Source organism: Pantoea sp. R13S299 (genome assembly GCF_048515925.1).
GTDB lineage: Bacteria > Pseudomonadota > Gammaproteobacteria > Enterobacterales > Enterobacteriaceae > Pantoea.
This window is the reverse complement of record NZ_JBLYEF010000002.1, coordinates 1-230,686: the sequence shown is the minus strand read 5'-3', so window position 1 is coordinate 230,686 and position 230,686 is coordinate 1. Positions and strand designations below refer to the sequence as shown.

Here is a 230,686-nt window from a genome sequence, read left to right as displayed (position 1 = left end):
CGTCCTGCGCCGCCAGTTTACGGTAGCGCGCCAGCGTCAGTTCGGCGCTGTTCAGCAGCGCCTGGTTTTCGCTGAGTTCGCCCTGATACTGATTCAGCGTCGCCTGATAGCTGCGCGGATCGATCTGCGCCAGCAGCTGCCCGGCGCTGACCTTCTGCCCTTCGGTAAAGAAAACCTGCTCAAGCTGGCCGTCAACGCGGCTGGTCACCGTCACGCTGGCGTTGGGGATCACCGTGCCGAGCGCATTGAGCCATACCGGCACATCCGCCGTGCTGGCAACCCCGCTGTGAACCAGCGTCGCCCCGCCGCCCATCATGCCATGCGCGCCATGCCTGCCCGGCGGCATCCCCTCGCCCGGCGCATGACCCGCCGTCAGCAGACGCCAGACAACGCCAGCGACAATCGCAACTACCAGCAACAGGAGCAGCCATTTAAGCCCAAAGGAACGACCGGGGCGAGAAAGGTGAGTCATCGTCAAACTCTTCAGATAAGCAGAAAAGGAAATCCCGGAACGAGCGGAATGCGGCAGTGAGAACCTGTAGCGACGAGCAAAAAAACGCCAGGCTTCACAACGGCCATTATCGGTGAAAGGCGACACGCCTTTCTATTGGCAAACTGTCAGGGTTTCGTTAAGAACGATGATGATTTAACGGCGGTTGATACAGCGGGAAAGGCGGGGCTGGCGAGCAGGCAAAAAAAACCCACGCATCTGCGTGGGTTGGTGTAATAACAGGGATCTCACTGCCGAAGCGGTGTTGTTTTCACACCCATCAATACCTCTGGGACTGCTATCCTCGCACTGATTAACTGCGCGGAGACAGCGGGAAAACGCAACCGAATTCGGGGAAGTGCAACGAGGTGTGAATATCCTTCACGCCTCGCTTACACTCTGATTTTTCTAAGATTTATCCGAAGGATTGGCCGGTGGCTTAGTGTAGATGGCGTCCGGCGCAATATTCATGTGTTTGAGAACCGGTCCCATGATATTGCCGAACACCGGTGCGGCGACCGAGCCACCGAAGTGATCGCCTGCCGTCGGATGGTTGATCATCACCACCAGCGCCACTTCAGGATGACTGGCGGGCGCGAGTCCGGCGGTGTAGTTGACGTAGCCGCCATCATACTTGCCGCTGGTGCCCATTTTTTCCGCTGTACCGGTTTTGGTTGCCAGACGATAGCCCGGCACCGCGGCTTTCAGGCCGGTTCCGCCTGGCAGGACATCACTCTCCAGCATATGCACCACCTCTTTCACCGTTTCCGGGTTGGCGACCTGCCGTCCCATTACCGGTGGCGTGACGCGGGTGATCGACAGCGGACGGTAAACGCCATAAGAACCGAGCGTGGCGTATTCACGGGCAATCTGCAGCGGCGTAACGCGCAGGCCATAGCCAAAGGAGAAGGTGGCCCGCTCAATGTCGGCCCAGCGGGTGCGATGTAGCGGGAAGTAGCCAACGCTTTCGCCGGTCAGCCCTAATCCGGTGGGTTTGCCCAGACCGAACGCCTGATAGGTGTTCACCAGCGCTTCGGCAGGCATCGCCAGCGCAAGGTGTGACACGCCGATGTCGCTCGATTTTTGCAGAATGCCGGTCATGGTCAGGCGCGGCCAGTGGCCGACGTCGCGGATCAGGTGGCCGTTAACGCTATAAGGCGTGGTATCGATCACCGAGTCCGGGCGCACCAGATGACGCTCCAGCGCTTCCATGACGACCAACGGCTTCACGGTCGATCCCGGCTCGTAGCTGTCGTTGATGGCCGAGTTACGCATCTGCGCCGGGGTAGCCCCTTCATAGTTGTTAGGGTTGAACGACGGATAGGAAGCCATCGCCAGAATCTCGCCGGTGTCGATTTTCACCAGCACGGCGGCACCTGAGTCCGCCTTGTTGATTAGTACGCCGTCGCGCAGTTTGCTGTAGAGCGTGTACTGATCATATTTGTCGATGCTGAGCTGTACCGTTGGCGGCTGAGTCGGCGGCTGATAGTTGATCATCGCGATGATGTTGCCCGCCGCATCCTGACGATAGACCTCTTTGCCCGGCTCGCCCTGCAGGACCTTATCAAAGCCTTTCTCCAGCCCGTTCAGCCCGACGTTATCCGCCCCGACGATACCGATGAGCGGCGCAGAGGCTTCACTCATCGGATAGAAACGGCTGTCGTCATAGACTTCACTGATGCCCTTCAGCTTCAGCTCTTTAATATCTTTGGCGATGCCCAGTTCGACTTTACGTCCCAGATAGAGGAAGCGACGTTTCGGGTTGGCGGTGATCTGCGCCGCCAGCTCTTCGGGACGGGTGTTCAGCGCCGCCGCAAGATAGGCCCATTTGGCACTGGTAAAATCGGGGTTGCTCTCGAGCACGCGCTGCGGATCCGCAATCACGTCGCGCGATGGCACGCTGAGCGCCAGGGCTTCGCCGTTGCGATCCAGCAGGGTGCCGCGGCTGGTCGGCAGTGTGACAGTACGCAGCGATCGCTGATCCGCTTCGTGCTCCAGCATCGGCTGATTCAGGAACTGCAGGTCCGCGACGCGCGCCAGCAGCACCACCAGACAGGTTGTGACACCCAGGCAGATCAGTCGAAAACGAAAAGGGTTGAACGGCGCTTTTATCTGGTCTTTTCCCAGTAGTTTTTTAATCCGGGGCATGGCATTCCGCTGCGCAAAATAAAGAGAAAGGGGCTGGTGCCAGCAGTTATAAAGAAAGCGCTGGCTGTATAACAGGAAAACTGTGTATCAGTTCGTTATCGGCGGCAGATTGCGGGCAAAAAAAACCTGCGCATCTGCGCAGGTTGGTGTAATCAAGAAAATCTATTGATGTTCACCCATCAATACCTCTGGGACCCTGAATGTAGCAAAGGGGATTGATCGGCTGCTATCTCTCAAACGCAACAGTTACCCGCAAAATGTAACCAGCCATGAGATCCTTACGCTATTGTGCAATCCTGATGTTTTTTGATTTCCACCAGGCAACTCATGGCGTTTGGCCCCTGCGTCAGCGACGACGTGCCGATGTCGAGCGTCAGTACGTTGGGGTTACCCGCACGGTCGTGCGGCTGCCACGCCTTGCCGAAACCGGGATCAAACCAGGCCCCGGTGGAGATAATCACTACGCCCTGCGTCACGCCCTCGGTGATGCGCACGCCCGCCAGCATTACGCCGCGTGCGTTGCTCACCTCTATCTCATCGCCCTCCACCAGCCCGCGCGCAGCCGCATCCTGCGGATGCATGTAGAGCGTTTCGTGTCCGGCGGTTTTATTGCCCTGCACCGTTTCGGTGGCATCCAGCTGGCTGTGTAACCGGTCGGAAGGCTGAATCGAGATCATGTGCAGCGGATAGTCGCGGCTGACCGGCGAGCCGAGCCACTCCTGCGGTTCACGCCACTCCGGATGACCGGCGAAATCGTCAAGCTGGTAGTCTGCAATGGTCTGGCTGAAAAGCTCAATTTTGCCGCTGGCAGTTTTAATTGGATTCGCCTGCGGATCGGCGCGGAACGCCTCCATAAACTGATACGGCTTGCCGCCTTCCGGGATTTCCACAAAGCCGCGCTGCCAGAATTCCTCAAACTCGGGGAAATCGATGCCTTTGCGCTGATGCGCGGTCGCACACTGCTGATAAAGATGCGCGATCCACTGCATCTCGTTGCGCCCTTCAGTGAAGGTGTCGCGATAGCCCAGGCGCTCCGCCAGGTCAGCAAAAATATCGAAGTCGTTGCGCGCCTGATGCTGCGGCTTAATCGCCTGATGCATCGCCAGCACAAAGCGGTCACGTGAGGAGCCGCCGATGTCGTTGCGCTCCAGCGTGGTGGTCGCGGGCAGCACGATGTCGGCCATCTGCGCAGCGGGCGTCCAGACGATATCCTGCACCACCACCGTATCGGGCCGCTGCCAGCCCTCTACCAGCCGGTTCAGCTGCTGGTGATGGTGGAACGGATTGCCGCCCGCCCAGTGCACCATGTGAATGTCGGGATAGTGCAGCGTTTCGCCCTGGAAGCGATATGGCTGGCCGGGATTAAGCAGCATGTCGCTGATGCGCGCCACCGGAATCGAAAGACCGGACGGATTCGGGCCGGTGCTCATCATCGGGGCCGGACCTTCCTGCCGTGGATTGCCGACGCTGTTCATCGAACCGTGACCAAAGGAGAATCCCGCACCCGGCAGGCCCGGCTGGCCGAGCATCGACGACAGCGCAATCATCATCCAGTAAGGCTGTTCGCCGCGATGGGCGCGCTGAACGGAATAAGAGCAGGTGATAAAGCTGCGCTTGCCGGTCAACTGCTGCGCCAGCTGCACAATACGGTCAGCCGGAATGCCGGTAATACGGCTGGCCCAGCCAGCGGTTTTCGCAACGCCGTCGGTTTCGCCCAGCAGATAGGCACGCAGCTGCGGCCAGCCGGTGCAGTGGCTGGCGAGAAACGCGTCGTCAACCGCACCGCGCTGGGTGATCTCATGACCCAGCGCCAGCATCAGCGCCACGTCGGTATTGGGGCGAATCGGGATCCACTCGGCGTTAACAAACTCCGGGCAGTCATCGCGCATCGGGCTGATGTTGATGACCGGCGTGCCTGTGGCCGCCAGCTGCATCAGCGCCGGTTTCAGGCTGTGCTGCCCTGCACCACCGGAGGCAACCTGGGCGTTTTTCAGCGCCAGCCCACCAAAGGCGACAAATATTTCGGCATGTTCCACCACCTGCGGCCATTCGGTGACGCGTCCGGTCAGCGGCATATAGGTGCCAATCACATAGGGCAGGAAGAACTGCGCGGCGCCCCAGCTGTAGTTACCCTGCTGATCGACGCCACCGCCGCCCTGAAAGTAGAAGCGACGAACCAGAGTGCGGGCGTGGTTGACGCGACCGGCCGATGACCAGCCGTAGGAGCCGTTGAAAATGCCCGACGCGCCATAGCGCTCGCGAACGCGGCGATTCTCTTCCGCCACCAGGTCCAGCGCGGTTTCCCAGTCGACGGCGACAAAATCTTCCCGGCCACGCAGCGTGCGGTCGCTCTTCTCACGTGACTTCAGCCACGAGCGGCGCACCATCGGCTGGCGAATGCGTTTGTCGGAATAGACCAGCTCGGGAATGGTGTGGATCATCGGTGACGGATCGGCATCGGCGAAGAAAGGTTCGCAGCCAATCAGGCGATCGTTTTCAGTGACGGCGGTAAAGGCGCCCCAGTGAGCCAGATGCGGCACTTTGGTTTTCATCGTTGTTTTTCACGGTAGCCAGGTGGGAGATTGAGCATAGCATGGGGCGACGGCTGAGCAGAAGATGTGCCTGCGGGTCCGGTTTTGCCCCTTTTTGCGACGACGCTGGCATTCTGTCGGGTTGATGTGTCCGCCCTTTTCCGTAACACTGATGCGATGTGTAAACGTTTTCCCCAAAGCAGGTCAACGCATGGCTACCATAAAGGATGTTGCGCGACTGGCGGGCGTTTCTGTCGCCACAGTCTCACGTGTAATCAATAATTCTCCCAAGGCCAGCGACAGCTCCCGACAGGCCGTAGGCCAGGCGATGGAGCAGCTTCAGTATCACCCGAATGCCAACGCACGCGCGCTGGCGCAGCAATCAACCGAAACGCTCGGCCTGATTGTCGGTGACGTCTCCGATCCCTTTTTCGGCGCGATGGTGAAAGCCGTGGATGAAGTGGCTGGCGACACCGGTAACTTTTTGCTGATTGGTAACGGTTACCATAATGAGCAAAAAGAGCGGCAGGCGATTGAACAGCTGATGCGACATCGCTGCGCGGCGCTGGTGGTTCACGCCAAGAAAATTCCCGACGCCGAACTGGAAGTGCTGATGAAGCAGGTGCCCGGGATGGTGTTGCTGAACCGGCTGATCAAAGGCTTTGAAAAGCGCTGTATTGCGCTCGACGATCGCTACGGCGCCTGGCTGGCGACCCGTCATCTGATCCAGCTCGGCCACCAGAATATCGCCTTTATCTGCTCGACCCACACGATCTCCGATGCCGAAGATCGTCTGCAGGGTTACTACGATGCGCTGAAAGAACACGGCCTGCCGTGCAGCGATCGACTGGTCACCTGGGGCGAACCGGATGAAGTCGGCGGTGAGCAGGCAATGACGGAACTGCTGGGGCGCGGCAAGAATTTCACCGCCGTCGCCTGCTACAACGACTCCATGGCGGCAGGCGCGCTGGCGGTGCTGAGCGATAACGGCGTTCGCGTGCCGGAAGAGATGTCGCTGATCGGCTTCGATGATGTGCTGGTGTCGCGCTATGTGCGACCGCGCCTCACCACCGTCCGCTATCCGATTGTCACCATGGCGCAGCAGGCGGCCCAGCTGGCACTGGCGCTGGCTAACGATCTGCCGCTGCCAGAAGTGACCCACATGTTCAGCCCGACGCTGGTGCGCCGCCATTCGGTCAGCGGCCCGGCCTGACGCAACGGTGGCCGGTTCAGCCGGCCACCGCGGTTACTGAAAGGCGTGCAGTAGCGTCTCCAGCGGCCTGACCAGCGCTATCACCGTTTCATCCTGCACCTCTGCGGCGGCATCCAGTGTCGCATGCATCTCCGCCACTTCACTGGCACCAAACGCCTGATTACGCACGTAAGCATTCACCAGCGCGAGGCCCATGGCGCTCAGCACCTCAATCTGCTGCACGCTGTGTGCCAGCGGCTTTAGCGTCGCGCTGTCGTTAATGAGCGGCAGCACTGTAATGGTGTTGGCCTGCCAGCGCTGCAGCGGCGCGCGAACCGCTGCGGCGGCAGCCGGATTATTACGATTGGCGATTAATACCGCGACCTGCTGCTCCAGCTGACGCACCGCCTCACTCTCTGCGGGCAGCACATCGGCCAGCCGGTTTAACGGCTCCTGGTAATTGTAATGCCCGGCCTGAAACTTCAGATGCTGGCGCGTGTAATACTGCGCCGGTTCCAGCACCTCGGCCAGCACCTGAAGGGGGGCGATATCGTGTCCGCCGGCCAGCCGTATCATCTGCTGCTCCGTCTGAGCATGTTGCAGCGTTCCCACGGACACGGTACTCCAGCGATCCATCGCCGCCAGCCGCGAATACATCGAATCAATGTTGGTGACATTTTCTGCCGACCATAACCGCTCGGCCACCACAAAGGCGCGCGGCCACAATTTAGTATCAATGATCTGGCTGTTGATGTTTTCCGCCCACAGCGCCGCCTCACCACCCAGCAAATTTTGCTGTACCTGTTCTGGCGTGGGGAGCGCGGGTGCGATGCCCGCTGGCGGCTGCATCAGACGCTGCCCGCTGGCGGGATAACGCACGTTGCCCACCCGCACATAGCCTTTGAGAGACGACTGCTGCAGCGTGAACACCGGCTGGAACGGCCCCATCCAGCTATCCACGCTGAACTGCACCTGCTGCGTCGAAAGCCAGTTGATGTCGCTGACCATCCGCCGGGCTTTGCCGTCGAAGTCGATAAAACCGCGCCAGCCCGGCTCGCCCTGAATCAGCGTAAAGCTGCCCTTCACCGGTCTGCCTTTCAGCCGCGGCATTGTGAATGACCAGCTCTGCGCCTGATCGCCGGGCCGCAGACGATCCAGGCCGTTAAGCCCGCGCGGTGTGACCTCGTTGCGGTAGTGATAGCTGGCAGGCTGGGGCTGATCGAGGTAGAAACCGGTGGAGAGGATGCCGCGGTAGTTCTCTTTTGCCAGCGCACTCAGCGCATCCTGACCCTGCCACGACTGGATCAGAATGCTGCGCGGCAGATCGGGATGAGCGATCTCATCCCAGCCCACCATCTGACGCTGATGGGCTTCGAGGATCTTCTCCACCCGCTGATTGAAGTACGCCTGCAGCGCATGCACATCTTTCAGATCGTGCTCGCGCATAAACTGCTGAATCGCAGGTGAGTTGTTCCACTGTGTCGGATCGACCTCATCGCCGCCGATGTGGAGCCAGGGATCGGGGAAGATCGCCGCCATCTCCCCCACCAGCGTATCGATCACCTGATAAACCTGTTCGTTGCTGGGATCGAGCAGCGGTTTAAAGACGCCCCAGCCGCGCTCCATCTGATAGGGACCTGCTGCGCTAATCAGTTCCGGCATCGCCACCGCCAGCGCGGAAGCATGACCCGGCATATCCAGCTCGGGCACCACCCGCACCCCGCGATCGGTGGCATATTTCACGATCTCCCGCATCTGCTGCTGGCTGTAGTAGTTGCCATCGCTGGCTTTCTGCTGCAACTGGGGATAGTGGCTGGAGGCGAAGCGCCAGCCCTGATCGTCGGTGAGATGCCAGTGAAAGACGTTCATTCGTGCGGCGGCGATGCCGTCGATCTGGCGTTTAAGGGTTTCCACCGGCATGAAGTGGCGTGCCGTGTCGATCAGCACACCGCGCCACGGAAATCGCGGATGATCGTGGATGGTGACGTAAGGGATCGTCGTGCCCTGTGCGCCGTTCTGGATCAGCTGCAGCAGCGTTTCCATGCCGCGCATCGCGCCAAAACGGCTGGGTGCGGTTAACAGCACGCCATTGCCATCGACCTGCAACTGATAGCGCTCATCGCTATCGGGCAGCGGCAGCGGATCCACCGCCTTCGCAATCACGATGCGGATAGTCGGTGCAGCCACCTGCTGGGTTGCGGGCAGCAGCGGCCAGCCGGTCTGGTTGCTGATGCGCTCCAGCCAGCGTGCTTCGGCACCCGCCAGATGGTCACCTGAAATTTGCAGCGTCAGCTGCGGCGTCAGGGTGAGCGCGCCGACACTGACAGGCTGCTCCACCTGTTGCGGCCAGGGCATCAGCGGTAACGGGCTGGCCTGGGCGAGCGGGAATAGGGCCGAAAGCAGGAGCAGAGAACGGGGTAACCACATTGGCGGGCATCCTTGTAACGTCAACGTTTAACAGGGCAGAACTTTGATTAAAGTTGCTGCACACCGATCCGCCAGTAAATCCCGCCGGAAACCTGAACCCGAACCCGATTTTTTACATCAGTAGGAATTTTCTGCCGGGTTGAGGCTTCCTTGCTTCAGGTCAAATCAGAGCGTAATAATTCGCAGCAATCACTACATGTAGGGAATAGAATCCTTCCGACCCCTATATGTAGTTCATGGAGAGAGAAATGGCGACGGTGGTAATCAAGCGTGATGGATGCCGGACAGGCTTTGATGCGCAGCGTATCGGGCAGGCTGTAGCAGCAGCGGCACGGGCAGCAGAGGTCGACGATGCGGCCTGGTGCGCGCAGGTCGCTGAGCGCGTTGCCTTGCAACTGGCCGAGCGTCCGGAGGTGGATATCCGTGAGATTCAGTGTGCGGTAGAAGAGACGCTGATGGCGGGTCCCTATCCACAGCTGGCCCGCGCCTATATTGAATACCGCCACGATCGCGATGTCGCCCGCGATCGTCAGAGCCAGTTACATCACGCCATTCGCGGTCTGGTCGATCAGACCAACGCGGCGCTGCTGAATGAGAATGCCAACAAAGACAGTAAAGTGATCCCGACGCAGCGCGACCTGCTGGCCGGGATCGTGGCGAAGCACTACGCACAGCAGCAGATCCTGCCGCGCGATGTGGTGCTGGCGCACGAGCGCGGCGAGATCCACTATCACGATCTCGACTACTCCCCTTTCTTCCCGATGTTCAACTGCATGCTGATCGATCTCAAAGGCATGCTGACCAACGGCTTCAAAATGGGCAATGCTGAGATCGAGCCGCCTAAATCGATCGCCACCGCCACCGCGGTGACGGCGCAGATCATCGCTCAGGTCGCCAGCCACATTTATGGCGGCACCACCATTAACCGCATTGATGAAGTGCTGGCCCCGTTTGTTGAGCAGAGCTATACCCGGCATCTGGCGATCGCTGAGCAGTGGCAGATCCCGCAGGCAGAGCAGTATGCGCGCCAGCGGACGGAGAAAGAGTGCTACGACGCGTTTCAGTCGCTGGAGTATGAGGTGAACACTCTGCACACCGCTAACGGCCAGACGCCGTTTGTCACCTTTGGTTTCGGACTGGGGACAGACTGGGCGGCGCGGCTGATTCAGCAGTCGATTCTGCGCAACCGGCTGGCGGGGCTGGGGAAAAATCGCAAAACAGCGGTGTTTCCAAAACTGGTGTTCAGCATTCGTGAGGGCGTTAACCGCCGGGCGGGCGACATTAACTACGACATCAAGCAACTGGCGCTGGAGTGTGCCAGCAAACGGATGTATCCCGACATCCTCAACTACGATCAGGTGGTAAAAGTCACCGGTTCATTTAAAACGCCGATGGGCTGCCGCAGCTTCCTGGGCGTTTATGAAGAAAACGGCGAGCAGATTCATGAGGGCCGCAACAATATCGGCGTGATCAGCCTGAACCTGCCGCGCATCGCGCTGGAAGCGGGTGGCGATGAAGCACGCTTCTGGACGCTGCTCGATGCGCGCCTGCTGCTGGCTAAGCGGGCGCTGATGACGCGGGTCGCGCGGCTGGAGAAGACCAAAGCACGCGTCGCGCCCATCCTCTATATGGAAGGTGCCTGTGGCGTCCGCCTGAATGCGGATGATGAAGTCGGTCCAATTTTCCGTAATGGCCGCGCATCGCTGTCGCTGGGCTATATCGGCCTGCATGAAACCCTGAATGCGCTTAGCGGCGGTCATCAGCATCCTTACGATGACGCGGCACTGCGCGCCAAAGGCGTAGAGATTATCGCCTACCTGCGCGATGCCACCGAACGCTGGAAAGAGGAAACAAGCTACGGCTTCAGCCTTTACAGCACGCCGAGCGAGAATCTGTGCGACCGCTTCTGCCGTCTTGATGCGGCGCAGTTTGGTCTGGTGCCGGGCGTCACTGACAAGGGTTATTACACCAACAGCTTCCATCTCGACGTGGAGAAGAAGGTGAATCCCTACGACAAAATCGACTTTGAAGCGCCCTATCCGCCGCTGGCGAATGGCGGATTCATCTGTTATGGCGAATACCCTAATGTGCAGCACAATCTCAAAGCGCTGGAAGATGTCTGGGACTACAGCTACGACCGCGTGCCCTATTACGGCACCAATACGCCGATTGATGAGTGCTATGAGTGCGGCTTCAACGGTGAGTTCACCTGTACCAGCCGGGGCTTCACCTGCCCGAACTGTGGCAATCACGATCCGGCGCGCGTCTCTGTCACCCGACGGGTCTGTGGCTATCTGGGCAGCCCGGATGCGCGGCCTTTTAACGCCGGTAAGCAGCAGGAAGTGCAGCGTCGGGTGAAACATCTGGCAGAAGGTCCGCTGGGATGATGCATATCCATCGCTACTATGATGTGGATATCGTTAATGGTCCCGGCACCCGCTGCACGCTGTTTGTCGCCGGTTGCGAACATCAGTGTCGCGGCTGTTATAACCAGAGCACCTGGCGGCTCGACTCCGGCGTACCCTTTACGCTTGAGATGGAGGAGCAGCTGCTGGCAGATTTGCAGGATACGCGCATTCCGCGCCAGGGATTGTCGCTGAGCGGTGGCGATCCGCTGCACCCGCATAACGTGCCGCACATCCGCCGTCTGGTGAAACGGGTGCGGCAGGCGTGTCCCGATAAAGATATCTGGCTGTGGACCGGTTACCGGATGCAGGAGCTGAATGCGGCGCAGCGCGCGGTGCTGATCTATCTCGACGTACTGATCGATGGTCGCTTTGTCGAAGAGGAGAAGGATGCCACGCTGCAATGGCGCGGCAGCCGTAATCAGATTATCTGGCAGTTACGCTGAGTGACGCGGGATGTCGCCCGACTCAATGATATTGACGCTTTCACCTCCCGGAGTAAAAGCCTGCTCATGCAGGCAGCGTGCCACGTCGCGCGCATGCACCGCCCGCCAGTTGCCCGGCAGCAGCGAGAACAGTGGTCCCGCCAGGCTTTCACCACCGCGCTTCTGCGCACGATCGCCCAGCAGCAGTGAGGGCCGCACCAGCGTCAGGCGCGGCCAGCCCTGATGGCGCAGCGCATTCTCCATCTCGCCTTTGACGCGATTGTACAAAAACGGTGAGTGGCGATTAGCGCCGTGTGCGCTGACCACCAGCATCTGCTTCGCCCCCAGACGTAATCCGCATAATCCGCTGTCCACCACCAGGGTGTAATCGACGTGGATGAAAGCCTGTTTGCTGCCCGCCTGCTTACGCGTGGTGCCGAGGCAGCAGAACACCGTATCCAGCGAACTTTCCAGCGGCCCCAGCACATCCGTGAGATCGGCTTCTACCGGATTCACCACCTTGTGCATCACAGGCAGTGGCCGGCGGGTGGGTGCGATAATTTCATCGACGCGCTCATCCTCAATCAGTAAGCGCAGCAGATGCGACCCGACTAAGCCGGTGGCACCGGTCAGTAATACGCGATTCATCTCAGATTCGTCCTTATTTCACTGCTTATAGCTTAAAAGATAGCTGATCTTAGCGGGCTGGCTTGCGTTCTCACTCTCAGCGACCAGGCTTACAGCGTTATCCGGATAGCGCGTCTCGCGCTCCACTCGTTTTAAGGAGGAAAAAAAATGAGCAAGAAAGTTGCGGTTTTGATTACCGATGAATTTGAAGACTCAGAATTTACCTCACCTGCGGAAGTTTACAAACGCGCTGGTTTTGAGGTGGTTACCATCGAAAAACAGGCCGGTAATGTCGTTAAAGGCAAGAAAGGCGAAGCGGAAGTGACCATCGATCGCAGCATTGATGATGTCAGCCCGGCGGAATTTGACGCCCTGCTGCTGCCAGGCGGTCATTCACCTGACTCACTGCGCGGCGACGATCGTTTCGTAGCCTTTACCAAAGAGTTTGTCGCCAGCGGCAAACCGATCTTTGCCATCTGCCACGGGCCACAGCTTCTGATTAGCGCGAATGGTGTGCGCGGTCGCAAGATGACCACCGTGAAGGCCGTTGCCATTGACCTGATCAATGCCGGTGCTGACTTCCATGATAAGGAAGTAGTGGTAGACGGCGATAAGCTGGTGACCAGCCGCACCCCGGCCGATTTACCGGCCTTTAATCGTGAATCCCTGCGGATCCTCGAAGCGCTGTAAACCCGCTGCGCCCTTTTCAGCTGAAAGGGGCGCTTTTATTCCTCCCGCAGCCAGCCAATTTTCCTGCCAAACCCCAGCGCATTATCCGTCATCTTCACCTCATCCAGCACAATCTCCCACAGCGGTGCCGACACTTTGCGTGAGACCGGAAAACGTTTCTGGTAAGCGGCTCTGGCAATCTGTTCTGTGGCCTCCTCCAGCCTTTTGATCCGGCCACGATACTGCACGCCTTTAATCAGCAGTACGCTTCTGGGCTGGCCATTAACGGTGCCCGCAATTTGCGGATTCTGTACCATTAATTCGCCGTGGCGAGTATCAGGTTCGGTCATGATCCAGAAGACCATACGCGTCTCATCAAAGACGTAGTAGCAGTTAGCGCACCACAGTTGATCGTCGGCGGTACAGCAGAGTGAAAGCACATGCTGCTTTCTGAGGTAGCGAACCAGATGGGCGTGATCGGACAAGATAAACTCCTGGCGGTGCACCAGGGCGTGAAGCGCGCTACACTGCCCGGCACCTTTTTTTGGGAAATGATTGCGATGAGTCAGCAGTGGCAACTCTACATCGTCCGGACGGCGAAAGGGAGCCTGTACACCGGCATCACCACCGATGTGGAGCGTCGGGTCGCTCAACACCAGAGCGGACGCGGTGCCCGCGCGCTGCGCGGCAAAGGTCCGCTGGATCTGGTGTTTCACTGTGAAGCGGGCGATCGCGCCAGCGCCTCCAGACTGGAGTATCAGGTTAAGCAACTGACCCGCCAGCAGAAGTTATTGCTGGTGGCGGGTCAGCCGATCAGTCTGGAGAGCTGGCTGGGTATTACGGCTGGCGATTAAAGGGTTCAGCGAAGTCGATCTGCCCTTCCACGCCTTCATAGGCGTTATCCGCCAGACGGTAAACCTGGAACGTTGCCTCTGTTCCCGGCCAGCGGCTGCGCAGGCCGTAGCGTGCCGCCGGTTCAAAACCAAAACGGCTGAACAGCGCCGGATCGCCCAGCACCACGACCGCGCTGTAGCCAAATTCATTGAGCGTATCCAGCCCCTCATAAATCAGCTTGCTGGCCAGACCCTGACCGCGCAGCGTCTCATCGACGGCCAATGGTGCCAGCGCCACCCAGCCGCGATCTTCACCCTGAACGCTGACCGGACTGAATGCGGCATAACCCAGCACCTGTCCTTCCTCATCCGTGGCGACCACGCCTAACGTCAGCAGGCCATCTTCACGCAGCGCCTGAGTCAGTTCCGCCTCGGCGGATGTTCTGAAGCAGCGTCTGAGCAGTGCGTCGATGCCCGCAGCATCTACACCAATTTCGCTACGGATCAACATGCAGCACCCGCGCGTGCCTGTGTGGCTTTCGCGTCCTGTTTCATGCCGGCGTCGACAAATGCCGCCATCTGTTCAATTGCCGTGCGTAACGCGGTGGGCATAGCCTCGGGTTCAATAGCATCCATTACGTTCTTCACCTCAAGTCCCAGTTCTGTGTCACCTTCAATCACCAGACGGCGTTGAAAGAACAGCATGTCGGGATCTGCTTTACGTGCTGCCACCAGCAACAGATCATTGGCATTGCCCCGAAACCAGACATCCGCTTCGGGCTGTTGCAATACCGCCAGTCGGCCGTCCTGCAGCGTGGTGATCCATTGCAGATTGAGATCGGCAATCTCGATACCCAGCAGGCGACCGTCCAGAAAGTCTAACTCACCTTCAGCCAAAGCATGGCGAAATTGCCAGTTTAAGAGTTGTTGCAGAAGCAACTTTTTGACCGGGAATGGGGTAAGCGCTGCGGGTAACCCTAAGATTTTTGGACCGTTTTTCACACAATGGGCATGTATCCGCTCTAACACTTTCATCACTCCCTTCAGAAAATTTTACGTATATTGCCATATCCTTTTCGGCGCGCCTCCTCTGAGATCAATAAAAACCGCTGCTGTTAAGGGAAAAAAAGCGCCGCCAGGGCAGATGAACTGGAATTTCTCTGCCCCAAATCAACATGCTCGCCGGACCAGATGCCTAGACTCGACGCCCATCGCATGTTGAGAGGAACACCTATGGAACTGCTCTGCCCGGCAGGAAATTTACCCGCAGTGCGCACCGCCGTAGAGAATGGCGCGGATGCGGTCTATGTGGGGCTGAAAGATGACACCAATGCCCGTCACTTTGCCGGCCTGAACTTCACCGATAAAAAGCTGGCTGAAGCGGCGCGCTATCTGCATCAGCATCGCCGCAAACTGCATGTGGCGATCAACACGTTTGCCCATCCGGATGGCATGGGACGCTGGCAGCGTGCGATTGATGTGGCGGCACAAAACGGCGCCGACGCACTGATCCTGGCCGACATCGCCACGCTGGAGTATGCCGCGAAGCACTATCCACAGGTTGAGCGTCATCTCTCTGTCCAGGCCTCGGCGACTAATCTGGAGGCGATTCGCTTTTACCATCGCCACTTCAATCTGCAGCGCGTCGTGCTGCCGCGCGTGCTGTCGATTCATCAGGTTAAACAGCTGGCGCGCAGCACACCGGTGCCGCTGGAGGTATTCGCCTTTGGCAGTCTGTGCATTATGGCAGAAGGCCGCTGTTACCTCTCTTCCTGGCTGACCGGCGAATCACCTAACAGCGCGGGCGCCTGCTCCCCGGCAAAATTTGTACGCTGGCAGCAGACGCCGCAGGGCATGGAGTCGCGTCTTAATGAAGTGCTGATTGATCGCTACGCGCCCGATGAAAGCGCAGGTTACCCGACGCTATGCAAAGGACGGTATGAGGTTAACGATCAGCGTTATCACGTGCTGGAAGAACCCACCAGCCTCAACACTCTGGAACTGCTGCCGGAGCTGCTGCGGGCAGGCATCGCCTCAGTGAAAATCGAAGGCCGCCAGCGCAGTCCCGCCTATGTCGCTGATGTGGCGCGCGTCTGGCGTCAGGCGATCGATCGCTGCAAAGCGCAGCCGGAACAGTTTGAAGTCGCGCCGCAGTGGATGCAGACGCTGGGCGATCTCTCCGAAGGCACGCAAACCACGCTGGGTGCTTATCACCGTGAATGGCAATAAGGAGTCATGATGCAATATGCCCTTGGGCCGGTGCTCTGGTACTGGCCGACCGAGACGCTGGAAGATTTCTACCAGCAGGCCGCCCGCAGTAGCGCAGATATTATCTATCTGGGTGAAGCGGTGTGCAGTAAACGCCGCGCCACGCCCTATGCGCGCTGGATGGATCTGGCCCGTGAAGTCGCGGCCAGCGGCAAACAGGTGGTGCTGAGTACGCTGGCGCTGCTGCAGTCACCCTCTGAGCTGAAAGAGCTGCAGCGTTACGTTGAGAACGGCGAGTTTCTGATTGAAGCCAATGATATCGGTACGGTCAACATGGCCGCTGAACGCCATCTGCCTTTTGTCGCCGGTCCGACACTGAATGTTTATAACGCCGACACGCTGCAGCTGCTGGTCAGAGAGGGCATGACGCGCTGGTGTATGCCGGTAGAGATGTCCCGTGACTGGCTGCTACAGCTGCTGGATCAGTGCGAGACGCGGGGCATCCGCCAGCAGTTTGAGGTGGAGGTGCTGGGCTACGGTCATCTGCCGCTGGCGCTCTCGGCGCGCTGCTTCACCGCCCGCTCGGAAAACCGCGCGAAAGATGAGTGCGAAACCTGCTGCATCAGCTATCCGACAGGCCGTCGCGTTAATTCCCAGGAAGGACAGCAGGTGTTCGTCCTCAATGGCATTCAGACCATGAGCGGCTACTGTTATAACCTGGGTAACGATCTGGCGGGCATGCGCGATCAGGTCGATTGCGTCCGGCTCTCGCCGCAGGATGTGACAACGCTGGCAGAGATCGACCGTTTCCGGGCTAATGAAAACGGTCAGGCACCGTTAATGGTCGCGAAAGGCAGCGATTGTAACGGTTACTGGCGCAAACTGGCGGGTATGACGCTGGTCTCCTGAGTAAAAGCACATACCGGCTATATTCCTGCACAGGTTAGCAGTTTTAATAGAAGGAATGATGCGTAATACTTAATGGCGCAGGCTTTCACTTAATGCCTGCGCCATTCAACGGGAGTAGTCATGTCTGAGAAAAAACCTCTTCGCCTGTCCGTACTGGATCTTGCGCCGATTCCACAGGGCGCGACCGCACGGGATGCGTTCCACAATTCACTGGCGCTGGCGCGTCAGGCTGAAAAACTGGGCTTCGAACGCTACTGGCTGGCTGAACATCACAACATGACAGGGATTGCCAGTGCTGCGACGTCGGTGCTGATTGGCTATCTGGCGGCGAATACCGAGACCCTCAAGCTGGGCTCCGGCGGCATTATGCTGCCTAACCATGCGCCGCTGGTGATCGGTGAGCAGTTTGGCACGCTGGCCTCTCTCTATCCCGGCCGTATCGACCTCGGCTTAGGCCGTGCGCCAGGTTCGGACCAGCGCACCATGATGGCGCTGCGCCGTCATCAGGCCAACATGCACATCGACACGTTCCCTGAGGATGTGGCTGAACTGATTCACTGGTTCGACGCGGACGCGGATGCGCAGCTGCCTGTGCAACCGGTGCCCGGTCTGGGCCTGAAGATCCCGGTTTGGCTGCTCGGCTCCAGTCTTTACAGCGCTCAGCTGTCAGCAAAAATGGGCCTGCCGTTTGCGTTTGCCTCCCATTTTGCGCCTGACCAGCTGTTCCAGGCGCTTCACGTCTACCGCGAGAACTTCCAGCCATCGGCGCGTCTCGACAAGCCTTATGCCATGGTCTGTATTAACGTGGTCGCCGCCGACAATGAGCGTGATGCGCGCTTCCTGTTTACCTCGCAGCAGCAGCAGTTTATTAACCTGCGCCGTGGCAAACCGGGTCCGTTACCGGCACCGGTTGAAAACATGGATAACCTCTGGTCGCCGTCAGAGCAATATGGCGTTCAGCAGGCGCTCAGCATGTCGCTGGTCGGCGATACCGACAAGGTGCGTCATGGCCTGGCCTCACTGATGCGTGAAACCCAGGCGGATGAAATTATGGTCAATGGCCAGATTTTTGACCGCGAAGCGCGCCTGCGCTCGTTTGCTATTGCGATGGAAGCCGCAAATAGCCTGTAATCAGTTTTGCGGTGGGCGGATACTATCCGGGCTCACCGCCAGCTGACGACTATCCCTGGCCGGAAATTGCCCATACAGGCGGCGATACTCGCGGCTGAACTGTGATGCGCTCTGATATCCCACCCGATAGCCTGCCGTTCCCGCATCCAGCTTTTCCACCATCATCAGCCGTCGCGCCTCATTCAGTCGCAGTTGTTTCTGGTATTGCATCGGCGTCATGGCCGTGACGGCTTTGAAGTGATGATGCAGCGAAGAGATACTCATGCCGACACTGCTGGCGAGCTGATCGATCTTCAGCGGCTGATGAAAATTCTCCCGCAGCCAGCGGGCAGCCTGCGCCACCCGGTTGCCCGGCCGCTCAGACAGTGCCATGTTCAGGATGCGTGAGCCTTCCGGCCCGGTCAGCAGCCGGTAGAAAATCTCCTGCTCGATGAGTGGAGCCAGAGCCTCAATATCTTCCGGATGGTCAAGCAGGCGCACCAGCCGAACGACCGCATCCATCAACAAAGGTGAGACCTTATGCACGGTGACACCACGTTCATCAGGGGCTATCCCCAGCGGCAGCGCCGGAGGAAACTGTTCAAGGTAGCGTCGCAGCCGGGATTCATTGATGGCAATACCCACGCCAAGATTCGGCTTTTCCGGCGTGGCGGCGGTAACACAGGCGCGCACCGGCATATCCAGCGTTACCAGCAGCAGGTCACCCGGCCCATAGTGCAGCACCTCATCACCGATATGCAGTGCCTTACCGCCCTGCGCCACCAGCGCAAAACTGGCCCATTGAGCAAAGTGCATCGGCTCAGTCGGGGCTGAAACCCGGCCAAAAAACAGGCAATCTATGGCACTGGCATGCCGGCCATCCTCCGGAGCATGACGGGCAATTAACTCTGCCAGCGCCTGCCACTTGTCATTCTCTGCCACTCTGCTCTCCCCCTGCCGCTCTCTGTGCTGATATTACCTGACGTCAGACGGAATGCCTGTCCCGTTACGGCACTTTTGCAGGATTGTGCAAAAAGCTTGCAGGATTGCGCTACCCGTTTTTCGGTGCCAGCGCGCATAGTCTTTCGACGCAATCATTACGGCGGAGAATGACATAATGAAAGCACTGCAGAATAAAATCGCACTGGTGACCGGCGCGTCCAAAGGCATTGGCGCGGCGATTGCCATCGCGTTTGCCGCAGCGGGCGCGCGCGTTGTGGTCAATTATCGTCAGGATGAAGTCGGGGCCGCTGACGTAGTCAGCGATATCGTCACCCTGGGCAGTGAAGCCGTGGCAGTACAGGCAGATATCTCTCGCCTGCGGGATGTGGAACGGCTCTTTGCCACCACCGCAGAGTGTTTCGGGGCACCGGACATTGTGGTGAACAATGCGGGCAGCTTTCATCACGGCGAGTTTGAGGCGCTAACGCAGGAGGAGATGCAGCAGCAGATTAACGTTAACCTGCTCGGCACGCTGATGGTCTGCCAGCAGGCGATTCGTCACTTCCCCGCGCATGGCGGCAGCATTATTAACCTTAGTGCCCTGAACAGTAAAAACAGCACACCGGGTTCCGTACTCTGGGCAGCCACCAAAGGTGCGGTGGATACCCTGACTCAGGGACTGGCGCGCGAACTGGGCGCCAGGAATATCCGGGTTAATGCCTTAGCGCCTGGAATGATCCTGACCGAGGGATTGCTGGCTGCGAAGAGGATGAGTCCGCAGCTCAAAGCGCAGCTGCTGGCGGCTACACCGCTGGGGCGTTTTGGTCTGCCGGAGGATGTGGCACAGGTGGCGCTGTTTCTGGCCTCTGAGGAGTCCGCTTATGTCAGCGGCGAGCGCGTTATGATCAGCGGCGGTGCCTGACCGGCATAAAAAAAGGGAAGCCAGCGGCTTCCCTTTTCGTTACGACGTTAAGTCGTTATGCATCACGACGACGTGGAGCGGCGGTAGCGCCCTCTTCACGACGTGGACCACGGCTACCTTCACGGTTGAAAGTACGTCCACCGCCTTCACGACCACCTTCACGGCGTTCAGAAGAGAAGCGACGACCACCTTCACGGTTGGCTGCACCTGGACCGCCAGCACCTGGACCACTGCGACGCTCACCGCCAGCACCAGCCGGACGACGATCACCACGGCCTTCGTTTGGCTGTGCATCACCCAGCAGCTGCATATTCATCGGTTTGTTCAGAATACGCGTACGGGTGAAGTGCTGCAGGATATCACCTGGCATGCCTTTCGGCAGCTCGATGGTTGAGTGCGTACCGAACAGCTTGATGTTACCGATGTAACGGCTGCTGATGTCGCCTTCATTAGCGATAGCGCCAACGATATGACGAACTTCAACACCATCATCGCGGCCTACTTCGATGCGATACAGCTGCATTTCGCCAACGTCACGACGTTCGCGACGTGGACGATCGCCATCACGACTTTCGCTTTTTTCGCGGTTTTCACGCGGAGCACGAGAATCGCTACGCGCTTCACGGCTGTCACGACGGCCATCACGCTCGTCACGATCACGGTATTCGCGACGTGCCGGACGCGGTGCTTCTGGTGGCAGAATCAGAGGACGTTCGCCCTGTGCCATCTTCAGCAGCGCGGCTGCCAGTGATTCCAGATCCATCTCATCTACAGGCTGCATTTTAGCCAGCAGAGCACGGTACTGGTCCAGATCGCTGCTTTCCAGCTGCTGCTGAACTTTCGCAGCAAACTTGGCCAGACGACGCTCACCCAGCAGTTCTGCATTAGGCAGCTCTACTTCAGGAATGGTCAGCTTCATCGTACGTTCGATGTTGCGCAGCAGACGACGCTCGCGGTTCTCAACGAACAGCAGCGCACGGCCAGCACGACCAGCACGACCGGTACGGCCGATACGGTGAACGTATGATTCTGCATCCATCGGGATGTCGTAGTTCACAACCAGGCTGATACGCTCAACGTCCAGGCCACGGGCCGCAACGTCGGTTGCAATCAGGATGTCGAGACGACCATCTTTCAGGCGCTCCAGCGTCTGCTCACGCAGTGCCTGGTTCATGTCACCGTTCAGCGCGGCACTGTTGTAGCCACTACGCTCCAGCGCTTCTGCCACTTCCAGGGTTGCACTTTTAGTACGCACGAAGATGATGGCAGCATCAAAGTCTTCAGATTCCAGGAAGCGAACCAGTGCGTCTGTTTTACGACCGTAAGCGGTCCAGTAGCTCTGGCTGATGTCAGGACGCGTAGTCATGCTTGACTGGATACGCACTTCCTGTGGATCTTTCATAAAGCGTTTGGTGATACGACGAATCGCTTCCGGCATGGTTGCAGAGAACAGCGCAGTCTGATGACCGGCTGGAATCTGTGCCATGATGGTTTCAACGTCTTCGATGAAGCCCATACGCAGCATTTCATCAGCTTCATCCAGCACCAGGCCGCGCAGGTTAGACAGTTCTAACGTGCCGCGTTTCAGGTGGTCAAGCAGACGACCAGGGGTACCGACAACAACCTGTGGTCCCTGACGCAGTGCACGCAGCTGCACGTCATAACGCTGGCCGCCGTAAAGGGCAACCACGTTCAGGCCGCGCATATGCTTAGCGAATTCGGTAATAGCTTCAGCAACCTGTACCGCCAGTTCGCGGGTTGGTGCCAGCACCAGGATCTGTGGTGCTTTAACAGTTGGGTCAATGTTGTTTAACAGCGGCAGAGAGAAAGCCGCAGTTTTACCACTCCCGGTCTGCGCCATGCCTAACACGTCACGGCCCGCCAGCAGGTGAGGAATACACTCAGCCTGGATTGGGGATGGCTTTACGTAGCCCATGCCATTCAGTGATTCAAGGATGTCGGCGTTCAGGCCAAGGTCAGCAAAAGTGGTTTGGATATCAGTCATGTAGTACACGTGCCTCTTAGATTGCGGCGGCCAGTCTACATAACTCGTCGTGAAAACTTTCAGTCATTTTCATCAAAAAGTGTGAACCGGCTCAAATTAGAAGTTTTGACGAACAGAAAAGCCTTCATCCTTTAAGATGATGACTTAACAGGTTTTACAGGCAAATTAAGTTCGTCAGCTATTGCTGGTCAGATTCTGATAAATCGTCTTGTGCCTGGCCGAGTTGCGCCAGTTCCAACAATGCGTATCGGTGTTCAACAAAGTTATTGACGTTGTTGGCCACCGCCAGTTTGAACAACGCTTTCGCGTCGTCCTTCTCCCCCAGACTTAGGTAGTACTTACCTAAATAGAAGTTGGTTTCACTGAGATGTTCAGCGAGCGAGGTGTTATCCGTTGCGTCCGCCTTGAGACTTTCCATCAACGTTTTCTCGTTGATATCTCCAAGGTAGAACTCGACAATATTCCATCCCCATTGGTCTCTGACCGCTTTGTCGTGACGCTGTTGAAGCGCGACTTTTGCCTTGTCGACATCCATCTCACGTTCAACGAGATAGAGCCACAGACTGCGGAAAGGATCGTTAGGATCGTCTTGATAAAACGCCAGCAGATCATCTTGCGCTAACTTGTATCGACCGCCGTAATAGAGGGCGATACCACGGTTTAAATGCGCATAGTTGTAAGTTGGATCAAGCTCAAGTACAGAATCAAACGCTTCATAGGCGGCATCAAAGTTGCCCGCCTGCGTTAAATATATGCCTAAGTAGTTAAACACTTCGGGCATATCTGGTCTTATAGACAGCGCTTGCGAAAAATCGTTCCGCGCTAATGCCCGCAGACCTAAACTATCATACAACACTCCGCGCTCATATAACAGCTGTGCGCGTTCATCATCGGTGAGAGCGCGACTGGCAAGAATTTGTTCCATGCGCGCCAGTATCACTTCCTGCTGCAGTGTGGGCTGTAAAGGCACTGCAAGAACTTCGTTCTTACGCCAATTGGAGTTGCTGCATCCTGCCAGCGTCAAAGCTGTCGCAACAAAACACCAGCGCAGAAAAGGCTTCATTTCCCACTCCCGAATACAAACATTGGGATAACCATCCTGTCATCCGCCTGCTGTGCACAAGGATTCCCGCCCTCGCGATGATACAAACGCCCCTCTCTGCCAGGCAAAGAGGGGCAAATCAGCAACGTCTTACTCAGCTTCAGGCGTAATCACCGCGGCAGCGTCTTCAGTCTGCGGCTTAGATTCTGTCGCTTCTTTGATGCTCAGACGTACGCGGCCCTGACGATCAACTTCCATCACCTTAACCGGCACTTCCTGACCCATCTGCAGATAGTCGGTCACTTTCTCAACGCGCTTATCAGCGATTTGTGAAATGTGAACCAGACCTTCTTTACCACCGCCGATAGCGACGAAGGCACCGAAGTCAACGATACGGGTCACTTTACCACTGTAAACGCGGCCCACTTCGATCTCTGCGGTAATCTCTTCGATACGACGAATCGCTTCTTTCGCTTTCAGACCATCGGTCGCTGCGATTTTCACGGTGCCGTCATCTTCGATTTCAATCGTTGTGCCGGTCTCTTCGGTCAGTGCACGAATCACTGAGCCGCCTTTACCGATCACATCTTTGATCTTGTCAGAGCTGATTTTGATGGTGTAGATGCGTGGAGCGAACTCAGAAATCTCGGTACGCGGGGTGCTGATAGCCTGTTCCATGACGCCCAGAATGTGCAGACGCGCACCCCTGGCCTGGTTCAGTGCTTCCTGCATGATCTCACGCGTGATGCCTTCGATTTTGATGTCCATCTGCAGCGCGGTGATACCTTCACGGCTACCGGCTACTTTGAAGTCCATGTCGCCCAGGTGATCTTCATCGCCCAGGATGTCAGACAGAACAACAAACTTCTCATCTTCTTTGACCAGGCCCATCGCGATACCGGCAACGGCAGCTTTGATTGGCACACCGGCATCCATCAGCGCCAGTGAGGCACCACAGACAGAGGCCATTGAAGAAGAGCCATTAGATTCGGTGATTTCAGAGACAACACGAATGGTGTAAGGGAAATCTTCCGCTTTTGGCATTACCGCTAACACGCCGCGCTTCGCCAGACGACCGTGACCAATCTCACGACGCTTCGGCGAACCGACCATGCCGGTTTCGCCGACAGAGTATGGAGGGAAGTTGTAATGGAACAGGAAGCTGTCGGTACGTTCGCCCATCAGCTCATCCAGGTTCTGCGCATCGCGGGTGGTACCCAGCGTTGCCGTAACCAGTGCCTGCGTCTCACCACGGGTGAACAGTGATGAACCATGGGTACGTGGCAATACGCCAGTACGCACGTCCAGACCGCGGATCATATCTTTTTCACGACCATCGATACGTGGCTCGCCATTCAGGATACGGGTACGAACGACGGTTTTTTCAAGGCTATGCACGATATCGCCGATTTCTGAACCATCCAGCGTTTCATCTTCAGCCAGCAGCGCAGCAATGGTTTCGTCTTTGATGACGCCAACCTGGGTGTAACGCTCCTGCTTGTCAGTGATGCGGTACGCATCGCTGATGCGCGCTTCTGCAAGGGCAGCAACACGTGAAATCAATGCAGTATTGGCGGCTTCTGGCTGCCAGTCCCAGCGTGGTTTGCCAGCTTCAGCAACCAGGGCGTTGATATTTTCGATAACGATCTGCTGCTGGTCGTGACCAAAGACCACGGCGCCCAGCATCTGCTCTTCTGACAGGATCTCAGCTTCAGATTCAACCATCAGAACGGCATTCTGCGTACCGGCAACAACCAGATCCAGACGAGATTGTTTCAGCTCATCGGCGGTTGGGTTCAGAACGTATTGATCGTTGATGTAACCTACGCGTGCAGAGCCAATCGGGCCATTGAACGGCAGACCAGAAAGTGCCAGCGCAGCAGAGGCACCAATCATGGCAACGATATCAGGGTGAACCTGTGGGTTTACAGACACCACGGTTGCAATAACCTGAACTTCGTTAACAAAACCTTCCGGGAACAGCGGACGAATCGGGCGGTCAATCAGACGCGAAATCAGGGTTTCGCCTTCGCTTGGACGGCCTTCACGACGGAAGAAGCTGCCTGGGATACGACCAGCAGCGTAAGTACGCTCCTGATAGTTCACGGTCAGTGGGAAGAAATCCTGACCTGGTTTAGATTTTTTCTGACCTACAACAGTGACGAACACTGCAGTATCGTCCATGCTCACCATCACAGCGGCTGTCGCCTGGCGAGCCATCATGCCGGTTTCCAGCGTGACGGTATGTTGACCATATTGGAATTTGCGTACGATCGGATTCAGCAAAATCAAAGTCCTTAACTTCGGGGCATGGCTATCTGTAGCCCGCCATTGATTACCAATCTTCAGCTGCATCCTCGCGACTAATGACAACCCTCGACCGCCCCTGCGGTAAAGCCTCTCATTAGCCGCGCGAAATTCTGCAAACTAAAGATCACACTAAGCAACAATACATCAGTTTGGACCGGATTGCTGCCGATTGCTCCAAAAAAGGGGCCATAAAGGCCCCCTCTTCACGAAACTCGCACAAATCTGATCGTAAGCTGCACACAGTGCAAAAGCTCGCATAATGCCCCGACGATCAGATTCTTCAGACTTAGCGACGCAGACCGAGACTTTCGATCAGGCTGCTGTAGCGTGCAACGTCTTTACGCTTCAGGTAGTCCAGCAGCTTACGACGCTGAGATACCATACGCAGCAGACCGCGGCGGCTGTGGTGGTCTTTTTTGTGCTCAGAGAAGTGACCCTGCAGATGGGTAATCTGCGCGGTCAACAGGGCAACCTGAACTTCAGTTGAACCGCTGTCGTTAGCACCACGGCCATATTTAGCAACGATCTCTGCTTTAGCTTCTACGCTTAGAGACATAATAAACTCCAGTAATAAATGAATGTATGGGTGCCGATCTCTAATTCAGCATCCCGCTTTAAAGCCGCGCTATTCTACTCTGCGCCCGATAGCAACGCAAATGCCCCATCAGCGAAAAGTGAACGTCTGGCTTAATCCTGATACTCAACCACTAAACGACGTGGCGCAAGACGGCCATCATCAGCGATTTCTGCCATACCGATAAACTTACGCGCTTCGCCTTCCGATACCCGGACCAATCCCTGCGCAGGCGCATTGCTGGCCTGCACTGGCTGACCCTGGCGGAAAAAATCTGCCACGACAGTCGGGATATTCACTTCCGGGAAATCAGAGGCGGGGCTGTCCATCGGCAACAACAGCGGATCGAGCTGTGTTTCCAGTGGAATACCGGCTTCCGTCGCTTGCGTCAGCAGGGCGTTGAGCTGTTCCAGCGTCACCATCCTTTCATACGGATAACGGGCAACCTGCACGCGACGCAGCATGATCACATGCGCTCCGCATCCCAGCTTTTCACCCAGATCATCGATGATGGTGCGGATATAGGTACCTTTGGAGCAGTGAATTTCCAGCTCCAGCTCATTATCCTGCCAGCGAATAAACTGCAGTTCATAGACAGTGATAGGGCGTGGTTCACGCTCAATCACAATGCCCTGACGCGCATATTCATACAGCGGACGACCCTGATGCTTCAGCGCCGAAAACATCGATGGCACCTGCAGCGTTTCGCCGCGGAAGCTTTCGAGGGCGCTGTCCAGATCGGCCTGACTGAAGTTGACCGGACGCGTCTGCACGATGTTGCCATCGGCGTCTGACGTGTCCGTACGCTCACCCAGTCGGGCAATTACGCGGTAGCGCTTATCGGAATCCAGCAGATATTGCGAAAACTTGGTCGCTTCACCCAGGCAGATCGGCAGCATGCCGGTCGCCAGAGGATCAAGCGCGCCGGTGTGTCCTGCGCGATTGGCGTTAAAGATACGCTTCACTTTCTGCAGGACATCATTCGACGAGACGCCTTGTGGCTTATCCAGCAACAACACGCCATGGACGTCGCGACCGCGACGACGCGGACGACTCATTACGCCTCCTCGTCATCGCCAGTGGCATCCGGGCCACGGCGCTCAGCATCGTTCTTCACGACGCTGGTGACGAGATTGGACATACGCATCCCTTCCACTAATGAGTTGTCGTAGAAGAAAGTCAGCTCAGGCACGATGCGCAGACGCATCGCTTTGCCCAGCAGAATGCGGATATAACCTGACGCTTCTTTCAGCGCTTTCAGGCCATGTTTAATCGCTTCTTCATCTTTGTCGTTAAGGAACGTGACGAACACTTTTGCGTAGGCGAGATCGCGTGACACTTCAACGCCGGATACGGTGACCATCATGCCAAGACGTGGATCTTTGATCTCACGCTGCAGGATCATCGCAATCTCTTTTTGCAGCTCTTGTGAAACGCGCTGCGGGCGACCAAATTCTTTCGCCATCATTATTTCTCCCAAATAATTCGGGAGGCCAGAGGCCTCCCAAATTGCAACACATCAGCAGTCTATTACTCGATGGTGCGTTTAATTTCGATGATTTCAAACACTTCGATCATATCGCCAACGCGAACGTCGTTGTAGTTCTTCACGCCGATACCGCACTCCATGCCGTTACGCACTTCGTTGACGTCATCTTTAAAGCGACGCAGAGATTCCAGCTCGCCTTCGTAAATCACCACGTTATCACGCAGGACACGGATTGGATTGTGACGTTTGATGTTACCTTCCGTCACCATACAACCGGCAATCGCGCCAAACTTCGGTGATTTGAACACGTCGCGCACTGCAGCCAGACCAATGATCTGCTGTTTGTACTCTGGTGCCAGCATGCCGCTCATCGCCGCTTTAACTTCGTCAATCAGGTTATAGATGACTGAGTAGTAGCGCAGATCCAGGCTTTCTGAGTCAATGACGCGACGCGCAGAGGCATCGGCACGGACGTTAAAGCCAATCAGGATGGCGTTCGAGGCAGCGGCCAGCGTTGCGTCGGTTTCGGTAATCCCGCCCACACCTGAACCGACAATCTTCACCTTCACTTCGTCGGTGGAGAGTTTCAGCAGGGAGTCAGCAATGGCTTCCACAGAACCCTGAACGTCAGCTTTCATCACGATGTTCAATTCGGACACTTCGCCTTCGGTCATGTTAGCAAACATGTTCTCGAGCTTAGATTTCTGCTGGCGAGCCAGTTTAACTTCGCGGAATTTGCCCTGACGATAGAGCGCAACTTCACGTGCTTTCTTCTCGTCACGTACCACGGTCGCTTCATCACCCGCAGCCGGCACGCCGGACAGGCCCAGTATCTCAACCGGGATAGACGGACCCGCTTCCATGACTTCGCGACCCAGTTCGTCACGCATTGCACGAACACGGCCATATTCGAAACCACAAAGAACGATGTCGCCTTTGTTCAGTGTACCTTCACGTACCAGCACGGTTGCAACCGGACCACGACCTTTGTCGAGGAACGATTCGATAACCACGCCGCTCGCCATACCTTCACGGATAGCAGTCAGTTCCAGTACTTCCGCCTGCAGCAGGATAGCGTTTAACAGGTCATCAATGCCGGTACCCGCTTTCGCAGAGACATTCACGAACATGTTTTCGCCGCCCCACTCTTCCGGAATGATTCCGTACTGAGTCAGTTCGTTTTTAACACGATCCGGATCCGCTTCTGGCTTATCGCACTTGTTCACTGCAACCACAACCGGCACTTTAGCGGCTTTGGCGTGCTGAATAGCTTCGACGGTCTGTGGCATCACGCCATCGTCCGCTGCGACAACCAGGATAACGATGTCGGTCGCCTGCGCACCACGTGCACGCATCGCGGTAAACGCGGCGTGGCCCGGGGTATCCAGGAAGGTGACCATACCAGTGTCGGTTTCGACGTGGTAAGCACCGATGTGCTGGGTAATGCCGCCCGCTTCGCCAGAGGCGATTTTGGTGGAACGGATATAGTCCAGCAGAGACGTTTTACCGTGGTCGACGTGACCCATGATGGTGACAACCGGAGCACGAGACTCCTGAGCCGCATCGGTATCACGATCGTCCATTACCGCTTCTTCCAGCTCGTTCTCACGACGCAGGGTCACTTTGTGGCCCATCTCTTCGGCAACAAGCTGTGCAGTTTCCTGATCGATGACCTGGTTGATAGTCGCCATGGCGCCCATCTTCATCATCGCTTTGATGACCAGAGAACCTTTCACCGCCATTTTGTTAGCCAGTTCGGCTACGGTGATGGTTTCGCCAATCACAACATCGCGGTTAACGGCCTGCGCTGGCTTGTTGAAGCCCTGCTGCAGTGCGCTAGGTTTGCGATGCTTACCGCCTTTACCGCCACGAACCTGCGCACGCGCTTCTTCACGGTCAGTTTTGGCTTCAGAATGTTTGTTGCCTTTTTTCGCCGGACGCGCAGCTTTAGCAGTAGTACGCGCACGCGCACGACCTGCTTCAACCTGACGGTCGTTTTCGTCTTCTGCCTGACGGGCATGGGTCGAAGTGGTGACGTGATAGTCGCCTTTATCCTCTTCTTCCGGTTTTTCCCATTCCGCTGATTTCTCTTCAGCCAGACGGCGGGCTTCTTCGGCTACGAGGCGGGCAGCCTCTTCGAGCTTACGGCGGGCTTCTTCTTCAGCTTTACGCTTCAGTTCGGCAGCTTCAGCTTCGCGACGGGCTTTGTCTGATTGCGCAGCCCTGGTCACTTCGTCGGTAGGTTGATTTGTCACTTTGTCATTTTCCGCTGCTGCACGTTTGGCCTTGTCAGCGGCTTCGCGCCTGGCTTTGTCTTCGGCTTCACGTTGCGCTTTCTGTTCAGCTTCGCGACGGGCTTTTTCTTCAGCCTCGCGTTGCGCCTGCTCTTCCGCTTCACGCTGCGCCTGGGCTTCTGCTTCTGCCTGAGCTTGCTCAGACTCTGCATCACCTTTCACATAGGTACGCTTTTTGCGGACTTCAATTTGCACCGACTTACTTTTACCCCCGGTGCCTGGAATATTCAAGGTGCTGCGTGTTTTACGCTGCAGCGTCAGCTTAGCTGAACCGACCTGACCGTGTTCACGGTTCAAATGAGATAGTAAGGTTTCTTTCTCTTGCTGGGTCACCGCGTCATTTTCAGACTTAGGGATCCCCGCATCAGCAAATTGCTGTACCAGGCGATCGACCGGAGTCTGAATTTCTGCGGCCAGCGATTTTACGGTTACATCTGTCATGCTGTTCCTTCCTGTTATTACGCGTCATCGCCGAACCAGCAGATATTACGTGCGGCCATAATCAGCGCGCCGGCCTGTTCATCAGACATGCCTTCAATATCCGTCAGATCGTCAACACCTTGCTCAGCGAGATCTTCCAGCGTGCAAACGCCTTTCGACGCCAGGCGGAACGCCAGCGCACGATCGAGGCCTTCAAGATTCAGAAGATCCTCAGCGGGCTCCTGATTTCCAAGACTCTCTTCTTTCGCCAGTGCCAGGGTGGTTAACGCATTTTTTGCTCGTTCACGCAGGGCTTCAATGGTCTCTTCGTCGAGACCGTCGACTTCCAGCAGCTCGTTGATTGGCACGTATGCCAGCTCTTCCAGCGAGGAGAAGCCCTCTTCCACCAGTACGGTGGCGAACTCTTCGTCGATGTCGAGATGTTTAGTGAACATATCGATCGCTGCATGGGCTTCAGCCTGATGCTTAGCCTGCAGATCATCGACGGTCATCACGTTCAGCTCCCAGCCACTCAGCTGCGAAGCGAGACGCACGTTTTGGCCGTTACGGCCGATCGCCTGAGCCAGATTGCCAGCTTCTACGGCGATATCCATGGTGTGATTATCTTCATCAACCACAATCGACGCCACATCGGCCGGAGCCATGGCGTTAATAACAAACTGCGCCGGGTTATCGTCCCACAGCACGATATCAATACGCTCGCCGCCCAGTTCACTGGAAACTGCCTGAACACGCGCGCCACGCATGCCCACACAGGCACCGACGGGATCGATACGTTTGTCGTTGGTTTTGACTGCAATTTTAGCGCGCGAACCCGGATCACGGGCAGCGGCTTTAATTTCAATCAGTTCTTCGCCAATTTCTGGCACCTCAATGCGGAACAGTTCAATCAGCATTTCCGGTTTGGAACGCGTCACGAACAGCTGCGCGCCACGCGCTTCCGGACGTACAGAGTAGAGTACGCCACGAATACGGTCGCCTGGACGGAAGTTTTCACGCGGCAGCATATCTTCGCGCATGATGACCGCTTCGGCGTTGCTGCCTAAGTCGAGGGAAATATTGTCGCGGTTAACTTTCTTCACCACGCCAGTAATAATTTCGCCTTCATGCTGACGGAACTGATCAACCACCATCGCGCGCTCAGCTTCGCGCACTTTTTGCACGATAACCTGCTTAGCGGTCTGGGTGGTGATACGGTCAAAAGTGACCGATTCAATCTGATCTTCGACATACTCGCCCAGATTGAATGCTTCATCTTCGAAGCGGGCCGCATCCAGCGTGATCTCGCGCGTCGGCTGTGTCACCACATCTACGATTTCCCAGCGGCGGAAAGTATCGAAATCGCCACTACGGCGATCAATGCTGACGCGTACCTCGATTTCCTGCTCGTACTTTTTCTTGGTCGCAGTCGCCAGCGCGCTCTCCAGCGCTTCGAAGATTTTCTCACGCGGCAGGGCTTTTTCGTTAGAAACGGCTTCTACAACAGCTAAGATCTCTTTGTTCATCCTGGTTAGCCTCAATCCGGACTTTTAAAAGTGGGGGACCAGGTTCGCTTTCTGAATATTACTCAGCGCGAACACTTCATCGCTACCCTCAACGTGCACCGTGATCATCTCGCCATCAACTGACTTGATGGTTCCCTGCCATTTACGGCGGTTCTGAACGGCCATACGCAACACCAGACTCACTTCTTCACCCATGAAACGGGTGTAGTGTTCTGCGGTGAACAGAGGACGATCGAGTCCCGGTGAAGAGACTTCAAGGTTGTAAGGTACCGTAATAGGATCTTCTACATCCATTACCGCACTTACCTGGTGGCTGACATCGGCGCAATCATCGACATTGATGCCATCTTCACTATCAATATAGATGCGCAGGATAGATGTGCGACTACGAACGAATTCGATTCCAACCAGTTCGTAACCCAGCGCTTCTACGGGAGCCGATACCAACTCTGTCAATTTTTGCTCTAATGTGGACAAGCCCACCCCCAAGACATAAAAAAAGGGCCTATAGCCCAGTATTACGATTCGCTAATAACAAAAAACCCCGAATATTCGGGGCTTTTAGTCACTGGACCCGGTATGCCGCAATGCGGCCCGGACTCCATCCAAAGAATTTTCTTTCAAAAAATAGCCGTGAATGCGTCCGTCGATGCATACAGTATATTTGAAAAAGAACTCAAAGGGAAAATTGGTTGCGGGGGCCGGATTTGAACCGACGACCTTCGGGTTATGAGCCCGACGAGCTACCAGGCTGCTCCACCCCGCGTCCGAAAACGTGGCGAATAATACGCCAGACCTGCATAAAATGCAAGTGATACTGCTATTTGGTACCGAGGACGGGACTTGAACCCGTAAGCCCAATCGGGCACTACCACCTCAAGGTAGCGTGTCTACCAATTCCACCACCACGGCACTGCACTGACCACAACGATTCGTTGTGCTGACGACTTTACTTAGGAATATCGCTGCCCGGAGTTACCGGTTGAGCTGGCTTTTCAGTCTGTTGAGAAGACTGCGCCGGCGCAGAAAGATTTTCCCACTCGCTTCCTTTCGAAGCTTTATTGCTGTTCAGATTACCGAGAACCAGGCTGATGATGAAGAACAGTGCCGCTAAGATGCCAGTCGTACGTGTCAGGAAGTTACCTGAACCCGAAGAACCAAACACCGTACCGGATGCGCCTGCACCGAATGAGGCTCCCATATCAGCGCCTTTGCCTTGCTGCAGCATGATCAGACCCACAAGGGCGATAGCTACAATAAGGAAAACAACTAAAAGAGCTTCGTACATATTCAACCTGTTCCTTGCACGATAATCGTACAGTTAAAGCTTCAACCAGTATTGATGGGGAGTCTCGTCATCACCCATCAGAAGCGGGTGTGAATACTAACCAAAGGCGCATATATCTGCAAGTGCAATTTTTACCAGCCAGACTGATTGCAGAAAAAAGCGCCATCCCGGTGATTTTACAGGCAGTTCTGCATCCTGAGAACCGCCTGTTATAAGTTTAAACGGCCTTGACCTGATCGGCGATTCGATTCGCCAGTTCCTTTACCTGCGCCTCATTTTCGCCTTCCACCATCACGCGAATGAGTGGCTCGGTGCCCGACTTACGGAGCAGAACGCGTCCGCGACCCGCCAGGGCTTTTTCCACGTCGGCGGTGACGGTTTTTACTGCGTCGCTTTGCAGTGGATCATGCTCACCCGCGAAGCGTACGTTGACCAGAACCTGAGGCAGCATTTTCATGCCGCTGCAGAGATCATGCAGGCTCATGTGATTGCGCACCATTGCAGTGAGTACTTGCAAACTTGCAACGATACCGTCACCAGTAGTGGTTTTATCCAGCAGGATCACATGACCAGAGTTCTCGGCACCGAGACGCCAGCCCTTCTCCTGCATCTTTTCCAGCACATAGCGGTCACCCACTTTGGCACGGGTAAACGGAATACCAAGCTGTTTCAGGGCTAATTCCAGTCCCATATTACTCATCAGCGTACCCACTACGCCGCCGCGAAGCTGTCCCTGACGCAGGGCTTCACGCGCAATGATGTAGAGGATCTGGTCGCCATCAACTTTGTCACCCAGATGGTCAATCATCATGATGCGGTCGCCGTCGCCGTCGTAGGCCAGACCAATATCGGCCTTCTCCGCGAGCACACGCTGCTGCAGCAGTTTGAGATCGGTGGCACCGCACTCTTTGTTAATGTTCATTCCGTCTGGCTGGACACCAATAGCAATAACGGTAGCACCCAGTTCACGCAGAACATTCGGCGCAATGTGATAGGTAGCGCCGTTAGCGCAGTCGACCACAATTTTCAGGCCATTAAGATTCAGTTCGCTGGGGAAGGTCCCTTTGCAAAACTCAATGTAACGCCCTGCAGCATCGACGATGCGGCTGGCACGGCCTAACTGCGCGGACTCAACGCAGGTAATCGGTTTTTCCATCTCCAGCTCAATCGCTTCTTCGACATCATCAGGCAGCTTGGTGCCCTCGGAAGAGAAGAATTTAATTCCGTTATCGTCAAACGGATTGTGCGATGCGGAAATCACAATGCCCGCCTCTGCGCGGAAGGTACGGGTCAGATAGGCGATGGCGGGCGTCGGCATCGGGCCGGTAAACGCTGCTGTCAGGCCCGCCGCAGCGAGGCCTGCTTCCAGTGCGGACTCCAGCATATAGCCAGAGATACGCGTATCTTTACCGATGATAATCTTCTTTGAACCGTGGCGCGCCAGCACTTTACCTGCAGCCCAGCCCAGCTTCAGGACGAAATCGGGGGTGATAGGTGTTTCACCGACTTTGCCGCGAATGCCATCTGTACCGAAATATTTACGATTACTCATGTTTATCCTTTTGCTCTTCGGGTCGCTTCGACCACGCGCATCGCTTCGGCCGTCTCTTTAACGTCATGCGCGCGAATAATTTGCGCGCCCTGCATGGCAGCAATCACCGCGCAGCTCAGGCTGCCGGTTAAACGCTGTGACGGGCCGACATTTAGCAGCTGGCCAATCATCGATTTACGCGACATCCCTACCAACAACGGCAGACCGAAGTGATGAAAATCGCCCAGATGAGCCAGCAGTTCATAATTGTGGTTGAGATTTTTACCGAAACCGAAGCCCGGGTCGAGTATCAGCCGCTCTTTTTTAATTCCCGCCGCTTCACAACGCGCAATCTGTTGAGCGAAGTAAGTGTCCACTTCGCTTAAGATGTTTTCGTATACCGGTGCCTGCTGCATGGTGCGCGGTTCGCCCTGCATATGCATTAAACAGACGGGAAGTCCGGTCGCGGCGGCAGCTTCCAGTGCGCCCGGTTCAGACAGGGAGCGCACGTCATTAATGATGTGAGCACCCACTCGCGCCGCTTCGCGGATGACTTCGGCTTTAGAGGTATCCACGGAAATCCAGACTTCGAAACGCTGGGCGATGGCATCGATCACCGGAATGACCCGCTCCAGCTCCTCCTCCACACTCACTTCATCCGCGCAAGGACGGGTTGATTCGCCGCCCACATCGATGATAGTTGCGCCTGCGTTGACCATCTCATTGGTATGCGTCAGCGCATCGACCAGCGCGTTATGCTTACCACCATCTGAAAAAGAGTCCGGCGTGACATTCAGTATGCCCATCACATGGGGAAAAGATAAATCGAGATGGGAATCACGGGCGAACAACTTCATGTTCATGGCGGAAACTCCTTACTGATCAATATCTGGATGTAAAAAACCCCGGACCAGCCGGGGTTTTGTCTGACGATGTTAAGTCTTATTTGTTGTACTGCTCTGACATGGTATTGCCTGGGTTCGGCGTACGCGGTTCATCAACCGGACGTGGCGCCTTTGGCGTACCGTTGCTGTCTGAGTTGCTGCCTGGATCTTCCCAGCCGGCTGGCGGACGCACTTCGCGGCGTGCCATCAGGTCGTCGATCTGCGGTGCATCAATGGTTTCATACTTCATCAGCGCGTCTTTCATCGCATGAAGGATGTCCATGTTCTCACCCAGAATGCGACGTGCACGCTGGTAGTTGCTGTCGATCAGGTGCTTAACTTCCTGGTCGATGATGCGGGCAGTTTCATCGGACATATGTTTCGCTTTCGCGACAGAACGTCCGAGGAACACTTCACCCTCTTCTTCTGCATACAGCAATGGACCCAGTTTTTCAGAGAAGCCCCACTGCGTCACCATGTTACGAGCCAGATTGGTCGCGACTTTAATGTCGTTAGACGCACCGGTAGAAACACGTTCCACACCGTAGATGATCTCTTCTGCCAGACGACCGCCGTAAAGCGTTGAGATCTGGCTTTCCAGTTTCTGACGGCTGGCGCTGATCGCGTCGCCTTCAGGCAGGAAGAAGGTTACACCCAGCGCACGGCCGCGCGGGATAATCGTCACTTTATGAACCGGGTCATGCTCTGGCACCAGGCGGCCAATAATGGCGTGGCCCGCTTCATGGTAGGCAGTTGACTCTTTCTGCGATTCCGTCATCACCATGGAGCGACGTTCCGCACCCATCATGATTTTGTCTTTCGCTTTCTCGAACTCAACCATCGACACCACACGCTTGTTCGAACGGGCGGCGAACAGCGCGGCTTCGTTCACAAGGTTGGCCAGATCGGCACCGGAGAAGCCTGGGGTACCACGTGCAATGATCGCTGCATCAATATCAGTAGCCAGTGGCACACGACGCATATGTACTTTCAGGATCTGCTCACGACCGCGTACATCTGGCAGGCCTACAACAACCTGACGGTCAAAGCGGCCTGGACGCAGCAGCGCAGGGTCCAGTACGTCAGGACGGTTAGTTGCGGCGATAACGATAATACCTTCGTTACCTTCGAAACCATCCATCTCAACCAGCATCTGGTTCAGCGTCTGCTCACGTTCATCATGACCACCGCCTAAACCGGCGCCACGCTGACGACCGACGGCATCAATCTCATCGATGAAGATGATGCACGGTGCCGCTTTCTTGGCCTGTTCGAACATGTCACGCACACGGGATGCACCGACACCAACAAACATTTCCACGAAGTCAGAACCGGAGATGGTAAAGAAAGGCACCTTCGCTTCACCGGCAATCGCTTTAGCCAGCAGGGTTTTACCGGTACCCGGTGGCCCCACCATCAGAACGCCTTTTGGAATTTTACCGCCCAGCTTCTGGAAACGGCTCGGCTCACGCAGATATTCCACCAGCTCAGCCACTTCATCTTTCGCTTCGTCACAACCGGCTACATCGGCGAAAGTGGTTTTAATCTGGTCTTCCGTCAACATGCGGGCTTTGCTTTTGCCGAAGGACATCGCGCCCTTACCGCCGCCGCCCTGCATCTGACGCATAAAGAAGATCCACACACCGATCAGCAGCAGCATCGGGAACCACGAAATGAAGATTGAAGCCAGCAGGCTTGGTTCTTCCGGCGGTTCGCCAACCACTTTGACGTTTTTGGTCAAGAGGTTATCGAGCAACTTAGGATCATTGACAGGAATGTAGGTGGTATATTTATTGCTGTCTTTTTTGACAACGTTAATTTCACGCCCGTTAATACGTGCCTCGCGGACCTGATCCTGGTTCACTTCCGACAGGAAGGTTGAATAATCAACCCGACGGCCATTCGACTCGCTGGGCCCAAAGCTCTGGAATACTGACATCAGCACGACCGCGATGACTAACCAGAGAATCAGGTTTTTCGCCATGTCACTCAAGGGATTAACCTCATATTACATCGGTGTTAACAGATAGCGTAGGGTACTATAGTTCCTGCATACATGGAATCGCAGCAAAGCTGCGGACTTCTCCAGCAATTTGGTTATAGTTTGAGCCCAGTCGCCACAATGTACACTTCACGTGAACGAGAACGTGAAGCATCCGGCTTACGAATTTTTACTTTCGTAAACAGGGAGCGAATTTCCCGCAGGTATTCATCGAAGCCATCTCCCTGAAACACTTTCACTACAAAACTACCGCCGGGTGCCAGGATATCCCGACACATCTCCAGCGCCAGCTCCACTAAATACATCGACCGGGGAATATCTACGGCAGGTGTACCACTCATATTCGGCGCCATATCGGACATGACAACCTGAACTTTCTGATCGCCAACGCGCTCTAGCAGCGCATTGACCACCGATTCTTCACGAAAATCGCCCTGAAGGAAATCGACACCGACTATCGGATCCATTGGCAGGATATCACAGGCAATGACGCGCCCTTTGTTCCCGATTTGCTGTACCACATATTGCGACCAGCCACCGGGTGCAGCACCCAGATCTACCACGGTCATACCGGGTTTGAACAGCTTGTCACCCTGTTGTATTTCATCAAGTTTAAACCAGGCGCGCGAGCGCAACCCTTTTTTATGCGCCTGGAGCACATATTTATCGCTAAAGTGTTCCTGAAGCCAGCGGCCGGAGCTGGCTGAACGCTTTTTACCCGTCATATTATTTCCAACTAAATCGTCATCGTAGCGATAAACCTGCACGCAATGGGTTGCGTCGATTTGGTGATATACCCGAGATGGCGGTAGAATGAACCGTTTTCAATCCCTGAGTAAGTAAAAAACTACGATGAATCTAAGTACCAAACAAAAACAGCACCTCAAGGGCCTCGCCCATCCACTCAAGCCAGTGGTTATGCTAGGTGGCAACGGCCTGACTGAAGGCGTGCTGGCCGAAATCGAGCAGGCTCTGGCGCATCACGAACTGATCAAGGTCAAAATCGCCTCGGAAGATCGTGAAACGAAACAGCTGATCGTTGAGGCTATCGTGCGTGAGACCGGTGCCAGCAACGTACAGGTGATCGGCAAAACGCTGGTGCTGTATCGCCCCTCTAAAGAGAGCAAAATTTCTCTGCCACGTTAAGTGGGCAAAGAAAGTGACATGCTCTTACCTCAGATAAAAGGCCGCGATGCGGCCTTTTTCTTTTCTTTACATTGTGCTTTAACGCTTTTTCCGGCGTAGCACCATCTTAAAGGTATTCGACCTTCAGGATCTCATACTCAACGTCGCCGCCGGGGGTTTTCACGATAGCCACATCATCGGCTTCTTTACCCACCAGGCCACGCGCCATTGGCGAATTGACCGAAATCAGATTTTGCTTAAAGTCCGCTTCGTCATCGCCCACGATGCGATACGTTGATTCTTCGTCGGTCTCGACATTCAGCACGGTCACCGTTGCGCCGAAAATTACGCGGCCGGTTTTAGGCATCTGGGTGACGTCGATCACCTGCGCATTGGAGAGTTTGGCTTCAATCTCCTGAATACGGCCTTCACAAAAACCCTGCTCTTCACGTGCAGCGTGATATTCCGCGTTCTCTTTTAAATCGCCGTGTTCGCGTGCGTCAGCGATAGAGGCGATAATGCGCGGGCGCTTCACGGTTTTCAGCTCGTTCAGCTCTTCGCGCAATCTTTCAGCGCCTCTTAACGTCATCGGAATCTGATTCATTTAAGCTCCTCGCCATCTTTCCTGTTAACGATGTCATCCTGACTGGTGACTGCAGAAAAAAGCGTTCTGCGGCGCATTAGCCCGTTTTGCAAATAAAAGAATCCTGACCCGGAAATGCTTCCAGACCAGAAAAGAGTTTTGCAATTTGATACGTATTTTACCCCAGAGTTCACTGCGGGTCATCGTTTACTTTGCACCGTCCGGCAACGTAGTATTGACGCCCTCACCTGCCAGTTACCGCGAGATTATGCGATTTTCACGACTTGTTACCGGATTAAGCTGCGCATTTATGCTGCAGGCACACGCAGCGCCAGTTGATGAATACATGCAGTACCTGCCAGACGGTGCCAATCTGGCGCTAATGGTGCAGAAAGTGGGTGCATCAACACCGATTATTGATTACCACGGAAAACAGATGGCCCTGCCCGCCAGTACCATGAAAGTGGTGACGGCGCTGGCGGCATTACTGGAACTGGGTGGCGACTTCCGTTTTCAGACTACTTTTGAGACTCGCGGCGCCATTATCGATGGCACCCTGAACGGCGATTTAGTCGCACGTTTCGGCGGTGATCCGACCTTAACGCGTCAGGATCTGCGCAACATGGTCGCGGCGATTAAGAAGCAGGGCATTAACCATATTAAAGGCAATCTGGTTATCGATACCTCCGTGTTTGCCAGTCATGACATGGCGCCGGGCTGGCCGTGGAACGATATGACCCAGTGCTTCAGCGCCCCGCCGGGTGCGGCGATTGTTGATAAAAACTGCTTCTCGGTGTCGCTCTACAGCGCTAATACGCCGGGTGAAAATGCCTTTGTGCGCATCGCCTCCTATTATCCGGCGCATATGTACAGCCAGGTCCGCACCATCGGCCGCAATAGCGGCGAAGGGCAATATTGTGAACTGGATGTGGTGCCGGGCGAGCTGAACCGCTACACGCTGACAGGCTGTATGCGCCAGCGTGCTGAACCGCTGCCACTGGCCTTTGCGGTACAGGATGGCGCGGCCTGGGCAGGCGAGATCCTCAAGGCCGAATTACGGTCGTCAGAGATTGATTACAGCGGGCATCTGGTGCGTCAGACGCAGGTCACGGAGCCAGGCACTGTACTGGCATCGACCCAGTCCGCGCCGCTGCATACGCTGCTGCATACCATGCTGAAGAAGTCAGACAACATGATTGCCGACACGGTGTTCCGCACCATTGGTCATCACTACTTCAACGTGCCGGGTACCTTCCGTGCCGGGCAGGATGCAGTTCGTCGTATCCTGAAAGCGAAAGCCAATGTCGACATGGGCAATAGCATTCAGGTCGATGGTTCCGGCCTGTCGCGCCATGACCTGATTTCACCGCAGACCATGATGCAGGTGTTGCAGTTCATTGCGAAGAATGACAACACGCTGGATTATATTTCGATGCTGCCGCTTGCTGGCTATGATGGCACGCTGCAATATCGCGGCGGTCTGCATGAAGCAGGGCTGGATGGCAAAGTCTCGGCGAAAACCGGCTCACTGCAGGGCGTCTATAACCTGGCGGGCTTTATCACCACCTCAAGTGGCGCGCGGGTGGCGTTCGTTCAGTTCCTTTCCGGTTATGCGGTGCCGCCGGAAGATCAACGTACCCGTCGTATTCCCCTGGTGCGTTTCGAGAGCCGACTCTACCGCGATATCAATCAGAACAACTGATTATGCAGTAATAAAAAACGCAGCAGGCGACCAACCTGCTGCGTTTTTTTATGGCTGAACACATCAGAAGCGGATATGAGTGTCGCGTTGAATAGCAGGCTCCAGAAAGAACAATGCCCCCTTTCATTCCTGAAAGGGGGCATCCTATATCATGCTGTAGCAGACGCGCGGTTAACGCTGATAGATGATTTCAACGCCTTCGTCGTCTTCATCATCCCAGTCGTCATCCCACTCTTCATCTTCCACTTCAACCGTGTTTTCAATGGTTTCTTTGTGGTAATCGTCCCACATGAACTCCACTTTCTCCGGCTGTTTCTCTTCAAGCTCGGCTTCTTTCGGGTTGGCGTTGATGAAACTCATCACGTCCCAGCAGAGTTCGTTGACACCAGTACGGCTTGCGGCAGAAATCAGATAATACTTATCTTCCCAGCCCAGTGCTTCAGCAACCGCTTTGGCACGTGACTGCGCTTCTTCTTCACTGATCAGATCAATTTTGTTGAAGACCAGCCAGCGTGGCTTGTTAAACAGCTTCTCGCTGTACTTTTCGAGCTCGCCGAGAATGATCCGGGCATTTTCAACCGGATCGCTTTCATCAATCGGATCGATGTCGATCAGATGCAGTAATACGCGGCAGCGCTCAAGGTGCTTCAGGAAGCGAATGCCAAGACCTGCGCCATCTGCTGCGCCTTCAATCAGGCCAGGGATATCGGCTACGACAAAGCTCTGCTCGCTGTCCATACGGACTACGCCCAGGCTTGGCACCAGCGTGGTAAACGGATAGTCTGCCACTTTTGGTTTAGCGGCCGACACGGCACGGATAAAGGTCGATTTACCGGCATTCGGTAAACCCAGCATCCCGACGTCTGCCAGTAACATCAGCTCCAGCTGCAGATCGCGCTTTTCACCTGGGGTACCCATGGTTTTCTGGCGTGGACTGCGGTTCACTGACGATTTGAAACGGGTGTTGCCCAGGCCATGCCAGCCGCCTTTGCCGACCATCAGCTTCTGGCCGTGACGCGTCATGTCGCCCAAAGTTTCGCCGGTACCCTGATCGATAACCCGCGTGCCGACCGGCACTTTAACTTCGATATCTTTACCGCGTTTACCGGTACAGTCGCGGCTCTGGCCGTTCTGTCCACGCTCGGCACGGAAAGATTTTTCGAAACGATAATCGATAAGGGTATTGAGGTTTTCATCAGCGATTAAATAAACGTCACCGCCATCACCGCCATCACCCCCATCAGGGCCGCCTCTCGGGATATATTTTTCGCGGCGGAAGCTTACGCAACCATTACCGCCATCACCGGCGACGACCAGGATTGTCGCTTCATCTACAAACTTCATTTTCTATCTCCGTCACACAATCGCCTGCAGCACTCTGCAGACGGGTCCGCCAGGGTCTTCTGCGCTGACCAGCGGCGGATAAATCAGGATTGGCTTTCGCCAGTGCGTACATAAAGTGTACAGCAAACTTTTGTGATGCGTCGCTTTTACGGCAACAGACCGCAGAATGTAAAAAGCCCCGCAGGAGCTGCGGGGCCTTCAATTCGTGCGTTCAGACGTTAAACGTCTGCGTCACGACAACCTTACTCAGCAACGATGCTGATGTATTTACGGTTGTTCGGACCTTTAACTTCGAACTGTACTTTACCGTCTGCGGTAGCAAACAGGGTGTGGTCACGACCACAACCTACATTGGTACCGGCGTGGAATTTGGTGCCACGCTGACGAACGATGATGCTACCTGCCAGAACAGATTCGCCACCGAAACGTTTTACACCCAGACGTTTTGCATTGGAGTCACGACCATTTCGAGTCGAACCACCAGCCTTTTTATGTGCCATTTGTCAGATCTCCTCTTACGCCGTGATACCAGTGATTTTCACATCAGTGAACCACTGGCGATGGCCTGCTTGCTTACGGTAGTGCTTACGACGACGAAACTTAACAATCTTAATTTTCTCGCCACGACCGTGAGCAACAACTTCTGCCTTGATCATTCCGCCTGAAACCAGTGGCGCGCCGATTTTCACGTCTTCGCCATTAGCAATCATCAGAACCTGGTCAAACTCAATCGTTTCACCGGTTGCGATGTCCAGCTTTTCCAGGCGAACGGTCTGACCTTCGCTTACTCGGTGTTGTTTACCACCACTTTGGAAAACCGCGTACATATAAAACTCCGCTTCTGCGCTTGCCTTTTAGTTCATCAGGCGGCGCGCTAAATATTCACAATAGGGCGCGAATTCTACGCAAAACTCCAGAAGAAGACAAGAGCACTTTGCACACTCTTGCAGAAAAAAAACACAGGCTGAATGCAACCGTTTCTCAGGCCCAAAATTCAAGTACAATCAGTAACAGATTACCTGAACGCTGGCTGGGTAAACCACTTACCATGGCAGAGATAACGAGTCATAGCTGAAAAGACGAATGAACTTAGAACAGATTAATGAATTAACCGCACAGGATATGGCTGCCGTTAACCAGACCATCCTCGACCAGCTGAATTCAGATGTCTCGCTCATCAACCAGTTGGGCTACTACATCATCAGTGGTGGGGGCAAGCGTATCCGTCCCATGATTGCCGTGCTATCTGCACGAGCCATGGGCTACAAGGGCGACCTGCACGTGACCAATGCGGCGCTGATCGAATTTATCCACACCGCCACGCTGCTGCATGACGATGTCGTGGATGAATCCGATATGCGTCGTGGCAAAGCGACCGCGAACGCGGCGTTTGGCAATGCGGCAAGCGTGCTCGTCGGTGATTTTATTTACACCCGCGCCTTCCAGATGATGACCAGCATGGGTTCGCTGCGTATCCTGGCGCTGATGTCAGAAGCGGTAAACGTAATTGCTGAGGGCGAAGTCCTGCAGTTGATGAACGTTAACGATCCCGACATCACCGAAGAGAGCTATATGCGCGTGATTTACAGTAAGACTGCGCGCCTGTTTGAAGCGGCCTCGCAGGCCTCTGCGATTCTGGCTGAAGCCACTCCAGAAGAGGAAAAGGCGCTGCAGGATTATGGGCGCTATCTGGGTACGGCTTTCCAGTTAATTGACGATTTACTGGATTACAGTGCTGACGGCGAGACGCTGGGTAAAAATACCGGCGATGACCTGAGTGAAGGCAAACCGACGCTGCCACTGCTGCATGCGATGCAGCACGGCTCGCCTGAGCAGGCGAAGATGATCCGTGAAGCCATTGAGCAGGGAAATGGCCGCCATCTGCTGGAACCAGTGCTGGAAGCGATGAATCAGTGTGGTTCGCTGGAATGGACGCGCAACCGCGCCGAACAGGAAGCGGATAAAGCGATTGAAGCCCTGCAAATTCTGCCTGAATCACCGTGGCGCAGCGCCCTGGAGTCACTGGCGCACATGTCTGTTCAGCGCGATTTCTAATCCTATACGGAGCCTGCCAGGCTCCGTTTTTACATCCCCGCTCTCACTTCTCTTTACTCCCTCTTAGCTGTTGCATTCCTTTTACGTGCCATCACGCAGACCAGACGCTGGATCCAAATATAACTGGAAATTAATGGAATCTATTTGCTATAAAAGACTTGTTCTTTCCAGATAACAGTAAAGAGGAAAGCCAACATCCCGCAGGACGACGCAATGACAAGGAAAAGGAGAACTGGTTATGGAAAAAAGGATGGAAGACTGGCATCCGGCTGACATTATCGCTGCGCTACATAAGCGTGGTATGACTCTGGCAGCGCTGTCACGCGCAGCAGGTCTGAGTTCATCAACGCTGGCTAATGCGCTGACACGTCCCTGGCCAAAAGGCGAATGGCTGATCGCCGACGCAATCAAGATTCACCCGAGTGAAATCTGGCCCAGCCGCTATTACGATCCCGATACCCACTGCCTGCTGGATCGCAAAAAACGTATCCGGACGCCTGCGGATCACTCTGGCCGCGCCTGAGATCCCAGCCGATCTTCAGGCGAAAAAAAACCAGCCCCAAAAGGGGCTGGCTCTTTCAGCGTATCAGCGGGATTACTCTTCGCTAACGCGCTCGATGTTCGCGCCCATCGCTTTCAGTTTATCTTCGATGTGCTCATAGCCACGATCGATATGATAAATGCGATCAACGAACGTCGTTCCTTCCGCGATACAACCCGCCAGAACCAGACTGGCCGAAGCACGCAGATCAGTCGCCATCACCTGCGCGCCTGACAGGGTTTCAACTCCATGACAGATCGCGGTGTTGCTCTCGATCTCAGCATGTCCGCCCATACGAATCAGTTCCGGGATATGCATGAAACGGTTTTCGAAAATGGTTTCAGTAATCAGGCCCGTGCCTTCTGCGACCATGTTTAACAGGGTGAACTGCGCCTGCATATCGGTCGGGAAACCCGGATGCGGTGCGGTGCGCACGTTGACCGCTTTTGGTCGCTTGCCGTGCATATCCAGACTGATCCAGTCTTCACCGGTTTCGATGTCGGCACCCGCATCACGCAGCTTAGCCAGCACAGCGTCCAGCGTATCAGGCTGGGTTTTGTGACACATCACTTTGCCGCCTGAAATCGCAGCCGCTACCAGGAAAGTACCGGTTTCGATGCGATCTGGCAGGACGCGGTAAACACCGCCACCCAGACGCTCTACGCCTTCGATGGTGATTTTATCGCTGCCTGCGCCACTGATTTTGGCACCCAGGGTATTCAGGAAGTTGGCGGTATCGACAATTTCCGGCTCACGGGCCGCATTCTCAATCACGGTCGTACCGGTCGCCAGGGTCGCAGCACTCATGATGGTGACAGTTGCACCGACGCTGATTTTGTCCATGACGATCAGCGCGCCTTTAAGGCGACCATTGACTGACGCCTTAACGTAGCCCTCTTCCAGTTTGATCTCGGCACCCATCTGTTCCAGACCCGTGATGTGCAGGTCAACCGGACGCGCGCCGATAGCGCAGCCGCCAGGCAGGGAAACCTGACCCTGACCAAAACGAGCCACCAGCGGGCCCAGCGCCCAGATCGAGGCACGCATGGTTTTGACCAGATCGTAAGGGGCACAAAATACATCTACCGCGCTGGCATCGACATGCACAGAACCGTTGCGTTCCACCTTCGCACCCAGCTGAGTAAGCAGCTTCATGGTGGTATCAATGTCGCGCAGCTTTGGCACATTCTGGATCTCTACCGGCTCTTCGGCCAGCAGGGCAGCAAACAGAATAGGAAGTGCGGCGTTCTTCGCCCCGGAAATGGTTACTTCACCACTTAAACGGGTGGGGCCTTGCACACGAAATTTTTCCATTAACACGGCTCTCAATTAACTCGCTAAAAATTGGACTCGCCCACGGCGAGTTCACCACGCTGGGGATCAGAAACCGTTGAGTTTACGGTCACGCGCCCATTCAGCGGGAGTGTAGGTTTTGATAGAGACAGCATGCATGCGGTTATCCGCGATGAATTCCATCAGCGGCGCGTACACAGCCTGCTGCTTTTTGACGCGGCTCAGTTCGCCAAACAGTTCGCCTACGGCGATCACCTGAAAATGGCTGCCATCATTGCTCATCACATGAACTTCGTCTAAAGGCAATGCGGCCATCAGCACGGCCTGAATTTCACTGTTTTCCATTGGGCTTAACTTCACTTAATAATAATAAGGCTGACATAGTAGAGGAAAGCGGCTGACTCTTAAATACGCAAAAGCCCCTGTCGAAAACAGGGGCTTAGCATAACAACCGGAAATCAGGCGCTTTTATCCGCAGAAACAATAATCTGTTGCAGATTGTAAAGCGTAATCAGCGAGTGCAGTTTGTCGCTGATGCCCGTAAAGCGTGGCGTGATACCCTGCGCCCGTGCGATTTCCCGCAGGTGCACCAGCAGGGCGAGACCGGAAGAGTCAACACGCTCTAGCGCTGCGACGTCGATGGTATCGACATCTTTAATCAGCGTCTCGCGTTGCTGCCACAGGCTCATCAACGTGTCGCGATCCAGTTCGCCTTTCAGTAACAGCGTGCTGGCTTCCCGCTCCCAGCGTAACGATTCGTGCATTATTGTTGTTTATCCAGCGTGATCGGCTGTGCCGCAGAAGACTTCAGTTGTGCCGTCAGACCATCAATACCTTTGGTACGTAACAGATCGCTCCACTCATTTTGTTTAGTGGTGATCATGCTGACGCCTTCGGCGATCATGTCATAAGCCTGCCAGTTACCGGTCTGGCTGTTTTTACGCCACTGGAAGTCGAGACGAACCGGTGGACGGCCATTTGGATCGATAATTGAGACACGAATGGCGACAATCTGGGCATCGCCCAACGGCTGCTCAGGCTGAATCTGGTAGCTCTGGCTGTTATAGAGTGCCAATGCCTGACCATAAGCCTGCGCCAGGTAGTCACCAAAGGCGCTGAAGTAGGCTTCGCGCTGTGCAGGTGTTGAATCACGATAGTAGCGGCCCAGCACTAACGCGCCGGCATATTTGATCTGCACATAAGGCAGCAGCTCCTGACGCACAATTTCACGCAGGTAGTTCGGATCCTGTTTGATTTTTGGCTGCTCATTTTTCAGACGGGTGAACGTCTTATTTGCTGCTTCGTTCATGAGCTTGTAAGGATTGCTCTGATCGGCTGCGGTCGCCGTCAGCGGTACTGCAACCACCAGCATGGCAATCATCAGTAAACGTTTAAACATATTATACCCTCTTCTTTAAGGTTGAGCCGGTGCCGCAGGCGCAGCACTGTCGCCTTCCTGCGCATCCTTGTTGTCACTTTTTTGTTTGTTATCGCCGCTCTTATAAAGGAACTGGCCGATTAGATCTTCAAGCACCATGGCTGACTTCGTGTCACGCAGCGTATCGCCATCTTTCAGCATCGCCGAACCGAGTTCAGGATCGTCAAAGCCTAAGTTCAGCGCCAGGAACTGCTCACCCAGCAGACCCTGGGTCCGGACAGCCAGCGAGCTGGTGTCTGAGATTTTATTCGCATACTGATCGCTGATCTCCATGGTGACACGCGGCAGCAACGTTTTCGGCTCAAGCGCAATTTCTGTTACCCGGCCAATCACCACACCGCCGATTTTGACCGGCGAACTGGCTTTCAGGCCGCCGATATTGTCAAAGGTAGCGTAGAGTTTCCACGTCGGCTCTGTGCCCATCGACTTTAAATCGGCGACGCGCAGACAGAGAAACAATGCGGCGATCAACGCCATAATCATAAAAATGCCAACCCAGATTTCGCTTTTTTTGCTTTGCATTGCATCAATTCCCAAACATCAGTGCTGTCAGCACAAAATCCAACCCGAGCACCGCCAGTGAAGCATGTACTACGGTACGCGTTGTCGCGCGACTGATCCCTTCAGAAGTGGGAATCGCGTCATAGCCATTAAAGAGGGCAATCCAGGTGACCGTCACCGCAAATACGGCGCTTTTGATGATGCAGTTAACGACGTCGGTCCGGAAATCGACCGCGTTCTGCATGGCTGACCAGAAGAAGCCGGGATCGATTCCCTTCCAGCTCACGCCAACCAGTGCACCGCCAGCGATACCGACCGCGGTGAAGATCATTGTCAGTAGCGGCATGCTGATAAAACCGGCCCAGAAGCGCGGCGAAACGACGCGGCGCAACGGATCCACCGCCATCATCTCCATACTGGAGAGCTGTTCAGTAGCTTTCATCAGCCCGATTTCAGCCGTCAGTGCCGATCCTGCCCGTCCGGCAAACAGCAGCGCGGTGACAACCGGCCCCAGTTCACGCAGCAACGACAGCGCCACCAGCATACCCAGACTGGTTTCGGCACCATAGGTGTTCAGCACCAGGTAGCCCTGCAGTCCGAGTACCATGCCGATAAACAGACCTGAAACCACAATAATCAGTAACGACAATACGCCAACACTATAGAGCTGTTTGATCAGTAGCGGCGAGTGTCTGCGGAACGCGGGTTTTCCCACCAGCGCGTGAAACAGCATTAATCCTGCGCGTCCAAAACTGGCGCACGTTTCAATTCCCTGACGACCGAATGACGCCAGCGCCTTCAAGACCATCTGATTAGTTACTCCCTGAGCCGGTTAAATCAGCGAGATAGTCGCCGGCAGGAAAACGGAATGGAACCGGACCATCCGCATGGCCATCGATAAACTGGCGCACGCGTGGGTCATTATTCTCTCGCAGTTCAGGCGTGGTGCCGTGTGCGATAATTTTTTGTCCGGCCACGATATAGGCATAGTCCGCGATACTCAGTACTTCCGGTACATCGTGCGAGACCACAATACAGGTCAGGCCCAGAGCATGATTAAGTTCGTCGATCAATTTTACCAGCACGCCCATGGTAATGGGATCCTGTCCGACAAAGGGTTCGTCAAACATGATCAGCTCCGGCTCAAGCGCAATCGCGCGCGCCAGGGCTACACGGCGTGCCATACCGCCTGACAGCTCAGCCGGTTTCAGCTGAGCCGCGCCGCGCAGGCCCACCGCTTCCAGCTTCATTAATACGGTGCTGTGCAGAATCGGGGCGGGCAGACGAGTGTGTTCGCGCAGCGGCCAGGCGACATTTTCATAGACCGTTAAGTCAGTAAACAGGGCGCCAGACTGGAACAGCATGCTCATTTTCTTGCGCGCTTCGTACAATTTAGCGCGAGACAATGACGGAATGTTTTCGCCACGGAAAAAAATTTCACCGCTGGTTGGCTGAAGTTGCCCCCCAATCAAGCGTAGCAGAGTGGTTTTTCCTATCCCCGACGGTCCCATTATCGCCGTTACTTTGCCTTTCGGCACGGTCAGCGAAATGTCGTCGAAGATGGTGCGATCTCCGCGCGAAAAACTCACGCCACGAACCTCAACCAGATTCGTATGCTGCTGGATCATTATTACCTCTTGTAAGGATCGGGCGTAAACATGGGGTACGATGGTAGCCTGTTCGGTCCTGATTCACGATAGCTTTACAGAAACTTACCGCTAAGATTTGGCGAAAATGGTCATTAAATTTACTTTTGCCGTTCAGGCGGTCAAAATCAGCGCCTGTCTCGCCAAACAGAACCTTAAACCGGTCGGAAATGGCATTGCCGGCCTGGGTTTTTATGCAAGGATTTTTCATGTTCGTAGCTTCTGCACTGCTGATTATCGGTTTGCTTTTACTGGCATATGGTGCCGATCGTCTGGTGTTTAGCGCCTCTATATTGTGCCGATCGTTTGGCATCCCGCCACTGATTATTGGCATGACCGTTGTCAGCATCGGCACCTCACTGCCAGAGATGATCCTCTCATTTTCTGCGGCGCAGCATGGCCAGATGGATCTTGCTGTTGGCACCGCGCTCGGCTCGAATATTACCAACATATTATTGATCCTGGGCGCCGCTGCACTCATGCACCCGCTGAGCGTCCATTCTAATCTGATACGCCGTGAACTGCCGTTGATGTTGCTGGTTACCCTGCTCAGCGGAGTCATGCTGTTTGACAATCAGCTTAGTCGACTGGATGGAATTGGCCTGATCGCCATTGCCGCTATTTATCTGATGGTGGTGATTCGCATTGCGCGTAAGGCCGAACAGGACAATAACGATACACTGACCCGCGAGCAGCTGGCTGAGTTGCCTCGTGAAGAGAGCGGAAATACGGTGGCTTTTCTCTGGCTGGCCGTCGCGCTGATTATCCTGCCGATGTCGACCCGGATGGTGATCGACAATGCCACCGCCTTTGCCGACTACTTTGGCGTCAGCGAACTGGTGATGGGCCTGACGCTGATCGCCGTGGGCACCAGCCTGCCTGAACTGGCAACGGTCATTGCGGGCGCGCTGAAAGGTGAAGACGATATCGCGATCGGTAATCTGATCGGCGCCAACATTTATAATATTGCCATTGTGCTGGGCCTGCCGGCGCTGATTCACCCCGGCAGCGTCGACTATCACGCTTTCGCCCGCGATTACTGGGTGATGCTGGGTGTCAGTGTACTGTTTGCTCTGCTCTGCCTGCTGCGTCGCCGACGCGTTGGCCGCACGGCAGGCTTATTTTTACTCTGTGGTTTCTTCGTCTGGGTGACGCTGCTGTGGATGCAGCCGGCATTCATGGACGGCTAACAAGGACAGACTCACTATGTCATATCAGCAACCAACAGCATTTAATTTCCAGCAGGCGGGAAAAACCGTCCTGCGCATCGAGCGTGAAGGACTGGAACAGCTCGATCAATATATCAACGAGGATTTCGCCCGCGCCTGCGCCCTGATCTACGCCTGCCAGGGGAAAGTGGTGGTGATGGGCATGGGCAAGTCTGGTCATATCGGCAAAAAAATGGCGGCGACCTTTGCCAGTACCGGCACACCGGCCTTTTTTGTGCATCCGGCTGAAGCCAGCCACGGCGATCTGGGCATGGTAAGCAAAAATGATGTGGTCATCGCTATCTCCAACAGCGGCGAGTCGAACGAAATCCTCGCGCTGATTCCGGTATTGAAACGTCAGCATATTGCGCTGATCTGCATGACAGGACGACCTGACAGTGCGATGGCCCGGGTTGCCGATGTCCATCTGTGTGTCCATGTTCCGCAGGAAGCCTGCCCGTTGGGTCTGGCTCCGACCACCAGCACTACGGCCACGCTGGTGATGGGTGATGCACTGGCGGTTTCGCTGCTGGAAGCGCGCGGATTCACAGCGGAAGACTTTGCCCTCTCCCACCCAGGCGGTGCGCTGGGCCGTAAACTGCTGCTGCATGTGGCTGATATCATGCACAGCGGCGATGAGCTGCCGCACGTCACGCGTGATGCCTCACTGCGCGATGCGTTGCTGGAAATTACCCGCAAAAATCTGGGACTGACGGTCATCGTCGACGGTCTGATGAAAATTGAAGGTATCTTTACGGATGGTGACCTGCGCCGCATCTTTGATATGGGCATCGATTTCCAGCGCGCTACCATTGGAGAAGTGATGACGCCAGGTGGCATTCGCGTCCGGCCAAATATGCTGGCGGTTGAAGCCCTGAACCTGATGCAGACTAAAAACATTACCTCGATTCTGGTGGCCGATGACGACCGTCTGCTCGGTGTGGTACATATGCATGACATGCTGCGCGCTGGCGTAGTCTGAACAGGAAGAGAAAATGCAACAGGCAACTCCCCCGATTGAAACCTGCTATGGCCCGGTCACTGCTGACGTTATGGCGCGCGCCAGCAAGATTCGTCTGCTGATCTGCGACGTCGATGGCGTGATGTCCGACGGGGTGATCTACATGGGGAATAATGGCGAAGAGCTGAAGGCATTCAACGTGCGGGACGGTTACGGCGTGCGCTGTTTGCTGACCTCCGATGTGGAAGTGGCTATTATTACCGGCCGCAATGCCCGCCTGATGGAAGATCGCTGCAAAACGCTCGGCATCCGTCATCTTTATCAGGGACAATCCGATAAGCTTTTGGCCTATCGTGAACTTCTGGATAAACTGTCTCTTTCCGGCGAACAGGTCGCCTATATCGGTGACGACCTGATCGACTGGCCGGTTATGGCGAAAGTGGGATTAAGTGTGGCGGTGGCGGATGCACATCCTATCCTGCTGCCACGCGCGCATTATGTTACGCGGATCGCCGGTGGACGCGGTGCGGTTCGCGAAGTATGTGACCTGATCTTAATGGCGCAGAACAAATTTGAGGATGCCAAAGGGCAATCAGTATGAGTAAAAGCAGGCGTTGGATAACGCTGATTCTGACCTTGATTGCACTGGTTTTGATCGGCTGGAATCTTACTAACCAGGATGACGATGGCACCCCAGTCGATACGGGCAGTCAGTCGCCGACCTATACCAGTGCGGATTCACACACTGTGGTTTACAACCCGCAGGGCGCGCTGTCATATAAACTGGTCTCTGACAAAGTGACTTATTTCTCGGATGAGGAGCTGAGCTGGTTCGAAAATCCGGTGATGACCACTTATGATGAGAACAAAATTCCTACCTGGACGCTACGTGCAGATAAAGCAAAGCTCACCAAAGATCGTATGCTTTATCTGTATGGCCATGTTGAGCTGAATACGCTGACGCAGGATTCTCAGCTTGAGCGTATTAAAACGGATAACGCGCAGATCAATCTTGTCACTCAGGACGTTACTTCTGATGACCAGGTGACATTGTATGGCCGCAGTTTTAACTCCATCGGCATGAAAATGCGCGGCAATTTACGGACAAAAAACGCCGAGTTAATCGAGAAGGTCAAAACCTCATATGAAATTCAAAATGAACAAAAATAGCCTGAAGCTTTTACTGGCCAGCATGTTGCTGGCAACCAGCGTTCCGGCGCTTGCCCTGACCGGTGACTCGGATAAGCCCGTCAATATTGACTCGCAGAATCAGGCGCTGGATTTGCAGGGCAATGTCGCGACCTTTACCGGCAATGTCATCGTGACGCAGGGTTCAATCAAAATCACGGCGGATAAAGTCGTGGTGACCCGTCCTGGCGGCGACAGCAAGAAAACCATCGTTGATGCCTACGGTAACCCCGCTACTTTCTATCAGATGCAGGACAGCGGCAAACCGGTTCAGGGCCATGCCTCAAAACTGCACTACGAACTGGCTAACGATTTCGTTGAACTGACTGGCAATGCTTTCATTGAGCAGCAGGACAGCAACATCAAAGGCGATCGTATTACCTACCTGGTAAAAGAGCAGAAAATGCAGGCTTACAGCCAGGGCCAGAACAAGCGCGTCACCACCGTCCTGGTGCCGTCGCAACTTCAGGATAAAGGTACGTCCAACACCGGAAAGAAGAGTAACTGATAGCTATGGCCACATTAATCGCAGAAAACCTGGCGAAGGCATATAAAGGCCGTCGCGTGGTAGAAGATGTCAGTCTGCAGGTAAAGTCCGGCGAGATTGTCGGCCTGCTGGGTCCGAACGGTGCCGGTAAGACCACCACCTTTTACATGGTGGTGGGCATTGTCCCGCGTGACGCTGGCCGCATTGTTATTGATGATGAAGATATCAGTATCCTGCCACTGCATGCACGTGCGCGTCGTGGCATCGGCTATCTGCCGCAGGAGGCGTCGATTTTCCGTCGCCTCAGCGTCTACGATAACCTGATGGCGGTACTGCAGATTCGTGATGATCTGACCGAAGAGCAACGCCAGGATCGCGCCCGTGAACTGATGGAAGAATTCCACATCGAGCACCTGCGCGACAGCATGGGTCAGGCACTTTCAGGTGGTGAGCGACGTCGTGTTGAGATCGCGCGCGCGCTGGCCGCTAATCCTAAATTCATCCTGCTGGATGAGCCTTTTGCCGGTGTTGACCCGATCTCCGTTATCGACATCAAGAAAATCATTGAGCATCTGCGTGACAGCGGCCTCGGCGTGCTGATCACCGACCATAACGTACGTGAAACGTTAGCGGTCTGTGAGCGGGCTTATATCGTCAGCCAGGGACGCCTGATTGCGCATGGCACACCCAATGAAATTCTTGCGGATGAGCAGGTTAAGCGGGTTTATTTGGGTGAAGAGTTCAGACTCTGATAAGGTGTCGTTAATACCGATGTTTACCTGGGAACTACCATCCTGTCTATGAAGCAAGGTTTACAACTCAGGTTCAGCCAACAGCTGGCAATGACTCCACAATTGCAGCAGGCGATTCGTCTGCTGCAACTCTCTACGCTTGAACTCCAGCAGGAGTTACAGCTTGCACTCGAAAGCAATCCGCTGCTTGAGCAGACTGATCTGCATGAAGAGATCGACTCCCGGGAATCGTCGGAGTCTGAGGCGCTGGATACACGGGAAGCGCTTGAGCAGAAAGAGATGCCCGATGAACTGCCGCTGGATGCCACCTGGGATGAGATCTACACCGCGGGCACGCCTTCCGGCACTGGCACCGATTATCAGGATGATGAGTTACCGGTTTATCAGGGCGAAACCACACAGTCACTTCAGGACTATCTGATGTGGCAGGTCGGACTGACGCCTTTCAGTGACACCGATCGCGCTATTGCCACTTCTATCGTCGATGCTATCGATGACACCGGATATCTCACCGTTTCGCTTGAGGAGATCCTCGACAGTATCGGCAACGATGAGCTTGAAGCGGATGAAGTTGAAGCGGTGCTGAAACGCATCCAGCGCTTTGATCCTATTGGTGTTGGCGCGCGCGATCTGCGTGACTGTCTGCTGGTTCAGCTGTCGCAATATGCGCCTGAAACGCCGATGCTGGCAGAAGCACGCCTGATCGTCAGCGAACATCTCGACCTGCTGGCCAATCACGATTTCCGTAGCCTGATGCGGGTGACGCGCCTCAAAGAAGAGGTGCTGAAAGAGGCGATGCTGCTGATTCAGTCCCTGGACCCGCGTCCGGGTCAGTCGATCAACACCAGCGAGCCGGAGTATGTCATTCCCGATGTGCTGGTGCGTAAAGTCGGCAGCCGCTGGACGGTTGAACTCAATGCCGACAGCGTGCCGCGCCTCAAGATTAATCAGCACTATGCGGCAATGGGCGGCGCGACGCGCAACGACAGCGACAGCCAGTTCATTCGCAGCAACCTTCAGGAAGCCCGCTGGCTGATTAAGAGTCTGGAAAGCCGCAATGATACGCTGCTGAAAGTGACGCGCTGCATTGTTGAGCAGCAGCAGGCGTTTTTCGAGCAGGGTGAAGAATTTATGCGTCCGATGGTGCTGGCGGATATTGCCCAGGCCGTTGAGATGCACGAGTCGACAATTTCCCGTGTGACCACGCAGAAATATCTGCACAGCCCGCGTGGCATTTTTGAACTGAAGTACTTTTTCTCCAGTCACGTCAATACTGAAGGGGGCGGCGAAGCCTCCTCGACAGCGATTCGTGCCCTGGTGAAGAAATTAATTTCGGCGGAAAATCCAGCCAAACCCTTGAGCGACAGTAAACTGACCTCCATGTTATCTGATCAGGGGATTATGGTGGCACGGCGTACCGTCGCCAAATATCGTGAGTCTTTATCCATCCCGCCATCGAACCAGCGTAAACAACTGGTTTGAAAGAAATGAGAAGGAAGACCTATGCAGCTGAACCTGACCGGGCAACACGTTGAAATCACTGCGCCTCTGCGTGAATTCGTTAACGGTAAATTTGCCAAACTGGAACACTATTTTGAACATATCAATCAGGTCTATATTGTCCTGAAGGTTGAGAAAGTCACTCAGGTGGCGGACGCAACCCTACACGTGAATGGTGGCGAGCTGCACGCCACATCCGAAGCGGAAGATATGTATGCGGCAATTGATGGGTTGATCGACAAGCTCGCCCGTCAGCTGACCAAACACAAAGATAAACTGAAAAAACACTAACCTTCACGCTAGCGACGCGCGCCTCGCGCGCAGAGCCGACAGGATGGGGCGGATAATCCGCCCCGTTTTGTCATCTGAGCAAGCGCCGTTTGTCTCAGGCGTTAAGACGCGCTGGCGGTGAATGGCCTGGTGAACACGCAAGTGAAACGATAATGAACAACGATCTCACACTGGAATTGAGCACAGTGCTTTCGCCAGACTGCACCCGCAGCGGCGTACACTGCCAGAGCAAAAAACGTGCGCTGGAAATCATCAGCGAACTGGCCGCTAAGCAGCTCAACCTGCCGCACCAGACGCTTTTCGAAGCGATCCTGACCCGAGAACGCATGGGCAGTACCGGTATTGGTAACGGGATAGCCATTCCTCACGGCAAGCTGGAAGAGGATACGCTGCGCGCGGTTGGGGTGTTTATCAGCCTCGAACAGCCGATTGCGTTTGATGCCGTCGACAACCAGCCAGTCGATCTGTTGTTTGCTTTACTGGTCCCGGCTGACCAGTGCAAAACACACCTGCACACCCTGTCACTGGTGGCGAAGCGTCTGGCAGATAAAACGGTCTGCCGTCGTCTGCGAGCTGCGCAGAGTGATGAAGAGCTCTACGCCATTATTACGGAAGTCCAGACAGAGCAGTAACGCGTCTTTACCGGCCGGGAGCCGGTTTTAAAACGGGAGAGAAGGTCATGGTGCTGATGATCGTTAGCGGTCGTTCAGGCTCGGGGAAGTCAGTGGCACTCCGTGCACTGGAAGATATGGGGTTCTACTGCGTTGATAACCTGCCGGTCGTGCTACTGCCTGAGTTAGCTAACTCACTGGCTGAGCGCAATATTTCGGCAGCGGTCAGTATCGACGTGCGTAACATGCCTGAATCCCCGGAAATTTTTGAAACCGCACTGAATAATCTGCCTGACACATTTTCACCTCAGCTGCTGTTCCTTGATGCCGATCGCAACACCCTGATTCGTCGCTACAGCGATACGCGCCGTTTGCATCCCCTCTCCAGCAAAAACCTGTCGCTGGAGAGCGCCATCGATGAAGAGAGCGATCTGCTGGAGCCGCTGCGCTCGCGTGCCGATCTGATTATCGATACCTCAGAGATGTCGGTGCATGAACTGGCAGAGATGCTGCGTACCCGCCTGCTCGGCAAGCGTGAACGCGAGCTGACCATGGTGTTTGAATCCTTTGGCTTCAAACATGGCATCCCGATCGACGCTGATTATGTGTTTGACGTGCGCTTTCTGCCCAACCCCCACTGGGATCCGAAACTGCGCCCGATGACCGGCCTCGATCGTCCGGTGGCGGCCTTCCTTGATCGTCACACTGAAGTGCATAACTTTATCTACCAGACGCGCAGCTACCTTGAACTCTGGCTGCCGATGCTGGAAACCAATAACCGTAGCTATCTTACCGTGGCGATTGGCTGCACCGGTGGCAAACACCGTTCAGTCTATATCGCAGAACAGCTGGCGGATTACTTCCGTTCGCGCGGTAAGAATGTTCAGTCACGCCATCGCACGCTGGAAAAGCGCAAATCATGACCGTCCGACAAACTGTAGAAATCAAAAATAAGCTGGGCATGCACGCTCGTCCGGCAATGAAGTTATTTGAGCTGGTGCAGAGCTTTGATGCCGAAGTGTTGCTGCGTAATGAAGCGGGCACGGAAGCCGAAGCCAGCAGCGTGATTGCGCTGCTGATGCTCGACTCGGCTAAAGGCGGGCATATTGAGATTGAAGCCAGCGGCCCGGAGGAAGTTCCGGCGCTGGCTGCGGTCATTGAGCTTTTTGAAGCGGGCTTCGATGAAGATTAAGGCTTAATCGAGCTTATTACGCTGCAGGAAGCCCTCGCCGCCCAACTGGCGCATCTGACGCAGTATCCACTGCTGCCGCTCTCTGACATAACCGGAGGGCGCAGCAGCACGATAACGAATTGGATTAGGCAGAACTGCCGCCAGCAAAGCGGCGTCGGCTGCGGTCAGCCGGCTGGCTGGCTTGTGGAAGTAGCGCTGCGAAGCTGCCTCAACGCCAAAGATGCCCGGCCCGAACTCTGCAATATTGAGATAGACGGTCAGAATGCGCCGCTTTGTCCAGACTGTCTCAATCCCTACCGTCAGACCCGCCTCCAGACCTTTGCGGACCCAGCTGCGACCATCCCAGAGAAACAGATTCTTCGCCGTCTGCTGTGACAGCGTGGACGCCCCGCGCATCCGGTTGTCGCTCTTATCCAGTACGGACTCAATCGCCGCGACATCAAAGCCCCAGTGAGTGGGAAACTTTTGATCTTCTGAGGCGATAACCGCCAGTCCCATCCAGGGCGAAATCTCGTCATGGCCAACCCAGTCTGAATGGGCGACATAACTAAAATCACCGCGTAACCAGGCACCGATCTGTCGTTCAGCCATCACCGCCGAGAACGGCACCGGTAAGAATGAAAAAAGCAAAATTCCCGCCAGCCATACTCCCAGCCATACCAACAGCACGCGAACAACAATACGTCTGATACGCTGTCCGACGCTTCCTTTATGCTTGTTCATGCAATCTTCCCATACTTGTTTCAGACGTTAATCAATCACTCATGTAATCAGTGCCATTAAAGCACTCTTTTTACGATTATCGCTGAAAACGAGGCGGTAGTTTCCAGACTTTATTCAATCATTTTGCATCAAAATGCTGCAACAGTTCGAAATAGTTCAAGGACTTCCGAAAAAAAGGAATCGGTTCCATTGATTGACCCTGCTTAGCACCTTTCCAGATAAACAGTTAATAATGAGTAATAAGCACCTGGATAAATCATTCAATATACTTAACTGTTATTTTTTTCTTAATCCAGTGCTGTCCAAAGCTTAATCAGAATTATCGTTATAACGTATAATTAAACAGCGCTTAACGGACTGACTTGTGGCTGTTATGGCACTGTTTCCTTCCAGCAGTAACTCTCATGTCAGGAAGAGAAAAGGACAAACTTTTAGATTCTTTTTTATCATTCCAAATCGTTTTGGATAATTCGTATCATTTCAGGCTGCGCGCTTGCAATATCAGCGTTTTAGCCGCCCTGAAGAGGCAAATGTTAACGCTGGCTCACTTTACTGCTACCCGGCCACCGCTTCGCTGCACAGCAGCCTTAAAACTACACGAAAAGAGGCAAAACTGATTAAAATAACAGCAACGCAGCACAGAAATTGATTCCTTACTTGACTGTGTTGCCAAATTAATGTTTTCTGTATTTAAACGCTGCTCAATATCACAAATTTTAATGAATCTTGTCGCATGAGAAGATGAATTTGCTAAGGTGATGACAGTGTTAACCAATACCCTGCGGCTGCATCAATTATTCATATCATAGCGGCCGCAATGATTTCCCTGGTGTTGGCGCAGTATTCGCGCACCCCGGCCTCGGCTGGGGTCATTTTTTTCTGGAATATCACTTTTCCTGCTCTGACACCCAATCGCGTAATACCTGCACATCGTGCCGCCACTCATGCTTCAGCTCATCAATCCATTCAACGACATTGTCCCACCATGCCGGCAACTCCGGACTCTGAATCTGTTTCGCCAGCAACTGCAAACGCTGCAGCCCGACCGAACCCGCCGCCCCTTTGATTTTGTGCCCCTCTTCGGCAATGCCTTTCTGATCGCGCGCCATCAGATTTGACTCCAGTACCGCAAGATAGTCCGGCATCATCTTTTCAAACATCGTCAGGCTTTGGGTAATCAGGCCTGGGCCAACCAACTCGATATACTGTTCCAGCATGGCGACATCCAGCAGCATCCGGGTTTTGTCATCGCTGACATCAGCAGTCTCCTCTTCAGGTTCTGCCTGATAATCCCAGTACTTTTTAATCATTGCGGTCAGGGCCGGCACCGCCAGCGGTTTGCTCAGGACGTCATCCATTCCCGCATCGAAATACTCTTTTTTGTCTTTGAGGACATTTGCAGTAAGCGCAACCAGCGGTGGCAGATGCGTTCCCTGATATTGCTGGCGAATCGCCCGTGAGACATCCAGGCCGGTCATATCGGGCAGCTGGATATCCAGCAGCACCAGATCAAACTCCAGCGGGTCAAACATCGCCAGCGCCTCACTGCCGGTCATGGCGACCTCGACGCTGCAACCCAGCTTCTCAAGTACCGAGCGCGCCACAATCACGTTGAGCTCAATATCTTCCACCAGCAGCACGTGCAGCGCAGGCAGTGGCAGGCTGTCGTCCACGCCTTCGTCTTCCACCTCTTCAGCAATGCGCGGCGCTTTAATCTCTACGGTAAAGCATGAACCCTGTCCTGGTGCGCTGTGAACGCGAATATCGCCGCCCATCGCCTGCGCCAGACGGCGTGATACCGCCAGCCCGATGCCGGTTCCGGTTGCCGGTTTACCGCCATGCTGGTCTTTGACCTGATAGTACATCGCAAAAATCTTGTCCTGCTCGTCCTGGCGGATCCCCATGCCAGAATCCTGCACCTCAAAGCGCAGCGTCTCATCCTGCTCATACGTCACACGCACCACGATTTCGCCCTGCTGGGTGAACTTCACGGCGTTACCAATCAGGTTCCACAGAATCTGGCGCAGACGCGTCCCGTCAGTGGAAATCATATGCGGCAGCGGCAGTTGCGGCGCGAGCACAAACTTCAGCCCTTTTGGCTGGGCCAGCAGGCCGGAAAGATTTTCTAAGTCGGCGAGGAAGCCGGTAAAGTCGAGCGGCTGATTGTCCAGCTGCACTTTACGGCGTTCGATTTTATCCACCTCGATCACATCATTGAAGATGTTGCCCAGCGTGATGGCCGAGACGTGGATGGTTTTCAGGTACTTCAGCTGTTCCTGATTAAGGTCGGTGTCCAGCAGAATGCGGCTCAGGCCGACAATGCCATTAAGCGGCGTACGAAGCTCGTGGCTGATCGTAGAGATAAAGGTGGTCTTCTCCCGGCTGGCGTTCTCTAACGCGTCCTGATAGCGCTTACGCTCCGTTATATCGCGGCCAAAGCCCATCAGCCCGCTGCGCTTACCAACACGGTCGTAATAAGGCACTTTACGGATTTCGAAACAGGCTTTGCGCCCGTCGGGGTATTGCAGCCACTGTTCATAGGTCAGGGAGACGTTGTGGCGGAACACCTTCTCGTCCGTTTCCAGCACCTTGGTCGCCGCTTCATCATCATAGATATCGCGTGGCGTCAGGCCAATCAGCTGCTTTTCGCTTTTGCCGGTCAGCAGTTCCATCGCGCGGTTACAGCCAGAGAACTGTTTATCGATGTTGCGATAGAAAACCAGGTCAGGCGAAGCATCCAGGAATGAGCGCAGGAAGGAGGATTGCTGCTCCAGTTCGATCTGTGCCTGCTCACGACGGGTCACCTCTTCACGCAGCTTATCCATCACCTGTTCGCGTGCCAGCTCCGCCTTTTTACGATCGCTGATCTCCTGATTCAGCTGCGTAATGGTCTCTTTCATCTGCTGATTGAGTTCCAGATCGCGGGTACGCATCTCTTCCAGCTTATCCACCAGCCTTGCCAGCCGTTGCCGGGATTCCTCCAGCTGATCGACCACTACCGACAGGAAATAGACGGCCCAGGGCGTAATCAGCAGCCCGAAGAAGACCGAACGCACCACGTCAATGCTCTCGACATGGCCCCGCAGTACCATCGTGACCGCCATCTGGACAATCATCGCCAGCACGACCAGCGCAGACGCCAGCAGCAGCGAGAACCTCACCAGCCCAAGCTTGACCATTAAATCAACGTAGTACTGCGCCAACAGACGAATTTGTTTCATAACAACTCCCTGGAAGAGAAACAGCCTCATAATAGCGCAGTTACCCTGCTGACGTCGCAGCACGTCGCAGAGAGATGCGGGATAAAATGCCCTTTTATGGTGCATCTGCAGAGCCGATCGGCGACGTTAAGGACAAAGCGGTTAAAACCCTTGACTGACTGTGCCAAATGAATAATCTGTAAGGCCGCCAGTGAATCACCGATTTCTCTGTACGGCCTTTTTTCAATATCCTGGCAACGTCCTGTTGCACAGGCACATCCTTTTATATGCATACCCATTCATCTTTAATGATGTTTTAAGCACGCGCATGCTGATTAATTTTTCTTATAACCAACCGCTGTTTCATTCAAATAGCCGGACATAAGAAAAACAGATACATGCTATGCATCAACGGTGCTGAACAGCATTTAATGCTGTCTAACACCCCGTCACCAGCATGGTGCAGAGATCTGACGCCTGCACTACAGTGAGTCAGTTCACATTTATCGGCCAATCGCCGGGCACCAGAGTGATACATTTTAAACCATAAAATTCTTTTAATTCATGTATTTAAGCAGATAAAACAGCTAATTACTCCGTCTGACCACCCTATTTGACCTGATTACGCTTTCCCGATAAGTTGGAAATCCGCTGAAAGCTTTCCAGACGGGCCATTGTCTCGGCATATCTATGCAACAAGAAGACTCCCGCGTGGTTTAAGTCATCTCCTTTAAGAGACCGGAAATCAGAGAGCAGCTCAATTAAGGACGTTTTACCGATGTCTGGAGAGAAATGCTCAGGGCTATGACGCGCGCTCGACAGAGCATGGCGATGAAAATGATAGCGCCCCAGTGCGCCCAGACCCTGAATCAGTGCAGGTAATGTCAAAGCAGTTTAAGGAGACCCTCAATGTCCACTAAAAAACCTCAATCCTATGGCTTGTATGATCCGACAGCAGGCAGTGACAGCTGTGGTGTAGGTTTCATTACGCGTAAGGACGGCGAGCAGACCCACGAGATTCTGCAGATGGCGCATAGCGCCCTGTGCACGGTGCCTCACCGCGGCGGTATGTCAGCGGAAGGCGTCGGTGATGGCGCGGGGGTCAACGTTGATCTGTCGCTGCACTTCTTCCGCAAAATTACCGGCCAGCCGCTGGAAGCGGGCCGCTTCGGCGTCGGCAACTTCTTTGTGCCGAAAGATGCTGAGCTGCGCGCGAATGCCGAACGTCTGGTCGATGAGGCACTCAGCAGCTTTGGCCTGCCGGTGATCATGAAACGTGACATGCCGCTCGATAGCAGTGTGACGCGCCCGGCAGCGGTGCAGTTCCAGTTACCGATTCTGCAGTGGATTTTCACTGCGCCACAGGACGTGGTCGATCAGAACGACTTCGAACAACGCATCTACCGCGCCCTGTTAACCATTGAAGCTCTTGCCTTCACTGAAAGCGAATTTGGTGGTCTCTATCCGCTGTCGCTATCGTCGCGCACGCAGGTGTTTAAGGCCCGTCTGAACTCCAATGAAGTGATTCCTTACTTCAAAGATCTGACCGATCCCGATCATCAGGTTCGCGGGCTGTTCTTCCATACCCGCTTCTCCACCAACACCGATCCGCATACCACCATGGCGCAGCCGTTCCGCCTGATGGCGCATAACGGTGAGCTAAATACGGACCGTAAAAACCGCATCGCCGAGTCCGCGCTGGCGCTGGCTCGTGGTAAGAAAATCGTGCGGCCGAAAGGCCAGTCCGACAGCTCACGTCTGGATCAGAGCATCCACAGCCGTCTGATGGAAGATAACCTCGACCTGATCACCGCCGTCGTCTCAATGATGCCGCCAGCATGGGAAAACGACAGTTCACTGCCAGCAGAAGTGCGCGACATGCTGGAGTATTTCTCTCTGTATGAAGAGAAGAACGACGGCCCGGCGGCATTAATCTTCGGCAACGGCGAAGTGATTGGTGCCCGCCTTGACCGCCTTGGCCTGCGTCCACTGCGTTCAGTCGAAACGGCTGAGTATATTGGTGCGATGTCGGAAGCCGGCCAGATCGCCTTCCCGCCTGAAAGCGTGTTACGTCGTGGCCGTATCGAAGCGGGCGGCATGCTCTATTTCGATCATCGTGAGAAACGCAGCTACACCACGCTGCAGGCGCTGGAGAAACTGGCTGCAGAGAAAGATTATTCTGCGCTGCTGCGTGAAGCCCGCGTCGGCCTCGACGATCTGCCTGAGATCCCGGCAGAACAGCAGGGTTCACCGCTGCGTTATCGCGGCGATCTGAAAACCTATCAGCGCTTTGTTGCCTACTACTACAACCAGGAAAGCTTCAAGTTCATGATGGACCCGATGCTGAACACCGGCGCAGAGAAGATCTCCGCGATGGGTTACGGCAACGCCATCAACGGCTTATCCGACCATGAAGGCGGCATGGCGCACTATTTCTCTCAGCGCTTTGCTCAGGTGACCAACCCGCCGCTGGACTCTATCCGCGAAGTGGATGGCATGACGCTGCGTGTCGCGCTGGGCGCAAAACCCCATCTGGGCCGCAGCAAAGGCCGTCAGATTGTGGTGCCGACACCGATCCTCAGCCATCTTGATATGCTGCGTTTGCGCGAGCAGACCATCGCCCCTTATGCGCGCTTTGAGATGCTCTATGAGCCGGTGATCGGCAAAGATTTGCTGAGCACCACTGCGAATGCAAAGGCGCTGGAAAAAGCGATTGATGACCTGGCGCAACAGGTAGTGGATTTTGCCCGTGCACAGGGCGGCATCGCCGTGCTTACCGATCGCCATATCTCTTCTAAGCACGCTGCGATCCCGATGCTGCTGGTGGTTTCTGCCATCAACCAGCGCCTGATACAGGAAGGCCTGCGTCTGGATGTGTCTCTGGTGGTAGAAAGCGGCCAGAGCATCTCCTCGCACCACATTGCCGCCACGCTCGGCTTCGGTGCTTCCGCTATCTATCCACTGGGCGTACAGATGCGCGCAGAGGAGAAATTTGGCGAAGGTGAAGAAGGTAACAAAGCCTTTAAGCGCTATGCCAAAGCGGCTGAAAAAGCGCTGATGAAAACGATGGGCAAAGTGGGCCTCTGTACCGTTGAGAGCTACAGCAGCGGCGAATTCTTCGAGCCGAACTTCCTTAACACCGATGATCCGGTGCTGAAAAAGTATTTCCCGAATATCAGAACGCCGGTTGGCGGTGCAGGTTTCGCAGCGATTGCGCAGATGGCCGTTGACTGGCACCAGAGCGCACTGAAAATTCAGGGCGAGTCTGAAGTGCCCTTACTGGGCCTGTTTAAAGAGCGTGCAGAAGGCGCGGGTCACTCCTACGGCACCATTGCTGTGCGTACCTTCATCGACATGACCGAAGAGCCGATTCGTTTTGCCGACAAGGCGCGCGAAGAGGACAACTTTATCCGCCTGATGACGCTGGCAAAACTGGATAACGCGTTTGGCATCAAGCCAGAGACGTTTAAAGACAGCAGCTTCGAGCGCATCCCGGATGATGTGATCAACAATTTTGCGATTACGGCCGACTACCGTCAGTTCTCAAGCCTGATGTATGAAGAGCGTAAACGTCGTCCGGCGGCCCTGCGCGATATCCTGACCTTCCCGGCTGACCTGACCCACATCGACAGCGAAGCAGAGTTTCGTCGCAAACTGGGACGCTACTCGCTTACCAACAACGGCTTTGCTATTCGCGGCATGGAGTGTGAAGCGGTGGATGGCAGCCTGAATCACTTTATGCTGCGTCTGACCGATGCGATTGAAGGTCTGAAACCAGAGAGCGAGCGCCTGCAGAACCTTTCCCGCGCCCTGAAATTCCGCTTCGGCGACGATATCGAGAGCAGCGAAGTAGTCACCGGCGGTCTTAAAGTAACGGCATACGGTAAAGCGGCAGATTATCTGTCACGTATTTTCACTACCCTGCCCTCACTGCCGCTGAGTGAAGTGCAGCCAGCCTGTGAAATTACCCGTACTTTTGCCTCCGGGGCAATGAGCCACGGCGCGCTGGTCGCGCCGGCTCATGAAGCGGTCGCACACGGTACTAACATGGTCGGCGGCATGAGTAACTGTGGTGAAGGTGGCGAGCATTACTCCCGTCACGGCACCATCCGAGCCTCCCGTATCAAACAGCTGGCTTCGGGCCGTTTCGGCGTCTGGGCTGCCTATCTGGCAGACCCGATGCTGGAAGAGCTGGAGATCAAAATTGGTCAGGGTGCGAAACCTGGCGAAGGCGGTCAGTTACCGGCAGCCAAAGTTACCGTTGAGATTGCTGCGGCCCGTGGCGGTACGCCTGGCGTTGAGCTGGTCTCTCCACCGCCGCATCACGATACCTACTCCATCGAAGATCTGGCGCAGCTGATTCACGACTGTAAAGCCGCGCGGGTTCGCGTCATTGTCAAACTGGTCTCGTCAGAAGGGATCGGCACCATCGCAGTTGGCGTGGCTAAAGCCGGTGCAGACGTGATTAACGTGGCGGGTAACACCGGCGGGACAGGCGCGGCGTCTGTCACCAGCCTGAAATATACCGGACGCGTGGCAGAAATCGGCATCGCTGAAGTCCACCAGGCACTGTGCGCCAATGGCCTGCGCGAGAAAGTACTGCTGCGCTGCTCTGGCGCACAGCAAACCGGCAGCGATGTGGTGAAATCTGCCCTGCTGGGCGGCGACAGTTTCGAGTTCGGCACCACCGCGCTGATGATGCTGAAATGCGTGATGGCGAAGAACTGTAACGTAAAGTGCCCGGCTGGCTTAACCACTAACGCCGAAGCCTTTGATGGCGACCCGCGTCAGCTGGCGCAGTATTTCCTCAACGTGGCGCATGAAGTGCGTGAGATTCTGGCACGTATGGGCCTGCGTTCCCTGCGTGAGGCACGCGGTCGCTCTGACCTGCTGCACCTGATGGATCATCCGCTGGAAGTGGGCAAACTCGACTTACGCGCCATGCTCACGGTGGTGCCTGAGCTGAAAATCGACAAGCCGGTTTATCTGGAAAAAGATTTTGAGCTGGACGATGGCTGGATTGAGCAACTGAAGCTGTCGCTGGTGGAGCAGGGAAATCCTGATGTCGCTCTGGGCAACAGCATCGTCCTGAACAACCGCAATAAAAGCGTCGGCGGCCAGCTGGCAATCGATATTGAGCGCATGCTAAACCATGAGCTGAGCCAGGAGCAGTTGAAGGCAATGCCTGCCGTCATGACCGACGATCGCGGCCGTAGTTATCTGGCCCCTGAGAGTGTAAAAATTTCCACCACCGGCTCTGCAGGTCAGTCGTTTGGCGCATTCTGCAACGATGGCATGCAGCTGACCCATTACGGCACCTGTAACGACGGTGTCGGCAAAGGACAGTGTGGCGGCGAACTGATTGTGATGTCGCCTGGCGGCGGCGCGCAGGATGCCGATGGCAATGTGCTGATTGGTAACTTTGCGCTGTTCGGCGCAACCGGCGGACGTCTGTTCGTACAGGGTCAGGCCGGTGACCGTTTCGCGGTGCGTAACTCAGGCGCAACGGCTGTAGTCGAAGGCGTCGGTGACTTCTGCTGCGAATATATGACTAACGGCGCCATCCTTAACCTGGGCACCTTTGGTAAAGGATTTGGCAACGGCATGAGCGGCGGCTTTGCCTACCAGTACGACCCGTATGGATCGCTGGCCAGCCACGCTGCCGGTGATTCGGTGCGGTTCGGCTCGATTGCCGATCAGGATGAGATGGCGCAGGTGCATAAGCAGGCCGTACTGACCATGCTTAACTGGCATCTGGAAGCAACCAAATCGCCACGTGCCGCCTGGCTGCTGGAAAACTGGGAAACAGAGTGTCACCACTTTGTTTACGTGATGCCGCGTTCACTGCTGCTGTATCAGGATGGCGGCGAGATTCTGAAAGCCAAGAGCCGCAAAGATCTGCTCGAAGAGCTGTCAACGGCGCTGGCAGGACATCAGGTTGCCAAGTTTAAAGCTGCGTGGCGTCAGGGTAAAACCATCGCCAACGGTGCCGTCCCGGCCTATGGCGCGACCGATACGCAGGAGATGTTTGTCCTGCTGAACAACTACACCGTGCTGAGCTTTGCCCAGCAACTGGCACTGGCTAAATTGCCGAAAGGCACGCCGGTTGAAGATGCGGCGGTAGAAAAAGCGGTGCGTAATCTGCTGATGACTGAAGACTTTTCGCTGGTCAGCAAGCTGCAACGTCATTCCCGTTCGGCCATCGAGAGTTACAGCGATGACGAACTGGCGAGTCTGATTGGCACTAAACGCATGTCAGATTACAAAGCGGCGCTGACGCAACGTAACATCCGCTCCATGGACAGCCTGGCGACTTACGGCTGGATCATGTATCAGGATGCCTGTAACCGGGAAGTGCTGGGCCACCTGCCTGACTTTGAAGAGCTGTTTGCACGTGCGGCATTGCCGGAAATCGCCGCTGCGGTGGGTAAACTCTCCTGACAGTGATACTGATCAGGCTGAACTGAATATTATTAATTGATCATTGCCCGGATTAATCGTTGTACCGGACAGAAGCTGAACCGCTCTCCCCTGCTGCTGAACCTGCGGCGCGGGAAAGCGGAACGGCTTTCAGACAGGACAACGCCACTGATATCGGGCGAGAACGGGATTGAGTAAAAGTACCCATGAAAATTCCTTATATTCCAGAAGATGCACCTTTTAATGGCGATCAGAAGTACTGGCTGGCTGGCTTTCTCGCGGGGCTTCACTCCCGTTTGCTGGTATTAGAAGACAAACAGCAACCTGCCGCAGGGGCGGGCGCAGCCGCGACCACGCAACTGCATATTCTTTACGGCTCACAGACCGGCAATGCCGAAGCACTGGCGCAGACCGCAGCGAAATCTGCGCGCGCCAAAGGGCTGGTGCCCGTGGTTCAGGCGCTGGGCGATGTCGATCTCGACGTGTTTGCCACCATGCGCCATGTGCTGATCGTCACCTCGACTTATGGCGAAGGTGAAATGCCGGACAACGCACAGCTGTTCTGGGATGCGATCTCTGCCAGTACCGCACCGCGTCTGGAGCAGATGCATTTCGCCGTGCTGGCGATTGGCGATACCGGCTACGATGGCTTCTGTCAGGCGGGCAAGTTCATTGATATGCGCCTTGAGCAGTTGGGTGCGAAACGCGTGGTTGATCGTATCGATTGTGATATCGACTACGAAGAACCTTCCAGCGAGTGGCTGAACAGCTCAATGCCACAGTTTGCGGCCAGCGCAGGCAGCAGCGGCACCGTGCTGGAGAGCGCGCCTGAAGCGCCAGTCATTCCGGGCAGCAACAAATCGAATCCGTATGCTGCCGCGCTGATTACCAACAAGCGTTTGTCAGGTGAGCAGTCAGCCAAAGATATTCGTCATTTCGAATTCGACCTGTCGGACAGCGGCCTGAAATATGAAGCGGGCGATGCGCTGGGCGTGATTCCTGTCAATGAGCCGTCACTGGTCAGCCTGCTGCTGACTCAGCTTAATGCTGATTACCAGACGCCGGTGCCTGGCTTTGACCGCAGCCTCGGCGACCTGCTGACCTATCAGTTTGAGATCTCAGAGCCGTCACGCAAGTTGATCGAGTGGGTCGGACAGAACACCACCAACCAGGAACTGCGTCATGTCTTACAGCATGATGATAAAGATGCGCTGGGCGTGTGGCTGTGGGGCAAAGATACCCTCGACCTGCTGCAGCTTGAGCTGACACGCACGCTGGCGGTACCTGAGTTTGTTGCCCTGCTGCGTCCGCTGCAGCATCGTGCCTACTCAATTTCATCCAGCTCTAAGGCTCACCCTAACCAGGTGCATCTGACCGTTGCCTCGGTGCGTTATCACAGTGGTGGCCGTAATCGCGGTGGCGTCTGCTCGACCTATCTGGCCGAGCGTGTGCGTCGTGGCGAGAAGCCCGCCATCTTTATCTCACCCAATAAATCGTTCCGCGTGCCTGCCAATAACAGCGCGCCGCTGATCATGGTGGGACCGGGTACCGGTATCGCCCCATTCCGCGCCTTCCTGCAGGAGCGCCAGGCAACCGGCGCACAGGGCAAAAACTGGCTGTTCTTCGGCGATCAGCATCAGGAGCATGACTTTATCTATCAGGATGAATTAGTTGCCTGGCGGGATAACGGCTTGCTGACGCGTCTGGATCTGGCGTTCTCACGCGATCAGGAGAAGAAGATCTACGTGCAGAGCCGGATGCTGGAACAGGGCGCAGAGCTCTATGCCTGGCTGCAGGAAGGGGCTTACTTCTACGTCTGTGGCGATGCATCGCGTATGGCGAAGGATGTGGATAATGCGCTGTATGAAGTCGTTCGCCAGTTTGGTGGTCTCTCTACCGAGCGCGCTGCGGACTACGTCGATCAGCTGAAGAAAGAGAAACGCTACCTGCGCGACGTCTACTAATCGCGAAGGCCTGCTGTAAAAAATCCGGTTTGCGCAGGCAGCCGGATTTTTTTATGGGTGGCAGGCAAAAAAATACCCGTCACATGGACGGGTATTCACATTCACTGCTATTTCACTACGCGCAGTGAAGGTCTTCCACCACGTGGCGGTGGATCGTCATCAGGCGGCGTCTCGTCATCGCTGGCGTCATCAGGACGATCACCATCAATCACAGACATCATGGTCTCTTCCTGACCCTCTGACGCTTCCTGCATACCCAGTTCGTAAGCAGGTTCCGGTTCAAACATCGTCCCGGCACCGTTTTCACGCGCATAGATTGCCAGAATCGCCGCCATCGGCACGTTAACCTGGCGAGGAACGCCACCAAAGCGGGCGTTGAACGACACCTGATCATTGGCCAGATCGAGGTTACCGACAGCGCGTGGCGCAATGTTCAGGACAATCTGACCATCACGCGCATACTCCAGCGGCACCTGCACACCTGGCAGATTAATATCGACCACCAGATGCGGCGTCAGCTGATTGTCGAGCAACCAGTCATAGAATGCGCGCAGCAGATAGGGACGACGTGCAGTAAGTTGCGACATTTCCATACGTTAAGCCCGGGCTTGCAGGCGCATTTCACGTTCAGCTTCAGTTAATGAAGCGAGGAAAGAGTCACGCTCAAATACGCGGTTCATATAGCCTTTCAGCTCTTTTGAACCTGAGCCGATCAAATCGATGCCCATTGACGGCAGACGCCATAACAGCGGAGCCAGGTAGCAATCGACCAGACTGAACTCTTCGCTCATGAAGTAAGGCGTACGACCAAACAGTGGGGCGATAGCCAGCAGCTCTTCACGCAGTTGCTTGCGTGCCGCTTCGGCTTCCTGACCCGTGCTGTTCTCAACTTTCCGCATCAGGCTGTACCAGTCCTGCTCGATGCGATGCATCATCAGGCGGCTATCACCACGGGCAACCGGATAAACCGGCATCAGTGGCGGATGCGGGAAGCGCTCATCTAAATATTCCATGATGATGCGTGATTCATACAGCGTCAGCTCACGATCTACCAGCGTCGGTACCGTGCGATACGGATTGAGGTCAATCAGATCCTGCGGCAGGTTATCCATTTCGACCTGCTCGATCTCTACGCTGACACCCTTCTCCGCCAGGACAATACGTACCTGATGGCTGAAAATGTCAGTAGGACCAGAAAACAGCGTCATTACCGAACGTTTGTTGGCAGCGACAGCCATGAAAACCTCCAAGTTTGTTCACAAAAAGATACTGCGAATAGCCAACCACACGGCGATTCACCAGCTAATCGAACTCGCACGCAACCTGGTTAGCCGCGTCACAGATACTGACGCCCCGACAGTGGGGAGGCGCATAACGCACCGGCCTGCGGGCGCAAAGTGACACAGAGTTTACCAGATTTTAGGCTGCTTGTGGGCGTGGAATGAATCTTTGCAGGTAAATTGAGCGCGACGTTACGGTTTTCGCGGGGAGTCGAGGGGAAAGCAGAAAATAAAAAACCCGCCGAAGCGGGTTTTTTGAGCCAATTGTCGCAGCCGGAGCTGCAAACAATTAACGCTTGGAGAACTGAGGACGACGACGTGCTTTACGCAGGCCGACTTTCTTACGTTCAACCTGACGCGCATCACGAGTAACGAAGCCTGCTTTACGCAGTTCGCCACGCAGTGATTCGTCGTATTCCATCAGAGCGCGGGTGATACCGTGACGGATCGCACCAGCCTGACCAGAAATACCGCCACCAGAAACAGTGACGTAGAGATCGAATTTACCAACCATATCCAGCAGCTCAAGCGGCTGACGAACTACCATGCGGGCAGTTTCGCGACCGAAATACTGTTCCAGAGAACGTTGGTTAATAACGATATTACCGCTACCCGGCTTCATGAATACGCGAGCGGTAGAGCTTTTGCGGCGACCAGTGCCGTAGTTTTGAGTTTCAGCCATTGCCTTTAATCCCGATTAAATGTCAAGAACTTGCGGTTGCTGTGCCGCATGGGTGTGCTCGTTGCCTGCGTAAACTTTCAGTTTACGATACATAGCACGACCCAGCGGGCCCTTCGGCAGCATGCCTTTAACCGCGATCTCAATCACACGCTCAGGACGGCGAGCAATCATCTCTTCAAAGGTCGCCTGTTTGATACCACCGATGTGACCAGTGTGATGATAGTAGATCTTGTCAGTACGCTTGTTGCCAGTTACAGCAACTTTTTCAGCGTTCAGAACGATGATGTAATCACCTGTATCAACGTGCGGAGTGTATTCCGCTTTATGCTTACCACGCAGACGGCGCGCCAGTTCAGTCGCCAGGCGACCCAAAGTTTTGCCCGTTGCGTCAACTACAAACCAGTCACGTTGGACGGTTTCTGGTTTAGCTGTAAAAGTTTTCATCGAAAAGCTTACCCAAATTAAGTTACACGTTGGTGAAATCCCAAACGCTTAAGTAAACGAATGAGGCTCACACGACCATTTTGACCAGCAAGCCACCCCTTCGGATAGAGTTACTGGAACACAGAGGATTTGGGAAAAAAATCCTTTGCTGTAACGTGGGGTCGCAAGATTATAGAGAAGTCGGTTACAAAAATCGAACCCTATTTCGGTATTTATCCTGTTTATTCTCACGGCAGGTGCGGTAAGCGCAGATACTCTTCGCTCTGCATCTCCTGAAGTCGGGATAAACAGCGCTGGTACTCGAACTTCAGCCGCGTGCCCTGATAAATCTCGGTCAGTGACGTCTCCGCCGCAACCACCAGCTTCACATGACGTTCATAGAACTCATCGACCAGAGCCAGGAAACGGCGCGCCTGATCTTCGGTTTTGTAGATCATCACCGGCACGTCATACAGCAGCACGCTGTGAAAACGGCGCGACAGCGCTATGTAGTCATGCTGGCTACGCCCCTCTCCACACAGCGTCTTAAAATTAATCGCCAGCACGCCTTCACTGACGCCCAGCGTCGGCATCTGGCGGTGATTAATCTCCAGTACCGGCGCCTCTTCCGGCTGGCTGCCCGACAGCGCTTTAAACATCCGCGTCATTTCAGCGTGCGTTTCCGGGTTCAGCGGATAGTTCCACAAGTGTGCGGAGGTCAGCGTGCGTAACCGGTAGTCGATACCGGCATCTACGTTCATCACATCACAGTGGCGCTTTATCTGCTCAATCGCAGGCAGGAAACGCGCACGCTGCAGACCGTTACGATAGAGGTCATCAGGCGGAATGTTCGAGGTGGCCACCAGCGCGATGCCACGTTCAAACAGCGCTTCCATCAGCGTACCGAGCAGCATCGCATCGGTGATATCGGAGACAAAAAACTCATCAAAACAGAGGATGTCAGTTTCGGCTTTGAATTTGTCCGCGATAATCAGCAACGGATCGCTGTGGCCCTGAAGCTGCGTCAGCTCTTCGTGCACCCGCAGCATGAAGCGGTGGAAGTGCAGACGCAGTTTGCGATCGCCAGGAATAGACTGAAAAAAGAGATCCATAACCCATGTCTTGCCGCGCCCTACACCGCCCCACATATAAAGTCCACGTACCGGTTGTGGCGTCTCATTTTTCTCTTTACCGATCAATTTTGACAGGCGACCCAGCAGGCCGGATGTGGCAGGCGCGGCAGATTGTTGCCGGGCAACCAGCGCCTGCTGCAGCGCGTCTAAACGGGTAATTGCTTCACGTTGTACGTCATCGGGCCTGAATTCGCCCTGCGACAGCGCCTGCTCATAGCGTGCAAGCGGAGTTGAGGTTTGCATTGTTATTTCAAAGTCCCTGAATGGTGTCTGATTCATACCACGGTTGCTGAAAAAAAGGCCGTTCTACACTAAGCCATGCTGCTCCGGAGTTCCACATCCATAAGATTAACGGGTATAGTGATTGTTATCGATATGGTGCAACGCCCTACGGAACAATGGAAATAACACGGGAGTCATTATGACCTGGGAATACGGGCTAATTGGTTTAGTGGTAGGTATTATTGTCGGCGCAGTAGCCATGCGTTTTGGCAACAAAAAGCTGCGTGAGCAGCGCAGCATGCAGTACGAACTGGAAAAATCGAAAGCGGAGCTGGCTGATTATCGCGAAGAGCTGACCAACCACTTCGCGCAGAGCGCGGAGCTGCTGGACAACATGGCGCGTGATTATCGTCAGCTCTATCAGCATATGGCAAAAGGCTCCAATGACCTGCTGCCCAATCTGCCTGGACAGAAAAATCCGTTTGCCTATCAGCTGACTGAAGCTGAAGCGGACAACGATCAGGTCCCGGTGCAGATGCCGCGCGACTACTCTGAAGGCGCATCTGGTTTACTGCGTGGCGAGCGCCCTGCCCGCGACTAATCTTTTTGGGGCGCAGCCTGTCTGCGCCCACTGAATTTGCGAACCCTGACCGCAAAGGACTGTCACACTTATTAATTCCTCCCACCTTTTGCAGCGAGAGCGTTGTAGCAATGAAAAAACAAGCACGCCTGTTTAGCGCATTAGCCCTGAGTATTGGGATGAGTCTTGCCGCCGCGCCAGACGCGATGGCAACGCTGCCAGCACAAATTGCGGGCCAGCCGCTGCCGAGTCTGGCACCGATGCTGGAGAAAGTGTTGCCCGCCGTGGTCAGTGTTCACGTTGAAGGCACCGATTCTGGTGCGCAGGCTCAGGATATCCCTGAACCACTGAAACGCTTTTTCGGCCAGATGCCTGGTGGAAATACGCAGCCCCAGCCGTTTGAAGGCTTAGGTTCTGGCGTCATCATTGATGCCGCCAAAGGCTACGTGCTGACCAACAACCACGTGGTTAACGGTGCGGATAAGATCAACGTACAGCTTGGCGACGGCAGCGAATATGAAGCCAAACTGATCGGCCATGATGAGCAGACCGATATCGCGCTGATTCAGATTCAGGGCGCAAAAAACCTCACGCAGGTGAAAGTCGCAGATTCTGATCAGCTGAAAGTGGGTGATTTCGCGGTGGCGATCGGTAACCCGTTTGGCCTGGGACAGACCGCCACCTCCGGGATTATCTCTGCGCTGGGTCGCAGCGGCCTGAACCTGGAAGGGCTGGAAAACTTTATTCAGACTGATGCTGCCATTAACCGCGGCAACTCAGGCGGTGCGCTGGTCAACCTGAACGGCGAGCTGATCGGTATTAACACCGCCATTCTCGCCTCCAGCGGCGGTAACATCGGCATCGGCTTTGCTATCCCAAGTGATATGGCGATGAACCTCGCGCAGCAGCTGATCAAATATGGTGAAGTGAAGCGCGGTCAGCTCGGCATTAAAGGCACTGAAATGACGGCCGATATGGCTAAAGCGTTCAATGTCGATGCGCAGCGTGGCGCCTTTGTTTCTGAAGTCTTACCGCAGTCTGCCGCGCAGAAAGCGGGCGTGAAGTCAGGCGATATCATTACATCGATCAACGATAAGCCGATTACCAGTTTCGCTGAGCTACGCGTAAAAGTGGGCACCACACCGCCAGGCGAGCAGGTTAAGCTCGGCCTTCTGCGCGAAGGTAAGCCATTGACGGTTACCGTTACGCTGGAGCAGAGTTCGCAGACCACCGCCAGCGCACAGCTGATGTCACCTGCACTTCAGGGCGCAACGCTGAGTGATGGACAGACGAAGACCGGTGATAAAGGCGTGAAGGTCGATACCATCGAAAAAGGCACTCCGGCTGAACAGGTTGGTCTGCAGAAAGATGATGTGATTATCGGCGTTAACCGCAGCCGGGTTCAGAACATTGCTGAACTGCGTAAAATTCTGGAAGGGAAACCGCCGGTACTGGCACTGAATGTGGTGCGCGGCGATGAAACTATCTATCTGTTGTTGAGATAAACCTCGCATTCCGGCGGACACAAGCACGTGTGTGTCCGCCGCTCTCATGCTATTCTCCCCTGCGATCTCCCCTGGCGTGATTTAACACCATGTTTCTTAAACTTTTGCGTGCCGTGGTGCTGGGCCTGATTGTGGCGGGTATTTTGCTCGCAGCACTGCCTGCACTGCGTATGGGCAGCGACGCCCTCTATAACCACGAAAGTATTACCGACGAAACGCCCTTTAGCTTTAATCAAGGGGTGCGACGCGCTGTGCCTGCCGTTGTGAACGTTTACAACCGTAGCGCCCACGGCAACAACAATCGTGGCATCACGACCCTGGGTTCCGGGGTGATCATGAATGTAAAAGGCTACATCCTTACCAATAAGCATGTGATCAACAATGCCGACCAGATTATCGTGGCGCTGCAGGATGGCCGCTTCTTTGAAGCGACGCTGGTCGGTTCCGATGGCATGACCGATCTGGCGGTTCTCAAGATTACGGCCTCCGGCCTGCCCGTTATCCCGATTAATCCAGACCGCCAGCCGCATATCGGTGATGTGGTGATGGCGATCGGCAACCCCTATAACCTCGGTCAGACGGTGACGCAGGGCATTATCAGCGCCACGGGCCGCGTAGGTCTGAGTTCGTCAGGCCGACAGAACTTCCTGCAGACCGATGCCTCAATCAACCAGGGTAACTCCGGCGGTGCGCTGATTAACTCGCTCGGCGAGCTGATGGGCATTAACACTCTGACGTTTGATAAGAGCAATGATGGTGAAACCCCGGAAGGGATTGGTTTCGCCATTCCAACCGTCTTAGCCTCGAAAATCATGGATAAGCTGATTCGTGATGGTCGGGTGATCCGCGGCTATATCGGCATTACCGGGCGTGAGTTACCGCCACTGCACGGACAGGGCAGCAGCCTGGATCGGGTTCAGGGCATTATTGTCAGCGTGGTCACGCCAGACGGGCCAGCGGATAAAGCCGGGATTCAGGCCAATGATGTGCTGCTCAGCGTTAACGGCAAGCCGGCAATTTCCGCGCAGGAGACGATGGATCAGGTGGCAGAAATTCGCCCGGGTTCAGTGATTGATGTGCAGGTACTGCGAAACGATCAGAAGCTGACGCTACCGGTGACCATTCAGGAATTCCCGGACAACAGTAACTAGCTAAAACCCGAGCCAGGTCAGGGATGGCCCGGCTGATCGCAAAGAAGGCCGCCATCCATGGCGGTCGGCCTCGCCATCCTGGCTCGGATGCTTTGCTCTTCATCCGGGCCAACCCTTCCCCACTATTCCGTCATCGTTTGTGAATAACGGATTAGCAACGATCCACCGGAAACGCGATCACTTCACTCAATGACTCCGCTTTCAACGCCAGCATGATCAGACGATCAATACCCAACGCGACACCGGAACAGGCTGGCATACCATGCGCCAGCGCATCCAGCAGATAAGTATCAATGGGATGCACAGGCAGGCCGCGTGCCGCACGGCGACGGTTATCCTGCTCAAAGCGCTGACGCTGCTCGCGGCTGTCGGTCAGTTCACGGAAACCGTTCGCCAGCTCAATGCCCTTGTAATAGACCTCGAAGCGTTCAGCCACACGGTGATCTTCCGTACTGATCTCCGCCAGTGCCGCCTGGCTGGCCGGGAAATGATAAACGAAGCAGGGTTTATCCTGACCAATCTTCGGTTCCACGCCCAGCATAAACAGCAGCATCAGCAGGGTATCGCGATCCTCTTCTGCACGCGCCAGCTCGCCTTCACCCAACTTCTCAGCCGCTTCACGCAGCTGCGCTTTATCTGCTGACAACGGATCCAGCTCCAGATGGCGGATAAAGGCCTGCTGATAAGAGAGCGACTCTGCGCTGTCACACTCCAGCACCTGCTGCATCAGATCGTCGACTTCGTTCATCAGACGGTACATGTCGTAATGCGGCCGGTACCACTCCAGCATGGTAAATTCCGGGTTGTGGTGACGTCCCGCCTCTTCATTGCGGAAGCTGCGCGCCATCTGATAGATCGGACCACTGCCCGCCGCCAGCAGGCGTTTCATGTGATATTCCGGGCTGGTCATCAGCCAGAGATCGCGCCCCTGCGCAGCGCCAGGGCCGACAAAACGCGTCTGGAAAGGCACCAGATGGATATCGGTAATGGTGGCCTGGCTCATCGCCGGCGTATCCACTTCCAGCACGCCGCGATCGGCAAAGAAACGACGCACTTCTGCTAAAATAGCGGCGCGTTTTAACAAATTGGCGATGGATGCGCTTGGTTGCCAGCTTGCCGTTTCGCTCATGGTGATGACTCCTGATACAAATTAGGGGGGGAAGTCTACCTGCAATGCCTGCGGCAAACAATCTCGTGCCCGTGCTGCCAAAAACAGCGTTTCGGCTTCTATACTTAAGCGGTTAAATCACAAAGGAATCCCACTATGTCTCCATGGAAAACAGTTGTTGCCAGCCTGAGTGCTTTTCTCTCAGTTGCCTGTAGCACCACGCCGCCAAAGAACGTCACGGTCATTGATAACTTTGACAGTCAGCGCTATCTCGGTCAGTGGTATGAGATTGCCCGCCTTAACCACCCTTTTGAGCGCGGTCTTGAACAGGTGACGGCAAACTATAGTCCGCGTGAAGATGGCGGCCTGAAAGTGATCAATCGTGGCTATAACGTCAAAAAGCAGCGCTGGCAGGAGAGCGTCGGTAAAGCCTACTTCACTGGTGAACCCCAGCGAGCTTCTCTGAAAGTCTCTTTCTTTGGCCCCTTCTACGGCGGCTACAACGTTATCGCCCTGGACCCCGACTATCGCTATGCGATGGTGTGCGGCCCGAATCGCCACTATCTCTGGATACTGTCACGGACACCTCAGCTGGAGCCAGGCGTAAAAGAGAAACTGGTTGAGCAGGCGCGTCGGGATGGTTTCCCGGTTGAAGAATTAATCTGGGTAAAACAGAAATAGTGCAGAAAATGACAAGCCGGTACGAAAAGCCTTTCGTACCGGTTGGAATCACAGGTTACTTCGTGCTGTTCTGAATCGCCTGGCCACCCGCTTCGACATCTTCGCCTACGCCACGCGTGGTATTACACGCCGTCAGCAGAGAAGAGAGCACCAGTACAGAGAAGATTGCGGCAATACTTTTCTTTAACATAACAATGTCCTTTTTGATGGATGTAAAGTACAGCGCTTTAAGCATAGCCGGATTTCAGGCAGTTGCTGCTGGCGGGACTCTAAAAAGGACAATCAGTTACGGTCATTTTGCCGCACGCGAAATGGCACCACCTAAGTGAGAGACATCTTCGCCAAAACCGTGGAATGTGTTGCAGGCGCTTAGCGCAGAAGAGACCAGCAACGCGAACGCGATTAATTTTGCCAGTTTGATCATTTTTTTCTCTCAGACAAGAAAAAGGCGCACCAGAAGATGCGCCTGCGAATCTTATTTCACGCGTGACACGTATTCGCCAGAGCGGGTGTCAACTTTGACCACTTCGCCCTCTTGCACGAACAATGGCACTTTCACTACGGCGCCGGTAGACAGCTTGGCTGGCTTGCCGCCAGTACCCGCCGTATCACCTTTCAGGCCTGGATCGGTTTCGATAACTTCAGCTTCGATAAAGTTCGGCGGCTGAACGGCGATTGGACGACCGTTCCACAGCGTAACGATACATTCAGCGTTATCCTGCAGCCATTTTGCTGCATCGCTTACCGTCTTCTCTTCAACCTGGAACTGCTCAAAGCTTTCCGGGTGCATGAAGTGGTAGAACTCGCCGTCGTTGTACAGGTAGTTCAGGTTGGTATCTACAACGTCTGCGCCTTCGGCGGAGTCGGTAGATTTAAAAGTTTTCTCAACGCGAGAACCCGTCAGCAGGCGACGCATTTTAACGCGTGCGAATGCCTGACCTTTACCCGGTTTAACGAACTCACTGGATTCGATGGCATACGGCTCGCCTTCGAACATGATTTTAAGACCGGGACGGAAATCGTTGCTAGAATAAGTCGCCATGAAGGCCCTCTACGAAAATTGACACTGGTACTAAGCCAAAAAAATGGCACACATTGTAACCCTAAAAACACCTTCCAGAGAAGATTGGTTGCAGCAACTTGCGGATGTTGTCACCGAACCTGATGAATTACTGCGGATTTTAGCCCTTGATCAGCACACCGAGCTGGCTGAAGGTGCGGATGCGCGGCGTCTTTTCGCCTTACGTGTACCGCATGCGTTCATCCGCCGGATGAAAAAAGGCGATGCGCACGACCCGCTGCTGCTTCAGGTACTGACCCGCCGCCAGGAATTCACTGATGCGCCAGGTTATAGCACCGATCCGCTCGATGAACAAAGCAACGTTGTACCTGGATTGCTGCATAAATACCGAAACCGGGCTTTATTGTTGGTAAAAGGCGGCTGCGCCGTCAACTGTCGCTACTGCTTCCGCCGTCATTTCCCCTATCAGGATAATCCCGGCAACAAGCGTAGCTGGCAGGCTGCACTGGACTATATCGCCGATCATCCCGAGCTGGATGAGATCATTTTCTCCGGCGGTGACCCGCTTATGGCGAAAGATCATGAGCTCGCCTGGCTTATCGCCGCGCTGGAACAGATCCCCCATCTGAAACGTCTGCGCATCCACAGCCGCTTACCGGTGGTGATACCGGCGCGCATTACCGAGCAGCTCTGTCAGATGTTAAGCGAGACGCGTCTGCAGGTGGTGATGGTGACGCACATCAACCATGCGCAGGAGATTGATGATGAGCTGCGTGAGGCGATGAGTAGCCTGAAGCGTGCTGGAGTGACCCTGCTGAATCAGAGCGTGCTATTGCGTGGCGTCAACGATAATGCGCAGACGCTAGCCACCCTGAGCAATGCACTATTTGATGCCGGCATCCTGCCCTACTATCTGCACGTGCTGGATAAGGTACAGGGTGCGGCGCATTTCTTTGTGTCAGATGACGAGGCCCGCCAGCTGGTGCGTGCACTTCTGTCACAGGTCTCCGGCTATCTGGTGCCAAAGCTGGCGCGTGAAATTGGCGGAGAGCCAAGTAAAACACCGTTAGATTTACAGTTACGTCAGGAATAAAAACGGCCAGCAAAAGGCTGGCCGGTTCAATATGGCAGACTGCCTGACTCACATTATGGGCACTTGTAGACCTGGCCGGTCATTTTGCTGTCGAGTGGCGCAAACGCGGACAACAGGTTCTGCGTCGGACTGGTTGCTCCATAAATCACGTTACCGCCCATCTCCGCTGCGCGATTGCGCAGGTCGTTAGCTGCGCCACGCAGTGCGCTGGTTTCGCCGCCTGCACCGCTCAGCCAGTTGCTCTGTGAGCCGGTAATATTGCCCAGAAGCTGACAGGTATTGCCAGGCTGCTGATCGGTAAACGTCACGCGCTGTCCTGCTGAAGAGAGTTGCGTAGAGCTGCTGCAGCCCGCCAGCAATAACGCGCCAGCCGTCAGTCCGAGCAAGAGGTTAATCCGCATTGTAATCCCCATTTATTATCATCAGAGTCGGGTGGCAGCGTAGCAGAAAAAGGATTTTTCTTTCTGCACATTCATTGCCCTTATCCCGTTATATCGTCTCAATATTTCACGCCGCTTGCAGGCTGGCAAGCGTGCCGATGCTGGTGAATAAAATGAAGCCAGTCGATCAGTCGGCGCAGCCGCAGACAGCGTGACATATCAAGAGGAAAGACGAACGATTGCGCCTTACTTATACTATTTTCCCACCCAAAAGAAAAACCCCCGACCGTTTCCGATCGGGGGTGATGTCAGAGCGTGATGCCCTTAACCGGTGTAGCCATTACGTCGTGCATTTTCGATGCAATCGGCTTTGTTAACGTAGCCCTGACTGGCGGCGCCGGTAATATTGCCGTTGGGCGCCGTTCTTCTCCAGCGCCACTTGTGTGCCTCGTCCTTATAAAATTCCCATTTATCGTGCATTTTTATTTTCCTTAATCTGCTGTTTATCCCTTTCAGAGCGCGCTATTTCGCGCCGGGATCCACGTTAGAGCATCCCGCCCTGACTAAACCATGATGCAGAACATAAAAAAAGTTAATGGGTTTTTCCTGCTGCTGCCAGCATTCAGACGCTGAAAAAGAAAAACCCCCGACCGTTTCCGATCGGGGGTTCTTTGATGACTTAAGCAGTCAACGGCAATTACATCATGCCGCCCATACCGCCCATGCCACCCATACCGCCAGCGCCGCCGCCTAAATCAGGTGCGTCGCCTTTTGGCAGGTCAGTGACCATACATTCGGTTGTGATCATCAGACCCGCAACAGAGGCCGCGTACTGCAGAGCAGAACGGGTCACTTTGGTTGGGTCCAGGATACCGAAGTCGATCATGTTGCCGTACTCTTCAGTCTGCGCGTTGTAACCGTAGTTACCGTCGCCCGCTTTCACGTTGTTAGCGACAACAGATGGCTCTTCACCGGCGTTAGAAACGATCTGACGCAGTGGAGATTCCATCGCGCGCAGCGCAACTTTGATACCGACGTTCTGATCTTCGTTCTGACCACGCAGATCAACCAGCTGTGCTGCAACGCGAACCAGCGCCACACCACCACCAGCAACCACGCCTTCTTCTACAGCAGCACGGGTTGCGTGCAGCGCATCTTCAACGCGGGCTTTCTTCTCTTTCATTTCAACTTCAGTTGCTGCGCCGACTTTCAGAACGGCTACGCCGCCTGCCAGTTTCGCTACGCGCTCCTGCAGTTTTTCTTTGTCGTAGTCAGACGTTGCTTCTTCGATCTGCTGACGAATCTGGGTTACACGGCCCTGGATTGTCGCTTCTTCACCTACACCATCGATGATGGTGGTGGTGTCTTTGTTGATCACAACGCGTTTCGCCTGGCCCAGATCTTCCAGAGCCGCTTTTTCCAGTTCCATACCGATCTCTTCAGAGATCACGGTACCACCGGTCAGGATAGCGATATCCTGCAGCATAGCTTTACGACGGTCGCCGAAGCCTGGCGCTTTAACCGCAGCCACTTTCACGATGCCGCGCATGGTGTTAACCACCAGCGTTGCCAGCGCTTCGCCTTCAACATCTTCCGCGATGATCAGCAGTGGTTTGCCTGCTTTCGCAACGGCTTCCAGTACTGGCAGCATTTCGCGGATGTTAGAAATTTTCTTGTCAGCCAGCAGGATGAACGGAGATTCCAGTTCAATCGCGCCAGTTTCTGGCTTGTTAATGAAGTAAGGAGAAAGGTAGCCGCGATCAAACTGCATACCTTCAACCACATCCAGCTCGTCCTGCAGGCCGGTGCCTTCTTCAACGGTGATCACGCCTTCTTTACCCACTTTCTCCATCGCCTGAGCAATCAGCTGGCCCACGGTTTCATCGGAGTTAGCAGAGATAGTACCAACCTGCGCAATCGCTTTAGAGTCTGAGCAAGGCACAGACAGCGCTTTCAGTTTCTCAACCGCAGCGATAACGGCCTGGTCGATACCGCGCTTCAGGTCCATCGGGTTCATACCCGCTGCGACCGCTTTCAGGCCTTCGGTGATGATAGACTGTGCCAGAACGGTTGCAGTGGTGGTACCGTCGCCCGCAGCGTCGTTCGCTTTAGAGGCCACTTCTTTCACCATCTGCGCGCCCATGTTCTCGAACTTGTCTTCCAGTTCGATTTCACGTGCCACAGAAACACCATCTTTAGTGATGGTCGGTGCACCAAAAGATTTATCCAGAACCACGTTACGGCCTTTCGGGCCCAGGGTAACTTTTACTGCATCTGCCAGTACGTTCACGCCACGCAACATTTTTACGCGTGCGTCATTACCGAATTTTACGTCTTTAGCTGCCATCTTTAAATATCCCTTAAATTCGTTTCGTTCAGTGAATTACGCGTAAAAATTACGCTTCAACAACGGCCAGAATGTCGCTCTCAGAGATGATAAGCACCTCTTCGTTGTCGATTTTCTCGGTTTTAGCGCCGTAACCTTCACTGAAGATCACGACGTCGCCAACCTTCACGTCCAGCGGCTTAACATCACCACTCTCAAGGATGCGGCCATTGCCGACAGCCAGGACTTCACCACGGGTGGATTTACCGGCTGCAGAACCGGTCAGCACGATGCCGCCAGCTGATTTAGCTTCAACTTCTTTACGCTTGACGATGACGCGATCGTGCAATGGACGAATTTTCATTTGATAGCTCTCCTTTGAGAAGTCCAATCATTCAGTTTTGGGGTTGATCACCGGTCTGCATGGCTTCCGGCCTCGTGACCAGAGAGATAGGGCCGCCACCACCCACTTTCAAGGGGGCGGACAACAAATTTTTTACCCTGATGTGATAACTGGTGGCTTTTTAAACAGATGATGAGACAAATAAAAAACGCAACCCGGAGGTTGCGCTTTCAGAGGCGATAAGTGCGGTTAACGATCCTTGTGATCGTCATGGTTCTCGAGGCGATCGGTGTTTTTACGCTCGAACTCGCCATCCATGGTGTAGCCGCTGTCCGGCCCCGCTCCTGGCCCGCGCCAGACACGCAGATGGGGCATCAGCTTCAGCGTCAGATGCTTCTGCACCGGAGGCAACAGCAGCAACAGGCCCAGCAGATCAGTGAAGAAGCCTGGCAACAGCAGCAGGAAGCCCGCAATGATCAGCGATACGCTTTTGATCATCTCATTGGCCGGGCTTTCGTTACGCGCCAGCTTCTCCTGCATCAGCATAAAATTCTTCATGCCCTGATTTTTGACCAGCGACACCCCGATGCACGAGGTGAAGACCACCAGCAGCATAGTAAGCAGCACGCCCATGACATGTGCCACCTGAATGAAGAGTGAAATCTCGATCCAGGCCAGAACAAAAAAGACTAATAACGGTATCCAGCGCACCGTACTCTCCTGTAAGTAGGGGCTGAACGGCAGCGTGCCGCTCAGCAGAAAGCGTTCATCCTGAGGATGATAAGAAAAGAGATGGGCACCCGCGCCGCCATTTTCAACCGATCGTGTCAAATTTATCCTGCGGGGTTAATTTTGTAACCAACTTCACATATCGTTAACCAGACTGCAGCATTAAGTGATCTGCATGCGTGCTTTTCTTATGCATCAGAATATGATCGCACACGCCCATTTGAAGACGGATAATATGTCGGCACGGGTACACCACGACAAAATAAACACATCCTTTGTGATGGTTAGCGGCAACAACAAGAAGGTTATCATGGCGAACAACATTCGTATCGAAGAAGACCTGTTAGGTATGCGCGAAGTTCCGGCGGATGCCTATTATGGCGTTCATACTCTGCGTGCGATTGAGAATTTTTATATCAGCAACAGCAAAATCAGCGACATACCTGAATTTGTACGCGGTATGGTGATGGTAAAAAAAGCGGCGGCGATGGCCAACAAAGAGCTGCAGACCATCCCGCGCAACATTGCCGATACCATCATTAAGGCCTGCGACGAAGTGCTGAACAACGGTCGCTGTATGGACCAGTTCCCTGTGGATGTCTATCAGGGCGGGGCCGGGACCTCGGTCAACATGAACACCAATGAGGTACTGGCGAACATCGGCCTTGAGCTGATGGGCCACCAGAAAGGGGAATATCAGTACCTCAACCCCAACGATCATGTGAATAAGTGCCAGTCCACCAACGACGCTTACCCGACCGGCTTCCGCATTGCGGTTTACAGTTCGCTGCTGAAACTGCTTGATGGTATCAGCCAGCTGGCCGAAGGCTTCCAGCACAAAGCCGATGAATTCCAGACCATCCTGAAAATGGGCCGCACCCAGTTGCAGGATGCCGTGCCAATGACCCTCGGTCAGGAGTTTCACGCCTTCAGCGTGCTGCTGAACGAAGAGACCAAAAGCATTCTGCGCACTGCTGAACTGCTGCTGGAAGTGAACCTGGGTGCGACCGCCATCGGCACCCGCCTCAATACGCCGGAAGGCTATCAGCATCTGGCGGTACAACGCCTGGCGGAAGTCAGCAACCTTCCCGTGGTACCGGCGGAAGACCTGATTGAAGCGACCTCTGACTGCGGGGCTTATGTGATGGTCCATTCATCACTGAAACGTCTGGCGGTGAAACTCTCTAAAATCTGTAACGACCTGCGCCTGCTCTCCTCCGGACCACGCTCCGGCCTGAATGAAATCAACCTGCCAGAGCTGCAGGCGGGTTCCTCTATCATGCCGGCCAAGGTCAACCCGGTCGTGCCGGAAGTCGTCAACCAGGTCTGCTTCAAAGTGATCGGTAACGACATCACCGTCACAATGGCCTCTGAAGCGGGTCAGTTGCAGCTCAACGTGATGGAGCCGGTGATTGGCCAGGCGCTGTTTGAATCAATCAGCATCCTGACTAACGCCTGCTACAACCTGCTGGAGAAGTGCGTCAACGGCATTACCGCCAACCGCGCGGTGTGCGAAGCCTACGTCTTCAATTCGATTGGTATCGTGACGTACCTCAACCCGTACATCGGCCACCACAATGGCGATATCGTTGGCAAAATCTGTGCGGAAACCGGTAAAAGCGTGCGAGAGGTGGTGCTGGAGCGCGGACTGCTGACGGAAAGTGAGCTGGACGATATCTTCTCGGTGCAGAACCTGATGTACCCGGTTTATAAAGCCAAACGTTATACCGATGAAAACGAACAGTAAGGCTTAACCGACACTGGTTAACCAAAGGCACACCGCGATCAACACGGTGTGCCTTTTTTTTTGTTAAACAGCACACCCAGGTTTTACCGGTTTAATTTTCAGGAGTGATTCATGTTTGTGGTTGAGCTGCTTATCGTCTTGATGGCGATCTGGTTGGGCGCCCGTCTTGGCGGCATTGGTATCGGGTTCGCCGGCGGAATGGGCGTGCTGGTCCTGACGCTGGGATTTGGCATGGCGCCTGGCACTATCCCGTTTGATGTGATTGAAATCATCATGGCGGTGATCGCCGCAATCGCCGCCATGCAGGTGGCGGGCGGCATGGATTATCTGGTGAGTCTGGCGGAACGTCTGCTGCGCCGTCATCCGCGCCATGTCACGCTGCTGGCCCCGCTGGTCACTTACCTGATGACGCTGCTGGCCGGTACCGGACACACCGCCTTCTCAACACTACCGGTGATTGCGGAAGTGGCGAAGGAGCAAGGCGTCCGCCCTTCCCGGCCGCTGTCGATTGCGGTGGTGGCTTCTCAGATCGCGATTACCGCTTCACCGATTTCAGCGGCGGTGGTCTTCTTCGCCACCCTGCTTGAACCGCGCGGCGTCAGCTATATCACGCTGCTGGCGATTGCTATTCCTTCAACCATGGTGGGTCTCTTCCTGGCAGCACTGGTGACCAACTTCCTGGGCAAAGAGCTTAAGGATGATGAGGTCTATCAGGCTCGCCTTGCCAAAGGCGAAGTGACGCTGCGCGGCGCCAGCGTCTTCCAGGCAAAACCGGGCGCGAAAAAGTCTGTACTGCTGTTTCTGATCGGTATTGTTGCGGTGGTGCTCTATGCCACCGCGACCAGCGCCAGCGTCGGGCTGATCGCCAATCCGCCGCTGCCACGCAATGAAGCGATTGTGGTGTTTATGCTGACCATCGCCACGCTGATCAGCCTGACCTGCAAACTCGACACCAGCGAAATCCTCAGCGCCAGTACTTTTAAATCCGGCATGAGCGCCTGTATCTGCGTGATGGGCGTCGCCTGGCTGGGCGATACCTTTGTGAAAGCGCATCTGACGGATATTCAGATGCTGGCAGGTGATGCACTGAAAACCTATCCGTGGATGCTGGCGCTGGTGCTGTTCTTCGCCTCAATGTTGCTCTATTCGCAGGCTGCTACCACCAAGGCACTGATGCCCGCCGCGCTGCTGCTGGGCGTCACCCCGCTCACAGCCATCGCTTCCTTCGCGGCAGTTTCGGCGCTGTTTGTGCTGCCGACCTACCCGACCCTGCTGGCCGCCGTTGAGATGGATGACACCGGCTCAACCCGTATTGGCAAGTTTGTCTTTAACCACGCCTTTATTATTCCCGGGGTGATCGCCATTGCGCTGTCGGTGCTCTCTGGCTTCGTGTTTGGCGGATTGCTGTTGTAGCACCGTCATCGTGTTACTGATGGAGCGTGCTATCATCGGCGCTCTTTAAAACAGGAGTTACAGGATGAATGCGGTCGTTATCCTCTGCACTGCGCCCGATCAGGCCACGGCGGAGCACCTTGCTGGCTTAGCGCTGCAAGCCCGGCTGGCGGCCTGCGTGACAATGCTGCCGGGCGCCACCTCCTGGTATCTCTGGCAGGGCAAAATGGAGCAGAACAGCGAAGTCCAGATGCTGCTGAAATGCGACAGCGATCATCAGCAGGCGCTGTGTGATCTGCTCAAAGAAGCACACCCTTACGACGTACCCGAACTGCTGGCGCTGCCGGTTCAATATGGAGACAGTGAATACTTGTCATGGCTGCACGCATCTCTCGCTTAATTACGCTCCTGCTGACGCTGTTTATCTGCCTGCAGGCGCACGCATCACTCTTTTCAAACCCGGCGACCAGCCGCTTTGTGCCGGTCGATCAGGCGTTTACGTTTGACTTCGACCAGCAGGGCGCGCAGCTCAACCTGCACTGGAAAGTGAAATCGGGTTACTACCTCTATCGCCAGCAGATCCGCATCACGCCGCAGAACGCGACCATCGCGCCGCTGACGTTGCCCGCCGGTCAGCCGCATGAAGATGAATTCTTTGGCAAAAGTGAGATCTATCCGCAGGACCTGACGCTGCCGGTGACGCTGCAACAGGCAGGCCCTGATGCCACGCTCAGCGTGACTTATCAGGGCTGTGCCGCCGCAGGATTCTGTTATCCGCCGGAGACACGCAGCGTACCGGTGAGTGCGGTAGCAGCCAGCAGCGCGCCAGCGCCGGTCAGTGCTCAGCCTGCGCCCGCCAGCCCATTGCCCTTTTCCCCGCTCTGGGCACTGCTGATCGGCATCGGCGTGGCCTTTACACCCTGTGTGCTGCCGATGTATCCGCTGATCTCCGGCATTATCCTGGGCGGTAATCGCCACTATTCGCTGGGCCGACTGTTTGCGCTGGCGATGGTCTATGTTCAGGGGATGGCGCTGACTTACACGCTATTAGGGATGGTGGTCGCAGCAGCGGGATTACGCTTCCAGGCCGCGTTGCAGCACCCCTACGTGCTGTTCACGCTCTCCCTGCTGTTTATCGTGCTGGCCCTGTCGATGTTCGGCCTGTTTACGCTGCAACTGCCCTCCAGCCTGCAAACCCGCCTGACCCTGTGGAGCAATCGCCAGCAGGGCGGATCGCTGCCCGGCGTCTTCCTGATGGGCGCGCTGGCAGGATTGATCTGCTCGCCCTGCACCACGGCCCCGCTCAGCGCCATTTTGCTCTACATCGCGCAGAGCGGAAATCTGTGGGCCGGTGCCGGGACGCTGTGGCTTTATGCGGTCGGGATGGGCTTACCGCTGATCGCCGTGACCCTGTTTGGTAACCGGCTGCTGCCGAAAAGCGGCCCGTGGATGCAAACCGTTAAAGAGGGCTTCGGCTTTGTCATTCTTGCGCTGCCGGTCTTCCTGCTGGAGCGGGTGCTGGGCGAAGCTTGGGGATTGCGACTCTGGAGCCTGCTCAGCGTGGCGTTCTTCGGCTGGGCGTTCAGCATCAGCCTGCGCGCCAGCAGCGGTAAGTGGCGCGTGGTGCAGATTCTCATGCTCGCCGCTGCGCTGATTAGCGCGCGTCCGTTGCAGGACTGGGCCTTTGGCGGCCCGGCCGAACAGCATGCGGTGGCCCCGCTGCCGTTCCAGAGCCTCCAGACGCCGCAACAACTCGATAGTGCGCTGCAGCAGGCTCGCGGCCGCATCACCATGGTCGATCTTTATGCTGACTGGTGCGTCGCCTGCAAAGAGTTTGAAAAATATACCTTTAGTGATAGCTCCGTGCGCGATAGCCTGAGCAAGGTACAGCTGCTACAGGCTAACGTCACCGCTAACAGCGCCAGCGACAACGCGCTGTTGCAGCATCTTCAGGTGCTGGGCTTACCGACGATTTTGTTCTTTGATGCGCAGGGCCGTGAAATCCCTGGTTCGCGCATCACCGGTTTTCTCAATGCCGCCGACTTCCGGGCGCATTTGCAGAAACTTACCCCGTAAACAACACTGGAGTCAGGTCATTGCCCGGTGAATGACCGGGCCTGCATACCAGAGGAGAGTCACTTGCAGCGTGAACAGATACTCGAGCATGCATTAAATGTGCTTGAACAGAACGGCCTCGCCGCCACCCTCTCATTGGAGACCCTGGCGGGTTCCGACTTAAGTCAGGAGCAGCTTAAGCTGTTCTGGCCCGACCGTGACGCCCTGCTCTACGATGCGCTGCGCTATCACGGGCAGCAGATTGAAACCTGGCGACGCCAGATCCTGCTGGATGAGTCGCTGTCGCCGGATCAGAAGCTGATGGCACGCTACGAAGTCCTGAGTGAGCAGGTCAGCAAAGGACGCTTTCCGGGCTGCCTGTTTATCGCCGCCTGCAGCTTCTACCCGCAGCCCGATCAGCCCATCCATCAACTGGCAGAGCAGCAGAAAAGCGGCTCATGGCAGTTCACCCATGACATTCTGGTGGAGCAGGGGCTGGATAACCCCAGCATGGTGACCGATCAGATGGAGCTGATCCTTGAAGGCTGCCTGAGCAGGCTGCTGGTGAAGCGCAATGTGCAGGATGTCGCCACCGCCCAGCGCCTGGCGGAGGATGTCTATAGCATTGCGCTGTGCCGCAAAAATGGCGCGCTGGCCTGAGGTTTTACCCGCTTTGACTGAAATTCAGGCAATCAGTCACGTTTCCAGGGGTTTTTTAGTGAAAGCCGTTGACGACCCGCGGCCTTTACGGTTTAATGCGCCCCGTTGCCCGAATAGCTCAGTCGGTAGAGCAGGGGATTGAAAATCCCCGTGTCCCTGGTTCGATTCCGGGTTCGGGCACCATATTTAAAGAACCCGCCTCTGGCGGGTTTTTGCTTTTGTGGAGCGAACCCGTTATCGAAGGTTCGATACACTCGCCACATCCTGTGGCTCACCCTCCGGGTCGCGCGAAACCGCGCGATGCAAAAATGCTCCCGGCATTTTTGTCCGGGTTCGGGCACCATATTTAAAGAACCCGCCTCTGGCGGGTTTTTGCTTTTGTGGAGCGAACCCGTTATCGAAGGAATGAACGAACCTCCGCTGAGGTCTGTTTTTTTGCGTCATGTTTATGTCACCTCAACCCTTTCTCACGCCCTCTTCCGTACAGGTACGCCATTCCACCGTTGTCCGACAGACCTGCATGTCAGGCATGACAGCGACAACCTCTGAACTGCCCCTCTATTATTTCCCTCTGTTCGCTTCTATGAACTTATCAGCGCTGTCAGCGGCCATCTCTGCCTGGATCCGGCGATCACGCTATCTGTCATAAACAGTGAGCCTGCTGATTACTCTTTGTCCGGGCTAGCCCCATTTTATTCGATAGTCCGGAATGGTTTTTTTAAAATCATTACAAACGATCTTTTCTGATCTTTATCAAGGCATACTCTGTGGACAGGAGAGATAACTTACCTCTCTTTCATTGCGATAAATGCACACATAAAATACTTCTCAAATGAGAATGAAATTATCTCCAACCCTGATAAATATTATTGCATTTATAACTCTCACTATTTTTTATTAAAAAATAAATAACTCATTAACATGAGCGCCCAATATACAACACTTATTCCTCAATACTCAGGCCGCATAATAAAAAATAACAGGCTCTTTTTTCTTAAATAAATTACAATGCCCCCATCTTATTATTAAGAGGAGGGCAACACCCCGCATACAGCACAACACCATAAAAAATAATAAAGAAAAAAATAAATTATATATAAAACATCAACTCCGATACTTTCGTAAATTTACAATAAAACTATTTTTTATATTTATTGTCAGTCGTCATTTACAAAACACAACAAAGCAAACTCAATAATAAAGGTGATCACATGAAATTGGAATTTAATAAAAAAACCCTTCTGGTATTCGGTGTTTCAGCGCTGTTCCCGGTGGGCGCAGCTATGGCAGCAACAACCAGCGGTGGTTCTGTCAATTTTAACGGAAGCGTTGTGACATCAGCCTGTGCCATCAGTGCCAACAGCGCAAACATTGATGTTGATATGGGTGAAGTGCGTACGGCTACGCTGGCCACTGCAGGCAGTGAAGCAAGCGTGGCTAAAACGTTTTCTATCGCCCTTGAGGATTGCGCAATTGCTGATATCTCAAAATCTACAGATGAGAATCCTATTGCGGCCACCACTGTTGCAGTGACCTTCTCAGGTACGCCAGACAGCAATGATGCTAACAGCCTGGCAGCAGGTGTAAACGGCGGCGCAGCATCAGCGCAGAATGTGGCCATTCGTCTTTATGACGAGCAGGGCAACGTCGTAAAACTGGGCGAAGCGGCTACAGCAACCCCACTGCGTAAAGGCGCTAACACACTGAACTTTAGCGCTAAATATTATTCACCAACCGGTGGCGCGACTGCGGGCGATGCCAGTGCCGTTGCCACTTACACCGTAACCTACTCGTAATCATCATGCCCGGTTTAACGACCGGGCATGAATAGACGTTCAGGAGAAAAATAATGCGTTCTTTAAGCTGGGTTTGTCTGGCTGCCACATTGTTTTCATCGGCGGTACACGCTGGTGGAGTGGGGTTAGGGGCGACACGTATGGTCTACTCCGCTGATGCAAAACAATCAACATTGCAGGTCAGAAATACGCACGCACAGGCCTCGTTTTTAATTCAATCCTGGATGGAAACTGCCAGCGGGGAGCGCACGCAGGATTTCGTTATTACGCCGCCGCTTTATGTTTTAAAACCAGCAACCGAAAGCGTGGTAAAGATTATCTTTAATGGTCGTTCTCTGCCGCAGGATCGTGAATCCCTGTACTGGATAACGGTTAAGGCTATTCCTCAGCAAACAAAAAATAGTGCAGGTAACTCTCTGCAGTTCGCCTCTGCGAATCGTATTAAGGTATTTTACCGTCCCGCTTCACTTCCGGGTAATGCTAACGAAGCATGGAAAAAAATTACCGGTGAATACAGCGCGGGCAAAGTTGTGCTGCGCAACCCAACGCCCTGGTTCATTACCACGATCAATCTCAACGTTGATGGTAAGGCGGTTAAGCCTGTGATGTTGCCACCTGAATCAAGTACCACGCTGGAGGAGAAATTCAGCCGGGCTACATCGCTGACTTTTCAGACCATCAATGACTACGGTGCATGGACACCTGTAACCCGCGTCCCGTTGAACCGTAAATAAACTCATTGAGGAATGCTCGCGTGAAAATGAAAATCGTTTGTGCGGTGGTGGCTTTCCATGCCATGCGGTATACCGCAGCCGCGGAGAGCGATTTACACTTTAACCCCGCCTTCCTTAATGGCGAGAGCGCGTCAGTGGCTGATTTATCCTGGGTGAATACAGGTAGTGCCTTACCGCCAGGCGAATATAATATCAACGTCTATATCAACAAGAATTATGCCTTCACGGGCAACGTCATCTTTGCGGTGGATAAATCCAGCGGGCAGGAGGTCACTGCAGCCTGTCTCACAGCCAGTCAGCTGGATGCGCTCGGCGTCGACATGTCACAGGCAGAGGGTGTCAGCCTGCCGCTGGCAAAACAGTGCTATTTCCTCAACACGCTGTTTCCCGGCAGCAGCGCGGACTATGAACCGCAAACCCTTACGCTCAACATCACTGTATCGCAGAGCAGGATGCGCAATCTGCCACGCGGCTACGTCAGTCCGGAAAACTGGGAACATGGCATCCATGCCGGGTGGCTGAACTATGTCATTAACGGCTCAAATAACACCTATAAAGGGGATACCAAAACTCGCGATCAGCAGCTGTTTGCCAGCCTGAACAGCGGCATAAATATTGGCGCATGGCGGCTGCGCGACTATACCACCTGGACCAAAGACACGAATGAGCTGAACCATGTACAGACCTGGCTGCAGCGCGATGTTCCGGCGCTGGGCGCACAGCTTTATGCCGGAGAAACTTACACCTCATCTCAGGTGTTTGACTCCGTCGGTGTCCGCGGGCTGGCGCTTAAAACGGATGAAAACATGCTGCCTGCAAGCCTGAGTGGTTACGCGCCCGAAGTTCGGGGGATTGCGCGCAGCAATGCTATCGTCACCGTACGACAGAACGGCAATGTTATTTATCAAACCAGCGTATCGCCCGGGCCATTTGTGCTCAGCGATCTCTATCCCACCTCTTCGGGTGGGGATCTCTCTGTCACTATCAGGGAGAGCGATGGCTACGAAACTCAGTTCAATGTGCCTTTCGCCAGCGTGCCTAATCTGGTCCGCAGCGGCCAGGTTAAATATGCCCTCAGTGCGGGAAAATTCCAGCCGGTCAATAATCAGGATGCGCCGACGTTTGCCCAGGGTGAACTCTTTTATGGCTGGCGCTATGGACTGACCTTTTATGGTGGCGCTCAGCTTTCCGAGCGTTATCGCGGGGTTGCAGCGGGCATTGGTCAGAACCTGGGCCGCCTGGGTGCCTATTCGCTGGATGTTACCCATGCCCGGAGCCAGCTTGCAGATGATAAGCGCTATACGGGCGACTCCGTACGCCTGCGCTACAGCAAACTGCTCAACGATATCGGGACACGCGTAAATTTCTATTCGCTGCGTTACTCCACACAAGGGTTCTATAACCTCAGCGATACGGCTTATAAAAGAATGAGCGGTGGCAGACCAGAACAGGTCGTGGAAGCGGACGGCACTGTCACCACCCGCTATGAAAATCTCTACGACCTTCGGATGTCACGCAAGGCCAGAAACCAGCTACAGCTCTCGCAGCCGATGGACGAATATGGCTCTCTGTCGCTCTCCTGGGATCAGCAAACCTACTGGCATACGTCGAAAACGACACAGGGGATTCAGTTTGCATGGAATACGACATTCCGATCTGCCTCGCTGGGCGTGAGCTTCCAGCGCAGCACCAGTCTGTATGATGACAGTAAAGATAACATTCTGGCCTTGTCGCTCTCGATACCCTTTGGCAATGCTAAGAATTCGACACGCGCACGTTTTTCCACCACTCAGGGGAAATCAGCAGGAACAACCTACAGCGGTGGCGTCAGTGGTTATGTGCCTGGAAAAGATGAACTTTATTACAGCGTAAATCAGCGCTACAACGCACAGAAACAGTATGGCGGCGATGCTGCACTGCAATATAAAGACCATCGGGGCCAGTACAACCTGGGTTACAGCTACGGGCGTGATGCCCGGAATCTCAGCTATGGCATCAGCGGTGGTGCCGTTTTACACGAAGATGGTTTGACGCTGAGCCAGCCGCTGGGCAATACCAATATTCTGATCAAAGCACCCGGAGCCAGCGAGGTTGCGGTTCTTAATCACCGCAGTATTAAAACCGACAGCCGGGGTTATGCCGTCATCCCCTACGCCACGCCCTACCGCGTTAATCGGGTCGGCCTCGACGCCACGACCGCAGGCAGTGATGTGGAACTCGATAATGCCATCATCAGTAAAACACCAACCGACGGCGCACTGGTGCGAGCCACTATCACCACGCAACAGGGTGCAAAAGCGATGTTTGTCTTACGCCAGAACGGCAAGGAATTGCCTTTTGGTACCGTCGTCGCGTTAGCAGACAGCGAGGTCAGCAGCATTGTGGGTGATGGTGGCAGCATCTATTTATCGGGTCTGCCGTTGAAAGGTACGCTTAACGCAGTCTGGGGCAAAGATAATACGGCCCGTTGTTCTGTTCGCTATCAGCTCAATAAGCAGGATTTTAACGCCCGCACGGGCCTCTATTCTCTGGAGGGAGCATGTCAGTAACAACCCGCCTGGTATGCATCGTACTTCTGTTCGCCTGCACGTGGCCGGTGCGGGGTTACGATGTGCTGGTTTCGGTAACGGGTAATTTGATTGCCAACACCTGCGTCGTTGCTGCCGACTCACTGGAGAAAAATGTCCCGCTTGGCGATATCGGTACCAGACAATTAAGTAAAGCGGGCGCGGTAAGCAATATTAAAACTCCCTTCACGCTCACGCTGGAAGCGTGCGGCCCCACCTTTTCAGGCGTGAAGATCCGCTTTAGCGGCACGCCGGATGATATCGATCCGCGACTAATCAAAGTGGCAGAGGGCGGAGCGACAGGCGTGGCGGTGCAAATCCTCGACAAAGATGGCGCGCTTGTCCCACTCGATACCCAGACGACCGCCTATGGTGTGGAGGGGAATGACAGCGTGCAGATGAATTTTTATGCCCGATTAATCGCCACAACTGCCGAGGTTAATGCTGGCAACGTTTCAGCCATCGCCACCTGGACTACGGAGTATCAATGATGCGTATTTTACTACTGCTTGCCTGCTTTCTTACCTCTGCCAGTGTTCTGGCTCTGGACTGGAAATCAGACATCACGCTATCTCCTCAGCCAATGGAATATTCCGGGCCGGCAGACTCTGTTACGCCAGGTGAAATCATTGGTTCAACCTGGAGCGCGACAGCCGATGTAAAGGAAGTGTTCTGGTGCGGACTGGTATGGACCTGCTCAAAGGGCACGCTTGAGCCCTCCCCATCGGCCATATCCAGCGGCATGACGGTCACCGTTGATGGCGTGAACTACACAATTTTTGAAAGCGGCATACCCGGCGTGGGCTACATTATTGGTCTCAAAGATTTTAACGGATCGGAATATACCCCGTTGCAAACGGGCATCACGCAGAGCTACCCGGCCCCCGGTACATCAGGCTTTGCCCAAAACCTGGGCTGGTCAGCAAAAGTGACCTTTATTAAAACGGGAACGGCGTTGAAATCGGGTCTGTATACAACGCCCACTATCCAGGCTGCCATTCTGACGGCCTACAATAATGAAACCAAAACAGCGCAGGTCATTATCAACCCCACCACCATCACGGTGGCCGCCAGCGGCTGTACGGTCAACACCAAAAGTGCGAACGTCGATCTGGGCACGCTGGATATCCGCACACTTTCAACCGTGGGTAGCACCTCACCTTCGGGGACGTTCAACGTCACGCTCACCTGTGATCAAAACATCGCGGTGAATGCGGTCATGACCGACCAGACGAACCCTGCTAACAGTTCATCGGTTGTGACACTGACCGGCGACTCTACCGCTTCAGGCGTGGGCGTACAGTTCTTCTACAACGGTATCGGTCCTCTGAGTCTGGGACCGGATAGTACCGCTGATGGCACGCTCAACCAGTTCTTTATCCAGACAACCTCATCGGCTAAACAGGTATTATCCCTGCCCTTCCAGGCGCAATATATCCGTACAGGCGATCTGGTACCCGGAAAGGCTAACGCACTGGCGAGTATTACCTTTTCCTATCAGTAACCGATCCGCCTGCTGAGCAGGCTGACCGGACAGGGCTGGCTCTCCTGACCCGAGCCAGCCGGTTTAAGCCCCGGCCACAGAAAATCGCATTTCACAAATCCCCCGATCCCGCTCAGGACGCCGTTCAGCACGCCACCCACACCGCCCCGGCATCCGCTGATTTCACGCACTGCGCTACCCAGCGCACGCCCATTAATCCGGCATGCACATCGGGATACCAGAAATCCTGCAGGAAGGGGGTGTCGCGGCGATCGGTGGCATCCATCGCCAGCGCGAAGCGGCGATAGAGATTCGACCAGGCTTCAAATAACCCTTCGGTGTGGCCTCCGCCGATGCGGTCCTCTTCCAGTGCGCGCGGACTGAGATAGCCCATACCGCGCTCCAGAATACGCACCGGCTCGCCCTGCACTTCGTATCGCAGCTGGTTGGGCTGCTCATCCCACCACTCCAGACTGGCTTTGGATCCGACTACCCGGATCTTCTGCCCGTGCATCGATCCTGCATTCACCGCCGACGCCCAGAGCGTGCCGACTGCGCCGTTGTCATACTCCATCATCACGAAGGCGTTATCCTCCAGCGGCGCACGGGAAGCGACAAAGCTCTGTCGCGAACAGAGCAGGCGCTTCACTTTTAACTGCGGCAGTATCGTTTCGGCGATAAACAGCGGATGCGTCGCCAGGTCGCCTAACACGTAGCTCGGCCCGACAAAGCGCGGATCCACCCGCCAGCGGGTGCTTTCACTCTGTAACTCCACCGCCTCATTATGGAAGCCGTGGGCAAACTGCATGTTCACGATGCGTATCTCACCCAGTGCTCCTTCAGCAATCATCTCTCTGGCCTGATGAACCAGCTGATGCCCGGCATAGCCGTAAGTGACGCCAACAATCTTCTGCTTCTCCCGGCTCAGCTGCTCCAGCTCATCGGCTTCTTCGACCGTAAAACAGAGCGGCTTCTCACACACCACATGCAGCCCGGCATTCAACGCCGCGCGGCAAATGGCGAAATGCGTGTTGTTAGGCGTGGCGATCGACACTGCTTCAATGCCATCTTCTCGCGCCGCTTCCCCGGCGAACAGGCTGGCATAATCGGGGTAACAGCGTTCAGGTGCCACACCCAGCGCCTGTCCAAACTCCCGCCCGCGCGCCGCATCAATATCAAACGCGCCCGCCAGCAGCGTAAAGTTGCCGTCACGCTGTGCCGCCGAGCGATGGATATACCCAATCTGGCTGGTGCCGCCGCCGCCGATCATGCCCCAGCGCAGTGAGCGATTAGCCGCTTTTTTACCGTTAATCATGCTGTTGTCCTCAGAATCCTGTTGATCGGAGATAGTCCAGGCTGGCTTTTACATCCCGCAGACTGGTGTCGGCATGGCGCGGATCACGCTCCTGTTCGATGGTGATCCAGCCCTGATAATGGCGTTCAGTCAGCAGCGTGCGCACCGCCGGATAGTCGATTGCGCCCTGCCCCAGCGGACACATCACGCCCTGCGCGCAGGCAGTGAAAAAGTCGAGTCCGCGAGAGAGTGCGTCGCGCCAGATCGGCTGGTTAACGTCTTTGAAATGGAGGTAATCGATGCGCGACCAGTACTGTTCCAGCGACGCGACCGGATCCATGCCGGCGTAATAGAGATGGCCGGTATCCAGGCATAAACCGGCAACTTCATGCGGAATGTCAGAGACCAGCTGCGCCAGCTCATCGGCAAACTCAATGCACCCGCCCGCATGCGGATGGATTACCGGCCGCACGCCATACTCCTGCCACGCAATCTCACTCAGAAGGGTGATGTGCTGCATCATGCGCTGCCAGTCGTCAGCGGAAAGCCGTGGTGCTTTTTCTGACTGCCCGGCATATTTCGCCCGCTCCGGATTGCCGAAGTCGATGATCACCAGATAAGGCGCGCTGGCTCCGGGCGTTCTGGTGGCGGTCGGCACACTGGCCAGCGTGCGACACAGGTTGTGGGTTAGCGTCACCAGCGTTGGGAAATGCGCCTCACTGACTAAATCATCAAAAATCGTCCCCGCCACCAGCGAAAGCTGATGGGCATTAAGCTCCCGTGTCAGTTCATCGACATCCACTGGCAGATAGCCCCAGGGGCCGAGCTCGATGCTGGGATAGCCAGCCTGGGCGGCCTCGCTCAGGACTTTGTGAAACGGCGGCAGCCAGGGATTAGCGGGATCATCCACGCCCCAGCTACAGGGCGCATTAGCAATATGAAAGGTCATGATATCTGCCTGTGCAGTGAGAACTGCTGGCAGTATCAAATAAAAATTTCATCTCAGGCAACAATGAAAGTTTCATTTTTTGATAGAGATCGCGTTTAAAAATGGCCATTAATGATAGGTTCTTATCAAATAAACGCTAACCTGTTATTTTTACAGGTTTTCACGCGTCACGATTTCAAAGGGTACCGTCACCTGGGCAAAATGGTCGCGCTGCTCTGTTCGGCTGTTGAGACAGGCAGTGATGACCGCCTCAGCCATAGCATCAAGTCGATGGCGCAGCATCAGCGTGATGGTGCCGTCAATCAGCGCCAGATCATCACCCGGGAGCGGACCGTGGCACAGCAGATCGATCTCCCTGCGTCCACTCTCGCGCAGCGCCTGTATTACGCCTTCTATGCCGCCGCAGGGCGCATATATCATCACCAGATCATCATGCGCTTCCAGCAGTTGCCGGGTCGCCTGATAGCCCCCTTCACCCGACTCATAAGTCTTTAACGGTTCCAGTACCCGCTGGCTGATGCCCGACTCGCGCAGGTAGGAGCGGAAACTGATTTCGCTGCTCTCCTGGCAGGTAAAGCGGTGGTCGCCCAGCAGCACTCCGACACATCCCGGCTCACGCAACAGGTGCTGTGCCATCCAGGCCGCAGTGCGCCCCGCTTTCTGATTATCAATGCCGATAAACCCCGCATGCTCACAGGGCGAGAAATCGGAGAACAGCGCGTAGACCCGCACGCCCAGTCGTGACACATCCTGAATCGCATGTCGGATCAGCGGGTGATCCAGCGCCACCAGCGCAATCACATCGCTGCGCTGAGCCAGCTGACGCAGCGAGTGCGCCACCGCCTCAACTTCATGAATGTCATGCCAGCAGAATTCCGGTTCGCTGCCTTCTGGCTGCTGCGCTTTAAGCTGCTGTTTCAGCGCCTCGCCCAGTTGCTGATAAAACGAATAGCGGGCAGGCAGCAGGATAAAGCTCACGCGAAGTGTTGCCGCAGCGAGATTTGGGGCGGCCTGGCTGTGTGCCTGGGTCAGGCGATAACCCAGCTCGCGAGCTGCCGCCAGCACCTTCTGCTCGGTCACACTGCGAACCGGTGCACGGCGGTTCAGCACCCGGTCCACCGTCGCCACACCCACGCCCGCCGCCTGCGCAATGGCGGTCATCGTCACTTTTGACATCATCCTTCTCCCTGTTCTCTGTCGCGTTAGCTAACGGCTACGCCTTTGTGTTCTGTTGTTTCTGATATCAGCACTCTATCGCTTCAGGACCCTTTCCTCTCATTTATTTGATAGAAAATCAGCGCTAATCTTGATCACCCTCGCAAAATGAAACATTCATTTCTTTCCGCATTCTCTTTAAAACGTCCATTTGCTAAAACGGTTAAAAATCCCTCACCGATCGGGTTGATGGGATCACATCATTAAAAGGTTAGAGCGGCGACGGCGGGCTTTCTATAGTGGAGTCCTGAGCAGCAATTGCCTGCACGTACAACACGTACAAAAGGAAAAGATATGTTCCCTTCAACGCTTCCGGCGCCACGCATAACCGATGCCAGCCAGGTTCCGCGACTGCGCTGGGGCATTATCGGGCCGGGCTGGATCGCCGACCATTTTGCCCATGCGCTGCGCCAGCACACACGGCAGCAGATTACTGCGGTAGCCGCTCGTGACCCGGCAAAAGCGCAGGCCTTTGCTGACAAATGGTCAATCAGCTATGCCACAGGCAGTCTCGATGAGTTGCTGGCGCGGGATGACGTTGATGCGGTCTATATCGCCACGCCCCATAACCACCATTTTCCCGATGGGCTACGGGCGATTGCCGCCGGAAAGCATTTGCTGATTGAAAAGCCGCTGGCGCTGAATGCGCAGCAGGCGACAAAGCTTAAACAGGCCGCTGCTGCCGCGAACCTGCTCTGTATGGAGGCGATGTGGTGCAACTTTGCGCCGAAGTATGACGTCATCCGTCAGCTTCTGGCGGATGGTGTACTCGGTGACGTCCACACCCTGATTGCCGATCACGGTGAGTTTTTCACCCCGGATCATCGCATCTTTAATGCCGATCTGGCGGGCGGTCCGATGCTCGACCTCGGCAGTTATCTGGTGGCGCTGAGTGTGTTTGTTGGCGGCGGTGCGCCTGACACGATCGTCGCCCGTGGTCAGCCCGTACCGGATGGCCGCGTTAACGGTCAGACATCGATGCTGTTTACCCATCAGCACGGCATGCAGTCAGTACTGAATACCACCCTGTTCAGCAACACACCGGGCGGCGCAGTGATCGCCGGTCGCGCCGCCACCCTGGAGCTGGCGGGTCAGTTCTATGCGCCCGGTGACTTCACGCTGACCTCAAGTGACCGGCGTCACCGCCTGCAATGGCAGGAACCCACTAACCGCTATGAGCAGCTCTGTCATGAGATTAACCACTTCGCCTGGTGTATCGGCCAGAGTCTGATCGATTCGCCTGTCCATTCACTTGACCAGGCGATTATCACCCTGGCCGCGATGGACAACGTCAGGCAGCAGACTGGCGTGACCTTCAATGAAGAACAGCAACCTTAATGTGCCCGGAGCAGAAAGATGAAAATCGCTTTTGATGTGGATGTGATTAAAGACTTAGGCATCACCCGTATGGTTCATCAGGTGGCCGACTGGGGATACAAATATATCGAACAGTCGCCGCATCCGCAGATCAACCCGTTTTATAAACATCCTAAAGCCAGCCGTGAAATCATCACCGAATACAAGAACGCGTTAAGCGCTACCGGGCTGGAGATCTCCTCGTTTATCGTGGTTTATCGCTGGTCCGGCCCGGATGAGCTGCGCCGTCAGGCGGCAGTGAAGAACTGGAAGCGGATGATTGAGATTGCGGTTGAGATGGGTGTGCAGGTGATTAACACCGAACTTTCCGGCACACCTAACGAACCGGAAATCTGTGAAGAAATGTTCTATCGCTCGATGGAAGAACTGCTGCCGATCATCGAACGGGAAGGCATCCGCGTCGAAATCCAGGCGCATCCGTGGGATTTCTGCGAAGAGAACAACGAAACCGTGGATATCGTGAAGTCGTTCCGTAGCGATAACGTGAAGTATATCTACAGCGCGCCTCATACCTTCTTCTATGACAAAGGCAAAGGCGATGTGAAGCCGATGCTGGAGTATGCCGGTGACGATCTGTCACACATGCTGATCGCTGATACCATGAACCATACAAAGCACTGCCGCTATATCGTTAACCCGCCAGGCGTCGATGCCACCATTCACCAGCATGTCGGTGTGGGCGAAGGCGAAGTGGACTTCGACACCCTGTTCAAAACGCTGCGCGACACCGGTTTTGCTACCCGCACCCATAAAGTCGGTGGTGATCCGATTATCGCTGCGTCCCTGTTTGGCTATCCGGAAAAAATGAAGGTTCAGGCGATTGAAACCCGCGAGCTGATTGAGCGCGAACTGCTGTAAACCTGCCTGCCGTGCAGTCATTGCTGACTGCACGGTCATCTCTGCTCAGGACAACGAACACCCCGCCTGACACACTTTTATTCACTTTTCTCCGACACCGCTGCCCGCCTGACTTCGACCCGTTTTAGCACGCCCCTGCGCAGCCAGCAGAGTTAAACCGCCTTCGCAGCACCTGCTACACTCCAGACCAATACCACACCATAAGGCGAACTTTCATTATGTCGGAAAATGCATATCAGCCCGCAAAAGTCTGGACCTGGGACCCTGAAGCCAAAGGTAACGGCGCTAAAACTAATCGTCCGTTCGCTGGTCCCACCCATGAAAAAGCGTTGCCGGTCGGCAAACACCCTTTACAGCTCTATTCACTCGGCACGCCTAACGGCCAGAAAGTCACCATCCTGCTGGAAGAGCTGCTGGCGCTGAACGTCAACGATGCGGAATATGATGCCTGGCTGATCCGTATCGGCGAAGGCGATCAGTTCTCCAGCGGTTTTGTCGATGTGAACCCGAACTCGAAAATTCCGGCCCTGAGCGACCACTCAGCAACGCCACCGATTCGGGTATTTGAATCGGGCAACATCCTGCTCTATCTGGCAGAAAAATATGGCTACTTCCTGCCGAAAGATATCGCTGGCCGCACTGAAACACTGAACTGGCTGTTCTGGCTGCAGGGCTCTGCGCCTTACCTCGGCGGCGGTTTCGGTCATTTCTATCACTACGCGCCAGAAAAAATTGAGTACGCCATTAACCGCTTCACGCTGGAAGCGAAGCGTCAGTTCGACGTGCTGGATCGTCGTCTGGCCGATAACCGCTATCTGGCCGGCGATGACTACACCATCGCTGACATCGCCACCTGGCCGTGGTACGGCAACATGGTGCTGAATGACCAGTATGGCGGTGCCGAATTCCTGGATGTGCAGTCCTATAAAAATGTGGTGCGCTGGGCGAAAGAGATCGCACAGCGTCCTGCCGTTATTCGTGGCCGCAAGGTCAACCGTGTCATGGGCGACCCGGCCGATCAGCTGCATGAGCGTCATGATGCTGCTGACTTCGATACCGAAACCCAGGATAAAAAAGCTTAAGGAGAGACCTGTGAGTGCATACGTTGTATTTATTCGTGATAACACCCTGAACCAGGACGAAATGGCGATCTACGCCGAGAAAGCGGGCCAGGCGCGCGGCGATCATCAGATCAATCCTCTCGCCTTTTATGGCGAACTGGAAACGCTGGAAGGTCAGGAAGCAGAAGGTGTGGTGATTCTGGAGTTCGCGAGCCGCGAAGCCGCACACGCCTGGTATGACAGCCCGGAATATCAGGCTGCCAAAGCGCACCGTCTGAAAGGCGCGAACTATCGCGCGGTGCTGGTAGAGGGCGTGGCTAAGTAAGCATTCAAAGGCGGCAGCGATGCCGCCTTTTTTTATTGCAGCGTGATACGCGCTACACCATCCAGAAGCTGATGGCTGTGGTCGTCACTGAAGCCCTGCTTCAGCGTAACGTACAGTGTCTGCCCGTCCGGCGCGACCAGCAGGCTCTCTGGATGCCCCTCAAACGACCAGCTGTTTTTCACTTCATACGTTGTGCCATCCAGCTGCAGCACCTTCTTCGACTCGCGCTGGCTGATATAAATCTCATTGCGCTTGCCGTTAAACTTAATTCCCATCGAATCAGCAGGATCCAGACGCTGAATCACCTTGCCGCTGCGCTCATCAAACACCAAAGTGTTTTTCGTTTTTGCGTTATCCGTAACAAACAGGCGGCCCGTCGCCGGATCTTCCGCCATGTTCAGGAACTGAGCGTCCTGCCCGTCACCTGCCGTCAGGCGCTGCTCGATTTTGTGGTTGCGCGGATTAATCACCAGGATTTCACCGCTGCCGTTCGCGGCATAAATCCGGTCGCTGACCGGCGAGAAGATAATGCCTGTCACCCCCTTCCCGGCATTTTTAATCCGGGCTTTCAGCGTCATGGTTTTCGCATCAACCACCCAGATCATACCCGGTTCGCCCGCGCCGCCGACATAGAGCAGCCCGTCATGCAGAAAGATCTCACGCGTGCCCACCGGCAAGCCGCTCTCGTTTTTATCGTCGAACATCAGGCGCTTCAGCACCTTGCCGTTATCCGGATCGATCTTCGAGATGCCGCCATCCTGCGAATTGGTGGTGTAAAGCGCGCTGCCGTCCGGATCGCTGACCAGACCGACGTTTTTCAGGTCGAAATGCCCCGCCCCGGTGCTCTGCAGCGTGGTGCCATCAAGACGGTAGATCATCCCGCCGCTGATATCCTTACCCTCCGGCGCACTGGCAACATAGAGCGCGTTTCTGGCGGGCAGATACGCCATCTCAAACAACCCTTCACCCAGCTCGCGCTGAATCAGGTTATCCGGGCTGGAGGGCTGCATCACCATCGGCGCACTGCCATCCACTTTTGTGGCAGGTGTCTGGCACGCCGTCAGGCTGAAGGTGGTGACCATCGCCAGTGCAAGTGCCGCTTTACGCGGGCGAAACAACGCTTTCATACTTAACTCCCCTATCGACCTGCTCTCCCGGCTGGCCGCAACGCAAAGGGCAGGCAGGGAAGAAAATGAATGAGAATCATACGCATCAGAAAAATGGCTGTAAACGCAGCGGCACGCCGAAGCCACCGAATCAGCTTAATGCGGTATGTTAATTGTCCACAGGCGCATTCTCACGCCCGCCATACATTTTAAAAGCATGATTAATCAACCGATTGCAGGTTACTCTGCAGAAACGCCACAAACGCGGTAATGCGCGCCGGAAGCTGGCGCTGCGCCTGCCAGACTGCAAAGATATCGCCATCGGGGGCCTGCCAGTCGGGGAGCACCGGCAGCAGTTCGCCTGTCGCCAGGCTGTGCTGCGCGTCCCACCACGAACGCAGCAGAATGCCATGCCCATCCATTGCCAGCCGCATCGCCACTTCGCCATCGTTGGTGATCAGGCTGCCGCGCACTTTCTGGCTGATGCTCTGTTCGCCGCTGGTCAGCCGCCACAGCGTAAAATCGCTGTCGTGCTGACGCAGTAAAATGCAGTTGTGCTGCGCCAGATCGCGCACCGTAGCGGGCAGACCGTGACGGGCAGCATAGGCGGGTGAGCAGCAGAGAATACGTGGGTTGGTACGCAGTTTGCGCGCCACCAGTCGCGAGTCGGGCGGTTCGCCAACGCGGATATCAATATCCATGTGTGCATCAAGAAAATTAAGCGGCTGGCTGCTGAGCTGCAGCGAGAGCGAGAGTTCCGGATGCAGCGCGGCAAAGGCCGAAACACAGGGCGCGATATGGCGACGGCCAAAACCAAATGAGGCGTTGATGTTCAGCGTGCCGCGCAGCTGAGCCGTTTCACCGCTGACCGCCTCTTCCAGCGCCGTCAGCTGATCCAGCAATGGACGCGCGCCCGCCAGATAACGGCGGCCTTCCGGCGTCAGCTCCAGCCGTCGCGTGGTGCGGCGCAGCAGTTGCACGCCAAGACGCTGCTCCAGCAGGCTCAGACGTTTGCTAACCGCCGCCAGCGACAGTCCCAGTTCGCGCGCCGCCGCAGTCAGACTATCCAGCGCGGCCAGGCGAACAAAGAACGCTAAGTCATCGGTGGAAGTGCGGGATTCTCTACTTTGATTCAACAATGGATTGCCTTTCAGGCTCATTATTTCCCCGGAATCGACAGTTATACTGCGTACACAATTCGAACATCAACCGGAAAGGTGCCCTGTGACTGACAAAATCCATCGTATTGCCGTGATCCCTGGCGACGGCATCGGTAAAGAAGTGATGCCGGAAGGCGTCCGTGTGATGAATGCAGCCGCAGAGAAATTTAACATCCCGCTGCGCTGGGAGTGGTTCGATTACGCCAGCGCCGACTACTGGCAGCAGCATGGCAAGATGTTGCCTGATGACTGGTTCCCGCAGCTGAAAGCCTTTGATGCGATCTACTTTGGTGCGGTCGGCTGGCCCGATGTGGTGCCCGACCACGTTTCGCTGTGGGGCTCGTTGCTGCAGTTCCGCCGGGAGTTCGATCAATACGTCAATCTGCGCCCGGTGCGGCTGATGCCTGGCGTCAAAGCGCCGCTGGCGAACCGTCAGCCCGGCGATATCGACTTCTATGTGGTGCGCGAAAACACCGAGGGTGAATACTCCAGCGTCGGCGGCACCATGTTCCCTGGCACCGACCGTGAAGTAGTGATTCAGGAGACGGTGATGACACGCACCGGCGTCGATCGCATCCTGAAGTTTGCTTATCAGCTGGCGCAGAGCCGGCCGAAGAAACACCTGACCTCCGCCACCAAATCCAATGGCATCGCTATCACCATGCCTTACTGGGACAGCCGCGTCGAAGCGATGTCCGGCCAGTTCCCGGAGGTTCGCGTCGATAAGTATCATATCGATATTCTCACCGCCAACTTCGTGCTGCACCCGGACTGGTTTGATGTGGTGGTCGCCAGCAACCTGTTTGGCGATATTCTTTCCGATCTCGGCCCGGCCTGTACCGGCACCATCGGCATTGCGCCTTCCGCCAATATCAATCCGGAAGGTCTTTTCCCCAGCCTGTTTGAGCCGGTTCACGGTTCTGCACCGGATATCGCGGGCAAAGGCGTCGCCAACCCTATCGGACAGATCTGGTGCGGGGCGATGATGCTGGAGCACCTCGGTTACAAAGCGGCGGGTGATGCGGTGTTAGAGGCGATTGAACGCACGCTGGCGGCGGGACAGCACCTGACGCGCGATCTCGGCGGCAGCGCCAGCACCGAACAGCTCGGTGCGGCCATCGCCGCCGCACTGTAAATCAATCCGGCAACTGCACCACGCACTCCGGGTGCCAGCCTGGCGGTAACGGCTCCGGCCTGTTGATGACCAGGCTGTGCAGTTGCAGGTTCTCTACCCCGCGCGCAAACAGTCCTGGCAGCCCGCCGGGATAGCGCTCTACGCCAAAGGCTTCGCCGGTTTTTGGGTCAAGTTTGTAGGCGTTATCCAGCCCCATGCCGGTCGGGGAATCCGGGTTACAGGGTGGCCGGACGTCGTAGTGTCCCTGTGCAACCTGCGACACGGTCTGCCGCATCTGAAGCTGGCTGATGACCACATCGCGTATCCAGCCCTGTTCTGCCGCATGCAGGTTAATCGCCCCTTCCGCCACGCCCGTCATGTTGCTGAACTGCACCTGCTCTACGATGCCAGGCGTGATGGCGGGATCGCGGCGGCGCACCGAAATATGCAGCGGATCGGCTTTGCCCCAGTGACAGGGCGGCGCGTGGTGACAGGCAAAGGTCAGGTTACTGAACAGCAGGCGTCGCATCGCGCCGCCGTCACGCGACAGAATGCCAATACCCCGGTTGGAATCAAAAATGGTGCAGCCGGTTACCGTCACATCTTCCACATCATCCCAGGTTTCAGTGCCGATTTTAAAGGCGCAGCTGTAGCTGCGCAGCAGACAGTTGGTGATCATAATCTGCCGCGCCGGTCGCCGCAGCGCAGCCGGTTTGTGAGTGGTTTTAATGCAGATAGCGTCATCGGCGGCGCTGAGGTAGCTGTTGCTGACAAACACCGCTTCGCAGCCGTCGATATCCAGCGCATCGGTATTCGGCATAGTCATAGCGTTGTCGATGGCGAGATGGTCGATATGCACATGGCGACAGCTCACCAGATGCACCGTCCACATCGGCGCCTGCACGATGGTAAAGGCGGTCAGCGTCACCTGCTCGCAATCTTCAAACACAATAATGCGCGGCCGGTCAGGGCGCGGCAGGCGATAACCTTGCTCATCGCGCTCAGCGGCAAACCAGGCTTCACCCTCGCCATCAATACGGCCGGTGCCGCTGATAGTGATATTGCGCTGGCCCAGCGCATAGAGCAGCACATTGTGAGACTTCTCAGCACAGCTGAGTGCCTGCACCGCCTGGTAGTCCGCCAGCCGCGAACTGGCGATTAGCACTGCACCTGCTTCAAGGTGCAGTTCAAAATCAGAGGGCAGATTCAGGCAGCCGCTGCGATAACGCCCGGCAGGCAGCGTCAGACGACCCCCTCCTGCCGCCGCAATCTGATCCATGGCGCGTTGCAGTACGGCCGTGTCCGGGGTTTCGCCATCGGCGACAGGGTGAAAATCAGCAAGGGAAAGGTGCATCATGCGTCTCCCGCAGGATTGAGGAGGAGGAATTGCAGCACGACACGGCGCGGGAAACCTTTGTCTGGTCGCCAGTACGCCGTTTCGTGCGGGATATCACAAATTACTTCACGGCCCCTTCGGTGACGCCGCTGATAAACTTGCGCTGGAAAATCAGGAACACCACGATCAGCGGCATAATCACAATCATCGCGCCTGCCATCAGCACCGGAATGTCGATGGTGTTTTTGTTCTGGAAAAACATCATGCCAATCGGCAGCGTGCGCAGCTCATCCTTGTTGACCAGAATCAGCGGGATCAGGAACTCGTTCCAGGTCCAGATAAACAGCAGCAGCCCCAGCGTCGACAGCGTCGGCCAGATAGCCGGCACCAGAATGCCCCACAGAATTTTGACCCGCGACGCCCCATCCATCACCGCTGCTTCTACCAGCTCTTTCGGCACCTGCTGAAACGCGCTGGCGATCATCAGCGTGGTAAAGGGCAGCGACAGGGCGATTTGCGGCAGGATCAGCGCCAGGTAAGTGTTGGTCAGCCCCATCCAGCGTAACTCGTGATAGAGCGGAATGATAAAGGCTTCACTCGGCAGCACCATCCCCAGCGCCAGCATCGCCCCGATGACTTTCTTACCGGGGATCTTCAGCCAGGCGAAACCGAATCCGGCCAGAATGCCGAGCAGCACGCTGAACAGCACCACCGGAATCACCACCAGCACTGAGTTGAGAAAGTAGACGTTGAAGTGTCCCTGCTGCCAGGCGGTCACGTAGTTTTTGAAATTCAGCGAGGCGGGCAGCGTGAAGATGCCCTGAAACAGCTCCATCTGAGTTTTAAACGAGGTCATCAGCGCCATCAGAAATGGCAGAATCGTCATCAGCGCCACGATCCAGATCAGCGCGCGTGAAATCACCGGCGTGCTTCGCATCAGTAACGCTCCTTTAAGGCCAGATGGATCAGGTAGTTAATCCCTAAAACAATGATCATGCTGAACACCGCGACCGACGAAGCGTAGCCAAAGTAGTGCAGGTCAAAGCCCTGCTTATACATAAAGATATTGGTGACCATGGTCGACGTGCCCGGCCCGCCCTGCGTCATCACATAGACCAGGTCGAAGGCTTTCAGGCTGGCGATCACCGTCAGCAGCAGGGCAATCCGCAGCTCGGGCCGCAGGCCAGGCAGCGTGATGCGCATAAACTTCTGGCGACGCGATGAGCCATCCAGATCGGCGGCTTCCAGCAATGAAGGATCCATGCGCTGCAGGCCCGCCATAAACAGCACCAGACAGAAGCCGAAGAAGTACCAGGTGGCGACCAGACCGACAGCGGGCAGCGCCCAGGTGAAATCACCCAGCCAGGAGAGCGCCAGCTGGGGCAAGCCGATCGCGCGTAATATCTGATCGATGGGGCCAAACGCCGGGTTATAGAGCCAGCGCCACACCACGCCCAGCACCGCCATTGGCATGATGTAGGGCAGGAAGAAAAGAATGCGCAGTACACTGCGTTCGTTGTTGTTGCGCGTGTCATACAGAAAGCTGCAGAGCAGCAGGCCGACGCCAATCGGCAACAGGGTATAGAACAACATCAGGATGGCGTTATTGCCCAGCGCAATCCAGAACACCGGATCGCTGAACATCCGCATATAGTTGCTGATGCCACTAAACACCGGCAGCGAGGTGCCGTCCCATTCGGTAAAACTGATGCCCAGCGAGGCCAGCAGCGGGAACAGCAGAAACACCGCATAGACCAGCACCGCAGGCAGAACATAGAGAAAATTACGCCAGCTGCTTAAATTCAACATAACCCTACTCGTGGTTCAGAACGATGCTCAGGCCCGGCTGTTCGCCGGGCCTCCGGCTTAATGCTTCAGGGTTTTCAGGTAACGCTGATAGTTGTTATCAAAATTCACCACCATCTGATCGGGGGTCTGACGCCCCGCCAGCAGCAGCTGGACGTTCTGATTCAGTTCGGCATTCATTGTCGGTGTCGCCCAGTCCACGTAGTGACCTAAACCGTCATAGTCATTGAGCGTCAGCCAGACCTGATACGCTTCCGCCAGCAGCGGATTGTCCGCTGGCATTTTGGCCGCCTTGTTGGTGCTGGCCGGCAGGAAGCCCACTTTCAGCCAGCGGTTCGCCATGGCATCAGAGACCATATAGTTGATGAACTTCGCCGCGCCCTCCTGCTGATCTTTACCTTTCGCAGTGCTGGTAACCGAGAACGCCAGATCGGTTCCGCCCACCATCAGCGGCTGCTTCACACCATCACCGGCAGGCATCGCAGCGAAGTGAATATCTTTGTTGTCTTTAAACTGGCCGAGATACCAGGTGCCGCTGACGAGGAACGCGGCCTGGCCGTTCTGGAACAGTGTCGCCGCATCGTCGTGACCAATGCCCTGGAAGCCAGGGAAGAAGTACCCTTTGTCTGTCCAGCTCTTCATCATGGTGGCGGCGTTGACCAGCTTGCTGTCTTTGAAGGTGCCGCCCACATCGTAAATCAGATTATCCAGCGTCTTGCGGTCGTGGCTCTCAATCTGCGCCTGCCACAGGGTGCTGAGCAGCTGCTGGCCCATATTGCCATCCAGCAGGCCGAGCATCATCGGCGCAGTGCCCTGCTGTTTCAGCTTCGCCATCGCACTCTCCAGCTCGGCCAGGGTTTTCGGCACCGCAATGCCCGCTTTATCCAGCACCGCTTTGTTGTAATAAAGCCCGACCATCTCACCCAGGCTGGCGACGCCGTAGAGCTTGCCACTGCCAAACTCGCCGCTGTCTGACCAGCGGTTACGTTTCAGAATCGAATCCGGGAAGCGGGTCGTCCAGCCATAGCTGGCGGCATAACTGTCGAGCGGCAGCAGCAGCTTATCTTTGACCAGCGAGCCCATATCGCCGCCGCCCTGGTTGACCTGCGCGATCTGCGGGCCATCACCGGCGGTCAGTGCCAGCTTCAGCGGAATACGGGTATCTTCAAAGGAGTGAACCGAGCGGTTAATCACGATGCCGGGATTCTGCTGTGAGAACTCTTTAATCCCTTCATCCACCGCAGCAGTCTGCTCCGGGTAGTTGTAGATATCCCACTCATTCAGAGTGACGGCGGCGTGGGCGGCATGAGAGACGCTGCCCGCCAGCAGGCCCGCGGCCAGCAGCCGACCCACATTGCGAATTCGGAACGAACGAACGGAGGAAACAGACATTATGCTCACCTTCTTCAGACCAGGGTCGGCATCCTTTCATCTCACCGCCTGACATCCTGCAGGCTGCAGCCGCACACAATCGCACTCACTCATACTTACTTTAATAGAAAAATAAAGTCAAACAGCCTGCAGTGGGAATTGCAACGCTGTGAGCACGCGCAAATAAACAACGATATGACGCGAAATTCAGCACACCACACTGGCTTTTACGCCATTAACCGTGGCGGCGCGTCGCCAGCCGCTTTTTCTTCAGCAAGAGATACCAGCCTGATAATCGCAAAATAACATCCTGATAAAACATATGAAAATCCTATCACGCTCACACTTTTCTCTTTTGAGCGGTCGTGAATCTGCCGCCAGCCGCCCTGTTCCGGGCGTGTTGGCGATCACAGTTGTGCATCCCGATGCCGGTAAACGTTGCCGAACCGCCTGCGTTAGTGCGATAAGGTAATTATTCTATCTTGAAAACTAAGTCCACTTTCATTAACGTAACTTTCACCTGCGGATCTGTTCAATCACTGACCGGTTCCCTCACTCACGAGAACTCACCATGGCGAATCAAGGTGTCATTCGTCCGGCCACGCCGGCGGACTATCCGGCGCTCTACCGCATCTGCCTGGAAACAGCCGATGCGGGCGGCGATGCCCGCGCGCTCTACTCAGATCCTGACTATCCCGGCCAGCGTTTTGCCGTGCCCTATGCGCGCTTCGCGCCTGACTTTGCTTTTGTGCTGGAGCGGGACGGTGAGGTGCAGGGTTATGTGGTTGCAACGCCCGATACCCGCGCGTTTGAAGCACAGCTTCAGGCCGAATGGTGGCCTCAGCTGCAGGAGAAGTATCGCGATCGCAGCGCCAGCGCCCCACTCGATAGCAAAGTGCTCGACGCAATACGACATCCCGATCAGGCGGCTGAGACTCTGGTGACGCAGTGGCCCGCTCACCTGCACATCAACCTGCTGCCGGCGGCACAGAAAGGCGGCTGGGGTCGCCGGATGATTGAGCATGAACTGGCGGCGCTGCGGGCGGCGGGCGTCAGCGGTGTTCATCTTGGCGTGAGCCTGCAGAACGAGCAGGTCTGTGCCTTCTATGCGCGCATGGGGTTTACCCCAATCGTGCGCAGCAATGCCATCTACATGGGCCAGTTACTCTGAGTGAGGTAGCCGATGACCAGCCTGCGCTTGCAGAATGTGAAGAAGTCGTATGAACACGTTAATGTCATTCATGGCATCGATCTGACCATCAACAGCGGCGAATTTGTGGTGTTTGTCGGGCCATCCGGCTGCGGTAAATCGACGCTGCTGCGGATGATCGCCGGGCTGGAGGAGATCAGCAGCGGGCAGTTGCTGATTGAGGAGCAGGACATGACGCAGCAGCCCGCCACCGAGCGCGGCATTGCTATGGTGTTTCAGTCTTATGCGCTCTACCCCAACATGACGGTGCGCGGTAACCTGGCCTATCCGCTGGAGGTGATGAAAAAGTCCAAAGCGGAGATCAACGAGGCGATTGCCCAGACGGCCGCCCGCCTGCATCTCACCGAACTGCTCGATCGCCTGCCGCGTGCGCTCTCTGGCGGACAGCGGCAGCGCGTGGCGATTGGCCGGGCGATTATCCGTCATCCGCGTATCTTCCTGTTCGATGAGCCGCTCTCTAACCTCGATGCCGAGCTGCGTCTGCAGATGCGGATTGAGATTGCCCGGCTGCACGCCTCGCTCGGCAACACCATGATCTATGTCACCCACGATCAGCTGGAGGCGATGACCCTGGCTGACCGCATTGTGGTGCTGCGTCAGGGCCGCATTGAGCAGGTCGGCGCACCGCTGACGCTCTACCACGACCCGGATAACCTGTTTGTCGCCGGTTTTATCGGCTCACCAAAAATGAACTTCCTGCGGGCGGAGATCAGCGCCATCGGCGAGGGTGAAGTGCAACTGCGGGTGCCGGAACTGAAGATTGAGGGTCTGGTACTGAAAATCGCCGCCGACTGCCGCGAGGGGCAAACCGTGACGCTGGGCATTCGTCCTGAGCATTTCCAGCCTGCCGCGCAGACGCCGGACGCACAGCGCTTTCACGGCGAGCTGGCTTATGGCGAGATGCTGGGCCACACCAACTATCTCTATCTGGATATCGGACGTGAACAGATGCTGGTCGTGGAAGAGCGCGAGGCGACTACGCGCGATCTGGGCACGCAGGTTGAACTGGGCTTTTCTGCCGCGCACTGCCTGCTGTTTGATGAGCAGGGAATGCGCCTGCGCTAAGGGAAATGGAGAAACAAAAACGGGCGCCGCGGCGCCCATTTTTATTCGAGGGTTAACTCAGGTGACCGGCTCTTCATCGGCCTGCGCCGCCAGCAGATCAAGCAGCCGGTTGACGGCAAAACCCGCCGCGCCCAGCGCCCACATCCGGTTCGACTCCGTCAGGAACTGCAGTGGCGTCATGTGTGGCGTCAGTTTAAGCCGGTAGGCCTGGAAGCTCTGGGTGATGTGATCGAGCAAAATGCGTGACGCCATGTGCGGCTCCATCGCCAGATAAACCACATCCGGATCGTAGGCCACCGACAGGTTCGCCAGCGAAATTCCCAGCTCGCGCCCGGCTTCCTGCAGCACCGCCAGCACCTCGGGTGTTGGCCGCTGATCCAGCGCCTGCAACGTGAGGCCTTCTACCGGTTCCTGCTCAGCCAGCCGCTGCAGAATCGCGCGCGATGAGGCGACATCCTCCAGCAGACGCAGCGAGCCATCGCCCACCAGCCCGTTGCCGATCTCGCCCGCCTTGCCGTGACGACCACGATAGAGCTGACGATTCAGGATGATGCCCGCGCCGATCCCTTTGCCGTAGGTGGCGATCACCGCCGACTGGGCGTTGCCGAGCTGACCAAACACCAGCGCCGCCATTGCCATGGCATTGGCGTCATTCTCGATAAACACCGGCAGCGAGAAACGCTCTTCCAGCAGACGCGCAATCGGGACGTTATCCCAGTCGAGCACTTTGGAGCGGATGCAGTAGCCATTTTCGGCATCGACCAGACCCGACAGCGCCAGGCCAATCGCACCGACCCGCTTCTCCTCTACGCCGCGCAGGAACTTCGCCAGCGCATCGCCCAGCTGGCGCGGTGTCAGCGTGCCTTTCGGCATCTGCTGTTCGCCCAGCAGGTTGCCGCTGAGATCGGTCATGACGATCAGGTTACGTTCTGCATTGAGCTGAATGCCAATCACGCTGGCGCGATCGGGATTGAGGCCCAGCAGAGTTTTTGGCCGCCCCATCGACACGCGACGCAGCCCCAGCTCCTGCACAATCTCCTGCGCCAGCAGGCGGTTAGTAGCCTGAGACACGGTCGACATGCTCAGTCCGCTGCGGACTTTCAGGTCTGACTGGCTGATCGGCGCATTTTCAACAATCAACCGCAGAATGCGCGCGGTTACGTTGGGAGCGGTCATAAGTTCCTCGGGTTATCTGGCGGAAGAGGCTTAGCCAGCTTCAGATCGGTAATCGGACTGGCGTCAGCTGCTGCGCCAGTGTCAGCGCCCCGCTCAGGGCATCGCCCTGCGGCGTCACCAGCCGGGCCTGAATATCGTCGTCCAGCCAGCGTCGAATCGGCGTAGCCAGGCCACCCATCAGCGCTACCCGTCCGCTGCTCAGCGCAATCAGACGGCGCACCATCAGGCCGATATCGGCGGCGGTCTGATGCAGCAGATCCTGTGCGTGACGGTCGCCCGCGTCGGCGGCCGCAAAAATCTGTGGCACCACGCGCGCCCAGTCGGCTGGCGTCGCGGAGCGCGTCCAGAGCAGCATGGTTTCCGGGCTGTCACCGAACGACGTCATCAGCTGCCGGGTAAAGGCACTGGGCGGGATAATCGCTTCATGGGCCAGCAGCGCCAGACGCAGCGCACGACGGCCCAGCTCTGCGCCCGATCCCTGGTCAGACAGAGCAAAGCCCCAGCCGCCAAGCAGTGTAAAGCGTTCACCATCCCAGGCGGCGCCCTGACTGCCGGTGCCGATGATAAAGACGGCACCGTGTGCGCCACCGTGTGCGCCCGCGCAGGCGATCTCCACATCGCTGACCACCTGTAACGCCGCGCAGGCGGGCTGCCAGCTGGCGAGCCGCGCCTGCACCGAGGCGACATTGGCACCCGCTAATCCGGCCACCAGCGCGGTCTGCGCCAGCGACTCCGGCGCTAATCCCGCCAGTGATAATACCCGGTCAATCAGCTGCCCGACGCAGGTCAGCGCCGCGTCATAGTCTGACCAGACGTTGGCAGGCCCGCCGGTGGCTTCCGCCAGCACGCGACCCTGCAGATCGGTTAACCGCGCGCGACACTGTGTACCGCCGCCATCAATGCCAAGGAGATAGTGTGGTTGCACGCGCTTCCTTCCCGATTTTGGGTTATAGCCATAATGAGCGAACGATAGGATAAAAAAACTTAAATCGCAATAACAAATAAATATGGCAAAAAATTATCGTCACTTTTTGCTTAATTTACAGAGTAATAACAGAAAACCTCCCCGCAAAACGCGCAGCGCGTTATTGACATTACTTTTTCTGTCGTAATAAGTTGGTGGTCAGATTATCAACAGGCGCGCCCGATCACAGGCGGGCTATGCATCATCCGATTTCAGGAGCAGGGGTTTAACATGAAAGTAGGCATTATCGGTCTCGGCTTTCGTCTGTCCCACGTGATCAAAGAGTTCAGCAAAGCCGACGACGCCTTCTCGGTAGTGGGTTATTACGATCCGGCCCCCGCCGGACTGCCTAATCTGCACAGCTTTGGTATCGCGCCCGGCCAGGCCTTTGCGTCCATCGACGCGCTGCTGGAACACGGCGGAATGGATGTCGTGCTGGTTGGCTCACCCAACTTCCTGCATCTGGAGCATGTGGGTCAGGCGCTGGCGGCGGGTTACACGGTCTTTACCGAAAAGCCGGTGGTGATCAATGAAGAGCAGACCATGGAGATGGCGAAGCTGGTGCGTCAGTATGGCGAGGCACGCATTCTGGTCGGCCTGGTGCTACGCTATTCGCCGCTCTATCACGATCTGCTGGCGGCACGCGATGCCGGTCAGCTGGGTGAGATCACCTCGATTGAGGCGACAGAGCATATCAAGCCGTACCACGGCGCCTTCTTCCAGCGCGATTGGCGACGTCTGGAGAAGTATGCCGGTCCTTACATTCTGGAAAAGTGCTGCCACGACATCGATCTCTATCAGGGTCTGTTACAGCAGCGCCCGATCCGCGTCGCCAGCTTTGGTGGCCGGAAATCCTTTACCCCCGCGCATGCGCCGCAGGGAGCGATCACCGCTGAGTCAGCGCTCTATCATGAGAAGCCCAGCGGCTGGTCGAGCACCGATGCCGTCTTCGACAGCGATGCCGATATCGTCGACTACCAGACGGCCCTGATTGAGTATGAAGGTGGCGCGACGCTCGCCTTCCACGCCAACCTGAACGTGCCGGATGAGTTCCGCCGCTTCTGTGTCATGGGCACCGACGGCATGGCAGAAGGTGACTTCGTCCGAAACTACTTCCGCGTACACAACGCGCGCAGCGGTGAGAAAGAGGTCGACACCGCCTACAGCGGCAATGCGTATGATGGCCACTACGGCGCAGATGCGCTGATGGCAGAGGAGATCGTTAAACATATTAAACAGGGAACACCGCTGAAAGTTTCAGTCGTGGACGCGCTGGAAGCGGGCCTCACCGCCATAAAAATCGATGAGGCGCGCAAAACCCGCAGCGTAGTGGACATGCGTGAAAGCTGGCTAACATTTGACGCCAACCTGGGAAAGACCGGGGCCTGATGGTCCCAGCCTGCGGGTCAGACTCCCCCTTTGACTCCGGGTTTTGAATGGCAGTATGACTGGTAACTTCCTGTACTGGCCTTCGGGCCAGTTACATTATTGATGTTGAGCTGGCCCGGGAAATCAACGCCAGCGCCAACTCAACAGCATCCCCCCAACCCACTTCCTCGAAGTAGGTTTTGTGTACAGTCCACGCAGGTCATTAAGCCAGTACTGATTCTTTCCAGGCTTTTCTTAAATTTACCACGCATTCAAACAGACCCTGAGCATCTAAGTCATCATCGTCAATCAGGTCAGGATCTGAGCAATAAGAATCTACAGCTGAAAATACTGAGTCAAAATAACGTTGTGTATCTTTGTTTTGTTTATCCGTTGTGTCTGTGTCTCTGTGTTCACGCCATGCGTTTGAGAATTTTTCCTCAAACTCTGGCGCAGGCATAGTTCCTGAAACAAACGATTCGATTAGCGCCAGCACATCTGATTCGCTTTGATTAGTAGACATTACCTTCACCTTTCAGATCGGAAATTTGAGTTTCGGATAACTTCCATCCAGAGATGAAATTACCATCTGGTTTAGTCATGACATCAATTTTAGTTTCAGAATTGTAGTAGTGATTAACATCCTGATTCCATCGGTATTTACCGGTGATTTTTTGAGTCAGCGAATCGTCTATATGCGCTTTGAGTGCCTGTTCATAGAGCTTCAACCCTTCGGCATTTGGATTGCCCGATATGTTGAAATCTACAGCATGCTTGAATTTTTTCTGTAGCTGTCTGGTATCAAAATTAACCAATTCTGATGGAGGTGAGGTAGATACTTTTGACAATGCAGACAGCTTTTCAGGTTCGTTTAAAGTTCCCAGCTTACCCATTCCAAAAACTGCCGCTACAGACGCGCCGGCAATGATCAGGCCTTTGTTATCCATGACCTGCGCGTAACCAGCTGGCGCATCACCGCCGAGTTGTTTGGCCGTTTTACTGAACCCCTCGGGATTACCGTTATAGATTCCTCCTGCGGCCAGCAGCCGACCGGCAGCTTTGCTATTGATGGTTCTTCCAGCCTGAGCGTGCTGCACTGGCACCGTTGGGCGAACGTAATGTAACGGGCGTTTCAGTTGACGGGATACAATGTGACTGAGCCTGGAGCTAAGGAAAAGAGGCAGGTCACTGCGAAATTCGCCGGATGTCGTCAGCATGCCAAAGCTGGCATAGCCGGTCATGTTTTCTCTCAGCAGAACGAGCTTACCGGATTTGATGTCTTGCAGCGTGTCACGGTATGACATCCAGGGACTCTGCCAGTGAAACTGATGATACCGGCGTACATACAGACTGTACCCCTGTGGCAAATTCCACTCCTGGATGATGCGGTTTGGTAGCGCTGTATATGCGATGTCACGAGCAGCCGTGTCCGGATGGATAATATGAGGAATATCATCGAGGTAGATGTCGTCCAATGACTTTACTTTGCAACTATTAAGCATGCTGTCCCTTTTGTGTTGCCGTTGTGTGGCTACTTATTGCCCATTCCAGATATCAGGCAAGGAACTCTCATGACCGGTGATAGTGACATCATAAAGCGTGGAACGAGCGACCATCATCTGGCCGTTATTTGCTCCCTGAGCCTGCACCGTCTTCCACCACCGCACAAATTCCTGCTATCAAATCAAACCCAACCCACTCCTAAACCGGATCCACCTCATTCTCCAGCTTCTGACGTCGCCGCAGATGCGGAAACAACTTCATCCACAACGCCACCACCACCAGCGTACCGATCCCGCCAATCGCCGCCGCCGGTGCGGCACCGACCCAGGCCGCCAGCATCCCCGACTCAAACTCGCCCAGCTGATTCGATGTATTAATAAAAATCGCGTTAACCGCATTCACACGCCCGCGCATGGTATCCGGCGTATCCAGCTGCACCAGCGCACCCCGAATCACCATACTCACCATATCAAAACCCCCCAGCGCGCAGAGAGCAATCAGCGACAGCCAGAGCTGCGTAGAAAGTGCGAACACCAGCGTGGCAATGCCAAATCCCGCGACTGAGCCAAACATAATCATCCCGACATGCTTTTCCAGCTTATGACGGCTCAGCCAGATGCCCACCAGCAAGGCACCCACCGACGGCGCGCCGCGCAACATCCCCAATCCCCACGGCCCGGTATGCAGAATATCTTTGGCAAAAATCGGCAGCAGCGCCGTCGCGCCGCCCAGCAACACCGCAAACAGATCGAGCGAAATCACCCCAAGCACATCTTTGCGCTCACGGATAAAGTGAATCCCGGCAAACAGATTCTTCATATTCATCGGCAGTCGGGTCTGCACCGGGCGTTCATAACGCAGCAGACTCACCAGCGTCAGCGAAATCAGATAAAACAACCCGGAAACGCCATACACCACATGCGGTCCGGCAACGTAAAGTAAACCGCCCATCGTCGGCCCGACAATGACGGCCGCCTGACCGCCCACCGAGTTCATCGCCATGGCGCGCGCCAGAATTGATGGCGGCACCAGCGACGGCAGCATCGAGGACATCGCGGGCCACTCCAGCGCCTTCGCCACCGCAATCATAAACACCAGCCCCCATAACGCCGTCTTATCGGCGGTATAAAATAAGGTAAGCACTACTAATGCCACGAGTGCGGCAAATTCCACCAACTGACCCAACAACACGATGCGCCGCCGGTCATATTGATCCGCCAGATGACCGGCGGGTAACGCCAGCAACACCGACGGCAGAAACTGCATCAGGCCAATCATCCCTAACGCCATTGCGCTGTTGGTCAGCGCATAGATTTGCCAGCTGATCGCCACCGAGAACATCTGAAAACCAAACGATGAACAGGTACGTGCCAGCCAGAAGGCGACAAATTTCCGATGTCGCCACAGCGACTCTTCCGCCGCGGATGCCATAAATCCCATGTCTTATCCCAAATCAGGTGAGGAAACCCGCGTCGTTGCGCGGTGTTATTGGTGTGGTGTTTGACGACTCAGGGTTAACAGACTGCACGAGACCGGGAGGCCAGTGGCTCCTGGCCCTGCCTCCCTGCGCCCCGATCCGGAAAAGCCTTGTCAGACCCCTCCTGATTATTACCAGCCTACTGGTCCCTGACATTGAATATATTCCAGCACATCATCAGACGCCAAAGGAATTATCATCTCTTTGTTACCGGGTTTATTTACTTTCTCAGGCAACAAAAGGATGATTTAGATTAAGCATGTGATCTATATTTATTCACGCGTTTAAAAAAATGCGACTTTTTATATGCTTAATTATCAACGAATCCTTTTTATTGCATTTCATAGAGATAATGAAAAACAGTTTATATAACCCCTATGTTACTGAACCTATCCATCACGTTAAGCGTAATGTCACTGGCATTTGCTATAGCGTGCCTTATCTTCAGCAAAACCAGGACAGCGGCAATATACTTAATACAAACAACATTATTTCATTACACAATCAAATTGCTACTGAAGCAGCATTAATGATTGTTCCGGTTGAAGATATTCGATTACGGGGAATGATCGCGATTCCTGATGCCTATAAGCATTTACAGAATGAACGAATCCGGATTGGAATTAATTATTCAAGTTTAGCCGCGCACAGTGCGTCACTGCTTGAATTAACAAAGAAATTTAGTTTCTGGCTTTATGATTTTGCGCCGCCAGGTGCGGACTGGCGACTGCTGGAATCCTTTCCTTTTTCCGGGATAGTTTTAACCGAATCGTTCTTTAATGATAATTATGAAAAATTTACCTTTCCCTTTTTTATGGCGACATTTCGTGAAAAAGGCGCAGAGGTCATCGTGCGAAGTCATACGCCGCCTTTAACCGCTGAGCAGTTTGCTGAGATAAATATCAGCGGCTGGCAACAGCAACGCTCGGACGGCGATCTTATTAGCTGCTGATTCACAAATCCTGCCTTCCGGCGTTAAGGGCACACGGCGGTGCGCTTAACGTCCTTTAATCCCCCATAAAATGTCGTATTACTATCGTTGTTAAGCGGTTTAAGCCAAAAAAATCAAACCTCGATCTGATTTTGCTATAACATTTAACACAAAGGGATCGTCTGTCTTAACGGAAGAGATATTGAAGAACACCCTAATCATTTGTACTTGATAACTGGAAACAGCCTATCTGGTTGTTTTCGTGTGTTTTATGGCAACGAAACGAGGTCGATATTATGGGGAAAAACTCCTCATCTTTTGGCGTAATTCGTTTCCTGACAGTGCTGTTCGCAGTGCTGACGGGCGCGTTTATGCTCATTGGCGGTGGCTGGTTAGCCGCCATTGGTGGTTCCTGGTATTACGTTTTTGGCGGTGTGGTTATGCTTATCACCGCTTATCTGCTTTCCCGTCGTAAAAGCACCGCGCTGGTTCTCTATGCGCTGCTGCTGATCGGCACCCTGATCTGGGGTGTGTGGGAAGTGGGTACAGACTTCTGGGCCCTGGCACCGCGCACCGATGTGCTGGTGATCTTTGGTGTCTGGCTGATCCTGCCGTTTGTTTATCGCAGCTTTAACGCGGGCAGCAAAGCCGCGCTGGGTACGATGGCTGTGGCGCTGATTGCCAGTGCCATCGTACTGACCTATGCGGTATTCAACGATCCGCAGGTCATCAACGGCTCTGTACCAGAAACCGCGGACAACGCCCCGCAGGCTGCACCGCTGAGCAACATCCCGGATGCTGACTGGCCCGCTTATGCGCGCGATCAGCAGGGAACCCGTTTCTCGCCGCTGAAGCAGATTAACCATCAGAACGTGAAAGAGTTGCAGGTTGCCTGGCAGTTCCAGACTGGCGACATGAAAACCCCTAACGATCCGGGCGAAATCACTGACGAAGTCACTCCGATTAAAATCCGTGACACGCTTTACCTCTGTTCGCCACACCAGATCCTGTTTGCTCTGGATGCGGCCACCGGTAAGCAGAAGTGGAAATTTGATCCAGGCATGAAGGTGAATCCAACCTTCCAGCACGTGACCTGTCGCGGTGTTTCTTACCACGAAGTGCCGGCAGCAGCCGATGCAGCGAACACTCAGCCTGCTGCTCTCTGCTCACGTCGTATCTATCTGCCTGTCAACGATGGTCGTCTGTTTGCGCTGGATGCAGAGACCGGCGAACGTTGCCCGACATTTGGCGTCAACGGCGAGCTGGATCTGCAACACAAACAGCCTGTCACGACCGCAGGTATGTATGAGCCGACCTCTCCACCAATCATTACCAACACCACCATCGTCATGGCCGGTGCGGTAACCGATAACTTCTCAACCCGCGAGCCGTCAGGCGTTATTCGTGGCTTTGATGTGAATACCGGCAAACTGCTGTGGGTGTTTGATCCAGGCGCGAAAGACCCGAATGCCATTCCGGCTGATGAACACACCTTTACCATGAACTCACCGAATTCATGGGCACCGGCAGTCTACGATCCGAAACTGGATACCGTTTACCTGCCAATGGGCGTGACCACACCGGATATCTGGGGCGGTAACCGCACTCCAGAGCAGGAACGTTATGCGAGCAGCGTGCTGGCCCTAAACGCCACCACCGGTAAGCTGGTCTGGTCTTATCAGACTGTGCATCACGACCTGTGGGATATGGATCTGCCGTCTCAGCCGACCCTGGCTGACATCACCGATAAAGATGGCAACACCGTACCGGTGGTTTACGCGCCAGCGAAAACCGGCAACATCTTTGTCCTGGATCGCCGTACCGGCAAGCCCGTGGTCCCTGCGCCAGAAACACCAGTGCCACAGGGTGCCGCTAAAGGCGACCACGTTGCCGCCACTCAGCCCTACTCTGAGCTGACCTTCCGTCCAAAACAGAACCTGACGGACAAGGACATGTGGGGCGCGACGATGTTCGACCAGCTGGTGTGCCGCGTGATCTTCAAGCGCCTGCGCTATGAAGGTCCGTTCACCCCGCCATCTGAGCAGGGTACGCTGGTGTTCCCGGGTAACCTCGGTATGTTCGAATGGGGCGGCATTGCAGTCGATCCACATCGTCAGATCGCGATTGCTAACCCAATGGCGCTGCCGTTTGTCTCTAAGCTGGTTCCGCGTGGCCCAGGCAACCCGATTGAGCCGCCGAAAGGCGCTGAGGGTGGCTCAGGTACGGAAACCGGTATTCAGCCACAGTATGGCGTGCCGTATGGCGTCGAGCTGAATCCGTTCCTGTCACCGTTTGGTCTGCCATGTAAACAGCCTGCCTGGGGTTATATCTCCGCGGTGGATCTGAAGACCAACGACGTAGTCTGGAAACAGCGTATCGGTACCGTTCGCGATAGCGCACCGGTTCCGCTGCCGTTCAAAATGGGTATGCCGATGCTGGGTGGTCCTATTACCACCGCTGGTAAGGTGTTCTTCATTGGTGCGACCGCAGATAACTACCTGCGTGCTTTCAGCACCGATACCGGCGAGCTGTTATGGCAGGCACGTCTGCCAGCAGGCGGCCAGGCGACGCCGATGACCTATGAAGTAGATGGCAAGCAGTACGTTGTCATCGCGGCAGGTGGTCACGGCTCGTTTGGTACTAAGCTGGGCGATTATGTGATTGCCTACGCGCTGCCAGACCAGAAGTAATTCACGCAGCTGTGAATAAACTAAGGCGGACTTCGGTCCGCCTTTTTTGATTGCGTTATTTACGCATCCCGCGCCAGTTCAGCCAGGCGCAAAACAGCATCACCCCGCAGGTTGCCAGAAAGACCGGTCGCATCCCGAACGCCCCGCCCACCAGCCCACCGAACAGCGGGCCGCTGACCTGGCCGATATATTGCGCCGACGTCGAATACCCCAGCATCCGCCCGACCTGTGAACCCGGCACGTTATGACGAATGATCGCCGTAATGCACGGCATCAATCCGCCCAGCGCCATTCCCATCAGAAAACGCAGCAGCACCAGTTGCCAGGCCGCCGTGATAAACGCCTGCGGAATCAGCAACAGTCCGCTGACCACTAATCCGCCCGTCAGCACTCGCCAGTGCCCCACCCGATCGGCCAGACGACCCAGTCGTGGTGCCGCCAGCACGGTCCCCAACGCCGCAGCGGACATCACCAGCCCCGCCACCATAGTGATCTGATGATTACCCTGCACAAACTCGCCCACGTAGAGCGTGATAATCGGCTCAATCGACATGCTGGCGAAGATCAGTAACATGCCGGAGAGCCACATCAGCCGCACCAGGTTGTGATTAACCGGCTCGTCTGCCGACTGCGCTTGCTGGCTGGCGCGCGACGTCGCGGTAGCGCGCGGCTGCTCTTTGAGTAAAAAGGTGGTGGCGAGGAAGGCGACAAATATCACCGCGCCGGTCAGCCAGAAAGTCTGACGAATACCGATCAGCGGCGGTAATACTCCCCCCAGCAGCGGCCCGACCACGTTGCCCGCCATAATGCCGGATGACAGGATGCCCAGCGCCCAGCCGGTCTGCGCTTTTGGCGTTTGTGCCGCCACCAGAATGGTCGATCCCGACGCGTATCCCCCCAGCAGTCCCGCCAGCAGGCGCAGCGCCACCAGCTGCCACGGCGCGGTCGCCATGCCGATCAGCGACATCGCAATCGCCATCCCGAGACTGGCCCGGATCAGCATCAGCTTACGGCCATAGCGATCGGCCAGCCTGCCCCACAACGGCGCAGTCAGCGCGGCGCTGAAAAAGGTCGCGCCATAGGCCAGGCCGGACCAGCGGGCGATGGCGGCAGGTTGCTCTACGCCGAGTTGCTGAACATAGAGCGGCAGAAACGGCAGCAGCAGCGTCATCGCCACAATAGTGGTAAAAGAGCCGACGACGCAGACCGCTAAGTTACGTCGCCAGTGCTGAAACTCTGCCGTTTCGGTTGACTGTTGCATGGTGGTATCCATTGAATGATCAGGGATACAGGCTAACCGGAGTCGCAGAGTAACAACAGTCGTGGCGGAATAGTTACTCTGTGGCGCTGATTGTTGCCAGCAGGCAACAATCAGCCCGGATTCAGTGCCGCCACCAGGGCATCACACAGCAGCGTCACCGGCGAGGCCGGTTCAGGGGTGTCGTGCAGCAGCAGATAGCTTTGCAGTCGATCCATCTGCCACTCCGGCAGCAGTTGCTGAATGTCGCCACGCGCCATCGCCTCCTGCGCCATGTAGGAGGGCAGATAAGCGATGCCACTACCCGCCAGTGCCGCATTGAGCAGCGCCATGCTGTTATTGGCGCGGAAGCGACTGCGTACATCCAGTGCCAGCCGCTGTTTATCACGGCGGAACGGCAGCGCGGCGGTGTGCGCCGGACCGTGAAACATCAGCAGGTCGTGGCGCGGCAGCATCTCAGGATGTGTGATGGCGGGTCGCTGCGCCAGATAAGCGGGCGCGGCATAGAGTCCCCACTCGATATCGCTCAGCACCCGGAAATTGCCCTGCTGCGGCGAGCGGGATCGGATCACAATCGCCAGATCGACCTGATCGTCCAGCCGATCGTGATTGCGATCGGTCAGATCGAGATCGACGTTGATATGAAGATGGCGATGCAGAAAACGATTCAGAACAGGAACCACGCACTGGCAGCCGAACGTGACGGGCGCCTGCAGCCGGATTTGGCCGGTGGGCTGCTGATGCAGCTGCTGCACAAACGCCTCGGCACGCTGCACTTCAGCCAGCATCCGCACACAGTAGGGATAGTATGCCTGGCCCTGCCCGGTCAGCGCCAGCCGCCGGGTGGTGCGCTGCAGCAGCCGGATGCCGAGACGCAACTCCAGACGGGCAATCTCCCGGCTGACATGGGATTTAGACCAGCCAAGTACACGTGCCGCCTCACTGAAACTCTGTAATTCCACAACCCGTGCAAATACCAGCATGGCGGTTAAATTCGCGCCGTTTTCCATGTTTCCCGACTCCGACAGTAAAGGGATGCTGGCAACAAACTAACACGGTCGGGCAAAGCGACGATGGCTGGCGGGCAAAAAAAGCAAGGCGGGATGCAGGATGAGAGCGCGGGCCGACCTTCCCGTCTGCGTGCTATGATGGGAAGGTCTTATCAGGCATCAGCTGGCCATCGCCAGAGGGAACAGCAGCCGATCCGGCTCGACGCGACGCTGACGGCGCAACTGACCCGGCGTCACCATAAAGTAGTTTTTAAAGGTGCGGGTATAGGCCTGCTGGGTATCAAAGCCGTAGTTCATCGCCACCTGCAGTATCGCTTCGTTGCTGCTCAGCAACGTGAGCGCAGACTCGGTTAAGCGACGCTGACGGATATATTCTGCCAGTGAAAAGCCGGTGTGCTGGCGGAACAGGCGTTGCAGATGCCAGCGCGAATAGCCCGAGCGGCGCGCCACCTCATCCAGATGCAGATCGTGTCCTAAGTTGTTCTCAATCCAGTCCAGCAAACTCCGAATAAACTCGCGCTGATTCATGGTTCCTCCTGTTCATGCTGATGTGCAGTGGAGCCACTCTACCCGCTAAAATTTATCCCTTAATTAGCAGAAAATTAGCGCAGAATTAGCAAGGGCTGAAATGGGAGCGGAAAGGCGCGGCCTGCAGGGCTTTGGGGGATTCTGTAGTGAGATTGCTGTTGAAAAAAAGAGGTGAGATGTTTAAAAAACTTAGTCAGCCGGGATCATTTTTATGCGGATCATGTGCGTGATTGGTGAGTCTTACCTGACTTCAACAATTCTGAGGTACCGCTGATATTCCTGAGTCAGGTAATCCACTTTTCGGGATAACTCTTCCTGATAAAATTCGGGTGGCACCTGGTGGTCTGGATCCTGTTCCAGCTCAGCGACCAGTTGTTCAACAATACGGAATAAGGGGATCCTGTGTTCTGCCTGAAAACGTCTGAATGACCTATCCCAGATAAACGAAATAAAATAATCAACGTAACGCCTTCCCTGCCGGAAAGGTAATGTCTGTAACTTCTCAAGTAAAAAGTTAAAAGCTGGCAGAGCCAGTACCCGAATTCGCTCAGCTTCCGTCAGCCTGTCCTTGCCCATAGGCACAGTGGCGTTCGACAGACGGGAGCGGATACAGGCAACAGGATTCAGAACCCGCACGAATTCATGACTCATGGCTGCGCCATGCCGATCAGGCATAACCAGAAAGGGTTCTGTATTAAGTGCGAGTTTATCACCGACAAAATCCCCAACTTCAAAGCCTGTGGGGCGATCGATAATATCGACAATATTTGCCTCATTAAGCGGCTCATTGAGGAACTGACCCTGCGCATCTTCCTTGACCCTGCCCGTATCTTTATCAATAAGACTGAGCACCGCAATCGAGGGCGGATTAAAAATTTCCTGAACCTGAGCTGACACGTTAAAAATTTTTGCTATGACATCAACGCCTTCTTTTCGCGTGACATAGTCGACATCAATTGAGGTAATGGAGGTTATGTCAGGTTGATCAGGATAAAAATGCAGATAAGTCAGATACCAGTACATGACAGCCTGACCACCAACAGTGATAACCGGGGATGGCAGTTGTACGGCGTTATCGATCAGATAACGATTGAGTTTGAGGATTTGTTCTTCTGGAGGAATAGCGTGCGATGTCATAAAAAAAGCCCACCTGGATGATGAGCTTATTTTATCACTTAGCCGATTTCAGCAGGGCATGACGTCAGAAAAATGCGAGGCTGCGTCCATCTTTTGCAGGCACAATATCGTCAGGACGTTTTTCAAGAACGCGTCCCGGAGCCTGGCCCTTTCGGACGGCTTCAACACGCTCCTGATACTCGCGCTGGTGTCTGATTTTTGCTTCCTGGGCTGACATACTTTTCACCGCTGAAATGTCTCGCATGAATCTATTGTTCAAATATACGTCACCCCATTTACGCTTGCAATCACTGGTATCCCGGTGGGTATGGAGAGGGACTCTAAGCCACCGGTGACGGTAGTCCGCCAAAATAATTCGTACTGTGGTAAGGCGGCAAATGCGCGAATCCCCAGAGAGCTGACATCAGTCAGTGACTGGGGTGAGCAAAAGCAGCCAACGCCGCCACAGTGCGAAGTATGAAGGCGGATAATTCTGGCCTAACAATTGGTGAGTAAACTCTCTCTTATCTTTATGAAGGAGATCAGCCATGCGCGTGTTACTGGTTGAAGATGATGAAATGATCGGCGCGAACCTGCAGCAGGCACTGGAGGGTGCGGGCTGGTCGGTGGACTGGGTGCGCGATGGCGTTTATGCCCAGAATGCCTGGAGCGAAGGCGGCTATAGCTGTGTGCTGCTCGATCTCGGCTTACCGCGCGATGATGGCCTGCAGGTGCTGCGCCGGGCGCGCGGGCGGGGCGATGCCACGCCGGTACTGATTCTGACCGCACGCGACACGGTGGCGCAGCGTATACAGGGACTCGATAGCGGCGCGGACGACTACCTGCTTAAACCGTTCGATCTACAGGAAGTGATGGCCCGGATGCGCGCCATTACCCGACGCAGCCACGGCGCGGCAGACTCCGTGCTGGGCAACGGCGATGTCCAGCTGGATATGATGACCCGCGAAGTGCTCTACAAAGGCCAGCGCGAGCAGCTTACGGCGCGTGAATATGCCCTGCTCTACGCCCTGCTGGAGCGGCCAGGCGCCATTCTGTCGCGCGAGCAGCTGGAAAACCGCATCTATGGCTGGGGTGATGAAGTCAGCAGCAATGCGGTGGATGTGCTGATCCACGGGATGCGTCGCAAGCTGGATAACGACGTGATCCGCAACGTGCGCGGGCTGGGCTGGCGAGTACCGGCAATATGAAACCTTTCCGCTTTATGCGCTCACTGCGCAACAAATTACTCTCTACGCTGCTGCTTATTCACCTGCTGATGATCGGTGGCGTCACCTGGTATTTCTTCAGCTGCTACGGCGATATGGTCGGCACCATGAAGGACGATCAGCTCGCAAAAATCGCTGACGCCTGGTCCACCAATAAACAGATGCCCGCCCTGATGCCGATGCTTATTGCGCCGGACAAGGCGAAGAGCGCTTTTGTGGTTCAGCTATGGGACGATCAGGGCCAGTTACGGGCAAGCTCATGGCCGGAGTTACAGGCGCCGCTGCAAAACCAGCGCGGCTATCGTGATGTGCATATCGGTCAGTGCGACGACTGTGAGTGGCGCATTTACACCCGGCCTGGCATGCCTGGCAGCGAGATCAAAACCATTCAGGTCATGCACAACCTCAGCTACATGAAGGCCTCGATGGTCAAGCGGGCGCTGTCGGCGATCATTCCGATGATCCTGATGATGCCGCTGTCGCTGCTGGTGATCTGGCTGGTGGTGCGCAAGATCACCCGGGATCTGCAGGTCGCTTCGCGTCAGATTGCAGCGCAGGAGACCCATCATCCGCACAATGTCTCACCGGAAGGTTTGCCGGATGAGATCCTGCCGCTGGTAGCCGCCTACAACTCGCTGCTGAGTAAACTGCGTGAGGCCTGGTCGTCGCAGCGTCAGTTCCTGGAAGATGCCGCGCATGAGCTGCGCACGCCGGTAACGGCGGTGACGTTGCAGCTGGAAAACCTGCGTCAGCATATCCAGCCAGGCGAAGCGAGCCGGCAGTTCAGCCAGCTGGAGGCGGGCGTTACGCGCACCCGTCATCTGGTGACGCAGTTACTCAATGTCTCGCGTCAGGATGATCAGAGCGTGGTGTCCAGCGTTGAGCATATTGAACTGGAAGAACTGTTGAAAGAGAGCATTGAGCAGTTGATGGTCGTGGCGGATAAACGCGGCATCGATATCGGTTTTAACGGCTCCACGCAGTACCGTCTGCAGGCCAGCCGCTCCGAGCTTCGCAGCCTGTTCGACAATCTGATCGGTAACGCTATGTTGCACACGCCGGAAGGCAGCCTGGTCGATGTGCTGCTGCACCGGGTTGCGGGCAAAACGGTGGTCGATATTGTCGATAACGGACCGGGCATGCCGGAATCCTTTATCGAGCGTGCGTTTGATCGCTTTACCCGTTCGCCTGACGTCAAAGCACAGGGCAGCGGACTGGGATTATCGATTGTGCGTAACGTCGCACAGAAACATCAGATTCACGTCGCCCTTTCCAATTGCCTGACGCCACAGGGTGCAATTTGTGGTTTGCAGGTTCGCGTCACCCTTCCCTGATCCCGCCTGTTTGATCACGAACCAGACAACGTAAACGGTTGCCTGGTTCCGTTCGATCCACGTCGTTATTGTGAAGCTCGTCACATTTTAGCTGAATTGTAATGCAACACTTTTTGACAAACGTGAGCAAAATCTATTTTCTATCGATCTGTTACAGGCACGCTACGCGGGCTGAAGAACTGGCTGTTATTTGCTGTGAAACCCTCATTCCCATCAAGGGACCGATTTCTCTCTGACTGCGTCTGCTGTGCGGCGGTCAAAAGCATGTGGCTGATAATAATGAAATATAAAACGTTGATAGCAGGTGCCGTGCTGGCATGTTCATTGAGTGGTGCTGCGCAGGCCGCTGAAAGCGATCCGCAGTATGTCTCAGACTGGTGGCATCAGAGCGTGAACGTGGTAGGCAGCTACCACACACGTTTCGGACCTCAGTTTAACAACGACGTTTATCTGGAATATGAAGCGTTTGCGAAGAAAGACTGGTTCGATTTCTACGGCTATCTCGACGTGCCTAACTTCTTCGGCGTGGGCAACAGCAATGCTAACGGCGTGTTCGACCACGGTTCACCGATGTTTATGGAGATTGAGCCGCGCTTCTCTATCGACAAACTGACCGGCACCAGCCTGGCCTTTGGTCCGTTCAAAGAGTGGTATTTCGCTAACAACTACATCTACGATATGGGCCGCAACAGCGATAACCGCCAGAACACCTGGTATATGGGTCTGGGCACCGATATCGATACGCACAGCGATGTCGGCCTGTCGCTGAACGTCTATGCTAAATATCAGTGGGAAAACTACGGCGCGGCGAACGAAAACAGCTGGGATGGCTATCGCTTCAAGATAAAATATTTCGTGCCAATCACCACGCTGTGGGGCGGTAACCTGGGCTATGTGGGCTTCACCAACTTCGACTGGGGTTCTGACCTTAACGAGAAAGGCGGTTCATCACGCACCAGCAACTCCATCGCCTCCAGCCACATTCTGTCACTGGGTTACGATCACTGGCACTTCTCTGCGGTCGCACGTTATTTCCACAACGGCGGACAATGGGCGGATGGTCAGGAGCTGAACTTCGGCAAAGGGCCGTTTGAAGTGAAATCGACTGGCTGGGGTTACTACCTGGTGGCGGGTTATAACTTCTGATAATTGCGGGCGGCTGTAATAACCGCCCGTTTAGCAGGAAAGCTAGCTCAGGACATCATGCACCAGGGCCAGTTGTTCAGATGCAGGTTTATCAGATAAGCGCTGCATCTGCCCCGCTTTTAGTTCTGCGGCTTCTCAACGTTGATGCGCCACGGAATGCCGAACTTATCAATGAACATCGCGAAACCGTTCGACCAGAACGTCTCCTGCCACTCCGTCGTTACCTTGCCGCCTGCCGACAATTTCTCAAACCAGGCTTTGCCCTTTTCGACATCATTGGTGGACAGGCTGACCGCATAACCGGCATGTTCAGACGCTGGCGGCTTCTCAGTATTGCCGTCGCTCAGCATCAGCTCACCGTCACCGATACGCAGTTGTGCATGCATAATCTTTTCTGGCGGCTGCGGTGCGGCAGACTCATCGCCGACCTGCTCGCCCTGATCCGGCATATCACCGAATTTCATTTTAGAGAGCAGTTCTCCCCCGGTCGCCTGCAGGTAAAAGTCGATAGCCTCTTCGCAACGGCCATAGAGAAACAGATAAGGACTGACTTGCATCGTAACCTCTATTTGTCGGGTGGATTTATTACAGTACCTTAAGAGTGTAGACGATCGACTTTACTTGCTGATTTCACTGGCAATAACGACGAAAGAGTTGCGCCATATAACTGCTCATCGGGGTCAGCGTGGAGTCTTTGCGCTGAATCAGATAGAAGATGGCTTTTGGCAGGGGGTCATCGAGCGTCAGCGCCACCAGCGATCGGCCCAGAATCGGATCATCAATCACGTCGACCGACAAAATGCTGATGAAATCGCTTTGCGCCACCAGGCTGGTGCAGGCCATAAAGGTTTCACAGGTCACCACGATTTTGGGTGCCATGCCGCGCTCGCCAAACAGATCGTGAAGCAGGCGGTAGTAACTGCCTTTCGGGGTTGGCATCGTCCAGTCCGCCTGCTGTAACTCCGCAAGAGAACGCGCTTTTTCCAGCGGATGGCCTTTGCGCACCACCACTTTGTACTCGCGCTCCATTACCCTTTCATACATCAGCTCCTGATCGAGATGGCTCTGATCGTAGGTATTGATAGTGAAATCGAGCGCGCCCTGACGCAGTTCATGCACCATCGATACCAGCTGACCTTCGACGATACGCACTTTAACCAGCGGGTATTCGCGATGAAACTGGTTTATCACCTGCGGCATGATGGTGCGCGCCACGCTGCCACCCACGCCGATGTTTACCTGACCGCCACCCAGTCCCAGCCGCTGCTGGATATCCTCTTCAGCGACCCGTAGCTCTGCCAGCACCAGGCAGGCATGACGAAAAAAGTTATCACCGATATCGGTCAGTACCACGCCCTGCTGACGGCGGATAAACAGCTTGGCCCCCAGTTCGCGCTCCAGTTCCTGAATCGCTTTGGTTAACGCCGGTTGCGACAGCCCGGAAAGACGACTTGCCGCCCGGATACTGCCCTGTCGCGCCACGTCGACGAAGGCGCGCAGCTGATGAAGTTTGAGATTGGCAGACATAGTTTTGCGATAACCGTTGTTTATCAGTCACAAGATATTCGCATCTTATGCCGCCTGACACCATTGTGTAGATTCGACGCAGTGCATAAAAAATCAACAACGAGGAGAGAGCCGATGAAACCCCTTTCAGACCACGTCAGCGCCCTGCTGCCACAGCTGCAGCAGTGGCGTCGCGACATCCATCACTACGCCGAATCGGGCTGGCTGGAGTTCCGCACCGCGACGTTAGTCGCAGAAGAACTGCATAAGCTCGGTTATCAACTGAAGCTGGGGCGTGAGGTGATCGATGCCGAGGCACGGATGGGTTTACCCGACGAAGCCGTACTGAAGCAGCAGGAGGCACGTGCGTTGCAACAGGGCGCGCTGCCGCAGTGGATCAGCCACTTCTCCGGTGGCTTCTGCGGCATCGTGGCGACGCTTGAGACCGGTCGTCCCGGCCCGGTGATGGGCTTCCGCGTCGATATGGATGCACTGGATCTCAACGAAAGCCAGGCCGACGATCACCTGCCGCAGCGCGAAGGGTTTGCCTCCTGCAACGCCGGCATGATGCACGCCTGCGGGCATGACGGCCACACCACCATTGGTCTGGGCCTCGCCTCCGTGCTGATGGCGATGAAAGAGCAGCTCAGCGGCACGATTAAACTGATCTTCCAGCCCGCCGAAGAGGGTGTGCGAGGAGCCAGAGCGATGGTCGCGGCGGGCGTGGTCGATGACGTTGAGCGCTTCACCGCCATTCATATCGGCACCGGCGTGCCGGCAGGCGAAGTGGTCTGCGGCAGCGACAGCTTCCTCGCCACCACCAAGCTGGATGTCCACTTTACCGGCGTCGGTGCCCATGCGGGCGGTCGTCCTGAAGAGGGTCGCAATGCCCTGCTGGCCGCCGCACAGGCGACGCTGGCGCTGCATGGCTTAACCCAGCACAGCGGCGGCGTGGCGCGGGTTAACGTTGGCGTCCTGCAGGCCGGAACCGGCCGCAACGTGGTGGCCGACTGCGCCCTGCTGAAAGTCGAAACCCGTGGCGTGACCAATCAGGTTAACGACGATATTTATCAGCAGGCGCTGCGGGTGATTGCCGGTGCAGCAGCAATGTATGGCGTTGAACAGAAAGTTTCGCTGATGGGTGCTGCGCGCAGCTGTACCCCGACGCAGCCGTGGGTCGACTTCATCCACCAGCAGGCGGACGCACTCGGCATATTCGACTCGGTGGTCGATCGTAAAGCGCAGGCGGCAGGTTCGGAAGATGCGACCTACATGATGGAGCGGGTAAAACAGCGCGGCGGTGAGGCCTCTTACGTCATTTTCGGCTGTGAGCTGGCGGCGGGTCACCACAATGCGAAATTCGACTTTGACGAACGTGTAATGCCGGACGCCATCACGCTGCTGGCAACCCTGGCGCTGAACCAGGCGCAGTTTGGGGGATCACGATGATGGAAGCGTTTATCGCCGATTATATCGATCGCCATCAGCTCCGCTTCAGTACGCTCAGCGACGCCATCTGGGACACGCCGGAAACCCGCTTCGCCGAAACCCGTTCATCTGCTTTGCTGGCCGATGCGCTGGAAAGAGAAGGATTTACAGTGGAGCGCGGCGTGGGTGGCATCGACACGGCCTTTATCGCCAGCATGGGCAGCGGTAAGCCGGTGATTGCCATCCTGGGTGAGTTTGATGCGCTGGCCGGTCTTAGCCAGCAGTCGGGCTGCGCCCGGCCACAACCGCTGGAGGCTAACGGCAACGGACATGGCTGCGGCCACAACCTGCTCGGTACAGCGGGTGTTGCCGCCGCCTGCGCCGTAAAAGCCTGGATGGAACAGCATCACACGGGCGGTACGGTTCGCTTTTACGGCTGCCCCGGCGAAGAAGGCGGATCGGGCAAAACCTTTATGGTGCGCGAAGGGCTGTTTGACGACGTTGACGCCGCCGTGACCTGGCATCCGGAAGGTTTCAGCGGCATGTTTAATCTGCGTACCCTTGCCAATATTCAGGCGGCCTTCAGCTTCAAAGGCATTGCCGCTCACGCCGCCAACTCACCCCATCTGGGCCGCAGCGCGCTGGATGCCGTCACGCTGATGAATACCGGCGCCAACTTCCTGCGCGAGCATATCGTGCAGGAGGCGCGTCTGCATTACGCCATCACCAACAGCGGCGGCGTCTCACCGAATGTGGTGCAGGCCGATGCGGAGGTGCTCTACCTGATCCGCGCCCCGGAGCTGCCGCAGGCGCAGGCAATTTACGAACGGGTGATCAATATCGCCAGGGGCGCAGCGCTGATGACCGACACCACGCTGACCGTGCGTTTTGACAAAGCCTGCTCAGATTATGTGCCGAATCGCGCGCTGGAAGCCGTCATGGAGCGCTATTTGCATCAGTTTGGTTTGCCTGACTACAGCGACGAAGAGCGCGCGTTTGCGGCTGAACTGCGTGCCACCCTGACCGATGACGATCTGCGCAATGCCCGGCTCAATGCCGCCCGCACCGGTGGCGAAGCCGGATATGCCTGGGCTGAACAGCTGGGCGATAGGCTGTTTATGGATGAGGTCGCGCCCTATGCGGTCACGCGTGAGCTGCTGTATGGCTCTACCGATGTCGGCGATGTCAGCTGGGTGACGCCGACCGCACAGTGTTTTGCACCCTGCTTTACCTTCGGCACGCCGCTGCACACCTGGCAACTGGTGGCGCAGGGCCGCACCAGTATCGGGCATAAAGGGATGTTTCTGGCGGGCAAAGTGATGGCGGCCACGGTGTTAACGCTGTTAACGGATCCGCAGGCGCTGGCTGGCTGCCGGGCCGAGTTCGAACGGGTACGCGCCGCGCAGCCTTATATCTGCCCGATCCCGGCGGGGATCACACCAACAAAACTGGCCGACTGAGCCAACGGCCGTGTCTCTGACGCGGACCACTATAAAAAATATTGCAAACACTTCCCTGATTCAGCGGAGCCGACTCTGAACTCACCGCCTGTCGTACATCACGACCAGCGTCAGACAAGGCCTCTGCCGATAAAGGGAACACAAGACGAGAATCAATACCATGGAAGCAACATCCGAGAACCGCAGCCCCGGCCGGCTCTTCAGCTGGATCGAGCGCGTGGGCAATAAAGTGCCCAACCCGTTTTTACTGTTTGTCTATCTGATCGTGGTGCTGATGGTGGCGACCGCCATTATCAGCGCACTGGACCTGGCGGTGAAGAACCCCAGCAACGGCGAAATCGTGCGGGTGAACAACCTGCTGAGCGTCGCTGGTATTCAATGGATCCTGCCCAATATCATTAAGAACTTCAGCAGCTTTACCCCGCTGGGATCGATTCTGGCGCTGGTGATTGGTGCCGGACTGGCAGAAAAGGTCGGCCTGTTACAGTCGCTGATGGTGAAGATGGCATCGCGCGTCAGCCGTCGTTACGCCAGCTATATGGTGCTGTTTATCGCCTTCTTCAGCCACATCTCCTCGGATGCCGCGCTGGTAGTAATGCCGCCGCTGGGCGCGCTGATCTTCCTGGCGGTAGGGCGTCACCCGGTCGCAGGCCTGCTGGCCGCCATTGCCGGTGTGGCCTCTGGCTTTACCGCCAACCTGCTGATTGTCACCACCGATGTGCTGCTCTCGGGGATCAGCACTGAAGCGGCGAAAGCGGTCAGCGATACGGTGCATGTCAGCGTCATCGACAACTGGTTCTTTATGGCCACCTCGGTGATTGTGCTGACGATTGTGGGCGCGCTGCTGACTGATAAATTTGTCGAGCCGCGCCTGCCGCAGTGGCAGGGCAACGGTGAGAAGCTGGCGGCACTGACGCCGCTGGAGAACCGCGGTCTGCGAGCTGGCGGGATCGCCGCGCTGCTGTTTATCGCCGTGATGGCGCTGCTGGTGGTGCCGGAACATGCGCCGCTGCGCAATCCCGCCACCGGCGCCATTATTCCCTCGCCTTTTATTCAGGGCATCGTGCCGATCATCATTCTGTTCTTCTTTGTGGTCGCCATTGCTTACGGCGTGGTTACCCGACAGATCCGCCGCCCGGATGACATCCCGCAGCTGCTGGTCGATCCGATGAAGGGCATGGCGGGCTTTATCGTGATGGTGTTTCCGCTGTCGCAGTTCGTGGCGTTCTTTAACTGGAGCAACATGGGCAAATTCATGGCGATCGGGCTGACCGACGTGCTGGAAAGCGCAGGCGTCAGCGGCGCACCCGCGTTTCTCGGATTGATGTTCCTGTCGGCGTTTCTCTGCATGTTTATCGCCAGCGGCTCAGCGATCTGGTCGATTCTGGCTCCGGTCTTCGTGCCGATGTTTATGCTGCTCGGCTTCCATCCCGCCTTTGCCCAGATGATTTTCCGCATCGCCGACTCCGCTGTGCTGCCACTGGCACCGATGTCGCCGTTCCTGCCGCTGTTCCTGGCCTTTTTGCAGCGTTACCAGAAGGATGCGCAGCTCGGCACCTATTACGTGCTGATCTTCCCCTATCCGCTGGTGTTCTTTATCAGCTGGATAGCGCTGCTGATGGTGTGGTATCTGCTGGGCCTGCCAATCGGGCCTGGCGTCTGGCCGAAACTGCCGTAATGCAGAGTGCCACGGATGGCATACATACAGCGCATGTTGGATTTAAATCGCTGTCGATTAAAAACGTGCGCTAACAAGTTAATAATCTGTTTAATTTACATTTAATTTTTTAGCTTCTGTTACGGAATATCAGCAAAAGCTGCCAGTAGCTTACTGGCAGTTTAGAAAAAATTTTATCTCATCTACTTTTCCGGCAATCCCATTTCGACGGTCTCAAGAGATTTGAGCATATAGGGGGTGAAATCGACTTCCTTACCGTCGACGAGGTTGACCATTGAGCCTGAACCACAGAAAGAAAAATAGCTCTGTTTTTGTATCAGGCAGAATGACAGTTTTTTCTTCACCCCTTTCTTTTTTTCCTCCAGGGGAATATTGCGATTTACTACCGCATAGCCACGAGCATTGACGGACCGAATGTTATACAACTCCAGAGGCTCAAGCTCGCTCAGGCTTTTAATGCCATAAACTTCAAGGGATCGCTGAGTACCTTCCTTGCTCAAAATGTACTTTTTCTTTTTCCAAAGCCCTGCTTTTTTATCAAGATAGACCTTTTCAGGTAATGCTTGCCCCGGTCCGTATCCGTTGCTGATGACATCAACAGAGAAAAGACAAAGCCAGGTATCCGATTGTGGATATTCGTTACGCTCGGGAGGATGAAACATTTTTAATGAAATCACTTTGCACCCTGATATGGTCGCCAAATAATTACTTGAACTAATTTGATTAAATAAATTTTCATTGAATTCATCTGGATTAGAGATCCCCGGGGTTATTTTTCCTGAGGAAAAAAAAGGGATTACCATCAGCAGTAATAATTTTTTCATCAGCCTATCCTTAGCTGGTCGGATTCGGGTTTTTCGTTGACCGGGTTGTTATGGCTGTCCGGGAATTTCTGCTCGGTGAGGACGGCTATCGCGCTGCCGTAGACGCAGCAGCGGGTATCAAAACCATTCAGCCCCTGATAGCGGGCGTTATCGATCTGACTTGGCAGATTAACGGCAGCGCTGGCCCGCCAGAAAGCCTGGCTGCGGTAGTAAATCTTTATCCCGCTCCGCCGGGGGGTGACACTGCACCGCTCCAGCACGTGTTCGGCATCCGCGTAGGGGGCCATATTCATTGAAACCCAGTAAAACCCGGCGCTGCTGGCCGCCTCATGCAGATCGCTGCTGATGTTATTCCGCCAGCGGATAATGTTCTCCGGGACGTGGTTTTCGGTATCAGACAGGTGATTGTCGGTGTAGCGAAGGGGCCGTTGTGCATACAGACGACTGTATTCATTTATCAGGGTGTTCCTGATATTTTCCGGGCAGGCTCGCCCACGGAAGCTGAAATAATTAAAGTAGTTTTCAGGGTTAGTTAGCTGTAACAGGCCGCGCCCGTACCACGGGTAGTACCATATGTTGTAGCGCCGGATGACCTGACGCGTGCGCGGGTCTGTTTCCGTATAGCGGTACCCTTCCTCCATCGATCCCAGCCAGGCCGTTTCCTGAATGCCGTTCCCCAGCAAACAGGCGATGCGCCGCGGGGTGGTAATCAGGTATTTCTGCATTGCCCTGTTCATGTGCGTACGGATATTGTCCGCGACACTGCCAGCACCGTCCCGGTAGTTGTTGATGGCCTCCCAGCGGTAATCATTGCGCCCGGCCATTCTTAATGCGTTCCGGGGAATGATCTGCTTCAGTTCTGATTTGCTTAGCCAGCAACACTTGCGGAAATGGGTGATGAAGGTTTGCGGATGGAAATGCCACAGCCTGCCTGTGCCAATTGTGCCGGTATCAAAGCACAGCGCTGAGGCATGGCTTTTCAGCCGTTCATAGTCTTTTTCAGACATGGCCGGAACATCTTCAGAGCCGATTCTGAGCCAGGCATAACGCTGGTCAAAGGTGGCAGCATTCCACTCCAGCGGAAAACGGCAGACCAGATGGCTGCTCAGGTCGCTGAAACGCCCGCTGTCCTGTAATCTGGCGATAAAGGGAGAATTACACTGGCTATTATTGTCCGTGTCATCGTCCACCATCCGCCAGCCCGTCCAGTGCGGGAAGTCGGCATCGCTGAATTTTTTGATGTCAGAAGAAACCAGATTGACCATACCCGTTCCGCCGGGGAAGCTGATGGTACGCCACAGCGGGGCATCAGCAGGCGTCAGGGTTTCATGTTCAGCACTGATGACCCGCCCGAAACGGAGCAGTTCGAACCCGGCAGACGGATTATGCGGGTACAGGCGTCTGGCTGTCCGGTAAAGGTTGTATTCATACTTCCCAGCAGTATTTTGGCTGCTATCAAGCGGATTAGCATCTGCATTCACCAGCGGCTCCCCCACGGGGTCGAAACATGCCTCCGTGATGGCGTTCTGCCTGCGGGTGAGCATCGTGCAGTCGCCTTTTTCAAACGTCATACTGACGAAGAGTGGTTCCGTAGTGGTATGAACAGTATTCAGGCGGTCCGTGTCCGGTGAGGCAGCGTCAGACACCGATTCATAAAAGTGTGTACCGGGTGGCAGATAAAAATGGATATCGCCATATAGGGTATCGGTTCTGCCGTCACGGGTGATATCGAGTTTGGGCGTGGTGCGTCCGGTCAGTTTCAGCATGTTTTCGCTGTCACAGAACACCTCAAAGTGAAAGGCGTTCACGTTATCCACCGTACCACGCTGCCCGATGCGGTCCTTGCGCCAGATTCTGGCGCCGTCCCTGATGGCGGGGGCCAGCCGTTCCCGTAGATGCATGTACAGGGAGTAGTACACGACGCTGCAGCTTTCCCCGATATCGGTTTCATGCTTCAGCAGGACATAGCCGTCATCGGTTCTGCCATTGTAATTCAGCGGAAAGGTATCGCGGCGGTCAGTGGAGGACGGTGCGCGACAGGAGACCACTACTCCGTCGGCGATGGCGCGGACAAACTCAGTACGATCGTATCCTTCCTCAGTGCGGTCGGTGTGGAGAACGTGCACGCCCCCATGCCACGATGCGTGTCTGTTGAGCGGGAAGTCCTTATTGATATCCACGGGCATCATTCTGCTGACCCATGACGGATCACTTTCTCCGGCGTTCCGGGGGCGGACAAACGGCGGGCTGATTATCATGCTGACTCCCTGTCGTGTCTGAACTCTGAGAGCTGCAGGGTAACGCACCTTTTTACACAAACGTTGATTTCGAACAGGAAAAGAGCGAAGCCATTATGTTGACTCAAAATTTTTAAGCCGTGAAACAGGCTGTAGGTGATCTTTCCCTATCCGCTGGTGTTCTTTATCAGCTGGATAGCGCTGCTGCTGGTGTGGTATCTGCTGGGTCTGCCGATTGGGCCGGGCGTCTGGCCGAAAATACCTTAAAGCACAGTGCCACCGATGAATGTTTCATCGGTGGCACGTTTTATTTTTTGTTAAACGGCGTGCAGGGAACAGCGGCTCATTGCGCCGCCAGCTCCTTAAAAAATTCCGGGTTTTTCTGGATAGTGACCAGTACTTTAGCTGCCAGCCCGGTCGGGTTTCGCCGTCCGGCTTCCCAGCTCTTTATGGTATCCAGGCTGGTTCCCAATGCCGTCGCCATCTCGCTCTGTGAGACGTTAAGCTGTGCCCGGATAGCTTTCACATCTGCCAGCGCATGCCGGGTAACACGACCGGGGGCTCTGACACCGTTTTTGATCTCCACAGCTTCTTCCAGCGATGCTTTCAGCTCGTCAAAAAAACTCACGTTACACCTCATCTTTCCGTAATTGGGTCAGCTTCTTCAGCTCAGCTTTTCTGCGTCCGTGAAGAAGATGTAACAAAGCGGGCCTATGATAGCGCAGTTGCGCCATTTGCCTCCATGCAAGTGTGCTGCCGCGTGACCGGACTGAGAGACAGCGCTGAGTTTGCATGCAGATTCTGGCCTGGTCGCCGCTGCCGGAGTGCGCCCGCCACGGATGGCAAAACCTGCAACGTACATTGCTAAATAGTCAGCAACGCCCCTCTCGGCAACGGCGGATGAATTGACTATTCTGCTATTTCTTCGCTTGCTAACGGTTAACTATTTTAATAAGCCTCTGACCGGCTGCGAGTCGTATCCACATTGCCTGAGGTTCACGCTGATATGACCACCACTTCCACCAGCCTGCCGCCGATGCACGCTTCATCGGCGGCCCGCAACAGCTTAGCCGCACGCGTTGATGCGCTGCCCTCCTCCGCCGGATTATGGCGCTTTATCACGCTACTGGCGCTGGGCGGATTTTTTGAGCTTTATGACCTGTTTGAAACCGGCTATATCAGCACCGGCCTGCTGTCGGCGGGCGTATTTCACACCGGCGCGGCAGGCGTGCTGGGTTTCTCCGATCAGGCGGCGTTCGCCTCAGCGACCTTTCTTGGCCTGTTTTTTGGTGCCAGCCTGCTGGCACCCTACGCTGACCGCTTTGGCCGCCGTCTGACCTTTATGTGCGCGCTGCTGTGGTATGGACTGTTTTCGCTGCTGATGGCATTCCAGCAGAGCGCGGAGATGATTATTCTGTTCCGTTTTCTGGTGGGCATCGGGCTGGGCGTCGAGCTGGTGACCATTGATACTTATCTGTCGGAATGGGTGCCGAGCCATCTGCGCAGCCGCGCTTTTGCCTTCTCCTTTTTCGTGCAGTTTTTGTCGGTGCCTGCCGTGGCGCTGATGTCCTGGTGGCTGATCCCGCAAACGCTGCTCAGCCTTGAAGGCTGGCGCTGGGTGGTGATCGCGGGCGCGGTCTGTTCGCTGGTGATCTGGCTGGTTCGCAGAAATCTGCCGGAGTCGGCGCGCTGGCTGGCGCAGCAGGGTCGTCATCAGGAGGCGCATCAGGTGTTGTCCGCGATGGAGCAGCGCTGTGGCATCTCGCCCGGGCCTGCTGTCCAGGCCGATGACGCGGCGGCGCAGTTGCCAAAACAGGGGCGTTTCAGTGAGATCTGGTCGCCCGCTTACCGCAAGCGCACCCTGATGCTGGTAGTGATGAACTTCTTCCAGGCGATTGGCTTTTTCGGCTTTGGTAACTGGCTGCCTGCACTGCTTTCAGGCCGCGGTGCCACGGTAACGCATAGCCTGCTCTATGCCTTCTTCATCACGCTGGCCTATCCGCTGGGATCGCTGATCTGCAGCCGCTACGCTGACAAAATGGAGAATAAGTGGCAGATCGTTCTGTCGTCGCTGATGACGGTGGTGTTCGGTACGCTGTTCGCCTTCCAGACACAGCCGGTACTGCTGATTCTCTGCGGTTTCCTGATCACCTGGTCCAACGCCTGGCTGACCTTCAGCTTCCACGCCTATCAGACTGAGATCTTCCCGACCCATATCCGGGCACGGGCGGTCGGCTTTTGCTACTCCTTCAGCCGCCTTTCTACGGTCTTCAGCAGCATCCTGATCGGGGTGATATTGCAGTATGCCGGAACGCCAGGCGTGATTACCTTTATCGTGCTGAGCATGGTGATGGTGATGCTGTCGGTGGGGATTTACGGGCCGAAAACGCGCGGAATCGATCTGGAGAATATCTAAAAGGAAAGGCCGCCATCCTGATGATGACGGCCTCTTTTACTGCCGGTTATTTGCCTTCCAGTACTTTGATATCCGCACTGCCCAGCCGATCTTTCTCATCTTTACGCAGTTCAGCGACCTGTTTCGCGCTGACCTGCTCCGACGCCTTGTTGCCCCAGCTGTTGCGCACGAAGTTTACTACGTCTGCAACCTGCTGATCGTCGAGGCGCCAGCCAAATGCCGGCATGGTAATGGTCGATGGCGCACCGTTCACGCCAGGCAACTGCCCGCCCACCAGCACGATATGGATCAGTGAGGTAGGATCGTCTGCCAGCACTACCGGATTGCCGCGCAGCGCCGGATAGAAGCGTTTATAGCCGCTGCCATCGGTTTTATGGCACGCCGCACAGCTGTCGACGTAGGTTGCAGCACCGGTCTGGCTATCATCGCCACGCCACAGCGCTTTTGCCGTGGCATCATCCACGCTAAACGCCGCCTGATGCGGATCCTTCGCGCCCAGCGACTTCAGATAGCGCGCAATGGCGGTGATATCGGACTCGCTCAGGTGCTGCAGACTGTGTTCCACCACGTCGGTCATGCCACCGAAAGCAGCGGTCTGATCGTTGCGGCCATAACGCAGGAACTGACGCAGATCCTCTTCGCTCCAGCGTCCTAACCCATCACGGTTATCGCCGCGCAGATTGCTGGCGGTCCAGCCATCAATCGGTGCGCTGCTGCCCGCCAGATAGTCACTACCTTCCTCGTTGGTCAGCGCCTTCTCCTGCATGGTGATGCTACGCGGCGTGTGGCAGGCCCCGCAGTGGCCCAGTCCTTCAACCAGATAGCGACCGCGTGCCAGCACCGGATCTTCCTGAGCGGCAGGCTGGAATGCTTTTACATCGGGCGCAAAAATTCCGCGCCAGATTGCCAGCGGCCAGCGCATCGACAGCGGCCAGGGAATATCACTCTCCCGGTTAGGCTGACCGACCGGCGCAACGCCATGCATGAAGTAGGCGTAAAGCGCCTTCATGTCCTCATCGCTGACCACCGCGTAGGAGGGGAATGGCATCGCCGGATAGAGCGTATCGCCATTTTTCGCTACGCCGTGACGCACCGCCTTCTGGAAGTCGTCGTAGCTGTATTCACCAATGCCGGTGTCGCGATCGGGCGTGATGTTGGTGGAGTAGATGGTGCCAATCGGCGTCGCCATCGGCAGACCACCGGCAAACGCCGCGCCGCCTTTGCTGGTGTGACAGGCCACACAGTCACCGGCGCGCGCCAGATACTCACCCCGTTTAACCAGATCGTCCTGGCTGCTATCCGCCAGTGCGGCGAACGACAGGGAGCCAAGAATCAGAGCCAGAATGCCATTTTTCATCGCCATCTCCTTATGCCTGCACCAGTGGACCGGGGTTTTTCAGGTAGTGTTCGCGAATCGCTTTGGCTGACCAGTAGGTCAGCGCCGCCACCATGCCGGTCGGGTTGTAGCCCAGTCCCTGCGGGAAGGCTGATGCGCCAGGTACGAACACATTTGGCACGTCCCAGCTTTGCAGATAGCGGTTAACCGCACTGGTTTTGGGATCGTCGCCCATGATCGCCCCGCCACTGATGTGGGTGGTCTGATAGACCGTGGAATCAAAATGGGTGCCCGGCTTTTTCGCGCCGCCGATGATCATCTTCGGATTCATCGCTTCGGCGATATTGCGCATCTTACCGACCATAAACTGCGCCATTTTGATGTCGTTCTCCTGCCAGTCAAAGGTCATGCGCAGCAGCGGCTGTCCATAGGCATCTTTGTAGTTAGGATCGAGATCGAGGTAGTTAGCGCGATAGGACTGGTGTGCACCGTGCGCATCCATCGACAGATGATGGGTGTAGGTATCCGCAACCGCCGCTTTCCATTTGCTGCCCCAGTTGGGCGTACCCGCTGGCACCGGCAGGCCGGAGATCGGTTTTGTACCCGCCTGGTTGACCCAGAATGGTGAACCGCCGACAAAGCCAAGCGGCCCGTGGTCGAAGTTATCCGCGTTGAAATCATCAACCGCAACGCCCGCGCCACCCGCACCGATAAACGGATTAGTGGTGGTGTTTTTATCAAACAGCGCCTTGAGCGTAGAGAGGTTCTGATAGGCGAAGTTGCGGCCTACCGTGCCTTCATTGGTCATCGGGTTGTACGGTTTGCCGATGCCTGACAGCAGCATGAGATGCACATTGTGGAACTGGAAGGCGGAGAGGATCACCAGGTCAGCGGGCTGAACCTGCTCGCGTCCCTGACCATCCACATAGGTCACGCCGGTTGCACGCGTTTTGTCATCGCTGAGATTGACCCGCAGTACATACGAGTTGTTGCGCAGCTCAAACTTCGGCTCCTGACGCAGCGCAGGCAGTATGTTGACGTTCGGCGAGGCTTTTGAATACATGTAGCAGGCGTAGCCGCTGCAGTAACCGCAGAAGTTGCACGGCCCCATCTGCGCACCATAGGTGTTGGTATAAGGCCCCGAAGTATTGGCGGACGGCAGATCGTAAGGATGATAGCCGACAGACTCTGCCGCCTGAGCAAACAGCTGCGACGAGTAAGTGCGCTTCTGCGCGGGCAGCGGGAAGTTATCTGAGCGATCGGGCGCAAACGGGTTACCGCCTTTATCTTTGCCGATCACTTTGCCCTTGATGCTCCAGGCGCTGCCTGAGGTGCCAAAGACTTTTTCCGCCTTGTCGAAGAACGGCTCCAGCTCATCATAGCTGACGCCAAAATCCTGAATCGTCATGCCTTCCGGGATGAAGTTCTTGCCGTAGCGCTCTTCGTAATGGCTGCGCATCCGCAGCTCAATCGGGTCAACGCGGAAATGGACGCCCGACCAGTGCAGGCCTGCACCGCCGGTGCCGGTGCCAGGCAAAAACGCGGCCAGCTGGCGATAAGGCACCGCCGTCTGAGAAGCGTCATGACGAATCGTCACGGTACTTTTAGAGAGATCCTGGAACAGCTTTTTGCGGACGTTATAGGTCAGCTCATCAATGGACTGCGGATAGGAGCCATCGGGATAGGTATCGCGATGCGGCCCGCGCTCCAGCGCCAGCACGTTAAGGCCCGCTTCGGTCAGCTCTTTCGCCATAATCGCGCCTGCCCAGCCGAAGCCGACAATCACCGCATCCACTTTTTTCATTTCGTTTGCCATGCTTAGCTTCTCTCTCCGCGAATCGACACTGACGGGAACGGATACCGTTCGCCACGCTCTACCCAGTCCATAAAGTCGGCGCGTGCGCCAGGGAAGTTGATCAGCTTCCAGCCGACCATGCCCTGATTCCCGCCGTGGATAGGATCGCTGAAGAAGCCTTCACGGGTATTCTGCAGCAGGAAGCTGAAGAACACTTTTGCGGGCAGCTGGCTGAATTCCGCGCTGCCACTCTCCATCGCTTGCAGTAAAGCATCCTGCTGTTCGCCACTCAGTTGGGCGAACACTTTGCCGTGCTGCTTTTTGCTGTAGTTGTCGGCATCGGCCAGACCGAGGCGATAGATTTGCTGTGGCACCAGCGGCAGCTGATAGCCCAGCTCTTTCGGCAGATCGGGATTAAACGGCCCCTGCATATACCAGTTCGAACCCGTGGCATATGGCGTGTTCATCTGACGATCGATAAACTCCGGCACACCTGCTTCCAGCGCACCCGGCCCGCGTTCGTCGCTGGGGATCAGACGCGCTACGGCGGCGGTGATAAAGGCGAACTCTTCGGCGGTGAACCAGTTCGGCTGATAATCACGTGCCTTCTGTGGCCCGGCCGGGGTTTCCGCCGCCTGCGCGGCCAGCGGCAGGGAGAGCGCGCCCATCGCTGTGGAACCTACCGCCATTGCGGGCGCCAGGGTAATTGTCTTCAGCAAAAAATCTCTGCGTGAATGACCCTTTTTTTGTTCTGACATGACATTGCCTCATTCCCGCGCTGACTGGCGGTATGAAAAAAGTGGTGATTGCGTTGTAATGGTTTTTATCAGCAGATTCAGGCACGGAGCCTGGTTGTTACCGGTAACAAACCGCCATATTGTATCACTGCCATTCACAAAGATTTAGTTCCAGGAAACAAAACCGCACAATTTCATTAACATCTATCACCTTCCTGTCATGAGCAGAAACAACAGACTACAGACAGCGACCCGCCAAAAACGTTATAACAGGCAACACACAACAGCGGAGTGCCTATGTTTAAGTCTTTTTTTCCGCGGCCAGCGCTGTTTTTCAGCTCTGCGGCTGTCTGGAGCTTATTAGCGATTTTTGCCTGGTTCGGCTTTGCCGCGCATCTTCCCGGCATCTGGCCCACTTTTGAAACAGCAATGAAGCAGCCCCTGCCGACCACGGCGGCGCGTTTTATCGCCGTGAGTCAGCTCTGGTTCTATCTCTATTACTGGATAATGGTAGCCATTTTTGCCGTGGCCTGGCAGCTTATCGATCCGCATCCATGGCAACGCTGGTCGGTGTGGGGTTCTGCGCTGATCATCTTTGTCACCTGGTTCGGCGTACAGGTCGGTGTGGCCATCAACGCCTGGTATGGTCCGTTCTACGATCTGATTCAGAAAGCGCTGACTAAAGCGGGATCGGTGCAGATTGCAGAGTTTTACCATGAGGTGATCTCTTTCCTCGGCATCGCATTAATCGCGGTGGTGATTGGCGTCCTCAACTCCTTCTTTATCAGCCACTGGGTTTTCCGCTGGCGTACTGCCATGAATAACTACTACATGCACAACTGGCAGCGTCTGCGTCATGTCGAAGGTGCCGCACAGCGTGTGCAGGAAGACACCATGCGGTTTGCGACCACGCTGGAAAACTGGGGGGTGAGTTTTATTCAGGCCATTATGACGCTGGTGGCGTTTTTGCCGGTGCTGGTCGCGCTGTCACATCACGTTAAAGATATTCCGATCCTCGGCAATATTCCTTACGCGCTGGTGATTGCAGCTGTGCTCTGGTCGGTGTTCGGCACCGGATTGCTGGCGCTGGTCGGGATTAAGCTGCCGGGGCTGGAGTTCCGCAATCAGCGGGTTGAAGCCGCCTACCGTAAAGAGCTGGTCTACGGCGAAGACAATGCCGATCGCGCCGGGCCACAGACGGTGCAGGAGCTGTTCAGTCGGGTGCGGGTTAACTACTTCCGTCTTTACTTCCACTATCTCTATTTCAATATCACCCGCATTCTCTATCTGCAGGTCGATAACGTGTTTGGTCTGTTCCTGCTGTTCCCGTCGATTGTTGCGGGCACCATTACGCTGGGCTTACTCAACCAGATCACCAACGTGTTTGATCAGGTTCGCGGTTCTTTCCAGTATCTGATCGCCTCCTGGTCAACGCTGATCGAACTGATGTCGATCTACAAGCGTCTGCGCAGTTTTGAGCAGATTCTGGATGATGTGCCGCATGACGAGATGAAGCGCGAGGCATCGGAAGAGGTGTAGCGAGTGAGGATTGCGGGTCAGGCCGATTACCGCCCTGCTCTCTTCAGCAATCGGACATCCCGCAGAGAGCCTGCAGGACTCCCATAACAGCAGGAAGCTGATAGTCTGGCCCGCGCAAGCGGGCTTTTTTATTGCTTAGATTTGCCATCATGCATGTTATCCGGCTTGAATTTATAAGCTGCAGCTTATAATCTGTAAACTATATGACGGAATATATACAAGGAAGTATGTCATGTGGACCGTGCTATTGAGCCCGCGTTTTGAAAGCTGGCTAAGTGAGCAGGAAGAAGCCCTGCAGGAAAAAATGTTAGCGGATCTGGGAAAGTTAAAAGTATACGGCCCTGATTTGCCACGCCCTTATGCGGATACCCTTAAGGGCTCACAGTACAAGAATATGAAAGAACTCCGCGTACAGTTTGCAGGAAAGCCAATTCGGGCATTTTATGCTTTTGATCCTGTACGCCAGGCTATCGTGTTATGTGCAGGTGATAAGAGTCATGACAAACGTTTTTATATCCGAATGATACGCATTGCTGACGAAGAATTTTCAGCATGGCTGGCTGAACAGCAAAGGAAAAATAATTCATGAGAACCCTGGATGATGTTATCGCTGGCTTCTCCCCTGAGAGTCAGGCGCGAATCAAAGAAATGTCTGATGAAATGGTTCTGGAGGTCGGGCTTCAGATGATTCGTGAAGAGCTTCAGTTATCGCAGAAAACGCTTGCCGAGGCCATGGGGGTGCGTCAGCCTGCCATTGCTCAGATTGAGCAACGCGGGAATGAGATTAAAGTTGCCACACTCAAACGCTATATCGAAGCAATGGGCGGAAAACTCAGTCTTGATGTGGAGCTTCCAACCGGAAAAAGAGTGGCTTTTCACATCTAAGCCTTCTGGTCTGCGAAAATCGATTTAGAAATAAAAAAGCCACTCGTCAGAGTGGCTTTTTCGTTTACAGAGTCTGGAAGTAATAACCTTATACCTCACTGAAACGCCGCCAGGACGCCCGGGGGCGTCCTGGCGGCACAAGAGGGTACAACTTAGCTTATTTCAGCAGCTCAGCGGTCATGTGAACGCCGTTGTTGGTGTAGGCTTCAGTGATTTTATATGAAGCACCAGCATCCTGAGCCTGCGCAGCGATTTTCGCTTCGGCACCATCCAGCGTAGAGTCGACAGCGGTCACGGATTGGGCGAAGCTGGCGAATGGCAGAACTGAAAGCGCGATAACTGCTGCAAAAGTTTTGATAGATTTCATGGTCAATTCCTCAGTTAATTTTTATCAGGTAAGGCGTGCTGCCTTGTTGATAGATATATTAGTCCGGAAGTTGATCAGTAAAAAGCGGAGGGTTTTGCTTATCTCATTCAGAAAAACTGATGGTAAAAGGCACATTTCGCACAGTTATCACTCAAAAGGTTAATAATCCAGCTTCAATTAAAAAGGCAGCATAACTCGCTGCCTTCAGAAGACTAACCGTGATGCCTGACCCGGCTGAAGATGGTCAGCGCTGCCAGCAGCATCAGTACGCCGCTGGCGACGAACACACCGCCTGCGCCGCGCAGGTCAAACATCCAGCCGCCCGCTGCTGCACCGACGGTAATCGCCAGCTGGATGGTGGCGACCAGCAGACCGCCACCCGATTCCGCATCATCCGGTACCGCGCGCGAAATCCAGGTGGACCAGCCAGTTGGCATCGAACCAAACGCCATTCCCCAGATCGCCACACCTGCGCCGACCAGCCAGCTGACATCACCAAAGCTCACCAGCATCAATGCGGTGACGCTCATTAACAGCGCCATGCCACTCAGCGTCAGCGACACGCTGCGGGTGACGAGGAAACCGGCCAGCGAGGTGCCGAAGAAGTTCGCCACGCCAAAGGCCAGCAGCACCAGCGACAGCTGATTGAGGTTGAGCTGTGCGACGCCTTCCAGGAACGGACGCAGATAGGTGAAGAAGGCGAAATGGCCGGTAAACATCATGATCACCGCCAGCATTCCCCAGCGCATTACACCGATACGCAGCAGCGCCAGCACCCCGCCGTTGCGGGCTTTGTTCTCTGCCGGCATCGCGGGCAGCGTAAAGAATTGCCACAGCAGGGCCACCGCACCCAATCCGGCGGTCAGCATAAAGATGTTGCGCCAGCCCACCAGTCCGCCGAGATAGCTGCCGAGCGGCGTGGCGATAATGGTCGCCAGCGAGATACCGCTGAAGACAATAGAGAGTGCTCGCGGCACCTGATCGCCGGGCACCAGCCGCATGGTGATGGCGGTTGAGAGCGTCCAGAAGCCACCAATGGCCATGCCCAGCAACACCCGCGCCAGCAGGATGATCGTCAGATCGGCCGCAAAGGCCACCATCAGCGCCGAGGCGATCAGCAACAGTGAAAAGACCAGCATGACAATGCGGCGGTCGATGCGCCGCGTGACACTGCCGGTAACCAGACTGGTAAACAGCGCCACCAGCGCAGTGATGGTGACGGTCTGTCCCGCCTGCCCTTCTGAAACGCCAAGGCTGTGGGCCATCGGCGTCAGCAGACTCACGGGTAAAAATTCGGCGGTGATGAGGCTGAACACCCCAAATGCCATTGCAAATACCGCGCCCCAGGCGGGACGGGACGGCGAGGAAACCTCATCAGCCACTTCGGTTGTCAGACTCATGCTGCTTCTTCGGAAGATAAAAAAGTGAATGTGAGCATAGAGTGACGCGTCAGGACGATCTATGATGCTTACACCTTCATTTTTGATAATTCGTCTGGAATCGTATGAGCCACTATGGAGATCTGACCAGTGAGCTGTTGATGGGGATGCGCCTGTATGGCGTGAACTATCAGCGCATCGCGGTAAGCGCGCCGTTCGGGCTGCACTATGAGCACGCGCCGGGGCGGGCGCAGTTCCACTTTGTCGGACGCGGCTCACTGCTGGTGCGCAGCGCCTCCGGCGAGGTGTTTCAGCTCCACAGCGGCGATGCGCTGCTGGTGCCGCACGGTAAACCACACAGCCTGATCTCCAGTGAAGAGGCGGCCTGCCAGTGCATTAAAAACATGGCGAGTAAGCCGCTCTGCGACAGCGTCTGCACCATCGCCGCTCCTGAAGATGCCTGTGACGACGAGCACAGCGTGCTGCTGTTCAGCGCCTGTATGGCGTTTGAACTTGGCGGCATGCAGCCGCTGATCAACACCATGCCGGATGTGATGCTGGTGAGTACCCTGCTGTCACAATATCCGGAGATTCAGCCGATTCTGGCGGCGATGGAACGCGAGTCCCGAACCCGTCAGGCGGGATTTGCCGGGATTCTGTCGCGTCTGGCGGATGTGGTTGCTGCGCTGATTGTGCGCGGCTGGGTAGAGAATGGTTGCGGCCAGAGTAGCGGGCTGGTGCAGGCGATGCGCGATCCCCGTCTGAGTCAGGCGATTGCTGCAATGCATCGGGAGCCGGGTGAAAACTGGACGGTGGCACGACTGGCGAGCGTGGCGGGTTGTTCGCGCTCGGTGTTCGCCGGACGCTTTCTCAATGCCACGGGTATGACGCCGTTGCGTTATCTGACGGAGTTGCGGATGCGGCTGGCGGTGCAGCGGATTGTGAATAATGGCGAAGCGGTGGAAGCCGTGGCCTATCATCTCGGCTACGGCTCGATTGCGGCGTTCAGTCGCGCCTTTAAGCGGATTGTCGGGCAGTCCCCAGGGGCGCTGCGTGCCGGACGCGAAGGCACGCAGGCGCTGGCCTCTTAACGAAAGACGCTGATCGCTTCTACCAGGCGGTTGGCCTGATGGGTCATGCGACCAGATGCCTCGGCGCTTTCTGTCACGCGGGCGGCATTCTGATGGGTGATATCATCGAGATCTTCCACCGCTGAGCTGACTTCACTGAGCGCGGTCGCCTGTTCAGCTGTAGCTGAACTGATCTGAGCGATCAGCGCGGTGACATTCTGCACCTGCGACACGATATCCTGCATCGTACGGCCTGCTGCGCTGGCGTGCTCATTACCCGATTTAACACGGCTGCCGCTGGTTTCGACCAGCATTTTAATCTCGCTGGCGGCTTTGGCGCTGCGCTGCGCCAGGCTCCGGACTTCACCCGCGACGACCGCAAAGCCTTTGCCCTGCTCACCCGCCCGTGCCGCTTCTACTGCGGCGTTCAGCGCCAGAATGTTGGTCTGGAAGGCAATGCCGTCGATGACACTGGTAATATTGGCGATACGCTTTGAACTGTCAGCAATTTCGCCCATCATGCCCATCATCTCGGTCATGACCTCACCGCCTTTGCTGGCCGCGCTGCTGGTGCTGGCTGAGAGAGTATTCGCCTCGTGCGCGGTTTCGGTATTGCTCTTCACCGTCGCGGTCATTTCGTTCATGGTGGCCGCGGTCTGCTGTACGTTGGCCGCTGCCTGCTCGGTACGGCGACTCAGTTCGTTGTTGCTGCGGGCGATGGCGTCGCTGGCGCTCAGCACATTGATCGCCTGGCCGCTGACATCATCCACCAGCCAGCGGAACATCAATCCGAGCTGACCGATAGCACGCAGCGTGACGCCGACCTCATCAACGCGATCCATCTGCTCAACCTTGTGACTCGCACCGGTCGCCACGCTCAGCGCCTGTTTGCACATCCGCTCGATAGGCCGTGAAATCTGCTGCTCCAGCCAAAAGCTGCTGAGCAGAAGCAGCCCCGCCATACCTGCGGTAAAGCCAGCCAGTGCAGCGTGAGTCATGCCCAGTGCCCAGACGCCCGCCACCGAGAGCGGCAATAACGCCAGCAGCGTAGAACGGATGCGCCAGCGCAGGGGCAGGGTTTTCAGGACTGAGGCGGGACGACGCCAGCCACTGCGCACCAGCAGGCCTTTGTGAAAACGTCGCCCTCTGGCACGGCCTTCACGAAAATCCTGATAGAGCGCTTCGGTCTGACGCACTTCCTCTGCCGTGGGTTTGGTGCGTACCGACATGTAGCCCTGCACTTTACCGTCACGTACGACCGGAATCGCGTTGGCACGCACCCAGTAGTGATCGCCATTTTTACGGCGGTTCTTAACCAGCGCGGTCCAGGGTTCTCCCTGTTTCAGGGTCGCCCACATATCGGCAAATGCTTCTGGCGGCATGTCGGGATGACGCACCATGTTATGCGGCTGGCCGTTGATCTCGTCGGCGGTGAATCCGCTCGCTTCGATAAACGCGTCGTTGGCGTAGGTGATGTGGCTGTTGAGATCGGTGGTCGACATCAGAGTCGCATGATCGTCGAACAGATATTCACGCTGAGAGACGGGCTGGTTGTTACGCATCAAAAGTCCTTGAAGACCCGACGTCCTGCACGCGACAGTCTGAGTGGCGGCGTGAAAACTGTGGGCTGAGAGATAACGATTACCTTTTTTTATGTTTTCGGCATGCGTCCGCCTACTCTTTAGCGATTAAGTTAAATTAATGGCAATAAAAAAGCCGCTTTGCGGCGGCTTTCACATTTTTGGCTGATTATTCATCCGTTAGCCGGACTGGAGAATTCCGGCAGTCTGTCAGCTCAGATCGACATTACGGGTGCCAAACCACCAGGTGAGCAGGAATCCGCCGGTCCAGGCCACCATCAGTCCGGCCAGGTAAACCGCCATACCGGCGAAGATCCCCTGGCTGGAGGTCATCAGCGGCAACGTGACCAGCCCGGAGGGTCCAAATACCGTGTTCATCCCCACCGGCAAACCCAGCCACGCCACCAGCCCGATAAAGAAACCGCCCAGCGCTCCGCCACCACAGGCGGTGATAAACGGCTTGAGGCGCGGCAGCGTGACGCCGTAGATCAGCGGTTCTCCGACGCCCAGCAGGCCGGGCACAATCGCCCCCTTAATCTGCGCTCGCAGCAGCGCCCCTTTTTCTGCTTTGCACCACAGCGCCAGGGCTGCACCGACCTGCCCGGCACCCGCCATCGCCAGAATCGGGAACAGCGAGTTAAAGCCCTGAGTTTCCATCAGCGCAAAGTAGACCGGAATAAAGCCCTGATGGATGCCGAACATCACCGCGATCAGGAACAGCCCGGCCAGCAGCGCACAGCCAAAGGGATTGTTATTGAGGTGGATAAAGAGCCACGACATCCCCTTAAATAGTTCGCCGCCCAGCGGCATGATCAGCAGATAGGTGATGGCCCCGGTGATCACCAGCGTGAACAGCGAGGTGAGGATCATGTCGAGGTTGTCAGGAATGATTTTGCGGAGCTGTTTTTCGATCCACGCTCCACTCATCGCCGCCATCAGCACGCCAATAATGTTGCCACGCGGGTCAATCGTCAGGCCAAAGAAGCTCTCCATGCCGCTATAGTAGCCGGTAGTAGCGGTGGGCACATAGCCGAGCACAAACAGCGAGGCGATGATGGCGCCATTGACGCCGCTGCCGCCAAAGGCTTTCTGCGTGTTGTAGCCGATCAGGATGCTGAGGAAGGTGAACAGCCCTTTGCCGAACACCTTCATGTACGCCACGGTGTGCAGCAGCCAGGGCGCATGGTCGCCGGGAGAATTAAGGTGGAGGCTCTGTTCAATCAGGGTGGCGAATCCCAGCAGCAGCCCTGCGCCGATAAAGCCCGGGATCAGCGGGGTGAAAATAGTGGCGAAGAGCGACAGGAACTGATGCACGCCGCTGGTCTGTTTCGCCTTTAGCTGCTGTTTCTGCTGCGCCGCCAGCTGGCTGAGTTCGGGTGTTTCGTTCTGCGGAGCCAGCGCGGTTTCATCCTGCGTCAGCAGGCTTTGCATCCCCTCGGCGGCGGTTTGCGCTTTGCCTGGCCCCAGGACAATCTGCAACTGCGCCTCGCTATCGATAACGCCTAATATGCCCGGCAGACTTTTTAACCTGGCCAGATCAACCTGTTCCGGCTGATTGAGCGTCAGGCGGAGCCGTGTCATGCAGTGACCGCAGGCCGCGATATTTTGCGCGCCACCGACTGCCTGCAGGATGTCACGCAACAGTGCTTCGGTGATTTTCGCCATTAGCGTGCTCCCGCTGCCTGCAGCGCCTGACGGATAAAGCCCTGATGCTGACTAAGCAGTGCTTTCGCCTCATCGGCGGACAGGTCAGCCAGCACCATCAGGATCGCGGTTTTGCAGTGTCCGCCGCAGGCGGTGAGCGCGGCACTGGCCGTTGCGTCATCACAGTCCGTGGCCTGCATGACAATGTTGACCTGGCGCTGCACCAGTTTCTGGTTGGTGGCTTCCACGTCGACCATCAGGTTGCCGTACACTTTTCCACTGCGGATCATCGACCCGGTAGTGAGCATGTTGAGTACCAGTTTTTGCGCGGTGCCCGCTTTCATACGGGAGGAGCCGGTGACCACTTCCGGGCCGACCACCGGCGTGAGCGCAATCGCGGCGACCTGCGACATGGCGCTGCCAGGGTTACAGGTGAGCGCCACGGTGGTCGCGCCAAGCTCGTTCGCGTAAGCCAGCGCACCCAGCACATAAGGTGTGCGACCACTGGCGGCGATGCCGACCAGTACATCGTGGCGGCTGAAGTGGATATCTTTCAGGTCCTGCGCGCCCTGCTCCCGATTGTCTTCGGCGTTTTCAACCGCCTGTAATATGGCGGTATGGCCGCCAGCAATCAGACCGATGACCTGTTCGCGTGGCGTACCGAAGGTGGGCGGGCATTCACTGGCATCCAGAATGCCCAGCCGCCCGGAGGTGCCCGCGCCGCAGTAGATCAGTCGTCCACCTGCATGGAATGCGGCGCAGATGGCGTCAACGGCGGCGGCGATCTGCGGCACGATGGCCTCAACCGCCAGCGCCACCTTTTTATCTTCATCATTAATGACGCGCAGCATCGCTTCGGTGGAGAGTTCATCAATGTTCTGGCTGGCCGGATTGCGGCCTTCGGTGATCATCTGGCTGAGGTCGAGTTTCATGGCGGGCTCCGCAAAGGAATAAATTATTCAAATTACCCAATATCATAACGAATGATTAATTCATTGGGTGAGATCTTTTTTTAATGGATGTGGGGTGAATCATGTTGCGGGGGATTGGGCTAAGTGAGTGATATCGGGTATTCGGCGCTTGATGGCTTTGTAATCGGAGCCGGTCAGAAAAGGTTCACCTGATCGTAAAGACACATTCGTCATCCATGACGCTCAGCCCACGCGATTACACACCTCATCCATGAGGCGAGTAAACCAGCGGCCGAGGCTCCAGGGATGGGTTTACGCCGACTTTACGCAGCCACCCTTTGTGTCCAACTTAAAGGCACAATGCGGTTAAAAGCACGTTGATTTAATCAATATATAGTTGTGACGTTCTGCAGTCATATAAGGCAGCCAGCTTCTCAAGCGTCTGTTTTTGCGGTTTCTTTCTCGACTCCAGCTTCGAAACGCCAGCCTGCGTGATCCCTAATTTATTCGCGACCTCTTCCTGAGACATTTGTCGATGCAAACGCCAGGCAACATGCAAAGGAACAGATTGTCTCCGGCTGATTTTCATTACGTCGTGGGGAATCGTTTCATCGTCATCCGCACCCGCTTTATACGGCAGAGGCTCAAACACATCGTCTAAATGACGCCCGGCCATAAGCTTGTTAAACAACTCAATGGGGATGACGGCGCCGGTGCGGTTCCCGCGCTCGTCTGTCAGAAACTGTATCGCATTCATGGGTAATCACTCCTTACCGCCGCGGCAGGCCAGACCTATGGTCATCTGGTGGCGCGACTTTGCTATGTTCTTAACTGCTTTTAACTCAATAGTGACGCAGGCTAATCCCAACCGCTTGCTAACGCTTTTTGTACGTGGTCGATGTTCTTCTCACGACTTCCAGAATAGCTATCACAACTGGCTGACCTTTCTCTATCTTCCACAGTACGCGGTAGTGACCCACCACCAGCTTCATTCGCTTCTCTTTATCATCCGTCAGCTTTTCAACTTTGAGATGGGGAATATCAGGCCACTTAGCCAGCGCCTCTACAGCATCTTCGATGGCATTACCTTCTTTCTGAGGCAGCCCATATAGCTGTTTCAATGCCTTTTTCGTCCAGTTAATTTCTGGCATCCGTCAACACTCCCTGTTGTCAAAGCATGCATTCAACTCACCTCTAAAACATAACCAAATTCGGTCATTAAATCAACGAAATGCCTATTTAAAGCGAGTTTTAGTTATATTTATATAACTAAATATTTGAATACTCATCCTGCTAAGAACTATTACAAAGAGCCACACAAAAAAAGGGCCCAACTTTCGTTGAGCCCTTCTGTACGTTAACGCCGTTCTCAGCTTGCGGTCTGCGTCCGCAATTGCAGCTCGTACTCTTTCGCCTGTTCGGCGTCGAACTGGTTTTCCCAGCGGGCAATCACCAGCACCGCCAGCGCGTTACCGACCACGTTCAGCGCGGTACGCGCCATATCCATGATGCGGTCAACACCGGCGATAAACGCCAGACCTTCCAGAGGAATGCCGACGCTGCCCAGCGTGGCCAGCAGCACCACGAACGACACGCCTGGCACACCAGCGATCCCTTTCGAAGTCACCATCAGCGTCAGCACCAGCACAATCTCGTCGGTCAGCGACAGATCAATGCCATACAACTGCGCAATGAAGATTGCCGCGATACTCTGATAAAGCGTTGAACCATCGAGATTAAACGAATACCCGGTCGGGACGACGAAGCTGGTGATCGCTTTTGGCGCGCCGTAGGCTTCCATCTTCTGCATGATACGCGGCAGCACCGTTTCCGAGCTGGACGTGGAGTAAGAGAGAATCAGCTCATCCTTCAGGATAAGCATCAGCGTGGTAATCCGCAGCTTACAGAAGCGCGCTACCCCGCCCAGCACTACAAAGGCGAAGAACAGAATCGCCGCGTAAACCAGCAGCACCAGCTTCGCCAGCGGCCACAGCGAGGCAAAACCGAAGTTAGCAATCGTCACCGCAATCAGAGCGAACACACCGACTGGCGCATAACGCATGATCATGTGCGTCACTTTAAACATCGCTTCAGAAATGCCACGGAACAGGTTCACCAGCGGATCGCGCTGTTCTGACGGCAGGGACGACAGGCCTAAGCCAAACAGTACCGAGAAAAAGATAATCGGCAGCATGTCGCCCTTCGCCATCGAGGCAAAAATATTCTGCGGGATCAGCGACAGAATGGTGGTCACCAGGCTGTGCGGACCGCCCTGAACCTCTGCCGTTGTCGCTTCATATTTAGAGATGTCCACCGTTGCCAGCGTTGACATATCAATGCCGGAGCCGGGTTGAAATACGTTGGCCAGCGTAATACCGACCACAATGGCAATGGTGGTGATCACTTCAAAGTAGAGAATCGTTTTGACGCCGATGCGTCCCAGCTTCTTTGCATCACCCACGCCAGCAATGCCGACAATCAGGGATGAAATCACAATCGGTACCACAATCATCTTGATGAGATGAATAAAGATATCGCCTGCCGGGCTGAGAATGTTGGCGACTAACCATTCACGATTGTCTGGCTGATTATGCAACACAGCACCCACAATGATGCCAAGCACCAGGGCTGTCAGAATCTGCCAGGCCAGGCTGATTTTAAAACCTTTCATAACGCGTAATTTCCTCAGTCAAAACCCGTTTCTCTCTACTGCGAAGGTGCAGAAGACAATACACACAGGGAGTGAGCAAAAAGCCCGGTAAATTAGAGGGTGTTAAGAAACAGCGCCTCGTATGAAAATCTGATGATTCCCATACCCATTTTCAGACGCGGTCTGAGTTGATACCTGCAGAACAGGGGCGAGATAAGTACCATTTTCGCTGTGGTAAATGCAACCCCCGGAAGATCCGATTAAAAGTTAGCCACCTAAGTAGCATAAAGTGCTGCCGGATGTAAAAATCCCTAACCTGCTGTTATGAAAAGTAATACTTCAATGACTTTACGCATATCTATTCAGGGTTGGTTAAAAACGCTCCCGGCGCGTTTGCTCGCTTTTTATCCAGCCCTTTCTCGTATGACACCCCTTCTTAATTCCCCATCGTCGCCAGAGAGTTAACCGGAAATAGCAGAGTCGCTTCACGCTTCGCAGCAGGAGGTTTATCACGTGATCTGTGGCGCAAAAAAGAAACAAAGACTCAGGGCAGGCTTTAATTAACCATTGATTGACATATCATTAACATCTTCAAGGAGATCCGCCATGAGCCAAAATCACATTCATCCCGTTCCAGAGAATATTGCAGCAAACACCCTGATTACTGCTGAACAGTATCAGGCGATGTATCAGCAATCTGTCGACGATCCAGACAGCTTCTGGGGCGAACAGGGCAAAATCCTTGACTGGATCAAGCCTTACAGCAAAGTCAAAAACTGCTCGTTCGCGCCAGGTAACATTAACATTCGCTGGTACGAAGATGGCACGCTCAACCTGGCGGCAAACTGCCTTGACCGTCATCTCGCCACGCGCGGCGATCACCCGGCGATTATCTGGGAAGGCGACGACGCCAGCGAAAGCAAAACCCTGACGTTCCGCCAGCTGCATGCCGAAGTCTGTCGCTTCGCCAACGTGCTGGAGTTGCTGGAAGTGAAAAAAGGCGACGTGGTGGCGATCTATATGCCGATGGTGCCGGAAGCCGCTGTGGCGATGCTGGCCTGTGCGCGTATCGGTGCTGTCCACTCAGTGATCTTTGGCGGCTTCTCACCAGAAGCCGTTGCTGGCCGCATCGTCGATTCCAGCGCCTCGCTGGTCATCACAGCCGATGAAGGGATCCGCGCCGGTCGCAGCATTCCGCTGAAGAAAAATGTCGATGACGCGTTAAAAAACCCGAATGTCACCAGCGTGAAAAACGTGGTGGTGTTCCAGCGTACCGGTAAAGACGTGGGCTGGGTTGAAGGCCGCGATCAGTGGTGGCATGACCTGATGCTCAACGCGAGCACCAACCACTCTGCCGCCGAAGTCGGTGCGGAAGATCCGCTGTTTATCCTTTATACGTCGGGTTCCACCGGCAAACCCAAAGGTGTGCTGCATACCACCGGCGGTTATCTGGTCTATGCCGCCACTACCTTTAAGTTCGTCTTTGATTACCATCAGGATGATATTTACTGGTGTACCGCCGATGTTGGCTGGGTAACGGGTCACAGCTATCTGGTTTATGGCCCGCTGGCCTGTGGCGCGACCACGCTGATGTTTGAAGGCGTGCCGAACTGGCCAACGCCGAGCCGCATGGCGGAAGTGGTCGATAAACATAAAGTTACCCTGCTCTACACCGCGCCGACCGCCATTCGTGCGCTGATGGCGGAAGGAGACAAGGCGATTGCCGGCACCGACCGCAGCAGCCTGCGTATTATGGGTTCGGTCGGCGAGCCGATTAACCCGGAAGCCTGGGAGTGGTACTACAAGAAAATCGGCAACAGCCGCTGCCCGATTGTGGATACCTGGTGGCAGACCGAAACCGGCGGCTTCATGATCACGCCGCTGCCGGGCGCGACCGAGCTGAAAGCCGGTTCTGCTACCCGACCGTTCTTTGGCGTGCAACCGGCGCTGGTGGATAATGAAGGTCAGCCGCAGGAAGGGGCCTGTGAAGGCAATCTGGTGATTACTGAGTCGTGGCCGGGACAGGCGCGTACCCTCTTTGGCGATCATGACCGTTTCGAGCAGACCTACTTCTCCACCTTTAAAAATGTCTACTTCAGTGGTGATGGTGCCCGTCGCGATGAAGATGGCTACTACTGGATCACCGGTCGCGTCGATGACGTGCTCAACGTCTCCGGTCACCGCCTTGGCACAGCCGAAATTGAATCGGCGCTGGTGTCGCACCCTAAAATTGCCGAAGCGGCTGTGGTCGGGATTCCGCATAGTATCAAAGGCCAGGCGATTTACGCCTATATCACCCTGAATCACGGCGAAGAGCCTTCACCGGAGCTGTACACCGAAGTGCGCCAGTGGGTCCGCAAAGAAATTGGCCCGATCGCCACACCGGATGTGCTGCACTGGACCGACTCACTGCCGAAAACCCGCTCCGGCAAAATTATGCGTCGTATTCTGCGCAAAATTGCCACCGGCGATACCAGTAACCTTGGTGATACCTCTACCCTCGCCGATCCTGGCGTTGTAGAAAAACTGCTTGAGGAGAAACAGTCGATCAAAATGCCTTAAGCGCACGCTGTCCGGCGGGAAGATCGCTTCCCGCCACACCCGCCCTACGCAGTCTGTTTCGGTAGTCACAAATATTATAACCAGCTGAATCCGCGCCCTGTCGTGAGGTTCTCGCCTGCAAGCCCTCTGGAGAAAATGTGATGAATGACGCCCTTTCGAATCAGGATGCAATCAATCAGCAGATTGAACGTAATCCCCTTTTTCATGAGTTAGTCCATAAACGCCAGGCGTTCGCGACGCTGCTGTCGTTGATCATGCTGGTGCTCTACGTCGGTTTTATCCTGCTGATTGCCTTTGCGCCCGGCTGGCTCGGCACGCCGCTTCATGCCGGTACTAACGTGACGCGCGGTATCCCGATTGGTGTCGGGCTGATTGTGATGTCTTTTGTGCTGACCGGCATCTATGTCTGGCGCGCCAACGGTGAGTTTGACCGTTTAACGAAAGCGATCCTCAGCGAGGTGAAATCATGACGCGTCTCACCTTATGGCTACTGGCCTTAATGTTGCCGTTTTCAGCGCTGGCCGCCGATGCGATAACCGGTGCGGTGCAGCGCCAGCCGACCAACTATCAGGCGATTATCATGTTTACGATTTTCGTCGGTGCCACACTGGGAATTACTTACTGGGCGTCAAAGCGAACCCGTTCGCGTAACGACTACTACACCGCAGGCGGCAATATTACCGGCTTCCAGAATGGACTGGCGATGGCGGGCGACTTCATGTCAGCGGCCTCGTTTCTGGGCATTTCGGCGCTGGTTTACACCTCTGGCTATGACGGGCTGATCTACTCGCTCGGCTTCCTGGTCGGCTGGCCGATGATTCTTTTTTTAATCGCCGAGCGGCTGCGCAATCTGGGTCGTTATACTTTTGCCGACGTCGCCTCCTATCGTCTGAAGCAGATGCCGATTCGTACCCTGTCAGCCTGTGGTTCGCTGGTGGTGGTGGCGCTCTACCTGATCGCACAGATGGTCGGTGCCGGTAAACTCATCCAGCTGCTGTTCGGCCTTAACTACCATGTAGCGGTGGTTCTGGTCGGCATTCTGATGGTGATGTATGTGCTGTTTGGCGGCATGCTGGCCACCACCTGGGTGCAGATCATCAAAGCGGTGCTGCTGCTGTTTGGTGCCACCTTTATGGCGGTCATGGTGATGAAGGCGGCCAATTTCAGCTTTAATACGCTGTTCACCGAAGCGATGGCGGTCCATCCCAAAGGCATCGCGATTATGCAGCCTGGCGGGCTCGTCAAAGATCCGATCTCGGCGCTGTCGCTGGGCCTGGGGCTGATGTTTGGTACGGCCGGACTGCCGCATATTCTGATGCGCTTCTTCACCGTCGCGGATGCCAAAGAGGCACGTAAAAGCGTCTTCTGGGCCACCGGCTTTATGGGCTATTTCTACTTCCTGACCTTTATTATCGGCTTCGGTGCCATTCTGCTGGTGGGCGCTAACCCGGTCTTTAAAGATGCCAGCGGCGCGCTGATTGGCGGCACCAATATGGCGGCGGTGCATCTGGCTGATGCCGTGGGCGGCAGCACCTTCCTGGGCTTTATCTCTGCGGTGGCCTTCGCCACGATTCTGGCGGTGGTCGCGGGCTTAACCCTGGCAGGTGCGTCGGCGGTCTCGCACGACCTCTATGCCAGCGTCTATCGTAAAGGTCAGGCGAGCGAGAAAGATGAGCTGCGGGTCTCCAAAATCACCGTGCTGGCGCTGGGCGTGGTGGCAATCGGGCTGGGTATTCTGTTTGAGAAGCAGAACATCGCCTTTATGGTCGGGCTGGCCTTCTCGATTGCGGCCAGCTGTAACTTCCCGATCATCCTGCTGTCGATGTACTGGTCAAAACTCACCACGCGCGGCGCGATGGTAGGCGGCTGGCTGGGTCTGCTGACCGCCGTGATCCTGATGATTCTTGGGCCAACCGTGTGGGTGCAGGTGCTGGGCAACGCGAAGGCGATTTTCCCGTATGAGTATCCGGCGCTGTTCTCCATGGTGGTGGCCTTTGTCGGCATCTGGCTTTTCTCCATTACCGACCATTCGCAGCAGGGCGCAGAAGAGCGTTCCCGCTTCCGCGCGCAGTTTATTCGCTCGCAGACGGGTACCGGCATTGAACAGGGCAAAGCGCACTGATCGTGGCTTTTCATTCATAACGATCAGGCAATAAAAAAGGGCGACTACCGGGGTAGTCGCCCTTCTCTTTCACGCAACAGAATCAGAAGCGCAGTGATGCACCGACGTAAGGGCCATCGACCAGTACGTTATCTTTGCGTCCATCTTTGTTGTTCAGCTCGATGTACTGATAACCCACACGCAGGTTAAGCAGTGAAACCGGCGTGAAGCTCAGGCCGCCAGCGGCTTCCTGATAGCTGTCGAGCTGATCGGTGAAGGACTCTGGCGCGTAATAATACTCGCCATACAGGCCCCACATGCTGTTGATGCTGTAATGTGCTGCACCACCCAGCGCCACCGCAAATCCATCTTTTCCATCTTCAGGATGGGTGAAGATCGCTTTTGCGGTCGGTGCCAGACGCAGTGGTCCGAAATCAACGTTGTAACCCAGACCGGCACCATAGGTGCTGCCGTCATGGTCACTACGCAGCCAGTTACCTTTCAGAAACAGACCGGGGGATGTGGTGCCCAGGCCCAGGTTCAGGTTGGTGTTGTGTTCGCCGACATCAACACTGCCTTCAATCGCCTGAGCGGCACCGCTCAGTAAAACCAGCCCGAGGGCGCTCCCGGTAACAAGTTGCTTAAACATGACTCCACTCCATGACAATTAATTCGGCCGCAAGGTTAACAGCCTGAAACGGGGAGACAACAAAATCTGGAAAACTTTACGTAAAAATACGTGTCTCTCTCAGGAGGTCTGCCATCGCCTGCGCAACGCAGTGTAGACTATATTGTCCACATCAGGTGTCCAATCAGCGGGGCCATCACTACGGTGACCACGCCCGAGAGCATCATCACCAGGCTGGCAACCACGCCCTCCTGCTGTCCAAGCTGATAAGCGCGAGCCGTTCCGGCACCGTGCGACGCAGCCCCAAATCCGGCCCCTTTCGCCACACCCTGCTTGATCGCGATGCGCAGAAACAGCACGTCACCTATCGCCATGCCAAACACGCCAGTAATCACCACAAACAGCGCGACCAGATCGGGCTGACCGCCAATCGGTCCGGCTGCGGCCAGGGCAAATGGCGTGGTGATAGAGCGCACGGCCAGGCTGCGCTGGATCGACTCTGGCAGGGTTAACAGCCGCGCCAGCCAGACCGAACTGCAGACGGCGACCAGCGTGGCGGTCAGGACGCCCGCGCTCAGGGACAGCCAGTGGCGCTTAATAATCTGTACGTTCTCATAGACCGGCACCGCAAACGCCAGCGTGGCAGGCCCGAGCAGCCAGAGTAGCCAGTGGTTTTCGGCGATGTAATCCTGCCAGCTGATGTGCGTCAGCAGCAACAGCGCCACCAGCACCAGCGGCGTCATCACCAGAGGCATCAGCAGCAGCGTGCGCCAGCGACGGTAGAGCCGTTTATTCAGGGCATAAACCAGCAGCGTGACCGCGACACAGAGCAGGCTGAGCAGTAAATCACGCATGGGGATCCTGCTTACGCGCGGCGCGCGCGACTTCATACTGATAGAGCCGGTCCACTACCCAGGCGGTAGAAGCCAGCACCAGCATCGTGCTGACGCCGATGACCACGCAGATGCGCCAGCCATCGACCCGCAGCAGATCGCCATAATTCACCACCGCCACCACCGCCGGAATGAAGAACAGCAGCATCTCGGCCAGCAGCCAGCGCGATCCGGCTTTTACCCAGTTCAGCGGCACAATCCGCGTCACGATTAATGCCAGCAGCAACAGCATCCCGACGATATTGGCGGGCAGCGGCAGGTGCAGCCAGCTCACCAGCCGGTCGCAGGCGATAAACAAGCCGATATAGAAACCCAGCTGCAGCGGCAGGCTGAGCCATTGCACTGCACGGTTGCTGCGTAAAGTGAGTGCCAGCGCCATCTCCTTGTCTCCCCGATTAAATTGATGTCACCAGTATAAAACGCCCGCATAAGGTGAAAGAAATGAATTAAAATCATCCAAATCATGCCTGAAAGGAATAGTTATGGACGTGCGTGCCCTGCGTTACTTTACTGAAGTGGTTCGCCAGCAGAGCTTTACCCGTGCGGCGCAAAAGCTGTTTGTGACGCAGCCGACCATCAGCAAAATGTTGCGCCAGCTGGAGGAGGAGCTGGGCTGCACGCTGATCCTGCGTGATGGCCGTCGTCTGCACCTCACCGACAGCGGTCAGGCGGTCTATCAGCGCGGCCTGGCAATCCTGCAGGAGTTTCATCAGCTGGAAGCCGAGATTGGGGACATCAACCAGCTCAAAACCGGTGAGCTGCGGCTGGGTATTCCGCCGATGGTTGGGATGCAGATAGCCGGATCGATTTCCGCCTTTCGCCGCCGCTATCCCGGCGTGAAGCTGAAAATCTCTGAGTTCGGCGGTCTGACCGTGCAGCAGGCGGTGCTGGCGGGCAGTCTGGATATCGCCCTGACCGCGCTGCCGGTCGATCCGGAGCTGCCGCTGAACACCCTGCCGCTGATGCATCATCCGCTCTGCGTGCTGCTGCCGCGCCGCCCGGAGTGGCTCAGCCGCGAGCAGATTGGGCTGGCAGAACTGGCTGAGCATCCGCTGCTGATTTTCAATGAGGAGTTCTCACTGAATCGTCAGCTGATGCAGGCGTTCCAGCGGCTAAACCTGACGCCGACGGTGGCGGTGCGCAGCGGTCAGTGGGATTTTCTGGCAGCGATGGTGCAGGCGGAGATGGGGCTGGCGATTCTGCCGGAGCCAATCTGTCAGCGGCTGGATAAGCAGTCGCTCTTGTGGCTGCCGCTGGAATCGGAGCTGAAGTGGAGTCTGGGGCTGATCTGGCGGGAAGGGAGTTATCTGTCGCGCAGTGCGCAGGCGTGGATAAACTGTTGTCGCGAGCACTGGCCGGATGAGCCGCCGCGCCTGTCGGTGTGAAAAGCTGGCACGCCCGCATGAATGCGCAGGCGTGCCAGTCAGGGCTTACTCTTCTTTTTCGATCAGCAGCGCTTCCAGCAGATCCAGATCGTGCAGTAACGTCTGCATCGTCTCATTGGAGATCTGCTGAGTGGCGCGCAGATGATAGAGCTCGGCGCGTTCGGCGCGCAGACCGGTCAGGCGGAAGCGACGCTCAAGGTTCTCAGCGTACAGTGCATGCTCAAGGTCATTTTTGCCTTCGGCGCGACGACGTAAGTTGCCAATCACTCGAAGACTGACCTCTTTCAGCAGTTCCGGGTCGATGTTCTCTTCCGACTCATTTTCCAGCCGCTCTTCCATCTTATGCAGGCTCTCAACCGCTGCGCCTGCCATCAATGCACGGGCATTCTGCAGCTCACGGCGATGTGCACCTTTGTCGATGCTATCAATGCCGCGCAGCAGAATCGGCAGCAGCACCACGCCCACCAGCAATGAGACCAGAATCACGCCAGTGGCGATAAACACCAGCTCATAGCGCGCCGGGAAGGGCTCACCCGAAGTGAGGTACAGTGGAATCGACAGCACACCCGCCAGGGTAATCGCCCCGCGCACCCCGGCAAAAGTGGCGATCAGCAGCTCACGCAGCGAGTAGTTAGCAAACTCCAGCGGCTTCTTCTTCAACAGACGTTTGCTCAGACGCTGCATGATCCACAGCCAGCCAAAACGCACCAGCATCAGCGCCAGATAGACCAGTCCGATATCGGCGAACAGCATCCACAGCTCGACGTTAGTATCAGCCTGAGCCTGGTCGATAGAGGTCTGCAGAATGTCAGGCAACTGCAGGCCCAGCATCAGGAAGACCATGCCGTTGAAGATGAATTCCAGCATCTGCCAGACGCTGTTAGCACGCAGGCGCATCGCGAGCGGTGCCTGACGAATAATACCGGAACGGGTGATAGTCATACCGGCAGCCACGGCCGCCAGGATGCCTGAGACACCCAGATGTTCGGCAATCAGGTAAGAGGCGAACGGCAGCAGCAGCAGCAGCACGGTCTGGGTCGCCGGGTCATCCCCGCTCCAGCGGCTGAACAGGCGCAGTGATTTCCCGTACAGCCAGCAGATCGCCACACCGGCAATCAGGCCGCCAATGGCGACTTTCATGAACTCAACGCTGGCACCGCCCCAGGTAAATACCATGGTGCCCATGGCAACGGCTACGGCAAATTTCAGTGATACCAGGCCCGATGCATCGTTCATCAGGGCTTCACCCTGCACGATCGACATAATCTTCTTGGGAATGCGGCCTTCACCGACAATGCCGGAGAGCGCCACGGCATCGGTCGGCGACAGCACCGCCGCCAGCGCAAAGGCCGGGATCAGCGGGATACCTGGCACCATCCAGTAGATCAGATAGCCGATACCAATCACGGTAATCAGGACCAGCGCCAGGGCTAAGCCAATAATCTCGCGACCATGATGCAGGAACTCACTGATCGGTGTTTTCCAGCCATCTGCGAACAGCAGTGGCGGAATGAACAGCACCAGAAACAGCTCCGGGTCAAAGTCGACATGCAGACCAAACGTTGGCCAGGCCAGCATCGCACCTACGGCGATCTGAACCAGCGGCAACGGGATCTGAAAAGGGAGAATGCGGGCCGCAACGCCAGAGAGCGACACGACCAGCGTCATGATGAGAATAGTAAAAAAGATTTCCATGCTTTCCTTAGGCGTCGTTTCTTTCAATCATTGGTTAAGCGCTAAAGTGTAAAACAAACGGCGATGAAGATTGTCAGCTACGCGTGCGCCGGGCGGGAAAAAAGTGAAAAATTCCGGACGCGCAGCCGCACGCCCGGATATACAGTCAGATCGCCCAGCCACCGGCGTAAAACGCCACCAGCGCGACGGCAATAATCACGGTGCCGACGTTGAGCTTACGCCATTCACCGGCGAACAGACGGCCCACCACAAGGCTGGCGAAACCGATCATGATACCGGTCACGATGTTGCAGGTGAGCACGATGATCACTGCCGTTAACAGGCCCGACATCGCATCGACGAAATCACCGAAGTCGACTTTCGCCACGTTACTGAGCATCAGCAGACCGACATACATTAAGGCAGGCGCAGTCGCGTAAGCGGGCACCAGATAAGCCAGCGGCGACATAAACAGGATGGCGAGGAACAGCAGGCCGACCACAATCGCGGTAAGACCGGTTTTACCGCCCGCCGCCGTTCCTGCCGCCGATTCGATATAGACCGCAGCCGGTGACGCACCCACCAGACCCGCGAACAGGCTGCTGACCGAGTCGCTGGTCAGCGCACGGCCACCATTGATAATCTGGCCCTGTTTATCCAGCAGGTTTGCCTGACCCGCCACTGCGCGAATGGTGCCGGTGGCATCAAAGACCGCCGTCATCACCAGCGCCAGTACGCTGGGCAGCACCGCAGGTTTCATGGCACCCATAATATCGAGGCTGAACAGCAGCGACTGACCGCTGGCGTCACGCAGACTTGGCAGTGCAAACAATCCCTGATAGCTCACCGCCGGGTCAAAGATCAGGCCCAGCAGCGAAATAGCGATAATCGTCAGCAGGATGCCGCCCGGCACCCGGCGCTTCTCCAGGCCAATAATCGCGGCCAGCCCCAGCAGCGTCATCATCACCGGGAACGTGGTGAAGTGACCCAGTGCCACCGGCAGGCCCGGTGCCGGGTTTTTCACCACCAGACCCACGCCATCAGCGGCAATCAGCAGCAAAAACAGGCCAATTCCGACACCGGTGCCGTGCGCCACGCCCATCGGCAGGTTACGCAGGATCCAGGCACGAATGCCGGTCACCGAGATCAGGGTAAAAAGCAGACCCATCAGGAACACTGCGCCCAGCGCGACCGGCACGCTAATGTGCTGCCCCAGCACCAGGCTGAAAGCGGTAAAGGCGGTCAGGGAGATGGCGCAGCCAATCGCCATCGGCAGATTGGCCCACAGCCCCATAAGGATGGAACCAAAGCTGGCGACCAGACAGGTGGCGACAAACACGGCGGAGGGGGAAAAACCAGCTTTGCCCAGCATTCCCGGCACCACAATGACGGAGTAGACCATCGCCAGGAAGGTCGTGAGTCCGGCCAGAATTTCCTGGCGCACGCTGCTGCCGCGCGCCGAGATCGAGAACCAGGCGTCCAGTTTTCCACTGGCCGGGCGTGATTCAGTTGACATAGTTGAGCCTCAAAAATTTTTGTTGTGTGGATCGCTCTGCGACCATCGCTGTCCCTGGAATAAGCGGGTAGACGGCGTCACTGTCGGGATAAATCCGCCAGGCAAACGTTTACCTTGCCGCAGATAGTTGGCCGTCAAAATCGGCCAGATAAAAAGGCAGGGGATTATCCGGCGTTTAGCGGCACATTTTCAACTGTCAGAGGGAGATTCTTCAGCATAAAGATCAGGCGTAAGCGGCTGACAGGCGCAAGGCCTTCCTCAACCTGAAACGCGGAGACATTGAAGTTAAAGCAGTTTTAGTGGGATGGGTACCGGCGCAGCCGTGAAGAGACAGGCCACGCCGATGGAGAGAGAGGATTAACCTGGCAGCGAAAGCTCGCCGCCCTGTGCAATCGCGCGTTGCCACGCAGCGCGCTGCTGCACAGTCTCCAGCCATTTCTCGGTGGCGGGCATCTGATCCAGTCCGGCACGTCGCGCCAGCGCCAGCAGCGGAAAGCTCATCTGGACATCCGCAATCGAGAAACGCTGACCGGCAAACCAGGGATTGGCCGCCAGATGCTGTTCGATCATCTGCCTGTGCGGCTTCAGCTGTTTATCCAGGAACGCCTTCTGCACCCCTTTACCGAATGCCGCCCCGACCGGACGCAGCAGCCACGGCACCGGTGCTTTGCCCATCTGACCGAAGATCAGCTTCATCACCAGCAGTGGCATTAGCGAGCCTTCAGCATAGTGCAGCCAGTAACGGCACTGCAGCCTTGAGGCCTCATCACTGACTTTGAGCCGGAACTCGTGATCATATTTCTCTTCGAGGTATTCGAGAATGGCCCCTGATTCTGCCACCACCTGGTTGCCGTCGGTAATGACCGGTGATTTCCCCAGCGGATGCACTTTTTTCAGCGCCTCCGGGGCCAGCATGGTCGGTTCGCGTTGATAGCGTTTCATCTGGTACGGCACTTCCAGCTCTTCCAGCAGCCACAGCACCCGATGCGAGCGCGATTTCTCAAGATGGTGAACGGTGATCATCATGATTCCCTGTGTTTTGACCTTCACCAAGTATAGACGTCACTCCACATCCGGATGTTTATCATCCTGTTCCGGGTCGAGTAGCACCGCACCCGAACCCTGCTGACCCAGCCGGTCGCCGGGATTGCGCAGCGGGCAGTCACGCATCGACAGGCAGCCGCAACCGATGCAGCCATCCAGGTCATTGCGCAGGCGGGTCAGGGTTTCAATGCGCTTATCCAGCTCTTCACGCCAGTGCTGGGTCAGCGCATCCCACTCCGGCGTCGACATGCGCTTGTTCGCCGGAATATGGTCCAGGCTATCGCTGACCGTCGCCAGCGGAATGCCGATGCGCTGCGCAATCTTGATAATCGCGACGCGTCGCAGCACATCGCGGCTGTATCGACGCTGATTACCGCTGTTACGGGTGCTGGAGATCAACCCTTTGGTCTCATAGAAGTGCAGCGCCGAGACCGCCACACCGCTGCGGCGCGCCACTTCACCCGGTGTTAAAACCGGTTTGGGATAGTTGCGTTCTTTTTTCATCAGGCTCTTTACCTCAAGTTAACTTGAGGAATTATACTCGCTCTCCATCGAAACCCCTAAACTCCCATTACCGCTTATTAAGCACCAGAAGGATGAGGCCATGATGCAAGAAGAGATCATTCATTCCCTGACGCACTGGATTGACCAGAACCTGGATAAGAGCCTGTCTATCGATGAAGTTGCAGCGAAATCAGGCTATTCGAAATGGCATCTGCAGCGTATGTTCCGTTCCGTAACGAAACAGACGCTGGGTGGCTATATTCGTGAGCGCCGCCTGACGCTGGCAGCAGAAGCCCTGTCGGAGACGCAGCGCCCGGTATTTGATATTGCGATGCAGTATGGCTATGACTCGCAGCAGACCTTCTCACGGGTGTTTCGCCGTCAGTTTGCCCAGACGCCTACCGCGTACCGCCATACCATGCGTCGCCAGGCGATTCAGCGCCCTCGCCTGCTGAGTTTTGGCTGTAACGATCCGATCAACAGCTTTACCCAGCGCACCACCGGCGAGTGCTGCCCGGTTCGTTAATTCCTGATTGCGCCCGCCCCGGGCGCATCTGACTGATTTCCCCGCCGTTCTTCTACTGCTTCTGACTCTTCCTTAGTGCCACTGCCATACCCGTGTAAATTTTGTTCAAAATTTAAAATCGGGTGATATAATGTGACCCAAGTCACACTTTGAACCTGGTTTGACGGCGCAGAAGTCTCCCCTGACACACTTTTTCGCCGCCGGTGATGTCTGCAGATTGTCAGGATTACCTGTTGATATTGAGGTCCGGCCGATGGCTACGTTAACCACCAGTTTTCTTGTTATGCGTTGGGAATTGCTGAGCGCAATCATGATGTTTTTTGCCAGCACCCTGAAAACCAAACTTCGTCAGGATAGCCGTCATGTGATGGCATTCATGTGTGGCGGAATTGGTTTAGGCATGACCTGCTGGTTTGTTACCGGTCTGATGGGCATTACCCTGAGCATGGAAAACGTGCATAACTTCGTTGAAATCTCAAAGCATGCTTTTATCGATGTGATGAGCCAGGCGCCTGCTGACTGGCCGATGCCCTGATTGATTCCCTGAATTTTGCGCATAAAAAACCCCGCTTAAGCGGGGTTTTTTATATTGCTGTGTGTGCTTAAATTTTCTTCAACATGGCAGGGATATTAACATCCTGCACTGTAACGCCCGGGCTCTGCGTTCCGCGGCGATCCTGAATCCACATATCTCCCATCATCTGATTTAAACCACGATCTAAGCCGGTGACCAGTCCTGCACCTGGGGTGAAGGTCAGTTCGCCAAAGTAGATGCGTTCGTCATGGATATACCAGTCCACACGCACGTAGTCGAAATCGCTGGCCAGCTTCTTGCTCAGTTCGAGCGCATGTTCCAGTGACGGCATAATCGGTGAGACATCCAGACCGGTGTCGCGAATCTTGTGATAGGCCTCATTGAGGTTATTCACGTAGAAGTTCATCGACAGCAGCGGCTGGCAGCGGTTGTAGATTACCTGCAGCACATATTCGAACTTGCCATCACGCTTGTTGAACATATGGAACTTGTAATCAATCGGCGCGCTTTTGCCATCACCAATGTACTTCTCAACCAGGATACGTGGCTTGATGTAGCGATAGTGAATCTCACGCGCTTCGTTGGCGAAATCGGTCTTCAGCCAGCGATAGCAGTCGTGAATGATCTGCTGCTTGCGCAGTGCGTCCGGCTCTTCCAGCAGAATCTCGACCATGTTGGAGGCGTGGTTCGGCTTAATCACCGTTCCCTTCCAGCAGGGTAGGCTGTTCAGCGTTGTCGGGTCAGTCGTTTCGTGTACCAGCGGAATCAGGTATTCATTACCGATTTTTTCAGCAATGAATTCGCGCACCGAGTACTTATCTGACAGACGACCGTAATTCTGGTAATCGCCGAAGATAAACTTACGGTACAACACCTTCTCGTTGAACACTTTTGGCTGACGCAGATTGGGCAGCTTTCTGAACTTGTGGAAGTAGTAAATGCGGTCCTGATAAGCCCAGGGCATCTTCTTAATAAAGTACTGCACACTTCTTCTGAGTTCTTCTTTCAACTTGAGCATATCTGACCTCATTTGTATGTTTTGTAGTTGAGTGAGGAAACCTGAATCTTTTGAATGACGCCGTTTTTAAAGAAGTAATTCATTACGGTCAGGGACAAAAGTTCTGAAAGGAAAACGCTCCACGCGGCCCCCATGATGCCGTGACCCTGGATCAACCACCAGGAGAGCGGCAAACTGATGACCATCAGGCAGATGATTTTCCTCAGCAAGTAGTTAAATCCTCCCTCTTTGACCATGTAGCGATACGCTACGGTCCCCATTGCCGAAAAGCTGGTCGCTATCGACAGCAACGTAATGAGACTTCCTGACTGTGTGTATTCCGGTCCGTACAACGCAATGATGATCCGCTCGCCGTAAAGCGAAATGACAAGCAGCATCAACAATGAAACACCCATTACATAACCATTGAGCCGCGCCGCCAGCTTAATGGCGACCTCACCGCGCTCCCTGAAGATCTCAGTGAAGCAGGAGGTAATGAGCGCCACCGGGATAAAAATCCAGGAGGCGGAAATGGTATTTGCCGCCGCAAACAGGCCGAGGTCGCGGGCGGGGGCCGTACCTGCCAGGAACATCTGCGCCGCTTTGACCTGCACCGAGATAAAGATGCTGGAGATCGCCAGCGGCAGTCCGGCATACATCAGATAGCGCAGATAGGCGGTGCGCTTTTCGCGCGGCGGCATCTGATCCTGATGGTCCTGATAGAAGTTGTGACGCTTGATCAGGTAAGGCACCAGGGTCACGGCAACAATCGACAGCGTCAGCCACAGCGGATTAAGACGCAGCCAGGCGACGGTGAAGCTGATGCCAAAACTCAGCAGCATGCCCACGGCGTTTGCGATGGTGTTAAGACGCGAGGCAAGACGCGCGTTGTTATAAACGCTGAAGGTGTCCTGGGTGACAAAAACCGAGGCGATAAATGAGGCCAGTGCAAACGCCAGGAAGTTTTCCTGCATGTTGTACCAGACCCAGATTAAGACTGGCACCGAAGTGACCAGCAATAACACCATGCGCATCGTGCGGGCGATGGTCATCAGGCGCAGGCCTTTTGACGCATTTTTGCTGACGCGCTTAAACAGAATGGTTTCGGTGCCAAAGATTGCAACGGTTTGCACCATCGCAAATAGTGAAGTAGAAAACGCCATCTGGCCAAACACCGTTGGGCCAAAGGACTTCGCCACGTAAGACGTCACAAAAATGACGCCAAAAACGGAGATGATCTTCTCAGACATCATCCAGGCGGCATTAGACATTACGCTCAATTTCATCGACTCTTCCTTAGTATTACTCAACTACAACCGCTTCGGTACAACATCCCTGTAACGAATTAATAAGCGCTCAGTGGGCCTGGCGAAAACGTAAGACTTCAGACCAGGCTGGTCCGAAAATTGAGATGCAAATCATAATCCGGAGAGTGAATTCAGGATAATTCTTATTATAAATGGCGCGAATCACTTCAAATGGAAACGATTTCAGGCTGAAAATAAAACAACCTTAAAGAGCCCTACCGTCATATTAATCACGTCGGTCAGGCTAAATATCCAGTGTACGGAGTATTTTTTCGTATTTTGGATGCGATGAATTTATAACAAAAATCCCCCTCCAGGAAGGCGCGCCCCCCTGATAAGAATAAAATAAGATTTATCCCATGATGATATTTCTTCTAAATATCTTAATTTAGGCTTCGCAATTCAATTCGCGCACTTTAATACTGCCTTAATAAAACCTTACAGTGCCAGAAATTATTAAAGTCATTCTCATCCATTAATCGATAAGAAAGGTAAGAGCATTTATGAGAAAGTCACGATACAGCGAAGATCAAATCACAAATGCCATTAAAGCTTCTGAATCGGGCGTGAAAGTCAGAGAGATCTGTGAAGAGTTAGGTATCTCTGAAGCTACGTTCTATAGCTGGAAGAAGAAGTTTTCTGGGTTGTCTTCGGAAGAAGGCAGAAAAATCAAGGAGCTGGAAGAAAAACTGCAAAACATCACGCGTGAATTGCAGACACTCAACTCGGATAAAGAGATGCTACAGAGCGTTCTGAAGCACTTCTTTACGACGAATGAAAAACGTCAGGCTGTAGATTTCCTGCAGACTACCTTCGACATCGGTACCCGTCGCAGCTGCCGCTTATTAGATATCAGCCGCAGCGTATACCATTATCCGTCAGGCACAGAGAACCGCTAAACCCAATGCTACCGCGCTTTTTAGACTTAACGCTGAGATTTGTTCTTACCAGAAGAGATGAAGATCATTTAACAGGACAATTGCGGCACCCTTTTCCGCTCCATTTATAACTAATGAATGGCTTCACGGCTAAGCTTCTTTTTTTGCGGTAAAATTGATTCACAACAGCAAAAGTCTCGCATTCTACGGCTATTCATCCCCTCCCAATCTCGTTTACGCGGGATTGGGCCCTCCATTTTTTACGTAAGCCCAGCTAATCGTCGGAACTAATTCCCTTCAATTCTATTAAGCCAATTTAAACATCGCGCGAAAAATAACCACGCCTTTTTTTAAGTTAATGGTGGCACTAACTCAAATTTTGCGGCTGCGCCTTAATTCCCGGCTATGGGTTTATTGCATTAACTTACTCCAGGAATAATCCGGGAGTAATAGTTTATTGCTCCTTATCACTAACGTTAAGTGTCTATCTTTTCACTCTCTTCATTGCGCATCATTGATGCCAGACATTAATCTTTAATTAATAACGCAGCGGCGGACTTTTCTTACTCATTTATCACTGAGTGAAGTTAATAGTGGTTTCTGGCCTCTCTTTCTCAGGGCCATATCGCAATAATTAGCCGCTGATTAAACCGTAACGTCCATAATGCTGCGTTATTTTTCCTGATTAACGACCGATATCTGAGCAGTCACCCCCTGCGAAGGCTGAAAAGGGCTGCGCCTGGCAGACCCTGAGTGCCATTTTTTAACTGAAGAACGGGGGATGAGAGAGGATATTGGAGGGTACGGTACAATCACGCAGCGGTATGAAATCGATTTCGCGGCATAAATCTGCCGGAGAGCATGCAATTCGGGATAGGGTTTAATCTTAAAAAGCCGCGCGGTGGGGTTTCCACGCGGCAGAGGGGGCTGAGTGATTTTCGCGGTTTACGAATTTAGTGAGACCACGATTGGTTGCGGTTTGATACGCATCGCCCACAGGACTCCTGCCATCAGACAAACAATGCCGGTCACAGTGAGCAGCGGCGGCCAGCTTTGATACCAAAGAAAAGTCCACAACAGGCCAAAAAGAATCTCGAAAACGATGAGCGGTCCCATCAGTACGGTGGGCAGGCGCTGACTGGCAGCGTTCCAGCATAAGGTGCCAAGCCAGGAACAGAGCAGACCAATCGTCAGCATCAGGGAGATAAATACGGCAGGACGCGGCCCAAACGGCAGCGAAAAATCGGGCTGCTGCCAGGCGAGCTGCACACTGACCAGCGCATACATGATCAGCGCCATCGGCAGCGTCACGATGCCCTGCGCAGTAGCCCAGGTCGAGGGTCGCAGTTCGGGATGGGTCCTCAGCCAGCGGGCATTCCGCAGCGGATACCAGGTCCAGCAGACCACGGCCAGCAATGCCAGTACGATGCCGGTCAGATAACGGTCCAGATCCAGCGTGGAGCCCTGATTTTTTAGCTCCGCCGCATTTACGCAGAGCAATCCGGCTGCCATCAAGACAAGTGCCGGAAACAGCCGCCGCCACGGCAACCTTCCTTCAAGATGGCCGTAACAGAGATTGGCGGTCACGGCGATCACCACCGGCAGCGTACCGATGATCATAGTGGAGACCGGCCCACCGGTGCGCTGAATGGCGTTCGCCAGAAAAGCATAATAGAGGAGGTTCCCCACCAGCGAGAGCTTCACCGCCTCACGCCAGTCAGCCCGCCCCAGCTTGCGCAGGTGACGACGGCCGTGCCAGGCCAGCGGCAGCGCAATCAATCCAAACGCCACATAACGTCCCGCCGATTGCAGCGCACCGGGATAGTCAGGCACCAGCAGCGGACCGACAAAGATCAACCCCCACATCAGCCCGGCGGCGACGGCAAACATAACACCCGCAAACATGATTTCTTCCTTATATAGCGTTTTGGCAGAGTGTGGCGGGTTCGGGCGGGGATTGCTTGTAGCAGATTGCGGTGGTATCAGGGCTGGCGAACCTGCTTTTGATAGCGGCCTGGCGTGATGCCATACCGGTTGGCAAAGGCGCGGGTGAGATGAGCCTGATCGGTTAATCCCACTGACGCTGCAACGCTGGCGGCCGCTTCACCCTGCGCCAGCCTTTGCTTGGCGTCATAGAGCCGGAAAGCCATCAGCATCTGATGCGGTGTAACGTGATAGTGCTGACGAAAGGCGCGTAAGAAATGCCATGGCGATAATGATGCCAGTGCCGCCAGCTCTTCCAGCCGCACTGGTTCTGCGAGATTGGCGCGCAGATAATCTCTGACCTGATCAAAACGATGACGAGCATCGGGTCTGCCCTGTGGCGACATGCGTGCCAGCGGACGGATTTGCAACAGCAGTTCAGCGATCAGGCTCTGACGCGCCAGTTCACTCTCCGCCTGCCAGAGTGCAGCAAGCAGGCGGGAGAGCGGCTGCGCCACGCGCGGATCGGTCAGCAGTGCCTCATTAAACCACCAGCCGCGATCGCCGGTCAGTTCATCCATCAGTTGCGGCTGAATATAGATCATCTGGTAGCGCCAGCCCTCCTCGCATGCTGACTCACCGGTATGCAGCTCGTCCGGGTTCATCATGACTAGCGAGTTCTCCGGCGCAGTATATTCGGTGCCGCGATAGCGAAAGCGCTGTGCGCCGGCTTCGATAGTGCCTATCCCAAAGGCTTCATGGGTATGGGGTTCAAAGGCATAGCGGGAGATGTGGGCCTGATAAAGTTCCACACCGGGCAGCTCAGCGAGTTGCTGAAACCGGGCGCGGTCTTTCTCACACGGGAAACTAGCCGGAACACCTTCCACTTCTCTCTCCTTATTTCACCAGTCTGTTTAGCATGCCTGCGACCGCGGTAAAAATGCAAAAGATTGCTATCCGTAACGCCGCAGGTAACACTGTTTTTTTCTGATTGATGGGGTCAAGCATGGCACAGCGGGTAGTCGTGGTTATTGATATGCAGAACGGGGTCTTCAGCTCGCCACGCTTCGACAAAGCGGGACGGAGTGCGCAGATTAACCGGCTGACTGAACGCGCCGATATCACAATATTTATCCAGCACCGCGAAGGCGCGATGTGCGAGGGTAATGACGCTTTCAATCTGCTGCCGGAAATCGCTGAGCCTGATGGCGCGCACTACCTCACTAAAACCGCCTGCGACAGTTTCTGGCAAACTGAGCTGGCCGCGCTATTAAAGAGGCTGGCGGTTGAGGCATTTGTGGTGTGCGGCTGTGCTACCGACTACTGCCTGGATACCACGATAAAAGTCGGGGCCAGTGCGGGCTATGCGATTACGGTTGCCGCTGATGCGCACACCACGGCAGATCGCCGCTGGGTCAGCGCCGAAGCGCTGATTAACCAGCACAATGAGGTCTGGTCCTCATTGTCGATTCCCGGCAACGTGCCGCGCGTTCTGAACACAGACGAGATTGTGGCTGAATGGTCGTAACCGACAGCGAAAGCCGCGCATAAAAAAAGCCCGCATCAGCGGGCTTTTTTGCACTCTCTGACCAACGGAATCAGAATGGAATATCGTCGTCGAAATCCATGGGTGGTTCGTTGTTATTGCTGGCCGGAGCACTCTGTGGCTGCTGCTGCGGACGAGACTGCGCGCCGCCACTGAACTGGTTGTTGTTGCCCTGCGGCTGCTGCGGCTGACCCCAGCCATTGTTGCCACCGCCCTGCGCGCCGCCGCCTGCTGGCGCACCAGCACCGGCGTTACCGCCCTGCTGACGGCCACCCAGCATCTGCATGGTGCCACCAACGTTAACCACGACTTCGGTGGTGTAACGTTCCTGACCGCCCTGATCCTGCCATTTACGGGTACGCAGCTGGCCTTCGATGTAAACCTGCGACCCTTTTTTCAGGTATTCGCCTGCGACTTCAGCCAGTTTGCCAAACAGCACCACACGGTGCCACTCAGTGATCTCTTTGTTTTCACCGGTCTGCTTGTCGCGCCAGCTTTCAGAAGTAGCCAGCGTAATGTTGGCAACAGCGCCACCATTTGGCATGTAACGTACTTCCGGATCCTGACCCAGATTCCCGACAAGAATCACTTTGTTAACGCCACGACTGGCCATGTTGCTGTCTCCCGATGAGTTAATGCATACAGTCTAATCCATCAATTCTAACACGTCCTGCGGTCTGTTTCCCACTTTCGAGCGGGGTTCCAGTTTTAATCCTCTGCGCTCCCGAGCCAGAGAGTACTGGATATTTATTCAGTCTATTTTTTGTGCCATAATGACACGTTTATTCTGGCCGTGTCGGCAAGGCGCGGTGAGTGCTGCTAATCCGGGAAAGGTGAATGGATAAGATCGAAGTTCGTGGTGCCCGCACCCATAATTTGAAAAACATCAACCTGACCATCCCACGCGACAAACTCATTGTGGTGACCGGCCTGTCAGGTTCAGGTAAATCCTCACTGGCGTTTGATACGCTGTATGCGGAAGGTCAGCGCCGCTATGTAGAGTCGCTCTCTGCGTATGCGCGCCAGTTTCTTTCGTTAATGGAGAAGCCGGACGTCGATCATATCGAAGGTTTGTCGCCCGCCATTTCCATCGAACAGAAATCCACCTCGCACAACCCGCGTTCGACCGTGGGAACCATCACTGAGATCCACGATTATCTGCGTCTGCTGTTTGCCCGCGTAGGCGAACCGCGCTGCCCGGATCATGATGTGCCGCTGGCGGCGCAGACCGTGAGCCAGATGGTGGATCAGGTGCTTTCTCAGCCGGAAGGCCGTCGCCTGATGCTGCTGGCACCAGTGGTGAAAGATCGTAAGGGTGAGCACACTAAGACGCTGGAGAATCTGGCGACGCAGGGCTATATCCGTGCGCGTATTGATGGCGAAGTGTGTGACCTCTCCGATCCGCCAAAGCTTGAGCTGCAGAAGAAGCACACCATCGAAGTGGTTATTGACCGCTTTAAAGTGCGTGACGATCTGGCGACCCGCCTGGCGGAATCGTTTGAAACCACGCTGGAGCTTTCCGGCGGCACGGCTATCGTGGCGGACATGGATGACAGCGCTGCAGAAGAGCTGCTCTTCTCGGCTAACTTCGCCTGCCCAATATGTGGTTACAGCATGAGCGAACTGGAACCGCGCCTGTTCTCGTTTAACAACCCGGCGGGCGCCTGTCCAACCTGCGACGGCTTGGGTGTACAGCAATACTTCGATCCTGACCGCGTGGTGCAGAATCCCGAGCTTTCGCTGGCGGGCGGCGCAATCCGTGGCTGGGATCGCCGCAATTTCTACTACTTCCAGATGCTGCGTTCGCTGGCGGAACACCTCGATTTTGACATCGAAGCATCGTTCGGCAGCCTGCCAGACAACGTGCAGAAAGTGATTCTGTACGGTTCAGGCAAAGAGAGCATCGAATTTAAGTACATCAACGATCGCGGCGATACATCAGTTCGCCGTCATCCGTTTGAAGGCGTGCTCAATAACATGGAGCGCCGCTACAAAGAGACCGAATCCTCAGCGGTACGCGAAGAGCTGGCGAAGTTTATCAGCAACCGCGCCTGTGCCAGCTGTGAAGGCACCCGTCTGCGTCGTGAAGCGCGCCACGTCTTCGTGGAGAACACCACGCTGCCGGCCATCTCCGAGATGAGCATCGGCCATGCGATGTCCTTCTTTGAAAACATGAAACTCAGCGGCCAGCGCGCGCAGATCGCCGAGAAGATTTTGAAAGAGATCGGCGAACGCCTGAGCTTCCTGGTCAACGTCGGCCTGAATTACCTGTCGATGTCACGCTCAGCCGAGACCCTGTCCGGCGGTGAAGCACAGCGTATCCGTCTGGCCAGCCAGATCGGTGCCGGTCTGGTCGGTGTGATGTATGTGCTGGATGAGCCTTCAATCGGCCTGCATCAGCGCGACAACGAACGTCTGCTGGGTACCCTGATTCATCTGCGCGACCTCGGTAACACGGTGATCGTGGTTGAGCATGATGAAGATGCGATTCGTGCCGCTGACCATGTGATCGACATCGGTCCGGGTGCTGGTGTGCATGGCGGACAGGTCGTCGCTGAAGGGACTGTTGATCAGATTATGGCGGAAGGCGCATCGCTGACCGGCCAGTACCTGAGCGGCAAGCGTGGCATTGTGGTGCCAGAGGAACGCGTCAAAGGCGATCCGGCTAAAGTGCTGAAGATTACCGGCGCACGCGGCAACAACCTCAAGGATGTCACGCTGACGCTGCCGGTCGGGCTGTTCACCTGCATTACCGGTGTTTCCGGCTCGGGTAAATCGACCCTGATCAACGATACGCTCTTCCCGATTGCCCAGCGGGCGCTGAACGGCGCGACCATTGCCGAACCGGCACCTTACCGTGAGGTGGCGGGACTGGAGCACTTCGACAAAGTGATCGACATCGACCAGAGCCCGATTGGTCGTACACCACGCTCCAACCCGGCCACCTACACCGGCATCTTCACCCCGGTGCGTGAACTGTTTGCGGGCGTGCCGGAAGCGCGTTCGCGCGGCTACAATCCGGGCCGCTTCAGCTTTAACGTGCGTGGCGGACGCTGTGAAGCCTGTCAGGGTGATGGCGTGCTGAAAGTCGAGATGCACTTCCTGCCGGACATTTATGTGCCGTGCGACCAGTGCAAAGGCAAACGCTATAACCGTGAAACGCTGGAAGTGAAGTACAAAGGCAAGAGCATTCACGAAGTGCTGGAGATGACCATTGAAGAGGCGCGTGAGTTCTTCGATGCCGTGCCAGCGCTGGCGCGTAAGTTGCAGACGCTGATTGATGTGGGTCTCACCTACATCCGCCTCGGTCAGTCCGCCACCACCCTTTCCGGCGGTGAAGCCCAGCGTGTGAAGCTGGCGCGTGAGTTGTCGAAGCGTGGCACCGGTCAGACGCTCTACATTCTGGATGAACCGACCACTGGCCTGCACTTTGCCGATATTGAGCAGTTGCTGGAAGTGCTGCATAAGCTGCGCGATCAGGGCAACACTATCGTGGTGATTGAGCACAACCTGGATGTGGTCAAAACCGCAGACTGGATTGTGGATCTCGGTCCGGAAGGCGGCAGCGGCGGCGGTGAAATCCTGGTGGCGGGTACGCCAGAAACCGTGGCGGATTGTGAGGAATCACATACCGCACGCTTCCTGAAGCCTCTGTTACAGAAGTAATTCTTTCAGGCCCGCCGCGTGCGGGCCTTTTACTTTCCCCTGCCGATTCAGCCAGAAAAATGCAGAATCAGGCAAGATTCAGACATGTATAGGCATATACGCTTTTCCCCACGCTGACTATCCTTAAGCGGTTCCTCTCTGGCACGCCCGTGGCGTCGCCCTGTTTTTGCAGCACCTCAACGCTGCTGCACATCATCGAATAACACTCACGACACATCGAAACTGGAGACACCATGAATATTACGCATGCGTATGCTGCTCAGGATGCAAAATCCAAACTGGCACCGTTCGATTTTAAGCCGCGTGAGCTGCGCGCCCATGACGTTCAGCTTGAAGTGCTGTTCTGTGGCGTTTGCCACTCAGACCTGCACCAGGCTCGTAATGAGTGGAAAAACACCATTTTTCCTGTGGTTCCGGGTCATGAAATCGTCGGTCGCGTGACCGCCGTTGGTCCGCAGACGCAGAAATATAAAGTCGGCGATCTGGTTGGCGTTGGCTGCATGGTCGATTCATGCCGCAGCTGTCCGAGCTGTCAGCAGGGTCTGGAGCAGTATTGCGAAAACGGCTTTGTCGGCACCTATAACGGCGAAGATCCCGAAACCGGCGCCATTACCTACGGCGGTTACTCAACGTCGATGGTGGTTGATGAAGGTTTTGTGCTGCGCATTCCAGAGAACCTGGAGCTGGCAGGTGTTGCACCACTGCTGTGTGCCGGTATCACCACCTATTCGCCGCTGCGTCACTGGAATGTCGGTCCTGGCAAGAAAGTGGGTATCGTAGGCTTAGGCGGCCTGGGCCATATGGGCGTGAAGATTGCGCATGCCATGGGCGCGCATGTGGTCCTGTTCACCACCTCCCCATCCAAAATTGAAGATGGCAAACGTCTGGGTGCCGATGAAGTCGTCATCTCCAAAGATGCAGAGCAGATGGCTCAGCACGCGAACAGCTTTGACTTTATTCTGAACACCGTCGCGGCTCAGCACGATCTCAACCCGTTCATCACCCTGCTGAAGCTGGATGGTAACATGACGCTGGTTGGCGCACCGGAGCACGATCACCCGGCACCGCAGGTGTTTAACCTGATCTTCAAGCGTCGCAGCATCGCCGGTTCACTGATTGGCGGCATCGCAGAAACCCAGGAGATGCTCGATTTCTGTGGTGAGCACGGCATCACGTCAGACATCGAACTAATCGCGATGGATCAGATCAACGAAGCCTATGAACGCATGCTGAAAAGCGATGTGAAATACCGCTTTGTTATCGACATCAACACCCTGCGCGAGCAGCCTGCCGCGTAACCCGTCCGATCTGAAACCCTCTTGCCTGGCTAAGAGGGTTTTTTATTGCCGTTTATCGGGCTGCTGCAACCTGCTGGTATGAGGCATCGATCAGATAGTAAATCTGCGAATCTTTCAGCGAACCGTCCAGAAACAGCGTGCTCCAGTGTGACTTATTCAGATGCTCACTGGGAATGATGTCGCTATGCTCTTCGCGCAGTAATTCGGCCAGCGCAGGCGTCGATTTCAGCGAGACCGCTGGCCGCCCTTTCGCTTCATGCACCATCGCAAACAGCACGCCGTTGCTTTTAATCTGCGTCGCCTTCCAGTCACTGTGGACGCTCTGCTCTGCGCCCGGCTTGCTCATGCAATAGGTCAGTAAGTCTGAGTTATTCATTACGCTTCCCCTTGTAAAGTGGCGACAATCCGCCTGGCACCACCTTCAATGCGATGCTCGCCCAGCCAGATACCCTGCCAGGTGCCCAGCACCAGACGTCCCCGCTGAACCGGTAATAACAACGAAACCCCTAAGGTCGATGATTTGATGTGCGCGGGCATATCATCACGTCCTTCGTAGTCGTGCTGATAAGGCGCATTCTCCGGCACGTGCCGCATGAAATGCTGCTCCATATCGCTGCGCACCGTCGGGTCGCAATTCTCATTTAAGGTTAACGACGCCGAGGTGTGCTGCAACAGCAGATGCAGTAGACCGGTTTTGATATCACGCAGCCCTGAGAGAGAATTAACGATCTCATCGGTGACCAGGTGAAATCCGCGCGACTTCGCGCTCAGCGTTATAGTTTGTTGATGCCACATAGCTTATTCCTGAAACGGTTACCCCGTCTAAGTGTGCAGCATGTCGCCGAAAGGTAAACCCTGACCCATAAAAAAACCGCCAGAGAAAACCCTGACGGTTTTATTTACAGCCTGGCTGCCGTTACATCACGGCGGCAAAGGCTTCAGCGACCTGATGCACATTTTTGCTGTTCAGACCGGCCACACACATGCGGCCGCTGCCCACCAGATAGATGCCAAATTCGTTGCGCAGGCGATCAACCTGCTGCGCACTCAGGCCGGTGTAGCTGAACATGCCACGCTGCTTCAGCAGGTAGTCGAAGTTTTTGCCTGGCAGCGCCGTGCTCAGCACGTCTACCAGCGACTGACGCATCGCGAGAATACGCAGACGCATCGCTTCTACTTCAGCCAGCCAGCTGGCTTTCAGTGCCTCATCGTTGAGGACGCGCGCAACAACCTGCGCCCCGAAGTTCGGCGGGCTGGAGTAGTTGCGGCGAACGGTGGCTTTTAACTGGCCCAGTACGCGCGCTGACTCTTCGGCGCTGTCACAGACGATAGAGAGACCGCCCACGCGCTCGCCATAGAGCGAGAAGATTTTGGAGAAGGAATTGCTGACCAGTGCAGGCAGACCCGCCGCCGCAACCGCGCGCAGTGCATAGGCATCCTGCTGCATACCGGCACCAAAGCCCTGATAGGCGATATCCAGGAAAGGAATCAGCTGCTGTGCTTTCAGCACCTCAACGGTCTGATCCCACTGCGCATCAGTCAGGTCAGCGCCGGTCGGGTTATGACAGCACGGGTGCAACAGTACGATGCTCTGCGCTGGCAGCGTTTTCAGGGTGCTGATAAAGGCATCAAACCGCACACCGTGGGTCTCTGCGTCATACCAGGGATAGGTATTCACCTCAAAACCTGCGCCATTAAAAATCGCGACGTGGTTTTCCCAGGTCGGATCACTGACCCAGACCGCAGACTGCGGGAAGTAGCGCTTCAGGAAATCCGCACCCACTTTCAGCGCGCCAGAACCACCCAGCGTCTGAATAGACGCAATCCGGCCCGCCTTCAACACCGGATGATCGTCACCAAACAGCAGCGGTGCAATCGCACTACGGTAGCTGTTCAGCCCTTCCATTGGCAGATAGAGCGATGCCTGATGCGGCTCAGCATAGAGTTGCTCTTCGGCAGCCGCTACGGCCTTCAGCTGAGGGATGATGCCCTTTTCGTCGTAATAGAGCCCGATACTCAGGTTAACTTTGTGTTCGCGTGGGTCTTGTTTGAAGGCTTCCATCAACGACAGAATCGGATCGCCAGCATAGGCATCAACGTTTTGAAACACGGTGTAGATCTCCATGATTGGTCCAGAGGTAAAAGGCGATTTAAACCCGATATCGTCCCGGACGGTGGTTCATTGCAATAATCAGATTCAGGATCACCGCACCCGCAATCGACGCGAGAAGGATGGGGCCACTCACCACAAACAGTGACGCCAGCACGACGCAGGTATCAACCGCCATTTGCAGTTTACCCGCGCGGATCCCAAAGCGATCCTGTAGCCACAGGGCCAGAATATTGATGCCGCCCAGGCTCGCCTTATGACGAAATAACACTATAAACCCGATTCCCATGATGACGTTACCGAACAGTGTCGCATAGAAGGGGTTAAGGTCAGAAAAGTGGACGAACAGCGGGTGAAGCTGGGTGAACAGCGACACCAGGCCGACGGCGCAGAAGGTTTTCAGCGTAAATTCCCAGCCCATGCGTTTAACCGCCAGCCAGTAAAAAGGGATGTTGATCAGGAAGAACGCGCTGCCAAACGAGAGCGGCGAGAGATAGCTGATCAGAAAGGCGATGCCTGCGGTGCTGCCGGTCAGCGCGCCCGCCTGTTTCAGCATAATGACGCCGAACGAGACCATCAGGGTGCCGAGCACCATCGCCAGCGCATCTTCAATGCGCGAATGCGGGACGCGGGAGGGTTCTGCGATGTTATCCATGGGGTTTTCTCAGTGCAAATGATGCGGTTCCGATGCAAAAAACGCACCATCGCCACAGCACTGAACGGCTGTGAAACGGGTGTCGACGATATCCTGTTGATATCTAAGGCGCTTTACAAAAGAACTTTGTGCATAAATTCCGGCCGATACCGTCAACCTATGCGTTAAGCTCCATTACGATGCGCGTTAATTGCATTTATTGCCGCAAGTGTGCACCAAAACCGCACAGCACGCACCTTTTTAGCGCGTCTTCGGCTCAGGCAGCATCATCAGCCCGTTCTCTTTCATTCGTCCCAGGACGACCGAGGTTTTCACATGGGAAACGCTCTGATGGCCCGCGACTAACTGGCTGATTAACGCACTGAGGGAATTGAGATCGGCTACCGCCACTTTGAGCAGATAGTCCGCATCGCCGGTAGTTTTATAGGCATCCACGATCGCCTGCTCCTGCTCCACCATACGGTGAAAGCTCTCAACATATTCGGCGGTATGGTTAATCAGGCGCACCTCTATTAATCCCACCATGCCAAGCCCGATCGCATCGGGTGACAGCCGGGCGTGATAACCCAGGATGAGATTAGCCTGTTCCAGATTGATACGGCGGCGGGAACATTGTGAGGCGGAAAGGCCGACCAGATCGCTGAGTTCCTGATTGGTCAGACGGCCGTTAGATTGTAATAAAGTCAGGATTTTAAGGTCGTAATCGTCTACGTGAGTCATTCCGTTTCCACAGCGTGATGGGCGTCGCTTTGTTACAGATAACCCGATAACCCGAGAGGTTGTCCAACACTATTTTCTGATGATGGGGGCTGTCATGCACAGATCGTGCATGACAGCACAATCGGGGACTATTCGTCGTCGTATTGCGGGCCAGCGTAGTTATCAAAGCGCGACCACTGACCGTTAAAGGTCAGGCGTACTGTGCCGATGGGGCCGTTACGCTGTTTACCCAGGATGATCTCGGCGATCCCTTTGAGATCGCTGTTTTCGTGGTAAACCTCATCACGATAGATAAACATGATCAAATCCGCATCCTGCTCGATCGAACCCGATTCACGCAGATCCGAGTTAACCGGACGCTTGTCAGCGCGCTGTTCCAGTGAGCGGTTAAGCTGCGACAGCGCCACCACCGGCACATTCAGCTCTTTAGCGAGTGCTTTCAGCGAGCGGGAGATCTCCGCAATTTCCAGTGTACGGTTGTCCGACAGCGCTGGCACGCGCATCAGCTGCAAGTAGTCGATCATGATCATACTTAAGCCACCGTTTTCACGATAGATGCGCCGGGCGCGCGAACGCACCTCGGTGGGCGTCAGGCCAGAAGAGTCATCAATGTACATGTTCTTCTTCTCCAGCAGGATGCCCATGGTGCCGGAGATTCGCGCCCAGTCCTCATCATCCAGCTGTCCGGTTCGGATGCGGGTCTGATCGACGCGGGAAAGCGACGCCAGCATACGCATCATGATCTGCTCGCTGGGCATCTCCAGACTGAAGATCAGCACCGGCTTCTCCTGCAGCATGGCGGCGTTTTCGCACAGGTTCATCGCAAACGTGGTTTTACCCATCGACGGACGGGCGGCGACAATAATCAGGTCAGAGCCCTGCAGGCCCGCAGTCTTTTTATTCAGATCCTGATAGCCGGTATCGACGCCGGTGACGCCATCGTGCGGAGTCTGATAGAGCGATTCGATACGGGAAACGGTCGATTCCAGAATCTGCTCGATGTTTTTCGGACCAGCCTCTTTATCCGCGCGCGCTTCCGCGATTTTAAAGACATTCGACTCCGCGAAGTCGAGCAACTCTTCGCTGTTACGTCCCTGCGGATCGTAACCGGCATCGGCAATCTGGTTGGCGACGGAGATCATCTCGCGCACCACAGCACGTTCACGCACGATGTCAGCATAAGCGCCGATATTCGCCGCGCTTGGGGTGTTTTTTGCCAGCTCAGCCAGATAGGCGAAGCCGCCCGCCATCTCCAGTTCGCCACGGATTTCCAGCGATTCGGAGAGCGTAATCAGGTCAATGGGCTTGCTGTTTTCCAGCAGCCGCTGCATCTCGGAAAAAATCAGCCGATGCGAGCGGTTGTAAAAGTCATTCGTGACGACGCGCTCAGAGACGTTATCCCAGCGCTCGTTATCCAGCATTAACCCACCGAGCACCGACTGCTCCGCTTCCAGAGAATGCGGGGGCATTTTCACGCCTGCGAGCTGGCGATCCTGCGTTTCGTTCGATTTGTTGGTGGGTTTATTTCCTGCCATAGTGAATGCATTACCGATCTTCTGTGGGGACGCGCAAGTATACCTTAGTTGGGGTGCGTGCCTCACCCTCATGATGAAACAATCACAGGAGTCAGAATGGCAAAGCGTATTCAGTTTAGCGCGCATGGCGGCCCGGACGTTTTAGAGTGGACGGATTTTGAACCTGCTGACCCCGCTGAACATGAAGTCCAGGTTGAAAACCGCGCTATCGGGATTAATTACATCGATACCTATGTTCGCAGCGGGCTTTATCCGGTTGCCGATTTTCCTTCTGGCCTGGGAACGGAAGCCGCGGGCATCGTGTCGCGGGTTGGCCGTGGTGTGACCCTGTTTAAACCCGGCGATCGCGTGGTCTACTGCATGGCGTCGATGGGGGCCTATAGCGAAGTGCACAACGTGTCGGAAGATCGCCTGATGCATCTGCCGGAGGCGATCAGCGTTGAGCAGGGCGCAGCCAGCTTTCTGAAAGGACTGACCACGCAATATCTGCTGCGCCAGACCTACAAAATCAGCGCCGGTGAGACCTTCCTGTTTCATGCGGCGGCGGGCGGCGTCGGGTTAATCGCCTGTCAGTGGGCAAAAGCGCTGGGAGCGCATTTAATCGGTACCGTGGGTTCAGCGGAAAAAGCCACGATGGCGAAAAATGCCGGTGCCTGGGAGACCATTAACTATCGCGAAGAGAATATTGCGCAGCGCGTCAGTGAACTGACCGACGGGAAAAAAGTGGCCGTGGTGTATGACTCCGTGGGCAAAGATACCTGGGAAGCGTCGCTGGATTCGCTGCGTCGTCATGGCCTGATGGTCAGTTTTGGTAATGCTTCTGGTCCGGTGACCGGCATTGATCTCAGCATTCTGAATAAGAAAGGCTCGCTGTTTGTGACCCGCCCTTCACTGTTTGGCTATGTCACCAATCGTCAGGAGCTGGAAACTGCCAGCGCCGAACTGTTTTCGCTGCTGGCCAGCGGCGCAATTAAAGTGGATGTGCCGGAGCAGCAGAAGTTTGCGCTGAAAGAGGCCAGTAAGGCGCACCAGATGCTGGAGAGCCGTGCCACGCAGGGATCCTGTCTGTTAATCCCATAATCGCAGCAACAAAAAGGGCTTCCCGTAGGAAGCCCTCTTCTTTTTTTTATTTTTTGTTCGCGCTGGTGTAGGGACAGCGGCGATGAATTCATGTCGAGTCGATGGCACATCGATTTGACGACAGGCATCCTGCCAGAAAACATAAGTAAAAAATATGTTTAATTGCAGTTCAGCGCTAAGCAATCTCTCACACTGTGATCGCTACCGCATTTAGCGCCAGCCTTTGCGGTCTAACCTGTTGATCTTACGTCTCAGCTTACGACGCGCTCGCTCATCGCTGTCGCCAAAAAAGGCACGATGCAGCCACACAGCAATCACCGCCAGCACCAGCCACGGCAACACCTTGATAACAATTGCGAACAGTCCACCGACAAACATCACGATGGTTGCGACCACCAGTGCAGCCAGCACGCCAATCAGCGAAACGCCGGTCAGCAATAGCATCAGGAAAAACCCTAATACGAATAATATTTCCACGTCAGCGCTCCTTTTTTGAGATTGATTGTTATAGCTATTACAAGAAGCGTGCCAACCGTTAAATAATTGATTTTTAAGTAATAATAGCTAAAGAACACATGGTAACCTGGTGAAAAAAGCCATATCGTGGCGTAAAAAAAACCAGCTTTCAGGGCTGGTTTTTCGGGTCTGGATTTCGGATCAGGCTTCCTGCGGGATCTTATCCGCAACCAGCGCCAGCGCCGCTTCCAGCACACGGACATCGGCACCCGGCTTGTGGGCGTTTTCACTCAGGTGACGTCGCCACTGGCGGGCGCCTGGGATACCCTGAAACAGTCCCAGCATATGGCGTGTAACGTGTCCCAGATACGTGCCCTTCGCCAGTTCCGCTTCAATATAAGGATACATGGCGCGCACCACTTCCACCGGGTTAGCCGCCGGATGCTGACGACCAAACAGCGTCTGATCGACCTGCGCCAGAATACCGGGGTTTTGATAGGCTTCACGTCCCATCATCACGCCGTCGAGGTGCTGCAGATGAGTCTGAGCCTCTTCAAGCGTTTTCACACCACCATTAAGCGCGATCGTCAGATGCGGAAAATCGCGTTTCAGCTGATATACGCGTGGATAGTCCAGCGGTGGAATTTCGCGGTTCTCTTTGGGGCTGAGGCCAGAGAGCCAGGCTTTGCGCGCATGAATGATAAATGTCTCGCACTCACCGCGTCCCGCTACCGTGCCGATAAAATCGGTCAGGAATTCATAGCTGTCCAGCTCATCAATACCAATGCGGGTTTTCACCGTGACCGGAATGGAGACTACGTCGCGCATCGCTTTAATAGCATCCGCGACCAGATTCGCCTCGGCCATCAGGCAGGCACCGAAACGACCGTTCTGCACCCGATCGGAGGGACAGCCGACATTCAGGTTCACTTCATCGTAGCCGCGCTGCTCTGCCAGCTTTGCGCACTGCGCCAGTGCCGCCGGATCGCTTCCGCCAAGCTGCAATGCAACCGGATGTTCCGCCTCACTGTAAGCCAGGTAATCCCCTTTGCCATGAATAATCGCGCCCGTGGTCACCATTTCGGTGTAGAGCAGCGTGTCACCGGTCAGCTGACGATGAAAATAGCGACAGTGACGATCGGTCCAGTCGAGCATAGGGGCGATAGAGAAACGTTGCGAAGAGAAATTAGGCATGAAGCGCAGACAATCCGGTAATTAAAGGTGATGGAATTCTGTGCAAGGATAACACAAGGGCGGGCGATAGTGCATCGCCCGCCCCCGAACAGCCTGAATAACGCGCTTAGAAGTTAAAGCCGAGCTGCATCATCGCGCCCCAGGTGTTGTTAGCACCCACTGAGCCAGCCAGATCCAGATGGACGGCTTTGTTAAACGGTGACACACCGAAACCTGCTGTGACGACATTTTCGTCGTGAGAACGCATGTCCGCACGATAACCGCCACGCAGCTGTAGCCAGTCAAGTACGCGATATTCCGCGCCCACAGCCGCATACTGGCTATTATCCTGGCTTTTGAAGCGTTTGGTTTCAGTCAGATCCACATCGCCCGTCACGGTAAACGGACCTTTATCCCAGGACAGACCGGTGGTGACCAGCGGGCGAATTTGGTAGGTATCGCGGTAACCGTTGACCTCTTTGGTCTGCAGATCGCGCGAAACCAGGTTCTGCCCGGTCACACCCAGCGTCCAGTTTTCAGCAAAGGTGGTCGCCAGACCGGCATCAACGTTAAAACCGGTATCGGTGCTGCGATACTGGCTATTGTTGATGTCGCTCTTGTCGTAGTTATAGATGCTGGCCGTGTAGTTATAGAGCGAGGTTTTCTGCACTTTCGGCGTCACGCCCACCGATACCGGCTGACCAGCGATGGTGAACTCATGCGCCACCGCCACACCATAATCAATGGTCAGTGCCGCTAAGCCATTCGCACTGGAGCGAAGGTTATTTTGATCGCCTGGACGTGGGAATGCCCCGTTTTCTATACTACGCAGATAGTCGATATCACTCTGGACCACGTTGGCGCGGACGTGTGCCGTTCCGTAGGCTTTGGTAATAAAGGCGAAAGGCAGCGTTTCATTGGGGATCGTAACAGCTATGGCCGCACCCGCACTGCCGTCGGCTTTATTACCGCGCAAATCGCTGAGTTTGTTGGCCACATCACCTGAGGCAGCGCGCAGTTCAGAGTTAGCACGGAAGAAATCCGCTGGTGTTAGGTTACCCAGCACCGTGCGATAACGATCCACGGTGTCCGTAATATCATCGACTTTATCAATCAGCTTATCTTTATCAGTCACCTGAATGCCCGCTGAAGGAACAATAATGCTGACGTTATCGTCGGGTTTAGCACGCGTCATCAATGCCGGGTTCGCCAGCACTGCGGAGCCATAGACAGAGGATGCTACGCCGGTGCCGCCCATGGCGTCATTACGTGCATCATACCAGGTCCCTGCCGCCATGGCGGAAGAAGAAAGGAAAAGCGCGGTCGCTACAGCGGAGTACTTCAGCGCTGAACGTTGAGCGGATTTTTTCACCATTTGCCTGCCATCACCTGAGAAATTGTCATTGAAACATTCAACGACTGAATAGTTTGTTAGCCCTATTGTGAACCCTGGCTAACGCGTTATTGCTGTGAATTCAAAGGAAACAGTGCCTTAATTCAAAGGATTGGACGTTTTCCAATCAAAAAACCGTTGTAATAGTTCAGACTGCGTAGGGGCATTTCAAATAATGCCAGACTTTTCTTAAGCCTTTCTGAACATTACTTCTTAACTCAGTGAGATGCAAAGCAAAATGCCAACAAATTCCGCTTCAGGTGGATTCAGAATGGATCTGATTTGTCGTCAGATTTGAGATAGAAGACGGCTGAAATTCTAAATATGCTGCTTTATCAGGCAAATAATGCTGTTTTTTCAGGCGAAAACCAACCTCAGCACCGCGAAACTATGTGTGATAAAATAACATCACTTATCCAGCGGAGAATTTTCATGACCAACATGACGTCGCAGCAAATTTTGATTCAGGCCGAGAAAATGTGCCTGCAGCGCGGTGTGCGTCTGACTTCGCAGCGTGCTGAAGTGTTGCGTCTGATGGCCGAGCAGCCCGGCTCAATCAGCGCCTACGATCTGCTGGATCAGCTCCGCGTCAGCGAACCGCAGGCTAAACCCCCTACCGTCTATCGTGCGCTGGATTTTCTGCTGGAGCAGGGTTTCATTCATCGGGTAGAGTCCAACAATAGCTACGTCATGTGTCACCACTTTGAAGCGCCAGCCCATACGTCGGTGATGCTGGTCTGTGATCGCTGTGCCGCCGTTACAGAAAAGCAGGCGCAGGGCGTGGAGAAGATTATCGCAACGCTGGCGGGTGAAGCGCAGTTTGCGTTACGCCACAGCGTGATTGAAGCGCATGGTTTATGTGAAAGTTGTGCTGCGGTTGAAGCCTGTACGCATCATGAAAGCTGCGAACACGATCATCAGGATGAGGGTAAAAAGCGGGGAAAACGCGGGTAATCTGCACATCCTTGTGCATTTTCATCCCTGTGCCGGTGCGGGCGCACCGGAAGGCATTAAGCTGATTATCAGAGTCCCTGATTACCAGCGGTGATCTTTGTTCTTACCTTCCCAGTCCGTTACTTCGCGCTCTGCTTCATCTTTCGCATAACCGTAACGTTCCTGGATTTTACCGACCAGCTGATCGCGTTTACCTTCGATAACCTGCATATCATCGTCGGTCAGCTTGCCCCATTTCTCTTTCATTTTGCCTTTGAACTGCTTCCAGTTGCCGCTCGCTTCGTCTTTATTCATGGCAGACCTCCAATTCTCGGGGTTTAATTATTATCTTGCTACTTAACAAAATAACGATATAAAGCGCTGGTTAACTGCGCTGCTTAAAGTTAATTGTAGTAGCTAATTTAATAACCGCGGAATAATACGGAATAATCTGTATCGCCCTGAATCGGCCCCCGCAGGATCAGGCGTCAAACCAGCTGTTCTGACGCCAGTGCTTACGCCAGATGAGCCACAGTGACAGGCCGCGCAGCGCCAGGAAAACCGTCACCGCCAGCCACAGGCCGTGGTTGCCCAGCACAGGTACGCTGAGCAGCGTCAGAAAATAGCCTGCCGCCGCCACGACCATGCTGTTACGCATCTCGCGTCCGCGCGTCGCCCCGATGAACATCCCATCCAGCAGATAACACCAGACGCCGATCAGCGGCATGATTATTTGCCAGACCAGGTAGCGGTCAGCAGTCTGCTGGAGTGACTGAAGAGAGGTCAGCAGGGTAACGATCTGCGGGCCAAAAATGGCATAGATCAGTGAGAAAAACAGCGCCACCACCACTGCCTGCCGACAGGCGGAGTGCCAGACGTGCTGCAATTTACTGCCATCTTTTGCGCCATGCGCTTCACCGGCAAACGCTTCAACCGCGTAGGCAAAGCCATCCAGCGCGTAGGCCGTAAAGGTAATGAACATCAGTAATACCGCGTTAACCGCCACCACATCCGGACCCAGCCGCGCGCCTAGCACCGTCAGCGAGGCGAAACAGAGCTGCAGCATCAGAGAGCGCAGCATGATATCCCGGTTCAGTCGCAGCAGCCGACCGCTGTCACCGCGCCAGCTCTGTTTCAGCAGGCTTAACGTAATACCGCGCAGCTTTAACACCCGCCAGACCATGATGCCGCCGACGACCAGCGTGATGTACTCCGCCAGCGCCGTGGCGGTTGCCGCACCCGCAACACCCCAGTGCAGCCCCATCACCAGCCAGAGATCGAGCACGATGTTAACCAGATTGCCCACCACCAGCAGGATCACCGGCGCGCGCGCATACTGCACGCCCAGCAGCCAGCCCAGAATCACCAGGTTTGCCAGGGTGGCAGGCGCACTGAGCCAGCGAATCTGAATAAACAGCGCCGCCTGTTCCAGAACATCAGGATTGCCGCCAACCAGATGGGTCGCCAGCTGAATAATGGGATAACGTAAAGCGATGAACAGTACACCAGCCAGCAGCGCAATAATCAGCGGCTGCGTCAGCGCGCGTGCCAGAGCGGTTTTATCACCCGCACCAAACGCCTGAGCCGTCAGGCCAGTGGTACTCATTCGAAGGAAAAGCAGCAGCATAAAGAGGAAACTGGTCACTGTGGTCCCGACCGCAACCCCGCCAAGATAGACAGGGCTGTCGAGATGACCAATAACTGCAGTATCGACCACTCCCAGTAAAGGAACGGTGATATTTGAAAGGATCATCGGCAGCGCAAGCCGCCAGAGATTTTTATCCGTTGCCGTGATAAAGCGCATTCGCCGTTCCGTGCTCAGTGTCGCTGCAGTTAAGCAGGCGACAAAATTAGGGCAGACAGAATAGCATCAGAAAAGGCGAATGCACGCAGCCCTCAGAATCAGAGCCACTCGCCGTTACGGACCACGCCAACCGCCAGACCTTCAATGGTCAGCGACTGTGCACGGGTATCGACAACAATCGGGTCGAAATCGCTGTTTTCCGGCAGAAGATGCACGATAGCACCCTGCTTTTTCCAGCGTTTAACGGTCACTTCATCATCAATGCGGGCAACGACAACCTGGCCATTGCGCACATCCTGGGTTTTATGTACTGCGAGCAGGTCGCCGTCCATAATCCCGATATCTTTCATCGACATTCCGCTGACGCGCAGCAGGAAGTCGGCAGAAGGCTTGAACAGGCCCGGATCCACTTTGTAGTGGGTTTCGATATGTTCCTGCGCCATGATCGGCTCACCGGCAGCAACCCGGCCAATCAGCGGTAGCCCTTCTGAAACTTCTTCTTCCATTAACAGACGAATACCGCGCGATGCACCGGAAACGATCTCGATGACGCCTTTACGCGCCAGCGCTTTCAGATGCTCTTCTGCCGCATTCGGCGAGCGGAAGCCCAGCTGCGCGGCAATCTCTGCACGCGTAGGCGGCATGCCTGTTGAAGAAATATGGTCGCGAATCAGGTCATAGACCTGCTGCTGCCTGCTGGTTAATGCTTTCATCCCGCCCCCTGGTTGTTTATACAGTCGCTGTGAGTATATACAGGTATTGGTGAAATGGAAACCGATTGTCAGTGAAAACGCGCCCTGAGGCGCGTTGTGGAAGGCTTATCGCAAATGTGTCCAGAGCAGCGCGACCCAGACAAACAGGGCCAGTATGATGCTGATCAGCACCGCCGCCGAGCCCATGTCTTTTGCCCGGCCCGCCAGGGGATGGTGCTCCTGACCAATACGGTCAACCACCGCTTCAATGGCGCTATTGAGGATTTCGACAATGACGACCAGTACCACCGCGCCAATCATCAGGATGCGGGAGATCACATCGACATCCAGCCAGCACGCGATAATAATAGCGGCCAGCGCAGCCAGTGCTTCCTGGCGAAACGCCGCTTCATGTTGCCAGGCGGCGCGCAGTCCCTGCCATGAGTAACCTGCGGCTTTTACTATTCTGATAAGTCCGGTGGCATTATTTGCCATGATGTGAGAACCCTTTCATCGGATTGACGTCAATGTCTGGGCTGCGTGCAATTGGCACCACCACAGATCTTCGCTGCACTTTCTGCTATGCTTGCGGCGCTTTGCTAACAAGAGGCTTCATGTTGTCTATGTCAGGTTGGCGTAAACTCTATTACAAATTGCTTAATTTACCACTGTCGTTTTTGGTAAAAAGTAAGGCCATTCCGGCCGATCCCGTGTCTGAACATGGTCTGGATCCGACCCGACCTATTATGTATGTTTTGCCTTACGATTCGAAGGCCGACTTACTGACTTTACGCGCACAGTGTCTGCGGCATCATCTGCCCGACCCGCTTTCTCCGCTGGAGATTGATGGTTCACTGCTGCCGCGCCACGTGTTTATCCATGATGGCCCGCGCGTCTTCCCCTATTTTGTGCCCAGCGTGGAATCGGTGAAAATTTTTCACGATTACCTGGACCTGCATCGCAATAACCCTAAGCTCGATATTCAGATGCTGCCGGTCACCGTGATGTTTGGCCGCGCACCAGGACGTGAAGTCCAGGGCGAACCCACGCCACATCTGCGGTTGCTGAACGGCGTGCAGAAGTTCTTTGCCGTGATCTGGCATGGACGCGACAGTTTCGTCCGCTTCTCGCCAACCGTCTCGCTGCGCCGCATGGCCACGGAGCACGGTACCGATAAGTCGATTGCTCAGAAGCTGGCTCGTGTGGCACGCATCCATTTTGCCCGTCAGCGACTGGCGGCGATTGGCCCGCGTTTACCGGCGCGTCAGGATCTGTTTAATCGTCTGCTGCAATCCAAAGCGATTGAAAAAGCCGTCGAAGATGAAGCACGCAGCAAGAAAATCTCTCATGAGAAAGCGCAGCAGAATGCCGTCGAGATGATGGAGGAGATCGCTGCAAACTTCTCCTACGAAGCCATTCGCGTCACCGACCGTGTCATGGGCTGGCTCTGGAGTCGTCTCTATCAGGGCATCAACGTCAATGGCGGCGAAAAGGTTCGTCAGCTGGCGCAGGATGGCCACGAGATTGTCTATGTGCCCTGCCATCGCAGCCACATGGATTATCTGCTGCTCTCCTATGTGCTCTATCATCAGGGTCTGGTGCCGCCGCACATTGCAGCCGGTATCAATCTCAACTTCTGGCCAGCCGGCCCGATTTTCCGTCGTCTGGGCGCCTTCTTTATTCGTCGTACCTTTAAAGGCAATAAGCTCTACGCCACGGTATTCCGCGAATATCTCGGCGAGCTGTTCACCCGCGGCTATTCGGTTGAATACTTTGTTGAAGGGGGCCGTTCACGTACCGGTCGCCTGCTGGACCCTAAAACCGGCACTTTAGCCATGACGCTGCAGGCGATGCTGCGCGGCGGCAATCGTCCAATCACGCTGGTGCCGATCTACATTGGCTATGAGCATGTGATGGAAGTGGGTACGTACGCCAAAGAACTGCGCGGTGCGGCAAAAGAGAAAGAGGGCTTCATGCAGATGGTGCGCGGCTTACGCAAGTTGCGCAATCTCGGCCAGGGTTACGTTAACTTTGGCGAGCCGCTGCCGCTGGTCAACTATCTCAACAAACGGGTGCCGGAATGGCGCGATGCGATCGATCCGATTGAGCCGCAGCGTCCGAGCTGGTTAACGCCGACCGTCAATGATATCGCGGCCAGCCTGATGGTGCGTATCAATGAAGCGGGCGCGGCCAACGCCATGAACCTCTGTGTGACGGCGCTGCTGGCGTCACGTCAGCGCTCACTAACCCGTGAACAGTTGATTGAACAGCTGGAGTGCTATACCCAGCTGCTGCGCAATGTGCCTTATTCGCCAAACGCGACCGTACCCGATCTTTCCGCAGAAGCGCTGCTGGATCACGCCCTGGGTATGAATAAGTTTGAGAGTGAAAAGGACAGCATTGGCGACATCATCATTCTGCCGCGTGAGCAGGCCGTGCTGATGACCTACTATCGCAACAACATTCATCACATGCTGGTAATGCCGTCGCTGATTGCCGCCATTGTTCAGCAGCATCAGACGCTGACCGAAGCAGAACTGCTGCGTCAGGTGAGCCTGATCTATCCGATGCTGAAGAGTGAACTGTTCCTGCGCTGGCAGACCGATGAGCTGCCACAACTGCTGACTGATGTGAGTCAGGAGCTGGCGCGTCAGGGCCTGATTACCTTCGAAGCCGGTGAGTTGCGCTTTACCGCAGCGCGCTATCGTACGCTGCAGCTGCTGGCTGCCGGTGTGCGCGAAACGCTGCAGCGTTATGCCATTACCTTCTCGATTCTCAGCGCCAAGCCGACGATTAACCGTGGCACGCTGGAGAAAGAGAGCCGGACGCTGGCACAGCGTCTGTCGGTGCTGCACGGGATCAATGCGCCGGAGTTCTTCGACAAAGCAGTCTTTACCTCGCTGGTACTGACGCTGCGCGATGAAGGATATATCAGCGACAGCGGTGATGCCGATGTCGCGCAGACTCTGGCGACCTGGCATATCCTGGCTGACCTGGTCACCAGCGATGTCCGCATGACGATTGAAACCGCGGTGGCGCACGACTGACCCCCGCGCATAGTAAAAAGGCGACCTCATGAGGTCGCCTTTTTTATGCCCAAAACGCTCTATCAGAACAGCTGACTGAACGGCGGCGTGTTCATCAGTATGCCCAGGAACAGCACCATCCCGACGTAGTTATTATTCAGGAAAGCCTGGAAACAGGGCTGGCGTTCGCGCCCGGCGATCAGCTTCTGCTGATAAACAAACAGCGCAGCCGCCAGCAGCAGCGTCCAGTAGAAGGCTCCATTCAGATGCAGCATCATCCCCACCAGCGCCATCAGCAGCAGCGTCGCCAGCTGCAGCAGACCAATGATCAGCTTGTCGAAACGGCCAAACAAAATCGCCGTCGATTTCACGCCAATCTTCAGATCATCGTCCCTGTCGACCATCGCATACTGAGTGTCATAAGCGACCGTCCAGCAGATGTTCGCGATAAAGACCAGCCAGCAGACCAGAGGTAAGGACTCACTAACTGCGGACCAGGCCATGGGAATCGCCCAGCCAAACGCGGCCCCCAGCACCACCTGCGGCAGATGGGTATAGCGCTTCATAAAGGGATAGACCCAGGCCAGCGCCAGCCCCACGACGGAGAGCATAATCGTCATCAGATTCATGGTCAGCACCAGCGCAAACGCCACCAGCGCCAGAATCACGAACAGCAGCTTAGCCTCTTTTGCACTGACTGCGCCGCTGGCCAGTGGCCGGTGCTTCGTGCGCTCAACATGTCCATCGACTTTGCGATCGGCGTAGTCGTTGATCACACAACCGGCCGCACGCATCACAATCACCCCGGCCACGAATACCGCCAGCACCGGCAGCGGCGGAATCGACATGTCAGCCAGCCATAAGGCCCAGAATGTTGGCCACATCAGCAGTAGCGTACCGATGGGTTTGTCGATTCGCATCAGGCGAGCATAGGCCCGCCACTTATTCATACTTAAGCTATTTTGCACCACAGGATCCTCAGACCAGATCGCGATAGAGCGGCGATGCCGGTAAAAACAGTTCAGTCAGCAGCAGCGGTTTGCCGGAGAGACGCAGGCGCGAACGCCGTCCCCACAATCCCTCCACCTGGCCCGGATCAATAAAATCGCGGGTCAGCGTCGACGAGGAGAAGAGATAGCGACCCAGAGGACGGGTGCCCAGCTGTTGCAGCATCGCCTCTGGACCATTGAGGGTGCTTTCCGGCACCAGAGTGCGACCCGCCAGCCAGGGCTGATCGTCGCCGAACAGCAGCACTTCACGCAACCAGAAGCGTTCATCGTCTGGCAACAGCGCCCTTTCCTCACCCAACTCGCTGGCATCGATAAAGCCTTCGCGCAGCGGCTGAACTGTGACTCGCTGACAATGCTGTTCAAAACGGCGCGTCATTGAGTCCTCCTCCATCAGCCAGTCAAGCAAGGGCGGCGCAAGGGTACCCTGCGACGGAGAAAGCCAGTTGAGCGAACGTAATAAGCTGAGTGCGTCTTGCGACATAGCACCACTCCCGATAATTTTCAGGTCGCTAGTTTAGCGCAGAGAAGCGATGCGAACACCTGCCGTCGTGTCAGACGGCAGGGGGATTACTCGCGTTTCAGCCGGTTGCTGTTTGCCAGCCACAGGGTGATCACCAGAATCAGAATCGCCGCAGAGTAGCAGAGCGTATCGAAGGGATTTTTATGGTCGACGATGATCAGGCGGATAATAGCCGTGATGCCGATATAGACGAAATAGCGCAGCGGGAAATGATAACCCGACTGAAAATACTTAACAATCAAGGCGATAAATTCGAAATAGAGAAAATAGATAACGATTCCGTCAATCAGCAGATAGGAGGAAGCCTGCTCGCCGGTGTTAAACAGCACGTTTGCCAGATGGATAGTTTCTTTGCCTAAAAAGACGATCAGGATGATCGCCAGACTCAGCAGACCCAGATTCAGCACCCATTGCAGTACCGTTGCAAGGTGGCGGGCCAAAGGATTTTTGTCACTCATGTTGCACCTTTAAAAAGGAGTTATTAGCGCGCAGTATCATGCGCGAGTGTGATGCAAATCACAATAACTCCTCAGGCCTCCACATCCACACAGAGCGCATCGTAGCGCCAGTATTCACAGTCGCAGTCAATCACCTCTTTTTGCTGGTTGCGGTTGATACGGGTAATCAGCAAGCCGGGGCTGCCCGGAGCCACATTCAGCGTGGGTGCAGCAACCTCCGGTAACGGACCGGGCAGAATAGTGAAGCGCGCGCCGCCGTATCGAATACCGTAGCGCTGGTCATAGAGATCGGTCAGGGAACGGGTCAGATCTTCATCGAGCAGCCCGGGGAAAAAACGCGGATTGAGGTAGTGTTCAACATAGAGCACCGCGCGCCCATCGATGCGCCGCAGGCGGCGGATGCAGTAAACCGCCGAACCGGGTGCCAGTCGCAGTGCCGTCGCTACGCTATCGTGCGCCGCAACCTGTTCAGCGGCGATCACCTCGGTGGTCGCCTGCCGTCCCTGCTCCCTCGCCATGGCATGAAAGTGGCTGTGATGCAGCGGGTTGTAGATTAAGCGCGGCGGCGCGATAAACCAGCCACGACGCAGTTCCCGGTAGATCATCCCCTGCGCTTCCAGCTTGCCCAGCGCTTCCCGCAGAGTAATCCGCGTGGTGCTGAACGCCTCGCTTAAGGCACGCTCCGACGGCAGTCGCCCGCCGCTGAACTCACCCGCCTTAATGCGCGTCAGCAGTACGCTGGCAATCGCATCCGCCGTTTTGAGTGCTATCGACTCCACAACAGTAGCCTCATTTTGGTGCGACTCCGCACTCTTACTGTTCAGGTAAACACGCCTGTGACGGGCAAACGCGTCACGTCTCTTGTCGCCTATCCCGCGCACCGCACCGCTTTGTCATAAATCGTTCATATACAGGGGCTACATTGGCTCGGTTCTTGCTGGACTAGACCAGCCAGGCCCATCAACTTACACCCGGAGCAACTGAGATGAAAGCGTTTATCGCCTCTGTAGTAGCCAGTGCTGTAGTCCTCACCCTGCCCGTTGCGCAGGCCGCCGATAACGACCTCGCCGCGCTGGAAAAAGCCGCGCGCAGTGAAGGTCAGGTCAACAGCGTCGGGATGCCGGACAGCTGGGCCAACTGGAAAGATACCTGGAACGACATCAGCACCAGATATGGTCTTAAGCACAGCGATACCGATATGTCATCGGCGCAGGAGCTGGCGAAATTCGATGCAGAGAAAGAGAATGCCAGCGCTGACATCGGTGACGTGGGCGCTGCCTTTGGCCCCATCGCTGTGGCTAAGGGCGTGACCCAGCCCTATAAACCGACGCACTGGGATCAAATTCCGGCTTGGGCCAAGGACAAAGACGGTAACTGGGCGCTGGCTTATACCGGCACTATCGCGTTTCTTATCGACAAGCAGCAGGTTAAAGACATCCCCCACAGCTGGGCCGATCTGAAGAAAGGTAAGTATGTGGTTACTATCGGTGACGTCGGTGTGGCTGCTCAGGCGGCTAACGGCGTACTGGCTGCCAACTACGCTTTAGGCGGTGATGAGAAGAACCTGAAACCGGCGCTGGCGTTCTTTGCCGATCTGGCCAAACAGGGTCGTCTTGGCGTGACCGATCCGGTGATCGCTAACATCGAAAAAGGCGAAGTGCAGATGGCGGTGGTGTGGGACTTTAACGCCCTGAACTACCGTGACCAGATCGACAAAAACCGCTACGAAGTGGTGATCCCATCGGACGGTTCAGTGACCTCTGGCTACACCACCATCATCAACAAATATGCGAAACACCCTAACGCCGCAAAACTGACGCGCGAATATATCTTCTCAGACCAGGGACAGATCAATCTGGCTAAAGGCTATGCGCGCCCGATTCGTGCCGAGCATCTGACGATGCCAGCGGACGTTCAGGCTCGCCTGCTGCCACAGTCAGAATATAAAAATGCCCGTCCGGTTAAGGATCAGGCTGCCTGGGATAAATCGTCGAAAATGCTGCCGCGCCTGTGGCAGGAAAACGTCATCATCAATATGCAGCAGTAATTCGCGGCAGGGAGAACGGAATGAAGACCATCCTGGTAGTGCTGGACGGCCTGAGCAATCAGGTCGCACAACATGCAATGGGTTACCTGCATGCCGAATGTTCGCAGGGCAACGGGTTCTATTACCGTATGACCTGCGAATTACCGTCACTGTCGCGTCCGCTTTATGAGTGCATTCTGACCGGGGTTCCGCCGGTCAGAAGCGGCATTATTCATAATGGCGTCAGCCGGTTAAGTCGCGAACGCAGCGTGTTTCACTTTGCGCGAGCGGCGGGACTGACGACAGCGGCGGCGGCCTACCACTGGGTGAGTGAGCTTTATAACCGCACCCCGTTCGTTCCGGCGCGCGATCGTCATACCGACGCGCCGGACCTGCCCATTCAGTTCGGCCATTTTTATTCTGACGATAGCTATCCCGATTCGCACCTGTTTGAAGATGCAGAGAGCCTGCGGCTGCGTCACGATCCCGATTTTCTGCTGATCCACCCGATGAATATCGACGATGCCGGTCATAAGTCGGGACTTTCCTCGCCGCAGTATCGCAACCGGGCGCGCATCGCCGACGGCCTGCTGTCGCAGTGGATGCCGCTGTGGCTGGCCGAGGGCTATCAGGTGATGGTGACCGCCGATCACGGCATGAATGACGATCGCTCCCATGGCGGAATTCTGCCAGAGGAGACCACGGTGCCGCTGTTTGTCTTTGGCCACGCTTTCTCGCTGCAGCCTGACCTTGCCCCACAGCAGACCGACCTGTGCGGCACGCTGTGTGAACTGCTTGAAGTGGCGCATGACAAGCCGGTCTGTCGCGGCCTGCTGGCGGAGTCACAAAGATGAAGGGAAAAGGATTCGCACTGCTGCTGCTGTTACCTTTCACCCTGTTCTGGGTCGCCTTTCAGCTGGCACCGCTGCTGTGGATTGCCATCAACAGCTTCTGGAGTGACATGAACAGCCAGTGGGGCTGGGATAACTATCACGACATTCTCACCTCACCGTTCTACCAGCAGGCATTTCGCTTTTCGCTGGATATCTCGATCTGGTCCAGCATCTGGGGATTACTGATTGCGCTGGTCACCGGCTATTCGCTGCATCAGCTCGGCGGCGGACGACTGCAGCGCTTTCTTATCTCCTTTACCAACATGACCAGCAACTTTGCCGGAGTCCCGCTGGCGTTTGCCTTTGTGATTCTGCTGGGGCTGAACGGCTGCCTGACGCTGCTGCTGCGCCATTATGGTGTGATTGAGAGCTTCCGGCTCTTCTCGCGCAACGGCATGGTGCTGGTTTACACCTGGTTCCAGATCCCGCTGGGCGTGCTGTTGCTCTATCCGGCATTCGACGGGCTGAAAAAAGAGTGGCAGGAGTCCGCTGCACTGCTGGGTGCCAGCCGCTGGCGCTACTGGTGGCATATCGGCCTGCCGATTCTGTTCCCGGCGCTGCTCGGAACCTTTGTCATCCTGCTGGCGAATGCGCTGGGCGCTTACGCCACGATTTACGCCCTCACCACCGGTAATTTCAACGTGGTGCCGGTACGCATCGCCGCGCTGGTCTCGGGTGATATCTCGCTTGATCCCAACACCGGCAGCGCGCTGGCGATGCTGCTGGTGGCCATTATGGCGCTCATCACCCTGGTGCAGCAGTATCTGGTGCGCCGCAGCTATCTCAATGCGAAACAGCCATGAAAGGAGCCGTCATGTCGCGTGCTGAGCACCTCTATCACCGGATCATGGTCGGGTTACTCTTTACCCTGCTGGCGCTGCCGTTGCTGGCTACGCTGCTCTATGCGATCTCGTCCGACTGGAGTAATACCATTCTGCCGCAGGGCTACAGCCTGAAGTGGTTCATCCAGCTCTGGAGCGACCCGCGTTTTCTGACAGCGCTGGGTCATTCGCTGCTGATTTGCTTTGGCGCCTTGCTGTTCTCACTGGTACTGGTGCTGCCTGCCATGTTTGTAATCGCTTACTATTTTCCACGGCTGGATTCGGTGATGAACATCCTGATCCTGATGCCTTTCGCCGTGCCGCCGGTGGTGTCATCCGTGGGATTACTTCAGCTCTACTCGTCGTCACCGCTGATGCTGACCGGCACGCCATGGATCTTAATCGGCTGTTATTTCACCATCGCGCTGCCCTTTATCTACCGGGCGCTGGCAAACAATATGCAGGCCATCAACCTGAAAGAGCTGATCGATGCCGCACAACTGCTGGGTGCCAGCACCTGGCAGGCTGCACTGTGGGTGGTGCTGCCTAACCTGCGCAAAGGGATGCTGATTGCCGTGCTGCTCTCATTCTCCTTCCTGATTGGCGAATTTGTCTTCGCTAACCTGCTGGTCGGCAACCGCTATGAAACCCTGCAGGTTTACCTCTTCAATATGCGTAACGGCAGCGGTCACTTCACCAGCGCGCTGGTGATCTCCTACTTCTTTGTGGTGCTGCTGGTCACCTGGCTGGCCAACGCCCTGAATCCAGAACGAGGCTGAATATGAGTTACCTTCAGGTCAGAGAGCTGAACAAGTCCTATGGACCGACGCCCATTTTCGAGCAGATCGATTTCAGTGCCGCTGAAGGGGAATTTGTCACCCTGCTCGGCCCCAGCGGCTGCGGTAAATCGACGCTGCTGCGCTGTCTGGCGGGATTAACCGGCGTCGACAGCGGTGAAATCCGCCTGGAAGGCAAAGATATCGTGCCGCTGGCTCCGCAGAAACGCGCCATCGGCATGGTGTTCCAGAGTTATGCGCTGTTTCCTAACATGACGGTGGAGAAGAACGTCGCGTTTGGCCTGAAGATGCAGAAACTGCCTGAAGCGCAGATCCGCCAGCGGGTGCTGGAGGTGCTGGATCTGGTTGAACTCAGCGACTATGCGCGTCGTTATCCGCATCAGCTGTCAGGCGGGCAGTGTCAGCGCGTGGCGCTGGCGCGTTCGCTGGTGACGCGTCCGCGTCTGCTGCTGCTGGATGAGCCGCTGTCGGCGCTGGATGCACGTATCCGTCGCCATCTGCGCGATCAAATCCGCCGCATCCAGCGCGAGCTGAATCTCACCACCCTGTTCGTCACCCACGATCAGGAGGAGGCGCTGACGCTCTCTGACCGCATCGTGCTGATGAACCGGGGCAAAATCGTGCAGAACGGCGATGCCGAAGCGCTGTATACCCAGCCGGTCGATCTTTTTGCTGCCGGATTTATCGGCAACTACAACCTGCTTAGCGCTGAACAGGCGACGCGCCTGACCGGCCAGCCTTTCAACAGCCAGGTCGCCATTCGCCCGGAATCGATGCTGTTCACCGCACCAGGCCAGGGCATTCCTGCGGAAATCCTCAGTCACAGCCTGCTGGGTAATGTGATCCGCTATCGTATCCGGGCCCATGACGTGGAGCTTTCGGTGGATGTGCTTAACCGATCGGCGGCGGATTTGCATCCCGCTGGCAGGAAGATTGGTCTACAATTAGAGATGTCGACTTTGCGCCAGGTTGCTTAAAACACAGGAAAAAATCACGCATTGCACGGCAATCCCCTTCACAGATTGCTCTCTCTGTCAGGCTGGCAGTCTGTGCTGCTTGAGGCCTGACAAACGAGGAGCGACACCACGTGTTAACCCTGCTTAATCTACTCTCTGCGGTGGCCCTGCTGGTCTGGGGCACGCATATCGTACGAACCGGCATCATGCGGGTCTACGGTGCCGATCTGCGGCGCGTGCTGAGCCGCAGCATTGAAAAAAAACCGATGGCGTTTCTGGCGGGCATTGGCGTGACCACGCTGGTGCAGAGCAGCAATGCCACGACGTTGCTGGTCACCTCTTTTGTGGCGCAGAATCTGGTCAGCCTGACGCCCGCGCTGGTGGTGATTCTGGGCGCGGATGTCGGTACAGCCATCATGGCGCGAATCCTGACCTTTGATCTCTCGTGGCTCTCACCGCTGTTTATCTTCTTTGGCGTGGTGTTTTTCCTCAGCCGCAAGCAGACTCGCGCCGGTCAGTTAGGCCGCGCCAGTATCGGCCTGGGGCTGATCCTGCTGGCGCTGCAGCTGATTGTCGAAGCGGCCCGGCCCATTACCCAGGCCGCCGGTGTTCAGGTGCTCTTCTCCAGCCTGACCGGTGACGTGATGCTTGATGCGCTGTTGGGCGCGGTGTTTGCCATTATCAGTTACTCCAGCCTTGCTGCGGTGCTGATCACCGCGACGCTGACCGCCACCGGGGTGATTTCGTTCAAGGTCGCGCTCTGTCTGGTGATTGGTGCCAATCTCGGTAGCGGCCTGCTGGCGATGATCAACGCCAGTGGCTCGAATGCCGCGGGCAAACGCGTGGCGCTCGGCAGCTTGCTGTTCAAGTTCATCGGCTGTGTACTGATCCTGCCGTTTGTGGATATTGTGGCGACCTGGCTCGACAAGCTGCCGGTCAACGACGAAGAGTTAGTGATTTTCTTCCATGTGTTTTACAACCTGATCCGCTGCGTGGCGATGGTGCCGTTTGCTGACCTGATGGCGCGCCTCTGCCGTCGTATTATTGCCGACGACGTGGATAACGCGCTGCACCTCAAGCCAAAGCACCTCGATCGCAGTGCGCTGGATACCCCGGCGCTGGCGCTGGTGAATGCCGCCCGCGAAGCGCTGCGTATAGGTGACGTGCTGGAGCAGATGCTGGAGGCGTTTAACAAAGTGGTGCATGGCGAATCCCGCGAGGAGCGCACGGTGCGTCGGCTGGATGATGATGTCGATGTGCTTTATACCGCCATCAAACTCTATCTGGCACGGATGCCAAAAGAGGATCTGCCCGAAGAGGATTCGCGCCGCTGGGGCGAAATTATCGAGATGTCGCTGAATCTGGAGCAGGCCGGAGACATCATTGAGCGGATGAGTGGTGATGTGGCTGACAAGTCGCTGGCAGCGGGCCGCGCGTTTTCTGCCGAGGGATTAAAAGAGCTGCAGGAGTTACATGAACTGTTGATCGCCAACCTCAGAATGAGTCTGTCAGTGTTTCTGTCGCACGATGTCACCAGCGCCAAACGTCTGCGCCGCGCAAAACATCGCTTCCGCCTGATGATTCGCCGTTACTCCCACGCCCACGTTGACCGCCTGCACCAGCAGAACGTGCAGAGCATTGAGACCAGCTCGCTGCACCTTGGTTTACTGGGAGACATGAAGCGCCTGAATTCCCTGTTCTGCAGTGTGGCCTATACCGTGCTGGATCAGCCCGACGATGAACGGGATTATGAATAAGGCGGGTGAACAGATAGTTACGCCGGAGCAATCGTCCGGCGCAACAGCAGTGAGAAGCGGCGCATCGCAATAATGCGCCGCCACGGTTACTTCTTCTTAATCGGTTTTCCGGACCAGTAACCCGCCAGCAGTGAACCTGACAGGTTGTGCCACACCGAGAACAGCGCGCCCGGCAATGCCGCCAGCGGCGAGAAGTAGAGTTTGCCCAGCGTCGCCGCCAGACCGGAGTTCTGCATGCCGACTTCCAGCGCCAGGGTGCGGCAGGTTGACTCATCGAAGCCAAACAGCTTGCCGCCCCAGTAGCCGCCAAGCAGGCCAATCGCGTTATGCAGGATCACCGCCGCGATCACCATCAGACCCACCGACCCGATAAAGCCCTGACTGCCCGCCACTACCGCGCTGATGATCAGCAGAATGCAGACCATCGAAAACGCAGGCAGCCACGGTTCTACCCGGCGAACCACGCTGTTCATGCTGTGATGGATGATCAGTCCGAGGCTAATCGGGATCACCACGATCTTCACGATGCTCAGCAGCATGCCCACCACATCAACCTGAATGTGGGTATCAACATAAAAGCGGGTTAACAGCGGCGTGGCGAACACGCCCACCAGCGCGGAAACGGAAGAGATGGTCACCGACAGCGCCACATCCCCTTTCGCCAGATAGATCATCACGTTGCTGGCGGTGCCACTGGCCACGCTGCCGACCAGAATCATACCGGCTGCCAGATCGGGCGGCATATGAAACAGTTTTGCCAGCCCCCAGGCGGCTAGCGGCATCACCAGATAGTGCAGGAACGTTCCGGCAACCACCGGCGCAGGCCGGGTCAGTACCCGTTTGAAATCGTCGATATTCAGGGTGACACCCATGCCAAACATAATCAGCATCAGCAGATAAGTGACCCAGGGTCCGATGCCGAGAAAGGTACCAGGAGAGTAATACGCGGCGACAGACAACAGCACGGCCCAGAGCGGGAACAGGCGGGTTAACGTGGCGAGCATAGCCAGACTTCCTTATAAGAATGTTATGTTTTATGCAGATTTGCCATAGAGCGTCGCCAGACAGCAACGACTGCCGTGACGAAGGCGGGATCATAACATTTCATTATCATGGCGTAAGGCGAAGATGGGGCGAGGCGGGAAAATGCGGATCGACTGCTGCCGATCCGCTGCATATCGCAGAAATTACGCTGCTTTTTCCTCTAAACCGCGGTAGATCAAACCACCAATCACGGCACCGATAATCGGCATCAACCAGAACATCCACAGCTGAGAGATCGCCCAGTCACCCTGGAAGAGGGCTGCTGCGGTGCTGCGGGCCGGGTTAACGGAGGTGTTGGTCACCGGAATACTGATCAGGTGGATCAGGGTTAACGCCAGACCGATCGCGATCGGTGCAAAGCCTTTCGGCGCGCGTTCGCTGGTGGCACCCATGATGACAATCAGGAAGATCGCGGTCATCACCACTTCGGTGATCATACCTGCCTGCAGGCTGAAGCCACCCGGCGAGTGTTCGCCGTAGCCGTTCGCCGCAAAGCCACTGGCCGCTGCACTGAAATCACCTTTACCGCTGGCGATCAGATAGAGCACGGCGCCCGCGACGATGCCGCCAACCAGTTGCGCGATGATGTAAGGGATGGCCTGTGATGCAGGAAAACGTCCGCCTGCCACTAATCCCAGGGTCACGGCCGGGTTAAAGTGACCACCTGAGATATGACCGACTGCATACGCCATGACCAGCACGCTCAGCCCGAAAGCCAGCGCCACGCCCATGAAGCCAATGCCCAGTTCCGGGAACGCAGCTGACAGCACGGCACTACCACAACCGCCTGCGACCAGTACGAAAGTACCCAGCGCCTCTGCGACTAACCTTTTCATGATATTTCCTAAATTTGGGTGAATTGATTCAGCGGCGGGATTATAAATCTGAGGAAAGGGAGCGCAACGGAAGTACACGAAATGCGCAGAGAAAGGGGTTGCCATTTGGCAATGACAGGCGTTAAGCGTTTGTATTTATATAGATTAGTGGAAGTCGCGTAACGGGGAGCAATCGGAGAGAGGTGAACGGTTTTTGCCGTTTTTCAGGCCGCGCAGAGGCGGCCTGAACGGCAGAGAAGCCTACTCGAACAGATTGCGATGCAGCGTACGTACCACACTTTCCGCATCGTTGCCCGGCACCAGGAAGCAGAGATTATAGCTGCTGGCACCGTAGCAAATCATCCGCAGGTTGAACGGATCGAGCACACCAAATACCTCTTTGCCGACGCCGCACGCTTTTGACAGCTGGTTACCGATAATCGCCACCAGCGCCAGATCTTCTTCTACTTCTACCCGGCACAGCGACGAGAGTTCAGTCAGCAAAGCCTGGGTCAGCAGACTGGCGCTGGTTGAGGTCGAGCCGGTCGTGTCCAGGGTCAGCGCCACGCTCACTTCAGAGGTGGTGATCAGGTCAACCGAGACGTTGTGGCGCGCCAGAATGTTGAAGAGTTCGGCGAGGAAACCAAACGTATGCAGCATGTTAAGGCTGTGCAGCGTTAACAGCGTCTGCTTACGGCGTAAAGCCAGCGCCCGGAACAGCGGCGGGTTGCGGGTTTCGTTACAGACACGGGTACCGCCCGCTGCCGGATCCTTACTGGAACCGACGAAGACCGGAATACCCCGGCGCACGGCGGGGAGCAGCGTCGCCGGGTGCAGCACTTTGGCACCAAACGTCGCCATTTCGGCGGCTTCTTCAAAGGTGATTTCATCAATGCGCTTCGCCGTCGGCACCACGCGCGGATCGGTGGTGTAGATGCCCGGCACATCTGTCCAGATATCCACACGCGCTGCGTTGAGCGCTTCGCCCAGCAGCGCAGCGGTGTAATCACTGCCGCCACGGCCTAAGGTGGTGGTGCGCCCTTCGCTTTCACTGCCAATGAAGCCCTGAGTAATGACCAGCGCCTGCTCAATGCGCGGCTGTAACTGCGCCGTCGCCAGCTCCGCCAGCACCTGGACATCCGGTACGGCCCGGCCAAAATGATCGTCGGTCCGCATGACCTTGCGGACATCGAACCACTCCGCGTTAACCTGACGTTCACGCAGAATTTCCACAAACAGCAGCGATGACATCAGCTCACCGTGGCTGACCAGTTCATCGGTCAGGGCATTTGAGGTGGCCAGTGAGGCAGCTTCGGAGAGCATGCTGATGTTATCGATCATGCGATCGATTTCATCGCGGATCACTTCCGGACGCTGCAGGCAATCAACAATGGCGTACTGGATACGGCGGATATCATCAAGCAGCACAGCGCGCTGAGGAGCCTGCTGGCCTTCAGCCAGCGCAACCAGCAGATTAGTAATGCCTGCGGAAGCAGAGAGCACTACCAGACGCGTGCTGGCGTCCTGCAACACCACATCGGCGCTGCGGTTCATCGCTTCAAAATCGGCTACGCTGGTGCCGCCGAATTTTGCCACTATCAGTGTTTGAGACATGTAGAACCTCGTGTCAGGTTATCTTGTTCTCGCCGATGAAAGGGTCGAGAAACATTCTTTCAGCCAGGCACAAGGAAAGAGCAGAAACGGGCGGACAAGATCGGATAGACGAGTCACCCAGAAGCGCCCCACCTTGCGAAACGTCGACTGCAGACGTTTCTGGTGACAACCCAGAGGATTCAGCCCCTGTAGCCGACAGGCAGCACACCGTGTGCTGACCCACCTCGGCGTCGCTCCCCATGATGTGTTTTCACCGGATACGGTTCCTCCAACACACTGCCTGGGCGACGCGCCTCTTCTGGCTTACGCACAGGTGCGCAAGTAGGCGCATAGATCTAGCCTTTTCTGGACCTGCTGTCAATGTCAGCGATGGCCGGAGAGCCGCATCAGAAAACAAATTAACCTGCATCGCAACGGCTACAGTGCTTAATGGGTTCAGCACTGACAGTAATCCCTGATACGGCACAACGTTTTGACTCGGCTTTCGCGGCACACTTTAACGCGCGCTGGCTTCGGGACACGCTGGCTGTTCGCGCCAGTGAATGCTGACGATAAACAGCAGCGATGAGATCGCCTGCCCGCCGGGCGCTGACAAAATTTTTCCTTTCAGTTACAACTGTGGTCATACTGAAACGCTAAACGGGCATGATGTGCCTCCGATGGAATGACGGTTCTTAATATCAACAAGAGTGTTGCCATGAAAAATATCAATCCGACACAAACCGCAGCCTGGAAAGCGCTGCAACAGCATTTTGAGCAGATGAAATCAGTAGAAATTGCCGATCTGTTCGCCCAGGATGCCGATCGTTTTGCCAAATTCTCTGCCACCTTTGATGATCAGATGCTGGTGGATTTCTCCAAAAACCGCATCACCCAGGAAACCCTCGATAAGTTACAGGCGCTGGCCAAAGAGACCGATCTCAGCGGTGCCATTAAGTCTATGTTCTCGGGTGAGAAGATTAACCGCACCGAAGATCGTGCGGTGCTGCACGTCGCGCTGCGTAACCGGAGTAACACGCCGATTCTGGTGGATGGCAAAGATGTGATGCCTGAAGTCAACGCGGTGCTGGATAAGATGAAAGGCTTCTCCGAACGCATCATCAGCGGCGAATGGAAAGGCTATACCGGTAAAGCGATCACCGACGTGGTGAATATCGGTATCGGCGGCTCCGACCTCGGTCCGTTTATGGTGACTGAAGCGCTGCGCCCGTACAAAAACCATCTGAATATGCATTTTGTCTCCAACGTTGACGGCACCCACATCGCCGAAACGCTGAAAGACCTCAGCCCGGAAACGACGCTGTTCCTGGTCGCATCCAAAACCTTCACCACTCAGGAAACTATGACCAACGCCCACAGCGCGCGTGACTGGTTCCTGAAAACGGCAGGCGATCAGCAGCACGTAGCGAAACACTTTGCTGCGCTGTCAACCAACGCCAAAGCGGTGGGCGAATTCGGTATCGACACCAATAACATGTTCGAATTCTGGGACTGGGTTGGCGGCCGCTATTCACTGTGGTCCGCCATCGGTCTGTCGATCATTCTCTCGATTGGCTTTGAAAACTTCGAGCAGCTGCTGAGTGGCGCACATGCCATGGACCAGCACTTCGCAACCACCCCAGCGGAACAGAACCTGCCGGTGCTGCTGGCGCTGATTGGCATCTGGTACAACAATTTCTTTGGCGCTGAAACCGAAGCGATCCTGCCCTATGACCAGTACATGCACCGCTTCGCCGCCTATTTCCAGCAGGGAAATATGGAGTCAAACGGCAAGTATGTGGATCGGGCCGGTCATCCGGTGGACTACCAGACTGGCCCAATCATCTGGGGCGAACCTGGCACCAACGGTCAGCACGCGTTTTATCAGTTGATCCATCAGGGTACCAAGCTGGTTCCATGTGACTTCATTGCCCCGGCGATTACCCATAACGCGCTGACAGATCACCATCCTAAGCTGCTCTCTAACTTCTTTGCTCAGACCGAAGCGCTGGCGTTTGGTAAGTCACGCGACGTCGTCGAGAAAGAGTTTACCGATGCCGGTAAAACGGCAGAGTCAGTGGCCCATATCGTGCCGTTCAAAGTGTTTGAAGGTAACCGTCCAACCAACTCCATTCTGCTGCGTGAGATCACCCCATACAGCCTGGGTGCGCTGATTGCCCTGTATGAGCACAAAATCTTCACTCAGGGCGCCATCCTGAATATCTTCACCTTCGATCAGTGGGGTGTGGAATTAGGTAAGCAGCTGGCGAACCGTATTCTGCCGGAACTGGAAAATGAGGACGAAATTACCACTCATGACAGTTCCACTAATGCCTTAATTAACCGCTATAAATCCTGGCGTTAATCGGTATTAATTTCATCGGGCGGCAACTTTGCCGCCCTTTTTTTGTCTGTTTTAACGCCTTATTGGGCAATTTCTGGATTAAGCGATAGCCTCCGGCGCGGGAAAAGTCCTAAAATACCCTAAGATAATTCTGAACATCGGCATGCTAAACAGAGAGATATCCAGTATAAAATGGATCTGAAAAGCCGGTATTTATTGGGTTAGCCATTGATTCATAATCATATTTAATTTCAGGCTCCCTGAGTAAATTCTGATTATTCTTATTCCGTACCAGATATTAATAAAAAAGAACATTACGCTTTGCATTCCACTTAGCTACAGCGAAATATAGGGTATCAACCGGAAATACTCCGATATAAAAAGTAGTTATCCCCAATTTCACTGATTAAATCACGCAATCACCCCGCCATTTGCCCTGGTTTTTATGGCACTGAACTCTGATATTTTGTTGCCCTATAATGAACGCGCCCGCAATGGGACTGTCCGTCGCTCTGGTCGCAGCCTGTCTGTATAGCCATTGTCGCCGGTCAGAGATCCTTCATTCACTCAATGCAGGAAACGTTATTATGAAAAAAACTATGGTTGCCGGTGCAGCCTTGATCCTCGTTGCCGCCTCCTCTAGCGCATTTGCTGCGCCGCAGGAAGCAGGTGAAGCAGGTACTGCAGCAGGCGCGCAGGCGGGAGCAATCTCCACTGGCGCATCTACCGCTGTCGGTATCGGCGCACTTGGCGCGTTGGTCGGGCTCGGCATTGCCGCTTCTGGCGGTGGTGACGGTGCAAATACCGGTACAACAACCACAACCACGACGAGCACCACACGTTGATGGTTGCCCGATACGCGTCTGATTACTGAACGGTGACAAACGGGCGAGGCTGAAACTTACTACGGTGAGGATTTCAGCAGAGCAACGTAGTCTCCCGCTTTGCAGCCAGACGGGACGGGCAAAGCACCTTTAAACATAACCACACGCCTGTGTGGTTATTTTTACTTTGGCATGACTTATCAGGGACACACAGTGCGCCAACTTCCTCTGCTGCTCGCTTGCCTGCTGCTGCAGGCCTGTACACAAACGCAAAAAGGTCTTGAACAGACTTTGCTGCTCGCGGTTAACGGTCCGGATGACGTCACCGTCACCGATCAACAGGTCAACAATCTTCCTTATGCCAGTCTCTATGCTCGTCTGAATGAAGGTCCGCGCATTTTTGTAGTGCTGGGCTACAGCGAGAAGGGGCAGCAGAAATGGGTCACGCAGGATCAGGCGATGCTGGTGACACAGCATGGCCGCCTGGTTAAAACCCTGGGCTTACCCGACAACCTGCTGAGCGTCAGCAATCTGCAACAGGATCCGCTCGCTGACAGCCTGCATATCAGCAACGGCGCGAGCTGGACCCGCATCGTGCAGTGGACTGAGCAGGGCAAGGTTCGCGGCGCGACCGTGCGTTCAACCTTCCAGCGTGGCACCGATGAAGTGCTGACCGTGGCGGGCAACCGCATCCCGTGCCGTGTCTGGCATGAGCAGGTGAGCATCGACAGCAGTAACCGCGAGTGGGAAAACACCTTCTGGATCGATAACAGCAGCGGCGATGTGGTGCAGGCCCATCAGATGCTGGCGGCCGATGCCTTCCCTGTTGACATCACTATTCTGAAGCCGGCGAAATCATGAAAAAAATCACTATTTTGCTGGCCGGGCTGAGCCTGTTCAGCGCCGCAGGGGCGCAGGCAGCTGCGCAGGTTACTGTCCATGCACCGCACAACGGCGGTCAGGCTGAGCTGAGCCAGGTCGCGGATCTCTCACAGCTGGTGACGCTGCCTCCGCTGCAGGTCAACACGGACTGGCGCAGTACTTTTATTGCCGAGCGCGGTGCCACCGCAGTCGCACAGCAGCAATACCAGCAGACACTGGGCGCGTTACGAGCCTGGCGTGCCGACAGCAGCGGCGATCGGGCGGCAGCCATTGATGAGGTGATCCGCCAGCTGAGCGCCATCAAAGTTGCAGGTCGTCAGTTTACGTCGCTCGACCCGGACTGGATCCGTCTGCATCCGGCTGATAACCGTCGGCTGGAGGGCAGCTATGACCTCTGGCTGCAGGCGCCATCCGATTCTGTACTGCTGCTCGGCGTACTTGGCGGCGCAGGCAAGGTGAGCTGGCAGCCGGGTAAATCAGTACGCGACTATCTTGAGGATCACCCGTCACTCTCCGGGGCAGAACGCAATTTTGTCACGGTGATTGCCCCTTCAGGTGCCACACAGCAGGTGCCGGTTGCCTACTGGAATCGTCGCCACGCGGAAGTGGAGCCAGGCAGCGTTATCTGGCTCGGCTTTTCGTCATGGAGCCTGCCAGGCAGCTATGAAGATCTGAACGATCGCATCCTTTCCGTACTGACTCACCGGATACCAGACTGATGAAAAAACGTTATCTCTTCAGCCTGTTGGCTGTTTCCGTGGCGGCCGCCTGTCAGGCGCAGGCTGACACGTTCCCCGCGCCGGTGGGTCCTTCACAATCCGATTTCGGTGGCGTGGGCCTGATGCAGGTGCCGACGGCGCGCATGTCCAGAGAGGGTGAATTCAGCCTCAACGCGCGCGACAACGATCAGTATCGCTACTACTCCGCGTCACTGCAGCTCTTCCCCTGGCTGGAGACCACCGTGCGTTATACCGACGTGCGGACCCGTCAGTACAGTGCGGTATCAGAATTCAGTGGCACGCAGAGCTATAAAGATAAAGCCTTCGACCTGAAACTGCGTCTGTGGCAGGAAGGCTTCTGGCTGCCGGAAGTAGCAGTAGGAACCCGCGACCTCGGCGGTACCGGCCTGTTCGACAGCGAATATCTGGTCGGGACCAAAGCCTGGGGGCCGTTCGACTTTACCCTGGGCATCGGCTGGGGCTATCTCGGTAACAGCGGCACGCTGAAGAACCCTTTCTGTTCATACAGCGACAGCTATTGCCAGCGTCCGAAGGTGGGCGAAGCGGGTTCAATCAATGGTTCGCAGATGTTCCATGGTCCGACAGCGCTGTTCGGCGGCGTGGAGTATCAGACGCCCTGGCAGCCGCTGCGTCTCAAGATGGAGTATGAGGGCAACGACTACCAGAATGACTTTGCTGGCCGCCTTGATCAGCGCAGCAAGCTCAACGTCGGTGCAGTTTATCGTGTGACCGACTGGGCTGACATCAACGCCAGCTACGAACGCGGCAACACCTTTATGTTTGGTGTCACCATTCGTACCAACTTTAATGACCTGCATCAGGCGCACATCGACAGTGAGAAGCCGTCCTACAATCCGCAGCCGCAACCTCAGTTGCTGGAGCCGACGGTGGTGGGCACTCAGTTGACCGATCTGAAATACAACGCCGGTCTCGACGGCCCGCGTATTCAGACCCAGGGCCATACGCTGTATGTGTCAGGCGAACAGACGAAGTATCGCGATACCCGTGAAGGCGTTGATCGCGCTAACCGCATCATCATGAACCACCTGCCAGACGGCATCGACACGATCAATGTGACCGAGTCGCGCTTTAACATGCCGCAGGTGACCACTGAGACAAAAGTCGCCAGCCTGCGTAACGATCTGGAAGGCTATCCGCTGGGCCATGAGCAGCCGCTGCAACAGACCCGGAAAGAACCGGTCGATCCGGGTACCACTGAGCAGGGGATGTTTATCCGTAAAGATCGCCTGAACTACAGCCTGTCACCGGTGCTGAATCAGTCGGTGGGCGGCCCGGAAAGCTTCTATATGTATCAGGTCGGCGTGATGGCCAGCGCTGATTACTGGCTGACGGATCACCTGCTGGTGGGCGGTAGTCTGTTTGGTAACCTCGCCAACAACTACGACAAGTTCAACTATAACGGCGCACCGGCGGACTCTTCGCTGCCGCGTGTGCGAACCCATATCCGCGACTATGTTGAGAACAACGTCTACGTCAACGATCTGCAGGCGAACTATATGGGCCATCTCGGTAATGGCTTCTATGGTCAGGTCTACGGCGGTTATCTGGAGACGATGTACGGCGGCGTGGGCGGCGAGTTGCTCTATCGTCCGGTCGATGCGAACTGGGCGGTGGGCGTTGATGCCAACTATGTCCGTCAGCGTGACTGGGACAACATGATGCAGTTTAACCGCTATAAAGCGACCACCGGCAACCTGACGGGTTACTGGCGTCCGTGGTTCATGCAGGATGTGCTGGTGAAAACCAGCGTCGGTCAGTATCTGGCGAAAGATAAAGGCGTAACGGTCGATGTGTCGAAGCGCTTCGACAGCGGCGTGATGGTCGGTGTTTATGCCACCAAAACCAACGTGTCGTCTGAAGAGTATGGCGAAGGCGACTTCACCAAAGGCTTCTACATCTCTATCCCGATGGACCTGTTCACCGTGACGCCAACACGCGGTCGCGCACAGGTGAACTGGGTGCCGCTGACGCGTGATGGCGGTCAGATGCTGGGACGTAAGTACCAGCTGTATGATCTGACGTCGGATCGCGACGCTCGCTTCAACTAAGCAGAGGCGGCCGCATTCAGACGGCTGCCAGACGTAAAGCGATGGGAGCATACGCCTGAAGCAAAGCATAGCGGGCCAGGGATGGCCCGCGCTGAGCCTGCCATGGAAGGCGTTCAGGCGTCTTTGCGAAAGGCGTGTGCTCCCTGAGCCTGCATCGCGGTGAAACCGCGCCTGCTCAGGGAACCCGGAGTTGGATTTGTCAGCAGTCTGAAGCGGCCCTCTGGCCGCTTTTTTTTATTTAGTCCGCATCGTAGCCGAGATTCGGTGCCAGCCAGCGCTCCACCTCAGTAACCGACATCCCTTTGCGTGCCGCATAATCTTCCACCTGATCACGCTGAATCTGCGCCACGGCGAAATAGCGGCTGTCAGGATGGCTGAAGTACCAGCCAGACACCGCCGCACCCGGCCACATCGCAAAGGATTCGGTGAGTTTCATTCCGGTCTGCTCTTCCACTGCCAGCAGACGCCAGATAGCGGCTTTTTCGGTATGCTCCGGGCAGGCCGGATAGCCTGGCGCCGGACGAATCCCCTGATAATTTTCGCGAATCAGCTCTTCATTGCTCAGATTTTCGTTGGGCGCAAAGCCCCAGATCACCTTACGCACCCGCTCGTGCAGATATTCAGCAAAGGCTTCCGCCAGACGGTCAGCCAGCGCTTTCACCATGATCTTGTTGTAGTCATCGTGCTGACGATCATAGGCCTCCGCCAGCGCATCCTCCTCCAGTCCGCCCGTCACCGCGAACGCCCCGAGATAATCCGCTTTTCCCGATGATTTCGGGGCGACAAAATCCGCCAGACAATAGTTAGCGAAGTCGGTTTTCTCAGTCTGCTGACGTAAGTGATGACTCACACGCAACACCTCATCGCGCCGCTCATCACTGTAGATATGAATATCATCGCCGACCCGGTTAGCCGGGAAAATACCGACCACCCCACGCGGCTTCAGCAGCGACTCCTCACTTAATCTGTCGAGCATCGCATTGGCATCGGCAAACAGACGCTGCGCCTCTTCACCGACCACTTCATCTTCCAGGATGCGGGGATATTTACCCGCCAGCGACCAGGTCATAAAAAACGGCGTCCAGTCGATGTAATGGCGCAGCGTCGCAATGCTGGCCTCCACCTGATTGACACCAGGGCGATGCGGCACCGGCGGCGTGTAGCTCTCCCAGTCAATTGAGGTGGCGTTATCGCGCGCCACCTGTAGCGGGACCGGCGGCGTGCGCGGCTTTTTACGTGCATGCTGGATGCGCACAGTTTCGTACTCTTTGCGCGTTCGGGCGACGAAATCGTCTTTTAAGGTGGCGGAGAGCAGCGACGACACCACACCAACGGTGCGGGAAGCGTTCTGCACGTAGACCGTCGGGCCACTATAGTGCTGCTCGATTTTGACGGCGGTATGCGCCTTCGAAGTGGTCGCGCCGCCAATCAGCAGCGGTAAGGTAAAGCCCTGACGCTCCATCTCTTTCGCCATATTGACCATCTCATCCAGCGACGGCGTAATCAGGCCTGACAGGCCGATGATGTCCGCATTCACTTCGCGCGCCGTTTTGAGAATTTTTTCGCCCGGCACCATCACGCCAAGGTCGATAATTTCGTAGTTATTGCACTGCAGCACCACGCCGACAATATTCTTGCCGATGTCATGCACGTCGCCTTTGACCGTGGCCAGCACGATTTTACCGTTGCTGCGCCCCGCCTCTTTGCTCGCTTCGATAAAGGGCTCCAGATAAGCCACCGCCTGCTTCATCACGCGCGCCGATTTCACCACCTGCGGCAGGAACATTTTGCCTTCGCCGAACAGGTCACCTACCACGTTCATGCCGGACATCAGCGGGCCTTCAATCACCTCTATCGGGCGTGGCACCTGCTGGCGCGCCTCTTCGGTATCCTGCTCGATAAACTCCGTGATGCCTTTGACCAGCGAATACTCCAGCCGCTTCACCACGTCCCAGCTACGCCATTCGGCGAGCTGCTTTTCCTGCGCACCATCGCTTTTACCGCCACGGTATTTTTCCGCCAGCGCCAGCAGCCGCTCGGTGCCATCATCACGTCGGTTAAGAATCACATCCTCTACCGCGTCACGCAGTTCTGCCGGCAGATCGTCATAGATGGCCAGCTGGCCTGCGTTGACGATGCCCATATCCATGCCGTTTCGGATGGCGTAGTAGAGGAACACCGCATGTATCGCTTCACGCACCGGGTCGTTGCCACGGAAGGAAAACGACACGTTGGAGACGCCGCCGGAGATCATCGCATGGGGCAGTTCACGCTTGATGTCTTCACAGGCACCGATGAAATCCATGGCGTAGTTGTTGTGCTCGTCGATACCGGTGGCGACCGCAAAGATGTTGGGATCGAAGATGATATCTTCCGGCGGGAAACCGACCTGTTCGGTCAGAATCTGGTAAGCGCGGCGGCAGATCTCAATTTTACGGGCGCGGGTATCCGCCTGGCCCACTTCATCAAACGCCATGACCACCATCGCCGCGCCGTAACGCCGCACCTGACGCGCATGGTGGATAAAAGCCGCTTCACCCTCTTTCATCGAAATCGAGTTCACAATCCCTTTGCCCTGAATGCACTGCAACCCTTTCTCAATCACCTCCCATTTCGAGGAGTCGATCATGATCGGTACGCGGGCAATATCGGGTTCGCCCGCAATCAGATTCAGAAAGCGCACCATCGCCGCCTCGGCGTCGAGCATCCCTTCATCCATGTTGATGTCGATGATCTGCGCGCCGCTCTGTACCTGCTGCAGCGCCACTTCCAGCGCTTCGTTGTATTTCTCTTCTTTAATCAGCCGCTTAAATTTTGCTGATCCGGTGACGTTGGTGCGCTCACCGACGTTAACAAACAGTGACTCTGGGGTGATGTTCAGCGGCTCCAGGCCGGAGAGGCGACAGGCCACCGGAATCACCGGCAAAGGACGCGGTGCGACGCCTTCAACCGCCGCGACCATAGCTGCAATGTGTTGCGGAGTAGTACCACAGCAGCCGCCAATAATATTCAGGAAGCCCGAGGTGGCCCATTCACCAATCTGCTCCGCCATCAGTTCTGCATCGAGATCGTATTCGCCAAAGGCATTGGGCAGACCGGCGTTGGGATGGGCGGTGACATAACCTTCGGCGATGCGCGACAGCTCCGCCACATACTGACGCAGCTCATCCGGTCCCAGCGCGCAGTTAAGACCAAAAGAGAGCGGTTCGGCGTGACGCAGAGAGTTGTAAAAAGCTTCGGTGGTCTGGCCGGAGAGCGTCCGGCCGGAAGCGTCGGTGATGGTGCCGGAGATCATCAGCGGTAGCGCCACACCCAGCGCTTCCATCTCGGTCTGCACCGCGTAGATGGCCGCTTTGGCATTCAGCGTATCGAATACTGTTTCGATCATGATGAGGTCGGAACCACCCTCCACCAGCGCACGGGTCGATTCGCGGTAGGCTTCCACCAGCTGATTAAAGGTGACGTTTCGGTAGGCGGGATCGTTGACGTCGGGTGAGATCGAGCAGGTACGGTTGGTCGGGCCGAGCACACCCGCGACGTAACGCGGACGATCCGGCGTTTTCGCCGTCCACGCATCGGCGCAGGCACGCGCCAGTCGGGCCGCTTCGAAATTGATCTCCGCCGATAGACTTTCCATCTGGTAATCCGCCATCGCAATCGACGTGGCGTTGAAGGTGTTGGTTTCGAGGATATCCGCACCGGCGGCCAGATAGGCGTCGTGGATCTCGCGGATCACCTCGGGTTTACTCAGCACCAGCAGATCGTTGTTGCCTTTGAGATCGCAGGGCCAGTCAGCGAAGCGGCTGCCGCGATAATCCTCTTCCTCCAGCCGGTAGCTCTGGATCATGGTGCCCATGCCGCCATCCAACACCATAATGCGTTGTGCGAGCTGCTGATGTAGCGCGTCGATTTTATTGCTCACTAGTTGCCCTATTCACGTCAGTCTGCTGGCGGAAAAGCCCGTTTTTCATTCTGGCACAAGCTTGTCAGGCGACAAAGTCACCTTGACGGAGAGATTTTCAGATCACTGCCTCACAGGTCTGACCAGAAAACCAGCGTTTGCAAACCGCGCGATTAAAACGAAAATGATTTCCACAATGTAAAAGGAGAAACAACGATGGCAACGCCCGTTCCCGTTAAGCGCGGCAAGAAACCCCGCGGCACCCCTGTAGCCGCACCCGCGGGCGGTCAGGTCCAGTCGCTGACGCGCGGCCTGACGCTGCTGGAGCTGATTGCTGATTCACATGGCAGCGTGGCGCTGACCGAGCTGGCACAGCAGGCGGGTTTGCCCAACTCCACCACGCATCGCCTGCTCAGCACCATGCAGCAGCAGGGTTTTGTCCGTCAGGTGGGCGATCTCGGGCTGTGGACGATCGGCGCACACGCCTTTGTGGTGGGCAGCAGTTTCCTGCAAAGCCGTAATCTGCTGGCGCTTGTCCACCCGGTGCTGCGCAGCCTGATGGAGCAGTCCGGTGAGACGGTGAATCTGGCGGTACTGGATCTCAGTGACCACCAGGCGGTGATTATTGATCAGGTGCAGTGTACCCAGTTGATGCGGATGTCTGCGCCGATTGGCGGCAAGCTGCCAATGCATGCATCAGGCGCAGGCAAAGCGTTTCTGGCGCATCTGGGTGATGAACAGATCACCGCCCTGCTGCATCAGAAAGGATTGCACTACTACACGCCGAAAACCCTGATGTCGCCGCAGAGCCTGAAAGAGAATCTGGCGCAGGTACGCAAGGCTGGCTTTTCACTGGATGATGAAGAGCATGCACTTGGACTGCGCTGTGTCGCCGCGCCTATTTATGATGAACATGGTGAGGCGTTTGCCGCGCTCTCTATCTCCGGCCCTATCGCCCGCATGACGGACGATCGGATCACGGAGTTAGGTGCGCTGGTCATCCGGGAAGCGCGTCAGGTTACGCTGGCGTACAGCGGTCGTTAACGGTGTCTGCCGCGTAGCAGACGCTGAAACGCTGCGTCTGCCGCCAGGCGATCACCTCTTCCACATGCCCCTGGGCGATGCGCTGCTGCTGCGCGCGCCACCAGCGGGCGTCGAATATCTCGGGATGCAGTTGCAGCAGCAAGGCACCGGTCGCGGCTTCACTGCATAACGCATAGCGGAAGGTTTCCGGGAAGACATCATCCGGTCCGACGCTGTACCACGGCTCGGCACTGAATTCATCTTCTTCATAGCGCGCCGCGGGCACCTCCCGGAAGTTCAGCTCCTGCATCGGGCGAATCTCATCGTAATCGTAAAAAATTACCCGGCCATGGCGGGTTATACCGAAGTTTTTAAACAGCATATCGCCGGGAAAAATATTGGCGGCCGCCAGCTGCCGGATGGCGTTGCCATACTCCTCAATGGCATGACGTCGCTCGGCGGCGCTGGCCTGCGCCAGGTAGAGATTAAGCGGCTGCATCCGGCGCTCCAGCCACAGATGACGAATGATCAGGCGATCGCCTTCGATGTGTAGCTTCTCTGCCACGCAGGCGTGAAGTTCCGTCAGCAGGGCCGGTGAGATGCGCGACAGCGGCAGCGCAAACTGCTCGAACGCCTGCGTATCCGCCATTCGTCCCACGCGATCGTGTTCTTTGACCTGCTGATAACAGGCGCGGACCTGCGCTTCCGTCACCTCTTTTTGCGGCGCGAAGCGATCTTTGATGACCTTGAACACCCAGTCAAAGCCCGGCAGCGTAAACACCAGCATCACCATGCCGCGCACGCCGGGCGCGATCTCAAAGGCCGTGTCACTCTCAGCCAGCGCCTGAAGATATTCGCGATAGCTTTCGGTTTTACCGTGCTTCTGGCAGCCAATCGCCATATAGCGCTCAGCCAGGGTTTTGCCGGGCAGAATCGGTTGCAGCCAGGCGACCAGCGCCGCAGGCACCGGGGCATACACCATGAAATAGGCGCGGGCAAAACCAAACACAATGCTGGCGTCATTCACATCGGTCAGGCAGGTGTCGATCCACAGTTCGCCGCTGTCAGTGCGCTGTATCGGCAGCAGACAGGGAAAAATACCTTCCGGCATATGCAGGCGCGCCACCAGCCAGGCGGTTTTGTTGCGATAGAAGAGTTCACTGTTGACCTCGAGCCAGCCCTGATCCAGCCGGGAGAAATGCGACGCCAGGTGGCGGACAATCCAGCCGACATCGCGCGCCCGATGCTGCCACGGCAGTGTCAGAGGCAAATCCCCCAGCACCTGATCCACCAATGCCCGCCAGCCCCGTTCCGGCTGATAACGACGTGATAAAGGCCGCAAAGGTGTGACCGGTGCGGTCAGAGACTGAGAGCTGATGATAAACAGCCGGTCCGGCTGCAGCTCGGCATGTCCATGTAACCGGCAATAGACGGAGTTAAAGAAGCTTTCGGCAATCTCATGCCGTGGATAGCCGGGCAGCAGGCTCTGATAGTGATCCTTGACCCGTAGCCAGAAAATCTCATCCCAGCTGGCCGCACCGTTCAGCACCCGCAGCTGATCGGCAACCAGACTGACGTGATGATCATAGAGATGAATGCGGGCCTTCATGGCATGCTGCACCGCCTGCCATTCCGCCTGCTCAAACCGCTGCTGCGCCCCGGCGGTAATATCCAGGAAGCGGCCATACTGAGCATCAAAGCCCTGCAGGATAGTGTGGGCGATTAAGGATTCACGTGGCGGCATAGTCAGCTCCGGTCAATGCCCGCCCGCGTGATGCGGGCGGGGAGTCCGTCAGAGGAGAAGCGTCAGAACTGGTGCTCTTCGGTCGAACCGGTGAGCGCGGTGACCGAGGACTTACCGCCCTGAATGATGTTGGTCACCTGATCGAAATAGCCGGTGCCCACTTCCTGCTGATGTGACGAGAAGCTGTAACCGCGATCGCGGGCAGCGAACTCAGGCTGCTGAACCTTTTCCACGTAGTGACGCATCCCTTCGCCCTGGGCATAGGCATGGGCCAGATCGAACATGTTGAACCACATGCTGTGGATGCCCGCCAGCGTGATGAACTGGAAGCGATAGCCCATGTCGCTGAGCGCCTGCTGAAATTTCGCGATGGTGCGATCATCGAGGTTCTTCTTCCAGTTGAACGACGGTGAGCAGTTGTAGGCCAGCAGTTTACCGGGGAAGCGCGCATGGATGGCATCGGCAAAGCGCTGCGCCATCGCCAGATCCGGCGTCGAGGTTTCACACCACAGGATGTCAGCATAAGGGGCATAGGCCAGCCCGCGACTGATCGCCTGTTCAATACCGGCATGGGTGCGGAAGAAGCCTTCTGCCGTCCGGTCGCCCCGGATGAAGGGGCGATCGTATTCATCACAGTCTGAGGTAATCAGGTCAGCGGCGTCGGCATCGGTGCGGGCCAGCAGCACGGTTGGTACACCCATCACATCCGCAGCCAGCCGCGCCGCGACCAGTTTCTGAATGGCTTCCTGAGTCGGTACCAGCACTTTGCCGCCCATGTGACCGCATTTCTTTACCGCCGCCAGCTGATCCTCGAAGTGGACCGCTGCCGCCCCCGCCTGAATCATCGCCTTCATCAGCTCATACGCATTGAGCACGCCGCCAAAACCGGCTTCCGCATCAGCAACAATCGGCAGGAAGAAATCGGTATGCCGGCTGTCACCTTTTTCAATGCCGCTGGACCACTGAATCTGGTCGGCGCGCTGGAAGGTCTGATTAATGCGGGTTACCACTTCCGGCACCGAATTCACCGGGTAGAGTGACTGATCGGGATACATCTGCCCCGCTACGTTGGCGTCCGCAGCTACCTGCCAGCCAGAAAGGTAGATCGCTTCGATGCCCGCCTTAGCCTGCTGCAGTGCCTGCCCGCCGCTGAGCGCACCCAGACTGTTGATGTACCCTTTCTTCGCCTCGCCGTTCAGCAGCGCCCATAATTTTTCCGCACCGCGCTCTGCCAGCGTACAGGCGGGCAGGACCGAGCCGCGCAGATTGACGACCTCTGCTGCGCTGTAAGGGCGGGTAATGCCCTCCCAGCGCGCGGTCTGCCAGAGTTGTTCCAGTTGATCTATCTGTTGAGTACGTGTCATGGCAATAGCTCCTCTGTTCAGGGGATCAGGCGGTAGCCTGGCAGGGTAAGAAAGGAAACCAGCTCGCGTTCGGAGGTGATCTGCGCCATCAGCTGTGCCGCGTCGTCATAGCGACCGGCGCTGAAGTGGGCTTCGCCCAGCGCGTTTTGCAGCAGATGCAGCTCTTCGTTCAGCCAGCGCAGAAACAGTTCAGCCGTGACCTGCTGGCCGCTGTTCAGCACTTGCTGATGACGAATCCATTGCCAGATTGAGGTGCGTGCGATCTCAGCTGTGGCGGCATCCTCCATCAGCCCGTCAATCGGCACACAGCCGTTACCGCTGATCCAGGCCTCAAGGTATTGCAGCGCGACGCGGATGTTGGCGCGCATTCCCGCTTCGGTCCGCTCACCCTGACAGGGCGCGAGTAACTGCTCCGCCGTGATCGGGGCATCCTCTTCCCGCATGACATGCAGCTGGTTAGGTCGGTCGCCCAGCGCGGCATTGAAGACCGCCATTGCAGTATCTGCCAGGCCAGGATGCGCAATCCATGTACCGTCATGCCCGTTGCCCGCTTCCCGCTGTTTATCTTCCGTCACGCGCTGCAGCACCCAGGCATTGCGCGTCGGATCTTTAGCAGGAATCAGGGCTGACATTCCGCCCATCGCGAAAGCTCCCCGGCGATGACAGGTTTTAATCAGCAGGCGCGAGTAAGCATCCAGGAACGGCTGAGACATGGTGACGGACTGGCGATCCGGCAGTACGCGATCCGCATGCTGTTTCAGGGTTTTGATATAGCTGAAGATGTAATCCCAGCGACCGCAGTTGAGACCAACGATGTGATCACGCAGATTCCACAGGATCTCATCCATCTGAAACACGGCGGGTAACGTTTCGATCAGGACAGTGGCCTTGATCGTGCCGCGTGGCAGATCGAAGTGATCCTCGCTGAAGCTGAAGATCTCACGCCACCAGGCGATCTCCTGCCAGCTCTCTGTTTTCGGCAGATAGAAGTAAGGCCCGCTGCCTTTGGCCAGTAAGGGCCGGACGTTGTGAAAGAAATAGAGCGCGAAATCAAACAGCCCGCCCGGAATCGCCTCACCCAGCCAGCTGACATGTTTTTCTGACAGATGCAGGCCGCGAACCCGGCACATCAGCACCGCAGGATTTGCGCCGAGCTGATAAATTTTGCCTTTGTCGCTGGTGTAACTGAGCGTGCCCTTCACCGCCTCGCGCAGTGTCAGCTGTCCTTCCATCAGCTTTGACCACTCCGGTGACAGTGAATCCTCAAAGTCGGCCATAAAGACTTTTACGTTTGAGTTCAGGGCATTAATGACCATTTTTCGATCGGGTGGGCCGGTGATCTCGACCCGACGATCTTCTAAGTCTGTCGGAATGGATTGAATACGCCATTCGCTGGCTCTTATGGAAGCGGTTTCCATATCAAAGTCTGGCAGATAGCCCTGGTCATATTGCTGCTGACGCTGCTGGCGAGCGGATAACAGCACTTCGCGTTGCGGTGCAAAGCGCGCAACCAGAGCCTCTAAAAAAGAAACCGCCTCGGGCGTTAACAGCTGCTGTTCGGCATGGCTAAAGGGCTGGATGAAATTCAGAGTAGGGCTGATCACTGAGTCTGTCATGCTGGCGTTCTCCTGTATTCAAAGGATCGAATGCAGCGGATCCACATGGTGTTTGTTTTGTGAGCTACAGGATCAGAGCATAAGCATTTATTTTTCTAAATCAAAAACTATTTCCATTTTTGGAATTATATTAGTATATCCCTCTGTTTTATATGTAATTAAATTTTTCTTCATTAAAGGAACAACTTTCATTAACGTTTTTCAGGCGAAAAAAAACCGTGTTGCCATCGGCTAACACGGTTCAGTTGATCGTGGGGCGGGACTATTCCAGCGTCGGATTCATGCGGCGCAGATCGAACGGCGTGATCTGGTAAACGTAGTAGTTGAGCCAGTTAGAGAACAGCAGATTGCCATGACTACGCCATGTAGCGCGCGGCGGCAGGGCCGGATTGTCCTGCGGGAAATAGTTATACGGGACTTCCGGACTCACCCCGGCTTCATAATCGCGATGATACTCACCAGACAACGTCAGGGCGTCATACTCCGGATGGCCGGTAACAAACACCAGGCGTTTGTCTTTACTCGCCATCAGATAGGCTCCGGTTTGTTCCGATTCAGCAAACAGTTCAAGATCGGTGTAATCCGTGATCAGCTGAGTAGGAAAATCTGCATAGCGTGAGTGTGGCGCAAGGAAATTATCATCAAAACCCCGGGTCAGTAGCGCATGAGGATGCAGTATCTGATGCTCATAGACGCCAGACAGTTTGTTATGTCGGGTTTGCTTGGGAATGCCATACAGAATATTAAGCGCAGCCTGCACTGCCCAACAGACAAACAAGGTTGAGGTGACGTGCTCATTTGCCCAGTGCAGCACGCGCTGAATCTGGGGCCAGTAGGCAACATCATTAAAATCGACCAGCCCGAGTGGCGCACCTGTCACGATTAAGCCGTCATAGTTGTCATGCTGGATATCTTCAAAATTGCAGTAGAAGTTGTTGAGGTGCTCAGTGGGCGTATTACGTGACTCGCGGCTGTCGATGCGCAGCAGCTGAATATCGATCTGTAACGGCGAGTTGGAAAGCAGACGCAGAAACTGATTCTCCGTTTCGATCTTTTTCGGCATCAGATTCAGTATGAGCACTTTAAGCGGTCGGATCTCCTGAACACTGGCACGCGACGATGTCATGACAAAGACATTTTCGTCTCGTAAAAAATTCACTGCCGGTAATTCGTCGGGAACCCTGATTGGCATAACCTGCTCACCTCTCGCAACCATATAAACGTTTAGACATCTGGATGCCCAACATTAGCCTGATCGTTGTGAGATGTCGAGGTTTCATGCAGAAAATGAAAATGTTTCAGCTTAAAGTTGCATATTGCAGACGTAAAAAAGCCCCGCACTTCCGTGCGGGGCTTCTTCACTTATATAATGCCTGGCAGTTCCCTACTCTCGCATGGGGAGACCCCACACTACCATCGGCGCTACGGCGTTTCACTTCTGAGTTCGGCATGGGGTCAGGTGGGACCACCGCGCTAAAGCCGCCAGGCAAATTC

At 55.6% G+C, this 230,686-nt stretch carries 210 protein-coding genes, 3 tRNA genes, 1 rRNA gene, 1 pseudogene and 1 riboswitch (1 of these 216 cut by a window edge); of the genes and pseudogenes, 89 read left to right on the top strand and 126 right to left on the bottom strand.

All coding sequences use genetic code 11. The features are described 5' to 3' along the window. The 3 genes from ACN1CO_RS12075 to ACN1CO_RS12065 all read right to left on the bottom strand — a co-directional run. Nucleotides 1–472: the start of an MdtA/MuxA family multidrug efflux RND transporter periplasmic adaptor subunit gene (locus ACN1CO_RS12075; RefSeq protein ID WP_419139148.1), read on the bottom strand. It extends 737 nt beyond the left edge of the window; the window shows 472 of its 1,209 coding nt (coding positions 1–472); the start codon lies at nt 470–472; its stop codon lies beyond the left edge, outside the window. A 426-nt stretch (nt 473–898) separates the two neighbouring features. Continuing rightward, nucleotides 899–2,638, bottom strand: a complete 1,740-nt coding sequence (locus ACN1CO_RS12070; RefSeq protein WP_419139147.1) for a penicillin-binding transpeptidase domain-containing protein — start codon at nt 2,636–2,638, stop codon at nt 899–901. Between the two features lie 278 nt (nt 2,639–2,916). Continuing rightward, entirely contained in the window at nt 2,917–5,190 is a 2,274-nt protein-coding gene (locus tag ACN1CO_RS12065; RefSeq protein ID WP_419139146.1) for a molybdopterin guanine dinucleotide-containing S/N-oxide reductase, read from the bottom strand. A 190-nt stretch (nt 5,191–5,380) separates the two neighbouring features. Here ACN1CO_RS12065 and galR point away from each other — a divergent pair, with 190 nt between their 5' ends. After that, entirely contained in the window at nt 5,381–6,382 is a 1,002-nt protein-coding gene (gene galR / locus ACN1CO_RS12060; protein ID WP_179897412.1) for an HTH-type transcriptional regulator GalR, read from the top strand. 33 nt (nt 6,383–6,415) lie between these two features. Here the strand turns inward: galR and ACN1CO_RS12055 are convergent, their stop codons facing one another. Beyond that, a complete protein-coding gene (locus ACN1CO_RS12055) occupies nt 6,416–8,788 on the bottom strand; it encodes a beta-N-acetylhexosaminidase (protein ID WP_419139145.1) in 2,373 nt (790 codons plus the stop codon). A gap of 248 nt (nt 8,789–9,036) precedes the next feature. On the opposite strand from ACN1CO_RS12055, the gene nrdD reads away from it, so the two are divergent. Beyond that, nucleotides 9,037–11,175 carry an anaerobic ribonucleoside-triphosphate reductase gene (gene nrdD / locus ACN1CO_RS12050; protein ID WP_419139144.1) on the top strand — a complete coding sequence of 713 codons (2,139 nt, stop codon included), beginning with the start codon at nt 9,037–9,039 and terminating at the stop codon, nt 11,173–11,175. Beyond that, nucleotides 11,172–11,639: an anaerobic ribonucleoside-triphosphate reductase-activating protein gene (gene nrdG / locus ACN1CO_RS12045; RefSeq protein WP_136196840.1), complete on the top strand. Its 468-nt coding sequence runs from the start codon at nt 11,172–11,174 to the stop codon at nt 11,637–11,639. The genes nrdD and nrdG overlap by 4 nt, the downstream gene beginning before the upstream one ends. On the opposite strand, the gene ACN1CO_RS12040 is transcribed toward nrdG, so the two are convergent. Beyond that, nucleotides 11,631–12,266, bottom strand: coding sequence for an NAD-dependent epimerase/dehydratase family protein (locus ACN1CO_RS12040; RefSeq protein ID WP_419139143.1), 636 nt, complete (start codon nt 12,264–12,266; stop codon nt 11,631–11,633). The genes nrdG and ACN1CO_RS12040 overlap by 9 nt on opposite strands. Nucleotides 12,267–12,413: 147 nt before the next feature. Between ACN1CO_RS12040 and ACN1CO_RS12035 the strand changes: the two genes are divergently transcribed. Then, nucleotides 12,414–12,935, top strand: coding sequence for a type 1 glutamine amidotransferase domain-containing protein (locus ACN1CO_RS12035; RefSeq protein ID WP_136196842.1), 522 nt, complete (start codon nt 12,414–12,416; stop codon nt 12,933–12,935). A gap of 35 nt (nt 12,936–12,970) precedes the next feature. On the opposite strand, the gene ACN1CO_RS12030 is transcribed toward ACN1CO_RS12035, so the two are convergent. Continuing rightward, nucleotides 12,971–13,399, bottom strand: a complete 429-nt coding sequence (locus tag ACN1CO_RS12030; RefSeq protein ID WP_419139142.1) for a YhbP family protein — start codon at nt 13,397–13,399, stop codon at nt 12,971–12,973. A 75-nt stretch (nt 13,400–13,474) separates the two neighbouring features. Between ACN1CO_RS12030 and ACN1CO_RS12025 the strand changes: the two genes are divergently transcribed. Beyond that, on the top strand, nt 13,475–13,768 hold the full coding sequence (locus ACN1CO_RS12025) for a GIY-YIG nuclease family protein (RefSeq protein WP_175501489.1): 294 nt from the start codon (nt 13,475–13,477) through the stop codon (nt 13,766–13,768). Here ACN1CO_RS12025 and ACN1CO_RS12020 read toward each other — a convergent pair. Together ACN1CO_RS12020 and ubiT are read right to left on the bottom strand one after the other, a co-directional pair. Further along, a complete protein-coding gene (locus tag ACN1CO_RS12020) occupies nt 13,752–14,258 on the bottom strand; it encodes a GNAT family N-acetyltransferase (RefSeq protein ID WP_419139141.1) in 507 nt (168 codons plus the stop codon). The genes ACN1CO_RS12025 and ACN1CO_RS12020 overlap by 17 nt on opposite strands. After that, the gene (gene ubiT, locus ACN1CO_RS12015) at nt 14,252–14,782 is read right to left on the bottom strand and encodes a ubiquinone anaerobic biosynthesis accessory factor UbiT (protein ID WP_419139140.1); all 531 of its coding nucleotides are present in this window, start codon (nt 14,780–14,782) and stop codon (nt 14,252–14,254) included. Before ubiT ends, ACN1CO_RS12020 begins: the two co-directional genes overlap by 7 nt. Nucleotides 14,783–14,980: 198 nt before the next feature. On the opposite strand from ubiT, the gene ubiU reads away from it, so the two are divergent. The 3 genes from ubiU (at nt 14,981) to ACN1CO_RS12000 (ending at nt 17,995) form a co-directional block, all read left to right on the top strand. Beyond that, nucleotides 14,981–15,976, top strand: a complete 996-nt coding sequence (gene ubiU / locus ACN1CO_RS12010; protein ID WP_419139139.1) for a ubiquinone anaerobic biosynthesis protein UbiU — start codon at nt 14,981–14,983, stop codon at nt 15,974–15,976. Between the two features lie 9 nt (nt 15,977–15,985). Then, complete coding sequence (locus tag ACN1CO_RS12005) at nt 15,986–16,864, top strand: U32 family peptidase (RefSeq protein WP_419139506.1); 879 nt, start codon at nt 15,986–15,988, stop codon at nt 16,862–16,864. Between the two features lie 120 nt (nt 16,865–16,984). Beyond that, nucleotides 16,985–17,995: a luciferase-like monooxygenase gene (locus ACN1CO_RS12000; RefSeq protein WP_419139138.1), complete on the top strand. Its 1,011-nt coding sequence runs from the start codon at nt 16,985–16,987 to the stop codon at nt 17,993–17,995. Here the strand turns inward: ACN1CO_RS12000 and ACN1CO_RS11995 are convergent, their stop codons facing one another. Next, on the bottom strand, nt 17,996–18,916 hold the full coding sequence (locus ACN1CO_RS11995) for an AraC family transcriptional regulator (protein ID WP_419139137.1): 921 nt from the start codon (nt 18,914–18,916) through the stop codon (nt 17,996–17,998). It abuts the gene before it with no gap. 175 nt (nt 18,917–19,091) lie between these two features. On the opposite strand from ACN1CO_RS11995, the gene ACN1CO_RS11990 reads away from it, so the two are divergent. Beyond that, nucleotides 19,092–19,838, top strand: coding sequence for an SDR family NAD(P)-dependent oxidoreductase (locus ACN1CO_RS11990; RefSeq protein WP_419139136.1), 747 nt, complete (start codon nt 19,092–19,094; stop codon nt 19,836–19,838). A 55-nt stretch (nt 19,839–19,893) separates the two neighbouring features. On the opposite strand, the gene ACN1CO_RS11985 is transcribed toward ACN1CO_RS11990, so the two are convergent. The 17 genes from ACN1CO_RS11985 to rlmE form a co-directional block, all read right to left on the bottom strand. Continuing rightward, nucleotides 19,894–21,843, bottom strand: coding sequence for a DEAD/DEAH family ATP-dependent RNA helicase (locus ACN1CO_RS11985; protein WP_419139135.1), 1,950 nt, complete (start codon nt 21,841–21,843; stop codon nt 19,894–19,896). Between the two features lie 16 nt (nt 21,844–21,859). Beyond that, nucleotides 21,860–21,916 carry a protein YrbN gene (gene yrbN / locus ACN1CO_RS11980; RefSeq protein WP_098053093.1) on the bottom strand — a complete coding sequence of 19 codons (57 nt, stop codon included), beginning with the start codon at nt 21,914–21,916 and terminating at the stop codon, nt 21,860–21,862. Between the two features lie 105 nt (nt 21,917–22,021). Next, entirely contained in the window at nt 22,022–22,906 is an 885-nt protein-coding gene (gene nlpI, locus ACN1CO_RS11975) for a lipoprotein NlpI (RefSeq protein WP_010251765.1), read from the bottom strand. Nucleotides 22,907–23,035: 129 nt separating this feature from the next. Beyond that, a complete protein-coding gene (pnp, locus tag ACN1CO_RS11970) occupies nt 23,036–25,171 on the bottom strand; it encodes a polyribonucleotide nucleotidyltransferase (RefSeq protein ID WP_419139134.1) in 2,136 nt (711 codons plus the stop codon). 310 nt (nt 25,172–25,481) lie between these two features. Then, nucleotides 25,482–25,751: a 30S ribosomal protein S15 gene (rpsO, locus tag ACN1CO_RS11965; RefSeq protein WP_003851063.1), complete on the bottom strand. Its 270-nt coding sequence runs from the start codon at nt 25,749–25,751 to the stop codon at nt 25,482–25,484. A 131-nt stretch (nt 25,752–25,882) separates the two neighbouring features. Continuing rightward, nucleotides 25,883–26,827, bottom strand: a complete 945-nt coding sequence (gene truB / locus ACN1CO_RS11960; RefSeq protein WP_419139133.1) for a tRNA pseudouridine(55) synthase TruB — start codon at nt 26,825–26,827, stop codon at nt 25,883–25,885. Then, nucleotides 26,827–27,234, bottom strand: a complete 408-nt coding sequence (rbfA, locus tag ACN1CO_RS11955) for a 30S ribosome-binding factor RbfA (RefSeq protein WP_090963920.1) — start codon at nt 27,232–27,234, stop codon at nt 26,827–26,829. Before rbfA ends, truB begins: the two co-directional genes overlap by 1 nt. 65 nt (nt 27,235–27,299) lie before the next feature. After that, on the bottom strand, nt 27,300–29,993 hold the full coding sequence (infB, locus tag ACN1CO_RS11950) for a translation initiation factor IF-2 (protein ID WP_419139132.1): 2,694 nt from the start codon (nt 29,991–29,993) through the stop codon (nt 27,300–27,302). 17 nt (nt 29,994–30,010) lie between these two features. After that, nucleotides 30,011–31,498 carry a transcription termination factor NusA gene (gene nusA, locus ACN1CO_RS11945; protein ID WP_419139131.1) on the bottom strand — a complete coding sequence of 496 codons (1,488 nt, stop codon included), beginning with the start codon at nt 31,496–31,498 and terminating at the stop codon, nt 30,011–30,013. A 24-nt stretch (nt 31,499–31,522) separates the two neighbouring features. Further along, entirely contained in the window at nt 31,523–31,975 is a 453-nt protein-coding gene (rimP, locus tag ACN1CO_RS11940; RefSeq protein ID WP_010251795.1) for a ribosome maturation factor RimP, read from the bottom strand. 212 nt (nt 31,976–32,187) lie between these two features. Beyond that, nucleotides 32,188–32,264 (bottom strand) — tRNA-Met (locus ACN1CO_RS11935). A 59-nt stretch (nt 32,265–32,323) separates the two neighbouring features. Beyond that, nucleotides 32,324–32,410 (bottom strand) — tRNA-Leu (locus ACN1CO_RS11930). A 37-nt stretch (nt 32,411–32,447) separates the two neighbouring features. Next, complete coding sequence (secG, locus tag ACN1CO_RS11925) at nt 32,448–32,786, bottom strand: preprotein translocase subunit SecG (RefSeq protein WP_283546428.1); 339 nt, start codon at nt 32,784–32,786, stop codon at nt 32,448–32,450. 217 nt (nt 32,787–33,003) lie between these two features. Further along, nucleotides 33,004–34,338, bottom strand: a complete 1,335-nt coding sequence (glmM, locus tag ACN1CO_RS11920) for a phosphoglucosamine mutase (protein ID WP_419139130.1) — start codon at nt 34,336–34,338, stop codon at nt 33,004–33,006. Nucleotides 34,339–34,340: 2 nt separating this feature from the next. Further along, a complete protein-coding gene (gene folP, locus ACN1CO_RS11915) occupies nt 34,341–35,174 on the bottom strand; it encodes a dihydropteroate synthase (protein WP_419139505.1) in 834 nt (277 codons plus the stop codon). Nucleotides 35,175–35,259: 85 nt separating this feature from the next. Beyond that, complete coding sequence (gene ftsH / locus ACN1CO_RS11910) at nt 35,260–37,185, bottom strand: ATP-dependent zinc metalloprotease FtsH (protein ID WP_033781657.1); 1,926 nt, start codon at nt 37,183–37,185, stop codon at nt 35,260–35,262. Between the two features lie 113 nt (nt 37,186–37,298). After that, nucleotides 37,299–37,928: a 23S rRNA (uridine(2552)-2'-O)-methyltransferase RlmE gene (gene rlmE / locus ACN1CO_RS11905; protein ID WP_419139129.1), complete on the bottom strand. Its 630-nt coding sequence runs from the start codon at nt 37,926–37,928 to the stop codon at nt 37,299–37,301. Nucleotides 37,929–38,055: 127 nt separating this feature from the next. On the opposite strand from rlmE, the gene yhbY reads away from it, so the two are divergent. Then, nucleotides 38,056–38,349: a ribosome assembly RNA-binding protein YhbY gene (yhbY, locus tag ACN1CO_RS11900; RefSeq protein ID WP_008925418.1), complete on the top strand. Its 294-nt coding sequence runs from the start codon at nt 38,056–38,058 to the stop codon at nt 38,347–38,349. Nucleotides 38,350–38,455: 106 nt separating this feature from the next. On the opposite strand, the gene greA is transcribed toward yhbY, so the two are convergent. Next, nucleotides 38,456–38,932, bottom strand: a complete 477-nt coding sequence (greA, locus tag ACN1CO_RS11895) for a transcription elongation factor GreA (protein WP_003851087.1) — start codon at nt 38,930–38,932, stop codon at nt 38,456–38,458. Between the two features lie 247 nt (nt 38,933–39,179). Here greA and dacB point away from each other — a divergent pair, with 247 nt between their 5' ends. Next, nucleotides 39,180–40,613 (top strand): serine-type D-Ala-D-Ala carboxypeptidase, encoded by a 1,434-nt coding sequence (gene dacB, locus ACN1CO_RS11890; protein WP_033743117.1) that lies wholly within the window; start codon nt 39,180–39,182, stop codon nt 40,611–40,613. Between the two features lie 171 nt (nt 40,614–40,784). Here the strand turns inward: dacB and cgtA are convergent, their stop codons facing one another. The 3 genes from cgtA to rplU all read right to left on the bottom strand — a co-directional run bounded on the left by cgtA (nt 40,785) and on the right by rplU (nt 42,784). Then, complete coding sequence (gene cgtA, locus ACN1CO_RS11885) at nt 40,785–41,957, bottom strand: Obg family GTPase CgtA (protein WP_003851092.1); 1,173 nt, start codon at nt 41,955–41,957, stop codon at nt 40,785–40,787. A 242-nt stretch (nt 41,958–42,199) separates the two neighbouring features. Continuing rightward, nucleotides 42,200–42,457: a 50S ribosomal protein L27 gene (gene rpmA / locus ACN1CO_RS11880; protein ID WP_003851093.1), complete on the bottom strand. Its 258-nt coding sequence runs from the start codon at nt 42,455–42,457 to the stop codon at nt 42,200–42,202. 15 nt (nt 42,458–42,472) lie between these two features. Then, nucleotides 42,473–42,784 (bottom strand): 50S ribosomal protein L21, encoded by a 312-nt coding sequence (gene rplU / locus ACN1CO_RS11875; protein WP_008925416.1) that lies wholly within the window; start codon nt 42,782–42,784, stop codon nt 42,473–42,475. Nucleotides 42,785–43,040: 256 nt separating this feature from the next. Here rplU and ispB point away from each other — a divergent pair, with 256 nt between their 5' ends. Continuing rightward, nucleotides 43,041–44,012: an octaprenyl diphosphate synthase gene (ispB, locus tag ACN1CO_RS11870; RefSeq protein ID WP_419139128.1), complete on the top strand. Its 972-nt coding sequence runs from the start codon at nt 43,041–43,043 to the stop codon at nt 44,010–44,012. A gap of 238 nt (nt 44,013–44,250) precedes the next feature. After that, a complete protein-coding gene (locus ACN1CO_RS11865) occupies nt 44,251–44,535 on the top strand; it encodes a helix-turn-helix domain-containing protein (protein ID WP_419139127.1) in 285 nt (94 codons plus the stop codon). A gap of 72 nt (nt 44,536–44,607) precedes the next feature. Here ACN1CO_RS11865 and murA read toward each other — a convergent pair whose 3' ends face one another. The 8 genes from murA to ACN1CO_RS11825 all read right to left on the bottom strand — a co-directional run bounded on the left by murA (nt 44,608) and on the right by ACN1CO_RS11825 (nt 49,642). Next, nucleotides 44,608–45,867 (bottom strand): UDP-N-acetylglucosamine 1-carboxyvinyltransferase, encoded by a 1,260-nt coding sequence (gene murA, locus ACN1CO_RS11860; protein WP_419139126.1) that lies wholly within the window; start codon nt 45,865–45,867, stop codon nt 44,608–44,610. A gap of 66 nt (nt 45,868–45,933) precedes the next feature. Then, on the bottom strand, nt 45,934–46,191 hold the full coding sequence (gene ibaG / locus ACN1CO_RS11855; protein WP_003851098.1) for a BolA family iron metabolism protein IbaG: 258 nt from the start codon (nt 46,189–46,191) through the stop codon (nt 45,934–45,936). Nucleotides 46,192–46,304: 113 nt separating this feature from the next. Beyond that, complete coding sequence (mlaB, locus tag ACN1CO_RS11850; RefSeq protein WP_010251883.1) at nt 46,305–46,610, bottom strand: lipid asymmetry maintenance protein MlaB; 306 nt, start codon at nt 46,608–46,610, stop codon at nt 46,305–46,307. Then, nucleotides 46,610–47,245 (bottom strand): phospholipid-binding protein MlaC, encoded by a 636-nt coding sequence (mlaC, locus tag ACN1CO_RS11845; protein ID WP_419139125.1) that lies wholly within the window; start codon nt 47,243–47,245, stop codon nt 46,610–46,612. The genes mlaB and mlaC overlap by 1 nt, the downstream gene beginning before the upstream one ends. A 15-nt stretch (nt 47,246–47,260) precedes the next feature. Further along, nucleotides 47,261–47,806: an outer membrane lipid asymmetry maintenance protein MlaD gene (gene mlaD / locus ACN1CO_RS11840; RefSeq protein WP_283546434.1), complete on the bottom strand. Its 546-nt coding sequence runs from the start codon at nt 47,804–47,806 to the stop codon at nt 47,261–47,263. 4 nt (nt 47,807–47,810) lie between these two features. Continuing rightward, on the bottom strand, nt 47,811–48,593 hold the full coding sequence (gene mlaE, locus ACN1CO_RS11835) for a lipid asymmetry maintenance ABC transporter permease subunit MlaE (protein ID WP_090963895.1): 783 nt from the start codon (nt 48,591–48,593) through the stop codon (nt 47,811–47,813). Between the two features lie 4 nt (nt 48,594–48,597). Beyond that, the gene (mlaF, locus tag ACN1CO_RS11830) at nt 48,598–49,413 is read right to left on the bottom strand and encodes a phospholipid ABC transporter ATP-binding protein MlaF (RefSeq protein ID WP_090963892.1); all 816 of its coding nucleotides are present in this window, start codon (nt 49,411–49,413) and stop codon (nt 48,598–48,600) included. Continuing rightward, complete coding sequence (locus ACN1CO_RS11825; RefSeq protein ID WP_419139124.1) at nt 49,385–49,642, bottom strand: hypothetical protein; 258 nt, start codon at nt 49,640–49,642, stop codon at nt 49,385–49,387. The genes mlaF and ACN1CO_RS11825 overlap by 29 nt, the downstream gene beginning before the upstream one ends. On the opposite strand from ACN1CO_RS11825, the gene ACN1CO_RS11820 reads away from it, so the two are divergent. From ACN1CO_RS11820 to npr, 11 genes are all read left to right on the top strand, one after another. Further along, complete coding sequence (locus ACN1CO_RS11820; RefSeq protein ID WP_419139123.1) at nt 49,641–50,621, top strand: calcium/sodium antiporter; 981 nt, start codon at nt 49,641–49,643, stop codon at nt 50,619–50,621. The two genes, ACN1CO_RS11825 and ACN1CO_RS11820, sit on opposite strands and share 2 nt — an antisense overlap. Before the next feature lie 16 nt (nt 50,622–50,637). Beyond that, entirely contained in the window at nt 50,638–51,621 is a 984-nt protein-coding gene (kdsD, locus tag ACN1CO_RS11815; RefSeq protein WP_419139122.1) for an arabinose-5-phosphate isomerase KdsD, read from the top strand. A 13-nt stretch (nt 51,622–51,634) separates the two neighbouring features. Beyond that, nucleotides 51,635–52,201 (top strand): 3-deoxy-manno-octulosonate-8-phosphatase KdsC, encoded by a 567-nt coding sequence (gene kdsC / locus ACN1CO_RS11810; RefSeq protein ID WP_419139121.1) that lies wholly within the window; start codon nt 51,635–51,637, stop codon nt 52,199–52,201. Further along, nucleotides 52,198–52,770 (top strand): LPS export ABC transporter periplasmic protein LptC, encoded by a 573-nt coding sequence (lptC, locus tag ACN1CO_RS11805; protein WP_419139120.1) that lies wholly within the window; start codon nt 52,198–52,200, stop codon nt 52,768–52,770. The genes kdsC and lptC overlap by 4 nt, the downstream gene beginning before the upstream one ends. Continuing rightward, nucleotides 52,745–53,296, top strand: coding sequence for a lipopolysaccharide ABC transporter substrate-binding protein LptA (lptA, locus tag ACN1CO_RS11800; RefSeq protein ID WP_419139119.1), 552 nt, complete (start codon nt 52,745–52,747; stop codon nt 53,294–53,296). Before lptC ends, lptA begins: the two co-directional genes overlap by 26 nt. Before the next feature lie 5 nt (nt 53,297–53,301). Next, on the top strand, nt 53,302–54,027 hold the full coding sequence (gene lptB, locus ACN1CO_RS11795) for an LPS export ABC transporter ATP-binding protein (protein WP_090963883.1): 726 nt from the start codon (nt 53,302–53,304) through the stop codon (nt 54,025–54,027). A 48-nt stretch (nt 54,028–54,075) separates the two neighbouring features. After that, nucleotides 54,076–55,509, top strand: coding sequence for an RNA polymerase factor sigma-54 (rpoN, locus tag ACN1CO_RS11790; RefSeq protein ID WP_090963881.1), 1,434 nt, complete (start codon nt 54,076–54,078; stop codon nt 55,507–55,509). 21 nt (nt 55,510–55,530) lie between these two features. Then, the gene (gene hpf / locus ACN1CO_RS11785; protein ID WP_090963879.1) at nt 55,531–55,818 is read left to right on the top strand and encodes a ribosome hibernation promoting factor; all 288 of its coding nucleotides are present in this window, start codon (nt 55,531–55,533) and stop codon (nt 55,816–55,818) included. A gap of 152 nt (nt 55,819–55,970) precedes the next feature. Continuing rightward, on the top strand, nt 55,971–56,450 hold the full coding sequence (ptsN, locus tag ACN1CO_RS11780; protein ID WP_013359876.1) for a PTS IIA-like nitrogen regulatory protein PtsN: 480 nt from the start codon (nt 55,971–55,973) through the stop codon (nt 56,448–56,450). Nucleotides 56,451–56,497: 47 nt separating this feature from the next. Beyond that, nucleotides 56,498–57,352 carry an RNase adapter RapZ gene (gene rapZ, locus ACN1CO_RS11775; protein WP_010251920.1) on the top strand — a complete coding sequence of 285 codons (855 nt, stop codon included), beginning with the start codon at nt 56,498–56,500 and terminating at the stop codon, nt 57,350–57,352. After that, nucleotides 57,349–57,621 (top strand): PTS phosphocarrier protein NPr, encoded by a 273-nt coding sequence (npr, locus tag ACN1CO_RS11770; protein ID WP_003851116.1) that lies wholly within the window; start codon nt 57,349–57,351, stop codon nt 57,619–57,621. Before rapZ ends, npr begins: the two co-directional genes overlap by 4 nt. 3 nt (nt 57,622–57,624) lie before the next feature. Here the strand turns inward: npr and mtgA are convergent, their stop codons facing one another. Together mtgA and arcB are read right to left on the bottom strand one after the other, a co-directional pair. Next, nucleotides 57,625–58,344: a monofunctional biosynthetic peptidoglycan transglycosylase gene (gene mtgA, locus ACN1CO_RS11765; protein WP_419139118.1), complete on the bottom strand. Its 720-nt coding sequence runs from the start codon at nt 58,342–58,344 to the stop codon at nt 57,625–57,627. Between the two features lie 887 nt (nt 58,345–59,231). Beyond that, a complete protein-coding gene (gene arcB / locus ACN1CO_RS11760; protein ID WP_419139117.1) occupies nt 59,232–61,565 on the bottom strand; it encodes an aerobic respiration two-component sensor histidine kinase ArcB in 2,334 nt (777 codons plus the stop codon). Nucleotides 61,566–62,453: 888 nt separating this feature from the next. Here arcB and ACN1CO_RS11755 point away from each other — a divergent pair. Together ACN1CO_RS11755 and ACN1CO_RS11750 are read left to right on the top strand one after the other, a co-directional pair. Further along, nucleotides 62,454–67,985 (top strand): glutamate synthase-related protein, encoded by a 5,532-nt coding sequence (locus tag ACN1CO_RS11755; RefSeq protein WP_419139116.1) that lies wholly within the window; start codon nt 62,454–62,456, stop codon nt 67,983–67,985. Between the two features lie 185 nt (nt 67,986–68,170). Beyond that, entirely contained in the window at nt 68,171–69,928 is a 1,758-nt protein-coding gene (locus ACN1CO_RS11750) for a sulfite reductase subunit alpha (RefSeq protein ID WP_419139115.1), read from the top strand. 107 nt (nt 69,929–70,035) lie between these two features. On the opposite strand, the gene sspB is transcribed toward ACN1CO_RS11750, so the two are convergent. From sspB to zapE, 5 genes are all read right to left on the bottom strand, one after another. Next, on the bottom strand, nt 70,036–70,521 hold the full coding sequence (gene sspB, locus ACN1CO_RS11745; RefSeq protein WP_013359871.1) for a ClpXP protease specificity-enhancing factor: 486 nt from the start codon (nt 70,519–70,521) through the stop codon (nt 70,036–70,038). 3 nt (nt 70,522–70,524) lie between these two features. After that, nucleotides 70,525–71,166: a stringent starvation protein SspA gene (gene sspA, locus ACN1CO_RS11740; RefSeq protein WP_003851135.1), complete on the bottom strand. Its 642-nt coding sequence runs from the start codon at nt 71,164–71,166 to the stop codon at nt 70,525–70,527. A gap of 331 nt (nt 71,167–71,497) precedes the next feature. Further along, the gene (gene rpsI, locus ACN1CO_RS11735) at nt 71,498–71,890 is read right to left on the bottom strand and encodes a 30S ribosomal protein S9 (protein WP_090963862.1); all 393 of its coding nucleotides are present in this window, start codon (nt 71,888–71,890) and stop codon (nt 71,498–71,500) included. Between the two features lie 15 nt (nt 71,891–71,905). Continuing rightward, complete coding sequence (rplM, locus tag ACN1CO_RS11730) at nt 71,906–72,334, bottom strand: 50S ribosomal protein L13 (protein ID WP_008925400.1); 429 nt, start codon at nt 72,332–72,334, stop codon at nt 71,906–71,908. 227 nt (nt 72,335–72,561) lie between these two features. Beyond that, nucleotides 72,562–73,689, bottom strand: coding sequence for a cell division protein ZapE (gene zapE / locus ACN1CO_RS11725; protein WP_419139114.1), 1,128 nt, complete (start codon nt 73,687–73,689; stop codon nt 72,562–72,564). Nucleotides 73,690–73,867: 178 nt separating this feature from the next. Between zapE and zapG the strand changes: the two genes are divergently transcribed. The 3 genes from zapG to degS all read left to right on the top strand — a co-directional run bounded on the left by zapG (nt 73,868) and on the right by degS (nt 76,904). Then, complete coding sequence (gene zapG / locus ACN1CO_RS11720) at nt 73,868–74,269, top strand: Z-ring associated protein ZapG (protein WP_003848291.1); 402 nt, start codon at nt 73,868–73,870, stop codon at nt 74,267–74,269. A 110-nt stretch (nt 74,270–74,379) separates the two neighbouring features. Beyond that, complete coding sequence (gene degQ / locus ACN1CO_RS11715) at nt 74,380–75,753, top strand: serine endoprotease DegQ (protein ID WP_419139113.1); 1,374 nt, start codon at nt 74,380–74,382, stop codon at nt 75,751–75,753. 89 nt (nt 75,754–75,842) lie between these two features. After that, entirely contained in the window at nt 75,843–76,904 is a 1,062-nt protein-coding gene (gene degS / locus ACN1CO_RS11710; protein ID WP_419139112.1) for an outer membrane-stress sensor serine endopeptidase DegS, read from the top strand. Between the two features lie 151 nt (nt 76,905–77,055). Here the strand turns inward: degS and epmA are convergent, their stop codons facing one another. Continuing rightward, the gene (gene epmA / locus ACN1CO_RS11705) at nt 77,056–78,033 is read right to left on the bottom strand and encodes an elongation factor P--(R)-beta-lysine ligase (protein WP_090963854.1); all 978 of its coding nucleotides are present in this window, start codon (nt 78,031–78,033) and stop codon (nt 77,056–77,058) included. Between the two features lie 135 nt (nt 78,034–78,168). On the opposite strand from epmA, the gene ACN1CO_RS11700 reads away from it, so the two are divergent. Continuing rightward, nucleotides 78,169–78,693, top strand: a complete 525-nt coding sequence (locus ACN1CO_RS11700) for a lipocalin family protein (protein WP_419139111.1) — start codon at nt 78,169–78,171, stop codon at nt 78,691–78,693. A gap of 55 nt (nt 78,694–78,748) precedes the next feature. On the opposite strand, the gene ACN1CO_RS11695 is transcribed toward ACN1CO_RS11700, so the two are convergent. From ACN1CO_RS11695 to efp, 3 genes are all read right to left on the bottom strand, one after another. After that, nucleotides 78,749–78,883: an entericidin A/B family lipoprotein gene (locus tag ACN1CO_RS11695; RefSeq protein WP_003848302.1), complete on the bottom strand. Its 135-nt coding sequence runs from the start codon at nt 78,881–78,883 to the stop codon at nt 78,749–78,751. 102 nt (nt 78,884–78,985) lie between these two features. Continuing rightward, nucleotides 78,986–79,117, bottom strand: a complete 132-nt coding sequence (locus ACN1CO_RS11690; protein ID WP_003848306.1) for an entericidin A/B family lipoprotein — start codon at nt 79,115–79,117, stop codon at nt 78,986–78,988. Between the two features lie 51 nt (nt 79,118–79,168). Further along, nucleotides 79,169–79,735 carry an elongation factor P gene (efp, locus tag ACN1CO_RS11685; RefSeq protein WP_010251979.1) on the bottom strand — a complete coding sequence of 189 codons (567 nt, stop codon included), beginning with the start codon at nt 79,733–79,735 and terminating at the stop codon, nt 79,169–79,171. Between the two features lie 43 nt (nt 79,736–79,778). On the opposite strand from efp, the gene epmB reads away from it, so the two are divergent. After that, entirely contained in the window at nt 79,779–80,807 is a 1,029-nt protein-coding gene (epmB, locus tag ACN1CO_RS11680) for an EF-P beta-lysylation protein EpmB (RefSeq protein ID WP_115387982.1), read from the top strand. 53 nt (nt 80,808–80,860) lie between these two features. Here epmB and ACN1CO_RS11675 read toward each other — a convergent pair whose 3' ends face one another. From ACN1CO_RS11675 to ACN1CO_RS11655, 5 genes are all read right to left on the bottom strand, one after another. Continuing rightward, on the bottom strand, nt 80,861–81,208 hold the full coding sequence (locus tag ACN1CO_RS11675) for a DUF4156 domain-containing protein (RefSeq protein ID WP_010251983.1): 348 nt from the start codon (nt 81,206–81,208) through the stop codon (nt 80,861–80,863). 303 nt (nt 81,209–81,511) lie between these two features. Then, complete coding sequence (locus ACN1CO_RS11670; protein ID WP_010251985.1) at nt 81,512–81,667, bottom strand: YegP family protein; 156 nt, start codon at nt 81,665–81,667, stop codon at nt 81,512–81,514. A gap of 217 nt (nt 81,668–81,884) precedes the next feature. Beyond that, a complete protein-coding gene (gene groL / locus ACN1CO_RS11665; RefSeq protein WP_010251987.1) occupies nt 81,885–83,534 on the bottom strand; it encodes a chaperonin GroEL in 1,650 nt (549 codons plus the stop codon). A gap of 49 nt (nt 83,535–83,583) precedes the next feature. Next, on the bottom strand, nt 83,584–83,877 hold the full coding sequence (locus tag ACN1CO_RS11660) for a co-chaperone GroES (RefSeq protein ID WP_179897327.1): 294 nt from the start codon (nt 83,875–83,877) through the stop codon (nt 83,584–83,586). Between the two features lie 228 nt (nt 83,878–84,105). Further along, nucleotides 84,106–84,567: an FxsA family protein gene (locus ACN1CO_RS11655; protein WP_175501487.1), complete on the bottom strand. Its 462-nt coding sequence runs from the start codon at nt 84,565–84,567 to the stop codon at nt 84,106–84,108. A 328-nt stretch (nt 84,568–84,895) separates the two neighbouring features. Between ACN1CO_RS11655 and aspA the strand changes: the two genes are divergently transcribed. The 11 genes from aspA to ACN1CO_RS11600 all read left to right on the top strand — a co-directional run bounded on the left by aspA (nt 84,896) and on the right by ACN1CO_RS11600 (nt 97,040). Further along, complete coding sequence (gene aspA, locus ACN1CO_RS11650) at nt 84,896–86,332, top strand: aspartate ammonia-lyase (RefSeq protein ID WP_419139110.1); 1,437 nt, start codon at nt 84,896–84,898, stop codon at nt 86,330–86,332. A 111-nt stretch (nt 86,333–86,443) separates the two neighbouring features. Next, the gene (locus ACN1CO_RS11645; protein WP_419139109.1) at nt 86,444–87,745 is read left to right on the top strand and encodes an anaerobic C4-dicarboxylate transporter; all 1,302 of its coding nucleotides are present in this window, start codon (nt 86,444–86,446) and stop codon (nt 87,743–87,745) included. Between the two features lie 64 nt (nt 87,746–87,809). Continuing rightward, nucleotides 87,810–88,124, top strand: coding sequence for a divalent cation tolerance protein CutA (gene cutA, locus ACN1CO_RS11640; protein ID WP_419139108.1), 315 nt, complete (start codon nt 87,810–87,812; stop codon nt 88,122–88,124). Further along, on the top strand, nt 88,100–89,800 hold the full coding sequence (locus ACN1CO_RS11635; RefSeq protein WP_419139107.1) for a protein-disulfide reductase DsbD: 1,701 nt from the start codon (nt 88,100–88,102) through the stop codon (nt 89,798–89,800). The genes cutA and ACN1CO_RS11635 overlap by 25 nt, the downstream gene beginning before the upstream one ends. A 63-nt stretch (nt 89,801–89,863) precedes the next feature. Further along, complete coding sequence (dicD, locus tag ACN1CO_RS11630; protein WP_419139106.1) at nt 89,864–90,439, top strand: division control transcriptional repressor DicD; 576 nt, start codon at nt 89,864–89,866, stop codon at nt 90,437–90,439. Between the two features lie 107 nt (nt 90,440–90,546). Further along, nucleotides 90,547–90,622: transfer RNA gene (locus ACN1CO_RS11625), tRNA-Phe, on the top strand. Nucleotides 90,623–91,650: 1,028 nt separating this feature from the next. Then, nucleotides 91,651–92,235 carry a fimbrial protein gene (locus ACN1CO_RS11620; protein WP_419139105.1) on the top strand — a complete coding sequence of 195 codons (585 nt, stop codon included), beginning with the start codon at nt 91,651–91,653 and terminating at the stop codon, nt 92,233–92,235. Between the two features lie 53 nt (nt 92,236–92,288). Next, nucleotides 92,289–92,969, top strand: coding sequence for a molecular chaperone (locus tag ACN1CO_RS11615; RefSeq protein WP_307746873.1), 681 nt, complete (start codon nt 92,289–92,291; stop codon nt 92,967–92,969). A 20-nt stretch (nt 92,970–92,989) separates the two neighbouring features. After that, nucleotides 92,990–95,518 (top strand): fimbria/pilus outer membrane usher protein, encoded by a 2,529-nt coding sequence (locus tag ACN1CO_RS11610; protein ID WP_419139104.1) that lies wholly within the window; start codon nt 92,990–92,992, stop codon nt 95,516–95,518. Then, nucleotides 95,509–96,027 (top strand): fimbrial protein, encoded by a 519-nt coding sequence (locus ACN1CO_RS11605; RefSeq protein ID WP_419139103.1) that lies wholly within the window; start codon nt 95,509–95,511, stop codon nt 96,025–96,027. Before ACN1CO_RS11610 ends, ACN1CO_RS11605 begins: the two co-directional genes overlap by 10 nt. Next, nucleotides 96,024–97,040 carry a fimbrial protein gene (locus ACN1CO_RS11600; RefSeq protein WP_419139102.1) on the top strand — a complete coding sequence of 339 codons (1,017 nt, stop codon included), beginning with the start codon at nt 96,024–96,026 and terminating at the stop codon, nt 97,038–97,040. The genes ACN1CO_RS11605 and ACN1CO_RS11600 overlap by 4 nt, the downstream gene beginning before the upstream one ends. Before the next feature lie 124 nt (nt 97,041–97,164). On the opposite strand, the gene ACN1CO_RS11595 is transcribed toward ACN1CO_RS11600, so the two are convergent. From ACN1CO_RS11595 to ACN1CO_RS11585, 3 genes are all read right to left on the bottom strand, one after another. Then, entirely contained in the window at nt 97,165–98,334 is a 1,170-nt protein-coding gene (locus ACN1CO_RS11595; protein WP_419139101.1) for a Gfo/Idh/MocA family protein, read from the bottom strand. A gap of 10 nt (nt 98,335–98,344) precedes the next feature. Further along, nucleotides 98,345–99,262 carry a TIM barrel protein gene (locus tag ACN1CO_RS11590; RefSeq protein ID WP_419139100.1) on the bottom strand — a complete coding sequence of 306 codons (918 nt, stop codon included), beginning with the start codon at nt 99,260–99,262 and terminating at the stop codon, nt 98,345–98,347. 150 nt (nt 99,263–99,412) lie between these two features. After that, nucleotides 99,413–100,438: a LacI family DNA-binding transcriptional regulator gene (locus tag ACN1CO_RS11585; RefSeq protein WP_419139504.1), complete on the bottom strand. Its 1,026-nt coding sequence runs from the start codon at nt 100,436–100,438 to the stop codon at nt 99,413–99,415. A gap of 333 nt (nt 100,439–100,771) precedes the next feature. Here ACN1CO_RS11585 and ACN1CO_RS11580 point away from each other — a divergent pair, with 333 nt between their 5' ends. From ACN1CO_RS11580 to ACN1CO_RS11565, 4 genes are all read left to right on the top strand, one after another. Further along, nucleotides 100,772–101,815, top strand: coding sequence for a Gfo/Idh/MocA family protein (locus ACN1CO_RS11580; RefSeq protein WP_419139099.1), 1,044 nt, complete (start codon nt 100,772–100,774; stop codon nt 101,813–101,815). An 18-nt stretch (nt 101,816–101,833) separates the two neighbouring features. Beyond that, nucleotides 101,834–102,712, top strand: coding sequence for a sugar phosphate isomerase/epimerase family protein (locus ACN1CO_RS11575; protein WP_090963816.1), 879 nt, complete (start codon nt 101,834–101,836; stop codon nt 102,710–102,712). 218 nt (nt 102,713–102,930) lie between these two features. After that, on the top strand, nt 102,931–103,794 hold the full coding sequence (gene yghU, locus ACN1CO_RS11570; RefSeq protein WP_419139098.1) for a glutathione-dependent disulfide-bond oxidoreductase: 864 nt from the start codon (nt 102,931–102,933) through the stop codon (nt 103,792–103,794). 10 nt (nt 103,795–103,804) lie between these two features. Beyond that, entirely contained in the window at nt 103,805–104,098 is a 294-nt protein-coding gene (locus ACN1CO_RS11565) for a DUF1330 domain-containing protein (RefSeq protein WP_419139097.1), read from the top strand. Between the two features lie 32 nt (nt 104,099–104,130). On the opposite strand, the gene ACN1CO_RS11560 is transcribed toward ACN1CO_RS11565, so the two are convergent. Both ACN1CO_RS11560 and ACN1CO_RS11555 read right to left on the bottom strand, forming a co-directional pair. Beyond that, nucleotides 104,131–105,225, bottom strand: coding sequence for a cytochrome D1 domain-containing protein (locus ACN1CO_RS11560; protein ID WP_419139096.1), 1,095 nt, complete (start codon nt 105,223–105,225; stop codon nt 104,131–104,133). 200 nt (nt 105,226–105,425) lie between these two features. Next, nucleotides 105,426–106,364: a LysR family transcriptional regulator gene (locus ACN1CO_RS11555; RefSeq protein WP_419139095.1), complete on the bottom strand. Its 939-nt coding sequence runs from the start codon at nt 106,362–106,364 to the stop codon at nt 105,426–105,428. A gap of 64 nt (nt 106,365–106,428) precedes the next feature. On the opposite strand from ACN1CO_RS11555, the gene ACN1CO_RS11550 reads away from it, so the two are divergent. Further along, nucleotides 106,429–107,499, top strand: a complete 1,071-nt coding sequence (locus tag ACN1CO_RS11550) for a tartrate dehydrogenase (protein ID WP_279770276.1) — start codon at nt 106,429–106,431, stop codon at nt 107,497–107,499. A 1-nt stretch (nt 107,500) separates the two neighbouring features. Here the strand turns inward: ACN1CO_RS11550 and ACN1CO_RS11545 are convergent, their stop codons facing one another. The 4 genes from ACN1CO_RS11545 to ACN1CO_RS11530 form a co-directional block, all read right to left on the bottom strand. Then, nucleotides 107,501–108,832 carry a glycoside hydrolase family 28 protein gene (locus ACN1CO_RS11545; RefSeq protein ID WP_419139503.1) on the bottom strand — a complete coding sequence of 444 codons (1,332 nt, stop codon included), beginning with the start codon at nt 108,830–108,832 and terminating at the stop codon, nt 107,501–107,503. A gap of 103 nt (nt 108,833–108,935) precedes the next feature. After that, entirely contained in the window at nt 108,936–109,751 is an 816-nt protein-coding gene (locus ACN1CO_RS11540) for a carbohydrate ABC transporter permease (RefSeq protein ID WP_003855657.1), read from the bottom strand. Next, nucleotides 109,751–110,623 carry a carbohydrate ABC transporter permease gene (locus tag ACN1CO_RS11535; protein WP_003855659.1) on the bottom strand — a complete coding sequence of 291 codons (873 nt, stop codon included), beginning with the start codon at nt 110,621–110,623 and terminating at the stop codon, nt 109,751–109,753. The genes ACN1CO_RS11540 and ACN1CO_RS11535 overlap by 1 nt, the downstream gene beginning before the upstream one ends. A 57-nt stretch (nt 110,624–110,680) precedes the next feature. Next, on the bottom strand, nt 110,681–112,012 hold the full coding sequence (locus ACN1CO_RS11530; protein WP_419139094.1) for an extracellular solute-binding protein: 1,332 nt from the start codon (nt 112,010–112,012) through the stop codon (nt 110,681–110,683). Between the two features lie 550 nt (nt 112,013–112,562). On the opposite strand from ACN1CO_RS11530, the gene ACN1CO_RS11525 reads away from it, so the two are divergent. Then, on the top strand, nt 112,563–113,162 hold the full coding sequence (locus ACN1CO_RS11525) for an N-acetyltransferase family protein (RefSeq protein ID WP_419139093.1): 600 nt from the start codon (nt 112,563–112,565) through the stop codon (nt 113,160–113,162). A 12-nt stretch (nt 113,163–113,174) separates the two neighbouring features. Beyond that, complete coding sequence (locus ACN1CO_RS11520) at nt 113,175–114,266, top strand: ABC transporter ATP-binding protein (RefSeq protein WP_419139092.1); 1,092 nt, start codon at nt 113,175–113,177, stop codon at nt 114,264–114,266. A 57-nt stretch (nt 114,267–114,323) separates the two neighbouring features. Here the strand turns inward: ACN1CO_RS11520 and ACN1CO_RS11515 are convergent, their stop codons facing one another. Both ACN1CO_RS11515 and ACN1CO_RS11510 read right to left on the bottom strand, forming a co-directional pair. Then, nucleotides 114,324–115,442, bottom strand: a complete 1,119-nt coding sequence (locus ACN1CO_RS11515) for an ROK family transcriptional regulator (RefSeq protein ID WP_033781589.1) — start codon at nt 115,440–115,442, stop codon at nt 114,324–114,326. Between the two features lie 40 nt (nt 115,443–115,482). Further along, nucleotides 115,483–116,367: a BadF/BadG/BcrA/BcrD ATPase family protein gene (locus tag ACN1CO_RS11510; protein WP_419139091.1), complete on the bottom strand. Its 885-nt coding sequence runs from the start codon at nt 116,365–116,367 to the stop codon at nt 115,483–115,485. A 270-nt stretch (nt 116,368–116,637) separates the two neighbouring features. Here ACN1CO_RS11510 and ACN1CO_RS11505 point away from each other — a divergent pair, with 270 nt between their 5' ends. After that, entirely contained in the window at nt 116,638–117,795 is a 1,158-nt protein-coding gene (locus tag ACN1CO_RS11505; protein ID WP_370422432.1) for a Gfo/Idh/MocA family protein, read from the top strand. Nucleotides 117,796–117,997: 202 nt separating this feature from the next. On the opposite strand, the gene ACN1CO_RS11500 is transcribed toward ACN1CO_RS11505, so the two are convergent. From ACN1CO_RS11500 to ACN1CO_RS11490, 3 genes are all read right to left on the bottom strand, one after another. Further along, on the bottom strand, nt 117,998–118,297 hold the full coding sequence (locus ACN1CO_RS11500; protein WP_419139090.1) for a colicin immunity domain-containing protein: 300 nt from the start codon (nt 118,295–118,297) through the stop codon (nt 117,998–118,000). Continuing rightward, nucleotides 118,287–119,276 (bottom strand): colicin D domain-containing protein, encoded by a 990-nt coding sequence (locus ACN1CO_RS11495; protein WP_419139089.1) that lies wholly within the window; start codon nt 119,274–119,276, stop codon nt 118,287–118,289. Before ACN1CO_RS11495 ends, ACN1CO_RS11500 begins: the two co-directional genes overlap by 11 nt. A 199-nt stretch (nt 119,277–119,475) precedes the next feature. Next, on the bottom strand, nt 119,476–120,717 hold the full coding sequence (locus ACN1CO_RS11490; RefSeq protein ID WP_419139088.1) for an MFS transporter: 1,242 nt from the start codon (nt 120,715–120,717) through the stop codon (nt 119,476–119,478). Nucleotides 120,718–121,106: 389 nt separating this feature from the next. Here ACN1CO_RS11490 and ACN1CO_RS11485 point away from each other — a divergent pair, with 389 nt between their 5' ends. Both ACN1CO_RS11485 and ACN1CO_RS11480 read left to right on the top strand, forming a co-directional pair. Beyond that, on the top strand, nt 121,107–121,706 hold the full coding sequence (locus tag ACN1CO_RS11485; protein WP_419139087.1) for a hypothetical protein: 600 nt from the start codon (nt 121,107–121,109) through the stop codon (nt 121,704–121,706). A gap of 275 nt (nt 121,707–121,981) precedes the next feature. Continuing rightward, on the top strand, nt 121,982–124,375 hold the full coding sequence (locus tag ACN1CO_RS11480) for a glucose/quinate/shikimate family membrane-bound PQQ-dependent dehydrogenase (protein ID WP_419139086.1): 2,394 nt from the start codon (nt 121,982–121,984) through the stop codon (nt 124,373–124,375). A 55-nt stretch (nt 124,376–124,430) separates the two neighbouring features. On the opposite strand, the gene ACN1CO_RS11475 is transcribed toward ACN1CO_RS11480, so the two are convergent. From ACN1CO_RS11475 to ACN1CO_RS11460, 4 genes are all read right to left on the bottom strand, one after another. Continuing rightward, a complete protein-coding gene (locus tag ACN1CO_RS11475; RefSeq protein ID WP_419139085.1) occupies nt 124,431–125,636 on the bottom strand; it encodes an MFS transporter in 1,206 nt (401 codons plus the stop codon). Nucleotides 125,637–125,746: 110 nt separating this feature from the next. Further along, nucleotides 125,747–126,643: a LysR family transcriptional regulator gene (locus tag ACN1CO_RS11470; protein ID WP_419139084.1), complete on the bottom strand. Its 897-nt coding sequence runs from the start codon at nt 126,641–126,643 to the stop codon at nt 125,747–125,749. A gap of 159 nt (nt 126,644–126,802) precedes the next feature. Next, entirely contained in the window at nt 126,803–127,171 is a 369-nt protein-coding gene (locus ACN1CO_RS11465) for a helix-turn-helix domain-containing protein (RefSeq protein ID WP_009092546.1), read from the bottom strand. 240 nt (nt 127,172–127,411) lie between these two features. After that, nucleotides 127,412–128,308, bottom strand: coding sequence for a hypothetical protein (locus ACN1CO_RS11460; protein WP_419139083.1), 897 nt, complete (start codon nt 128,306–128,308; stop codon nt 127,412–127,414). A 527-nt stretch (nt 128,309–128,835) separates the two neighbouring features. Here ACN1CO_RS11460 and ACN1CO_RS11455 point away from each other — a divergent pair. From ACN1CO_RS11455 to ACN1CO_RS11445, 3 genes are all read left to right on the top strand, one after another. After that, nucleotides 128,836–129,495 (top strand): response regulator, encoded by a 660-nt coding sequence (locus ACN1CO_RS11455; protein WP_419139082.1) that lies wholly within the window; start codon nt 128,836–128,838, stop codon nt 129,493–129,495. Then, nucleotides 129,492–130,847 carry a sensor histidine kinase gene (locus tag ACN1CO_RS11450; RefSeq protein ID WP_419139081.1) on the top strand — a complete coding sequence of 452 codons (1,356 nt, stop codon included), beginning with the start codon at nt 129,492–129,494 and terminating at the stop codon, nt 130,845–130,847. The genes ACN1CO_RS11455 and ACN1CO_RS11450 overlap by 4 nt, the downstream gene beginning before the upstream one ends. A 279-nt stretch (nt 130,848–131,126) precedes the next feature. Next, nucleotides 131,127–131,993, top strand: a complete 867-nt coding sequence (locus tag ACN1CO_RS11445; RefSeq protein ID WP_419139080.1) for a nucleoside-specific channel-forming protein Tsx — start codon at nt 131,127–131,129, stop codon at nt 131,991–131,993. Nucleotides 131,994–132,112: 119 nt separating this feature from the next. Here ACN1CO_RS11445 and yjdN read toward each other — a convergent pair whose 3' ends face one another. After that, on the bottom strand, nt 132,113–132,550 hold the full coding sequence (yjdN, locus tag ACN1CO_RS11440; protein ID WP_419139079.1) for a VOC family metalloprotein YjdN: 438 nt from the start codon (nt 132,548–132,550) through the stop codon (nt 132,113–132,115). Between the two features lie 73 nt (nt 132,551–132,623). Continuing rightward, nucleotides 132,624–133,520: a LysR family transcriptional regulator gene (locus tag ACN1CO_RS11435; RefSeq protein ID WP_419139078.1), complete on the bottom strand. Its 897-nt coding sequence runs from the start codon at nt 133,518–133,520 to the stop codon at nt 132,624–132,626. Nucleotides 133,521–133,634: 114 nt separating this feature from the next. On the opposite strand from ACN1CO_RS11435, the gene ACN1CO_RS11430 reads away from it, so the two are divergent. From ACN1CO_RS11430 to abgT, 3 genes are all read left to right on the top strand, one after another. Beyond that, nucleotides 133,635–134,948, top strand: coding sequence for an amidohydrolase (locus tag ACN1CO_RS11430; RefSeq protein WP_419139077.1), 1,314 nt, complete (start codon nt 133,635–133,637; stop codon nt 134,946–134,948). Further along, a complete protein-coding gene (locus ACN1CO_RS11425; protein ID WP_419139076.1) occupies nt 134,945–136,387 on the top strand; it encodes a M20 family metallopeptidase in 1,443 nt (480 codons plus the stop codon). The genes ACN1CO_RS11430 and ACN1CO_RS11425 overlap by 4 nt, the downstream gene beginning before the upstream one ends. A 160-nt stretch (nt 136,388–136,547) precedes the next feature. Then, complete coding sequence (gene abgT, locus ACN1CO_RS11420) at nt 136,548–138,065, top strand: p-aminobenzoyl-glutamate transporter (RefSeq protein WP_419139075.1); 1,518 nt, start codon at nt 136,548–136,550, stop codon at nt 138,063–138,065. Between the two features lie 182 nt (nt 138,066–138,247). On the opposite strand, the gene ACN1CO_RS11415 is transcribed toward abgT, so the two are convergent. Together ACN1CO_RS11415 and ACN1CO_RS11410 are read right to left on the bottom strand one after the other, a co-directional pair. Beyond that, nucleotides 138,248–138,889: a hypothetical protein gene (locus ACN1CO_RS11415; RefSeq protein ID WP_419139074.1), complete on the bottom strand. Its 642-nt coding sequence runs from the start codon at nt 138,887–138,889 to the stop codon at nt 138,248–138,250. Beyond that, entirely contained in the window at nt 138,889–141,147 is a 2,259-nt protein-coding gene (locus tag ACN1CO_RS11410; protein WP_419139073.1) for a M23 family peptidase, read from the bottom strand. The genes ACN1CO_RS11415 and ACN1CO_RS11410 overlap by 1 nt, the downstream gene beginning before the upstream one ends. A gap of 135 nt (nt 141,148–141,282) precedes the next feature. Between ACN1CO_RS11410 and ACN1CO_RS11405 the strand changes: the two are divergent. Next, nucleotides 141,283–141,393, top strand: a pseudogene (locus tag ACN1CO_RS11405) (AbgT family transporter); the annotation flags it as partial. 76 nt (nt 141,394–141,469) lie between these two features. Here ACN1CO_RS11405 and nadS read toward each other — a convergent pair. After that, nucleotides 141,470–141,754 (bottom strand): NadS family protein, encoded by a 285-nt coding sequence (gene nadS, locus ACN1CO_RS11400; RefSeq protein WP_083070360.1) that lies wholly within the window; start codon nt 141,752–141,754, stop codon nt 141,470–141,472. Between the two features lie 378 nt (nt 141,755–142,132). Between nadS and ACN1CO_RS11395 the strand changes: the two genes are divergently transcribed. Further along, complete coding sequence (locus ACN1CO_RS11395; RefSeq protein ID WP_419139072.1) at nt 142,133–143,542, top strand: MFS transporter; 1,410 nt, start codon at nt 142,133–142,135, stop codon at nt 143,540–143,542. A gap of 46 nt (nt 143,543–143,588) precedes the next feature. Here ACN1CO_RS11395 and ACN1CO_RS11390 read toward each other — a convergent pair whose 3' ends face one another. The 3 genes from ACN1CO_RS11390 to ACN1CO_RS11380 are packed head-to-tail and all read right to left on the bottom strand — an operon-like array spanning nt 143,589 to nt 147,431. After that, nucleotides 143,589–144,899 (bottom strand): c-type cytochrome, encoded by a 1,311-nt coding sequence (locus ACN1CO_RS11390; RefSeq protein ID WP_419139071.1) that lies wholly within the window; start codon nt 144,897–144,899, stop codon nt 143,589–143,591. Between the two features lie 10 nt (nt 144,900–144,909). After that, nucleotides 144,910–146,694 (bottom strand): GMC family oxidoreductase, encoded by a 1,785-nt coding sequence (locus ACN1CO_RS11385; RefSeq protein ID WP_419139070.1) that lies wholly within the window; start codon nt 146,692–146,694, stop codon nt 144,910–144,912. Nucleotides 146,695–146,696: 2 nt separating this feature from the next. Next, nucleotides 146,697–147,431: a gluconate 2-dehydrogenase subunit 3 family protein gene (locus ACN1CO_RS11380; RefSeq protein WP_419139069.1), complete on the bottom strand. Its 735-nt coding sequence runs from the start codon at nt 147,429–147,431 to the stop codon at nt 146,697–146,699. Nucleotides 147,432–147,707: 276 nt separating this feature from the next. On the opposite strand from ACN1CO_RS11380, the gene sbmA reads away from it, so the two are divergent. From sbmA to ACN1CO_RS11365, 3 genes are all read left to right on the top strand, one after another. Then, a complete protein-coding gene (gene sbmA / locus ACN1CO_RS11375; RefSeq protein WP_419139068.1) occupies nt 147,708–148,949 on the top strand; it encodes a peptide antibiotic transporter SbmA in 1,242 nt (413 codons plus the stop codon). Nucleotides 148,950–149,181: 232 nt separating this feature from the next. Next, a complete protein-coding gene (locus tag ACN1CO_RS11370) occupies nt 149,182–149,538 on the top strand; it encodes a type II toxin-antitoxin system RelE/ParE family toxin (protein WP_419139067.1) in 357 nt (118 codons plus the stop codon). Beyond that, nucleotides 149,535–149,834 (top strand): helix-turn-helix domain-containing protein, encoded by a 300-nt coding sequence (locus ACN1CO_RS11365; protein ID WP_283546492.1) that lies wholly within the window; start codon nt 149,535–149,537, stop codon nt 149,832–149,834. Before ACN1CO_RS11370 ends, ACN1CO_RS11365 begins: the two co-directional genes overlap by 4 nt. Before the next feature lie 157 nt (nt 149,835–149,991). On the opposite strand, the gene ACN1CO_RS11360 is transcribed toward ACN1CO_RS11365, so the two are convergent. Next, nucleotides 149,992–150,201, bottom strand: a complete 210-nt coding sequence (locus ACN1CO_RS11360; RefSeq protein WP_003855705.1) for a DUF1471 domain-containing protein — start codon at nt 150,199–150,201, stop codon at nt 149,992–149,994. 212 nt (nt 150,202–150,413) lie between these two features. Further along, nucleotides 150,414–151,601, bottom strand: coding sequence for an MFS transporter (locus ACN1CO_RS11355; RefSeq protein ID WP_419139066.1), 1,188 nt, complete (start codon nt 151,599–151,601; stop codon nt 150,414–150,416). A 104-nt stretch (nt 151,602–151,705) separates the two neighbouring features. Here ACN1CO_RS11355 and ACN1CO_RS11350 point away from each other — a divergent pair, with 104 nt between their 5' ends. Continuing rightward, the gene (locus ACN1CO_RS11350; protein WP_419139065.1) at nt 151,706–152,671 is read left to right on the top strand and encodes a cupin domain-containing protein; all 966 of its coding nucleotides are present in this window, start codon (nt 151,706–151,708) and stop codon (nt 152,669–152,671) included. On the opposite strand, the gene ACN1CO_RS11345 is transcribed toward ACN1CO_RS11350, so the two are convergent. From ACN1CO_RS11345 to gltP, 6 genes are all read right to left on the bottom strand, one after another. Then, nucleotides 152,668–154,212, bottom strand: a complete 1,545-nt coding sequence (locus ACN1CO_RS11345) for a methyl-accepting chemotaxis protein (RefSeq protein ID WP_419139064.1) — start codon at nt 154,210–154,212, stop codon at nt 152,668–152,670. The two genes, ACN1CO_RS11350 and ACN1CO_RS11345, sit on opposite strands and share 4 nt — an antisense overlap. Before the next feature lie 228 nt (nt 154,213–154,440). Continuing rightward, nucleotides 154,441–155,895, bottom strand: a complete 1,455-nt coding sequence (murP, locus tag ACN1CO_RS11340) for a PTS N-acetylmuramic acid transporter subunit IIBC (protein ID WP_419139063.1) — start codon at nt 155,893–155,895, stop codon at nt 154,441–154,443. Further along, the gene (gene murQ, locus ACN1CO_RS11335; protein ID WP_419139062.1) at nt 155,895–156,806 is read right to left on the bottom strand and encodes an N-acetylmuramic acid 6-phosphate etherase; all 912 of its coding nucleotides are present in this window, start codon (nt 156,804–156,806) and stop codon (nt 155,895–155,897) included. Before murQ ends, murP begins: the two co-directional genes overlap by 1 nt. A gap of 361 nt (nt 156,807–157,167) precedes the next feature. Beyond that, nucleotides 157,168–157,542 carry a helix-turn-helix domain-containing protein gene (locus tag ACN1CO_RS11330; protein WP_419139061.1) on the bottom strand — a complete coding sequence of 125 codons (375 nt, stop codon included), beginning with the start codon at nt 157,540–157,542 and terminating at the stop codon, nt 157,168–157,170. Nucleotides 157,543–157,660: 118 nt separating this feature from the next. Then, nucleotides 157,661–157,936, bottom strand: a complete 276-nt coding sequence (locus ACN1CO_RS11325) for a type II toxin-antitoxin system RelE family toxin (protein ID WP_419139060.1) — start codon at nt 157,934–157,936, stop codon at nt 157,661–157,663. Between the two features lie 218 nt (nt 157,937–158,154). Continuing rightward, nucleotides 158,155–159,456 (bottom strand): glutamate/aspartate:proton symporter GltP, encoded by a 1,302-nt coding sequence (gene gltP / locus ACN1CO_RS11320; protein ID WP_419139059.1) that lies wholly within the window; start codon nt 159,454–159,456, stop codon nt 158,155–158,157. Between the two features lie 585 nt (nt 159,457–160,041). Here gltP and acs point away from each other — a divergent pair. The 3 genes from acs (at nt 160,042) to actP (ending at nt 164,119) form a co-directional block, all read left to right on the top strand. Further along, on the top strand, nt 160,042–161,997 hold the full coding sequence (acs, locus tag ACN1CO_RS11315; protein ID WP_419139058.1) for an acetate--CoA ligase: 1,956 nt from the start codon (nt 160,042–160,044) through the stop codon (nt 161,995–161,997). A 140-nt stretch (nt 161,998–162,137) separates the two neighbouring features. After that, nucleotides 162,138–162,467 (top strand): DUF485 domain-containing protein, encoded by a 330-nt coding sequence (locus ACN1CO_RS11310; RefSeq protein WP_419139057.1) that lies wholly within the window; start codon nt 162,138–162,140, stop codon nt 162,465–162,467. Next, nucleotides 162,464–164,119, top strand: coding sequence for a cation/acetate symporter ActP (gene actP / locus ACN1CO_RS11305; protein WP_419139056.1), 1,656 nt, complete (start codon nt 162,464–162,466; stop codon nt 164,117–164,119). The genes ACN1CO_RS11310 and actP overlap by 4 nt, the downstream gene beginning before the upstream one ends. An 82-nt stretch (nt 164,120–164,201) precedes the next feature. Here actP and ACN1CO_RS11300 read toward each other — a convergent pair whose 3' ends face one another. The 3 genes from ACN1CO_RS11300 to ACN1CO_RS11290 form a co-directional block, all read right to left on the bottom strand. Beyond that, nucleotides 164,202–164,747: a YfaZ family outer membrane protein gene (locus ACN1CO_RS11300; RefSeq protein ID WP_419139055.1), complete on the bottom strand. Its 546-nt coding sequence runs from the start codon at nt 164,745–164,747 to the stop codon at nt 164,202–164,204. Nucleotides 164,748–164,884: 137 nt separating this feature from the next. Next, on the bottom strand, nt 164,885–165,580 hold the full coding sequence (locus ACN1CO_RS11295) for an LrgB family protein (RefSeq protein ID WP_419139054.1): 696 nt from the start codon (nt 165,578–165,580) through the stop codon (nt 164,885–164,887). Further along, nucleotides 165,573–165,998, bottom strand: a complete 426-nt coding sequence (locus ACN1CO_RS11290) for a CidA/LrgA family protein (RefSeq protein WP_419139053.1) — start codon at nt 165,996–165,998, stop codon at nt 165,573–165,575. Before ACN1CO_RS11290 ends, ACN1CO_RS11295 begins: the two co-directional genes overlap by 8 nt. 103 nt (nt 165,999–166,101) lie before the next feature. On the opposite strand from ACN1CO_RS11290, the gene ACN1CO_RS11285 reads away from it, so the two are divergent. Further along, on the top strand, nt 166,102–167,004 hold the full coding sequence (locus tag ACN1CO_RS11285; RefSeq protein ID WP_419139052.1) for a LysR family transcriptional regulator: 903 nt from the start codon (nt 166,102–166,104) through the stop codon (nt 167,002–167,004). A 45-nt stretch (nt 167,005–167,049) separates the two neighbouring features. Here the strand turns inward: ACN1CO_RS11285 and ACN1CO_RS11280 are convergent, their stop codons facing one another. The 4 genes from ACN1CO_RS11280 to soxR form a co-directional block, all read right to left on the bottom strand. Then, on the bottom strand, nt 167,050–168,699 hold the full coding sequence (locus tag ACN1CO_RS11280) for a Na+/H+ antiporter (RefSeq protein WP_419139051.1): 1,650 nt from the start codon (nt 168,697–168,699) through the stop codon (nt 167,050–167,052). Nucleotides 168,700–168,844: 145 nt separating this feature from the next. Continuing rightward, nucleotides 168,845–170,194 carry an NCS2 family permease gene (locus ACN1CO_RS11275; protein WP_136198645.1) on the bottom strand — a complete coding sequence of 450 codons (1,350 nt, stop codon included), beginning with the start codon at nt 170,192–170,194 and terminating at the stop codon, nt 168,845–168,847. Between the two features lie 357 nt (nt 170,195–170,551). Continuing rightward, nucleotides 170,552–171,217: a glutathione S-transferase family protein gene (locus ACN1CO_RS11270; protein WP_419139502.1), complete on the bottom strand. Its 666-nt coding sequence runs from the start codon at nt 171,215–171,217 to the stop codon at nt 170,552–170,554. 39 nt (nt 171,218–171,256) lie between these two features. Further along, on the bottom strand, nt 171,257–171,742 hold the full coding sequence (soxR, locus tag ACN1CO_RS11265) for a redox-sensitive transcriptional activator SoxR (RefSeq protein WP_419139050.1): 486 nt from the start codon (nt 171,740–171,742) through the stop codon (nt 171,257–171,259). A gap of 100 nt (nt 171,743–171,842) precedes the next feature. Between soxR and soxS the strand changes: the two genes are divergently transcribed. After that, a complete protein-coding gene (soxS, locus tag ACN1CO_RS11260; protein ID WP_419139049.1) occupies nt 171,843–172,268 on the top strand; it encodes a superoxide response transcriptional regulator SoxS in 426 nt (141 codons plus the stop codon). A gap of 253 nt (nt 172,269–172,521) precedes the next feature. After that, nucleotides 172,522–172,803 carry a YjcB family protein gene (locus ACN1CO_RS11255; protein WP_090963713.1) on the top strand — a complete coding sequence of 94 codons (282 nt, stop codon included), beginning with the start codon at nt 172,522–172,524 and terminating at the stop codon, nt 172,801–172,803. A gap of 67 nt (nt 172,804–172,870) precedes the next feature. Here ACN1CO_RS11255 and ACN1CO_RS11250 read toward each other — a convergent pair whose 3' ends face one another. Beyond that, a complete protein-coding gene (locus tag ACN1CO_RS11250) occupies nt 172,871–173,821 on the bottom strand; it encodes an ATP-grasp fold amidoligase family protein (RefSeq protein WP_031591771.1) in 951 nt (316 codons plus the stop codon). Between the two features lie 8 nt (nt 173,822–173,829). Then, a complete protein-coding gene (locus tag ACN1CO_RS11245; protein WP_419139048.1) occupies nt 173,830–175,086 on the bottom strand; it encodes an oligosaccharide flippase family protein in 1,257 nt (418 codons plus the stop codon). Nucleotides 175,087–175,610: 524 nt separating this feature from the next. Between ACN1CO_RS11245 and ACN1CO_RS11240 the strand changes: the two genes are divergently transcribed. After that, entirely contained in the window at nt 175,611–176,006 is a 396-nt protein-coding gene (locus tag ACN1CO_RS11240; RefSeq protein ID WP_090963707.1) for a transposase, read from the top strand. Between the two features lie 924 nt (nt 176,007–176,930). Here ACN1CO_RS11240 and ACN1CO_RS11235 read toward each other — a convergent pair. Next, the gene (locus ACN1CO_RS11235) at nt 176,931–177,890 is read right to left on the bottom strand and encodes a DMT family transporter (protein ID WP_419139047.1); all 960 of its coding nucleotides are present in this window, start codon (nt 177,888–177,890) and stop codon (nt 176,931–176,933) included. 77 nt (nt 177,891–177,967) lie between these two features. Continuing rightward, nucleotides 177,968–178,795, bottom strand: a complete 828-nt coding sequence (locus ACN1CO_RS11230) for an AraC family ligand binding domain-containing protein (RefSeq protein WP_419139046.1) — start codon at nt 178,793–178,795, stop codon at nt 177,968–177,970. A gap of 119 nt (nt 178,796–178,914) precedes the next feature. Between ACN1CO_RS11230 and ACN1CO_RS11225 the strand changes: the two genes are divergently transcribed. Next, nucleotides 178,915–179,436, top strand: coding sequence for an isochorismatase family protein (locus tag ACN1CO_RS11225; RefSeq protein ID WP_419139045.1), 522 nt, complete (start codon nt 178,915–178,917; stop codon nt 179,434–179,436). A 70-nt stretch (nt 179,437–179,506) separates the two neighbouring features. Here the strand turns inward: ACN1CO_RS11225 and ssb1 are convergent, their stop codons facing one another. Next, entirely contained in the window at nt 179,507–180,067 is a 561-nt protein-coding gene (gene ssb1 / locus ACN1CO_RS11220) for a single-stranded DNA-binding protein SSB1 (protein WP_090963699.1), read from the bottom strand. Nucleotides 180,068–180,291: 224 nt separating this feature from the next. Between ssb1 and uvrA the strand changes: the two genes are divergently transcribed. Together uvrA and ACN1CO_RS11210 are read left to right on the top strand one after the other, a co-directional pair. Further along, nucleotides 180,292–183,120 carry an excinuclease ABC subunit UvrA gene (gene uvrA / locus ACN1CO_RS11215; protein ID WP_419139044.1) on the top strand — a complete coding sequence of 943 codons (2,829 nt, stop codon included), beginning with the start codon at nt 180,292–180,294 and terminating at the stop codon, nt 183,118–183,120. Between the two features lie 233 nt (nt 183,121–183,353). After that, nucleotides 183,354–184,418 carry an NAD(P)-dependent alcohol dehydrogenase gene (locus tag ACN1CO_RS11210; protein WP_419139043.1) on the top strand — a complete coding sequence of 355 codons (1,065 nt, stop codon included), beginning with the start codon at nt 183,354–183,356 and terminating at the stop codon, nt 184,416–184,418. Between the two features lie 52 nt (nt 184,419–184,470). Here the strand turns inward: ACN1CO_RS11210 and ACN1CO_RS11205 are convergent, their stop codons facing one another. The 6 genes from ACN1CO_RS11205 to dnaB all read right to left on the bottom strand — a co-directional run bounded on the left by ACN1CO_RS11205 (nt 184,471) and on the right by dnaB (nt 189,438). Further along, nucleotides 184,471–184,794: an MmcQ/YjbR family DNA-binding protein gene (locus ACN1CO_RS11205; protein WP_090963693.1), complete on the bottom strand. Its 324-nt coding sequence runs from the start codon at nt 184,792–184,794 to the stop codon at nt 184,471–184,473. Beyond that, on the bottom strand, nt 184,794–185,213 hold the full coding sequence (locus ACN1CO_RS11200; RefSeq protein ID WP_283546518.1) for a secondary thiamine-phosphate synthase enzyme YjbQ: 420 nt from the start codon (nt 185,211–185,213) through the stop codon (nt 184,794–184,796). The genes ACN1CO_RS11205 and ACN1CO_RS11200 overlap by 1 nt, the downstream gene beginning before the upstream one ends. Before the next feature lie 121 nt (nt 185,214–185,334). Next, nucleotides 185,335–186,528: an aromatic amino acid transaminase gene (locus tag ACN1CO_RS11195; protein ID WP_419139501.1), complete on the bottom strand. Its 1,194-nt coding sequence runs from the start codon at nt 186,526–186,528 to the stop codon at nt 185,335–185,337. Between the two features lie 40 nt (nt 186,529–186,568). Continuing rightward, a complete protein-coding gene (locus ACN1CO_RS11190) occupies nt 186,569–187,183 on the bottom strand; it encodes a YitT family protein (RefSeq protein WP_003855751.1) in 615 nt (204 codons plus the stop codon). 240 nt (nt 187,184–187,423) lie between these two features. Then, nucleotides 187,424–187,903 carry an Lrp/AsnC family transcriptional regulator gene (locus ACN1CO_RS11185; protein WP_136197601.1) on the bottom strand — a complete coding sequence of 160 codons (480 nt, stop codon included), beginning with the start codon at nt 187,901–187,903 and terminating at the stop codon, nt 187,424–187,426. Nucleotides 187,904–188,031: 128 nt separating this feature from the next. Then, nucleotides 188,032–189,438: a replicative DNA helicase gene (dnaB, locus tag ACN1CO_RS11180; protein ID WP_419139042.1), complete on the bottom strand. Its 1,407-nt coding sequence runs from the start codon at nt 189,436–189,438 to the stop codon at nt 188,032–188,034. Between the two features lie 96 nt (nt 189,439–189,534). On the opposite strand from dnaB, the gene ACN1CO_RS11175 reads away from it, so the two are divergent. Then, the gene (locus ACN1CO_RS11175; RefSeq protein WP_419139041.1) at nt 189,535–190,518 is read left to right on the top strand and encodes a quinone oxidoreductase; all 984 of its coding nucleotides are present in this window, start codon (nt 189,535–189,537) and stop codon (nt 190,516–190,518) included. 210 nt (nt 190,519–190,728) lie between these two features. Here ACN1CO_RS11175 and pspG read toward each other — a convergent pair whose 3' ends face one another. The 3 genes from pspG to ACN1CO_RS11160 form a co-directional block, all read right to left on the bottom strand. Next, nucleotides 190,729–190,995, bottom strand: coding sequence for an envelope stress response protein PspG (gene pspG / locus ACN1CO_RS11170; RefSeq protein ID WP_090963687.1), 267 nt, complete (start codon nt 190,993–190,995; stop codon nt 190,729–190,731). 180 nt (nt 190,996–191,175) lie between these two features. Further along, nucleotides 191,176–192,168, bottom strand: coding sequence for a tRNA dihydrouridine(20/20a) synthase DusA (gene dusA, locus ACN1CO_RS11165; protein WP_283546521.1), 993 nt, complete (start codon nt 192,166–192,168; stop codon nt 191,176–191,178). Between the two features lie 106 nt (nt 192,169–192,274). Then, nucleotides 192,275–193,522 (bottom strand): conjugal transfer protein TraF, encoded by a 1,248-nt coding sequence (locus ACN1CO_RS11160; RefSeq protein ID WP_419139040.1) that lies wholly within the window; start codon nt 193,520–193,522, stop codon nt 192,275–192,277. Nucleotides 193,523–193,972: 450 nt separating this feature from the next. On the opposite strand from ACN1CO_RS11160, the gene zur reads away from it, so the two are divergent. Further along, the gene (gene zur, locus ACN1CO_RS11155; protein WP_090963681.1) at nt 193,973–194,494 is read left to right on the top strand and encodes a zinc uptake transcriptional repressor Zur; all 522 of its coding nucleotides are present in this window, start codon (nt 193,973–193,975) and stop codon (nt 194,492–194,494) included. A gap of 81 nt (nt 194,495–194,575) precedes the next feature. Here the strand turns inward: zur and ACN1CO_RS11150 are convergent, their stop codons facing one another. The 4 genes from ACN1CO_RS11150 to ACN1CO_RS11135 all read right to left on the bottom strand — a co-directional run bounded on the left by ACN1CO_RS11150 (nt 194,576) and on the right by ACN1CO_RS11135 (nt 197,464). Beyond that, a complete protein-coding gene (locus tag ACN1CO_RS11150) occupies nt 194,576–194,788 on the bottom strand; it encodes a CsbD family protein (protein WP_090963679.1) in 213 nt (70 codons plus the stop codon). Between the two features lie 166 nt (nt 194,789–194,954). Continuing rightward, a complete protein-coding gene (gene dinF / locus ACN1CO_RS11145; protein WP_419139039.1) occupies nt 194,955–196,277 on the bottom strand; it encodes an MATE family efflux transporter DinF in 1,323 nt (440 codons plus the stop codon). A 98-nt stretch (nt 196,278–196,375) separates the two neighbouring features. Continuing rightward, nucleotides 196,376–196,990, bottom strand: a complete 615-nt coding sequence (gene lexA / locus ACN1CO_RS11140) for a transcriptional repressor LexA (RefSeq protein WP_003855777.1) — start codon at nt 196,988–196,990, stop codon at nt 196,376–196,378. Nucleotides 196,991–197,095: 105 nt separating this feature from the next. Further along, nucleotides 197,096–197,464 (bottom strand): diacylglycerol kinase, encoded by a 369-nt coding sequence (locus ACN1CO_RS11135; protein ID WP_283546525.1) that lies wholly within the window; start codon nt 197,462–197,464, stop codon nt 197,096–197,098. 128 nt (nt 197,465–197,592) lie between these two features. Between ACN1CO_RS11135 and plsB the strand changes: the two genes are divergently transcribed. Further along, nucleotides 197,593–200,016 (top strand): glycerol-3-phosphate 1-O-acyltransferase PlsB, encoded by a 2,424-nt coding sequence (gene plsB / locus ACN1CO_RS11130; protein WP_283548053.1) that lies wholly within the window; start codon nt 197,593–197,595, stop codon nt 200,014–200,016. Between the two features lie 62 nt (nt 200,017–200,078). Here the strand turns inward: plsB and ubiA are convergent, their stop codons facing one another. From ubiA to ACN1CO_RS11110, 4 genes are all read right to left on the bottom strand, one after another. Further along, nucleotides 200,079–200,963: a 4-hydroxybenzoate octaprenyltransferase gene (gene ubiA / locus ACN1CO_RS11125; RefSeq protein ID WP_419139038.1), complete on the bottom strand. Its 885-nt coding sequence runs from the start codon at nt 200,961–200,963 to the stop codon at nt 200,079–200,081. A gap of 10 nt (nt 200,964–200,973) precedes the next feature. After that, nucleotides 200,974–201,486: a chorismate lyase gene (gene ubiC, locus ACN1CO_RS11120; RefSeq protein WP_419139037.1), complete on the bottom strand. Its 513-nt coding sequence runs from the start codon at nt 201,484–201,486 to the stop codon at nt 200,974–200,976. Between the two features lie 86 nt (nt 201,487–201,572). Then, entirely contained in the window at nt 201,573–201,983 is a 411-nt protein-coding gene (gene psiE, locus ACN1CO_RS11115) for a phosphate-starvation-inducible protein PsiE (RefSeq protein ID WP_090963668.1), read from the bottom strand. Nucleotides 201,984–202,054: 71 nt separating this feature from the next. Further along, nucleotides 202,055–202,762 carry a UTRA domain-containing protein gene (locus ACN1CO_RS11110; protein ID WP_419139036.1) on the bottom strand — a complete coding sequence of 236 codons (708 nt, stop codon included), beginning with the start codon at nt 202,760–202,762 and terminating at the stop codon, nt 202,055–202,057. A 206-nt stretch (nt 202,763–202,968) separates the two neighbouring features. Here ACN1CO_RS11110 and ACN1CO_RS11105 point away from each other — a divergent pair, with 206 nt between their 5' ends. The 6 genes from ACN1CO_RS11105 (at nt 202,969) to ACN1CO_RS11080 (ending at nt 209,233) form a co-directional block, all read left to right on the top strand. Continuing rightward, nucleotides 202,969–204,030 (top strand): ABC transporter substrate-binding protein, encoded by a 1,062-nt coding sequence (locus ACN1CO_RS11105; RefSeq protein WP_419139035.1) that lies wholly within the window; start codon nt 202,969–202,971, stop codon nt 204,028–204,030. Between the two features lie 20 nt (nt 204,031–204,050). Continuing rightward, nucleotides 204,051–204,863 carry an alkaline phosphatase family protein gene (locus ACN1CO_RS11100; protein WP_003855799.1) on the top strand — a complete coding sequence of 271 codons (813 nt, stop codon included), beginning with the start codon at nt 204,051–204,053 and terminating at the stop codon, nt 204,861–204,863. After that, nucleotides 204,860–205,705 (top strand): ABC transporter permease, encoded by an 846-nt coding sequence (locus ACN1CO_RS11095; protein WP_419139034.1) that lies wholly within the window; start codon nt 204,860–204,862, stop codon nt 205,703–205,705. The genes ACN1CO_RS11100 and ACN1CO_RS11095 overlap by 4 nt, the downstream gene beginning before the upstream one ends. Before the next feature lie 11 nt (nt 205,706–205,716). Beyond that, nucleotides 205,717–206,502: an ABC transporter permease gene (locus tag ACN1CO_RS11090; RefSeq protein WP_061061338.1), complete on the top strand. Its 786-nt coding sequence runs from the start codon at nt 205,717–205,719 to the stop codon at nt 206,500–206,502. A 2-nt stretch (nt 206,503–206,504) separates the two neighbouring features. Continuing rightward, entirely contained in the window at nt 206,505–207,497 is a 993-nt protein-coding gene (locus tag ACN1CO_RS11085) for an ABC transporter ATP-binding protein (RefSeq protein WP_419139033.1), read from the top strand. A 110-nt stretch (nt 207,498–207,607) separates the two neighbouring features. Beyond that, nucleotides 207,608–209,233 carry a Na/Pi cotransporter family protein gene (locus ACN1CO_RS11080; protein WP_419139032.1) on the top strand — a complete coding sequence of 542 codons (1,626 nt, stop codon included), beginning with the start codon at nt 207,608–207,610 and terminating at the stop codon, nt 209,231–209,233. 86 nt (nt 209,234–209,319) lie between these two features. On the opposite strand, the gene panS is transcribed toward ACN1CO_RS11080, so the two are convergent. The 3 genes from panS to lysC all read right to left on the bottom strand — a co-directional run bounded on the left by panS (nt 209,320) and on the right by lysC (nt 212,706). After that, nucleotides 209,320–210,237, bottom strand: coding sequence for a ketopantoate/pantoate/pantothenate transporter PanS (gene panS, locus ACN1CO_RS11075; protein ID WP_150012063.1), 918 nt, complete (start codon nt 210,235–210,237; stop codon nt 209,320–209,322). 183 nt (nt 210,238–210,420) lie between these two features. Further along, nucleotides 210,421–211,113: an aquaporin Z gene (gene aqpZ / locus ACN1CO_RS11070; protein ID WP_419139031.1), complete on the bottom strand. Its 693-nt coding sequence runs from the start codon at nt 211,111–211,113 to the stop codon at nt 210,421–210,423. 240 nt (nt 211,114–211,353) lie between these two features. Beyond that, nucleotides 211,354–212,706: a lysine-sensitive aspartokinase 3 gene (gene lysC, locus ACN1CO_RS11065; RefSeq protein WP_419139030.1), complete on the bottom strand. Its 1,353-nt coding sequence runs from the start codon at nt 212,704–212,706 to the stop codon at nt 211,354–211,356. Between the two features lie 113 nt (nt 212,707–212,819). Continuing rightward, a riboswitch (Lysine riboswitch) is annotated at nt 212,820–213,012 on the bottom strand. A 391-nt stretch (nt 213,013–213,403) separates the two neighbouring features. Between lysC and pgi the strand changes: the two genes are divergently transcribed. From pgi to ACN1CO_RS11040, 5 genes are all read left to right on the top strand, one after another. Further along, nucleotides 213,404–215,050, top strand: coding sequence for a glucose-6-phosphate isomerase (gene pgi / locus ACN1CO_RS11060; protein ID WP_419139029.1), 1,647 nt, complete (start codon nt 213,404–213,406; stop codon nt 215,048–215,050). 566 nt (nt 215,051–215,616) lie between these two features. Beyond that, complete coding sequence (gene yjbE, locus ACN1CO_RS11055; protein ID WP_419139028.1) at nt 215,617–215,874, top strand: exopolysaccharide production protein YjbE; 258 nt, start codon at nt 215,617–215,619, stop codon at nt 215,872–215,874. A gap of 192 nt (nt 215,875–216,066) precedes the next feature. After that, the gene (locus ACN1CO_RS11050) at nt 216,067–216,714 is read left to right on the top strand and encodes a YjbF family lipoprotein (protein WP_419139027.1); all 648 of its coding nucleotides are present in this window, start codon (nt 216,067–216,069) and stop codon (nt 216,712–216,714) included. Then, a complete protein-coding gene (locus tag ACN1CO_RS11045; protein WP_419139026.1) occupies nt 216,711–217,454 on the top strand; it encodes a capsule biosynthesis GfcC family protein in 744 nt (247 codons plus the stop codon). The genes ACN1CO_RS11050 and ACN1CO_RS11045 overlap by 4 nt, the downstream gene beginning before the upstream one ends. Next, entirely contained in the window at nt 217,454–219,544 is a 2,091-nt protein-coding gene (locus ACN1CO_RS11040) for a YjbH domain-containing protein (protein ID WP_419139025.1), read from the top strand. Before ACN1CO_RS11045 ends, ACN1CO_RS11040 begins: the two co-directional genes overlap by 1 nt. A gap of 238 nt (nt 219,545–219,782) precedes the next feature. Here ACN1CO_RS11040 and metH read toward each other — a convergent pair whose 3' ends face one another. Continuing rightward, the gene (gene metH / locus ACN1CO_RS11035) at nt 219,783–223,466 is read right to left on the bottom strand and encodes a methionine synthase (RefSeq protein ID WP_419139024.1); all 3,684 of its coding nucleotides are present in this window, start codon (nt 223,464–223,466) and stop codon (nt 219,783–219,785) included. Between the two features lie 195 nt (nt 223,467–223,661). Here metH and iclR point away from each other — a divergent pair, with 195 nt between their 5' ends. After that, nucleotides 223,662–224,489, top strand: a complete 828-nt coding sequence (gene iclR / locus ACN1CO_RS11030; protein ID WP_033734860.1) for a glyoxylate bypass operon transcriptional repressor IclR — start codon at nt 223,662–223,664, stop codon at nt 224,487–224,489. Here iclR and aceK read toward each other — a convergent pair. The 5 genes from aceK to rrf all read right to left on the bottom strand — a co-directional run bounded on the left by aceK (nt 224,464) and on the right by rrf (nt 230,679). Further along, the gene (aceK, locus tag ACN1CO_RS11025) at nt 224,464–226,212 is read right to left on the bottom strand and encodes a bifunctional isocitrate dehydrogenase kinase/phosphatase (RefSeq protein ID WP_419139023.1); all 1,749 of its coding nucleotides are present in this window, start codon (nt 226,210–226,212) and stop codon (nt 224,464–224,466) included. The genes iclR and aceK overlap by 26 nt on opposite strands. A 62-nt stretch (nt 226,213–226,274) precedes the next feature. Further along, complete coding sequence (gene aceA / locus ACN1CO_RS11020; protein ID WP_179897161.1) at nt 226,275–227,576, bottom strand: isocitrate lyase; 1,302 nt, start codon at nt 227,574–227,576, stop codon at nt 226,275–226,277. Nucleotides 227,577–227,593: 17 nt separating this feature from the next. After that, entirely contained in the window at nt 227,594–229,192 is a 1,599-nt protein-coding gene (gene aceB, locus ACN1CO_RS11015) for a malate synthase A (protein ID WP_419139022.1), read from the bottom strand. A gap of 262 nt (nt 229,193–229,454) precedes the next feature. Continuing rightward, on the bottom strand, nt 229,455–230,384 hold the full coding sequence (gene metA / locus ACN1CO_RS11010; RefSeq protein ID WP_013359748.1) for a homoserine O-acetyltransferase MetA: 930 nt from the start codon (nt 230,382–230,384) through the stop codon (nt 229,455–229,457). A 179-nt stretch (nt 230,385–230,563) separates the two neighbouring features. Continuing rightward, nucleotides 230,564–230,679, bottom strand: a 5S ribosomal RNA gene (gene rrf / locus ACN1CO_RS11005). Nucleotides 230,680–230,686: the final 7 nt, after the last annotated feature.

Excerpts from the sequence above, each read along its gene's own strand:
- ACN1CO_RS11465 (WP_009092546.1), bottom strand. The coding sequence starts at position 127,171 with ATGAATCAGCGCGAGTTTATTCGGAGTTTGCTGGACTGGATTGAGAAC.
- ACN1CO_RS11360 (WP_003855705.1), bottom strand. The coding sequence starts at position 150,201 with ATGAAATCTATCAAAACTTTTGCAGCAGTTATCGCGCTTTCAGTTCTG.
- panS (WP_150012063.1), bottom strand. The coding sequence starts at position 210,237 with ATGCTCGCCACGTTAACCCGCCTGTTCCCGCTCTGGGCCGTGCTGTTG.
- ACN1CO_RS11475 (WP_419139085.1), bottom strand. The coding sequence starts at position 125,636 with ATGCAACAGTCAACCGAAACGGCAGAGTTTCAGCACTGGCGACGTAAC.
- ACN1CO_RS11450 (WP_419139081.1), top strand. The coding sequence starts at position 129,492 with ATGAAACCTTTCCGCTTTATGCGCTCACTGCGCAACAAATTACTCTCT.
- plsB (WP_283548053.1), top strand. The coding sequence starts at position 197,593 with ATGTCAGGTTGGCGTAAACTCTATTACAAATTGCTTAATTTACCACTG.
- sspA (WP_003851135.1), bottom strand. The coding sequence starts at position 71,166 with ATGGCTGTCGCTGCCAACAAACGTTCGGTAATGACGCTGTTTTCTGGT.
- rplU (WP_008925416.1), bottom strand. The coding sequence starts at position 42,784 with ATGTACGCGGTTTTCCAAAGTGGTGGTAAACAACACCGAGTAAGCGAA.
- aceA (WP_179897161.1), bottom strand. The coding sequence starts at position 227,576 with ATGACACGTACTCAACAGATAGATCAACTGGAACAACTCTGGCAGACC.
- rplM (WP_008925400.1), bottom strand. The coding sequence starts at position 72,334 with ATGAAAACTTTTACAGCTAAACCAGAAACCGTCCAACGTGACTGGTTT.
- ACN1CO_RS11345 (WP_419139064.1), bottom strand. The coding sequence starts at position 154,212 with ATGCGTAACAACCAGCCCGTCTCTCAGCGTGAATATCTGTTCGACGAT.
- ACN1CO_RS11365 (WP_283546492.1), top strand. The coding sequence starts at position 149,535 with ATGAGAACCCTGGATGATGTTATCGCTGGCTTCTCCCCTGAGAGTCAG.
- truB (WP_419139133.1), bottom strand. The coding sequence starts at position 26,827 with ATGAGTCGTCCGCGTCGTCGCGGTCGCGACGTCCATGGCGTGTTGTTG.
- abgT (WP_419139075.1), top strand. The coding sequence starts at position 136,548 with ATGGAAGCAACATCCGAGAACCGCAGCCCCGGCCGGCTCTTCAGCTGG.
- ubiU (WP_419139139.1), top strand. The coding sequence starts at position 14,981 with ATGGAACTGCTCTGCCCGGCAGGAAATTTACCCGCAGTGCGCACCGCC.
- ACN1CO_RS12035 (WP_136196842.1), top strand. The coding sequence starts at position 12,414 with ATGAGCAAGAAAGTTGCGGTTTTGATTACCGATGAATTTGAAGACTCA.
- lptB (WP_090963883.1), top strand. The coding sequence starts at position 53,302 with ATGGCCACATTAATCGCAGAAAACCTGGCGAAGGCATATAAAGGCCGT.
- nusA (WP_419139131.1), bottom strand. The coding sequence starts at position 31,498 with ATGAACAAAGAGATCTTAGCTGTTGTAGAAGCCGTTTCTAACGAAAAA.
- ACN1CO_RS11865 (WP_419139127.1), top strand. The coding sequence starts at position 44,251 with ATGGAAAAAAGGATGGAAGACTGGCATCCGGCTGACATTATCGCTGCG.
- rpsO (WP_003851063.1), bottom strand. The coding sequence starts at position 25,751 with ATGTCTCTAAGCGTAGAAGCTAAAGCAGAGATCGTTGCTAAATATGGC.
- ACN1CO_RS11325 (WP_419139060.1), bottom strand. The coding sequence starts at position 157,936 with ATGCCAGAAATTAACTGGACGAAAAAGGCATTGAAACAGCTATATGGG.
- ACN1CO_RS11750 (WP_419139115.1), top strand. The coding sequence starts at position 68,171 with ATGAAAATTCCTTATATTCCAGAAGATGCACCTTTTAATGGCGATCAG.
- ACN1CO_RS11515 (WP_033781589.1), bottom strand. The coding sequence starts at position 115,442 with ATGACCGCTCCCAACGTAACCGCGCGCATTCTGCGGTTGATTGTTGAA.
- ACN1CO_RS11425 (WP_419139076.1), top strand. The coding sequence starts at position 134,945 with ATGATGGAAGCGTTTATCGCCGATTATATCGATCGCCATCAGCTCCGC.
- ACN1CO_RS11620 (WP_419139105.1), top strand. The coding sequence starts at position 91,651 with ATGAAATTGGAATTTAATAAAAAAACCCTTCTGGTATTCGGTGTTTCA.
- ACN1CO_RS11755 (WP_419139116.1), top strand. The coding sequence starts at position 62,454 with ATGTCCACTAAAAAACCTCAATCCTATGGCTTGTATGATCCGACAGCA.
- kdsD (WP_419139122.1), top strand. The coding sequence starts at position 50,638 with ATGTCATATCAGCAACCAACAGCATTTAATTTCCAGCAGGCGGGAAAA.
- mlaF (WP_090963892.1), bottom strand. The coding sequence starts at position 49,413 with ATGATCCAGCAGCATACGAATCTGGTTGAGGTTCGTGGCGTGAGTTTT.
- uvrA (WP_419139044.1), top strand. The coding sequence starts at position 180,292 with ATGGATAAGATCGAAGTTCGTGGTGCCCGCACCCATAATTTGAAAAAC.
- ptsN (WP_013359876.1), top strand. The coding sequence starts at position 55,971 with ATGAACAACGATCTCACACTGGAATTGAGCACAGTGCTTTCGCCAGAC.
- ACN1CO_RS11990 (WP_419139136.1), top strand. The coding sequence starts at position 19,092 with ATGAAAGCACTGCAGAATAAAATCGCACTGGTGACCGGCGCGTCCAAA.
- pgi (WP_419139029.1), top strand. The coding sequence starts at position 213,404 with ATGAAAAATATCAATCCGACACAAACCGCAGCCTGGAAAGCGCTGCAA.
- nlpI (WP_010251765.1), bottom strand. The coding sequence starts at position 22,906 with ATGAAGCCTTTTCTGCGCTGGTGTTTTGTTGCGACAGCTTTGACGCTG.
- cutA (WP_419139108.1), top strand. The coding sequence starts at position 87,810 with ATGAATGCGGTCGTTATCCTCTGCACTGCGCCCGATCAGGCCACGGCG.
- ACN1CO_RS12025 (WP_175501489.1), top strand. The coding sequence starts at position 13,475 with ATGAGTCAGCAGTGGCAACTCTACATCGTCCGGACGGCGAAAGGGAGC.
- ACN1CO_RS11300 (WP_419139055.1), bottom strand. The coding sequence starts at position 164,747 with ATGTTTAAGCAACTTGTTACCGGGAGCGCCCTCGGGCTGGTTTTACTG.
- groL (WP_010251987.1), bottom strand. The coding sequence starts at position 83,534 with ATGGCAGCTAAAGACGTAAAATTCGGTAATGACGCACGCGTAAAAATG.
- soxR (WP_419139050.1), bottom strand. The coding sequence starts at position 171,742 with ATGAAAAAAGAACGCAACTATCCCAAACCGGTTTTAACACCGGGTGAA.
- dinF (WP_419139039.1), bottom strand. The coding sequence starts at position 196,277 with ATGCGCTTTATCACGGCAACGGATAAAAATCTCTGGCGGCTTGCGCTG.
- ACN1CO_RS11285 (WP_419139052.1), top strand. The coding sequence starts at position 166,102 with ATGGACGTGCGTGCCCTGCGTTACTTTACTGAAGTGGTTCGCCAGCAG.
- iclR (WP_033734860.1), top strand. The coding sequence starts at position 223,662 with ATGGCAACGCCCGTTCCCGTTAAGCGCGGCAAGAAACCCCGCGGCACC.
- ACN1CO_RS11270 (WP_419139502.1), bottom strand. The coding sequence starts at position 171,217 with ATGATCACCGTTCACCATCTTGAGAAATCGCGCTCGCATCGGGTGCTG.
- ssb1 (WP_090963699.1), bottom strand. The coding sequence starts at position 180,067 with ATGGCCAGTCGTGGCGTTAACAAAGTGATTCTTGTCGGGAATCTGGGT.
- aceB (WP_419139022.1), bottom strand. The coding sequence starts at position 229,192 with ATGACAGACTCAGTGATCAGCCCTACTCTGAATTTCATCCAGCCCTTT.
- ACN1CO_RS11295 (WP_419139054.1), bottom strand. The coding sequence starts at position 165,580 with ATGCGTGATTTACTGCTCAGCCTGCTCTGTGTCGCGGTCACGCTGCTG.
- degQ (WP_419139113.1), top strand. The coding sequence starts at position 74,380 with ATGAAAAAACAAGCACGCCTGTTTAGCGCATTAGCCCTGAGTATTGGG.
- ACN1CO_RS11490 (WP_419139088.1), bottom strand. The coding sequence starts at position 120,717 with ATGGGATTTATGGCATCCGCGGCGGAAGAGTCGCTGTGGCGACATCGG.
- mlaC (WP_419139125.1), bottom strand. The coding sequence starts at position 47,245 with ATGTTTAAACGTTTACTGATGATTGCCATGCTGGTGGTTGCAGTACCG.
- ACN1CO_RS12065 (WP_419139146.1), bottom strand. The coding sequence starts at position 5,190 with ATGAAAACCAAAGTGCCGCATCTGGCTCACTGGGGCGCCTTTACCGCC.
- npr (WP_003851116.1), top strand. The coding sequence starts at position 57,349 with ATGACCGTCCGACAAACTGTAGAAATCAAAAATAAGCTGGGCATGCAC.
- dnaB (WP_419139042.1), bottom strand. The coding sequence starts at position 189,438 with ATGGCAGGAAATAAACCCACCAACAAATCGAACGAAACGCAGGATCGC.
- ACN1CO_RS11700 (WP_419139111.1), top strand. The coding sequence starts at position 78,169 with ATGTCTCCATGGAAAACAGTTGTTGCCAGCCTGAGTGCTTTTCTCTCA.
- efp (WP_010251979.1), bottom strand. The coding sequence starts at position 79,735 with ATGGCGACTTATTCTAGCAACGATTTCCGTCCCGGTCTTAAAATCATG.
- ACN1CO_RS11470 (WP_419139084.1), bottom strand. The coding sequence starts at position 126,643 with ATGGAAAACGGCGCGAATTTAACCGCCATGCTGGTATTTGCACGGGTT.
- soxS (WP_419139049.1), top strand. The coding sequence starts at position 171,843 with ATGATGCAAGAAGAGATCATTCATTCCCTGACGCACTGGATTGACCAG.
- arcB (WP_419139117.1), bottom strand. The coding sequence starts at position 61,565 with ATGAAACAAATTCGTCTGTTGGCGCAGTACTACGTTGATTTAATGGTC.
- metA (WP_013359748.1), bottom strand. The coding sequence starts at position 230,384 with ATGCCAATCAGGGTTCCCGACGAATTACCGGCAGTGAATTTTTTACGA.
- epmB (WP_115387982.1), top strand. The coding sequence starts at position 79,779 with ATGGCACACATTGTAACCCTAAAAACACCTTCCAGAGAAGATTGGTTG.
- ACN1CO_RS11090 (WP_061061338.1), top strand. The coding sequence starts at position 205,717 with ATGTCGCGTGCTGAGCACCTCTATCACCGGATCATGGTCGGGTTACTC.
- murQ (WP_419139062.1), bottom strand. The coding sequence starts at position 156,806 with ATGAAACTCGACCTCAGCCAGATGATCACCGAAGGCCGCAATCCGGCC.
- mlaE (WP_090963895.1), bottom strand. The coding sequence starts at position 48,593 with ATGGTCTTGAAGGCGCTGGCGTCATTCGGTCGTCAGGGAATTGAAACG.
- ACN1CO_RS11370 (WP_419139067.1), top strand. The coding sequence starts at position 149,182 with ATGTGGACCGTGCTATTGAGCCCGCGTTTTGAAAGCTGGCTAAGTGAG.
- dusA (WP_283546521.1), bottom strand. The coding sequence starts at position 192,168 with ATGCCTAATTTCTCTTCGCAACGTTTCTCTATCGCCCCTATGCTCGAC.
- yjbE (WP_419139028.1), top strand. The coding sequence starts at position 215,617 with ATGAAAAAAACTATGGTTGCCGGTGCAGCCTTGATCCTCGTTGCCGCC.
- ibaG (WP_003851098.1), bottom strand. The coding sequence starts at position 46,191 with ATGGAAAACAGTGAAATTCAGGCCGTGCTGATGGCCGCATTGCCTTTA.
- ACN1CO_RS11395 (WP_419139072.1), top strand. The coding sequence starts at position 142,133 with ATGACCACCACTTCCACCAGCCTGCCGCCGATGCACGCTTCATCGGCG.
- sbmA (WP_419139068.1), top strand. The coding sequence starts at position 147,708 with ATGTTTAAGTCTTTTTTTCCGCGGCCAGCGCTGTTTTTCAGCTCTGCG.
- ACN1CO_RS11985 (WP_419139135.1), bottom strand. The coding sequence starts at position 21,843 with ATGACTGATATCCAAACCACTTTTGCTGACCTTGGCCTGAACGCCGAC.
- secG (WP_283546428.1), bottom strand. The coding sequence starts at position 32,786 with ATGTACGAAGCTCTTTTAGTTGTTTTCCTTATTGTAGCTATCGCCCTT.
- ACN1CO_RS11500 (WP_419139090.1), bottom strand. The coding sequence starts at position 118,297 with ATGTCTACTAATCAAAGCGAATCAGATGTGCTGGCGCTAATCGAATCG.
- ACN1CO_RS11160 (WP_419139040.1), bottom strand. The coding sequence starts at position 193,522 with ATGGTGAAAAAATCCGCTCAACGTTCAGCGCTGAAGTACTCCGCTGTA.
- ACN1CO_RS11200 (WP_283546518.1), bottom strand. The coding sequence starts at position 185,213 with ATGTGGCATCAACAAACTATAACGCTGAGCGCGAAGTCGCGCGGATTT.
- greA (WP_003851087.1), bottom strand. The coding sequence starts at position 38,932 with ATGAATCAGATTCCGATGACGTTAAGAGGCGCTGAAAGATTGCGCGAA.
- ACN1CO_RS11085 (WP_419139033.1), top strand. The coding sequence starts at position 206,505 with ATGAGTTACCTTCAGGTCAGAGAGCTGAACAAGTCCTATGGACCGACG.
- ACN1CO_RS11385 (WP_419139070.1), bottom strand. The coding sequence starts at position 146,694 with ATGGCAAACGAAATGAAAAAAGTGGATGCGGTGATTGTCGGCTTCGGC.
- ACN1CO_RS11460 (WP_419139083.1), bottom strand. The coding sequence starts at position 128,308 with ATGACATCGCACGCTATTCCTCCAGAAGAACAAATCCTCAAACTCAAT.
- ACN1CO_RS11415 (WP_419139074.1), bottom strand. The coding sequence starts at position 138,889 with ATGAAAAAATTATTACTGCTGATGGTAATCCCTTTTTTTTCCTCAGGA.
- ACN1CO_RS11390 (WP_419139071.1), bottom strand. The coding sequence starts at position 144,899 with ATGAAAAATGGCATTCTGGCTCTGATTCTTGGCTCCCTGTCGTTCGCC.
- lptC (WP_419139120.1), top strand. The coding sequence starts at position 52,198 with ATGAGTAAAAGCAGGCGTTGGATAACGCTGATTCTGACCTTGATTGCA.
- ACN1CO_RS11820 (WP_419139123.1), top strand. The coding sequence starts at position 49,641 with ATGTTCGTAGCTTCTGCACTGCTGATTATCGGTTTGCTTTTACTGGCA.
- ACN1CO_RS11355 (WP_419139066.1), bottom strand. The coding sequence starts at position 151,601 with ATGAGTCTGACAACCGAAGTGGCTGATGAGGTTTCCTCGCCGTCCCGT.
- ACN1CO_RS11435 (WP_419139078.1), bottom strand. The coding sequence starts at position 133,520 with ATGTCTGCCAATCTCAAACTTCATCAGCTGCGCGCCTTCGTCGACGTG.
- ACN1CO_RS11430 (WP_419139077.1), top strand. The coding sequence starts at position 133,635 with ATGAAACCCCTTTCAGACCACGTCAGCGCCCTGCTGCCACAGCTGCAG.
- ACN1CO_RS11590 (WP_419139100.1), bottom strand. The coding sequence starts at position 99,262 with ATGACCTTTCATATTGCTAATGCGCCCTGTAGCTGGGGCGTGGATGAT.
- zapG (WP_003848291.1), top strand. The coding sequence starts at position 73,868 with ATGACCTGGGAATACGGGCTAATTGGTTTAGTGGTAGGTATTATTGTC.
- ACN1CO_RS11645 (WP_419139109.1), top strand. The coding sequence starts at position 86,444 with ATGTTTGTGGTTGAGCTGCTTATCGTCTTGATGGCGATCTGGTTGGGC.
- ACN1CO_RS11580 (WP_419139099.1), top strand. The coding sequence starts at position 100,772 with ATGTTCCCTTCAACGCTTCCGGCGCCACGCATAACCGATGCCAGCCAG.
- ACN1CO_RS11175 (WP_419139041.1), top strand. The coding sequence starts at position 189,535 with ATGGCAAAGCGTATTCAGTTTAGCGCGCATGGCGGCCCGGACGTTTTA.
- yhbY (WP_008925418.1), top strand. The coding sequence starts at position 38,056 with ATGAATCTAAGTACCAAACAAAAACAGCACCTCAAGGGCCTCGCCCAT.
- ACN1CO_RS11825 (WP_419139124.1), bottom strand. The coding sequence starts at position 49,642 with ATGAAAAATCCTTGCATAAAAACCCAGGCCGGCAATGCCATTTCCGAC.
- infB (WP_419139132.1), bottom strand. The coding sequence starts at position 29,993 with ATGACAGATGTAACCGTAAAATCGCTGGCCGCAGAAATTCAGACTCCG.
- actP (WP_419139056.1), top strand. The coding sequence starts at position 162,464 with ATGACGCGTCTCACCTTATGGCTACTGGCCTTAATGTTGCCGTTTTCA.
- ACN1CO_RS11545 (WP_419139503.1), bottom strand. The coding sequence starts at position 108,832 with ATGCACCTTTCCCTTGCTGATTTTCACCCTGTCGCCGATGGCGAAACC.
- ACN1CO_RS11255 (WP_090963713.1), top strand. The coding sequence starts at position 172,522 with ATGGCTACGTTAACCACCAGTTTTCTTGTTATGCGTTGGGAATTGCTG.
- ACN1CO_RS11695 (WP_003848302.1), bottom strand. The coding sequence starts at position 78,883 with ATGTTAAAGAAAAGTATTGCCGCAATCTTCTCTGTACTGGTGCTCTCT.
- ACN1CO_RS11150 (WP_090963679.1), bottom strand. The coding sequence starts at position 194,788 with ATGAATAAAGACGAAGCGAGCGGCAACTGGAAGCAGTTCAAAGGCAAA.
- acs (WP_419139058.1), top strand. The coding sequence starts at position 160,042 with ATGAGCCAAAATCACATTCATCCCGTTCCAGAGAATATTGCAGCAAAC.
- ACN1CO_RS11670 (WP_010251985.1), bottom strand. The coding sequence starts at position 81,667 with ATGCACGATAAATGGGAATTTTATAAGGACGAGGCACACAAGTGGCGC.
- ACN1CO_RS11485 (WP_419139087.1), top strand. The coding sequence starts at position 121,107 with ATGAAAAACAGTTTATATAACCCCTATGTTACTGAACCTATCCATCAC.
- ACN1CO_RS11530 (WP_419139094.1), bottom strand. The coding sequence starts at position 112,012 with ATGTCTGTTTCCTCCGTTCGTTCGTTCCGAATTCGCAATGTGGGTCGG.
- ACN1CO_RS11245 (WP_419139048.1), bottom strand. The coding sequence starts at position 175,086 with ATGAAATTGAGCGTAATGTCTAATGCCGCCTGGATGATGTCTGAGAAG.
- ACN1CO_RS11100 (WP_003855799.1), top strand. The coding sequence starts at position 204,051 with ATGAAGACCATCCTGGTAGTGCTGGACGGCCTGAGCAATCAGGTCGCA.
- nrdD (WP_419139144.1), top strand. The coding sequence starts at position 9,037 with ATGGCGACGGTGGTAATCAAGCGTGATGGATGCCGGACAGGCTTTGAT.
- sspB (WP_013359871.1), bottom strand. The coding sequence starts at position 70,521 with ATGGAAATGTCGCAACTTACTGCACGTCGTCCCTATCTGCTGCGCGCA.
- yjdN (WP_419139079.1), bottom strand. The coding sequence starts at position 132,550 with ATGCAAGTCAGTCCTTATCTGTTTCTCTATGGCCGTTGCGAAGAGGCT.
- ACN1CO_RS11135 (WP_283546525.1), bottom strand. The coding sequence starts at position 197,464 with ATGGCAAATAATGCCACCGGACTTATCAGAATAGTAAAAGCCGCAGGT.
- ACN1CO_RS11095 (WP_419139034.1), top strand. The coding sequence starts at position 204,860 with ATGAAGGGAAAAGGATTCGCACTGCTGCTGCTGTTACCTTTCACCCTG.
- mtgA (WP_419139118.1), bottom strand. The coding sequence starts at position 58,344 with ATGAACAAGCATAAAGGAAGCGTCGGACAGCGTATCAGACGTATTGTT.
- aspA (WP_419139110.1), top strand. The coding sequence starts at position 84,896 with ATGGCGAACAACATTCGTATCGAAGAAGACCTGTTAGGTATGCGCGAA.
- ACN1CO_RS11585 (WP_419139504.1), bottom strand. The coding sequence starts at position 100,438 with ATGTCAAAAGTGACGATGACCGCCATTGCGCAGGCGGCGGGCGTGGGT.
- ACN1CO_RS11185 (WP_136197601.1), bottom strand. The coding sequence starts at position 187,903 with ATGACTCACGTAGACGATTACGACCTTAAAATCCTGACTTTATTACAA.
- ACN1CO_RS11380 (WP_419139069.1), bottom strand. The coding sequence starts at position 147,431 with ATGTCAGAACAAAAAAAGGGTCATTCACGCAGAGATTTTTTGCTGAAG.
- ACN1CO_RS11560 (WP_419139096.1), bottom strand. The coding sequence starts at position 105,225 with ATGAAAGCGTTGTTTCGCCCGCGTAAAGCGGCACTTGCACTGGCGATG.
- ACN1CO_RS11600 (WP_419139102.1), top strand. The coding sequence starts at position 96,024 with ATGATGCGTATTTTACTACTGCTTGCCTGCTTTCTTACCTCTGCCAGT.
- lysC (WP_419139030.1), bottom strand. The coding sequence starts at position 212,706 with ATGTCTCAAACACTGATAGTGGCAAAATTCGGCGGCACCAGCGTAGCC.
- ACN1CO_RS11635 (WP_419139107.1), top strand. The coding sequence starts at position 88,100 with ATGGCTGCACGCATCTCTCGCTTAATTACGCTCCTGCTGACGCTGTTT.
- ACN1CO_RS11410 (WP_419139073.1), bottom strand. The coding sequence starts at position 141,147 with ATGATAATCAGCCCGCCGTTTGTCCGCCCCCGGAACGCCGGAGAAAGT.
- ftsH (WP_033781657.1), bottom strand. The coding sequence starts at position 37,185 with ATGGCGAAAAACCTGATTCTCTGGTTAGTCATCGCGGTCGTGCTGATG.
- ACN1CO_RS11105 (WP_419139035.1), top strand. The coding sequence starts at position 202,969 with ATGAAAGCGTTTATCGCCTCTGTAGTAGCCAGTGCTGTAGTCCTCACC.
- rapZ (WP_010251920.1), top strand. The coding sequence starts at position 56,498 with ATGGTGCTGATGATCGTTAGCGGTCGTTCAGGCTCGGGGAAGTCAGTG.
- ispB (WP_419139128.1), top strand. The coding sequence starts at position 43,041 with ATGAACTTAGAACAGATTAATGAATTAACCGCACAGGATATGGCTGCC.
- ACN1CO_RS11205 (WP_090963693.1), bottom strand. The coding sequence starts at position 184,794 with ATGAATAACTCAGACTTACTGACCTATTGCATGAGCAAGCCGGGCGCA.
- aqpZ (WP_419139031.1), bottom strand. The coding sequence starts at position 211,113 with ATGAAAAGGTTAGTCGCAGAGGCGCTGGGTACTTTCGTACTGGTCGCA.
- zapE (WP_419139114.1), bottom strand. The coding sequence starts at position 73,689 with ATGCAAACCTCAACTCCGCTTGCACGCTATGAGCAGGCGCTGTCGCAG.
- ACN1CO_RS12055 (WP_419139145.1), bottom strand. The coding sequence starts at position 8,788 with ATGTGGTTACCCCGTTCTCTGCTCCTGCTTTCGGCCCTATTCCCGCTC.
- ACN1CO_RS11350 (WP_419139065.1), top strand. The coding sequence starts at position 151,706 with ATGAGCCACTATGGAGATCTGACCAGTGAGCTGTTGATGGGGATGCGC.
- aceK (WP_419139023.1), bottom strand. The coding sequence starts at position 226,212 with ATGCCGCCACGTGAATCCTTAATCGCCCACACTATCCTGCAGGGCTTT.
- glmM (WP_419139130.1), bottom strand. The coding sequence starts at position 34,338 with ATGAGTAATCGTAAATATTTCGGTACAGATGGCATTCGCGGCAAAGTC.
- ACN1CO_RS11575 (WP_090963816.1), top strand. The coding sequence starts at position 101,834 with ATGAAAATCGCTTTTGATGTGGATGTGATTAAAGACTTAGGCATCACC.
- ubiT (WP_419139140.1), bottom strand. The coding sequence starts at position 14,782 with ATGAAAGTGTTAGAGCGGATACATGCCCATTGTGTGAAAAACGGTCCA.
- ACN1CO_RS11275 (WP_136198645.1), bottom strand. The coding sequence starts at position 170,194 with ATGTCAACTGAATCACGCCCGGCCAGTGGAAAACTGGACGCCTGGTTC.
- ACN1CO_RS11225 (WP_419139045.1), top strand. The coding sequence starts at position 178,915 with ATGGCACAGCGGGTAGTCGTGGTTATTGATATGCAGAACGGGGTCTTC.
- ACN1CO_RS11520 (WP_419139092.1), top strand. The coding sequence starts at position 113,175 with ATGACCAGCCTGCGCTTGCAGAATGTGAAGAAGTCGTATGAACACGTT.
- ACN1CO_RS11660 (WP_179897327.1), bottom strand. The coding sequence starts at position 83,877 with ATGAAAATTCGTCCATTGCACGATCGCGTCATCGTCAAGCGTAAAGAA.
- ACN1CO_RS12040 (WP_419139143.1), bottom strand. The coding sequence starts at position 12,266 with ATGAATCGCGTATTACTGACCGGTGCCACCGGCTTAGTCGGGTCGCAT.
- ACN1CO_RS11615 (WP_307746873.1), top strand. The coding sequence starts at position 92,289 with ATGCGTTCTTTAAGCTGGGTTTGTCTGGCTGCCACATTGTTTTCATCG.
- ACN1CO_RS11455 (WP_419139082.1), top strand. The coding sequence starts at position 128,836 with ATGCGCGTGTTACTGGTTGAAGATGATGAAATGATCGGCGCGAACCTG.
- ACN1CO_RS11280 (WP_419139051.1), bottom strand. The coding sequence starts at position 168,699 with ATGGAAATCTTTTTTACTATTCTCATCATGACGCTGGTCGTGTCGCTC.
- ACN1CO_RS11495 (WP_419139089.1), bottom strand. The coding sequence starts at position 119,276 with ATGCTTAATAGTTGCAAAGTAAAGTCATTGGACGACATCTACCTCGAT.
- rpmA (WP_003851093.1), bottom strand. The coding sequence starts at position 42,457 with ATGGCACATAAAAAGGCTGGTGGTTCGACTCGAAATGGTCGTGACTCC.
- ACN1CO_RS11310 (WP_419139057.1), top strand. The coding sequence starts at position 162,138 with ATGAATGACGCCCTTTCGAATCAGGATGCAATCAATCAGCAGATTGAA.
- rpoN (WP_090963881.1), top strand. The coding sequence starts at position 54,076 with ATGAAGCAAGGTTTACAACTCAGGTTCAGCCAACAGCTGGCAATGACT.
- rpsI (WP_090963862.1), bottom strand. The coding sequence starts at position 71,890 with ATGGCTGAAACTCAAAACTACGGCACTGGTCGCCGCAAAAGCTCTACC.
- ACN1CO_RS12070 (WP_419139147.1), bottom strand. The coding sequence starts at position 2,638 with ATGCCCCGGATTAAAAAACTACTGGGAAAAGACCAGATAAAAGCGCCG.
- ACN1CO_RS11445 (WP_419139080.1), top strand. The coding sequence starts at position 131,127 with ATGAAATATAAAACGTTGATAGCAGGTGCCGTGCTGGCATGTTCATTG.
- kdsC (WP_419139121.1), top strand. The coding sequence starts at position 51,635 with ATGCAACAGGCAACTCCCCCGATTGAAACCTGCTATGGCCCGGTCACT.
- ACN1CO_RS11330 (WP_419139061.1), bottom strand. The coding sequence starts at position 157,542 with ATGAATGCGATACAGTTTCTGACAGACGAGCGCGGGAACCGCACCGGC.
- ACN1CO_RS12005 (WP_419139506.1), top strand. The coding sequence starts at position 15,986 with ATGCAATATGCCCTTGGGCCGGTGCTCTGGTACTGGCCGACCGAGACG.
- ACN1CO_RS12000 (WP_419139138.1), top strand. The coding sequence starts at position 16,985 with ATGTCTGAGAAAAAACCTCTTCGCCTGTCCGTACTGGATCTTGCGCCG.
- galR (WP_179897412.1), top strand. The coding sequence starts at position 5,381 with ATGGCTACCATAAAGGATGTTGCGCGACTGGCGGGCGTTTCTGTCGCC.
- ACN1CO_RS11290 (WP_419139053.1), bottom strand. The coding sequence starts at position 165,998 with ATGGCGCTGGCACTCACTTTACGCAGCAACCGTGCAGTGCAATGGCTC.
- ACN1CO_RS12020 (WP_419139141.1), bottom strand. The coding sequence starts at position 14,258 with ATGTTGATCCGTAGCGAAATTGGTGTAGATGCTGCGGGCATCGACGCA.
- ACN1CO_RS11690 (WP_003848306.1), bottom strand. The coding sequence starts at position 79,117 with ATGATCAAACTGGCAAAATTAATCGCGTTCGCGTTGCTGGTCTCTTCT.
- dacB (WP_033743117.1), top strand. The coding sequence starts at position 39,180 with ATGCGATTTTCACGACTTGTTACCGGATTAAGCTGCGCATTTATGCTG.
- hpf (WP_090963879.1), top strand. The coding sequence starts at position 55,531 with ATGCAGCTGAACCTGACCGGGCAACACGTTGAAATCACTGCGCCTCTG.
- epmA (WP_090963854.1), bottom strand. The coding sequence starts at position 78,033 with ATGAGCGAAACGGCAAGCTGGCAACCAAGCGCATCCATCGCCAATTTG.
- ACN1CO_RS11480 (WP_419139086.1), top strand. The coding sequence starts at position 121,982 with ATGGGGAAAAACTCCTCATCTTTTGGCGTAATTCGTTTCCTGACAGTG.
- ACN1CO_RS11540 (WP_003855657.1), bottom strand. The coding sequence starts at position 109,751 with ATGCGAAGCACGCCGGTGATTTCACGCGCGCTGATCTGGATCGTGGCG.
- rbfA (WP_090963920.1), bottom strand. The coding sequence starts at position 27,234 with ATGGCGAAAGAATTTGGTCGCCCGCAGCGCGTTTCACAAGAGCTGCAA.
- ACN1CO_RS11235 (WP_419139047.1), bottom strand. The coding sequence starts at position 177,890 with ATGTTTGCGGGTGTTATGTTTGCCGTCGCCGCCGGGCTGATGTGGGGG.
- murP (WP_419139063.1), bottom strand. The coding sequence starts at position 155,895 with ATGGCGAAAATCACCGAAGCACTGTTGCGTGACATCCTGCAGGCAGTC.
- lexA (WP_003855777.1), bottom strand. The coding sequence starts at position 196,990 with ATGAAAGCATTAACCAGCAGGCAGCAGCAGGTCTATGACCTGATTCGC.
- zur (WP_090963681.1), top strand. The coding sequence starts at position 193,973 with ATGACCAACATGACGTCGCAGCAAATTTTGATTCAGGCCGAGAAAATG.
- ACN1CO_RS11040 (WP_419139025.1), top strand. The coding sequence starts at position 217,454 with ATGAAAAAACGTTATCTCTTCAGCCTGTTGGCTGTTTCCGTGGCGGCC.
- rlmE (WP_419139129.1), bottom strand. The coding sequence starts at position 37,928 with ATGACGGGTAAAAAGCGTTCAGCCAGCTCCGGCCGCTGGCTTCAGGAA.
- ACN1CO_RS11505 (WP_370422432.1), top strand. The coding sequence starts at position 116,638 with ATGAAAGTAGGCATTATCGGTCTCGGCTTTCGTCTGTCCCACGTGATC.
- ACN1CO_RS11045 (WP_419139026.1), top strand. The coding sequence starts at position 216,711 with ATGAAAAAAATCACTATTTTGCTGGCCGGGCTGAGCCTGTTCAGCGCC.
- mlaD (WP_283546434.1), bottom strand. The coding sequence starts at position 47,806 with ATGCAAAGCAAAAAAAGCGAAATCTGGGTTGGCATTTTTATGATTATG.
- degS (WP_419139112.1), top strand. The coding sequence starts at position 75,843 with ATGTTTCTTAAACTTTTGCGTGCCGTGGTGCTGGGCCTGATTGTGGCG.
- ACN1CO_RS11240 (WP_090963707.1), top strand. The coding sequence starts at position 175,611 with ATGAGAAAGTCACGATACAGCGAAGATCAAATCACAAATGCCATTAAA.
- gltP (WP_419139059.1), bottom strand. The coding sequence starts at position 159,456 with ATGAAAGGTTTTAAAATCAGCCTGGCCTGGCAGATTCTGACAGCCCTG.
- ACN1CO_RS11250 (WP_031591771.1), bottom strand. The coding sequence starts at position 173,821 with ATGCTCAAGTTGAAAGAAGAACTCAGAAGAAGTGTGCAGTACTTTATT.
- lptA (WP_419139119.1), top strand. The coding sequence starts at position 52,745 with ATGAAATTCAAAATGAACAAAAATAGCCTGAAGCTTTTACTGGCCAGC.
- ACN1CO_RS11535 (WP_003855659.1), bottom strand. The coding sequence starts at position 110,623 with ATGTTGAATTTAAGCAGCTGGCGTAATTTTCTCTATGTTCTGCCTGCG.
- ACN1CO_RS11525 (WP_419139093.1), top strand. The coding sequence starts at position 112,563 with ATGGCGAATCAAGGTGTCATTCGTCCGGCCACGCCGGCGGACTATCCG.
- psiE (WP_090963668.1), bottom strand. The coding sequence starts at position 201,983 with ATGAGTGACAAAAATCCTTTGGCCCGCCACCTTGCAACGGTACTGCAA.
- mlaB (WP_010251883.1), bottom strand. The coding sequence starts at position 46,610 with ATGCACGAATCGTTACGCTGGGAGCGGGAAGCCAGCACGCTGTTACTG.
- ACN1CO_RS11605 (WP_419139103.1), top strand. The coding sequence starts at position 95,509 with ATGTCAGTAACAACCCGCCTGGTATGCATCGTACTTCTGTTCGCCTGC.
- ACN1CO_RS11595 (WP_419139101.1), bottom strand. The coding sequence starts at position 98,334 with ATGATTAACGGTAAAAAAGCGGCTAATCGCTCACTGCGCTGGGGCATG.
- nrdG (WP_136196840.1), top strand. The coding sequence starts at position 11,172 with ATGATGCATATCCATCGCTACTATGATGTGGATATCGTTAATGGTCCC.
- ACN1CO_RS11555 (WP_419139095.1), bottom strand. The coding sequence starts at position 106,364 with ATGAGCCTGAAAGGCAATCCATTGTTGAATCAAAGTAGAGAATCCCGC.
- folP (WP_419139505.1), bottom strand. The coding sequence starts at position 35,174 with ATGAAGTTGTTCGCCCGTGATTCCCATCTCGATTTATCTTTTCCCCAT.
- ubiC (WP_419139037.1), bottom strand. The coding sequence starts at position 201,486 with ATGTCGCAAGACGCACTCAGCTTATTACGTTCGCTCAACTGGCTTTCT.
- cgtA (WP_003851092.1), bottom strand. The coding sequence starts at position 41,957 with ATGAAGTTTGTAGATGAAGCGACAATCCTGGTCGTCGCCGGTGATGGC.
- murA (WP_419139126.1), bottom strand. The coding sequence starts at position 45,867 with ATGGAAAAATTTCGTGTGCAAGGCCCCACCCGTTTAAGTGGTGAAGTA.
- ACN1CO_RS11190 (WP_003855751.1), bottom strand. The coding sequence starts at position 187,183 with ATGGATAACATCGCAGAACCCTCCCGCGTCCCGCATTCGCGCATTGAA.
- ACN1CO_RS11675 (WP_010251983.1), bottom strand. The coding sequence starts at position 81,208 with ATGCGGATTAACCTCTTGCTCGGACTGACGGCTGGCGCGTTATTGCTG.
- ACN1CO_RS11210 (WP_419139043.1), top strand. The coding sequence starts at position 183,354 with ATGAATATTACGCATGCGTATGCTGCTCAGGATGCAAAATCCAAACTG.
- yghU (WP_419139098.1), top strand. The coding sequence starts at position 102,931 with ATGTCGGAAAATGCATATCAGCCCGCAAAAGTCTGGACCTGGGACCCT.